This window comes from Enterobacter asburiae (genome assembly GCF_024599655.1).
Lineage (GTDB): Bacteria > Pseudomonadota > Gammaproteobacteria > Enterobacterales > Enterobacteriaceae > Enterobacter > Enterobacter asburiae_D.
The window spans coordinates 1,774,959-2,005,644 of sequence record NZ_CP102247.1; the positions used below are offsets into that span (position 1 = coordinate 1,774,959).

The following is a 230,686-nucleotide window of genomic DNA, read 5'->3' on the forward strand; positions in this document are numbered from 1 at the left end:
TGGCTACGGTGGCTACTGTCTGCCAAAAGACACCAAGCAACTGCTGGCAAACTACCAGGCTGTGCCAAACAACCTGATATCGGCGATTGTTGATGCTAACCGTACACGTAAAGATTTTATCTCCGATTCCATCCTTGCGCGTCAACCGAAAGTCGTCGGTGTATACCGTCTGATCATGAAGAGTGGCTCCGATAACTTCCGCGCTTCTTCTATTCAGGGGATCATGAAGCGCATTAAGGCGAAAGGGGTTGAGGTTGTTATCTATGAGCCAGCCATGCCGGAGGATCAGTTCTTCAATTCACGGGTGATCCGCGATCTGGACGCATTTAAGAAAGAAGCCGATGTCATCATTTCAAACCGCATGGCGGAAGAGTTGGCTGACGTGGCGGATAAAGTGTATACCCGCGATCTGTTTGGTAGTGATTAATAAAAAATGTTCTTTAAAAGGACAGACCGTAATGGTCTGTCCTTTTTTATATTTGATGTTAATTGAGGAAAATGTCTTTTATTTAATTAAAATATGCTGAGGAAGGTATTTCTTAAATTTATTCATTGAGTCCTGAATACTGTCTTTCGAAATAGTGAAAAGAATATCATCTTCTGTTTCTTTTTGACGAACAGCACCGAAACGCTCGTGGAACCTAATGACAGAAAGATTACCTTTACGGACATCGAAGTGGGCGCGGGTAAAACCTAATTTCAACGCGTAGTAGTAGACTAAAAGCGCCGACTCAATTGCGAAATGTGAAGGTGCATCCTCATGAATGACCCATGATCCCCAGCAGAAAGAATCTTGTTGCTGATCATAAATTCTTACCGTACCAAAAGGTATATCTTCGAGATCGGTAATGATAAAGTAGGCTTGACCCTCACTTTTCAGATAACCTTCGATCCATTTTTCTTGTGCCTTAGTATCATCAGAGGTCGTGCTTATAAATCGACCCTTTTTCTCATTCGTTCTCAGCGCAACAATGAAAGCTGCGTCATCGATTTTTACATTTCGAAGTTTAACAGAGCGACCTACGATAAGATCTGTCTGGTGAATTACTGGAATAGACATAGCAGTTCCTTTTTGCGTAGACATATTGAATGTATTCAAATTTTATAGAAACGTTTGTACCAGTCTACAAAGTTCTTCACCCCATCTTTAACCGAGGTTTGCGGTTTAAATCCGATCGCGTCATAAAGTGGCTGGGTATCGGCGCTGGTTTCCAGAACATCCCCGGCCTGGAGTGGCATCATATTTTTTTCCGCTTTTTTACCCAGGGCCTCTTCCAGAGCGGTGATGTAGCCCATCAGCTCTACTGGTGAACTGTTGCCGATGTTATAAACCCGATAAGGCGCTGAGCTGGTCGCAGGTGAGCCGGCCTCAACGGTCCAGTTTGGGTCTGACCGAGGAATAACATCCTGAAGGCGAATAATGGCTTCAGCGATATCATCAATGTACGTAAAGTCGCGCTTCATCTTACCGTAGTTATAGACATCAATGCTTTTGCCCTCAATCATCGCCTTAGTAAACTTAAACAGGGCCATGTCCGGGCGTCCCCACGGACCGTACACGGTGAAGAAGCGCAGGCCGGTGGTCGGCAAGTTGTACAGATGCGAATAGGTGTGCGACATCAGCTCATTGGCTTTTTTGGTCGCAGCATAGAGTGAGACCGGGTGATCCACGGAATCATCGGTGGAGAAGGGCATCTTGCGGTTGAGGCCATATACGGAGCTGGATGAGGCATAAAGCAGATGCTGAACGTTATTATGGCGGCAGCCTTCCAGCACGTTGAGATGGCCGATAAGGTTGGCATCCGCGTACGCGTGAGGGTTTTCCAGAGAGTAGCGTACACCCGCCTGGGCGGCCAGATGAATCACCCGATCAAACTTCTCACCAGCGAAAAGTGCGGCCATACCTTCGCGGTCGGCTAATTCCAGCTTGTGGAAGGTGAAACGCTCAGATTTTAACAGTTCCAGGCGTGCCAGCTTCAGGTTGACATCGTAGTATTCATTGAGGTTATCGATACCAACAACCTGATGACCGGCCTCAAGGAGGCGTTTACTGACATTCGCACCGATAAAACCTGCGGCACCCGTGACTAAAAATTTCATAGCTTCCCTCATAAAACCTATTCTTACAGATGCCATAGCGCATCACATGGCGTCTATGATAGCGCGAAGGATGTAAGTTACATAACCCATCTTTCCGATATTACTCATCGGATTCTTATAGAAAAATCGCCAGTAATAGATAAACTATGCAAACAAAATTATGTTTGCCCTTTTTCATCTGTTAGGGATTGTATGACACAAAACAACAATAGCCAGGTCAGCCGAAGCAATGACCCTGAGCAAATTGATTTATTTGATTTAGTACTGCAACTGTGGCGTGGAAAGTGGACGATAGCAGTCTTTGTTGTTGTTTTTATTGCCCTTGCTATTGGTTTTTTATCTATTGTAAAGGAAAAATGGACGTCAAGTGCAATTATTGCACAACCTGATGCTGCTCAGATAGCCAGCTATTCTAATGCATTGAATATCCTCTACGGTACCGCAGCACCTTCAATGCTTGATAATCAAACACGTGCTATTGGTCGTTTTAACTCCTCATTCTCCGCGTTGTCGCAGGCGCTGGAAAATCAGTCAGTGCCTGAAAAACTTACCATTGAGCCCACGGTTAAAGGACAGCCGTTACCATTAAGCGTCTCCTATACCAGTACATCCGCAGAAGCCGCACAAAAGCAATTGGCGCAGTATATCCAGCAGGTCGATGAGCAAACGGCGAAAGAACTTGCCGTTGACCTTAAGGACAACATCAAGGAACAGATAAAAACCCTGAATGACTCCCTGCAAAACCAGGAGAAGGTTGCTCAGGAGCAAAAAGATCTGCGTATCAAACAGATTGCTGAGGCACTCAAGAACGCTGAAGCAGCGAAAATAACCTCGCCGCAGGTCCAGCAAACCCAGGAGGTGACTCAGGAAACATTGTTCCTGCTGGGTAGCGAGGGGCTGAAATCGATGATTGACAATGAGGCTTCTCGTCCGCTGGTCTTCCCAACGGCCTATTACCAGACCAGGCGAAATCTGTTGGACATCCAGAATCTGAATGTAAACCCTGACACGATCCACGTTTACCGGTATGTCATGAAGCCGGAACTCCCAGTACATCGTGACAGTCCGAAAAAAGCGGTTGTTCTGATTCTTGCCGTGCTGCTGGGTGGTATTTTCGGTTCAGGTTTCGTGCTTGGCCGTAACGCCTTACGCAACTACAAACCAAAAGCCTGATTTGCAGATTAAAAAAAACCGGGGATATACCCCGGTTTTTTTTATTTGTGACGCTTACGAAGATTCTCTATCACCGCCGTCAAATCCAGCTCCTGATCCTGCAGCAGCACCAGCAGGTGATACATCAAATCAGACGCTTCATTCGTCAGTTCCTCGCGGTCATGCACCGTCGCGGCCAGCGCGGTCTCAACGCCTTCTTCTCCTACCTTCTGTGCGATACGCTTGGTTCCGCTGGCGTACAGCTTCGCGGTATAAGAACTCTCCGGATCCGCCGTTTTACGCTCTGCCAGCAGCTGTTCCAGTTGATACAGGAACAACCACTGGTGGCTCGTCTCACCGAAGCAGCTGCTGGTGCCCTTGTGGCAGGTCGGCCCGATCGGATTGACCAGCACCAGCAGGGTGTCGTTATCGCAGTCGGGCGCCATGCTGACCACATTGAGGAAATGGCCTGAGGTTTCCCCTTTGGTCCACAGACGCTGTTTCGTGCGCGAGAAAAACGTCACTTTGCCGCTGTCGATCGTTTTTTCCAGCGCGTCCTGGTTCATATACCCCAGCATCAGCACTTCGCCTGAGACGGCATGCTGGACAACTACCGGCAGTAATCCGTCCGTTTTTTTCCAGTCCAGCTGCGCCTGTTGTTGCTCTGTTAACATACCCTGATCTCCACGCCCTGGTCGGCCAGGTACGTTTTTAACTCACCAATATTAATAATCTGTTTGTGGAACACGGACGCGGCCAGCGCACCGTCCACGTTGGCATCGCGGAAGGCTTCGAGGAAGTGCTCCATGGTGCCCGCGCCGCCGGAGGCGATCAGCGGAACGTGGCAGACTGCACGGACTTTTTTCAGCTGCTCCAGATCGTAACCGTTACGCACGCCGTCCTGGTTCATCATGTTGAGGACAATCTCGCCCGCGCCACGCTTCTGCACTTCCTGCACCCAGTCGAGCGTTTCCCACTGCGTCACGCGCGTGCGGCTTTCATCTCCCGTGTACTGGTTGACGTGGTACTTGCCCGTTGCGGCGTCATACCAGGTGTCGATCCCAACCACAATACACTGTACGCCAAAACGATCGGCCAGGCGGGTGATCAGCTCCGGGTCGGCCAGGGCAGGGGAATTGATGGAAATCTTGTCGGCACCAAACGAGAGAATTTGGGCTGCGTCGTCTGCGGATTTAATCCCGCCCGCCACGCAGAACGGAATATCGATCACTTCCGCCACGCGCGCCACCCAGCTTTTGTCGACCACGCGGCCATCGCTGGAAGCGGTGATATCATAAAAGACCAGCTCGTCTGCCCCTTCATCGGCATAGCGTTTTGCCAGCGGGACGATGTCGCCAATGATCTCGTGGTTGCGGAACTGCACGCCTTTCACGACCTGACCATCGCGTACGTCCAGGCAAGGGATTATCCGTTTTGCCAGCATTGAATCGCCTCCGTCACAGTAAATTTACCTTCCAGCAGGGCTCGGCCCACAATCACGCCCTGTACGCCCGTTCCGCGCAGCGCGGCAATATCGTTTAAATCACCAATTCCGCCAGAAGACTGGAAGGCTACCTGCGGATAACGCGCACAGACCTCTTCATACAGCGAGACGTTGGAGCCCGCCAGCGTACCGTCGCGAGAGATGTCCGTGCATAACACGTGCTTCAGGCCAACGGGGAGATACATCTCGACCAGCGCCTCCAGCGTCACGCCGGAGTTTTCCTGCCAGCCGCTGACTGCCACCTGCTTATTACCCTGTTCGTCAATGCGCACGTCCAGAGCCAGCACCAGAGCGTCGGCGCCAAAGCGGCGGAACCAGCCTTTTACAATCTCAGGCTCTTTCACGGCGGTTGAACCGACCACCACGCGCGCTACGCCCGCGTCCAGCAGCGCCGCAACGTCATCTTCCGTACGCACGCCGCCGCCAACCTGTACCGGCACATCAACACCGGCGACCAGATTTTTCAGCAGGGGGATCTGTCGCTTTGCCGGATCTTTCGCGCCCGTCAAATCCACAAGATGCAGCACCTGCGCACCCTGGGCGGCATAATCCTGCAGACGCGGCAGCGGGTCGTTTCCGTAGTCTCGCTGCTGGCCATAATCGCCCTGGTGGAGACGAACAACCGTGCCGTCAATTAAATCTAAAGCGGGAATAATCATCACATCTCCAGGAAGTTTTTCAGCAGCTGCGCGCCTGCGGCGCCAGAGCGCTCCGGGTGAAACTGCACGCCGAAGAAATTGTCTTTCTGTACGGCCGCGGTAAACGCCTCGCCGTAGGTGCACTGGGCGATCGTATTCACGTTCACCGGCATGGCGTAGCTGTGCACGAAGTAAAAATACGCGCCGTCTTCGATGCCGCGAAACAGCCGGTCGCCCGCTTTGGCGTAAACGCGGTTCCAGCCCATATGCGGCAGAGGCAGGCCGTGGTCGGTCATTTTAGGCACGTCTTCGTCAATAATGCCCAGCAGGTCAACGCCGTTGCTCTCTTCGCTGCGGCGGCCCAGGATCTGCATACCCAGGCAAATGCCCAGCACCGGCTGGGTACAGGCTTTGATCAGATCGACCAGCTCGCGTTCGCGAATCTGATCCATCGCGGCCTGGGCGGTTCCCACGCCCGGTAAAAAGAGTTTGTCGGCACGCAGCACCACGTCCGGGTCACGGCTCACCGCCGGCTCATAGCCGTGGCGCGCAATTGCCGATTTCACGGAGTTCAGGTTGGCGCATCCGGTATCCAGAATCACCACGTTCATTACAGCACTCCTTTCGACGAGGGCAGGGCGTCGCCTTCCACGCGAATCGCCTGGCGAAGGGTACGGCCAAAGGCTTTGAAGAGACTCTCCACGCGGTGGTGGTCGTTCTTGCCTTTGGTCTTCAGGTGCAGCGTCAGGCCCATGGTGTAGGAGAATGAGCGGAAGAAGTGCTCCACCATTTCGGTGCTCAGATCGCCCACGCGCTGATAGGTGAAGTCGGCTTTATATTCCAGGTGCGGACGACCGGAGATATCCATCGCGCAGCGCGCCAGACACTCGTCCATTGGCAGAACGAAGCCAAAACGGTTAATGCCGCGCTTATCGCCGAGCGCCAGCTTCAGGGCTTCGCCCAGCGCCAGGCCGGTATCTTCCACGGTGTGGTGATCGTCGATATAAAGGTCGCCTTTTACCGCGATCTCCATGCGGAAGCCACCGTGGGTGGCAATCTGGTCCAGCATATGGTCGAAGAAACCGACGCCGGTGTGGATCTTGCTGCCGCCTTCACGGTCCAGCCAGACCTTCACATCAATCTGCGTCTCTTTGGTGTTGCGCTCAACGTGGGAATAGCGGTCGCGCTTTGTCAGCTGCTCGCCAATCTTCGCCCAGTTAAGGTTGTTGCGGTCGTAGCGCAGCCCCGCGATGCCCATGTTTTCCGCCAGCGTGATATCGGTGATACGATCGCCGATGACATAGCTGTTGGTTTTATCCAGCGCATCTTCAGCCAGGTAGCGCTCTACCAGCTTCACCTTTGGCTTACGGCAGTCACACTCGTCGGCTGGCATGTGCGGGCAAATTAGCACGTCATCAAATACCACGCCCTGAGAGCTCAGCACCTGCATCATCAGATTATGCGGGCCGTCAAAATCCGCCTGCGGGAAGCTGTCGGTACCCAGACCGTCCTGGTTGGTGATCATCACCAGCTTAAAGCCTGCTTTTTGCAGATTAAGCAGCACCGGGATCACGTCCGGTTCAAAAGCCAGCTTGTCGAATCGATCGACCTGAAAATCGGCTGGTGGCTCCGAAATAAGGGTGCCGTCACGATCGATGAAAAGGATCTTCTGGGTCATACTTTCTCCGCTTTCAGGGCGTCAATCACGCGCTGGCTCTCTGCACGGGTGCCTACGGTAATGCGCAGGCATCCGCTCAGAGAAGGTTGTTTATTCTGGTCTCGTAAGATAATGCCCTGATCCCACAAAGATTTAAATACGGCGCTGGAGGCGGTGAAGCGTACCAGGATGTAGTTGGTTTCCGAGTCGAACACCTGCTCCACGCAGGGAATATCCTTCAGGGCGGTCACCAGATACTGACGTTCCTCCAGGATTTGCGCCACGCGCTCGCGCATCGCGTTGATTCCCTGAGGCGTCAACGCCTGTGCTGCAATATCGGCAACCGGCGTCGAGAGCGGGTACGGGGCGATCACTTTCAGCAGCAGGTCTATGACTTCTTTATTCGCCAGGGTGAATCCGCAGCGCAAACCCGCAAGGGCAAAGGCTTTCGACAGCGTACGCAGTACCACCAGGTGCGGGTACTCCTCCAGCCAGCCTGCAAGCGTTGCCTGCGGGCAGAACTCGATGTAGGCTTCGTCGGCCACCACCAGGGCTTTACCGCGCGTCATCTCCAGCAGGGTGCGGATATCCTGCGGGTTGATAATCTGTCCGGTCGGGTTGTTCGGGCTACAGACAAAGACGACTTTTACGCCATCAAGATTGTCTGCAATGCCCTGCAGATCCAACTGCCAGTTCTCCAGCGCCTGCACGTTGCGGCACGCCACGCCGAAGGTTTCCGCGCTGACGCTGTACATGCCGTAGGTAGGCTGGCAGTACATCACCGCGTCTTTGCCCGGCTCGCAGAAGGCGCGGATCAGCAGTTCAATACCCTCATCCGCACCGCGGCTGACCAGTACCTGCTCCGGCTTCACGCCCGCGTACTGCGCGTAGTTTTCAATAACGGCCTTTGGCTGACACTCCGGATAGCGGTTCAGCGTTTGCTGGGACAGCTCAAACTGCACCGCCGTTGGAAATTCGTTGGCGTTCAGCCAGACATCCCCTTTGCCGCCGAGACGACGCGCGGACTGGTAAGGCGTCAGGCGACGGACATTTTCGCGGGCTAATTCTTCAATGTTCATGCTTGCTCCTTCAGGGCTGCAACGCGCAGCGTAACGGCATTTTTGTGGGCGGTCAGCCGCTCGGCGGCAGCGAGGGTTTCAATAGTCGAAGCCAGTGACGCAAACCCTTCGCGGGAGAGTTCCTGCACGGTCATGCGTTTCTGGAAATCCGCCAGGCCCAGGCTGGAACAGGTTGAGGTGTAGCCATACGTTGGCAGCACGTGGTTGGTGCCGGAGGCGTAATCCCCCGCGGACTCCGGGGACCAGTCGCCGAGGAACACCGAGCCCGCGCTGGTAATGCTATCGACCAGATCGCGCGCGCTGCGGGTCTGAATAATCAGGTGCTCCGGACCGTACTGGTTGGAGATGGCAATGCACTGGTCCAGATCGCGCGCCACAATCAGGCGGCTGGCCGCGAGCGCCTGGCGCGCCGTGTCGGCGCGGGGCAGGTCGGCAAGCTGACGCTCAACGGCTTCGCCTACGCGTTTCGCCATATCGGCATCCGGCGTCAGCAGGATGACCTGCGAGTCCGGGCCGTGTTCCGCCTGAGAAAGCAGGTCGGAGGCAACGAAGTCTGGCGTTGCGCCGCTGTCGGCAATCACCAGTACTTCAGACGGGCCGGCAGGCATATCGATGGCCGCGCCGTCCAGACGCTGGCTGACCTGACGCTTGGCTTCGGTCACGTACGCATTGCCTGGGCCAAAGATTTTGTCGACCTTCGGAATGGATTCCGTCCCGAACGCCAGGGCTGAAATCGCCTGCGCGCCGCCCACTTTATATACCGCCTGCACGCCGCACAGCTTCGCCGCATAAAGGATCTCGTCGGCAATTGGTGGCGGTGAGCAAAGCACCACTTTCTGACACCCGGCAATGCGTGCGGGAGTCGCCAGCATCAGCACGGTGGAGAAAAGCGGGGCAGAGCCGCCAGGAATATAGAGGCCGACGGAGGCAACCGGGCGCGTGACCTGCTGGCAACGCACGCCGGGCAGGGTTTCGACATCGACGCTCTGCAGCTTTTGCGCGGTGTGGAAGGTATCAATGTTTTTCACCGCGACGGCCATCGCCTGTTTGATGTCGTCACCCAGACGGTTGCTGGCGTCAATGATTTCCTGCTCGGTTACCCGTAATGCGCCGACTTCCGTCTTATCAAATTTTGCACTGTATTCACGCAGCGCGTCATCGCCGCGGGCTTTGACGTTGTCCAGGATCTCCGCCACGGTGCGTGAGATGCTTTCTGAGGCGGAAATCGCCGGGCGCATCAGCAGCTCGCGCTGCTGTGCATCGCTACAGGTATTCCAGTCGATGATTGTGTTAAAGCTCATGGCGATTACTCCATCATCTTCTCAATAGGCAGCACCAGGATGGAGCTTGCACCCAGCGCCTTCAGTTTTTCCATGGTTTCCCAGAACAGGGTTTCGCTGCTCACCATGTGCATCGCCACGCGCTGCTGATCGCCCGCCAGCGGCAGGATGGTTGGGCGCTCAGCGCCCGGCAGCAGGGCAATCACTTCATCCAGACGCTCGGTTGGGGCGTGCATCATGATGTATTTGGACTCACGCGCCTGAATCACGCCCTGAATACGGGTCAGCAGCTTGTCGATCAGCTGCTGCTTGGCATCGGCCATGTCGCCGTCACGCTGAATCAGGCACGCTTTAGAGCGATAGATGACTTCAACTTCGCGCAGACCGTTCGCTTCCAGCGTCGCGCCGGTAGAGACGAGGTCACAGATGGCGTCCGCCAGACCCGCACGCGGTGCCACTTCAACGGAGCCGTTCAGCAGGCAGGATTTAAACTGCACGCCTTTCTGGTCGAGATAACGCTTTAACAGGTGAGGATAAGAGGTGGCGATACGTTTGCCGTTCAGCGCGGCCGGGCCGTCCCACGCTTCATCAACCGGCGTTGCCAGCGACAGGCGGCAGCCGCCGAAGTCCAGACGACGCAGGGTGAAGTAACGCGGATCTTCGCCCTGCGCGCGGCGGGTCAGCAGCTCTTCTTCCAGCACGTTTTCACCGATGATGCCGAGGTCAACGACGCCGTCCATAACCAGACCGGGAATATCGTCATCACGCACGCGCAGAATGTCGATGGGCATGTTTTCAGCCAGAGCAATCAGGCGCTGGGTGTGCAGGTTAATTTTAATCCCGCAGCGGGCCAGCAGTTCGCGTGAGTCGTCGCTCAAACGGCCTGATTTTTGAATAGCTATGCGTAAGCGTGAGTTATCTAACATTCTTTATTCCTCGTTAACCTGTTTTAACCTGTCTGAATTCGGTCCAAAAAAAAGCCCCCGGAAGAAGATCTTCCGGGGGCTTTCTCATGCGTTCATGCACCACTGGAAGATCCAAACGTCTTCCAGCACACATCGCCTGAAAGACTAGTCAGGATGATGGTGATGATGGTGGTGTTTAAATTGAACGCGTGTCATATAAATTCTCGATGAATGCTTATTCATTTGATGTCTTTTAACCTAAACCAGTTGTACGACATATTGCAAGGGCTTTTTTTGATCATTAATTCATTTCATATTGATGCTATGAATTGTGTGTTCTGCCAGGCTGGCGTAGCCTTATAAAAGACGAGTGAGAGTCAGGAGAATTCGCATGAAAAAGGTCGCGATTGTCGGTTTAGGATGGCTGGGAATGCCGCTGGCGATGTCATTAGCCACGAAAGGCTGGCAGGTGACCGGGAGCAAAACCACGGCGGATGGGGTAGAGGCAGCTCGCATGTGCGGTATTGATGGCGTTGAACTGCGTCTTGAACCGGAGCTGGTGTGTGATGCTGACGATCTGGACACGCTGATGAACGTCGATGCGCTGGTGATCACGTTACCCGCGCGGCGCAGCGGGCCGGGCGAGTCGTTTTATCTGCAGGCGATGCAGGAGATTGTCGACAGCGCGCTGGCGCACCATGTTCCGCGCATCATTTTTACCAGCTCAACGTCGGTCTATGGCGAAGTTGAGGGCGTGGTGAAAGAAAGTTCCGAGCGCCGTCCCGTGACGGCGAGCGGTCAGGTTCTGAAAGAGCTGGAAGACTGGCTGCATCATCTTCCCGGCACGCAGGTCGATATCGTACGTCTGGCGGGGCTGGTGGGCCCTGGTCGCCATCCGGGACGCTTTTTTGCCGGGAAATCCGCGCCAGACGGCCAGCATGTCGTCAATCTTGTACATCTTGACGATGTTGTTGGCGCAATTGAGCTACTCCTACAGGCTCCGAAAGGTGGACACATCTATAATATATGTGCACCGTCTCATCCGGCGCGCAGCACGTTTTACCCGCTGATGGCACGTCAGCTGGGCCTGGCGGCGCCGGTTTTCGGTGAGGCAAAGGATGACAGTAAAGGCAAAATTGTTGATGGCAATCGCATTTGTCATGAGCTGGGGTTTGAGTATCAGTATCCCGATCCGCTGTTGATGCCCATGGAATAAGTCCCGCAGCGGAGACGATCGCACACCAGAAGGGGGGCGAGCATGAAACCGCTGCTGGATGTTCTTATTATTCTGGATGCACTGGAAAAAGAGGGGAGCTTTGCCGCTGCGTCGGCAAAGCTCTACAAAACCCCATCTGCGTTGAGCTATACCGTTCAAAAACTGGAAAGCGATCTTAATATCCAGATCCTCGATCGCTCCGGGCACCGCGCTCGTTTTACCCGTACCGGTCAGATGCTGCTGGAAAAAGGCCGCGAAGTCCTTCATACCGTCCGTGAACTCGAAAAACAGGCCGTTAAACTCCATCAGGGGTGGGAAAACGAGCTGGTTATTGGCGTGGATGATACCTTTCCGTTTTCTCTCCTGACGCCGCTGATTGAAGCCTTTTATCAACACCACAGCGTCACCCGGCTTATCTTTATCAACGGCGTGCTGGGGGGCTCCTGGGATGCCTTAACGCAGGGCAGGGCGGATATTTTTGTCGGTGCACTCCATGAGCCTCCCCAGCTGAGTGATTTTGGTTTTGCCCGGCTGGGCGTGCTCGAGCAGGTGTTTGCCGTCGCGCCCCATCATCCCCTGGCTCAGGAACCCGAGCCCATTAACCGTCGCGTGATTAAAGGCTACCGCGCCATCGTGGTCGGGGACAGCTCGCGCCCGGAATGTTCGGTCTCCTCGCAGCTGCTCGATGAGCAGGAGGCCATTACCGTTTTCGACTATAAAACCAAGCTGGAACTGCAAATAAGCGGCCTGGGCTGCGGCTATTTACCCCGCTATCTGGCGCAGCGGTTTATTGACAGCGGTGCGCTTGTTGAAAAACAGGTACTTGCTCAAAGCAGTAATGACTCGGTGTGGGTAGGCTGGAATGAACAAACTGCCGGGCTGGCCAGCGCCTGGTGGCGGGACGAGATTTTAGCAAATAGTGCTATCGCCGCCGTTTACTCTCAGCCCGGCGTCCAGAAATCAGCCAGTTAGCAAAAAGAAAATTGTCCCGTGCTTTGCAAAGTATTGCCTTTTGTATCCGATGTGGGGCAAAATGCCGCCGCTGCAACCAAATGAATAATCGACGATATAAAAGGCGTCGGTTATTTTTTTTTGCATGTACGAAACGAAACTAAAAACCAAGAGGCCGGGCTTCGTACCGGATAGATATTTACTAAAATCCGACAGTTGTTGTCGCTGAGGAAGAAAGAAATGGGGCAATTTTTCGCTTACGTGGCGGTTATCACCGTAAAGGAGAATAACTATGTCGCATAACGCAACTCCAAACACCTCTCGCGTGGAATTACGTAAAACGCTTACGTTGATTCCGGTTGTTATGATGGGCCTCGCCTATATGCAACCGATGACGCTGTTCGATACATTCGGTATCGTATCGGGCCTCACAGACGGTCACGTGGCAACGGCTTACGCCTTTGCGCTGGTCGCTATTCTCTTTACTGCGCTGAGCTACGGTAAACTGGTTCGCCGTTTCCCGTCTGCAGGCTCTGCCTACACCTATGCCCAAAAATCCATCAGCCCGGCGGTTGGCTTTATGGTGGGCTGGTCATCTCTGCTGGACTACCTGTTCATGCCGATGATCAACATTCTGCTGGCAAAAATTTACTTCGAAGCGCTGGTGCCTTCTGTTCCATCGTGGATCTTCGTTGTCGCGCTGGTGGCCTTTATGACCATCTCTAACCTGCGCAGCATCAAGACCGTGGCGAACTTCAATACCCTGATTGTTATTCTGCAGATGGGCATTGTGGCGGTTATCGTTGGCCTGATCATCTACGGTGTTTCTCACGGTGAAGGTGCAGGTACGCTGACCAGCACGCGTCCATTCTGGTCTGAAGGTGCGCACGTTGTGCCGATGATTACCGGTGCGACGATTCTGTGCTTCTCGTTCCTGGGCTTTGACGGTATCTCTTCTCTGTCCGAAGAGACCAAAGATGCTGAGCGCGTGATCCCGAAAGCGATTTTCCTGACAGCGCTGATTGGCGGCCTGATCTTTATCGGCGCTTCCTACTTCCTGCAGCTGTACTTCCCGGACATCTCTCGCTTTAAAGATCCGGATGCGTCACAGCCTGAAATCATGCTGTATGTTGCGGGTAAAACCTTCCAGTGGGGCGTGCTGATCTTCTCCAGCGTGACCGTACTGGCGTCCGGCATGGCGGCACACGCAGGCGTTTCTCGTCTGATGTACGTGATGGGCCGTGACGGCGTATTCCCGACCCGTTTCTTCGGCTACGTTCATCCGAAATGGCGTACTCCGGCGTGGAACGTGCTGCTGGTTGGCGCTATTGCCCTGCTGGCGATTAAATTCGACCTGGTGACGGCGACCGCGCTGATTAACTTCGGTGCGCTGGTGGCGTTTACCTTCGTTAACCTCTCCGTGATCTCCCAGTTCTGGATCCGTGAGAAGCGCAACAAAACGCTGAAAGACCACTTCAACTATCTGGTGCTGCCAGTGTGTGGTGCCCTGACCGTGGGCGCGCTGTGGATTAACCTGGAAGAGAGCTCTATGGTTCTGGGTCTGATCTGGGGTGCTATCGGTTTGGTTTACCTGGCTTGCGTCACGAAGAGCTTCCGTAACCCGGTTCCTCAGTACGAAGACGTTGCATAATGACTCGTCGGGTGGCGCTAGCGCTTACCCGGCCTACAAAAAAAACACACCCGTATGCCCGCGTAAGCGCAGCGCCACCGGGCAAAAAAACCGGAGACTATTGTCTCCGGTTTTTTTATCTGGGAATTTCAGACTATCTCTTGCGCGTACTGGAACAGGGATTTCAAAAGTGCCTGTTTTTCAGCATTCCCTTCATACTGGCCATAAAGCATTTCCAGCTCCTGGGCATAGCTATTAAGGAACTCCGGGGTAAAGACATTGCGACGATGCTGCAGCCAGCGATCCTGCTCTGCCTCGTCCAGCGTGCCGGGGTAGTTACGCGCGCGGTAATTAAACATCAGCCTTTCGATGCGTTTATCGGCGAAGGTGATATCCAGCGCAGGCAAGTTGCGCGGCTCGGTTTGCAGAACGATATTCATCGCCGCGCGATCGGCATCGCTGAAGAAACCGTTATAGAGCTGGGCATCCACGTTTTCTGACGGAACGAAAGGCTCCGCCTCGGCAAAGATGGCAACCACTTTCTCGCGCACCTGAGGATTATCACGCAGCACTTTCAGATTATCGAGGCAGTGCTGCCGGTTTATGCCCAGCCTGTCAGCATCTTCCGGGCGCAGCGTATTGGCCTGCGCCAGGACCGGACATTTATTGATATGCACCAGTTTGACCGGCACCGCAGGCAGATCCCCGAGTTCATTTTTCGGGGTATAAAGCCGTTCGCGTAGGGTATCGCTGTCAAGCTCAAGCAGCGGCGAAATATCGCCGGCCAAATCCACCATGATGACCGCATTACGGTTATCCGGATGCCAGGCCAGCGGGGCGACCCAGCTGGTATTACCGCGCCAGGCGCCAAACATGCCGGAAATATGCACCAGCGGCTTCATCTGCGGCACATCAATCAGCGTGGTCAACTTCTGTTTACTGCGGTGGCTCAGCAGATACTCAAACAGCCGGGGCTGTGCGCTTTTCACCAGCTTCGCCATGGCAATGGTGGCATAGACGTCCGCCATCGCGTCGTGGGCATTGCTGTGCTCGATGCCGTTGGCGCGCGTCAGGTGTTCCAGCCGGAAGCTGGTCAGCCCTTCCTCATTTTCTGGCCAGTTAATGCCTTCAGGACGCAGGGCATAACAGGCGCGCATGATGTCGAGTAAATCCCAGCGTGAGTTGCGGTTCTGCCAGCTCCAGGCATAGGGATCGTAAAAGTTACGATAGAAGATGTTGCGCGTCACTTCGTCATCGAAGCGGATGTTGTTGTAACCGACCACGCAGGTATTGGGGACGGTAAACAGATCGTGGATGCGTCGGGCGAATTCTGCCTCGTTAACGCCTTTCTCACGCGCTTCCTGAGGGGTGATCCCGGTGACCATGACCGCCCCGGGCTGCGGCAGGTAGTCATCCGCAGGCTTGCAGTAAAAGACCTCAGGCTCGCCAATGATGTTGAATTCGTCGTCGGTACGGATGGCGGCAAACTGCGCCGGTCGGTCCAGCGCCGGGTGCGTGCCAAAGGTTTCGTAGTCGTGGAACAAAAAAGTCGGGCGAGCGGCAGAGTCAGACACCAGTAATACCATCCTGTTAAAAAATGACGTCACTATGGTAAACGATCGTGCGGTCCAGACCGAATAAAAAGCACCGCCATGGCGCAAATTTGCGCGCCAGCTTCAGAGAAAAATCAGCGTTCTGTCACATTTTTTTGCAATTAAGCCAGGTAACGACATCAGAACTCCCGTAAAAAGGTCATCGATTTTTAATGACCTGAGGATATACCGTTGAAACGCCGTCTGTTTATTGCTGTTTCTTTACTCGCTTCGAGTGTCTCATCTGCTTTTGCGGCCGAACCACTGGATTTTTCGCCGCAGCCTCCGGCCATTCAGGCTGGCTCCTGGGTGCTGATGGACTACACGACTGGTCAGATCTTAACGGCGGGCAACGAACATCAACAACGTAATCCGGCGAGCCTGACCAAGCTGATGACGGGGTATGTGGTTGATCGGGCCATTGATAGCCACCGCATTACGCCGGACGACATTGTCACCGTAGGGCGTGACGCGTGGGCTAAAGGCAACCCGGTTTTTGACGGCTCGTCGCTCATGTTCCTGAAAGAGGGCGATCGCGTCTCCGTGCGTGACTTAAGCCGCGGCCTGATTGTCGATTCCGGCAACGACGCCTGCGTGGCGCTGGCCGATCACGTGGCGGGCGGTCAGCCGCAGTTTATGAAGATGATGAACGACTACGTGCAAAAGTTGAATCTGCGCGATACGCATTTTGAAACCGTCCACGGGCTGGACGCGCCGGGCCAGCACAGCTCGGCCTATGACCTGGCCGTACTCTCCCGCGCCATCATCCACGGCGAGCCTGAGTTTTATCATATGTACAGTGAAAAGAGCCTGACCTGGAACGGGATCACCCAGCAGAACCGTAACGGCCTGCTGTGGGATAAAACCATGAACGTGGACGGCCTTAAAACGGGACATACCTCGGGGGCGGGCTTTAACCTGATTGCGTCCGCCGTTGACGGGCAGCGCCGTTTAATCGCGGTGGTCATGGGGGCGGACAGCCCGAAAGGGCGTGAGGACCAGGCCCGAAAACTGCTGCACTGGGGGCAGCAGAATTTCGATACGGTGCAGATCCTGCATAGCGGTAAAAAAGTGGGGACAGAACGTATCTGGTACGGCGATAAGGAGCAGGTGAAACTGGGTACCGACCAGGACTTCTGGCTGGCACTGCCGAAAGCGGAAGTGCCGAACATCAAAGCCAAATACGTGCTGGATAAAAAAGAGCTGGAAGCGCCGATCGCCGCGCACCAGCGGGTCGGAGAGATCCAGCTCTACGACCGCGACAAAGTGGTGGCGCACTGGCCGCTGGTGACGCTGGAAGCCGTTGATAAAGGTGGCCTGTTCTCTCGCATGAGCGATTATCTGCACCACACGCTTTAACTGTTGCTGAGCAGGCTGGCAGGGTTGCGAGTCTGCTCACATAATAAACACTCCTCGTTTGCCGATAATAGTCATCCAGTTTTATAGTGTATAAATATACAGTGATAAGTGGAGGCAGCATGGACTACAGCATTAAGCAGCAACAGAAACGTAAGATTGCCGGTTTTCATTTGGTCGGACCGTGGGAACAAACGGTAAAACAGGGTTTTGAACAGCTGGTGATGTGGGTCGACGGGCGTCACATTGAGCCGCTGGAGTGGGTTGCGGTCTACTACGATAACCCCGACGAGGTCCCGGCAGAAAAACTGCGCTGCGATACGGCGGTTACGGTACCGGATGATTTCGTCATCCCGGAAAACAGCGAAGGCGTCATGATGACGGAAATCGCGGCCGGGGATTATGCCGTGGCGACGGCGCGCGTGGAAAACTACGACTTCGCCACGCCGTGGTATCAGTTCTTTAATTCCCTGCTGCAGGACAATAAGTACCAGATGGCGCTCAAACCCTGCTTCGAGCGCTATCTCAATGACGGCAATGCAGACGGCTACTGGGATATCGAAATGTATATCGCGGTAGAGCATAAAACGGTTTAAGCCTGCGAAGTGAAGGGTTTTTCAGCCGGGAGCGATCCGCCCGGCTGAAAACACAGTACAATTGTGATTTGCCGTGTAGCTGGAGAGCGGGTGTGCGTCCCGACAAATCATTAACCCCTTTTGAAATTCGGTTGTACAAACATTACCGCGTGGTGCACGGGTGTCGCATCGCGCTGGCTTTCGTATTAACGTTTGTGCTGGTCCGTTTGCTGGACGTTCCCGAAGGGACGTGGCCGCTGATCACGCTGGTGGTGGTGATGGGGCCCATCTCGTTTTGGGGAAACGTTGTTCCGCGCGCTTTTGAGCGAATTGGCGGGACGGTTTTAGGCTCGGCGCTTGGGCTTATCGCCCTGAAGCTGGAGCTCATCTCATTTCCCGTGATGCTGGCATGGTGCGGTGCCGCCATGTTCCTGTGCGGCTGGCTGGCGCTGGGCAAAAGACCGTATCAGGCTCTGCTGATTGGTATTACGCTCGCGGTGGTTGTCGGTGCGCCCGCCGGGGATATGACCACGGCGCTGTGGCGAAGCGGGGATGTCATCCTGGGGTCACTGCTGGCCATGCTCTTCACCGGTGTCTGGCCACAGCGTGCTTTTCTGCACTGGCGTATTCAGATGGCTAACTACGTCACCGCCTTTAACCGCGTCTATCAGGCCGGTTTTTCCCCGAATCTGGTTGAGCGTCCCCGGCTGGAAAAGCATCTGCAAACGATCCTCAACGACGTGGTTAAAATGCGCGGCCTGATCACGCCCGCCAGCAAAGAAACCCATATTCAGAAATCGATTTTTGAAGCTATCCAGACGGTAAGCCGCAATCTGGTCTGCATGCTTGAACTGCAAATCAACGCCCACTGGGCCTCGCGTCCCAGCCATCTGCTGATGCTTAACGCGCAGACCCTTAAAGAGACCCAGCAGATGACGCAGCAAACGCTGTTGACCATCGCTCATGCGCTCTATGAAGGGAACCCGCAGCCGATACTGGCCAACAGCGAGCGGCTGAATGAGATCGTCGCGGAGCTGAAGCAGCTCATCAACGAACGCCAGAGCGATAACGTGGCGGAAACGCCTATTCATGGCTACGTCTGGCTGAGCATGGAACTGGCGCGGCAGCTTGAGCTGTTATCGCACCTTATTTGCCGGGCGCTGCGCAAATAAAAGGCGTATGTGACGGCTGCTGCTTCGATTCAGCAGCAATTGGGGTTATGATAGCTTTAAACGATATACTCATTGTCATTCGCAGCCGCTGTCAGTAAGGTTATTGTTACAACGGTTGCCTTAACGAATCCGAATCTCACATTATCAGGGGTGTAAAAATGGAAACTACCAAGCCTTCGTTCCAGGATGTTCTGGAATTCGTCCGCCTGTTCCGCCGCAAAAACAAGCTGCAGCGTGAAATCCAGGACGTTGAGAAGAAGATCCGTGACAACCAGAAACGTGTTCTGCTGCTCGACAACCTGAGCGACTACATCAAGCCAGGTATGAGCGTTGAAGCTATTCAGGGCATCATCGCCAGCATGAAGAGCGACTATGAAGACCGCGTTGATGACTACATCATCAAAAACGCTGAGCTGTCCAAAGAGCGTCGTGACATCTCCAAGAAGCTGAAAGTGATGGGCGAAATCAAAAACGGCGAAGCAAAAAGCGAGTAATCGCAGCGAATAGTGAAAAAGGCTCTCTGGTGACAGAGAGCCTTTTTTTATGACGCAGAACGCGGCTGTAGCTGATAAATCCAGGCCTTAACCTGCTTGCCTTCAAGGGTGGTCACCGTGACCTCAACACGATCGTAGCCGTCTTCAAACTCATCCAGCATTTGCCAGTGTGCGGCAAGGTTATCAGAGATAAACAGATAGCCTTCGACGCGGGGGCCATCAGGGTGGAGCACAATCCCCGGGAAATCCGCCGCAGCGCCCCAGCCGCGTTCGTAAAACGTACCGGATACGGAACCGACCAGCCATTCGCCGCCAATGTTTTCAAGAATATGCGCATTAGAGTGGCCCGGGCGCAGCGTGCCGTAGACAAACAGAGCGTTCATTTTCCCTCATCCGCAAAGCAAAAAGCCTGCTTTAAAAGCAGGCTTTTTAAATTTGGCTCCTCTGACTGGACTCGAACCAGTGACATACGGATTAACAGTCCGCCGTTCTACCGACTGAACTACAGAGGAATCGTTGTGGAGGCTTATCTTAGCGGCGAAAAAACTTTTGTCAAACCTGATCTTAGGGAAAATCGACCGATTGCTGATTCTGTCGTCAGTTTGTTGTAAATCCACACATCTTTTTCTGGAAAATACTTTGCAGGATTAGCATTTGTCCCCCATCATTTGAAATGGAGTTTCAACTTTTCTCTCTAAGGTCCATTTTGAACGTCACTGCCTCCTTACGCCAGGCGATAGCGCGCACGCCATGGTATGCAAAACGTAAAAGCTATCGTGTCCTGTTCTGGCGTGAAATCACCCCTCTCGCTGTGCCTATCTTCCTGGAAAATACCTGCGTTCTGCTGATGGGGGTCCTGAGCACCTTCCTGGTGAGCTGGCTGGGGAAAGAGGCGATGGCAGGGGTTGGGCTGGCGGACAGCTTTAACATGGTGGTGATCTCATTCTTTGCCGCCATAGATCTCGGGACGACGGTGGTGGTGGCTTTTAGCCTCGGCAAGCTTGACCCCAAACGTGCACGCGAGGCGGCCCGCCAGTCGCTGATGATCATGACCATTTTTTCGATCGTTCTGGCGGCGGTGATCCACTATTTCGGTAAAGAGATTATCGATTTTGTCGCCGGGGAGGCCACGAACGAGGTTAAAGACCTGGCGCTGACCTACCTGGAAATGACCGTCTTAAGCTATCCGGCGGCGGCCATTGCGCTGATTGGCAGCGGCGCGCTGCGCGGGGCGGGCAACACCAAAATTCCGCTGCTGATCAACGGCGGGATGAATATCCTGAATATCGTGATCAGCAGCGTGCTGATCTACGGCGCGTTCTCGTGGGAGGGGCTGGGGTTCGTCGGTGCGGGGCTGGGCTTAACCATTTCACGCTATATCGGCGCGGTAGCCATCATTGGGGTGCTGATGGCGGGGATTACCCCCTCGCTGCGTCTGACGCTGAAAAGCTATTTCCGCCCCTTTAATTTCGCCATTATCTGGGAAGTGATGGGGATCGGCATTCCCGCGAGCATTGAATCGGTGTTGTTCAACGGCGGGAAGCTGCTCACACAGATGTTTGTTGCCGGAATGGGGACCGACGTTATCGCCGGTAACTTTATCGCCTTTTCTATTGCCTCGCTGATTAACCTGCCGGGTAACGCGCTGGGTTCGGCATCGACCATCATCACGGGTAAACGGCTCGGGAAAGGGCAGATAGGCCAGGCGGAGCGTCAGCTGCGGCACGTCTTCTGGCTGTCGACCATAGGGCTGACGCTGATCGCCTGGGGAACCGCGCCGTTTGCCGGGCTGATGGCCTCGTTTTATACCCACGAAGACGACGTTAAAGAGGTTGTTAAGATCCTCATCTGGCTCAACGCGGCCTTTATGCCCATCTGGGCGGCCTCATGGGTATTGCCCGCCGGGCTGAAAGGGGCGCGCGATGCCCGCTTTGCAATGTGGGTATCGATGCTCGGCATGTGGGGATGTCGCGTTGTCGCGGGGTATACGCTCGGGGTGATGCTCGGATGGGGTGTGGTCGGCGTCTGGCTGGGGATGTTCCTCGACTGGGCCGTGCGCGGTGCGCTGTTCTACTGGCGCATGGTCAGCGGGCGTTGGCTGTGGAAATATCCGCGAAAGAGTGCCTGACAATTGCGCGAAGTGGAGAATAATTCGGCAAACGATCGGAAATATGCATTCTGCCTTTGACATCATGGGGGAGCATCGATAATATGCGCCCCGTTCACACGATTCCTCTGTAGTTCAGTCGGTAGAACGGCGGACTGTTAATCCGTATGTCACTGGTTCGAGTCCAGTCAGAGGAGCCACATTTAGAAAAGCCTGCTTACGAGCGGGCTTTTTGCTTTTCTGGATCTGGTAAAAATGTCGGGTGGCGGCTTCGCCTTACCCGACCTACAAAAACCTCGAATCGTAGGCCGGGTAAGGCGAAGCCGCCACCCGGCTAAAGCCGCACTATCGATCCAGGCTAATCGGTGCCGTCGCCTCTTCCAGCCACGAACGCGCCTCGCTATTCACCAGAGGTAACAGCGCCTCACGTACCTGCCGGTGATACGCATCCAGCCACTGCTTTTCCTGCTCGCTCAACAGATGCAGCTCAGCCTGACTTAAGTCGATCGGGATCAGCGTCAGCGAGGAAAACGAGCAGAACCCCGGACGGCTCTCCACAATCTCCACCTGGTTTTCAATACGAATACCGTGGCTATCACCCAGATAGTAGCCCGGCTCGATAGTCATGATATTGCCTGCCACTAGCGGCCACGGGTTGACCTTTTTGGCGATGCGATGCGGGTTCTCATGGATCAGCAGCTGGTGCCCCACGCCGTGCCCCGTGCCGTGATCGTAATCCAGTCCCATCTCCCACAGCGGGCGACGCGCAAACGCATCCAGCTGATGCCCCTGAGTCCCGGAAGGGAACTGCAGGGTAATGAGCGACAGGAAGCCTCTCAGCACGGCAGTGTAGTGCAGGCGCTGTTGCGGATCGACTTTCCCCCACGCCAGCGTACGCGTGGCGTCGGTGGTGCCGTTAACATACTGGCCGCCGGAATCGTTCAGGTAAAAATGGTCATGGCCGATGGGCTTATTGCTGGCCTCGCTCGAATGGTAGTGGCACATCGCCGCATTGCTCGAAGAGGCGGAGATGGTCGCAAAACTCTGCTCGATGAACCCAGGCTGCTGTTGACGGAACGCAAGCTGCTGCGCCTGCGCGTCCAGCTCGGTGAGCGGTTGTCCTGCCGCCTCGCGCAGCGGCACTTCACGGCTCAGCCAGGCGAGGAAGTTGACCCACGCGGCCCCGTCCTGGTGATGGCACTCGCGATAGCCTGCCAGCTCGACCGGGTTTTTAGTCGCTTTCATCAGGGGGATGGGGTCGGTCCGCCAGACAATTTCTCCCCGTGGCTCAATGGCGAAACGCAGGGCCACCGGTGCGGAATCGGCATCAATCATCACCCGTTTGCCTTCAGCAATCTGCTGGCAGCGTTCAATAAAGGTATCCTGCGGCGCAATGGTGAACGCGTTGAGCACATCGTCAGGCAGGGCGCTGAGCTTATTGTCGTTAACAAACCACTCAACGTGACCGTCACGACCAAGAAGGGCAAAGGAGAGCGGGACCGGGCTGTAAGGGATATCCGCGCCACGCACGTTCAGCAGCCAGGCGATGTTATCCGGCAGGGTGACGGCGAGATAATCAGCGTTGTTTGCGGCCAGCACGGCGGCGACGCGCTGACGTTTGTTCGCGCTGCGTTCGCCGCTGTGTTCAACCGCCATTTCACGGATAAGCCCCGCCGGCGCGGCAGGGCGGTTAGTCCATAAGGTGTCAAACGGCGAGGCCTTCAGCGGTACCAGCTCGCACGGCGTGGCAGACAGTTGCTCAAACTCCGAGTTGGTCATCAGCAGCGCGTCAAAACCGATGCGTGTCCCGGCCTCAACGTTTTCTGCAAGCCATTCTGCCAGCGGCTCGTTGTGCAGGTGGTGGATCTCAACCTCATCCGTATTGACCTGAACGCGGGCCTGAACCTGATAGCGACCGTCGACGAACAGCAGCGCTTTGTTTTTCAGCACCAGCGCCACGCCGGCCGAGCCGTCAAAGCCCGTCAGCCAGGCCAGCTTTTCGTCGTAGGGCGCGCAGTATTCGCTCTGCCAGGCATCCGCCCGCGGGACGATCATCCCGTCGAGATGGCTGGCCTCAAGCCAGTGGCGAAGGGCAGAGAGCGGTGATGTGCTGGACATTGTTTTTCCTTATCGTTATTAGCGGAACGGCGGCTCGTTGAAGGTGCGCAGCTTGCGGGAATGGAGCTTGTCGCCTTCTGCCCGCAGCAAATCAATGGCGCGAATACCAATCTGCAGATGCTCTGAGATAGCCCCTTCATAGAAACGGTTGGCCTGGCCCGGCAGCTTAATTTCGCCGTGCAGCGGCTTATCGGAGACGCACAGCAGCGTGCCGTAAGGGACGCGGAAGCGATACCCCTGTGCGGCGATGGTAGCGCTCTCCATATCAATGGCCACCGCGCGGCTCAGGTTGAACCGCAGCGCGGAGGCGGAGTAGCGCAGCTCCCAGTTGCGGTCATCCGTTGTGACGACCGTACCGGTGCGCAGGCGCTGTTTAACCTCTTCACCCGGCATGCCGCTGACCTCTTTGGTAGCGTCATACAGCGCGCGCTGTACTTCGGCGATGCTCGGGATTGGGATGTCCGGCGGCAGCACCGCATCAAGCACGTGGTCATCACGCAGATAGGCGTGGGCCAGCACGTAGTCGCCAATCAGCTGGCTTTCACGCAGGCCGCCGCAGTGGCCAATCATCAGCCACACGTCCGGGCGCAGGACCGCCAGATGGTCGCAAATGGTTTTGGCATTTGACGGGCCAACGCCGATGTTGATCAGGGTGATGCCCTGACCGTCGGCGGTGATCAGGTGCCAGGCGGGCATCTGGTGTTTTTTCCACGCCAGGTCGGAAATGGCCTGCTCGGGCGCTTCGGTCTCCGCGGTGATCCAGATCCCGCCTGCGCAGGACAGCGCGATGTACGGGCTTTCCGGGTCGAGGATCTGGCTGCAGCCCCAGCGGACAAATTCGTCAACGTAGCGGGTGTAGTTGGTAAAGAGCACGAACGGCTGGAAATGTTCGACTGGCGTACCGGTGTAGTGGCGCAGGCGCGCCAGGGAGAAATCGACCCGTCGGGCATCAAAGTGCGACAGGGGAGAAAATTCTGCCGGGTGATAAATCCCGTCGGCCGTCTCATCGCCAATCTGCGAAAGTTCCGTCGTCGGGAAGTGGCGGGTCAGCCCCGCGCTCATGGAGCGATCCAGCGTCAGCGCCGAGCCGTCTATCACGTACGGATAAGGGATTTCGTGCAGCGAAGGTTCCACAGAAATGTGCGCGCCGTAATCCTGGTACAGCAGCGTGAGTTGTTCTTCAAGATACGGGCGGAACAGCGCAGGGCGGGTGACGGTGGTGCTGTAGCAGCCGGAGTGGGTAAAGCGCGCGTAGGCGCGGGTTTTGGGATTGCTGCTGGCGCTGCCGTCCCAGGTCACAGAGAGCGATGGATAAACAAAAAGGCCCTCGTTTCTGGCCTTTTGGTCGGGAAGTTTCCCTGTTTCGATATATTCGCTGATGGCGCCGCGCAGCGCGTTGACGGACTGTTCGTACAGCGCGTCGAGTTTTTCCAGCGCCTGAGCCGGGGTCAGGCTGGAGCCCTTATTATTCATCTCTGTCTCCTTGTTCCACAGGTGTGCGACTCTATCCGATAGTATGTCACACGCCCGTGAAACAAAAGGGAGATCAGCTGTGGCGCGTCTCTTTCATCAGCAGCGCCGTCGCCGCCGACAGCAGGCAACCCGCGAGCAGATAAATCGCCACGCTGTGCCAGTTGCCGCCGGAGAAGGTCACCAGCGCGGCGGCAATAAACGGCGTAAATCCGCCGCCGACCACGCTTGCGACCTGGTAGCCCACGCCCGCGCCGCTGTAGCGGTAGCTTGCGCCAAACAGCTCGGTGAACATCGGCTGCTGCACGCACACCACCATATCGTGAGCGATGTTGGCGAGCATGATGGCGAAGAAGACAATCCAGAAGATCGACTGTGCCTCCAGCGCCATAAAGAACGGCCAGGCGCTGAGACTACCAATCAGCGCCCCGGTGATGTAAACGCGACGGCGACCAAACCGGTCCGCCAGCCACGCGAAGCAGGGGATGGTCAGGCAGCTGATCCCGCCGACCAGCAGGCCAATATTCAGGAACAGCTCGCGCGGCAGACCGAGGTTCTGCGTCGAGTAGTTCAGGGCAAACGCGGTGACGATATACATCGTCAGCAGTTCACAGAGGCGCAGGGCGATAATTTTCAGAAAAGCGCCAGGGTGCCGGACGAGGGCTTCCATAACTGGAAGACGTTTGTTCGTGGCCGGTTTTTCCTGCTGCTTTTCGAACTCTGCCGACTCCTCCATCCCGTTGCGGATCCACAGCGCGGCGATGACCAGCACGATGCTGAAGATGAACGGAATGCGCCAGCCCCAGCTCAGGAACTGCTCGTCGGTAGTGAGCTGGCTGATTAGCGATACCAGCCCGGTGGAAAGCAGCAGGCCTACGCCGTACCCGACCTGTACGCCGCTGCTGTAAAACGCTTTCCGGTGCTTCGGCGCGCTCTCAACGGATAACAACGCCGCACCGCCCCATTCGCCGCCGACGGCGAAGCCCTGGATGGCGCGCAGGGTGACCAGCAGTACCGGCGCCCACCAGCCGATAGAGGCAAACGAGGGGAGAATACCAATCAGCGCGGTGGCGATCCCCATCATCCAGACGGTGAGCATCAGCATGCGCTTGCGGCCAAGACGGTCGCCGAAGTGGCCGAAGATCACCCCGCCCAGCGGGCGAAACAGAAAGCCGACGCCGAAGGTGGCAAACGCGGCGAGCGTGCCCATCGCGGGGCTGACCTGCGGAAAAAACTCGCGGTTAAACACCAGGGCGGCAGTGATGCCGTAAAGCAGAAAATCATACCAGTCGACGACGGCACCCGCGAAGCTGCCTAAGGCCGCGCGGCGGGCACGATTGAGCGAAGGTGTCTCCTCGTTGGGACGATCGGAGATGAGGGTGGAGTCCATAGTTGTCCTGTCCGTACTGATTTTTAATTATTGGTATAAGAAAAGGTCACTCACATTGCGTCCGTCATATAAACGGAACCTATGAGACTACCGCGACAAAACGCCTGAGAAAACGTTTTTATCTTTCCGGAAGGCGCTGAATAAATAAATTTCATCTTCCCCTACGCTGAGATAAATCAGTCTGTTTGGCTCCGGTTAGTGCTGAATGGATTACAGTTATAGATACCGCTGCGTGGCCTAAGCTGAGGGAATAACGATGCAACGCACCTTTTCGGCATTCTGGATGGTCCTGTTTTTATTCGTCGCACCGCTTAACGCGGAGCCCAACGTCTACGGTGAGCAACGCATCAGCGGCTGGTGGAATGCGCTGACGGATGATATCTCACAGACCTGGGAAGAACCTCAACGTTACGACCTGTACCTGCCGTTCCTGAGCTGGCACGCTCGCTTTATGTACGACAAAGAAAAAACGGACAATTACAATGAAATGCCGTGGGGCGGCGGGCTGGGCGTTTCCCGCTATAACGAAGAGGGCAACTGGAGCGCGCTGTTCGCGATGATGTTCAAGGACTCGCACAACGAATGGCAGCCCGCGATGGGCTATGGCTGGGAGAAGGGCTGGTATCTGGATAATGCCAAAGATTTCCGCCTTGGGCTCGGCGCCGCCGCGGGCATCACGGCGCGAGATGATTTTGCAAACTATGTCCCGCTACCGTTCATCTTCCCGCTGTTTTCCGCCGGGTATAAGCGCGTTACCGTCCAGTTCACCTATATTCCAGGAACCTATAACAACGGCAACGTGCTCTTTGCCTGGCTGCGCTTAGGCTTCTAAAGGGTGATCACCTTTTTTGCCACGGCGTTAGACAATACCAGCATGGAGAAGAGAACAGAGGTAATGAACGTGAGCACAATCAGCGCCAGCTTCATACCGAGAGAGGTCACCGGTATCAGCGCCGTCAGCAGATGAAACACCGAGTAGTGCACAATGTACACGCCGGTCATCGTTTTGCTGATGGCGGCCAGAATGGACTCCTTAAATTCAGCGTTGCGGCGAAAGCGCACGCCGTTCGCCGCAATCACCAGGGCAATAATCAGGATGTAGATCTGCGAGCCGGTGAGAATAAAGGCGTTTCTGTCCGCCTTGAACAGCGCGAAGAAGAAGTGGCGCTCGTAAAACCAGGTGAAGAGGTAGATAAACGGGATGGCGATAACCGCTGCCCGGACCACCTTTTTGCGGCTAATCCACTCGGCGACTTTCGGGTCGCAGAAGAGTTGCCCCGTCAGATAAAACAGCAGCCACGTCCACAGCCGATACTGCGGTGACAGGGAAAGGACGTGCGTTTCAGGATAGAGCGCCGATAGCAGATCGTATCCGTAGGAAAAGAGCAGCAGGGCGGCAATCGCGCCGCAGAACAGCGCTCGCCGCTGGCTCAGCCATTCCACAACCGGGTGGAAGGTGTAAATCACCACAAACGCGAACACGAACCAGGGCTGGATTAAATACCCGCGCTGATAGGGCTCCCACAGGTAGTAGAGCGTTATCCAGAACAGAAAAACAATCACCAGACTTTTAATTTTACCCAGCTGCCAGCGGGTGTCGTGACGTGACTGTCCGTCGAGATAACCCGAAACCACAAAAAACAGCGGCGTGGCGATGGTCGAGATAAAGGTTAGAAACCCCAGGATCCAGTGATAGTCATAATCATAATGATCCCAGGTGTTGTAGATGGTAAAGAAGGTCACCGCCGTCATACAGCCCAGCGTCTTGATAATGTTCAGCCCTGTCGCATTCATTGTGGTTTGGCTTCGTCCTTACGATGGAAACACGCATAGATAACGGGGAGTACCAGCAGCGTCAGGATTGTAGCAAACCCCAGTCCAAACATAATCACAACGGCCATGCTCTGGAAGAAAACGTCCAGCAGCAGCGGAGCCAGGCCAAGTACGGTCGTAAACGCGGTGAGCAGGATGGGGCGCAGGCGCGAGGTGGCGGCGTACACGATCGCGCTGCGCTGATCCTTTTGCGTTTTCTGCTGTTCGATCTCTTCCACCAGCACGATGCCGTTGCGGATCAGCATGCCGCTCAGGCTCAGCAGGCCAATCAGCGCCATAAAGCCAAAGGGAATGCCGGTTAGTAAAAATCCCGGCGTCACGCCAATCAACGCCAGCGGTACGGTCAGCCAGATGGCGACGGCATTTTTCACCGAGCTGAACATCAGCACCGTAATAACAAACATCACCAGATACCCGAGAGGTAGCGTTGTGAAAAGCCCCTGCTGCGCTTCACTCGAGTTTTCCGCGTCGCCCCCCCACTCGATGCTGTAGCCGTGTGGCAGGGGAAGTGCATCAATCTGCGGCTTCACGCGGGCGAGAATGTCCCCGGAGGTTTGCTGGCTCAGCGGATCGGGATCGGTCTGCACCGTCAGCACTCGCGAGCGGTCGCGTCGAAGTATCAGCGGATCTTCCCACTCCAGCGAGAAGCGGCTGACGACGTTACTCAGCGGGATATACTGCTGCCGCGTCTGGCTCCACACCAGCACGTTGTTCAGGTGATTGGCGTCCAGCCGTTCGCTCTCAGGCGGGCGCACCACGACAGGGAGCAGGTCACTGCCCTCCCGGTACAGCCCCGCCCGGCTGCCGGAGAAGTTCATCTCCAGCGCGTTATCAACGTCCTGCTTATCTACGCCAAGCTCGCGGCCCAGGGCGGCAACGTACTGTGGGCGGATCACCTTGCTGCGGTTTTGCCAGTCGTTCCTGACGCTGCCCGTGGCAGGGTCGCGCGTGAGAATGTCGTCCACCTGGCTGGCAATCAGGCGCAGCCGGTCAGGGTCCGGGCCTTTAATGCGCACCTCAATGGCGCTGTCGCCGGAGGGGCCAAACATCACGCGTTTGGTGCTGGCGTTGACCTGGGGATAGTTTCGCGCGATGTACTCGTCCACGTGTCGGGTCAGGGCAGAGATGTTGCGCTGGTCGTCCATGCGCACCATGATCTGCGCATAGTTGCCGTACTGCCGCTGCCCGCTGTAGGTCAGAATAAACCGCATACTTCCCTGACCGATGGTTGAGACGGTGGTTTCCACCCCCGGCTGGCCGTTAATGGTTTTTTCGATATCGCCGGTCATTTTCTCGGTCCATTTAATATCGGTACCGTAGGGTAGCCAGAGATCGACAAAGAAAATCGGCGTATTAGACGACGGGAAAAAATTTTGCCGCACGGCACCGAAGCCCCAGATGGACGCTGCCAGCAGCGCAGCCATCACAATGAGCGTCGGTGCCTTATGGTGCAGTAGCGTGTTAAGCAGGCGCTGGTAGGCGCGGTAGAGTCGTTTATCGTAAGGATCTGACTCGTCGGTTTTATCGGGCGCGCTGTCGTTTTTAAACAACCACCACTTAATCAGCACCGGGGTGAGGGTGAGCGCCGAAAACCAGCTCAGCATGAGGGAAATTAGCAGCACCTGGAACAGGGATTTACAGTATTCCCCGGTGGAATCCTGCGACAGCCCGATTGGGGCAAACGCCAGGATGGCAATCACCGTCGCCCCAAGCAGCGGCAGGGCGGAGCGGCGGATGATGTAGTTCACGGCGGTAAGCAGCGGGGAGCCCTGCTGTCGGGCAATCAACACCCCTTCGACAATCACGATGGCGTTATCCACCAGCATGCTGAGGGCGATAATCAGCGCCCCGAGCGAGATGCGCTGCAGCTCAATGCCCCACAGATACATAATCAGCAGCGTGCCGAGCACGTTAAGCGCGAGGGAGAACGCGATGATGATCCCGCTGCGTACGCCCATAAAGATCAGCAGCACGCCGATGACAATCGCCAGCGCCATCAGGAAGTTAATAATAAAACCGTTAACGGAGTGGCCCACTTCGGCTGCCTGATCGTAAAACAGGTCTATCTGTATGCCTGCCGGTTTTTCCGCCGACATCTGGTTTAGCTTCGCCTCCAGCGCGTGCCCCACGTCGATAACGTTCACGCCGGGAATAAACGAGACGCCCATGGTAACGGCTTTTTTACCGTTGGCATGGTAGATACTGGCCGGCGATTCGTTCAGCCCGCGCGACAGCGTGGCAATATCCCGCAGACGCGTCGCCGCCCCGGTGCCGGAAGGCGTGATGATGATATCCGCCAGTTCATCAAGATTCTCGAACTCACCGGTCGGGTGCAGGCGAATGGATTCGGTGCCGGAGGTGATTTCTCCGGCGCTGGAAACGACGTTAAGTCTGCTGAGCAGGGCGGAAAGCTGGTTCAGCGTAATGCCGCGCGCGGCCATTTTGGTCAGGGAGATATCGATGTTTACCTGTTGGCTAATAGCCCCGCCGATGGCGACCTTCGCGACGCCGGGGATCAGAATCAACTCCCGGCGCAGCTGCTCCGCATATCGCACCAGCTCAGGATTACTGAATTCATCTCCGGAAATGGCGAAGAAGAAGCCGAACACGTCGCCGAAATCGTCATTCACAAAGGGCGTAACGACGCCGGGCGGGAACAGACGCGATGCATCGCCCACGCGGCGGCGCAGTTCATCCCAAATCTGCGGCAGCTCGTTCGAGTGATAGCGAGAAGCGATGTTAACGGTGATTTGCGACAGACCGTTTGAAGAGATGGAGCTCACGTTGTCCAGATAAGGCAGCTGCTGCAGGGCATTCTCCAGCGGAAGCGTCACCTCCTCTTCAACCTGCTGAGCGGATGCGCCGGGGTAGTGGGTGACCACCACTGCGGTTTTGATGGTAAAGGCGGGATCTTCCAGCCTGCCGATATTCAACAGGGCGAAAATCCCCCCAATGCCCAGCAGCAGGATCGTTAGCCAGACGCGAACAGGGTTATTAATAAATTGACGAGAGATATCCATTACAGTCCCCGTTCACGCGTCCAGATACGCACCGGCTGGTTAGCATGGAGCTCCCCAACGCCCGCGGCCACCACGCGTTCGCCTGCCTTAAGCCCGCTGGTAATCACCACGCCTTCGGTACTCACTTGCCCCACGCTGACCTTGCGGTCTTCCAGATGCAGCGCATCGCCTTCGCCCGTTACGACCCAGACGTGCGGCTCGTTGCGCGGGCTGTTGTCCGGGTTAAAGACTGCCTCAACCGGTACGACCAGCGCCTGAGCGTCCGCGCCCGCCGGGAGGTTGGTTAGATTAATGGTCACCGTACCGCTTACGCCGCCGACGGCGGGAAAATCATCTGGCCGCGGCATGGTCAGTATCACCTGCCAGGTCAGGGTATTGCTGTCGCTGCTGCCGGAGTGCTCTTTGTAGACGGCGGTAAATTCCCGATCAGGAATGGCGTTAATTCTCACCACGGGGCGATACTGCGCGTTGCGGATATCAAAGGTCTTAAACAGGTTTTCAGGGATGCTGAACACCACGTCCAGCAGGTCGGTGCGGGTTAACGTCGCGATGGGCTGACCGGGGGACACCACCTGATGGTTCCGTACGTGTACGCTGGCCGCCGTCCCACTGAAGGGGGCGACGAGCGTCATCTGATTCAGCTCTTCCCGGGCAATCTGCAGCGCCGCATTCGCCGAATCGCGGTTCGCGCGCTGCACGTCCATTTCTGCTTTCGAAATCGCCTGGCGGCCCGCCAGGGTCTGGAAGCGATCGAACTGCCTCTGGGCCAGCGTCGCCGCCGTTTGTCTGTCGTTAACCCGCTGCTGGGCTTCACGGGCGTTCAGCCTGGCAAGCTGTTGCCCCTGTTTGATGACTGCGCCCTGACGAACATCGAGCGCTTCAATTTGACCTGCGCGCTTGAAGGAAAGGTCTGTGGCATCGCCCGATTCAATGCGGGCGGGAAAAACGCGCTGCTGGGCGTGACCGGGAACCGTCACCTCCGCCACTTTTACCATCCTGGGCAGGGGGGCGGCTTGCTTGGGCTTCGGGTCGCACGCCGTGAGCGTTAACAAAACGAACGGTAAAAGAGAGAGATAGCGGTTCACTGTATTCCCCTAATAAATAACTGTTTTATTTATTCCATAACCTGGACAGGGGTGACACTATTCTGCCAGAACAGTGACGACCATATAGGTAAATAAACCAATCGCCGTGCTGGCGATAATGGCAAGCGCAATAAACATACCCAGACGGATCAGGCTTAAACCATACATAGATTCCTCCATGAGCCGGAAGCAGTAGCTGACTATGAGCATAGTCGGCGAAAAGATAAATGTTAAATAACCATTATCAGTGGGGAAGCGCTAAACCTGATATTCCTGTGCTACGTTTAATGTTATCCATCTTTTTTTACCGTAACTGGCATTAAGGGCAACCCCCTGCATTTAATGCGTTTTTTGCTTCACTCACTCTCGTGTTGGTTATAAAAAGGATGCTCGATATGTATAAAAACATTCTCGTTCCGGTGGATGTCTACGAGACAAGCCTGGCGGATAAAGCGTTGCAGCATGCACAGTTTCTGGCGCAAAGCGCATCGGGTGACATTCATTTGCTGCACGTCATGCCCAAATTTTCAGCCGAGCTGACGCGTGGTTTTATTTCAGATGCGCGCAAAATGGATGAATATATGATTAATAATTCGAAAGAAAAGCTGTCTGACCTGGTCAAAAAATTGAATCTGCCAGAAGATCGTGTTCATCTCCACGTCCGTAGCGGGAATGTTCGTGATGAGGTTATTAAGCTGGCGGATGAACTTACCGTCGGCGCGATTATTGTCGGCTCGCGAAATCCAAATATTCAAACCCATTTGTTAGGATCGGAGGCGGCAAGTATTGTTCGTTACGCACATGTTCCTGTTTTCGTTATTCGTTAATTACAGAGAAGCAAGGTGATTTCTGAATAGAACCTGAGGAAGGAACGATGAAAACAGGAAAACCTGAACGTCCGTATTATCAACAAACCGTTGACGAAACCCTGTCGAATATCCACTCCACCCTGGAAGGCCTTAGCGGCACTGAGGCATCAGCCCGACTTCAGCAGCACGGTGAGAATGCGTTACCGCAAAAAAAGGGCAAACCCGCCTGGCTGCGCTTCCTGGCGCATTTTAACGACGTATTGATTTACGTTCTGCTGGTGGCCGCGTTGCTTAAGCTCTTTATGGGCCACTGGGTAGACATGTTTGTGATCCTTGGGGTTGCCATCATTAACGCGCTGATTGGCCATATCCAGGAGAGCAATGCTGAAAAATCGTTGCAGAGTATTCGCAATATGCTCTCCAGCGAGGCCGTGGTGGTACGACAGGGGAATCATGAAACGATCCCCACTACGGCGCTGGTCCCGGGAGATATCGTGGTGATCCGCGCCGGGGATCGTATCCCTGCGGACCTGCGCGTGATTGAAGCGCATAACCTTCGCGTGGAGGAGGCCATCCTGACCGGCGAATCCACCGTTGTTGAGAAAAACAGCGATGCGTTAAGCGGGGAACTGCCCTTAGGTGACCGGTATAATCTGCTCTACTCAGGCACCACTGTCAGCTCCGGCGGCGGTAAAGGCGTGGTGGTGGCAACCGGGGGCGAGACCGAGCTGGGCCACATCAATCAGATGATGTCCGACATTGAAAAGCACCGCACGCCGCTGATGGTGCAGATGGACAAGCTCGGTAAGACCATCTTCATCACTATCCTGGTGATGATGGTGGCGCTGTTTGTCTTTAGCCTCCTGTTCCGGGATATGCCGGTTTCTGAACTGGTGCTGTCGCTTATCAGCCTCGCCGTTGCCGCCGTGCCGGAAGGCCTGCCGGCCATCATTTCCATCATCCTTTCGCTTGGCGTACAGGCCATGGCGCGTCGCAAGGCCATTATTCGCAAGCTGCCTACGGTGGAAACGCTGGGGGCAATGACGGTCATCTGCTCGGATAAAACCGGCACCCTGACGATGAATGAAATGACGGTCAAAGCGGTGATTACCGCTGACACGACCTATCGCGTGGAGGGCGACAGCTACGAACCGGTGGGGAATATTCACCCCGTAGATGACCCGACGCCCGTTAGCGTGACGCAGGGTTCCCTGCTGGAACGCTACCTGCGCACCATTGACCTCTGCAATGACAGCCAGCTGATCAAAGACGAGCAGGGGCTGTGGAAAATCACCGGGGGCCCAACCGAGGGCGCGCTGAAGGTCCTGGCGGCGAAAATTCCGCTCCCACCGCTCGATACCGAAATGCGCAGCAAAATCCCGTTTGATTCGCAGTATAAATACATGTCCACGTTGTACCGGCTGGGCGATGAAGAGGTGATTTTGATCACCGGCGCGCCGGACGTCCTGTTCCGCCTCTGCCAGTACCAGCAGACGAATGACGGACTGCAGCCGTTCGATCAGCCTTACTGGGAAGGGAAGATTGAAGAGTATGCCCGGGAAGGGTTGCGCATGGTGGCCGCGGCCTGGAAACCTGCCCGCGAGGGGCAACGCGAGCTGGATCACCCGGACCTGCACGATGGCGTGATCCTGCTGGGTATTGCTGGAATGATGGATCCGCCGCGTCCGGAGGCGATTACCGCCATTGCCGACTGTCTGCAGGCCGGGATCCGCGTGAAAATGATCACCGGCGACCACCCTCAAACGGCAATGAGCATTGGGCAAATGTTGGGGATTGGTAACGCCGCAAGCGCTATCACCGGCCGTGAGCTGGAGGCGATGGACGATCGTCAACTGAGCGACGCCGCGCAGCAGTACGATATTTTCGCCCGAACCAGCCCGGAGGATAAATTCCGCCTTGTGCAGGCCCTGCAAAGTAAACAGGAAGTCGTGGGCATGACCGGGGATGGCGTAAATGACGCCCCGGCGCTCAAGCGGGCGGATGTAGGTATCGCCATGGGGATTAAGGGGACGGAAGTCACCAAGGAAGCCGCCGACATGGTGTTAACGGATGACAACTTTGCCACCATTGCCCGTGCGGTGCACGAGGGGCGTCGGGTTTACGATAACCTGAAAAAGACCATTCTGTTCGTTATCCCCAGCAACATCGCGCAGGCTCTGCTGATCATCATCGCGCTGCTGGCGGGGAACCTGATCCCGCTGACGCCGGTCCTGATCTTGTGGATGAACATGGCCACGTCGGCAACGCTGTCGTTTGGCCTGGCGTTTGAAGCGGGTGAGAAGGACATCATGAACCGGCCGCCGCGAAAAGCGAATCTCCACGTGATGGACGGCTATGCCATCTGGCGCGTGGTGTTTGTCGGTCTGATGATTGCCATTAGCGCCTTCGTGCTGGAAGCCTGGCTACAGCCGCGCGGCTACTCGGCGGAGTTTATCCGCACCGTACTGCTGCAAACCCTGGTAACGGCGCAGTGGTTCTACATGCTCAACTGTCGCGTGAATGACGGCTTCTCGCTGAGCAAAGGCCTGCTGGCGAACAAAGGGATTTGGATCGTCAGCGGCGTGCTGCTGGCGCTACAGCTTCTTATCATTTACGCCCCCTTCATGCAGATGCTGTTTGGCACCGAAGCGCTGCCGTTCCGCTACTGGGTCATCACCTTGCTGATTGGTTTTGTGATGTTCCTTATCGTCGAGGCGGAAAAAGTACTGACGCGCCGGTGGCGCAAAACCGAGGCGTGATAGCGTAAACTGAGAAAGCCTGAGCCCAGGCTTTCTCTTTTCCGCCGCATACGGTTGATGGTTGCGCCGCTATCGTTATCTTATCGACAGAAAACGTTCGTTTACTAATGTGCAACAGACCGTTTAGTTTATTATTGTTCTCATTGTGAAGCGCTTTCGATAAATTCGTATTACCCCAATTCCTGGTTTATACGAATATGAATAAAACGCTATCTATGCCCCTGGTGGTATTAATTGCATGCCTGTCCGTGGGCGGATTAATATCTACCGATATCTTTTTGCCTGCGCTGAGCGAAATGCAGTTGTTTTATAAGGTCACGGAGGCGCAAATACAGGATGCTATCGCCCTGTTTTTATTTGGTGTTGCGTTTTCACAGCTGGTGTATGGGCCGTTAAGCGACAGCCTGGGGAGAAAGAAAACGCTTATTGCGGGGCTGTTAATCTGGTTGGTTTCGACGGTCGGCGTTATTTACTCTACTCATATTAATGAGCTGCTTATTTTACGCTTATTACAGGGCATCGGCTCCTGCGCCGGTATCACCGTCAGCCGGGCGATTATTAATGACATGTTGGATAAGAAGTCTTCGGCCCAGTTGTATCTTGTCATATTTCCCTTTGTCGGGATGTCACCGGCTATTGCGCCCATGATCGGCGGCGTTTTAACCCAACACTTCGGCTGGAAATCCTGTTTTATCTTTTTGACCTTGTTTATCGTCATGACGCTGGGACTCTGTCTCACCGCGCTGCGCGAAACGTTACCGCCTGAAAAAAGGCAAAGGCTGAGCGTGATGGCGGCCATGGTCAACACCCTTGTGGTGTTAAGAAACAGGCAGTTTTTGTTTTATGCCGCCATTCCCTGTTTTGCTTACGCGGCCTATTTTTCCTATATCGTCGAGTCGCCCTTTTTGCTGGGCAAGCTTGGGCTTTCACCGCTTTATATCGGTTACACCTATATTTTGCTTTCCGTAAGCTACGTGGCGGGGAATCTTATCGCTAAAAAAAGATCTCGCCTGGTGGGTATTGAAGAGACCATTCGCCGTGGGTATCGCATTTTTGTCATCGGCGGCATCGTCTTTGCGCTTCAGATGTACTTAAGCCCAGTGCCTTTGTTCACCAGCATTATCTCCATCGGCATTCTGACTTTTGGCAATGGCTTCCTGCTGCCGTTGGGCACGGCGTCTGCCATCGCGGCACATCCGCAGGCGTCAGGAACGGCCTCGGGGGTGATGGGCGCATTACAGCTTGGAAGCGCAGCGCTCGCAACCTTCCTTATTGGAAAACTCTCCGCTCATGCTCCCGTCATGACCGCGCTGATTATTGCCTGCGTCTGCGTTGTAGGTTTCCTTGTATATGTTTTTGGTCAATATGGTTTTATGGAATTTATCTCCAGTAAAGAGAGTAATATCAATGATTAATAATATAGATGTCACATTAAGGGATGGCGGGTATCAAAACAATTTCAGCTTCCCCGTGGACTACGCAATTAAGCATGTGCGCGCACTGGTGGGCAGTGGCGTTGAATGGATAGAAATAGGTTACCGAAACGGTTCGTTTAAACCCATCGCGGATATTGGTTTAACCGGAATGTCTCCCGATAATTATATCCAGGCGATTCATGATGCCGTACCCGAAGCAAAATTAGTGGTCATTGCCCATCCTCATAATATTAACCGACAAGATATTATTAGCCTGCGAAAAAGCGGCGTTGCGCTGCTGCGGATCTGTATCAAAACAGATAATCCCCAACCCGCGCTGGAAATGTGTGAGGTGGCGAAAGAGAACGGTCTGCGCGTGAGTATGAACTTTACGCGAGCCAGCCAAATTAACGCGAAGACGCTTGTTGACGTGGCATTGCAGTGTGAGAAAGCCGGGGCCGATATTATTTGCATTGCGGACTCTAACGGCAGCTTGCGGCCAGAGCAGACCGCGCGTCTGGTCAACCTGCTTAAATGCACCACCCCGCTTGAGGTGGGATTCCATGCCCACGATAACCTGGGGCTGGCAATGGCAAACTCCATTGAAGCCGTAAAGGCCGGCGCGACCTTTATTGATAGTTCCCTGACCGGCATGGGAAAAGGGGCGGGAAACCTGGCGATGGAAACCTGGCTGTCGCTGTGTAATTTCAACGAAGGCAAAGACCGTTATCACACGGAGTGGATATTTAATCAGGTGCATCAGCTGGTATCGAAGGAATTCTACAACGCCTCTTACCGCAGCGTGGTGGATATGATCCTTGGGGTGAAAAATCTCAGCGTCGAAAACCGGAAGATGGTGGAAGAGACGCTGACGACAGAAAGCCAGAGAACCTTCAGCGCTATTGATAACGTGATCACAGGAACGGCAGCATGAAATTACAGGATGCAGTAATACTGGCGCCGGTCATGCCCGCCTGGGACGGGGGGGCGTTTTGCGCTCCGCTGGTTACCTTGCTCGAAGAGAAAGGATTTTCCGTCACGATCGTTGATACGTTGAACCTGATTACACACGACGATCCGCAGAGCGCGATTGACGCGCTTTGCCAGACGCTAAATGCCCAGGTCAAACGCCCCTGGCTGCTGGTGGGGTTTGCAATGGCAGGCACGCTGGTGCAGCTGCTGGCGCACCGTTTACGCGGCGTAGCGGGCGTCTTGAGCGTGAGCGCTCCCGGTTTTGCCGACGAAAAATTAACGCAGCGGCTGGTTCGTCTCATCTCTCTACTTGAAAAAGGTGAACTCGGTTCGGCCATGGATATTCTGCATCACTATGTCCTGCCCGAAGGTTCGCCTGCGCCGCGGGAGAAATTTACCCTGCCAGATACCGAGAAAATGTCGGCGATTAAGAGAATGCTCACCGGATTCTCACTGCTGTTAAAGATGGATGCCCGCGCGGATATTGCCGCCTATGACGGTAACTACCTGGCGATTGTGGGTGAAAAATCCCAGCTGGCCTCATGGGAAAACCAGACCCACAGCCCCCGAACCCAGCACTATTACAAACGCATTCCCGGCGCGGGGATGCGTCCGTGGAATGACAATCCGGCTGCGGTGAATGCGCTGCTCAACGAATGGATCGATACCTTATGAAAAATGTTCTGGTATTGCCGGGAGACGGTATTGGTCAGGAAGTGTGCGACGCCGCGTTACCCGTCATCGGTGCGCTGGATCTTCCCATCCACCTGACCTTTGGGGAAATAGGCTGGTCCTGCTGGGAACGTGAGGGTAATCCTGTGCCAGCCCGTACCTGGGATCAGATTGCGGAGGCTGATGCGGTGCTGCTGGGGGCCATCACCAGCAAGGGAAAATTGCAGGCTCAGCAGGCGCTACCTTTAGCGCTCCGGCAGAAAGGCATTGAGTACGTCTCACCGGTGATTCAACTCCGGCAGAGGCTTGGGCTCTTTGCCAACATCCGTCCGGTGAAATATGTAACAGGGGAGCGACGTCCTTTCCGCTGCTGTGTGATCCGGGAAAATACCGAGGGGCTGTACGCCGGAATGGATTTTAAAGGTGTCGGCGCGAACGTGGCCAGCTGGCTTAAGCACCCGAACCTCGAAAAATATGGCCCGGACGAGGCGGCATGGTCAGTCCGCCTGCAAACGCGCTATGGCCTGGAGCGCCTGTTTCAGACGGCCTTCGACTATGCCCGCAAAAACCACTTTTCGCGCGTCACGTTTGCCGATAAACCCAACGTCATGCGCGAAAGCGGCCATTTCGCGGCAACCATATTTCATGAAGTGGCCGCGCGTTTTCCTGACATTCGGGCAGATATTCATAACGTTGATGCGATTGCCCTCTGGCTGGTACGCAAGCCTCACGAGTTTGGCGTGATTGTCGCAGAAAATATGTTTGGCGATATCCTGTCGGATCTGGCTGCCGGCGTGATGGGGGGACTTGGCCTGGCACCCAGCGCCAATATTGGCAGTGAGGTAGCCTATTTTGAACCCGTACACGGCAGCGCGCCGGGGATGGCGGGGCAGGGAAAAGCCAATCCGTGTGCGATGTTCTACACGATTGCGCTCATGCTGGAGTACCTGGGCTTTGAGGCGCAGGCGGAAAAACTGCAGCAGGCTGTCGATCGCGTTGTTCGTGACGGGAAGGTGGCCACCTACGATTTAGGCGGCTCGGCGACAACGCAGGAGATGGCAAAGGCAATAATCGACGCCCTGGTTCAGCCAGCCATCGCGAAAACGGCCAGCGTGATCGCGATTGGTGATGAGCTCCTTTCCGGACAATGCCTTAATACGAACCAGCAGACTATCAGTCAATGCCTTGAAAAGGCGCATTATCAGGTCAGATTTCAGGCGACCTGTGCAGACAATATCCCGCAGATAAGCTCGGTAGTGACGGGGCGTATCGGGCAGGACGATCTCATTGTGGTATGCGGCGGACTTGGCCCAACCTCTGACGATAAAACCCGCGAGGCGATTGCTCAGGTCCTGAATAAACCGCTGGTACACGACGAAGAGACGTGGAAAACCATTGAACGCCGTCTCGTGACGTTCGGGGTGAAGAACGATCCTTCGAATCGTCTTCAGGCGCGTTTCCCCGAAGGCGCTTCCATTCTGGATAACGCTTCCGGCACCGCACCAGGGTTCAGCGCATGCGTGGCGGGCAGCCAGCTGGTGGTTCTGCCTGGGCCGCCCTCCCAGGCGTTACCGATGCTGGAAGAGACGCTGGCAAACAGCGTGGAAACCGGGCCTGAAAGGAAAAAGCACAGCTGGACCCTGCTCGGCATCAGCGAGAGCGAGGTTGGTTCTATCGTCAGTGCGCTGGTTACCTCCACGGACTGGGACAGCCATTTCTTATGGAAAAGCCCTTACGTCATCGTCCAGATTGTGACGCCTGAACATCGGCCTCTGCCGCTTTCGGTGAGGCAAAGTCTGGACAGCGCGCTGCGTCCATATCTTGTGAGTAAACGGAATAAAACGGCGGGAGAAATACTGCAGGAGGCGTGCAGTATTCGCTGGCATACGTCAGATGCAGACCTCCCGGCTTACCTGCCCGCAGGATCCCAGCACCGAAAAGGAGAGCCAGCGGTCAGGATGGATGTGACGGTTAGCCCCTCGCTCCACGAGCTTCCGATCGGCGAAGCCCATCTGGGGCAAATGACAATATCGGTTCGTCACCAGAATGGTCAGGCGCATCAGATGACGTTTCCGATGAACAGAATACTGCTTGCGCAAACCCTGCCGGAATATGCCGCCTGGTGCGCCTTAAAAACCCTGACAACACAACATGGATAATTCGACAATGACGACTCACCCGACGCTTCAGTCGCGCCTGCTGGCGCTGGATACGGCAGCCATTTCGGATGCGCTGGACAGTTTATACATTGCGGGTGGCCTTGCGGGCATTAAGCTGCAGGCCGGGGGCGGAAAGCTGGCAGGGCCTGCCTGGACCGTCAAGTATGAAGCCTGCGTGGTGGAGAAAAACCAGTTTATGAATGCGGGGAACTATATCGATCAGGTTCCGGCTGGCGCGGTCATCGTTGTGGACAATGGTGGCCGTACGGACTGCACCAGCTGGGGCAATATTCTGACCACCAAAGCCGTGCTTAAAGGCATCGCCGGTTCCGTCATCTACGGCTCAGCCAGGGACATTGCAGACATTCGTCAGATGAATTACCCGCTGTTCGCCAGCAATATCTATATGGTTTCCGGCAAGAACCGTGCGCGGGTCAGCGCGGTACAGTGTGCGCTGCAGATTGAAGGGGTAACGGTCTGCCCCGGCGACTGGATTTTCGGCGATGAGAATGGCGTTCTGGCGATCCCCGCTGAGCAGTTGGAGGAGGTGATCCGTCGGGCTGAAAATGTTGAAAAGACGGAGCGTGAAATCATTAATGCTGTTCGTGAAGGCACCTCGCTCGACGAAGCCCGACAAACGCTTGGCTACCATGTGCCCTGGGAAGCAAAAGCATGACGCGCCCGTTTTATAACTACTGGGCGTCCCGCCTGCGCTTTCTGGACGTGCACTATCACGCGCGCCCGGACAGCTATCAGCGGCGTTACTCCGCAATGGAGGCCGGGGAACGTTACGCGCAGCTTCAGGGGGGCGTGGTGCTTAAGAACCACCTGGGGAGCGTCAGCGCGCTGGCATCGGCAATGCAGGAGAGGGGGCTGCCCGTCTTTGGCTCAGTTGTACTGAATGCCGCCGCCGGGGGAATAAACCTTAACGTTGTCCGCCAGGCGCTGAGTCAGTATCAGTTTGACGGCGCGCCCAGGCTGCTTGTGCACTTGCCAACCGTGGTTCCAACGGCGCATAAAAGCGGGTTATCCCGGACGTTCAGTAACGAGTATGCCCGGCATTTCGCCGGGCAGCCGCTCTCGATTGCTGACGATGGGGGTGAATTACGTTCTGGCGTAAAAACGCTCATTCATTTTGCCAGGCATCATGACATTGTGCTCTCCTCAGGACATGCGACGAAAGACCAAACGCTGCGTCTGATTGAGGCCGTTGAGCGAGTGGGTGGATGCAGGCTGATGCTGAACCAGCCGGCGAATCCGATGACGGGATTTACCGCCCGTGAACTGCGCGCGCTCGGCGAACACGAGTGGCTCTTTGTTGAGCAGTGCGCCCTGACGGTCTATTTAGGCTATCAGCCCCTCGACGATCTCTATGAGGTGCTGACGGGAGTCCATAACCTGGTTTACAGCTCGGATCTGGGCCAGCCGGGCCAGCCCGACATCGGCGAGTGGCTGGAGGATAGCCACCGCTGGTTCAGAGAGGCCGGACTGGATGCGGCGCGCATCGATGAGATCGCGCTGCTGAACCCGCTCAGGATGTTGGCGCCGGGGCCGTTGCAAGGTTAAGCGTGCGGAGGAAATCAATAAATGCCTGTTCCTTGGGCGAGGGATGAGGATTGATATGCACCACATACATGGGAAGAGGGGCAGGCATATAGGCATCAAGGGCGGTGATGATTTCTCCTGACTCCATTCCCGCTCTCACGGTGAATTCCGGCAGGTAACAGATCCCTAACCCGTGATGCACCATATTGCACAGGTCGAGGCTGTTGCTCACTCTGGAGACGTAATGAGGGCGGATTTCAACCAGCTCATCGTCAATAACAAATTTCCAGCTGCGGCGGTGGTTATCAAAATGCAGAAGGCAGGTATGCTGGCGCAGCTCGTCAGGATGTTGCGGAATACCGTGCTGCTGCGCGTAGGAGCGTGAAAGACAGGTATATTTTCGCCAGTAGCCAATCAGCGTGTAATAAAGGTTGCTGTCGGGGAGTGGCCCGCACTGAAGCGCCAGATCGAAGCCGTGGCTGAACAGCTCCATGCAGTGATTGCCGGTCACGATGTCCAGCCTCAGATTGGGATAGCGCTCCAGGAAGGCACCAAGGTGCGGAATAACGTGCTGGTTGCTGATTGAATGGGGTATACCCACTTTGAGATTGCCGCCAATTTCGTTACTGAGGCTTTTGACATCCCTGAGGCAGGACTCATATTCATCAATAATGAGCAGGCAGCGCTGGTAAAATTGCTCTCCGGCCGTCGTCAGTGAAATGCGGCGCGAATTGCGTTTAATCAGTTGCGCATTCACCTCGCTTTCCAGCTTTTCAATTCTGCGGCTGATCATGGCCGGGGAGAGTTTCATGGCCATCGCGGCGGCGCGGAACCCCTGACACTCTACGACCATTCTGAAGGCTTTCATATTTTCCAGCATTGTGTCCTCCTGACGCTGGTCTGGTATCGCTATTCTCGCATTATTTCATCAGCATGTTGTGCTGGTTTTTATTGCAAACCGTTATCGCAGCGTGACTATTCTGACAAATTTCGCAGCGGGCAGTTATAGTTAGCCTGTGACTATCAGGTTTAAGATCAGGGAAACTATGATTCGCTTATTCTCGCTCGCGTTAATGCTTGCTGCCATAACTCCCGGTGCGCTGGCCGTTACGTACCCACTTCCCCCTGAAGGCAGTCGTCTTGTTGGCGCTCCCGTTACGGTTGTTGTCCCCCAGGAGAATACCCGGCCGCTGGAGTATTTTGCGGCGCAGTACGGGCAGGGGCTGAGCAACATGCTGGAAGCAAACCCGGGCGTGGATCCTTTTTTGCCAAAAGCCGGAACGACCTTAACCATCCCTCAGCAGCTGATTTTGCCTGACACCGTCCGCGAGGGCATTATCGTGAATGCGGCAGAAATGCGCCTCTACTACTACCCGCCGGGTGGCAATACCGTTGAAGTGCTGCCCATCGGCATCGGTCAGGCCGGGCGTGAAACCCCGCGTAACTGGGTGACGGCCGTTGAGCGTAAGCAGGAGGGGCCAACCTGGTCTCCGACGCCAAATACGCGGCGTGCCTATGCTGCAGAAGGGAAAACGCTTCCGGCATTCGTGCCCGCCGGGCCGGATAACCCGATGGGGCTCTATGCGATTTATATCGGCAGGCTCTATGCCATTCACGGCACAAACTCGAATTTCGGCATCGGGCTGCGGGTGAGCCAGGGCTGTATTCGTCTGCGAAATAACGACATCAAATACCTTTTCGATAACGTTCCCGTGGGAACCCGCGTGCAGCTTATCGATCGACCCGTAAAGGTGACAACTGAGCCGGACGGAAGCCGCTGGGTGGAGGTTCATGAGCCATTATCACGTAACCGCGCGGAATTTGAGTCAACCCGGAAAGTGCCTCTGCCTATTTCAGCCGCGCAGCGAACGCAGCTGATAAACGAGGGCGCGGGCGCTGAACTGGAGCGGCGATCGGGGATGCCGGTTAAGATCGGCATGTGAGGTGATTTTCGCCGGGTGGCGGCTGCGCCTTACCCGGCCTACGATTCGAGGTTTTTGTAGGTCGGGTAAGGCGCAGCCGCCACCCGACAATTTTACCAGATGCCGAAAAGCAAAAAGCCTGCTTTAAAAGCAGGCTTTTTAAATTTGGCTCCTCTGACTGGACTCGAACCAGTGACATACGGATTAACAGTCCGCCGTTCTACCGACTGAACTACAGAGGAATCGTGTGAATGGGGCGCATATTATCGACCTGCGTTCGCCTTGTCAAAGGGTGGATCAACGCCTTTTGATCGTTTGCTGACAAAATCGGCAAAGTGATGTTTTTGGCAGCGGAATGCACCGTCATGGTGCGGGTATACCCCTAATGGGGCAGATCATAAACTGCTGTTTCGGTAATAAAACCCCCCTCCATGATTAGGTTTCCTTATTTTCAGGCGCTTAGCGAACAATTTAGACCGCCTGGTAAAAGTGGCATTCATATTGCAAAACCTGTTCAACAACGACAGCCGGTTCCGGCACAGCATTTCGAACAGGGGGCAAAATGAACTTAAGACGACTGAAATACTTCGTAAAAATCGTCGATATCGGCAGCCTGACTCAAGCGGCAGAAGTGCTGCATATCGCGCAGCCCGCGCTGAGCCAGCAGGTGGCTACTCTGGAAGGCGAGATGGATCAGCAGCTGTTGATCCGCACCAAACGCGGCGTCACACCAACGGAAGCAGGCAAAATCCTTTATACCCATGCGCGCACCATCCTTCGCCAGTGTGAACAGGCGCAGCTGGCGGTGAATAACGTGGGGCAGACCCTGAGCGGGCACGTGTCTATCGGCCTGGCGCCCGGAACGGCCGCGTCCTCTATTACCATGCCGCTGCTGCAGGCCGTTCGCGCCGAGCTGCCTGAAGTGCTGGTCTACCTGCACGAAAACAGCGGTTCCGTCCTGAATGACAAACTGCTCAATGGCCAGCTGGACATGGCGGTCCTTTACGATCGCTCCCCGGTTGCCGGTATCACCAGCCAGCCGCTGCTGAAAGAAGATCTCTACCTCGTGGGGACTCGGGACTGTCCGGGCCAGAGCGTAGACCTTACCGCCGTGGCAGAGATGAACCTCTATCTGCCGCGCGACTATAGCGCCGTGCGCGTGCGCGTGGACGAAGCGTTCTCCCTGCGCCGCCTGACGGCCAAAATCATCGGTGAAATTGACTCAATCTCCACGCTCACCGCGGCCATTGCCAGCGGAATGGGCGTGACGGTTCTGCCGGAGTCCGCAGCACGCTCGCTGTGCAGCGCGGCAAACGGCTGGATGGCGCGGATCACCACGCCTTCGATGAGTCTGCCGCTGTCGCTGAACATGTCTGCGCGCGGTTCGCTGTCGCCTCAGGCACAGGCGGTAAAAGAGATTTTGATGTCGCTGGTCAGCAAGCCGTCGCTTGAGAACCGTGAACTCCAGCTCGTGAGCTGATATTCCATAAAAGCATAAGATGCTGGTTTTTATTATTTGTTCTGCAGCTCGGCTGACTCTAACAATAGAGCTATGTCAGATGCGCCGGAGTGAATCGTGAATTTCCAGCAACTTAAAATTATCCGTGAGGCGGCCAGGCGGGACTACAACCTGACCGAGGTCGCCAATATGCTTTATACCTCTCAGTCCGGCGTCAGCCGCCATATCCGCGAGCTGGAAGAGGAACTGGGTATAGAGATCTTTATCCGTCGCGGCAAGCGGCTGCTCGGCATGACGGAGCCGGGTAAGGCTTTGCTCATCATCGCAGAGCGGATCCTCAACGAGGCCAGCAACGTTCGTCGTCTGGCGGATCTCTTCACCAATGACGCCTCGGGCGTACTCACCATCGCCACCACCCACACCCAGGCGCGCTACAGCCTGCCGCCGGTGATAAAAGCCTTCCGCGAACTTTTCCCTGACGTCCGTCTGGAGCTCATCCAGGGCACGCCGCAGGAAATTGAAGTGCTGCTGCAAAACGGTGGGGCGGATATCGGCATTGCCAGCGAGCGCCTGAGCAACGACCCGCTGCTGGTGGCGTTCCCCTGGTTTCGCTGGTACCACAGCTTATTGCTCCCGGTCGATCATCCGCTGAATCAGGTCTCTCCCCTGACGCTGGAAGACGTTGCGAAATGGCCGCTGATCACATACCGCCAGGGGATCACCGGACGTTCGCGCATTGATGAAGCCTTCAACCGCAAAGGGCTAACGCCGGACGTGGTGCTGAGCGCGCAGGATTCTGATGTGATCAAAACCTACGTTGAGCTGGGCCTGGGCATTGGTCTGGTTGCGGAACAGTCCAGCGGAGAACGCGAGGACGGGAATTTGGTGCGTCTTGATACGCGACATCTGTTTGACGCCAATACCGTATGGCTTGGCCTGAAGCGCGGGCAACTGCAGCGCAACTATGTGTGGCGCTTTATCGAGCTCTGCAACGCCGGGCTGTCGGTGGATGAGATTAAACGCCAGGTGATGGAGCCGGAAGAAGTGGCGATTGATTATCAGATTTAGCTGCTGGCCTGCCCGGTAGCGCTGCGCTACCGGGCTCATCGCTTAGTTGAACGGATATTTTTTAAAGACCGCCTGTGATTCGAATGATTCGGCAAATGCCTGAATCTCTCTGAAATCCGCTGCGTTAACGACGTGCGGGATCATCGACTGAATAAACGTCCAGACAACCGTGCTCGTGACGGCAACCTGATCGGGAACGGTGGTCGGGCGCGTCTCCAGTAAGGTATTCCATTCCCTGCAGGCAGCCAGCAGCTGGGTTGTAATGCGTTCGACCCATGCAGCGTGCTGCTTTTCCACCGGGCGCTGGTGGTGTTCATACACATTTTGCACGGCCTTCTCAGCGGCGGCGAGAATAAAGCCCAGCGTCTGAAGATCCTTTGCCTGCGCATCCGGCGCGACGGGCAGGAGTCTCCGCTCGGGGGTGGCCTGAGACTCAAAATAGTTCAGTATCAGCGACGAGTCCATCAGCCGTATTCCGTTATCCAGAATCAACGTTGGCGCTTTTACCGCGGGGTTGATTCGGGAGAACGCTTCGAAGGTGCTAAAGACCGACAGCGGCTGGCTTTCAAACTTAACGCCATAAAGCTCAAGAGAGATCGCCACGCGCCGTACATAAGGCGAATCCATCATGCCAATAAGCTTAATCATAATTCCCGTTTTCCTGTCTCTGTGAAATAACGCGTCATTGAAAAGGATGAACTGACATTACAATACAAACTTCCTGGCGAATATCTTCAGTATCTTACCGTAAAGGTTAGTATTACTGACATGTGGGCAAGCTGTCGTTATAGATCCAGTGCAGATAAGGGAGTGTTTTCATGTCCGATTTTCCACCCATTGCCAGTTTGCGAAGCTTCGAAGCCGTCGCCCGTCTTGGCAGCGTGACGCTGGCGGCGAAAGAACTCCACGTTACCCATTCCGCTATCAGCCAGCAGATCAAAATGCTGGAGGAGATGGTGGGCGTGAAGCTCTTCATCCGGAACGGGCGAGGGGTGCAGCTCAACGAAGAAGGGCGGCTCTATGCCCTACAGGTACGCGAGGCGCTGAACCATATCGCAGATGCCACCCGGCTCGTGCAGGTGAAGCCGAGAAAACAGGAGCTGACGCTGGCAATGGTGCCGTCTTTTGGATGCCACTGGCTGTTGCCGCGCCTGGCGGTTTATGTATTAACGACTCCAATATCATTATCGAAGCCGTTCGGCTCGGGAAAGGCATCGCGCTGGAGCGTCGCTCTCTGGTTCAGGACGCCATCACCAGAGGTGAACTGGTCCAGCTAACCTCCATCACCGCGCCGTATCCCTGGCCTTACTGGCTGGTGACAGCGCAGCCAAAGGAGGCGAAGCCGGAGGTGGCTCTTTTTGTCGCGTGGCTGAACGAAGAAGTGCGGATCTGGCTTCAGCAGACGGCGCCCTGAGAATGATGTCAGGCCAAATACTTTCGAATATCGGAAGGCGCATAGTTTTGTTCCCACAAAGCCTTCATCATCAACATATAGGGTTCCGCATACGTAAAAAAAGCCTGATAGCTTTCGCAAAAATAATTAAGCTGCGGCTCACCGGATTGGGAAAGCGCTATGCGGTCTTTTGCACAACCGCCGCGGCAGGCGAATTCCATTTTGCAACTCGTACATTCTTTTGCCAGTTTCGCTGTGAAATGTGGATTGCTGTCATCACAGGATGCATAAACGCAGGTCGGCACAGATAACCCGCACCACGCAGCAAATGCATGCTCAAAGATAGGGATTTTAATCGTTCCAATGTCCAGGCGTATCCAGGTATAAAAAATCGTTTTCAAAAAAATCCCCAGTGCGGCGGGCGCAAGGCTTTGCGCATCCACACCACCTTGTTCAAGCGGTTTAAGTAACGGGAGAAACAACATATGGCGACTGCCAAGACTCTTCAAATAATGATAGATTCGCAGCGGTTGCTGGCTATTTATGTTGTTAAGGACGGTAAGCGTACTGAATGTAATGTCGTGCTTATGCAGTAGCCTCACGTTTGCTTCAATCATATTAGCCACTGGGCTTTCAGAAATCGTTTTGCTGAACGTGTCGCTTTGCTGACTATCACCATCTACCGAAATGCAAATAAGAAAATCATTCTTTTTGATGAATTCACACCAGCCGTCATCTAACGTAATACCGCTGATGAGCAATGTATTAATAATAGTTTTACCTTGTGCAAACCGCAGCTGTAAGTCAATGACGCGTTTTAAAAAAATTAATCCGTCAGACGTTAATTCTTCATCTTGCCAGGAAAAATGCACATCGCCAGTTTCCCATGATTCAATTTTCTGACGAATATATTGCTTAAGCGTCGTATCATCCATACAACCCGTTTGGCATTCCGGGTGCAGTCGCATTTTATGGAGATGAGAGCATTCTGTACAATGTAAATTACAGAATGTAGTTAAGTGTTTTTCCGTCATAGGGCAACTTTCCATCTTTATAAAAAGTGATGCCACTCATAAACGAATGGCATCATTATTTTATTACTTACTGACTTCAACGCGCATTTCATTAACTTGTGCAGGAACGATTTTGTGCCCTGACTTCAGATAGTCAATGACCACATCGGACATATTGTGTCCGGCACGGACTTGAACATTTTTCCCTTCTTTAAATGCCAGAAAACCATCGCCTCCTAAAGCAAGGAATGTCGTCGTAGCAACATGGTAAGTCTCCGTATCGGCAATCTCTTTGCCGTTAATTGTGAAAGATACGACGCGCTTACCTGCTGGTTTCTGCGGCATATAATGCATTTCAGCCCCCTGTGACATTTGAAGTATGCCATTGGTGAGCGATGCGCCATGCTCCATCAGATTACGCAGATCCTTGCCGCTGAGATCCATCTCTGTAAGCTCATTCTTGAAGGGGAATGTGCTGGTGATATCATCAAAAGTAAGAGGGCCTGCGTTGAGATCGGCCCGTAAGCTACCGGAATTAATCAGTGCTATCTGTGCCTTCGGCGCAGCGGCAAGCATTGCATCAGTAAACAAGTTCCCAAGTTGTGATGACTCGCCATAGGCACGGGTTAACGCGATGGGGGATTCACCGACCGGCTGGCGCACGATATCCGCGAGTTTTTTATTCCAGCCATTAATAACTTTCTGCGTTGTTGGATCAGGTTTCCATTCATCAGCGTAAAGCGTTTTAAGCTCGAAGCTTTTCACTTCATGGGTATGCGTGGCAGGTTTAACATCGAGTACCAATTTACCGACATCGATACCGCCGCTGTCAGTCGAAAGGATTAACGTATTCCCCACTTTGATCGGTTCCGGTGTTCCTGTGTGAGCATGTCCGGTGATAAGAATATCAAGTCCTGTGACCTGGCTTGCCGTCTGAATATCTTTATCCAGTGCACGTCGGACATCGGTATTCCCAATGCTGGACTGACGCGCCGGAACACCTTCATGAACCAGCGCGACGGTAACGTCAACTTTGCCCCGCAGCTCATCCAGGTAGTGCTGCAGATACTTCACCTCATCGCGAGCCTCAATCCCCTGGTTCTTAAGGGCCGCTGCTGATTTATCAAAGCGGTTGTTATTATCATTATCGAGACCCTGGAGCGAGAGTTCTGAGACAGTGTCATTAAACGCAAACACGCCGTGCAGCCCAATAACGCCAATCTTTACGCCATCTTTTTCCAGAATGGTATACGGTTTGTTCCAGAAAGGTTTTTCGCTGTCCTTATGGAATACATTCCCCAGCAGAACAGGGAAGTTCGCTTTGCTTAACTGGCGCAGGAGATTATCCCAGCCATGGTCAAATTCATGATTGCCAATTGATACCGCATCAAACGGCATAGTATTCATAATATCAATTATTGCCTCCCCCTTTGTCAGACTGCTGATATAGGGTCCGGTAAAGTAGTCACCGGCATCAAAATAAAAGGTGGCTTTATTTTTTGCTTTTTCCTGTTTTACTAAGGTTGTGATATTAGCGAATCCACCAATATCCCTTGTGCCGTTGGCGACATAAGGGAGTTTGTAAGTATCGACATGCGCGTGGAGATCGTTGGTATAGATAATAGTGACATCTTTGGCACCTGCCCAAAATGGCAACGTCAACAGAACACTTGCAGCAATTATTCTTTTCTTCATGGCCAATTCCTTTTAGTCATATTTAAAAAGTGTATCCGGCGGTTAAATAGTAGGCCCACCCCGTTGAGTCTATACGCGTGATCTGCCCTTTGCTGTTGTATGCTTTACTGCCTTCTTCAAATTGCCCACCATGATAGAAATAACGAAGGGTCGCGCCATAACTCCAGTGAGAGTAAACTAAGCTGAGGATATGGGTGGAAACGATTGAGTCATTTGTACGTGAGTAAAATGGCTGCGCGCCTCCTGATTCGTCTTTTAAGTCTGAGCCGAAATCAAAGTTGGTGAAACCGACGTAATTTAGCTTGCCGCCAAACAGCGTAGTGAGCGGAACAGCATATTTTACTTTAAATCGATACCCATCCCATTCGTTTTCGTTGGCGGCGTTATAATTATTCCCCTGGTATTTAGCGTAGATGTTCGCAGATAACGTCATCGGTAATCCCGTATCGATATCTGTCCCAAGCCCCATATACCAGGTACTCTGACGCTGTCCTTCATTAGTGCCCGCATCATAAATATAGTTGTGAGCAAAATACCATTCTTTAAATGGACCAAAACTCAGGTCGAGCCCCGTTAATTTGTCGATGCTAAAGCGTGGTTCTATTTCCATGAAGAATGGCGAGCCATTATCCCAAATGCCGATATCGTTATCATTTCCTAAACCAAAAAATTTAGGTAAATCGGCGTAGCCGTAGAAATCAAACCAATCCACATGTGCCCACGCACGATATTCTGGATATAAGTCTGCTCTTTTTTGTGGCCCGAAGCGGGTAGAGTTGCTGCCGACAATATTAATGCTTTGATGCCACCAGTCTGATAGGTATTCATCATTTCCAGAGTCTGCAAACGCAACCACAGGTAGCAATATCAATGCGCCTGGCAAAAGACATTTCATTTTTTTCATGCGTATAATTCCTTCTATGGAAGTCTGTTGAAAAACGAGTGTTATTTGAAATACGCGTCAGTATTTCACCACTTCTTGTTGAATCTATTTAGCAGCGCTTACATCAGTCACCCTCATTTCAAGATCGGGTTTTACTGGGCTATGCGCCTTAACGTAATCAATAATTGACTCGGCAGAGGTAGTACTGTTGGTGGTTTTGATGTTTTTCCCTTTTAAAAACGCTTCAAATCCATCGCCACCTGTCGCGCAAAATGAGTGTGTAGCAACCCGATATGTTCTGGCTGGATCTATAGGCTGATTATTAACAGTGAATTTAATAAGACGTTCACCCAGCGGTTTTTTACTGTCATATTCAACATGAACGCTTTTTGACACTTGCAAAATACCATTGGTGAGATTAGTTGCATGGATCATTAAATCGGTGAGATCTTTACCGGTGAGATCCATTTCAACCAGATCGTTATTAAATGGGAAGGTAGTAATGACATCGCCGTAGGTTAAGTTCCCCTGTGGGAAATCAGCACGTATTCCGCCGCTATTTTGTAATCCAACGACGGCATCCGGCACTTTTGCCATCATGGCGTCGATAATTAAATTACCGACAGGTGATGATTCACCATAAGAACGTGTGAAGGGCGCCGTTGTCGATCCAATAACCTGGCCAGTGATTTTTTTCAGCCTGGCATTCCATTCATCAATTCTGGCTTGTACTTTTGGATCTGGCTTATATTCGTCAGCAAATACAGTGATTAATTTACCATTATAACCCTCAATTTTTTTAGTCTGAGGGTTATAATCCAATACTAATTTACCAATATCAGTGCCATAGGCATCCGTTGAAACAATGAGAGTGTCATTGACTTTAATTGGCTCTGGCGTACCTACATGGGCATGACCCGTGATTAATACATCAATACCCTTAAATTTCTTTGCGGTATCGATATCAGCTTGCAGCATTCTGGCTACGTCTTTGTTTCCATAACTTGATTGACGCGCTGGCGTACCTTCATGGATAAGCAGCACGATGATATCCACTTTACCTTTTAACGCATCAAGCCCTTGTTGAATATAAGGCACTTCATCACGCGCCTCTGAGCCTGCGTAAGCTTTAGCGGCAATCGTGTCATAAAATGCAAATTTCTGATGCACCCCGATTACACCAATTTTAATGCCATTTTTTTCGACGATCGTCCAGGGGTTATTCCAGACGGGCTTATCACTGTTGGTATAAAAAACATTGCCTAACAAAATGGGGAAGTTTGCTTTTGATAACTGCTTAACCATATTATCAACGCCATGGTCAAATTCGTGGTTCCCCACCGACACAGCGTCAAAAGGCATGGTGTTCATGATATCAATAATTGCTTCACCTTTGGTCAGGGTGCTTATATAGGGTCCGGTAAAGTAATCACCTGCATCAAAGAAAAAGATATCTTTACTTTTTTTCTTAGCATCATTAACGATGGTCGCTATATTAGCAAAACCCCCTACCAGACGTTCTTTGTCAACGGTGGGGACTTTCCCCGGAGAGACATGCGCATGCAGATCGTTGGTATAGTAAATTGTCACATCTTTCGCATTAACTGATGCAGTAAGCGTTGCGGACAAGCACAACGTAATCAGACTCAGCTTTATATTTTTCTTCATAATCAATTCCCTTGAAAAAACGATAGTTTGAAAAAGGGTTCATGTAGATATATGAACCCTTAAACGGTTATTTCATTACATTCATTTCAATGCATTCATCACCAATGCGGCACCGAAAGCATGTATGGCAGGGACCTTTATTTTTTTACATCAGCAACGCGCATGCCGTTGATCTGCTCATCCGTAATGGTATTGCCCGCCTTGAAGTAATCGATCACAGCGTTAGAAACGTAGTAACCGCCTGTTGTATTGCGTGCTTTACCTTCGGTAAAGGTGGTAAAACCATCCCCACCGTCAGCAAGGAAGCTCTGGGTGGCAATGTGGTAGACGGTCGCGTCTTCAATTGGCTTGCCGTTAAGTGTAAATACGACGACTCGCTGACCGATCGGTTTACTGCTGTCATACTTCATCTCCAGGCCTTTTGATACCTGCAAGACGCCATTGCTTAAACTTGCGGCATGCTCCATCAGCGTGCGTAATTGTTTGCCCGTGAGGTCCATCGTGGCCAGCTCGTTAGGGAAGGGGAACGTACTAATGACACCACCCATCGTAATCGCGCCAGACGGGATTTCATTGCGAATCCCACCGGAGTTGGTCAAGGCCAACTGGGTATTTTTACCCGCTGCCGCCAGCAAAGCGTCAGCAGCCAGATTTCCCAGCGAGGCTGATTCACCATACGCACGCGTCAATTCAACCGGCGACTGCGCTACGGTTTGTTGAACCACTTCATCAAGTTGCTTATTCCAGCCGTCTATGACCTTTTTCGTTTGCGGATCGGGCTTCCACTCATCGGCGTAAATGGTTTTAAGCTCGAAATTTTTCACCGTAAACTGATGCGGCTTCGTGTAGTCCAGTACCAGTTTCCCCACATCAATGCCGCCGCTGTCGGTCGAGAGGATCAACGTATTGCCTACTTTAATCGGTTCCGGGGTACCAACATGCGCATGTCCCGTAATCAGAATATCCAGGCCTTTTACCTGGCTTGCGGTTTGAATATCTTTATCCAGCGCACGGCGTACGTCGGTCCCCCCCACACTGGACTGACGCGCCGGCGTGCCTTCATGAACCAGCAATACGGTTAAGTCGACTTTTCCTTTGAGTTCATCTAAATAGCTCTGCAGCCACTTAATTTCATCCCGCGCTTCAATACCTACGCGTGTTGCCGCTGAAACGGTATCATTGAAGGCAAAGACGCCGTGCAAACCAATGACGCCAATTTTCACGCCTTCTTTTTCGATGATGGTATATGGCTTATCCCAGAATAACTTGCTGCTGTTCTGATAGAATATGTTGCCCTGTACAATAGGGAATTTCGCCTGGCTTAACTGTAATAACGTATTATCCCAGCCGTGATCGAATTCATGATTACCTATCGTGACTGCGTCAAACGGCATGGTATTCATAATATCAATAATAGCTTTTCCCTTCGTTAAGCTACTAATATAAGGACCCGTAAAATAATCACCTGCATCAAAAAACCATGTTGCTTTACTTTTTTGCTTTTCCTCTTTCACCATGGTGGTGATATTCGCCCAACCACCGACATCGCGTTTGCCTTCAGCGATCCATGGAACCTTATAAGGCTCCACATGAGCGTGGAGATCGTTGGTATAAATAAATGTGACATCCTTGGCACAGGCCCAAAATGGTAATGTCAACAGAATGCCTGCGCTAATCGCTTTTATATTCATCATCAGTTCCTTTCAGTTATATAAAGGTTCGTTACTTTACGTTGTGAAAGAATCTTTTATGCGAGTCTGCTCACACAATCAATCAGGAGTTATGAGGCAAAATCAGCGACCTCTTGAAATCGTTGGTAACACATATTGACTCTATTTACGATTAATACCTGCAAATCGTTTGGTTGCCGCAATTTAGGGCTACCTGTATCGGCATGTTCAGATTACAGTTGGCCAGATTACAGGCTAGGGTTTCCGGCATTACACTGTCGGGCTTGCGGGAGTTATCCCCCGCTGTTTGATGAACAACAATTTAATGAATGGCTATCTGCTCATTTAAAGGCATATGCCTCAGAAAACGGTTATTTTTGTCCTGAATGTTATAGCCTGAAAACTATTTGTTATGGTTATAACCCGCAGAGAACGCAGCGGGTGCAGTGCAGAGCCTGCAGAAAAGTCTGGACGCCCAAACGACAAACAAAAAGAAAAATTGTCCCCCCGGAGCGAATTGAAACTATTTCACTCATTGTGCCTTTTCAGGGGAGTAGTACAGAACAGAAGCTGTATGTGCTACTCAGTTTCGACGCCGACCGCGGTAGTGTTCTTCATATCTCCACAAATTTTACGCCGCATGCCAGCGGTGAAACGTTAAGGTATCACTGGCGTGGGTATATTGAGCCTGATTTGCACCATAGTGATATCGTTAATCGCGTTGATATGCGCGAGATGCAGTTTCTACATCGGAGCCAGTTTGATGAAATTCAGTATGGAAGTGCAGCTCTCAAACGTAACGCCAGAGGTGCGATTCTGCGTCCCGTTATCGCGGCTCACGGGCATTTTCGTTTACTTAACATCCTTTTCCCTCAGGTAAAGACACACGTCATTTCACACGAATGCTTTCTTCGAGGCGCCGTTATTACCGCCTGGGCAGATCTGTTTCGCCAGCGGCAAGGTGAGCTTTGGTTTTTAGAAGAGGAAATCACTGAAGATGAAAGCGATATACCCTGGACTTTACTGAGAACAACACAGCACGGCTGGTGGCAAACTCAGTGGCAGCTCTGGGGACAGGGGAAAAACCGCCGGATGGTATGTCCGTTAACAGGGGGTGATAAGCGTAACGCTAAAATACTCTCTTTAAGGGCCAGCAGGCACTTTAGCCACTGGCTATACCAGCAAGCTGAGTTTACGAATAGTGCCAAACTTTCCGCTGGGCGCGTAACGCAGATTCTCCTTTCTCTGGCGGATGCGTCTAACGATAAACTTACACAAACGTTGCCTGGCACGAGCACCGCTTCAATCTAATCTAATCGGCGATAAAGTTATGCCCTGCATTCCCGGTATATAACGTTAAGGGTTCATGTATCTACATGAACCCTTTTAACATCTGCAGTGCGATCAATAGGTAATCAAACCTGCCGACCGATTGCTAATCTTTTTACATCTTTTTATTAATTTGCATGAATGGATGCCGCAGTGATGACATCAGTAAGCTCCGTTTCGTTAAACAATCTTGCACGATAGGCCTCACCAGGGAATTGAGGTGCGCCATCAGGTAATGAAATCACATCGTAGATAGAAGCAATCATATTGCCGTCCACATCACTGATGAAGAATGAACGCGCATGGCAGGTGAAGATAGTGAAATAATCACCATGATCAAACACGCTTCCCATAAAGTCAGTCCATTGGATGATAGGCGTCGTTGGGAGTTCAATAGGTGCATGAATTTCCACTGCTGTTTTGGCTGCTAAGTCTACCGCATAGAAAAGAATGCGTGCTGGATCTGTTTGGTAGGCATCCGTTGTTGCTTCGTCATTCATAGGGCGAATAACAGGGTTTCCATTTGCATCAACGCAAGATCTGTTATCAAAGACAGATAAGACAAATTTGCCTACGGTAGGATCGATATTTGCTGCAAATGCACTATTATTAGTGATGCACACCGTATGGGCACCATTTTCATAGTGAGTAATACCAGTGTTATCAATATGAACAGTCGTTTGTTTAGCCGGGAACTGAGGGTTGAAATTACCGGTGTCGATTGTCCACAAGATACTGCCATCAACGATAGAGATCCCAAAAGTGGTACTCGTTGTGCGAGAATGGACAATAACGGCTTCTTCGTTGTTTGGACTACTTGCAATCCATGTGAGTGAGTTAAAATGGACATCATTAGGGGTATTATTATTCAAGATTTGAGAGCCACTATACTCACTGGTATAGTTTTTCGCCCAAATCATTTTCCCTGTCTGATCGTTGAATTTTAGCACCACGGCATCTTGCGCCATCGTATTGGTGAGTCGGTTAGGACTATCGGTGCCAAACATATAAATGTCGCCCGCTGAGTCCCAGACTACATCGTGAGTATTTGCATAATGATTGCCATCCGCATCACGCAGGTCGAATTCCAGAACGACATTACCCATAATGTCAATTTTGAAGAAGCGACGACCGTACCACGACATATCTTCATCGCTACCGGTATAGAGGTAGCCATTGTGGATTCGCAGCGGCTGGAGATGATAAACCGATACGAAGTTAAAACGCAGGTCACCATTCTGGTCATAACCACGGCCAGTGGATTCCATTAACCAGCTGTTTCCCCATACAGAGGTAAACAGTGCAGGATCGGTTTGTTCAATATCGAGATGGAAGATGACAGAGGTATCATATATCTGATCTTCGGTGCTAATAGTGAATGCCTGATTGAAAACTTCAGCTCCAGTTTCATCCTTAAACACGACCTGCACGCTGTTTGCATATTGTGCATAAAGACCAATAACAGGAATTTTTATGGTTTGAGAAACGCCATAAATCAGATCCGATTCATAGGTGAAATCTACGCTGGTTGGGCTGGTTGTCCGTTTTGATACGGTGTAAGAGTAGCTAACTGGCGTATCAGAGGTAAAATAAATATATGCAGCGAGCTGGTTGTCGGCTGGTGCAAGTTCAGTTTTAACATAAGTAATAGTCATGATTGTATTCCTTTTTGTTTCGTTCAATGAAATATATATTTTTTGCCAGCGCAATAAGGTATCGCTAAAATAAATAGCGAACAAATGAACGACTGGCGGATAAGTTGATGCTGTGGTAATTAAAAATAGTTTTGTATTGTAATTCTCCTCTTGTAAAATAGTTGAATAAGCATGGCATGGTTTATCATCCAGTAAATGCTGGTGTACAGTATTATCGGCCAGAATAGACCTGCCAAATATTTAGCTGCTATTCAGGATACATCTTTCGTGAGAGCTGAAAATGAACCCCATCCTTTATTTCCGTCCAGTTTCCGCCCCATTCAACATCAACAGATAACTCCTTAGCAGCCTGAAACACAGCCGTTGCAATTGTCTGGTAATGTTTAAACTCCTAGGATGCTGTGCCGTTTATGACTGCGAATACATCGACGGCGTGTCCCGTTAAATGCCTGCTTTTTGAGGTTAATGATTTTCCTGCTGCCAATAGCTCAAGCTGCCGCTTCTGGTTTCTTACCCCTTCTGAAATGCCGAAATCAATAGGCGATAATTTCAACGCTTTTCTCATTACATCAGAAAGATCCTTATGAACGCCTTTAAGGTTCTTTTCAGTCGTTTTACTAAATTCATGATTTATCATTGCTGTCTCCAGAGATTTTTTTCCAGTAATAATTAAGGGCAACAACGCCCATGGCACCTGATATACCGCTGACGGCAAGTGAAGTGTGAAATACTGTTCCCAGGCTTTGGGACATCAATCCAGCAAGTACACCGGTGAATCCTGACACAATAATTTGTGCTACTGCCGAAAATAAATTTCTTCCCGACTGGCCCGACTTAACGTCAAGGAGATATCTAACAAGACCTCCCCACGCGCCGAATAATATTATGTAAACCCAGCTAAAAAATGCATTTGATGATGGATCTTTCCATGGCAAAACAATTACCTCCATAGGTGAGTTAATAACGAACTTTACCTCATGATGAGATTATTTTTTCCTGACCGAGAAATATTTTTTTGCTATGCGGTAAATAATAAACGTTGAGCGACCCTGTTTTGTGATGAATGTCACACGGAATGTAATTAATAGATTTTGTCGATCAATTAATGCTGAATGATAGTTATGTGTTATTGATATTAATAATTATATTTAGCAGTGGAATACATAAGAGGAACCAGTAGGAGAATGGCGTATTCTGGTAACGGCAGGAGATAAACCAATACCCTGATGAGCGAATCAGGGACTGGTATTATTGGAATTAGGGACATGCTGCTGCATCAATTCAACAATCCAATCAATAAAAACGCGCAGCCTGGCGTTGACATGGCGGTTCGGCGGAAATGCCAGGTACAGGGGCATTGGGTGAATACGCCATTGCTCAAATAGCGGAATTAAGGAGCCACAAGCCTGATGTGCTGCCGCCATATAGACGGGTAGCGCAATCACGCCTAATCCCGCCAGCCCAGCTTCGAGGTAGGCGTTGCCATCATCCACTGCAAGCACATAGCTGCTCTTGATTTCAATATGTTCACTCTCACCGTGCAGTACCAGAGGATCAATCTTACCGGTGCGTGAGGACAAGAATCCCACTATGCGATGGTCCGTATTTTCCAACTCTTGCGGGTGCGCAGGGACGCCAAGGCGTTCCACATAGCTCGGTGCGACGTAAACACCGATTTGCAAATCACCGACATGGCGTGCGATCAGGGACTGGTCATTGATTTCGCCGCCCCGCAGGACGCAATCCACGTTATCGCCGATCAGATCCACCACCCGGTCACTCACGCCCATATCGAACTGGATGTCAGGGTAGCGCGCGTGAAAAGCCGGTAGCGCAGGCACCAGCACCAGGCGAGCGAGAGGCGTGGGCACGTCTATCCGTAGCCGTCCCCTGGGCGTCATCGCCGAACTGGAGAGGCTGTTTTCAGCATCCTCCATGTCCGCCAGCAGACGGATGACGCGCTCGTAGTAGACCGCGCCATCAGGAGTTACACCGAGCCTGCGGGTGGTGCGATGGAGCAGCTTGACGCGCAGGCGCGCTTCCAGCTGCTGAATAAGCTGCGTCACCGTGGTTTTGCTCATATGAAGCGTCTGGGCAGCCTTTGTGAAACTGCCTGCTTCCACCACGCGAGCAAAGGCGCGCATCGCATCGAAACGATCCATCCCTTGTCCTCTCTTTTTACCGATTGTTTGGATATTACAAACAATGATGGACAAAGTCGCTTGTTTATCCGCCGGATCCTGCGCCTGTAAAGTGTCTTTATGTTCAGCGGGCAGATTTCGCCCCATTACACAGGTACTAACATGACAACACGCGAAGCAGTTTTTCCCTTCGGACGCCAGGCGCTCTATGAGCGCAATCGCTATTCACCCGCCATCAAATCTAACGGCTTCCTGTTTGTTTCGGGGCAGGTTGGTAGCCGGGAGGATGGTTCGCCTGAAGAGGATCTCAACGCGCAGATCCGGCTGGCATTCGATAACCTTAACGCTGTTCTTACGGCTGCGGGCTGCACGTTCGATGACGTGGTTGACGTTACCCTTTTTGTCGTCGATCCCGAGTCAAACCTCGACGCTATCTGGAGTATCCTGCCAGAATATTGGGGGGAAGCGCCTTATCCTACGTTGACCGGGATCGGCGTGACGTGGCTGTACGGGTTCCAGTTTGAGATTAAGGTGATTGCCAGGCTGCCCTAGGGTTACGTGGCTTTGCGCCGGTCGAAAAAAGACAGAGGAAAACTGATGAAAGCAGCGGTTTATGACGTGGAAGGCGCTCCCGGCGTCCTGCAGTATGTCGACGTCCCGGATCCGGTCGCCGGGCCTGACGACGTCCTGATTTCTGTCGAGGCTATCTCTATTGAAGGGGGAGATCTGATCAACCGGCGCTCAACTCCGCCGCCTCTTCCTTCATGGATCGTCGGCTACGCGGCTGCGGGGACAGTTGTTGCCGTCGGGGCGAAAGTCAGTAGCCGAAGGGTTGGGGACAGAGTGACTGCTTTTAGCATGCAGGGATCGCATGCGGAACGTTGGGCTGTGCCTGCGGAACGCACCTGGCTTATACCGGACGGGGTGGATGCAGCAGAAGCGGCGGTGGTACCGATCTCTTTTGGAACCGCGCGCCACTGCCTTTTGACACGAGGGATGCTTCGGCGCGGAGAAACCGTCCTGATTCAGGCTGCAGCGGGGGGCGTGGGGCTCGCGGCGGTTCAGCTTGCCTCACAAGCCGGCGCGAGGGTCATCGCCGTGGCAAGCGGAACGCAGCGAATAAACCGGTTGCTGGAACTTGGTGCCGATCATGTCGTGGATCGTGTAGAGAATAACGTCGTGGACAGTGTCCGAGAGTACACCCATGGCACCGGTGTTGACCTCGTCATCGATCCGGTAGGGACGACGCTGCCTGTTTCGCTTTCGGCACTCGCTCCGGAAGGGCGTCTCGTCTTCGTCGGTAATGCGGGCGGTGGAAGCCTGACTGTCGACCTGTGGCCGTCAATGCAGTCTAACCAGACGCTCATGGGAGTATTCATGGGACCTCTTTTTGAAAGGCCCGGCGTCCGGACAAGTGTGGACGAGATGTTGCAGGCTGTGGCAGAAGGGCGCCTCAGGGTGGTCATTGACCGTGTCTTCCCTCTGGCTAACGCCGCCGCGGCCCATGAATACGCTGAGACAGCGAAACCGCTTGGCCGTATTGTTATGAAGCCTTGAGAGAGGGAGGCCTCAACCTGGCCCGGAAATTCTCCCAATGCGGAGGAGAAAATGAAAATAAAAAAAGCCTGCTTCAAAAGCAGGCTTTTCAAATTGGGGGAGCATTCAATGAGTCAGTTATTCCAGCCGTAACCTCTCCCTAAGCTCCTTCACCAGCGACGCATCATCCAGCTCTGCACTAATCTCATGGCGAATCGCATTAGTGAACTGTTCACTGCGCTCGCAGCTATGGTGATAACCATGAGATAGCCAGTTCCAACTCCCGAGAACAATGTAGCGGCCATCGATCATCATTACCTTTTCATGTGTCCCTTCCGTCAACCGGATAATATTCTCTTTTCCTAATTGTTCACGGTACTCGGCAACCAGAGTCTCATCATTATCATCCGCTCGATCCATGCGCTGATGATAGTAGCCGTAATAAACTTTAACCCTGACACCACGCCGCTGCGTGGCTACCAACTGCGCCAGCTCCGGCCTCTGATAATTCTTACCTCCTCGACGGATCCATGGAGCGATGATAACCAGCTCCTGTTCACACTGGCTGGCCAGCGCGCTAAATGCGGCAATATGTTCGCAGTCGCGATAATAACGCTGTAGACGGGGGGTCTGGCTAAGGCTGGCAAAATTCGGATGCTGGCTACCTTGTTCAAGAAGGAAGCTTTCGGCAACGCTATCCGCAAGGACTTTCAGGTATCCACCTGCTTGCCGCAATCGATGATGGTTACCTACGACGATAAATTGCTGCTTTGCGCGTGAAACCACGACATTCAGCATGTTTGGTGCGTCGTTTTGAAAATTCGGATTATCAAGAGGATGAAAAATAACCGGACTATAAATGATGACCTCAAAGCCTACGCCCTGAAACTGATGCACTGTACCAATGCAGTTTTTCTGCCAGTGATTCATTCGTTGCGCAAGACGTTTAATCAACAATGACTTCTGATTGCTATAGGGAGTGACGATGCCAACATCGGCAGTCAGATCGTAACCAGCTTCTTCCAGCTTATCCAGCAATAGCTCAATAGCATCAACTTCATCCAGATTAGTGTTAACCATATCGCCTTTCTGGCCTTCTACGCTGTAGAACATCAAATGATGTCCGCCTGATTTCTCAAACGCGCTGGCAATACGGCTGGAAGGGGGCGCCGTTTCCACGCTGACGCCATGATAGTTCGCCAGTCGGATGAAAAGGTCGGCAATAGGTTGCTGGCACCGGCGATGCTCATCGAGAATGATGCCATTACCCGTATCGTCTACCTTGCCGGAAAGCGTACCAGCAGCACGGTGCCAGCCCGTGACGCTTGCAGGTGAGACACGCTCATACAACGTATTGTTGCTGGCGAAATGACGCTCACGCAACTGTGTTTGGAGGTTTTCTGACAGGTTTCTGATGGGTTCAATTTGCAGAGGATCGCCAACAATCATCGCTTTCTCACTGCGACTCAATAGAGGCACCAGGGATTCAAGCGAAATCATGCCCGCTTCGTCGCACAGTGCCAGGTGCCATGGTTTATGCCCCTTGAGGTCATCGAGCTTACGATAACCCGCAACCTTCCACGCGGAAACCAGCGTGGTCGCCATTACCGGATATACAAGAGACAGTGCGCGATAGAAATCATCAAGCTTATCCAGCCAGCGATAATAGCCCGCACTGAGGCGCTTACTCATCAACGCTCGCCAGTGAGTCAGTACCTCTTCTAGCTCAATTTTCCGCTTCAGTTGCTCTTGCCAGAGATAACCGATAGCGGCTTCAAACATTTCTCTGTGTTGCCTGATAAAGCGTTTACGCAAAATGTCGCACCAGTTACCTTCCGGATAAAGCTGTTGATACTGTGCCGTTAGCTGTTGCGCCTGGATGACCTGACGCCATTGTGCCTGCAATTGTGCTACTTCAGTATTAAGAGCCTGCAGGTCAACTTCCTGTTGAGCTTCGGGTTCTGCATGCAGGAGCAGCGCCAGTAGCGCTAAGCTATCTACCTGCTGTGAAAGCATTTCTCCAGCATCAGCCAGAGCAGCCAGCTGATGATGGGGAAGGGAAGAAAGACTGAATTTGCGAAAGTCCTCCGGTGCAGCCAGGCTCATCTGTCGCAGCCTTGCTGGATATTTCCTCTCGAAAAAACGAGCCAGATAACGCTTTATCCCTTTACGCGGATAGTCGCGGTAATGCAGTTCCAGGGCCGGGCGTAGCGGTGAATCCATCCAGCTAAGTATCTGCTCCAGACTATGCTGTTGCGGCCATGTCGCCTGCAACGTCTGGTAAATTCTGCTGGCCAGTAGACGCTGCGTTTTTATCTCCCTAAATTCCTGCAGGCGCTGTTCTAACTGACTGGCTAAGGTATCCAGGTCGTCGGGGTGATGAAGCGAAACATCAATGCCGAGTACCTGTGCATGAACGGCGAGCGGGGGAATTTTTTCCATGAAACGAGCCGGTAGCTCTTTTGCTAGTCGGGTGTCCAGATCACAATCCACGACAGATTGTATCGCGACTGCCTTTTCATTCAGATACGCCCGGTAACAAGCGTTCATCTCGTCGCGATGCTTGAGTAAAACCGCTAGAAAATTGTGCTGCTGCTGTTGGTCATAGCTTTCCTGTCGCCAGCGACTAATCAGTTTCTCAAGCCGGGTAAGCTCATGCTGAACCTGTTCGTTCGAGCCGCTATGAAACCATAACCAGTCAAGATCCTGAGTTGCAGGGTCACTGCGCAGATCGTCAATGATATTTTCCACCGCTTTTATTGCAGTGGACGTGACCAGCATGCCGAAGTTCTGGTCCTTTCCATCAGCAATCGCCAGTGCTCTGGCAACCAGTTGTTGTGCGATGAGTGACTTGAATAGCGTGGTTTTACCCGTACCCGGCGCACCTTGTACGGCAATCAGGCGCTCATCCTGATTAATCGCCTGTATTGCCGCCATCTGCCCATGACCCAGAGGATAATGCGTTTCAAACAAACCGCCAGTCACCACTTCGTGAATATACGGGGCCTTCTCGTCACTATGAATATGGCTGAGATACTGCTCCAGCAACGGGAAATCACCAACCGCGTTATCACAAAGCCAGGTGAAATCTTCCGCATCACGCTTGAGGTTGTAATCCTCATTATGCAGCGGAGCCACCAGGGCATTAAACGCATTTTCCAGCCCCTGATATTTACTGTTTGATTGCTGAGTGACCCATTTCAGAAGAGCCTTAAACGCCTCAAGGAACGTGTCATATTTACATCCTGTGAGCGCGCTAACGATACTCATCATATGACGATTTTCACCGAGCTCATCCAACTGAACACCAAACATTTCGCGAAAAGCGAAGGGGAATGCGCTAACAAGTTGTCCATCTTTGACGGGAACTAGCAGGGTGTTTTCGTTCTGTTCAAAAAATGATTTTGGGAGGGGGAAAGAGAAGAGCGGAAGGTATTTTACATTGGCCTTACCTCGCTCATTTTCGATACAGCGGAGTACCGGAAATAGCAGGTTAACAGGTTCAACATGGGTAATTTTACCCTTTTCGTCATATTTGACGAAACGCCGGCGCCAGTGGTTGCGCATTTCAGGCGTAACACGGAGTACTACTCCGCTCTGGTTTTCTTCACAGTTATTTATACCGAGCATGAGTTGTTGGTACTCATGTACCTTGCTGGCCGGTATTTTACTCTTTTCTGCGCCACTGAATTTTACATAATCATGCCACGCTGAAAGGATATCCTTAGACGAGTTTTGCATCATGCTAAAAGAACCTTAACCTGAGTATCTCCCTGAAATTAATGGTTAGAGAATAACACAGAGGCAGATATTTTAACCCTACCAATGGGGACATCTTTGTATGGAGACATAATATGAGTTACAGCGGCTAATAAGATTTCCAGTTTGACTGAGAGGAGTTAGCGTTCAAACAACTGGAACGCATTCTTATGGCACTGCAAATGAAGAGCCTGCCAGGCGGGAAGCTATCTTGAGCTAGCGTGGGAATGATGAAAAGCAAAAAGCCTGCTTCAAAAGCAGGCTTTTCAAATTTGGCTCCTCTGACTGGACTCGAACCAGTGACATACGGATTAACAGTCCGCCGTTCTACCGACTGAACTACAGAGGAATCGTGTGAACGGGGCGCATAGTATCGACCTGCGTTCACCTTGTCAAAGGGGGAAATTAAACTTTTCGTTCGTTTGCCGACAATTTCAGCAAATTGCTGATTTTATGGCAAATTTGCGTTGAAATTACACAGCAAAAAGCGCCGCCCGCAGGCGGCGCGCAGGATCAGAACAGTACGGAGTAGTTCAGACCAAAGGTTCGTCCGCGGCCTTTATAGGTATACAGGCCCGGTGCGCCGTAGGTTGGGCTATACAGCCCCGGCGCGCGCTGGCCCCAGGCGGTGGTGTAGTCTTTGTCCAGCAGGTTTTCCACGCTGAAGCTGACCTTACCCACCGGCAGGGCGTAGCTGCCCAGGAAGTCGACCGTGTTATAGCCATCGATCTTCTTGCCGTCGGAGTCTGACACGTCAAAGGTCTGCGTGCTCTGCACGCGCAGGGTCCAGTCGCCCGGCGCCCAGTTGACCCATGCGCTGGCCTTCGACGGGCTGGCGCTGTCGACCGTCAGCTTCTCCCATTTGCCGTTTTCGCGGGTTTCAGACTTAATGGCGTTAAAGTTCGCACCGGTGCTCCAGTCGCTGTCGGTGAAGAAATAGTCCACCTGACCTTCCACCCCGTAGATACGACGCTTGTCGTCTTCCAGGTTGATGGTCATATCCGTCTTGTTGATGGTGATGGTTTTATCCGAGAGCGAGTAATACGCCGCGACCTGCGTGCGCAGGTTATCGCCGGTGTAGCGCCAGCCCAGCTCATAAGCGTTGACCTTGATGCCGTCCAGCTTCGAGTCGTTCACGTTGACGCTGTTCAGCAGGCGGTAGTGACCGTTGCTGAGCTGATAGGTGCCCGAGCCGTAGTACTTCGCCAGGTCCGGAATTTCGAAGCCCTGGGAGAAGTTAAACCACACCTGCTGCTGTTCGGTCAGGCGACCGAGGATCCCGGCGTTAAACAGGAAGTTGTTGTAATCGGTTTTCCCGCCCGGCACCGCGTCTGCGGAGGTGGCTTTCCCGGTGGCGATAGCCTGCTGCTGGGTGTAACCGACAAAGTCGTCCACCTTGTTTTCGGTGTACTGGTAGCGCACGCCGCCGCTCAGGGTGATGGCGTCAATGTCGTAGCTGGCCTGCAGGAACGGGGCGAGGTTGGTGATGCTGTAGCCCGGGTAACGGCCCACGTTGTAGGCGTTATCCAGCTCCATGCCGCCGCTCGCCGCGGCCTTGCTCAGGTTAAAGAACTGCTGGTTAGCATCGAAGGTTTCGTGGTCGGCATCCACACCCCAGGTCAGCGTTAAATCGTCCACCGGCTTGCTGTTCAGCGTCAGCTTGCCGCCGTAAAAATCGGTTTTCTGCTGGGACGCGCCGATGCTGCTCACCACGCCTTTGGTCAGTGTCGGGAACGGATAATAGGTCAGGCTCTCGTCGCGATAGTAAATCTGCGCGACCAGATCCTGGCCCCAGAAGTCGGTATTGGAGTACTGCAGGTTAATCAGATGGCGCTCGGTACCCGGTACGCGGTCAGAATCAAGATTACCTTTGTTGTAGGCGGTCGCATCCCCCGTTACCGCCGAGAAATTCTTCCCGAGATACAGCCCATGCTTGCCGTCGGACTCGCTCTTGTAGTACTGCGTCGTCAGTTGCAGCTGCTGATGATCGTCAATGTTGATGGTGCCCGTGCCCATCACATCAATACGGTCGGAATACTGGAGGCCGGTCTGGGTGTTATCGATAATCACCTCGTCGCCGTTGCCGTCATACCAGCCGCCGTAGCGCTGATACGACACCGACAGACGACCGGAGGCGTTGTCATTGCCACCGCTTACGGCTGCCGATACGTTCTCATCGTGATCGTTGTGGCTGTTAAATCCGCTCTTTGTCCCGGTCTGGAACTCAACTTCGGTCTCCGGCTGGCCCTTTTTGGTAACGATGTTCACCAGGCCGCCGGTGCTGCCGCCGCCGTAGAGTGAGGTGGCGCCGGAGATCACTTCAATACGGTCAATGTTGAACGGATCAATAGAGTCCAGCTGGCGGCTGTCGCTGCGGGACGAGTTCAGGCGAACGCCGTCCACCATCACCATCATAGAGCGGCCGCGCAGGTTCATGCCGTAGTTGGTACGCCCCTGGCTGCTGACGTCCATGCCGGGGATCAGCTGCGCCAGCACCTCTTTAATCTCTTTCCCGCCCTGAACCTGCTGCTCAATTTCAGCCCGCTCAATGACCCAGGTGGTCTGCGCCATCTCCGCCACGCTGCGGTGCGCGCGGCTGGCGGAGACAACGATATTTTCTTCCTTTTGTTCTTCCGCCCACGCAGAGGTAGAAAGCATTGCAAGCAAGCAAGGATTTAAAACCCAAAGATGAGAACGTTTCATTGTTATGTTGATCCTGATTGTGTGTGTCAGTACTCGGTGGTTTTTGCTAATGATTTAAAAACCTGGCTGCTGTCCGGGCTGGCTGTGGTGCGCCAGTGGATAACGCCGGGGGTGGTGGCCAGCTCAAACGGCTCGTCGGCGTGCGCGCGATTCAAGATCCGCGCCGCGCGCCAGGCCATCAGGCTGAGCTGGGGTTCGGCAATGCCGAGACGGTGCATCCCGGCATTCACGGCGAACAGGCGGTTGCTCTGCGGGCCGTCCCATTCGAGAGTGAAATCGTTGTTGATGCAGAAGGCTTCGTCCGTATCCAGATGCAGGCGATGAGACAGCGGCGCGAGGAACGCGGGCTGAACGGCGCGGTAGCCGGTGGCGAAAATCACCACGTCGCTCTCCAGCTGCTCGCGGCCGCCGTCGAGGTGATGCTGAATGCTCAGACGATGTCCGTTTTCCTGGCGCGTCAGGGACGTCACCGAGCGGGACGGCAGGAGATGCGCCCAGGGTTTTTCACGCAGCACTTCGAAGCGGTGGTACATCGCGCGGTAAATCGCCAGCAGGGACTCGGTGGTGATGCCGTCGGACGTCATCTTCTGCTCGTGCAGCATCTGACGACGGGCCTCTTCGCCCAGCGTGGAGAAGCTGTCCACGTACTCCGGCGTGAAATACTCGTTGGCAAAGGCGGCTTCATCCAGCGCGTTGTAGTTATTGCGGCGCGATACCCAGTTCAGGCTCAGCGGCTGGCCCCATTCGCCGCGGAAGATATTCAAAAACAGGTCGGCTCCGCTCTGGCCGCCGCCGACGACGGTGACGCGCTTGCCCGCAAGATCCGGCGTGCGCAGCATCATCTCGCTGGCGTGGAAGCAGGTATCGTCCTGAACGGTGACGCAGTCAGGCAGGTTGATCTGTTTGCCAATCCCCACGCAGACGTGGCGCGCCAGGAAGCGGTCGCGCTGGGTCACCACTTCAAACAGGCCGCTTTTCTCATCAAAGCTCACCTGCTGCACCTGCTGGCTGAAGGCGAGGTTGGTAAGGTTTTCCGCCGCCCAGCACAGGTAGTCCGCAAACTCCTCGCGGGAGACGGTGCGCTGCTCGGTGGTCAGGAAGCGGTAGAACTTTTTGCGCTGCACCAGGTAGTTCAGAAAGCTGTGGCGGTTGGTCGGCTCCACGGCGCTGACCAGATCCTTCAGGAAGCTGGTCTGCATGTGGCAGTCCGGCACCATCATTCCCGGGTGCCAGGAGAAGTGCGGTTTACGCTCAAGGAACAGCGAGCTAAAACCGTCCAGCCCTTCGGCCAGAGCGGCGATGCTGAGGTTAAACGGGCCAATACCAATGCCGATGAAATCATAGGTTTTCATTGCGCTGACTCCCGGGAGGCGAGAAAAAGAGGGTTATCGAGGTCGGTAACGTAGTTCGGCAGCATGCGGCTGCCGCCGTCGTGTTCGGAGAAGGTCAGTTTGACCGGGTTGAGGATCACGCGAATAATTTGCGGCTTGAACAGGTCGAACGTCGCAAAGCGCTCCGCAAGCTCCGGGTGCGCGGCCATATAGCGGTGTAAAACCTGCGCCAGGATCTGATAGAAACGGGGTTCGCTCACGCCGCATTGCAGGGTGAGGCGCGAGATAAAGCGCAGCACCGTCACAAAGTTGCCGGTTTGCAGGTCGTGAATGATGTAATCCGCGCTGAGGCGCGCCGTGACGGCCTTCACCTGCTCCGGCAGGCTCTGCGCCTGCGGGAAATCCTCATCCACCAGGCGCATATCGCCCTGGAAATCCTTCAGCAGGATGCGCTGCGGGACGTAATCCTTCATCACCAGCGTTACGTTCTGGCCGTGGGCAATCAGCGCCACGCCGTAGCGGCAGAGCAGGTGGTAGAACGGGATCACCGTTGCCTCAAACAGCTTTTCCAGCCACGCGTCGGCGCTTAGCCCCGAGCGTTTAATCCACGCGTCGATCAGCGGGCGCCCTGCATTGTCGGTTTCCATCAGCGCCGCCATCAGCACCGCCTGTTCACCGTCTTCTAAATAACAGGATGGGTTCTCGCGCCAGATCACCCCCAGCATCTCCTGATAGCGGTAGGGCGCTTGCGGCAACGCGGCATAGCCCGGATGCGACAGATAGCCGGCGGCGGGTTCGCCCAGCACCTGCGCGCTAGAGCGGGCAAGCGTGGCGTCGGTGGCAAACTGTTGCTGTAGCCAGCGCGAGGCCAGCGGCCCGGCGGCAATGTACTTGCCTGGAATGCCGCGATAGCAGGAGGTGTTGTAGATAGTCAGCGGAAGCTTGATGTCAAACGGCGCGCGACGGCTGGCGTTGGTGAGCGTTCGCAGGGACTGCTGCGCCAGATACTCATCGCCAAATTCGCCCAGCTCAACCATCTCTCCGCGCGCCAGCTGCGCCAGGAAATGAATGGCAATTTTCTGCTGCCACTGCCACGGGTGCAGCGGCACCGGCAGCCAGCCGTCGTCGAGCCCCAGCGCCTGCCAGCGGGCGTCAAAGCGGGCGCGCTCGGCGTTGTCCATAGCGCTCGCCAGCAGAGCGTTGATATCGCAATCGACGTCGCTGCTCCAGACCAGATGCTCCCGCTGAACGGCAACCCAGTGCAGACGAAAACGTCCGCGATACTCCGGCGCGTACTGACGGAGCGCGTCCAGCCCCCAGCCGCGGCGGCCTTTGTTGAAAATAAACTTCGGGTGACCGCTCATCAGACACTGTAATTCGTCCGGGTCGAGGTGGATCAGCGCGTCCGCGTCCAGCGCTTCACGCGCCTGCAGCAGCTGAATGTCGCCGCGCAGCGTGGCGTAGAGATCTTCCATGTGCTCTGCCGTTTGCGCGTCGCTCATCTCCAGCACCGCCGCCAGCTGCAGCAGCGCGCGTTCCGCTTCGACGGCTTCGCCGCTGTCGGCGATCAGGCTGTCCGGGTCGATATGCAGCCAGCCCCAGATCCCGCGCGCGGCGCGAAACTGCCAGGACTCGTTGCCCATGGTGATGCGCCAGCCGTCCGACGAAACCGGCTTAGCGCGCAGGGTGCGTTCGTATTCCAGCTCGGCGAGGATCTTCGCCACCATCTCGCGGTTCACTTTCTGCCAGAGCGCGTTCACAGTTCCACCTCGCTGAAGAAGCGGTGACGCTGGCTCACGATCAGGCGCGAGCGCTTGTGCGGGAAGTCGAACTCTTTCATCGTCTCGAAACCGGCGGAGGCCAGATGGCGGAACAGGCGCTGGTTGTCGAAGCGCGGCTCGGCGACAATGCGCGCGGTGCGCGGTTCATCGAGATACAGATAATGGCTTAACCCGCGCAGCCAGCTGCGGATGTACTGCGCGCCGCGCCAGTTCTCTTCGCCCACCAGCATGTGCAGGCCGCGGTCAAACGGCTGCCAGCGGTAGTGGCGGCCAATGCGGTCTTCCGCCGCCCAGTAGAGCTCAAAATAGCCGAACGGCTGGTCGTCGAAGCAGCCGATAACCGGGTAGCAGTACGTCGAGTCAAGCTGGCGGCGCAGGTAGTTTTCCTGCTCGGCCTGCGGGCCCGCCATCTCCCAGAAGGCGTTCACGCGCGGGTTGTTCATCCATTGGGTAAAGCGTTCGCCGTCCAGCGCCACGTCGGCCACGCGGAAGCTGAGGGTACGCTTAATTTGCGGATCGTAACGACGGTACACTTCGCCCTGCGGGCGATGAGGACGCAGCGGGAAATACAGCTGACGGCTCTCATCAAACTGCATCCCGCCGCTGGCCCGTGATTGTTCACCTTTCAGCCACAGCGGCAGCTGCCAGAAGGTTTCGCGTGCCAGATAGTCCCCGTGGGCCAGGCTAAACAGCGCCTGCGCCTGGGGTTCATCCTGCCAGGTCGCCCAGGGCAGGGTAATGCCGGTCAGCGAGGGTGCGGCAACAAACAGCTGATCCAGGGCTTCGACCAGCCAGCCGTCCGGCATCCCACTCAGACGCTCCAGCACCGCGCTGCCGTCGAGACCCAACGTCAGCGGCAGCGCGCGATCCGTTGTGGTGCAGCGAAAGCCATAGCCGGAATGGACGATATTCGCGATTGCCATTACGCCTTCTCCTTGTAAAACGGGTTGCTAAAGTCGAAATAGATCACCGCCGGATCGGCGATGGTGTTTTCATTGCGATCGTGCAGGTAGCAGAAGAAGTTGCCTTTGCAGTTCCAGGTCGGGCTGTCGAGCACGTAGTCGAGGCAGCGGGTCTGCTTTGCCGTACGGCGCAGTTCCGCCAGCGCGTCGCGCACCCGGGACATCAGGCTTTCCTCGCTGTCGAAACCTGCGGCGGCGAGGGCGGCGGTGACGGCAAGGGTAGAGTTCAGCAGCAGATAATAAGGGAAGTAGCGCAGCAGCTGGCTCTCACCGAAGCGGTTTTCCACCTCCGTTTCGCCCGCCTCTTTCAGCCACGCGTCGGCTCCTTCGGTCCACGCGCTGCCCTGGCAGTCGCGGTAGATCAGCCCGACGGGGAAATCCTGCTGCATCTCAACGAGGATATTTTGCTGGTGCGCCAGCAGGACCAGACCGTAGTCCGCCTCGGCGCTGAACAGCGGAAGTAATACGCGGTCGCAATAGGCGTCCAGCCAGCAGCGGGCGGCCTGGGCGAGCGGTAATTCCAGACGCTGACTCAGACGGCGCACCGCGGAGGCCAGCAGGCTATCACCGCCGTCCGGCGCGGCCTGGGTCAGGCTCACCAGCACGTTGGTTTGTGTTTCAGGGGTATCGAACAGCAGGTTGACGCGCAGGGCCATCAGGCTCTCTTCCTGAATAGTGCCGTTTTCGTCACGCAGCCCCGCCCAGCCGTCTTCCTGCATCACGCGCATGGTTGGGTAGCGAGCCTGCAAATCTTGCCAGCGTTCCGTTTTCGCCAGGCGCGCCAGGCGCATTCCGCGCTTAACCTCTTTGACCGACAGCGTGCGCACGGAGTTGGTCAGGCGCACGCTGAGGGAGAACTTAATCATGTCGCCGTTGGTTTCGCTGTACAGCGAGCGGGACGAGCTGGTGGGCAGCCACTGCGCGCCCGCTTCCCCCAGGTCCTGCAATGAACCGTTTTCCGCCAGACGCAGGCACCACTCCTGCTCCAGCAGATAGTCGGCCTGCCACGGATGCATCGGCAGCAGCCAGCGGGTGTCGGTGAAATGGCCGAGCAGCTCAGGCGCGCTCTGGGCCGCGAAGCGCAGCAGACGCTCGCGCAGCGAGACGTTCAGGCTGTCGCCAGCAACGAGCGTGCTCTCAACGGCAAACCAGCGCAGCGGGAAGCGGGAGGCGAAATCGGGCAGATAGCGACGCGCCTCGGTTTCGTTGAAGGGCTCGTGCGACTTCGGTGCAGGGTGAAACGCGTGGCCGACCAGCAGCGCCTGTTCCGCCTCGGCAAACGTCAGCGGCTTATCGCGCAGGTTTGCCCAGCTGTGGCGCAGATCGATCGCCTGCCAGGTGTGCGCATGGCTTTCGAGAACGCGCTGCTTAAAACGCGCCAGCGTATCGGCATCAAGCGAGCCTTTTACTGACGGTTTTTCAAGAATTAAATCAACCAGTTGATCAAATGTGACGGCGTCACCGTCATCACTGTTGCTTTGAATAAGCGTTGCCGGGAAACGGTACTGATGATGCTGGGTAGGAGAGAAATAGCGTACCGGAACCCGAAGAGCCTGGGTTTGTGACAGCGGAATATGAATGTCCGGTAACGCATCCGCAGCGGTAGCAGGGAGATAGCGCCAGTCCTTCGTTTCGCGCAACAGGGCGTTTAAAAAACACTGGGCTGCAACGTCTGTACCGGCAGAGCGGGGCAGAGCACGCATAGATGTACCTCATTCCATGATTGATAATAATTCTCGTTATGATATTCATTCTGTTTACAGTCGCAACCATTTTTGCAATATTTGTTTTCATAAACTTCATAATTTCCACACATTTATTGACACTATGTTCACATTCTCATGCACACTGACTCTGAAATATTAACCGAAAACGTCACCTCAAAAGCCAACTGGCCCCTGGCGCTATGTGCGGGTTTATTAGGTATCGGGCAAAACGGCCTGCTGGTGATGCTCCCGCAGCTGGTGACCCTGACCGGGCTGTCGCTCTCGGTCTGGGCCGGTCTGCTGATGTTCGGATCCATGCTCTTTTTACCGGCATCGCCATGGTGGGGACGCCAGAGCGAGCGGCGAGGGTGTAAGGCCGTGATGGTGGCCTCGCTGAGCGGCTATCTGGCCAGTTTCGTCGTCATGGCACTGGTGGTCTGGGCGATGGCGGCCGGAAGGCTGGATACTTACTGGGGACTGGCGGGGCTGATCCTGTCGCGCCTGCTCTACGGACTGACGGTCTCAGGGCTGGTGCCTGCGGCCCAGACGTGGGCTATTCAGCGTGCGGGGCTGGAGAAGAGAATGGCGGCGCTGGCGACGATAAGCTCCGGCCTCAGCTGCGGACGGCTGCTCGGCCCGCCGCTGGCGGCGCTGATGCTCAGCGTCAGCCCGGTGGCGCCGCTCTGGCTGATGGCGATCGCGCCGTTAATCGCCCTGCTGCTGGTGCTTCGCGAAGTCGCGGACCCGCCGCTGCCGCCGGTGGCGCACCAGGCGACCCGCCTGCAGGCCTCCATGCTGCCGTTCCTGCTGCTGGCGCTGTTGCTGGCGGCGCTGGTCAGCCTGATGCAGCTTGGGCTGTCACCGCATCTTAGCCCCCTGCTGGAGGGCAATGCCCGGGACATCAGCCATCATGTTGCGCTTCTGCTGAGCCTGGCCGCCCTGGCCACGCTCGCGGCACAGTTTCTGGTGGTCCGTCCGCAGCATTTCACCCCGGTGACGTTACTCTGCATCGCGGCGGTGTTAATGGTGGCCGGGCTTGGGCTGATGACCGTCGCGGGTTTAACGCTGTTCTACGTGGGGATTGTTATCACGTCACTCGGGGCGGCGATGGCCACGCCGGGCTACCAGCTGCTGCTGAACGACAGGCTGACCACCGGGAAAGGGGCGGGCGTCATCGCCACCAGCCACACGTTAGGTTACGGCGTCAGCGCGCTGCTGGTGCCCGTGGTGACGCGTTTTTACGGCGAGCAGTCTTTAACGGTGGCTGCATGGGGAATGGCATTGCTGTTTTTAGCGTTGAGTATAGGGGTACGGTCAACCGAGCGTACCCCTGCTGAAAAACCTTAATGGATCTGGCGGGAGGAATGGCCGCCAGACTCCTCATTTTGCCGCAGACGCTGCAGGGGATCCTGCTGATAAAACTGGCAAAAACGCTGCCACAGCGCCGGGAAGCGGGGCGCGAAGAGCTCGGGGGCGCTGAAGAAATACTCCGAGAGCACAGCAAAGCATTCGGCAGGGTCGGTTGCCGCATAGGCATCAATGCTGGCGGCGCTTTCACCCACCAGATCTATCTCATCCTGGATGTTATCCATTGCGGCATGCAGGTCGTGCTCCCATCCTGCCACTTCACGAAGCGGGATCAGCGGCACGCCGCTGGCGCGATCGCCGTTGCGGGTATCAAGCTTATGCGCCACTTCATGAATAATCAGGTTAAAGCCAGAGGCGTCGAACGAGTCCTGAATGTCGAGCCAGTTCAGGATAATCGGCCCCTGCTGCCAGCTTTGTCCGGACTGCACCACGCGCTGGTTATGCACCAGCCCGATATCGTCCTGCCATTCGTCATCCACCACGAACGGCGCGGGATAGATTAGCACTTCGTGGAAACCGTCCAGCCACTCAATGCCGAGCTCAAGCACCGGCAGACAGAATAGCAGGGCGATGCGCGCGTTTTTCAGGGGATCGAGTTCGAAACCCTGCAGTGGAACCAGGCGTTTTTGCTGTAAAAAACGATCCGCCAGTTGAACCAGTTTCGCTTGTTCATCCGGCTTAAGATTAGTCAGAACAGGGATCGTCAGCGCGTCATCCCATGGCAGCGCCATATCCCGGCCAGCCTCATTCGTTTTCCAGGGCCACTTTATCATCGCTTTGCTCGCAAACTCGTCACTTGAACAAAAATGGGAAAGTCAGGTTCGGTTAAGATGCCAGAAAATCGCTCGCTGCGACAATTCCAGCCTGAATAAACTATCATTCGTACGTAGCGGTGGGTAGCGGTTTGCGGGCATCACCTTCATTTTGTGAAGTCTGTCGTAGCCTTAACCCACAGGTTCAGTGAAGAAATCAGTACGGTATTGAAAAATGAGCGATTTCAAAGGTAACAAGCAGGACCTGCCCAGCCGAGCGTGCGCGCACTGCCAGCGGCCTATGACGTGGCGCAAGAAATGGGCGAAATGCTGGGATGAGGTCAAATACTGTTCCGAGCGCTGTCGCAGGAGCCACCGTTGACCGAACTGCGCCTGCTCCTGGGCGATCAGCTTAATCCGCACCATAGCTGGTTTGATGCCTGCAATCCGAATGTCATTTACGTGATGCTGGAGCTGCGGGCGGAAACCGCGTACGTGCTTCATCACGCCCAGAAAGTGATTGCCATCTTCGCGGCCATGCGCGCGTTTGCCTCTGCGTTAAAGGAAAAGGGGCATCGGGTGAGGTACGTCCGGCTCTCTGACAGCTCAAACCGCGGCGCGCTGGAAGACAATCTCAACGCGCTTGTCGCGCATTACGGCGCGGACAGGGTGCTGTGGCAGGAGCCCGACGAATGGCGTCTTGATGCGCAGCTGCAGGCGTGGGCGAAAACGGCGTCCGTCGTAACGGCCTGCATCAGCAGCGAGCATTTCTTCACCACCCGTGAACAGGTGAGCGCGTTTTTTGCAACGCGTAAGAGCTGGCGAATGGAGTACTTTTACCGGGAAATGCGTTGTCAGCACGGCATACTGTTGACCTCAGAAGGCGAGCCGGAAGGAGGAAAATGGAATTTTGATGCTGAAAACCGCAGGCGCTGGTCAGGCGAGCCGCCCGCCCCGGAGGACTCGCGTCCGCGCCACGATAATTCAGCCTTATGGGCGGAGATCCAACGCTGCGGCGTAAATACCTTCGGCGAACCGCAGGCCGGGAATTTTCGCTGGCCGCTCAACCGTTCGGAAGCCAAAGCCGGGCTGGATGAATTTATCACTCACGTGCTCCCGCAGTTTGGCGCCTGGCAGGATGCGATGCACGCGGAGGAGCCTTTTCTTTTCCACTCGTTAATTTCATTCGCGCTGAACACCAAAATGCTTAATCCGCGTGAAGTGGTGGCTGCCGCCCAGCAGGCATGGCGTTCGGGCCATGCGCCGCTGCCTGCCGTTGAAGGGTTTATCCGCCAAATTCTCGGCTGGCGGGAGTACGTGCGTGGGATTTACTGGTCGCAGATGCCGGGCTACCGGGAGCTGAATGCCTTAGACCAGCACGCCCCGCTGCCTGACTGGTTCTGGACGGGCAAGACGCAGATGCGCTGCCTGGCGCATGCCGTTGGACAGTCGCTCACCGAGGCTTACGCCCACCATATCCAGCGCCTGATGGTCATCGGGAATTTTAGCCTGCTCAGCGGCCTGTCGCCGCAGGCGGTTCATGAATGGTATCTGGGGGTCTACATTGATGCCTTTGAATGGGTGGAGCTGCCCAATACCCTCGGCATGAGCCAGTTTGGCGATGGCGGGTTACTGGCCAGCAAGCCCTACGTCTCGAGCGCGTCATATATTCATAAGATGAGCAATTACTGTCAGGGGTGCCGGTATCAATACAACCAGCGTACCGGAGAGCTGGCGTGTCCCTTCAATGCCCTTTACTGGGATTTTTTTGCGCGCAATCAGGCGCGTCTGGGTAACAATCCCCGCCTGGGCATCGTCTTTAAACAGCTTGCAGACATGAAGGAAGAGGAGCGGCAGGCCCTTGCCGATCGCGCCGGGTATGTTCGCCTGCATCTCAACGACCTCTGACGTATTTCTCCACCGCGCCGGTTGCGGTGGGTCAATAAGAGGCTATTATTTTGGACTTTGTTGCGTATTCCCTGACAGGACATCCAGACGCTATGCCCGTGAATTTTGACCTTAACGATCTTTATGCTTTCAGAGCGTTAGTGGAATACGGTAACTTCCGTGTCGCTGCGGAATCTATCTGCTTATCCCAGTCGGCGCTGAGCCGCAGGATTGAAAAGCTGGAAGCCGCGCTGGGAAACCGGCTGTTTGACCGTACCACCCGCCGCGTGGCCTTAACCTTATACGGGCAAAACTTTGCTGAACGCTCCGCGCAGCTGCTCGACAACGTTGAGTCAATGCTGGCGGATGTTGATAAAGTCAGTGAAGAGCGGACGGGGCTGATCACTGTTGCCACGGTGCCGTCCGCCGCCTGTTACTTTATGCCTGATGTGATCCGTCGTTTTCAGTCTCGCTATCCACGGGTTCGCATTAAGCTCATTGACAGCAGCGCGGGGAACGTGATTGACGCCGTGGCCCGAAGCCAGGCGGATTTTGGCATCTCCTTTGCAGGAAACTTGCCGTCTGACATCGAATTTTTCCCGCTGGTGGAGGATATCTATGTTGCGGCGTGCCGAAAGGATCACCCGCTGGCGCAGAAGCGTCACCTGACGTGGCAGGAATTTTACCAGCAGGATTATATCTCCCTCGATAAAACCTCAGGTAACCGTAACCTGCTCGATCGGATGCTGGGGGAAATCATTCCCGAACGCCCCAGCGTCTGCGAAACGCGCCACGTTACCACGATGCTCGGCATGGTAGAGGCGGGGATCGGCATCGCTGCCGTTCCCGCCATGTCGATGCCGACGTCAGCGCACACGCTGCTGACGCATCTGCCGCTGGTGGCGCCGGAAGTGAAACGCACCGTGGGGCTTATCCGGCGCCGGGGGCGCATCCAGTCCTACATTGCGGCTGAACTGGAAAAGCAGATCACCGAGCAGTATCGACGGACGTAACGGGGATCATCCCCGTCTCCTGGATGACGGCCCTTGAGGGCGGTGAGGCGAGATAGGTCAGCAGCGCTTTCCCCTCCGCGGGATGTTCGGCATGGCGGGTGACCGCACCCGCGAAGCGCGTGATGTACTGCAGATTATCCGGGATTTTCCCGATAAAGGTGACGCCCTGAACCGGCAGCAGTTCGCTGACCTGCTGGAAGCCCACGGCGTATTTTCCTTTCGCCACCTCTGAGGCGACCGGAATACGCTCAACCATTGTCGCTTTGCCCGCCACGTCCTTTTCAATCCCCAGATTTTTGAACAACGCCTGGCTGACATACCTGCCGCTGGCGCTGTCAGAGTAGGCGATAGAGCTGGCCTGCAGCAGCGTGTTACGCAGACTCGCCTCGCTGCTGATATCAGGAACATCCGCACCTTTTTTCACCACCATGCCAACGGGAGAATCCGCGAGTTCAGTCCGCGAGCCCGGCTGGGTCTGGCTGGCTTTTTCAAGCTTCTCCAGCGCATCCCCGACCATAATCACCACGTCGGCTTTTTCGCCGCGCGCCAGTCGGTTTGGGATCGCCTGCGGCGTCGTGCCCATTGAGGGGCCGGGGATGATCACGATTTTATCCCCGGTCCGGCGTTCATATTCCGGGGCCAGCTTTTCCAGGGCGGCTTTGAAGCCGCCTGAGATCATGACCTTCACGTCCTGGGCGCAGGCATTGACGCTCATGAGGGCCAGCACCAGCGCGCTGGCGGTATAGCGATAAGTGCGTTTCATACTGCCCCCTGTGACTTGACGGTATTTTGCAGCGATACCGCGCGGCGGCGGTAGAGGTAGAGCGTGGCCAGCAGGGCACACACGGCAGCGAAGCTCATCCAGTAGCCAGGCGATGCTTTGTCACCGGTGTATTCAATCAGCGCGGTGGACATTACCGGCGTAAAGCCGCCAAAGACCGCCGTTGCCAGGCTGTAAGCCAGAGAGAATCCCGCCACGCGCACTTCAGCAGGCATAATCTCCGTCAGGGCCGGGATCATCGCGCCGTTATACAGGCCGTAGAGGAAGGAGAGCCACAGCAGCACGCTCAGCATCATGGAGAAGCTGGGGGCGCTCGCCAGTAGCGTCAGGGCAGGGTAGCTGGTCGCCAGCGCCAGCAGGGCCATGGCAATCAGCACCGGCTTGCGCCCGAAGCGATCCGACAGCGCGCCGCCTACCGGCAGCCAGATGAAGTTAGAAATCGCCACCAGCAGCGTGACCAGCAGGCTGTCCGAGGCGCTGAGCATCAGCACCTTTTTGCCAAAGGTGGGGGCGTAGACGGTGATCAGGTAGAACGCGGTGGTGGTCATCGCCACCATCAGCATGCCCGCGACCACCACCTGCCAGTTGCCGAGCAGTGTTTTAAAGACCTGACGCATCTCCAGATGATGGCGGCGCGCGCTGAACTCTTCCGTCTCCTCCAGCTTGCGGCGCAGGAAGAAGATAAACGGCACGATTAAACAGCCGAACAGGAACGGGATGCGCCAGCCCCATTCGCGAATGGCGCTCTCCTCCATCAGGGCATTCAGGGCAAAGCCCATCGCCGCGGCGACCATAATCGCGACCTGCTGGCTGCCGGACTGCCAGCTGGTGTAAAACCCTTTGCGGCCCGGCGTGGCGATTTCAGCCAGATAGACCGAGACGCCTCCAAGCTCCGCACCGGCGGAAAAGCCCTGCAGCAGACGGCCCGTCAGCACCAGCAGCGGTGCCCACAGACCGATGCTTTGATAAGAGGGGATAAGTACAATCAGGAACGTCCCCGCCGCCATGATGGAAAGCGTGACGATCAGACCCTTTCTGCGCCCAACCTTGTCAATATACGCGCCAAGCACAATGGCCCCGATGGGCCGCATCAAAAAGCCCGCGCCGAAGACGGCGAAGGTCATCATTAGCGACGCAAATTCACTGCTCGCCGGGAAGAACGTGTGGGCGATGTAGGTGGCATAGAAGCCAAAAAGAAAGAAATCGAACTGTTCGAGAAAGTTGCCGGACGTCACGCGAAGTATCGCGCCCGCCTTAGATCGTACGGTTGCAGGTGAGGTTGAGGAAAACATGGTTATCTCCAGTTTATTGTTGACGTTTTACGCGTCTGTTTCTGAAAACTGGATCAGGACGAGGAAATAGATAAGCGCAAATGCCGCATTGGCTGATGCATTTTTTGCATGAATATCATTCACCGTGTAAATACAATTAATGGCAACAATAACTTAACAAGTCGTTGTCTTTTTATTCACCAATATTCTGTAAGTCTCTGATATTGCGATTTTGTGATGTGGCGCAGAGGGGCGCTTTAGAAAGCGCCGGGTAACCGCTTCATTACCCGGCGGGTGCAATTTATCGCAGTGCCCGAGCAATCGCGCTGAACATCAGAGAGGCCTCCAGCGGCTGGGCGCTAAAGGACGGCTCCGCCTGCGGCCAGGTAGACCACTGGACGATAACCAGCTTTTCCTTCTGGTTCACCACGATCATTTGCCCAAAAATGCCCAGCGCCCAGAGTGAACCTTTCAGCGAATCTTGCGCTGCTGGCTCAACGCCGGTGGCGTTGGCGGGCACGGCGTTATTCCACCACTGATAGCCGTACAGTCCGTCTGGATGGGCGTCTGATACCGAGCCTTTCGCCTTTGTCCAGTCTGACGACTGCCGGATCCAGTTATCCGGCAGGATCGTCTTACCGTTCGGCAGCGTACCGTTGTTCAGGATAAATTGCCCGAAGCGACCCCAGTCCTCCAGCGTGGCGTTAAAGCCGTGCGCGCCGACGTCGTGCTGGCCTTTGCTGTAGGCATGCCACACGCCGTCGCTCGCCATGCCGTACGGCTGCCAGATGCTTTTCTCCAGATAGGCTGCGAGCGTCATGCCGGTGGCGCGCTCCAGCACGTCACCCAGCAGCCAGGCGCCGCCCGATGAGTAAGACCAGCTCTCTCCGGCCGGGTGAACCCTGCGTAGTCCCTTCACCAGCTTGCGCACGCAGTCGTAGGTACCCGGCTTCGCCTCGCACTCCGTGAGCTGCGCGAAATCGGAGTTCGGGTTGGTGTAGTCCTCGTTCCACGCCACGCCCGAGGTGTGGGTGATAAGCTGTTTGAGCGTCACGCCGTCCCACGCGGTGCCTTTCAGATCGGGTTCATACTGCGTGACCAGGTCGTTGAGCGAGTGAATTTTTCCCTCTTTGAGGGCAACGCCCACCAGGGCCGAAACGACTGATTTACCTACCGAGCGCGAGGTCCAGAGCGTGGAGTCGGTATTGCCCTGTGCGAGATACTTCCAGGCGATTTTGCCGTCCTTCAGCACTAGCATGCCGCTGACGTTCTGGCGCTTAAGGTACTCCTCCAGGCCGTAGCGCCTGCCGTTGATCTGATAGTGGGCGTCCTTGAGCGGCTTGTCCGACACCCGCAGCGGCACGGCGCTACCGTGGCGGAAAATATCCCCGGCGTAGTTGCGGTAGTCATTGCGAAAGCCCACCACGCGGTCAGCCTGGCTCCAGGTGAGCATCTTATGGGTGTCCGGCAGCGCGGCGTCAAAGGGGGCAGGGCAGGCGCTGAGGCCGGTGCCTTCGCAGGCGGCCATTGCCGCAGGGGAGAGCAGGCTGCTGAAGACAAGACCCGCCAGCAGAGCCTGGTTTACTTTTTTGTTTTTCATATCCGTCTCGTATGGGTTAAGAACGGCTTCAGTTTAAAAAGCCCGGCGCTATAATAAAAAACGCATAATGGGGGAAAATCCCCCCAAACAACGGAGGAAACGTGGCGGGCCTACTCTATTCCTTTGCACAGCTTGAGGCATTTACCGCCGTGGCTGAGAACGGCAGCCTGAGTAAAGCGGCGGTGGCGCTGAAAAAAGACCGAACGACGCTTCGCGATCTGATTGATTTTCTTGAGGACGGGTTGGGCTATGCGCTGTTTATTCGCGACGGGCGTACCCTGCGCCTTACGGCGGAAGGAGAGCAGCTTCAGCGCCAGGCGCATCTGCTGATGCGGCAGGTAAAAGCCTTTGAGGCCTTTGCCAGAGAAGTGCCCCAGGGTGCCACGCAGGATCTGACGCTGGTCTACGATCCTTTTACGCCCAGAGCCTTTCTGCACGAGGTCATCGCTGAAATGGTGGCGCGAAAAGTCCGGCTGAGCCTCATCTGCGCCTCGCGCGATGAATCTGAACTCCTGCTGACGAGCGGCCGCGCGGATCTGGCCATCTGCCAGGCGCGCAACCGCAGCGTGGGCAACGACATGGAGTGGCGGGCCCTGGGGGCAATCGATATGGATTTTTACGCCTCCAGCACGCTGTTTGCGGATATTTCATCCCCGCTGTCGCTGCTTGACCTCTCCCTGGTACCCCAGATCGTTATGCACCCTGCATCGGACGAGCCGGTCGCGCGTCGCCTGCAGATTTCCGGGCATACCCTTTTTACGAACGAGCCGGAAATGCTACGCGGCCTGCTGGAACGCGGATGCGGCTGGGGATTCTTACCGACCCATTTTCATGCCGCGCGGTGGCAAAACGTAAAAAGGCTGCGCACCGAAGTGGGCAGCCAGGGGATTAGTCAGACGATGGTCACCATCTGGAAGCCGGGGAGCGACAAGCGCGCCATTATTGCTGACGCGCTGGCGCTACTGCCGGACGTGTGGAAGCACTCAGCGCTGTGAACAGCCTTTGCACTGCTGGTTCTGGATCTGCTGGAAGAAATCGTTGCCTTTGTCATCCACCAGGATAAACGCCGGGAAGTTCTCCACTTCAATTTTCCAGATGGCTTCCATTCCCAGCTCCGGATACGCGACGCATTCCAGGCTCTTAATGCTGTTTTGCGCCAGCACCGCCGCAGGGCCGCCAATGCTGCCCAGGTAGAAGCCGCCGTGCTTATGGCAGGCGTCGGTTACCTGCTGGCTGCGGTTGCCTTTTGCCAGCATGATCATGCTCGCGCCGTGGGATTGCAGTAAGTCCACATACGAGTCCATACGTCCCGCCGTGGTCGGGCCGAGTGAGCCAGACGCGTAGCCTTCCGGCGTTTTGGCCGGGCCTGCGTAGTAAATTGGATGATCTTTAACGTACTGCGGCAGTTCTTCACCGTTTTCGAGCAGCTCTTTCAGCTTCGCGTGGGCGATGTCGCGCGCCACGATGATGGTTCCGTTCAGCGACAGGCGGGTAGAGACCGGATGCGCGGAAAGCTGCGCCAGGATCTCATTCATAGGCTTGTCCAGATTGATGCTCACCACGTCGCCTTCGCCCTGCTGGCGCAGTGACTCCGGAATGTACTGACCCGGGTTGTGCTCCAGTTTCTCAATCCAGATCCCGTCGCGGTTGATTTTCGCTTTGATGTTGCGGTCCGCGGAGCAGGAGACGCCCATGCCGATCGGGCAGGAGGCGCCGTGGCGCGGCAGGCGGATCACGCGGATATCGTGGGCGAAGTATTTACCGCCAAACTGCGCGCCCAGGCCGAGGTTCTGGGCTTCCTGGAGCAGTTCCTGTTCGAGCTGAACGTCGCGGAACGCCTGGCCGTGTTCGTTGCCTTCGGTTGGCAGCGCGTCGTAGTAGCGGGTGGAGGCCAGCTTCACGGTTTTCAGCGTGCTTTCGGCAGAGGTACCGCCAATCACAAACGCGATATGGTAAGGCGGGCAGGCCGCAGTGCCCAGGGTGCGCATCTTCTCAACCAGGTAGTTTTTCAGCTTCGCCGGGGTGATCAGCGCTTTGGTTTCCTGATAGAGGTAGGTTTTGTTGGCAGAACCGCCGCCTTTTGCCATGCACAGGAATTTGTATTCGTCGCCGTCCACGCTGTAGAGATCAATCTGCGCGGGCAGGTTGGTGCCGGTATTCACCTCTTTATACATATCCAGCGCCGCATTCTGCGAGTAGCGCAGGTTGTCTTCAATGTAGGTGTTGTACACCCCCTGGCTCAGCGCCGCTTCATCGCCGCCGCCGGTCCAGACGCGCTGGCCTTTTTTACCCATGATGATCGCCGTGCCGGTATCCTGACAGGTTGGCAGCACGCCTTTGGCGGCGATTTCAGAGTTACGCAGGAACTGCAGGGCAACGTATTTGTCGTTCTGGCTGGCTTCCGGGTCGTTGAGAATGGCGGCAACCTGCTTCTGGTGGGAAGGACGCAGCATAAACGCGGCATCGTGGAAGGCCTGCTGCGCCAGCAGCGTCAGCGCCTCTGGCTCGACTTTCAGGACTTCCTGGCCGTCGAACTCGGCAACGGAGACGTGCTCTTTGGTCAGCAGGTAGTATTCGGTGTCGTCATGCGCGAGAGGGAAGGGGTTCTGGTAGATAAACGGTTTGTTTGACATAGCGTATTGCTCCACAAAAATAAAACCGCCGGAGGAGAAGTCCGGCGGTCAGGAATCAGAACATCATGGACATCCACGGATAACCAATCAGCAGCAGGGCCGCCAGGAAGATGGCACCGAAGATGGTGCCGAGGCGCCAGTAGTCTTTGGTTGGCAGGTAGCCGCTACCGTAGTAAATCGGGCTTGGGCCAGTACCGTACGGGGTGATGATCCCCATCACGCCCAGCGAGGTCACCATCAGCAGGACGAACACTTCCATATTCATGCCCGGAATGGTGGAGGCGATGGTCAGCATTGCCGGCAGCAGCGCGGTAGTGTGCGCGGTGGTGCTGGCAAACAGGTAGTGCAGCAGGTAGAACGCCAGCAGCAGGACGATGGTCGCCACGCCCGGAGAGATACCGCTCATTAACAGACCGCCTTCTTTACCTAACCAGCTGATAAAGCCGGTAGAGGAGAGGCCATCCGCCAGTGCTACCAGGGTGGCGAACCAGACGAAGGTGTTCCATGCGGCTTTGTTACCGGTGATATCATTCCACTCCAGCACGCCGGTCCACAGCATCAGACCCACGATGAGCAGGGCCGCCATGGCAGGCTCAATCCATGCGGCAGCGAAGATCCACATCAGCAGCGCACAGCATACGAACACCAGCAGCAGAATTTCATTGCGGGACAGTTTGCCGAGTTTTTCCAGCTCGCGGGTCGCCCACAGCGGCACTTCGTTATTCACTTTAACTTCGGGTGGGTAGAACCAGTAGGCCAGCAGCGGCATGGCCAGAATCAGCAGGATACCCAGCGGCAGGAAGGCGAGGAACCAGGTACCCCAGGAGATATCAATCCCAACCGTACTTTTCACCAGCGCCAGGGCCAGCAGGTTTGGCGCGAGGGCGGAGAGGAACATGGAGCTGGTGATACAGGCTGCGGTGATCGCCACCCACATCAGGTATGAACCAATCTTACGCGCGCTTGGGTCGTTGGGTTTTGAACCGTACAGCGGCGGCAGGTTAGCAATGATTGGGTAGATAGTCCCGCCGCTGCGCGCGGTGTTGGACGGGGTGAACGGTGCCAGCAGCAGGTCCGCAAACGTAATGGCGTAACCGAGCGTCAGGCTGCGACGGCCGAGGTACTTCACCAGAATCAGCGCCAGACGGCGGCCGAAGCGGGTTTTGTCATAGCCCGCGGCGAACATGAAAGCACCGAAGATCAGCCAGACGGTAGAGTTACCAAACCCGCTCACCGCCCATTTAAAGGAGGCACCCGCCAGCTTGAATTTCGGGTCAGCCAGCTGCTCAGGGCTGAACAGCACCCACTGACTGCACAGGGCAATGGCGACGACGCCGGTCAGGCCGATCACCGCGCCCGGCAGGGGTTCGAAGATCAGACCGACGATCACGCCGACAAAGATGGCGAAGTAATGCCATGCGTAAGGCGGCAAGCCTTCAGGAACGGGAACAAACAGCAGCAGTACGGCGACGACGATGGGTAACGCCATCATCAGCAGTCGTTTTGCGTTTCCATTTGATGCCTGGTTCGCCACTGGGGGCGTTACAGCAGTTTTTGTATTCATAGTTTCACGTCTTAAGTTGTCAAAAATTCGGTCGCACTGAAAAACGAAATCACTTTTTTAAGTTTCTTTGCTTTTTTTAGTTATTAAAGGTGTTTTCTTGTGTTTTCAGTAATAGCGATTTAACGCGTTTTTGTGTGCGCTAAATTAAAAAATGATGATGTTTTTATATTGCGCTTTTGAATGCCATAACTATTGATCGCGATCAAAAAAATAGAATTGCAGCGTTATTTTTATGCTTTTATTAATAACCACTCTGGCGTATGTGGGTATTGCGTATTTTTTGCGTGTTATTTATCATTCCCTTAACAATATTGATTTCGGTGTAATCATATATTGTTGTTTTTATAGGATTTAGTTGTGTCATGGTGAATTGGTTTTACCATTAATCATTTAACGAATTTTAAATTATTGTGAATAGCTGAATTACAATCGCTAACACCAATGTGTTATTTGTGTTATCGCAGGGATTAAATAGTTTTTTAACTAACGTAATAACTTTAGAAACTAAAAAAATCATTATATTAATATCATGACATCGGCAAATAACGACGAAATAAAAAATCAATCCGATAACGAATTCTTAATTTTTAAAAGTTTGGAGTTTCAATTATGAGCACTAACGAACGCATTCTAAGCCCCTTCACATTACCGAATGGTACTGAACTGAAAAACCGTTTGTTAATGGCCCCGATGACAACCTGTACCGGCTATTTTGACGGCACCGTCACCAGCGAGCTGGTGGAGTACTATCGGGCCCGTTCCGGCAGCATTGGTACCATCATTGTGGAGTGCTGCTTCGTCGACGATCTCGGTCTCGCCTTCCCGGGTGCCATCGGTATTGATAATGACGAGAAAATTGCTGGGCTGGCGAAAATCGCAGAGGCCATTAAGTCCAAAGGGTCTAAGGCGCTGCTGCAGATCTACCACGGCGGCCGCATGGTCGACCCAAAACTGATTGGTGGCCGTACCCCGGTTGGCCCAAGCGCCGTAGCCGCGCCGCGTGAAGGTGCCGCAACGCCGGTTGCGCTGACCGCTGAAGAAGTGGAAGGCATGATCGGCAAATTTGGTGAGGCCGTGCGCCGCGCCATCCAGGCCGGTTTCGACGGCGTGGAGATCCACGGCGCAAACACCTACCTGATTCAGCAGTTCTATTCGCCTAACTCTAACCAGCGCGACGACGAGTGGGGCGGCAGCCGCGATAACCGCGCGAAATTCCCGCTGGCAGTGCTGGATATCACCCACAAGATGGTGCGACAGTACGCGGACGATGCGTTCATCGTTGGCTATCGCTTCTCCCCTGAAGAGATGGAAGTCCCGGGCATTCGCTTTGACGACACCATGTACCTGCTGGAAAAACTGGCGGCGCGCGGCGTGGACTACCTGCACTTCTCCGTCGGCGCGACCCTGCGTCCTTCCATTGTCGACACCCAGGATCCGACCCCGCTTATCGAAAAATACTGCGCGATGCGTTCTGAAACGCTGGCGCAGGTTCCGGTCATGGGCGTGGGCGGCGTGGTAAATGCTTCAGACGTGAATGAGGCGCTGGACCACGGTTACGATCTGATCGCAGTGGGCCGCGCGACTATCGCTTACCCGGACTGGACCGACCGCATCGCTGCCGGGGAAAGCCTGGAGCTGTTTATGGACAGCACCCAACGCGAAGAGTTGAGCATTCCGGAACCGCTGTGGCGCTTCTCGCTGGTAGAAGCGATGATCCGCGACATGAGCATGGGCGAATCCAAATTCAAACCGGGTACTTTTGCTGAGAAAGTGCAGGATGACGCTAACGAACTGGTGATTAACGTCAGCCTGGAAACCGACCGTATTGCGGACATCGAGCTGGCCTCCGGCCCGAGTGAAGACGTTGAGTTTGTGACCAGCTTTGAAGAGATCCGTACCCGTATTCTGGACGCCAATACCCCGCACGTGGATGCTATCACCGGCGCAACCAGCCAGAGTGAAGCGGTGAAGAAAGCGGTCTCGAAAGCGATGCTGAAGTCCAGCAAAGCGCTGGCCGCGGAAGAGGGCGTTGACCCGAACGAAACCCGCAGCGTGGACGTGGTCGTTGTCGGCAGCGGCGGCGCAGGTCTGGCGGCGGCGATTCAGGCTCACGACGAAGGCGCGAGCGTGCTGATTGTCGAGAAAATGCCAACCATCGGCGGGAACACCATTAAAGCCTCTGCCGGTATGAACGCCGCCGAAACCCGCTTCCAGCGCGTGAAGGGCATTCAGGACAGTAAAGAGCTGTTCTATCAGGAAAGCCTGAAAGGCGGCGGCAACAAGAACAACCCGGAACTGCTGCGTCGCTTTGTCGAGAACGCGCCGCAGGCGATTGAGTGGCTGGCAACGCGCGGCATTATGCTTAACGACATTACCACCACCGGTGGGATGAGCATCGACCGTACTCACCGTCCAAAAGACGGTTCTGCGGTGGGGGGCTACCTGATCAGCGGCCTGGTGCGTAACGTCAACAAACGCAACATCGAGGTGATGCTGGATACCTCCGTCAGCGACATTATCTTCGAGAACGGCGAAGTGACCGGCGTACGTTTGACCACCGAAGAGAACGAAACTGTCACCGTGGCAACCAAAAGCGTGATTGTTGCCACCGGTGGCTTCAGCGCCAACAGCCAGATGGTAGTGAAATACCGTCCGGATCTGGAAGGGTTCGTCACCACCAACCACAAAGGGGCGACCGGCGGCGGCATCGCGCTGCTGGAGCGTATCGGGGCGGGTACCGTGGATATGGGCGAAATCCAAATTCACCCAACCGTTGAGCAGAACACCTCGTACCTGATTTCCGAATCCATTCGCGGCGGTGGGGCGATTCTGGTGAACCAGAAAGGGGAGCGCTTCTACAACGAAATGTCGACCCGCGATAAGGTCTCTGCGTCAATCATCGCGCTGCCGGAAAAATACGCATACATCGTCTTTGACGAGCACGTCCGTGCCAAAAACAAAGCCGCGGATGAGTACATCGCGAAAGGTTTCGTGACCAGCGCCAGCTCGCCAAAAGCCCTGGCTGAAGCGCTGGGGATGGATTACCACGCTTTCCTCGCGACGCTGGAACGTTACAACGGTTTCGTTGAAAAACAGCACGATGACGATTTTGGCCGTACCACCGCGCTGCGTGCGCCAATCAACGAAGGGCCGTTCTACGCCATTCAGATTGCGCCGGGCGTGCACCACACCATGGGCGGCGTGACCATCAACACTGAAACTTGCGTGCTGGACAGCAACCACAACGTGCTGCCAGGCGCGTTTGCGGCCGGTGAAGTGGTTGGCGGGATCCACGGCGGTAACCGTATCGGCGGTAACGCAGTGGCAGATATCATTATTTTTGGTACGCTTGCAGGACATCAGGCGGCTATGCGTTCGAAAAAGCAGTAAGACCCCTGTGTTGTAGGCCGGATACGCGCAGCGTTATCCGGCATTTTCCCCGGCGGCGCGGTGCCTGCCGGGGCTACATCTGAGGACTCATGCTATGCCTGATAGCCATCGTGTTTACAGCTACTCCGCCGTCCTGATGGGCTCACCCATCCTCCTCAAACTCTTCTCCCACGACGAAGCCCTCGCGTCCCGCGTGTTTCGCCTGATCAAACAGTATGAGGATCTGCTTACCGTCAACCGCGCGCACTCGCAGGTGATGGACATCAACCATGCCGCTGGGCAGCATCCGGTTACCGTCAGCCGGCCGGTGTTTGAGCTGATCCGCTGTGCAAAAGCGGCAAGCCTGCTCAAGGACAGCGCTTTTAACCTGGCGATAGGTCCACTGGTGAAGCGCTGGAAAATTGGTTTTCAGGGGGACAGCGTTCCGCCTGCCGATGAAATCGCGTCGCTGCTGGCGATTACCCGTCCTGAAGATGTCCTCCTTGATGAGGCCAGCAGCAGCGTGTTTCTGACCAGAGCGGGGATGGAGATCGATCTGGGGGCCATCGCCAAAGGCTATATCGCCGACAGGGTGCGTGATTACCTTCGTAAAGAGGGCGCTGAGCTGGGGCTGATCAACCTCGGCGGGAACATCCAGACGTTAGGCTCGCCGGAAGGGGGCTGGGGCGTGGGGCTCAAAAAACCGTTCGCCGGTGAGGCGCTGATCGGCACGATGACCGTAGAGAACCTGTCCGTCGTGACGTCGGGAACCTACGAACGCTACTTCGAACAAAACGGCAGGCGTTATCACCATATTCTCGACCCGCGCACCGGGTATCCGCTGGACAACGAGCTGGATAGCGTGACGATTATTTCGAAAGACTCCATCGACGGCGATATCTGGACCACGCTGATGTACGGCATGGGGATAGAAAAGGGCTGTGCCGCCCTGCGCGCGCGCCCCGATATTGAAGCGATTTTTGTGACCAAAACAAAAGAAGTGGTGATCTCCTCGATGCACCACTTCCGCTTTACCCTGCTGGATAACGACTACCGCGTTACTGACAGTATTGCTTGAGCAGGCCGGTCTGCTCCGGCTGGAGACGGTAGCGATACACCGGACGGCCGGTGGCACCGTAGTGAATGCTGGTGAACAGAATGTTGATTTGCGCGAGCCAAATCAGGTATTTACGGCAGGACACGCGGGAGATATTAACCGCGTTGGCCAGGTCATCGGTAGAAAACTCCGTCTCCGGGTGAGCGTCAATCCACTGGCAAATCGTGCGCAGCGTTTGCGGCGTTAACCCCTTCGGCAGCTTTTTACTGTCCGCCAGTTCCGGCGCCCCGCCGTGGATCAGCCGGTCGACGTCGGCCTGCTCATAGTACTGGTGCGAACCCATCAGGCTGTGCTTTGCCTTCCAGCCGTTCAGCGCCTCTTCAAAGCGCGGGAACTGGAACGGCTTGATCAGATAATCCACCACGCCGTAGTGGATGGAAGTCTGGATCGTGGCGGCGTCGGCAGCCGACGAGATCATAATCACATCGATTGGGCGGCCGGATGCGCGGATAACGGGCAGCAGATCCAGCCCGTTATCCTGCTGCATATAGACATCCAGCAGCACCAGATCGACAGGCTGCCCGGGGTTATTAATGATGGCCTCGGCCTGGTTTAGCGTGGAGGCGACGCCGCAGCAGCTAAAACCTTCAACACGGTTGACATACAGACGGTTGAGGTCGGCTACCATGGCGTCATCATCGACAATTAATACATTTATCACGCGATATTCCTCTCGCTATCCCAGGGGATGTGAACAAAAAATTGGGTAAATACGCCTGGCTCAGACTCGACGCTGATATCGCCGCCGAGGTTCTGAATTTGCTGGCGAGCAAGGAACAGCCCAACGCCGCGGTTTTCACCTTTTGTTGAGAAGCCCTTTGTAAAAATAGCCTCCAGCTGAGCGGGATCAATGCCGGGGCCATCGTCGCTGACTTCGCAGCTGAGCCAGCCGTTCTGATAATGCAGCAGCAGGCCAATCTCACCTTCCTGCTGTCCTTCCATCGCGTCGAGCGCGTTTTCAATAAGGTTACCCAGCGCGGTGATCAGCACCGCGACCTGCTCTTCACTCGCGGTATCCGGTATCTGGCATTCATCCGCCAGCGTCAGGGTGACGCCCGCTTCTTTCGCCCGGTTGATTTTACCCAGCAGGAACCCGGCGATAACCGGGGATTTTACCTTGCTCTGTATCGTACCGATATCCGTCTGGTAATTTTGTGCCGTCTGAATGATGTACTCTTCCAGCTTGTCGTAGCGCTTCATGTGCAGCAGGCCCAGGATCACATGCAGTTTATTCATAAACTCGTGGGTATGGCTGCGCAGGGCGTCGACGTAGTTGACCATGCCGTCAATACGCTGCATCAGCTGGCTGATTTCCGTTTTATCACGGAAGGTGGTGATGGCGCCGATCACCCGATCCTGACTTTTAACGGGCACCATATTGCACAGCAACAGACGCCCGTTACAGCTGATCTCCTGATCCTGGCGCGCGACGCCCGTCTTTGAGACTTCACGCAGGCTGGCCAGCAGGGGCGCGCTGGCGTTTTCGGTCTGCTTGCCTGAGGGGAGAAGCAATATTTCTCTGGCGGTCTGGTTGATCATCGTCACGCGCCCGTGAATATCGACGGCCAGCACCCCCTCGCGAAGCGACTGCAGCATCGCCTGGCGCTGTTCGAACAAGGCGGAAATTTCGTAAGGTTCGAGTCCGAACAGGATGCGTTTCAGGACCCGCACCAGACCCCAAATCGCCATCGAACTCATAAAAATACTGAATAAAATGGTCCAGACGGCGTTTAGCCGCCCGCGGGCAATCTGTTCTTCAACCTTATTCAGGGAGATACCGACCGCCACCACGCCGATCTGCTCGTGCTGGCCATCGTAGACGGGCGTAAAAACGCGCAGCGCTTCGGCGAGTGCGCCCCGGTTAACCGATACGTTCTCTTTGCCTTCCAGCGCGGGGGTTAAATCATCACCGATAAAATGCAGCCCCAGCAGCGCCTCGTTCGGGTGTGAATAGCGGATCCCGCGCATATCGGTGACCACGGTGAACAGCAGATCGTTTCGTTTCGTCACCGCCTGGGCAATGGGCTGAATAATATTCTCCTGCGGTGCCTGCATGAGGCCGCGCTGTATCTCGGGGCTGTCGGCAAGGGTGCGGGCAATGCCGAGCGCGGTGTCTTTAACATCATCGCGGGTCGCCCGGGTGATTTGTACGGAGTAGAGCGCAAAGACCACCAGCAGCACAGAGGCAATAATCGCGCACACCATCAGCGTGACCAGGGTGTTCAGCTTCATGGGGCGCTTGCGCGTCGGAAGGAAAGGCTGCAAATCGCTCATCAACACTCCGCGATGATTAAGAAAGGGGTAATTATCGCCGATGACGGGCTTTTCTTAAAGCCATGTAAAGGCGTGGATTTGCTCCTCTTTTCGTGACCCTCCTCGCAGGTCATCTATATAAAACACTTTATAGTGTGTGGGTACTCATAATAAGGAGGCTGTTTATGAGCATTATGCTTACCGGTTCGGTCAAGGAAAGACGGCACGCCAGCACGATGAATATTGATAGATTGTCCACGCTGGACATGCTGAAAGTCATTCACCAGGATGATGCACTCATTTCTGCTGCTGTTACCCCCTGTTTAGATACTATTGCCCGCGTGGTGGATAACGCCGCCGCAACGCTAAGCCATGGCGGTCGCCTGGTCATCGTTGGCGCGGGGCCGTCGGGGCGTGTTGCGAAACAGGTTGCCGATGAATATGCGCCGGGCAAAACCCCTGTGATGGCCGTTACGGCGCAAGAAGGGGAAGGGAGCTACGAGCGCGGCGTTGCCGATCTGCAGGCCATCAAATTTGGCGAACACGATATGATGCTGGCCGTGACCGTCAGCGGAAAAACGCCGTGGGTCTGGGGGGCTATGCGTCACGCGTGGTCGCTGGGTTCACCGGTCGCCATTATTACCGGTGATGCGCAAAGTGAAGCCGCACAGCTGGCAAGCATGGTTATCGCGCCGGAACTGGGGGCCGACGTCGTCGCAGGCTATCTCAACACCAAAGCGGGGATTGCGCAGAAAATGATCCTCTCAATGATCGCCACTGGGCTGGCCGTCCGAACCGGACGGGTTTTCAGCAACCTGCGCGTGGATCTTGAAGCAGGCACGACCAAATGGGCTGAACGGCAAATCGCCATTGTGATGGAAGCGGGGGGATGCAGCCGGACGGAGGCAAAAGCCGCGCTGGAGAGCTGTAACCATAACTGTAAAACGGCGGTATTAATGGTGCTGACAGGGCTGGATGCGTGGAAAGCCCATGAGCTGCTGGTGCAGAACAACGGGTTTATCCGCGTGGCGCTGCAGGAAGCGCCGTAACATACACCGTGAAGACGTAAAAAAGGCCGCAATTGCGGCCTTTGGTATTTTGGAGATTAGAACTGGTAGGTCATGCCGATGCCAACGATATCATCGGTGGAAATACCGTATGCGTCATACAGCGCTTCGTCCTGATCCAGCATGTTGATCTTGTAATCAACATAGGTGGAGAAGTTTTTGTTGAAGCTGTAGGTCATGCCCAGGTCGACGTAGTTAACCAGATCCTGATCGAATCCTTTACCGTCCAGGTCTTTACCTTTTGAGTAGACCCATGCCAGGGAAGGGCGCAGACCGAAGTCGAACTGGTACTGAGCAACCGCTTCAAAGTTCTGAGTCTGGTTGGCGATACCAACGTTGCCGATTGGCGTCATGTTGCGGGTTTCCGCATACATCATCGCCAGGTAGACGCTGTGAGCATCGTATTTCGCGCCCACGGTCCAGGCTTCAGCTTTATCACCAGCCGCATAGCCGATGCCTTCCGCGGCTTTGCCATAAGCAACCTGCTCGTTAGTACGATCGGAAGACGAGTATGCCGCACCCAGGCTCAGGCCGGAGAGATCGCCAGAGAAGTCATAGGTGGTAGACATACCGAAACCGTCGCCGTTCTGGAAACGAACATCGTTATGACCGTTTTTAGTGCCTTCCTGCACATCAATATAATTGCCGAATTGATCTTCGTGCGGACCACCTTCGTTATTACTCTGATACTGCAGCGCGAAATTCAGACCCTCAACCAGACCGAAGAAATCCTGGTTACGATACGTTGCCAGACCGTTAGCACGGCCGTTCATGAAGTTATCGGTCCAGGTGTAAGAGTCACCGCCAAATACAGGCAGCATATCGGTCCAGGCTTCTACGTCGTACACGACGCCGTAATTACGGCCATAATCAAATGAACCGTATTCGCCATATTTCAGGCCAGCGTATGCCAGACGGTTAAATGATTTGTCACCCGCGCCTTCGGTATCGTTAGCGTAGGTTTTGTATTCCCACTGGCCGTAACCGATCAGGTCGTTAGCGATCTGGGTTTCGCCTTTGAAACCAATCTGCACATAGGTTTCGTCGCCGTCGTCGCCAGCGTTGTCAGAGAAGGTGTGACGCGCATCGACTTTGCCGTACAGGTCAACTTTGTTGCCGTTTTTGTTGTACATCTCAGCCGCATTTGCTGCGCCTGCCATTAATAACGCGGGTACCAGAATTGCCAGAACTTTTCTTTTCATTATATATTCCCTTAAAAGATAATTTATATGAATATATGTAATCACGCTCCGTAATTACAGGCTCGATACTATTCCAGGAGATGTTATTTAGTTTCAAAAATAAATGTAATTAAATTCGATGAAATATTGCTAAATATTTCTATTGATCTCTTTATTTTTCTAGTGAATTAATTCATTGAATTTATATGATGTAATTATTATTAAGTATTTCGCAATTCTATTTTTTAATTGGTTTGATTCGGCTGTGTTATAATTCACGCTCTTTTAAACAACAGGATATGACGATGGAACTTGCCCAGTGGCAGCACAGATTTGAGCGCTGGCTCGAGGAAAACCACAGCACCGACGATACCGCACATGATATTTCGCATTTCCGTCGGGTCTGGATGACGGCGCAAAAAATCATGGTTAATGAAACGGTGGAGCCGCTGGTGATCCTGACCGCATGCTATTTCCACGATATTGTCAGCCTGCCGAAAAACCATCCCGAACGCAGCCGGTCGTCACAGCTGGCGGCGCGCAAGACGGGTGATATTTTGCGCCGCGACTTCCTGGACTTTCCGCCAGAGCACGCAACCGCCGTCGCGCACGCGATTGAAGCGCACAGCTTCAGCGCCGGGATTGCGCCGCAGAGCATAGAGGCCAAAATCGTGCAGGACGCAGACCGGCTGGAAGCGTTAGGCGCTATCGGCCTGGCGCGCGTCTTTGCCGTCTCGGGCGCGCTGGGCGTGTCGCTTTTTGATGCCGACGATCCCTTTGCCGATGCGCGTACCCTTGACGACCGTGCGTTTGCCCTAGACCATTTTCAGACCAAGCTGCTGCGATTGCCTGATACAATGCAAACGGAAATGGGCCGCGAGCTGGCACGTCACAATGCCGATTTCCTGATCCAGTTTATGGCGAAACTCAGTGCTGAATTACGCGGCGACTGCATCGGGCTGGATAGCCAGGTGTTGAACCGCTTCCGTCGCAGTTTGCGCAACTGAACTGTGGTAATCTGTTTCCAGTCTTTATTCTCCGGTTAAAAGAATGCAGGAAAATCGATCAGTGACAGAGCCCGCGCCTGAGCAGGCTGAGAAATCAACGGCAACGGTGCAGGCGTTACTGCGCCAGCTGTTGGATATCTATGATGCTAAAACGCTGGCCAATCTGCTGGTGGCGCACGGCGAGAGCCACTGGAGCCCGGCGATCCTTAAACGTCTGCTGACCAGCGAGCGCGCAGGGCGTCGCCTGAGTGAGGGCGAGTTTCGTTATCTGCAAAACCTGCTTCCGCGTCCTTCTGCCGCGCACCCGAACTATGCCTTCCGTTTTATCGATCTGTTTGCCGGTATCGGCGGCATCCGACACGGTTTTGAAGCTATCGGCGGACAGTGCGTGTTTACCAGTGAGTGGAACAAACATGCCGTAAGGACCTACAAGGCCAACTGGTACTGCGATCCGCACGAGCATCATTTCAACGCGGATATCCGCGATGTGACCCTGAGCCATAAAAGCGGCGTAACGGATGAACACGCCGCCGAGCACATTCGCCAGACGATCCCGGCGCATGACGTGCTGCTGGCAGGCTTCCCGTGTCAGCCCTTCTCGCTGGCCGGTGTCTCCAAAAAGAATGCCCTCGGACGCGCCCACGGTTTTGCCTGCGATACCCAGGGAACGCTGTTTTTTGATGTGGCGCGCATCATCGATGCCTGCCGTCCGGCCATCTTTGTGCTGGAAAACGTCAAAAATCTAAAGAGCCACGACGGTGGAAAAACCTTCCGCATTATCATGCAAACGCTGGATGAATTGGGTTATGACGTGGCCGATTCACAGGACATGGGCGCGGACGATCCCAAAATCATTGATGGGAAACATTTCCTGCCCCAGCATCGTGAACGTATCGTGCTGGTAGGTTTCCGCCGCGATCTCAATCTCAAGGGGAATTTCACCCTTCGGGATATCCCGTCTCTGTATCCCGAGCGGCGTCCAACCGTGGCCGACCTGCTGGAACCTGTCGTTGACGCGAAATTTATCCTGACCCCGGTGCTGTGGAAATACCTCTACCGCTACGCCAAGAAACATCAGGCGAAGGGCAACGGCTTCGGTTTTGGGATGGTAAACCCCAACGATCCCCACAGCGTGACCCGCACGCTGTCTGCTCGCTACTACAAAGACGGCGCGGAAATCCTGATCGACAGGGGCTGGGACAAGGCGCTGGGTGAAACAGATTTCGACGATCCGCATAATCAACGTCACCGTCCGCGACGCTTAACGCCGCGGGAATGCGCCCGGCTGATGGGATTTGAGACCCCGCAGGGCTACCGCTTCCGCATTCCGGTTTCGGACACCCAGGCGTACCGCCAGTTCGGTAATTCGGTGGTGGTTCCCGCGTTCGCGGCGGTGGCCAAACTGCTGGCCTCGCGCATCAGACAGGCGGTGGCACTCCGTCAGGGCGAGGCCGTCAATGACGGATGTTCACGATAAGGCGACGCGCAGCAAAAACATGCGTGCCATCGGCACGCGTGACACCGCCATCGAAAAGCGCCTGGCCGGGCTGCTGACGCAGGCGGGCTTTGATTTCCGCGTGCAGGATCCCGCGCTTGCGGGCCGGCCGGATTTCGTCATCGACGCCTGGCAGTGCATCATCTTTACCCACGGCTGTTTCTGGCACCACCACGACTGCTACCTGTTTAAAGTCCCCGCGACGCGCACCGATTTCTGGCTGGATAAAATTGGCAAAAACGTCGAGCGCGACAGCCGGGACCTGAGCGCGCTGATTGCGCAGGGCTGGCGGGTGATGATCGTCTGGGAGTGCGCGCTGAGGGGCAGATTAAAACTGAACGATGCCGATCTGACCGAACGGCTGGAAGAGTGGATCTGCGGCGGCGGCCAGACCGCGCAGATCGACACCCAGGGAATTCACCAGCTTAAGGTTTCTCCACCCCGCAAGGCGTGACCACCGGTTTTGCGGGCAGTAAATATTTGCCCAGGGTGACCAGCACGACGGCAAAAACAATCACCCCTAATGCCAGCCATTCAACGGAAGAGAGCGTTTCTCCCCCCAATCCCGTTCCGAGCAGCACGGCCACGACCGGGTTGACGTAGGCATAGCTGGTGGCGACAGCCGGTGAGACGTTGCGGATCAGGAACATGTAGGCGTTAATGGCGATGATGGAGCCAAACAGCGCCAGGTAGCCTACCGCCAGAAAGCCCGACAATGGCGGCAGGGTCGTCAGCTTTTCTCCCGTCAGCGTGGAGGCGAGCAGCAGCACGATTCCGGCGGCAAGCATCTCAATCGCCCCCGCCATCATGCCGGCCGGCAGTTCGATACGCGAACCGTAGACGGAACCAAACGCCCAGCTCATCGAGCCAATCAGGATGATGACGGCGCCCCACGGATTCCCGCTCAGGTTGCCGCCGCTGTTCAGCAGAATAATGCCAGCAAGGCCAATACCAATCCCCAGCCATTCCAGCTTGCGGGTACGGATACCGAAAAGGCGGCTAAAGCAGAGGGTAAACAGCGGTACGGTGGCAACGACCACGGCGGCGATCCCGGACGGTACGTTCTGGTGCTCGGCAATCGTGACAAACCCATTTCCCACCGCCAGCAGCAGCAGGCCGATGAGGGCGGCATTCAGCATCGGGCGCAGCGGGGGAAGCTTGTGCCCGCGCAGCAGCAGGAAGGCCAGCAGCAGCACGCCAGCCGAGAGGAAGCGGATGCCCGCCATCATCAGTGGAGGCCAGCTTTCCACGCCGATGCGAATGACAAAGTAGGTTGAACCCCAGATGATGTACAGCGAAAAGAGTGCCCCAATGAGCGGTAGCAGTTGCCGGAAACGCATAATCCCTCACGACGAAATAAAAAGGTCGCTGATAGTAAACGCGAAAACTATCCTGCTGGCGAGCCCTTTAATTGTGTAGCTGATGTGAATTTTTTGTTGACGTGAGGTGCCTGTTTCCGGGTTTGCGCTTTTGCTCCATACTATTCACCTAATTACCAAAAAATGAAGGATTAAGATTTTGGCAGGAAGTAGCTTATTAACATTGCTGGATGATATTGCGACCTTACTGGATGACATTTCAGTGATGGGTAAACTGGCGGCGAAAAAAACCGCAGGTGTGCTGGGAGATGATTTATCGCTTAACGCCCAGCAGGTGAGTGGGGTAAGGGCTAACCGTGAACTGCCGGTGGTGTGGGGGGTAGCAAAAGGCTCCTTCCTGAATAAGGTGATTCTGGTGCCGCTGGCGCTGCTGATCAGCGCGTTTATTCCCTGGGCCATCACGCCATTGCTGATGATTGGCGGGGCATTTCTCTGCTTCGAGGGCGTGGAGAAGGTTCTGCACTCCTTCAGCGCGCGCAAGGAGAGCGATACGCCGGAGATGCGCCAGCAGCGTCTGGAAGCGCTGGCCGCGCAGGACCCAAAAACCTTCGAGCGCGATAAGGTCAAAGGCGCCATTCGAACCGACTTTATCCTGTCCGCAGAGATTGTCGCCATTACGCTGGGCATCGTGTCTGACGCGCCGCTCCTGAATCAGGTTCTGATCCTCTCCGGCATCGCCATTCTGGTCACCGTCGGCGTCTACGGCCTGGTGGGACTGATCGTGAAGCTGGATGATATCGGCTACTGGCTGGAGGAGAAATCGAGCGCGGTGGCAAGAGGCATCGGCAAAAGCCTGCTGGTGCTGGCCCCGTGGCTGATGAAGAGTTTGTCGGTGGTGGGCACGCTGGCGATGTTCCTCGTGGGCGGCGGGATCGTGGTTCACGGTATCGCTCCGCTGCACCATGCAATCGAACATTTCTCCTCGGCGCAGGGGGCCGTTGTCGCGGCGATTCTGCCGACGCTGCTGAATCTGGTGCTGGGCTTTATCATTGGCGCTATCGTGGTCGCGGCGGTGAAGCTGGTTGAAAAAATACGCGGCACGTCGCACTAATTGTTACCCGCTGTGGGATGCAAAAAGACCGTTCCTCGTCTAAATTGAAACAGTTTCACCCTGATACAGGAGGCAGGTATGGTCTTTTTGGTCAGTGATGAAGTTAAGCCTAAGAAGGGCGGCCCACGTATGATTGTCACCGGGTATTCCAGCGGAATGGTGGAATGTCGGTGGCACGATGGCTATAGCATCAAGCGGGAAGCATTTCGTGAAGATGAGCTTCAGCCGGGGGACGGGCAGCACAAGCGGGACAAGGCTTAATCACATAACGCCCGGCTTTGCCGGGCGTTTTTATCTCAAGTACCGGGTGTAAGGCAGTCATCATGGAGTGTGTGTGCAGCGCGATACCTTTGTTGTAAGACGATCATTTTTGCAATGGCTGCATAAGCGTAGCAATCCGGGGTTGATTGTTAATCTCTGTTTTCTGGTCGTTCTGGTGTTTTCCACTCTCCTGACCTGGCGTGAGGTGGTGGTCCTCGAAGAGGCTTATATCTCCAGCCAGCGTAACCATCTGGATACGGTGGCCAGTTCGCTGGACAGGCAGCTGCAGAACAGCGTGGACAGGATGCTGTTGTTCCGTCAGGGCATGCGTGATGCGATCCAGACGCCGCTGGCCTTTGATGTATTACAGAATGCGGTGTCACGCTTTAACACCCTCCGCATGCTCCCCACCTGGCAGCTTGCCGTTGATAAAAAACGCACCCTCCCCATTAACGGCGTTTCGGATGCGTTCGTCGACAAAACCACGCTACTGAATCGTGACGCTGAGCGTCTCAGCCACGAAATTTCCGCCGCGCTCGAAGTGGGGTATCTGCTCAGGCTGGCGTCGTCGAGAGCGCAAACGGAAGCGCGCGTGATCTACGTGTCCCGCGCCGGATTTTTCATTTCCACGGATACGCCGGACCAGGCGGGGGATATTACCTCCCGCTATTACCATCTGGTCACGCAGTCCTGGTTTACCCAGCAGTCAGAACGGAACAATCGCGCGCGCGCGGTGCGCTGGTTTATCTCTACCCCTTCATCCTGGACCAATGATGAACGTACGATCACCGCCAGCGTCCCAATCTATTTCGATCATTACTGGTATGGCGTCGTGGCGATGGATTTTACGTTGAGCACGATGCAGCGTCTGCTGGCCGATGCGACGGAAGATCGAACGGAAGGGGAGTATCAACTGTACGATACCCGGCTCAATATGATTGCCACCTCAGTCCACGCGGAGAACGCGGTTAACCATTTTGACGAACGCGAAACGGCGCAGATTGCGCAGGCGATTGAGCACGCGACCGGCGGCGGGATCCGCCTCGGAAGCCGGTTTGTTAGCTGGGAGCGGCTCGATCACTTCGATGGCGTTGTCCTGCGGATCCACACCCTGCACGAAGGGGTACAGGACGATTTCGGCAGCATCAGCATCGTGCTGGCGCTGCTGTGGGCGCTCTTTACCGCCATGCTATTGATCTCGTGGCTGGTGATCCGTCGGATGGTGAGCAACATGTACACGCTTCAGCACTCGCTCCAGTGGCAGGCCTGGCATGACCCGCTTACCCGGCTGAATAACCGCGGCGCGCTGTTCGACCGCGCAAAATTGCTGGCGGAAACCTGTCGCCAGCAGTCGCTGCCGTTCTCGGTGATTCAGATCGATCTCGACCATTTTAAAAACATCAACGACCGTTTCGGCCATCAGGCCGGTGATAAAGTCCTCTCCCACACGGCAGGGCTGATTGCCAGCGCGCTACGCAAGAATGACGTGGCAGGGCGCGTAGGCGGGGAAGAGTTTTGCGTTGTCCTGCCGGGGATTGGTCTGGAGGAGGCGAGAAGCGTCGCGGATCGCATTCGCTGCCGGATCGACAGCAAGGAGATCCTGGTGAAGAAGAGCACGACTCTGCGCATCAGCGCGTCGCTGGGGGTCAGCAGCGCGGATGAAGCGGGTAACTACGAGTTTGAACAGCTGCAGTCCGTGGCGGACGCCCGGCTGTACCAGGCCAAACAGTGCGGCCGTAACCGGGTCGTCTGGCGGGATTAGGACAGGAAGTGATCCAGCCCCTCCTGCCAGCCCGCGGGGCCGGGCTGCCGGGTGTGATAAACCCGGGCGGGGGTATCATCCCGTAGCGTGATGCCCTGGCGGTTAATGCCCTTAATCACTACCGCGAAGTCAACGCTGTCGAGCAGCGGCGCATCGTTAGGGCCGTCGCCGAGCCCCAGCGTGGTGGGTTCGATCTCTTCCTGCTCGCGGTACTGCGCAATCAGCCAGTTAACCGCAACGTCCTTGCCGCAGCGGGCGTCCAGAATGTGCCAGAAGCGCGCCCCCTGCAGACACTTCAGGCCACTGCGCGCCAGCAGCTCTTCAAACTGGACCATTTTCTCGTCGGTATCGCGCCAGATGAGCGTGACGGACGCTTCATGCTTGCGGGCAAGCGCCGAACGGTAGCGCGTTAGTCCGGTCCACTCGCTGATGACATGCTCATCCACGTCGTCAAAGGTGGTGAATTTAAAGCCCGTCTGCAGGCGAATTTGCTCGATCCGCGGGCGAATATCCCGGTGCGTCATTCCCCTGATCTGGCGCTGAACCTTCTCCCAACGCACGTCGGGCTGAATTACCGCGCCGTTCTCGGCAATAAAAGGCAAGCCTTCCAGCCCCAGATCCTGCTGGATATCCAGCATCTCTGCTGCGGTCTTGCTGCTGCAGAGAATGACCGGGATCTGGTTATCCAGCAGCCTGTCCAGCCAGGGCATGGCGGGTTGCCACTCATAGGTATGAATATCCAGCAGCGAGCCGTCCAGGTCCGAAAAAATCAGCAATGTGTCCCGCAGTGAAGGCATAGTGACTCCTGGTAACGGCTTCGTCTCTTTCTAAGAAAAATCCTAAAAAATAGCCGAATTGTTAACAGGAGAAATGAGAGTATTCCCTGGCAAACCCGCATTCGGCGTGTGTTAATGCTCATAACAAAAAGCATTATGTTAAAAATATTATATTCATCATAAGAATATATGCTTGTCAGACAAATTCGTTGGGGATAGTGTGGCATGTACATCAGATTTCCTGGTGTAACGAATTTTCAAGTGCTTCTTGCATAAGCAAGTTTTGATCCCGGTCATCCCCATGACCGGGATTTTTTTCGCCCTACCGATTGGCTTCAGACACGCTAAAGTCGTGAATATCAAGCTCGAAGGCCTCGGCCAGCTCACGATAGGTGTGATAATCCCTTCCGTTGACAATGACGCGGTCCGAATTGTCGTCCGTCCGACGGACTTCCGACTCACTGATCTCATTGATGGCGGCCAGCAGGGCATCGACATCCACCTCAACCTCGCGCTTGATGGTGTCGCTGTACTCTTTATCGGTCTTCATTACGGGGTTCCTCATTCAACCGTGTCCAACGGTAAGTATAGACTGTGCATAAAAACGCCATTCACACCGGGCGGCGATGTGCGTTTTTGCGTTTTGTTCTACACTGGCTCAAAACCAGAGGAGGAATGTATGAAGGTCAACGATCGGGTAACGGTTAAAACGGACGGTGGGCCGCGCCGCCCGGGTGTGGTGCTGGCAATTGAAGAGTTTAGCGAAGGCACAATGTATCTGGTATCACTCGAAGACTACCCGCTCGGCATCTGGTTTTTTAACGAACTGGGGCATCCGGACGGCATTTTTGTAGAGAAAGCAGATTAGCACGGCGTCGGGTAGCACAGCGTGTGCCCGACAACCTCACAGAAGCAAAAATCTCTGGCCAGGCCAGAGATCAAAGGTAGGGTGCACAGGGTCTTAAGGGACTAACGCATGTTGACGAAAATCCCGTTCGTCACATTATCGGTCAGGCGTACCACGTGGTAGATCACTTGCTTATTATGCGTTTTAATTTTCCTTTTAATATTTCCTTTGTGTGACGAAACGGTTTTCGCTTTAATATTCATCTGGTCCGAGATCTGAATAGTTCCTTGTCCCGCCATCCACATTCGCAGCATACTTGATTCAGTCCTGCTTAATGATAGGGTGGGTAAGTTAACCGCTCCTACATTCTTAACTTCTTTATTCAAATAATCACCCAGAATGTCATCCAGCGACTCGGGTTTAATCGATTTAGAACTAATCAATAAATTTTTACGGACCAACAAATACTCATCGAAATGGATATTCGCGATCGCCATAAAAACAATAAACAGGGTTTTTGGATGCTGATTAATGATTTGCTTAATGTGCTGACTGTTGGCTGGATCGTGAATGAAACAGTCCTCATTAATAAACACCACGCCTGGTTTTAGTTCGTCACAAGCGGCTGCGAGTTCGTCAACGGTGTGTGCATCGTTGATGTCTCTCTTTCTTACCCCTCTGCTTGCCAGGTACCCGGTTAACCCTAGCCGGGTGTAGCTGCATAAATCCATAATGATCGTTGACATGGCATACCCTCACTCAATGCGTAACGATAATTCACCATCTGCCTGAGAGCTCAAAACAGCCATACGGGATGGAAAAAAATAATAAACCTGTGAGCATGACAAAGACTTTCAGGCGGACTCACTATCCCGTAAAGTTACGTATAATTTGCCAGGAATCTTCTTAAAGTAAAGTAAATATTAAGTATTGTGAGATGGTTAGAAACAATTAAACCGCGTCAGATATATCCTGGAAGATGTTTTTCACGTTTTATTTTAGGAATATCCTCAGAAAGACAGCAGCAACAGTGCGGGCTATTATTTACGTGGCAACTCGCTGACAATATCCGCTAACAGGTTGAATATCTCGCCGAATAAATGTTCACAGAAGGGAGCGATAAGTGGCATTAGCAATGACATTAATAAAATACCCACCGTCAGCGTCAGCGGAAAACCGATGACAAACACCGAAAGCTGCGGTGCCATTCGGTTGAGTAAACCTAATGCCAGGTTGACGGTCAGCAGCAGGGTGATGATCGGCAGCGCCAGCATCAGCCCGTTCAGGAATATCAGCCCCGCAGCGCGAGTGAGCGCCAGAAAGGCGTTGCTGTTTACCGGATTTTCACCAATCGGCAGCGTATGGAACGTATCCACCAGCATGGAGATAAGCCACAGATGGCCGTTGAGCGACAGGAACAACAGCATGGCGAGCAGATCGATAATGCGCGCCAGCACGGGCATGTTGAGATGACTACCGGGATCCACAAACGTGGCGAACGATAGCCCCATCTGCAGGCCGATCAGTTCCCCTGCGGTACGCACCGCGGCAAAGGCGAGCTGCATGGTAAAGCCGACGGCGACGCCAATCATCACCTGCTGCAGAGCCACCCACACCGCGTTCGCCGAGAAAATCGGAATATCCACGGGGGGGAGAGAGGGCGCAACGATAATGGAGATGATAATGCCCAGCCCCACCTTGACGCGCTTGGGTATCGATTTCTCACTGAGAATGGGGGCGGTGGAGATCAGCGCCATGATGCGCAGCATCGGCCAGAAATAGACGCCGAGCCACTGAACCCACTGGTCGCTGGTGAAGTGCAGCATCGTCAGGTCAGCCGATGATGTACGGCAGATTGGTAAACAGGTTGCGCATATAGTCCAGCAACAGGTTCAGCATCCAGGGCCCGGCGACGATAATCGCCACGAACACGGCGATGATTTTCGGGATGAACGACAGCGTCATTTCGTTAATCTGCGTGGCGGCCTGCAGGATACTGATAATCAGACCGGTAACCAGCGCGACAAGCAGCAGCGGCGCGGCAACGGCAATCGCGATTTTCATCGCTTCCGTGCCCATCATCATGACCGATTCGGGTGTCATTACCGTTCCTTAACTGTAGAAACTCTGCGCCAAAGAACTGACCAGCAGCTGCCAGCCGTCGACCAGAACAAAGAGCATGATCTTAAAGGGCAGGGCAATGGTCGCGGGCGGCACCATCATCATCCCGAGCGCCATCAGGACGCTGGCGATCACCAGGTCGATAATCAGGAACGGAATAAAGATGGTAAAGCCAATCTGGAACGCGGTTTTCAGCTCGCTGGTGACATAGGCTGGCAGAAGAATACGCATTGGCACTGATTCCGGTCCCTGCAGCTCGCCGGTGTTGGACAGGCGGGCAAAGAGGGCCAGGTCGGCTTCGCGCGTCTGGCGCAGCATAAATTCTCGCAGCGGCTGAGCGCCTTTATCCAGCGCCTCCTGCATGGAGATTTTGTCTTCGCTGAACGGCTGGTAGGCGTCGGTATAAATCTTATCGATAACCGGCGACATAATGAAAAAGGTCAAAAACAGCGCCAGGCCAAGCAGAACCTGGTTTGGCGGCGCGGAAGGGGTTCCCAGCGCGTTTCGCAGCAGACCAAAGACGATGATGATGCGGGTGAAGCTGGTCATCATCAGCAGGATGGCCGGAATAAACGTCAGCGAGGTGATGAAAACCAGCGTCTGGACCGGAAGCGACCAGCTTTGTCCGCCGCCCGCGAGAGGGGTTGAGACCAGACCGGGCAGTTGGGCATAAACCGCGGGAGCAAACAGGCCAACGCCCGCAAGCGTCAGGGATAACAAACGGCGCATCAGGATCTCCCGGAACGCTTAAGCAAACTCTTCATGACGGACTGAAAATCCGCGGGGGCGTCTGCGCGCTCGTCCACCACTACAGGGGCGGGCGGCAGCTTATGTAATACGCTGATGTTTGAGGCCGTGACGCCCAGGACCAGGCGCGCGTCGTCCACTTCGACGATGACCACGCGTTCCCGTGGCCCCAGCGTGGTGCTGGCGCTGACCTTCAGGCCGCGGGCACCAGCGGTCTTACCCGCCAGACCAAAGCGCTTCGCCAGCCAGGCGGCGATAAGGATAAAGGCAATAATACAGAACAATGCCCCGCTCACCTGGAGCAGAGGCGAGCCGGGAACGGCAGAAGGCTGTGATATTGTTGCCTGGGTTTTCATGCTTAACGGCTCAGACGACGCATACGTTCAGACGGGGTAATGATGTCGGTGATACGTACGCCGTATTTATCGGCAACCACCACCACTTCACCCTGGGCAATCAGATAGCCGTTGATCAGAATATCCAGCGGCTCGCCGGCCAGACCGTCAAGGGCCACCACGGAACCCTGCGTCAGGCGCAGCAGCTCTTTAATGGTCATCCGGGTGCGTCCCAGCTCAACGGTCAGCTTAACCGGGATATCCATAATCAGGTCGATGTCCTGCAGCGTGCCGCTGACATCACCGCCGCCGAGCTGCTGGAATACGGCATCCGCAGCACTTTTGGCCGGGGGTGCTTTTTGCTCGTTTAACGCGTCAGCCCACAGATCGTCCAGTGCTCCGCTGTTTTCATCGGACGGATTGTTCATGTCACTCATTTGGGCTGTTCCTCATTCAGCGAATTCAAAATCGGGTTGATCAAGTGCTCAACGCGTAACGCATACTGACCGTTAATCGTGCCGTACTGGCTTGTCAGCACGGGGACACCATCCACATGGGCAATAATGCGGTCGGGTTTTTCTATCGGCAAAACATCGCCGGGTTGTAATTTCAGGATCTGAGATAATCGCAGCGGGATATCGGCGAAGCTCGCCACCAGCTCAAGCTGCGAGTGCTGGACCTGGCGAACCAGGTTTTCACGCCAGTTCTGGTCTTCGTTGCGGGAGTTCTCCAGCGGCGGGTTAACCAGCAGCTCGCGCAGCGGTTCGATCATGCTGAACGGCAGGCAGATGTTGAACTCGCCGGTCAGGTTACCGATCTCCACGTGGAACGGGGTGTTAACGACGATATCGTTCGGGGAGGTGGTGATATTGGTAAATTTCACCTGCATCTCAGAACGGACGTACTCCACTTCCAGCGGGTTAATCGCTTTCCACGCGTCGCTGTAAGACTCCAGCGCCAGCTTCAGCATGCGGTTAATGACGCGCTGTTCGGTGTGGGTGAATTCACGACCTTCTACTTTGGTCGGGAAACGCCCGTCGCCGCCGAACAGGTTATCCACCGCGATGAACACCAGGCTTGGCGAAAACACCACCAGACCGGTGCCGCGCAGCGGCTTCAGATGAATCAGGTTAAGGTTGGTTGGCACCGGCAGGTTGCGGGCAAACTCATGATACGGCTGAATGCGGATCGCACCGACCGTGATATCCGGGCTACGACGCAGCAGGTTAAACAGCCCCATACGGAACTGACGTGCAAAACGTTCGTTAATGATCTCCAGCGCCTGCAGACGTTCACGTACCACGCGACGCTGGGTATTCGGGTCATAGGGACGAATATCGCTATCGCCGCCAATACCCGGTTTAGGATCATCATTGTTATCGCTGTCGCCGTTGAGCAGCGCATCGATTTCTGCCTGAGAAAGAATACTGTCGCCCATGTCGTTACCGCAGAATGAATGCTGTATACAGAACGTCAGTGACTTCCTGCTTAGGTTGGCCGTTTACCAGCGGGGTCGCCAGCGTTTGTTTAATAGCGTCGACCAGCTTTTGCTTACCCACATCGGTGGCCAGCGCCGAAGCGTCCTGACGAGAGAACAGCAGCAGAAGTCTGCTGCGCACTTCTGGAAGGTAATCGTTCAGACGTGAACGGGTGGCTTCATCTTTCAGGCGCAGCGTAATGCCAACATAAAGCACGCGATCCGCATCACCCAGGTTGACGGTGAAGGTATCCAGCGGGAAGAAGACTGGAGCCGGCGGAGGTGGCGCTTCAGCTTTGGCTGCAGCGGTGGTAGGTTCCTGCTGCATACGCCAGTAACTATAGCCCGCGGTAGCGCAGGCGGCGAGCGTGATCAACACCAGCAGCGGGATCCAGATGGAACGCTTACTTTTTTTGGTGATAGCGGAGTCAGTCATCTGATACGAGCTTCCTGTTTCGGTACAGCTTAATAAGGTGATTATCCCGTGTCCTGCTGTCGTCAAAGCGTGGAAAAGACGGGGATAATCACGCTACCTCTGGCGTTTAGGCGAAGATGTCTACGGCACTGTTACCGCGCGCTGCGGATTGCAGGGCGGCAGGGACAGGCAGTAGCTCATCGCTCTCTTCATTAAAACCGCCGGTGTTGCCGGAACGCGAAGCCTGGTGCTGCTGCTGGGAGGAAGACTGCTGCTGCCCGGCGAAGCTCTCGCTGCTGACGCTGCTCTGCGAAAGCTGAATGCCGTTCTCCGCCAGCGAGGTCCGCAGTACCGGCAGCGCGGCTTCCAGTGCCGCACGGACATGGCTGTGCGCAGAGACCATCTGCAGCTGCGCCTGGTTATCATCCAGCTTGAGCGAAATTTGCACCTGACCCAGATCTTCCGGGTGCAGACGCAGCTCTGCCGTCTGCTGGCCCTGCTTAGTGAACAGGGTGATGTGCTGGCTCAGGGATTGCTGCCATTCGTGGGTTCCCAGAGGCTGGCTTAACACCGGCGCGGTGGCGACGGTGGCGGCCGTCTGGCTGGTCGCATGGCTGGACATAATCGGTGCCAGGGTGGCTGTTGGGGAGGCTGAAGAGGAAGAGCTGGCGAGCTCCTGCTTCTCTGCCGCCGCGGCCACGGCCGGGGTTGCCGGCGCGTTGCCCGACAGGGCCAGATCGTTGTTTTTCACCTGGCTCTGATAAGGCACAGAACTCTGCGCTTTATCATGGCTTCCCGGAAGCGCGTTCAGGGACGGTTGACCCGCGCCATTGTGCGAAAGCGCCGCGGAATTCAGCGTTGAGGTGGCCGTAACGCCGTCACTGCCTGCCGCGCGAGAGGCGGTAGTTTGCTGGTGCGGAAGCATCGCCATCAGCGCGCTTAATCCGGCCAGCTCTTCTTCGCTCAGCTCGCTTTTACCGTCATCCTTGCTGTTTGCCGCATTGAGGGTCTTCAGCGCGTCGCCCTTAGACAGCGGCACCAGCCCGGAAACCAGCGTATCAAGCGGCGTGACGGGCGAGGTTTCATCGCCATTCAGCGCGGTTTGGCGCGAAAGCAGGTCGGCAATTTTGGCCTGCAGGGTGGTATCCTCTTTGGCATCCTGAGCCACCTTTGACAGTTTACTGCCTGCGGCTTTCAGGTCAGCCAGGGTCAGCGGCGCATCTTTGCCCTTGCCCGTTGCGTCCGACAGGGCGCCCGCCAGCAGAGAGAGAAAGTCCTGTGCACCGTCGGTGCCTTTCCCCGTTTGCGTGCCGCCTGACAGGTCGCTGTCGCTCATCAGCAGTTGTTGCAGTGTGATCATTCCGGTTTCCTCATTGATGCGCGCTGGGCAAACTCATCCATTTTCTTCTGATCCAGACGGTTTTCCGCCAGGGTCGTTGCCGCGATCTGTCGGTCCTGCAAAGTCTGCCAGGCCTGCAGCCGCTGCTTTTTCTCGCGCCAGAAATTCAGCGCGGTATCGACTTTCTGGGTCCACTGGTTAAGCTGCTGGCGATGCTGATCTATCGCCTTCTCCAGCGTCTGGATAAACTGCTGATAGTTAATCCAGCGCTGGCTTCCAATGCCCTGTGTCATATCGGTATTGAGGTTGGTGCGATATTCATGCTGATAGTCGATCAACATCTTCAACTGTTCTTCAGCCTGCTGGCACCCGCGTCGCATTGCGCCAAGCTGCAATGCGGCATCATCAACTTCTTTTTCAGCCAGATCTTTCAGCGTTGATAACGCGCTGTTTTGCGCCATGACCTTCGCCCTCCACCTGTGTTACACCTGCGGGAAAATCAGCTCCAGTGCCTGAATTGAATCTTCCCAGTCGGCGCGTTCAAAAATGCCTTGTTGCAAAAATGCCTCCAGCTGCGGCCACAGGCTAATCGCTTTGTCGAGCATCGGGTCGCTGCCTTTGGCATACGCCCCCACGCTGACCAGATCGCGGTTGCGCTGGAAGCTGGAGAGGAGTTGTTTGAAGTTACGCACGCGTGCGTAGTGCTTCTCGGTTATCAGCGCCGTCATTGCGCGGCTGATAGAGGCTTCAATATCAATGGCCGGGTAGTGTCCGGCTTCGGCCAGACGACGCGACAGCACAATATGACCGTCAAGGATCGCGCGCGCGGAGTCGGCAATCGGGTCCTGCTGGTCATCGCCTTCCGTCAGTACCGTATAGAACGCGGTGATGGAGCCGCCGCCGGTGATGCCGTTCCCCGCGCGCTCAACGAGGGCAGGGAGCTTGGCGAAGACCGAAGGCGGGTAGCCTTTGGTCGCCGGTGGCTCACCGATGGCCAGCGCGATTTCACGCTGCGCCATCGCGTAACGGGTCAGGGAATCCATGATCAGCAGCACGTGCTTGCCGCGGTCCCGGAAATCTTCGGCAATACGGGTGGCATAGGCGGCACCCTGCATACGCAGCAGCGGCGACACATCCGCCGGCGCGGCGATAACCACCGAGCGGGCGCGGCCTTCCGCACCCAGAATGTTTTCAATAAAGTCTTTTACTTCACGACCACGTTCGCCGATCAGCCCCACGACGATCACATCGGCCTGGGTATAGCGTGCCATCATGCCGAGCAGGACGGATTTGCCCACGCCTGACCCGGCGAACAGGCCCATACGCTGCCCACGTCCCACGGTCAGCAGGGCGTTAATCGGGCGCACGCCGGTGTCCAGCACATGTTCGATAGGGGTACGCTGCAGGGGGTTAAACGGCTGGGTGATCAGCGCGCCGGTTTCGGTGGTGTCCGGGGAGGGCAGCCCGTCGAGCGGCTTGCCGCTGCCGTCCAGCACGCGGCCCAGCAGGGCAGGGCCAAGCGGCAGCTGTTTCCCGCTTTGCAGCCCGTCGCCAGAAATGTTTTTGGCATACACGCGCGCGCCGGGCAGAATGCCTTCCACCTCTTCAAGCGGCATCAGGAACAGACGCTGGCCGTTAAATCCGACCACTTCGCTTTCAACTTCACGCGTTTCCAGACCATCCTGACGCTCAATGACGCAGGTCGCGCCCAGCGGAAGCTGCAGGCCGGTGGCCTCCAGAACCAGACCGGTGGCGCGCGTCAGTCGCCCATAACGACGAACAGACGGCAGTTGCGCCATCTTTGTCTCAAAGTTGTCGAGCGTGGTGAGCCAGCGGGTGAGGCGCGCAGTCATCAGACGACTCCCGGTGCCGCCAGGCGGCACAGTTCCTGCCAGCGGGTGGCGACGCTGGCATCCAGGTCACCTTCATCGGCAGAGACTTTGCAGCCGCCGTGATGTAGCGACGGGTCGCCGCGCAGACGCCAGCCGTGCAGGTTTAGCGTCGCCCCCAGGCTTTCTTCAACGCGCTGCAGATCGTCCGGATGGACGCGCAGCTGAGGCTTCCCGCTGAACAGCGGCTCCTGCTGAAGCAGACCCTGAATTTGTTTTATCAACGCAGTGTTATCCACCACGGGCGTCTGGCCGATAACCTGACGCGCGGCTTCCAGCGCCATCTGCATCAGTCGCGAGGCAATCACGCTGTCCAGCGCGTCCAGCGTGTGCTGGAACTCGCTGACCAGCTGCTGCATGCGGGCATGGATCGGCGCCTGCTGCTGGCGCGCCTGATCGATGCCGTGCTCTAATCCTTTCGCCAGACCTTCCTGATAGCCAAGGTCGTGGCCTTTCTGCCGGCCTTCGTTCAGACCGGCATTATAGCCCTGCTCGTGCGCCTGCATTTGCAGCTGAGCCAGCATCTGAGCCTGCTGCTCCTCTTCGCTCAGCTCGGGCTGCTCGACGTCCGGGTCAAGCTCCTCGGTTGCGATGACGGCTGGCGTGAACTCAGAGAGGGGAGGGGCCAGATCGTCAGGCGTCCAGCGCTTCCACGGCAGCTCATTAGACATAGGTGTCGTCTCCGCTGCCAATCACCATCTCGCCGGTTTCCGCCAGACGACGAACAATAAGCAGAATGGCTTTCTGTTCGTTTTCCACCTGAGACAGACGCACCGGGCCGCGGTTGGCAAGGTCGTCGCGCAGGATATCGGCCGCACGCTGAGACATGTTGCGCAGGAATTTCTCGCGCAGCGGCTGCTCGGCGCCTTTGAGGGCGATAAGCAGTGACTCGGAGTCCACTTCTTGGAGCAGGCGCTGGATGCTGCGGTCGTCCACTTCCACGAGGTTTTCGAACAGGAACATCTCGTCGATGATTTTCTGGGCCAGCTCGCCGTCGAATTCGCGAACCGCCGTAATGACGGCCTCTTCCTGCTGCGTTTTCATCAGGTTGATGATTTCCGCCGCCGTTCTCACGCCGCCCATCTTGCTGCGCTTGAGGTTCTGGCCGTCGAGCAGGTTGTTCAGCACTTCGGTCAGCTCCGCCAGCGCGGCTGGCTGGACGCCGCCGAAGGTCGCGATACGCAGCATCACATCGTGGCGCAGGCGTTCTTCGAACAGCGCCAGAATATCGGCCGCCTGGCCACGTTTGAGGTGGACAAGGATGGTGGCGATAATCTGCGGGTGCTCGTCGCGAATAAGGTCGGCGGCACTCTGCGGTTCCATAAAGTTGAGCGTTTCGATACCGCTGGCGGTATCGCGCGTTTCCAGAATATCTTCCAGCAGGCTGGCGGCACGCTCTTCGCCCAGCGCCTTGACCAGCACGGAACGCAGGTAGTCGTTGGCGTTGACGTTCAGCGCGGCAAACTGTTCGGCTTCCTGTTCAAATTCTGACAGCACTTCGGTCAGCTGTTTATTGGAGATTTGACGCACGTTGGCCATCGCCGCACTGAGAATCTGCACTTCACGCTGGGAGAGGTGTTTAAACACCTCTGCCGCGCGATCTTCGCCAATGGTCATCAACAGGATGACGCTTTTATCGGTGCCCGTAAGCGTATTACTCATGTTCGTTACCCATCCACTGGCGGATGACCAGCGCCACGACGCGCGGATCGTTATCTGACATTTCGCGAATGCGCTGGCTCATGACCTCAGCGCCCATGCGCTGGTTAGCACGACGCTGCTGCATCTGTTCATCTTTACTGAGGCGAACTTCAACCGCTTCTTCCGTTTCCTGACGCGTAGACATCTGTTCGCGAGCCGCTTTTTCGGCTTCAGCGCGACGCTGAAGCTGCGGACGAACGCCCTTACGCCACAGCAGCCACGCGACAATCAGCACCAGCAGCCAGCGTCCTGCGGACATCAGCTGATCGATAAACGCCTGCTGTTGCCAGAACGGCAGTTCACCGCCGGTCTCTTCAACCGAGTTGAACGGTGAGTTCACCACGTTGAGGGTATCGCCGCGCTTCTCGGAGTAACCCATCGCTTCACGAGTCAGGTTTTCAATCTGCTTCATCTGCTCGGCGGTCAGCGGCAACGGTTTGCCATCCGCCAGCGTTTTGTAGTTCACCACCACCGCAACGGAAAGACGCTGAATATCGCCCACGTTCAGTTTAGTGTGGCGAATCGTCCGATCCACTTCGTAGTTCGTGGTTTCGTTACGGCTGCTGGTACGCGGACCGGCGTTATTGGTTGTTGAGGTGGTCTGCTGATTTTGCTGACCGTTCTGCTGATTGGCCGGAGGCGTGGAAATCGGCGCCGCGTTAGCCGGGGCAGGCTGGTTAGACAGTGCGCCCGGCACGCCGCCCGGGTATGCACCGCCGACCTGCTCGTTCGAATTGATCTGGCGTGAACGCATCACCGCCTGAGCCGCATCGCCGTTCGGGCTGTATTGTTCTTCAGTTTGTTCTTTATTCGCGAAGTCGATCTGCGCGGTAACCTGCGCGTGCACGTTGCTGTTACCCACGACCGGGCCGAGGATGGCTTCAATACGGCGCTGGAGACGGCTTTCGACATCGGAGGCATACTTCAGTTGCGCATCATTCAGATCGCGACCGGCGGTATTGGATTGCGTCAGCAGGTGACCGCTTTGGTCAACCAGCGTCACGTTACCCGGCGGCAGACCAGCGACCGCGCTGGAGACGAGGTGCGTCACCGCGCTGATTTGCCCTTCGTCCAGCGCGCGGCCAGCCTGGAGGTTCACGGTAACGGAAGCCGAAGGTGATTTCTGTTCACGGACAAACAAAGAAGGTTTAGGCATCGCCAGGTGCACGCGGGCACTCTTCACCGGGCCTAATGTTTCAATGGTGCGGGCCAGCTCACCTTCCAGCGCACGCTGGTAGTTCACCTGCTCGCTGAACTGGCTGATACCGAATTTTTCCTGATCTAGCAGCTCAAAGCCAACGGCACCGCCCTTCGGCAGCCCCTGCTGAGCCAGACGCAGACGCAGTTCGTGCACCTTATCTGCCGGTACCTCAAGCGCACCGCCGTTATCGGCAAAGCGATAAGGGATGTTCATCTGGGTAAGCTGGGTGACGATGGCACCGCCATCCTGATCGGAAAGGTTGCTGTAGAGCGTCCGGTAATCAGGGCTTTTCGCCCACAGGACCATCGCTACAAGGATCGCAATTGCGGCAGCGCCTGCCACGATCAACGGGATTTTAGGATTCGCGCGAAGGCGGTTCATCCACTCGAGTGATTTATTCTGCGGCGCTGTCGATGCTGTTGCACTCATTGCGCACCTCTTAAATCCTGGTGGTTTACGTTATTCGTGTAGAGAAACAAAACTGACTCCCGGGTCGGCAAACACGACAAAAGTTCCATATTGATGGCACTGCCATTATTTGATGATTCGTGATTTTCTATGCGTCAAATAACCTGGTTTTTTCACGCTATTTACCGCCATTATCTTATTGACAAGCTGTTAGTCTTGACCGCGTAAAAAACCATCCAGGGGAAAGTCATGGCTATACAGGGCATTGAAGGGGTAATCAGTCAGTTGCAGGCAACGGCGATGACGGCCCGTAATCAGAATGTGGCAGATCAGCAGCCGAGCATCAGCTTCGCAGGGCAACTGCATGCCGCTCTTGACCGTATCAGTGATACCCAGACCGCCGCGCGCACTCAGGCAGAAAAGTTCACCCTCGGTGAGCCGGGCGTGGCGCTGAATGATGTGATGACCGATTTGCAAAAAGCCTCGGTTTCCCTGCAGATGGGAATCCAGGTGCGTAACAAGCTGGTGTCGGCGTATCAGGAAGTGATGGGGATGCAGGTTTAAGACCTGTCGATCTTCGCTGGCAGCCGCAGCGCTTTAATGCCACAATATTTTTTTCTTCGAATGCAGGAAAGATGATGAAAAAAATAGCAATTGCTGGCGCGCTGCTGGCACTGACCGGGTGCGTTCAGGTCGATAACTATAACGACGTGATCAAGCATCCTGTCCCGGCAAATCTGGCGGGATACTGGCAGTCAAAAGGGCCGCAGAGCAACATGGTCAGCCCGAAGGCGATTGCCACGCTGGTGGTGACGGAGGAGGGCGACACGCTGGACTGCCGTCAGTGGCTGCGCGTGATTGCCGTGCCGGGGAAAATCATGCTGCGTTCAGACAGCTATTACAACGTGACGCGTAAGCTTGATATCTATCCGCTGGAGCGCGATGGCTCGACGCTTGAGTACGACGGGCTGGAGCTGCAGAAGGTCGACCGCCCAACGGTTGAGTGTGCGGATTACCTGAGTAAGCATCCGCTGGAGAGTAAACTACCGTAGCCGTTTTTTTGCCGGGTGGCGGCTTCGCCTGACCCGGCCTACAAAAGTACCGTCCCGTAGGCCGGGTAAGCGTCAGCGCCACCCGGCATTGTTTCTACAGCGCATCCTCTATTACCCAAATGCTGACGCTCCCCCCATTACAGGTAAACGTCCCTTCGCCATCCGCCGCCGTAGTGATGGTTTCTTCGCGATTGCCGAGAAAATCCCGCCACGTTTTGTTGCCGTAGTTTTCCCCAAGACAAATCACCTTTTCACCGTCGTCGCCGTTAGAAAGTACCACCACGCAGCCGGGATCGTCTTCCGTGCCGCTGCGGCTGAAGGCAATGCAGTTAGGATGGTCGAAAAACAGCGTCTGCACGCCGTGGGCAAAACGCTGGCGCGCGAGGATCAGCTCGTGAAGCTGCTCAATGACTGGCATATCAATATGGTAGGTTTCACCGTCGCCTCCCGTGTCGTCATAGCTGGCGCCGAAAAGATCCGGGTAAAAGACGCTCGGCACGCCATTTTCCCGCAGCAGGATCAGCGCGTAGGCCAGCGGCTTAAACCAGGCTTCGACCGGCGCTTCGAGCGCCTGTAAAGGCTGGGTGTCATGGTTCGCGACGAGGGTGACCGCATGAAACGGATCGGCTTCCACCAGGGTACCGGTGAAGATTTGGCTCATGTCGTAATCCCGGCCCTGACGTGACGCCTCGTGGAATTTCATCTGCAGGGGGGCATCAAACAGCATGGTTTTGCCTTCGACCTGGTCGATATAGGCCTGAAGTTTATCCACCTCATGGGACCAGTATTCCGCCACGATAAACAGCGGCTGGTCGGCGACTTCCTGGACGTGCTCAATCCACTCTTTGTAAAACCAGGCGGGAATATGCTTAACGGCGTCCAGACGAAAACCGTCGCAGCGCGTCTGTTCCATAACCCAGCGGGCCCAGTATTTGATCTCCTCGGTCACGGCGTGATTGCGAAAGTCGATATTTTCGCCCATCAGGTAATCGAAGTTACCCATTTCATCATCAACCTGATCGTTCCAGCCTTCGCCGGTGTAGTCGTTGACGATTTTAAAGATGCCGTCTTCATCGGGGTTTTCAATATGGTCGACGCCGCTGAAGCATTTGTAATCCCAGATGAACTGCGAATACTGCCCGGCCCGGACGGGGAAGGTGTAGCGAGTCCAGGCTTCGCACTCAATGACCTCGTCATCGATTTGCGTGCGGTCCTGTTCGTTTACGCGCTGAACGCGCACAGGCTCCTTCTCATCGGCACCCATTTTGTGGTTGACCACCACGTCCAGCAGCACGGCAATGTCATTGCTTTTGAGGGCGTCGATGGCCTCCAGCAGTTGCGCTTTGTCGCCGTATTTCGTGGCAATACTGCCTTTCTGGTCAAACTCGCCGAGATCGAACAGGTCGTATGAGTCATAGCCGACAGAATACCCGCCGGACGCACCTTTATAGGCGGGCGGCAGCCAGATCATGTTGATGCCGATTTCATTAAGATTGGGAGCTAACGCCGTGACCTCTCGCCACAATTCACCGCCAGCAGGGTAATACCAGTGAAAACATTGTAACAGGGTGGGGTTTTTCATCATCCTTGCTCCAGAAGCCGGTTGGCAGACTTCTGGAGTATGGATGAAGAAATCATAGTTGTGTGTCGCGGGTAAAACTTTCTGGATAAAGAATATTCCCTGACAGCTTTCCATAGGTAGACGTGATGGATTGCTGTTTACCGGTTTGATCAATCAGATTGCGCAGTTCGTCCATGCGGACCTTCAGCAGTGCCTTTAGCGCATTCTCATTTTCAAGGATCATTTCCAGCAGCGCACGCGCTTGCTCAACCTGAGCCGGAGGGCATGACATGATGGGCGTTTGAGAAATCCTTTCCACCAGTTGTACGTAATGCATTTCCTGCTCGATAAGCGCATCCCATTGACCAGAATGTGCGAGATTTAGCATAGCAATGCTCTGAGCATGTAACGCCTGCCAGTGGCTAAGCGCTGCGCTGGGATTATTCATCAAAAATTATCCTGAAATAGAGGACGCATTGGGGCCGATTTGCTTCCACGCATCCGCAATGTTGTTTAATAAACCCTCGACTTCAACAATTGCGTCTACGTCGTTACTGACATTCGCCAGCAACAAACGTCGAACCATATATTCGTACAAGGAGGCAAGATTCTCGGACAAGTCGCTCTCAACCTCCATGTTCAGTCCTGCTTTTAAACCGTTGTCGATGATGTTGATGGCTTTGGATAGGGCTTCGCCTTTCTCACGAATTTGTCCGGCTTCCATGAACAAACGCGCGCGAACAAGGGCGCTATGCGCCCCGTCGAACAACATGACAATCAGCTGGTGTGGACTGGCATTCATGACTGCGCTTTCTACTCCTATCTGCTGATAGGATTGAACACCAGAGGTCTTATACATATCCACTCCTGAAGGCTACGACTATTTTTGTGAGAACTGTTGGGTCAGGTAGTTGGCCGTGCTGGTCATTTTGGTGACTAATACGTCCAGACTGGTGAACTGGGTTTTGTAACGCGCCATGGTGGCTTCAATTTGAGCATCCATGGCATCGTAACGTTCGCCCAGCGTTTTCAGCGTTTTGTTGATCCCGTCTTTCGCGTTCTGGATCACCCCGGCGCTGCCGGTACTGGTGCTGAGCATATTGGTCAGCGTATTGTTCATCTGGGTGGCCAGACCGGTAGTTTTCCCGTCACCAACAAAATACTGCTGTACGGCGCCAGGGTTGTCAGTAAGTACTTTTTTCAGCTTATCGGTATCGACTTTTAGGTTACCGACGGTACCGTCCGCGCCTTTTACCGGGTCCTGGGTAATCCCCAACTGGGCCATGATCTGAACCGAGCCGGTTTGTGCTTCGGTTAGCAGGCCGCGCAGCTGAGACTGAACTCCGCGCACGTTCGCATCACCGACCAGCGCGCCGTTGCTGGTAGACTGGCCGCCAGCGCCTGCATCGACAGGAACATACTTCGTCAGGCTGTTAATGGTGGACTGCAGCGAGTTGTACGCTGTAACCCAGTCCGTGATCGCCTTCTGGTTCGCATCCGTTGCGCGTGAAACCTCAAGGGTTTCATCGGCTTTGCTCTCGGCCTTCACCGAGAAGGTGACCCCAGGCAGCGCATCGGTAATGGTATTCGACTGACGCTCGATGGAGATGTTGTTCACCACCACAATCGCGTTCTGCGCGTCGGTGTTCACCGTCAGCGCGCCCGTTTTGGTGGTTGAATCATAACCAATGGCGCTTTGCAGCTTAGCGTCGCCGGTAACGCTTACCGTCATCGCACCATCCGTACCGGTGGTTTTGGATGACAGCATCAGGCGGTAATCACCGTCTTTCGCTTTAATGACGCTGGCGGTGACGTTGCCGTTTGCTTTATTAATGGCGCTCGCGATCCCGGCCAGCGACGTATCGCCATCTGCCAGGGTGACCTCTAAAGGCGTTTTCGTGCCCGGCTGGGTGATGGTGATTTTACGCGTTGTACCTGTCGTATCGCCCAGCAGGTCCGTGTTGTTAGCGTAGGAGCCGGTGGTGAGCGCCTGTGCCTTTGCAACCTGGTTGACGTTGACAACAAAAGAACCTACTGACGCGTCAGCCGTTGTTGTAGCTGTAAAGGCCGTGTTGGTGCTGCTAACGGACGTTGAGTTCCAGGTGGTTGCTTTACCCAGTGCAGCGGTCGCAGTCTGCAGCGATGTCATGGCGCTCTGCAGCTTGCCGTAAGCGCTTAACTGTGCGTTATACGTTGATTGCTGGGAAGTAATCGTCGTCAGCTTGGTTTTCTCTGCCGCTTCCAACTGATTATATAAATCCCCGAGTCCTGCAGAACCTATCCCGAGGTTACTGATAGTAGCCATGCATATTTTCCTTAAAATACGAAAGTAGTTCAGGACTCTTATCGGCCTCTCAACGTAAAAGTTTACGACGGTGAGAAAAAAATAATCCAAAGAATAGACGCGTCCTGGCGGGGTAAATGAATGGATTGCACTTTAGGGACATTATCAGTGCATTAAAAACACGAGTAAGTGTGTGCCTTTTTTGTCATCTCTTTGAGCGTTAAAAAAGCGTAAAAAATAAACCTTTGACGGACCTTAATTGATTTTTTAAAAATAAAATCATTAATAATCAGTGTGTTGTAATTTTTTAAAAATTGATTCTAAAGTCTTTTGGGGACCCGTCGATAACCTTGTTGACGGTGAGAGACGCTGTGAGTGTTAGGCACCGGACCTAAAACCCAATTTTTGAAGGAAACAAAATTATGGCAGTTATCAATACTAACCTGATGTCCCTGACCACTCAGAACAACCTGAACAAATCTCAGTCTTCTCTGGGTACTGCTATCGAGCGTCTGTCTTCAGGTCTGCGTATTAACAGCGCGAAAGACGATGCTGCTGGTCAGGCAATTGCAAACCGCATGACCGCTCAGATCAAGGGTATGAACCAGGCCGCACGTAACGCCAACGACGGTATCTCCATGGCGCAGACTGCTGAAGGCTCTCTGAACGAAATCAACAACAACCTGCAGCGCGTACGTGAACTGGCTGTACAGGCGAGTACTGGTACTAACAGTACCTCTGACCTGGCTTCTCTGCAGGATGAAGTTACCGCTCGTCTGGCAGAAATCAACCGCGTTGCGGGCAAAACTGACTTCAACGGCATCAAACTGCTGGACGGTTCTGCTGGTGCAGCTGGTGTGGTTAAAATTCAGGTTGGCGTGAACGACGGCGACACCATCGATCTGGACCTGAGCGGTGCTAAAGCTGACACCACCACCCTGGGCGTGAACGCTATCGACCTGAAAAGCGTACAACCTACCGACCTGGCAACTATCGACGCAGCTATCGCTAAAGTTGATAAAGCACGTTCAGGCCTGGGTGCTGTGCAGAACCGTTTCACTTCTGCAATCAACAACCTGAACAACACCTCTAACAACCTGTCTGCTGCTCAGTCCCGTATCCAGGACGCTGACTACGCAACTGAAGTTTCCAACATGTCCCGCGCGCAGATCCTGCAGCAGGCTGGTACTTCTGTTCTGTCTCAGGCAAACCAGGTTCCACAGACCGTTCTGTCTCTGCTGCGTTAATTTTACGCGTGAAACCCCGCTTCGGCGGGGTTTTTTTATCTCTGCTATTTGAGAATCCGCCTGTGAAACAAATCAGTGTCACTCAACCAAAGCTGGTCGCAGATTTTTCATGTGTCGGTGGGGAATGCCGTGAACATTGTTGTCAGGGCTGGACCATCGCGTTTGATAAATCCTCCGTTAATCGCTATCTGAACAGTAAAAATGCCGCCATTCGTCATACGGCGAAAACGGCGATAAAAGTCACCAAAAAGCAGTATGGCAACTGGGGCGAAGTGATTTTCCATACGGAAAGTAAAAACTGCCCGTTTATGGATACGGAAAAACTCTGTTCTATCCATAGCGCCATGGGCGTCCAGGCCTTAAGCCCCACCTGTTCGTCCTTTCCACGGACAAACCGGGTCTATAAAAATGAAATCGAAAAATCGCTGAACCTCTCGTGTCCGGAAGTGACCCGACTTCTGTTGAACGATCGGGAGTCTATGTCGATGATGGAATCCATCAGCGTCCAGCAGGACGTCAATAATGCGCCGATGATTGATTTGAAGGCAAAGGTCATCAATCTCTTCTGCCAGAATATTTTCAGCGTTGAGGCGGTCAGCGTTGAAGAACAGGTTTACGCCGTGGTGAAATTCCTCATGGTGGCTGAAAAGCTCGATAATCTCGAAGAGAATATCGGCACGCTCGAAACGGTCTATTTCTCGCTGGTTAACGAACTGGTGAGCGGTAAAATCAAAACGGAATTAGGCGGATTTAATCAGAACTACAGCCTGAAATTCGCGTTAATTTCACTCATCCAGAGCTACTTTACGAAGAAAGCGACAGCCCGCGGTGGTGCGGTATTAAACCGTTATTTTACTCAGCTTTATCAACAATTTGAGTCGGCTGGTGACACTGTGCCGGCAGAGAAGGTCATGGAGAACATCGAGTCCGTCTGGCGCGATGTTGCGGGCAGTTACCTGGCGACCAATGACCATTTATTTAAGAACTTTTTTAAATACAAACTGTGGGAGCAGGGCTTCCCGCAGAACAATGGCCGCAGCATGTTGAATAATCTTTATTTAATCGTCGCGGAGTTCTATTTCCTTAAAACGTTACTTGCCGGTCAGGCACTCGTGGCGGGAAAAATTGAACAAGATAATATCATTGATGTTATTTACAGCTTCCACTCCCTTAGCCAGCATAATCAGGAAGCGGGAAAGCTCTTTCATCAACATATAGATAGCGTCAAACTCGGCGACGATCTTTCATTGTTACAACTGTTAATTTAGGCAGAAAAGTTGCCCCTGTTGTGGGCAACCTCAGAATAACCTCACTTTATCCCCCTTTTTCATCCAATTGAACGCCCTGCAGAATCGGATAATCATGCCGATAACTCAACTAACGCAGGGCTGTTTATCGTGAATTCACTCTATACCGCTGAAGGTGTAATGGATAAACACTCGCTGTGGCAGCGTTATGTCCCGCTGGTGCGTCACGAAGCATTGCGCCTCCAGGTGCGCTTGCCGGCGAGCGTGGAACTCGACGATCTGCTACAGGCGGGCGGTATCGGGTTATTGAATGCAGTTGACCGATACGACGCTCTGCAAGGAACGGCATTTACGACTTACGCAGTTCAGCGTATTCGTGGTGCGATGCTGGACGAGCTGCGCAGCCGAGACTGGGTGCCGCGCAGTGTTCGCCGCAACGCGCGCGAAGTGGCGCATGCGATGGGGCAGCTGGAACAGGAGCTGGGACGTAACGCAACGGAAACCGAAGTGGCGGAACGTCTTGGCATTGCTGTTGAAGAGTATCGTCAGATGTTGCTCGATACCAATAATAGCCAACTCTTCTCTTATGACGAGTGGCGCGAAGAGCATGGCGATAGCATCGAGCTGGTGACGGATGAGCACCAGCAGGAAAACCCGTTACACCATTTAATGGAAGGGAATTTACGCCAGCGCGTCATGGAGGCTATTGAAGCTCTGCCTGAACGCGAACAGCTGGTATTGACCCTTTATTACCAGGAAGAGCTTAACCTCAAAGAGATTGGCGCTGTTCTGGAGGTGGGAGAGTCGCGGGTGAGCCAGCTGCACAGCCAGGCCATTAAACGCTTACGAACCAAGCTGGGTAAGTTATAGGTGATTGATTCACCTGAAAAATGCCGCACAACGTATTGACAACCAGGAGTTATCATGACGGTGCAGCAATCTAAAAGACGGCCTTTAAGCCGCTACCTGAAAGACTTTAAACACAGCCAGACGCATTGCGCCCACTGTAACAAGTTACTCGATCGTATCACGCTGGTTCGCCGGGGCGAAATCGTCAATAAGATTGCGATTTCGCGTCTCGACACGTTAATGGACGAATCGGCATGGCTCGAAGAGCAAAAAGAGTGGGTGGCGCTTTGCCGTTTCTGTGGGGATCTCCACTGCAAAGAGCAAAGCGACTTCTTCGACATTATCGGCTTCAAGCAGTTCCTGTTTGAACAAACGGAGATGAGCCACGGCACCGTTCGCGAATATGTGGTTCGCCTGCGTCGCCTTGGGCAGCATCTGACCGTAAACAATATTTCTCGCGATCTGCTGAAAACCGGTTATCTGGATGAAAATCTGGAGCCGTGGCTGCCTGCGACCAGCACCAACAACTACCGAATTGCGTTGCGCAAGTATGCGCAATACAAGGTACAAATGCCCGGTGCTATAAAGCAGAAAGCCCACGCCGGAACAACTTCTGATATATATTAAAAAAGAATAAGATGTAGCGCAGTCGCCTTTGACGTTGCAGGCGATTTCTCTACACTACGTAAAAATTCCACTATATCGGGGTATTTATGAAATTTGCACTTCTGGGTCGTCAGGCGCTGATGGGTGTTATGGCCGTTGCGCTGGTTGCGGGCATGAGCGTGAAAACGTTCGCCGCTGAAAACCTGCTGAATAAAGTAAAAGAGCGCGGTACGCTGCTGGTCGGGCTGGAAGGAACCTATCCTCCGTTCAGCTTCCAGGGCGATGACGGTAAGCTGACCGGTTTTGAAGTGGAGTTTGCTGAAGAGCTGGCGAAGCACCTCGGCGTGAAAGCGTCCCTGAAACCGACCAAATGGGACGGTATGCTGGCATCGCTGGATTCCAAACGTATTGATGTGGTGATTAATCAGGTGACCATTTCTGACGAGCGTAAGAAGAAATATGACTTCTCTACGCCGTACACCGTGTCCGGTATTCAGGCGCTGGTGAAGAAAGGCAACGAAGGCGGGATTAAAACTGCCGCGGACCTGAAAGGGAAGAAGGTCGGTGTCGGTCTGGGGACCAACTACGAAGAGTGGCTGCGCCAGAACGTGCAGGGCGTGGATATCCGCACCTATGATGATGACCCGACGAAATACCAGGATCTGCGCGTGGGCCGTATCGACGCCATTCTGGTTGACCGCCTGGCAGCGCTGGATCTGGTGAAGAAAACCAACAATACCCTGGCCGTAGCGGGTGATGCGTTCTCTCGTCAGGAATCAGGCGTGGCCGTTCGTAAAGGTAACGAAGACCTGGTCAAAGCGATTGATTCCGCGATTGCTGACATGCAAAAAGACGGAAGCCTGAAAGCGCTCTCCGAGAAGTGGTTCGGTGCAGACGTCACGAAATAAGTTTCTGCCGTAAAAAAAGGCGCTTTTAAAAGCGCCTTTTTTATTTCTTTCGCGTCTGCGTGCATAATGAAAAATATCACATTTTGTCAGAGTTACCGGAGAACCCATGTCACTACAGAATTTAACGCGCTTTCCCCGCCTGGAGTTTATCGGCGCGCCGACTCCGCTGGAGTACCTGCCGCGATTTTCTGATTATTTAGGGCGCGATATTTTTATTAAGCGTGATGACGTGACGCCGATGGCGATGGGGGGCAACAAGCTGCGCAAGCTGGAGTTTCTGGCGGCTGACGCACTGCGCGAAGGCGCGGATACGCTCATTACTGCCGGGGCTATCCAGTCCAACCACGTTCGTCAGACGGCGGCAGTGGCGGCAAAGCTTGGTCTTCATTGCGTGGCCCTGCTGGAAAACCCGATTGGCACGCGGGCAGAAAACTATCTCACCAACGGTAATCGCCTGCTGCTTGACCTGTTTAATGTACAGGTCGAAATGGTGGATGCGTTGACCGACCCAACCGCCCAGCTCGATGAGCTGGCAACGCGTCTGGAAGCGCAGGGCTTCCGTCCCTATGTTATCCCCGTCGGCGGGTCGAACGCGCTGGGCGCGCTGGGGTATGTGGAAAGTGCGCTGGAAATCGCGCAGCAGTGCGAGGGCGCGGTGAGTCTCTCCTCGGCGGTTGTCGCGTCCGGGAGTGCGGGCACGCATGCCGGGCTGGCGGTGGGGCTGGAGCAGCTGCTGCCGGACGTCGAGCTGATTGGCGTGACGGTGTCCCGCAGCGTCGCGGATCAGAAGCCAAAAGTGGTGACTTTACAGCAGGCGGTAGCCGAGCAGCTGGAGCTGAAGGCAAAGGCCGATATTCTGCTCTGGGATGACTATTTTGCGCCGGGTTACGGCACGCCTAACGAAGAGGGTATGGAAGCGGTGAAGCTGCTGGCGCGCCTCGAGGGGATACTGCTCGATCCGGTGTATACCGGCAAAGCGATGGCCGGACTGATTGATGGCATTGCGCAGAAACGCTTTAAGGATGAAGGGCCGATTTTATTTGTCCATACCGGCGGGGCGCCTGCGCTGTTTGCCTACCATCCTCATGTCTAAAAATCAGGTCGAAAAATAATAATGCAAGAAAGTATTCAACTGGTTATTGATTCTCTGCCGTATCTGCTGAAAGGTGCGGTATTTACGTTACAGCTCAGTATCGGCGGGATGTTCTTCGGGCTGGTACTGGGATTTGTGCTGGCCTTGATGCGCATGTCACCCGTCCTGCCGGTACGCTGGCTGGCGCGCTTTTATATCTCCGTGTTTCGCGGTACGCCGCTTATCGCCCAGCTCTTTATGATCTACTACGGCTTACCGCAGTTTGGTATCGAACTGGATCCGATTCCCGCAGCGATGATTGGTCTGTCGCTCAATACCGCGGCGTACACCTCAGAAACCCTGCGAGCAGCGATCTCCTCCATTGACAAAGGGCAGTGGGAGGCTGCGGCCAGTATCGGGATGACCCCGTGGCAGACGCTGCGCCGGGCCATTCTGCCGCAGGCGGCGCGCGTGGCGCTTCCGCCGCTGAGCAACAGCTTCATCAGCCTGGTGAAAGATACTTCCCTGGCGGCAACGATTCAGGTGCCGGAGCTGTTCCGACAGGCGCAGCTCATTACCTCGCGCACGCTTGAAGTCTTTACCATGTATCTGGCCGCCTCGCTGATTTACTGGGTGATGGCGACGGTGCTGTCTGCTCTGCAAAACTACTTCGAAAACCAGCTTAACCGCCAGGAGCGTGATCCAAAATGAGTGCTATCGACGTCAAAAACCTGGTGAAAAAATTCCACGGTCAAACGGTGCTCCACGGAATCGATCTTGAAGTCGAGCAGGGTGAAGTCGTGGCGATTATCGGACCGAGCGGTTCGGGAAAGACGACGCTGCTGCGCAGTATTAACCTGCTTGAACAGCCGGAAGGCGGCACTATTCGGGTAGGGGAGATAACAATTGATACCGGAAAATCAATCAGCCAGCAGAAAGGGTTGATTCGCCGCCTGCGCCAGCATGTCGGCTTCGTTTTCCAGAACTTCAATCTCTTCCCGCACCGTACGGTGCTGGAGAACATTATTGAAGGGCCGGTCATTGTAAAAGGTGAATCGAAAGAGGACGCAACGGCGCGGGCGCGCGAACTGCTCGCCAAAGTCGGGCTGGCGGGGAAAGAGACCAGCTATCCGCGCCGTCTGTCGGGAGGGCAACAGCAGCGCGTGGCGATAGCGCGCGCGCTGGCGATGCGCCCGGACGTGATCCTTTTTGATGAACCAACCTCTGCGCTCGATCCGGAACTGGTGGGTGAGGTACTGAACACCATTCGCCAACTGGCACAGGAAAAACGGACGATGGTGATCGTAACGCATGAGATGAGCTTTGCACGCGATGTTGCTGACAGAGCCATCTTTATGGATCAGGGGCGGATTGTGGAGCAGGGGCCGGCGAAAAGCCTGTTCGCTAACCCTCAACAGCCGCGAACCCGTCAGTTCCTTGAAAAATTCCTGATGCAGTAGAATTTTTGCACTAATTTGCTCCAGAAATTTAGCCTGGAGCAAATTATTCTCCCCCTGCACGCCGTCCTGTGTTTTTTTATTCCACCCAGCTCGGATAAACCTTATCAATAGTAAAGTTAATTGTGCTATTGCCGATATTTTGTAGTTAGAAAAAAGTTTTATGTGTTAGGTTATATTCACCATAATAATGATTATCTTTTCAGAGGCTTCATTTAGTAAGTATGAAGGATTCAGACTTTTTCACCTGGCGACGGGATTGCTCCCTCCGGTTTCAGGAATTGACCTGTGCCGACGAGGTATATCAGGAACTTCAGCGACAAACTCAGACGCTTGAATTTGATTATTTCGCGCTCTGCGTGCGCCATCCCGTGCCATTTACCCGGCCTAAGATCGCCGTGCATACCACTTATCCAAAGCAGTGGATGGCGCAATATCAATCCGCGAACTATTTCGCTATTGATCCCGTCTTAAAACCGGAGAATTTCATTCAGGGTCATTTACCCTGGACCGACGCATTATTCGCTGACGCGCAGGAATTATGGCATAGCGCGCAGGACCACGGTTTACGTGTGGGAATAACGCAGTGTCTGATGCTGCCTAATCACGCGCTCGGCTTCCTGTCGGTTTCCCGTACTAGTGTACTGGAAGGGCCATTTGCCCGTGAGGAAATAGAACTGCGGCTGCAGATGCTGGTGCAAATGGCCTTAACTTCTCTGATACGCTTTGAAGATGAGATGGTCATGCCACCCGAAATGAAATTCAGCAAACGCGAACGCGAAATTCTGAAATGGACTGCGGAAGGGAAGACGTCTGCGGAAATAGCGATCATTCTCTCCATCTCCGAGAATACCGTTAACTTCCATCAGAAAAATATGCAGAAGAAATTCAACGCGCCTAACAAAACCCAGATCGCGTGCTACGCGGCGGCAACGGGACTGATCTGACGGGATAATACGTTCTGCGTGACAGACGAGCGAACGGCTGAATGCACTGCATCCAGCCGTTTTTTGTTACTGGCGGTAGGCTTGTTTGATTTGCTTAACGGTGTTAGCAAATACCGCAGATTCAGCCTGGTCTTCCATCTCCGCGATTTGTTTTTCCATTTTAATGATCACACGACCGGCGTCCGCCTGGCCCATCGCCTGCAGCATCAGCGTTAGCAGCGCTTTCAGGCAGTTTACTTCCTGTGCCAGTTCCTGGTTATTCTCAGCAGTGGCAAATTCAGGTGTGCTCATTTATTTTCCTCATTATTAAACGGCGCTAAAGTGCGACGACGAAAGTCAAGGCGGCGGAGTATACCACAAGCTGACGCAAAAAATGCAGCGGTTGTTTTTCGTACTTTTACGCGGATGTTTAATTGCGTAAACAGAACCTACCGGTAAACTGAAGCGCTGTTTAAGGCTATTAATTGTTTATGCCCGGTTCGCTTGCCGTTAATTATTGTTACAAAAATTTGAGATCTGTTTTTTTGCAGGGAAGTCCTGCAGGTTTTTTGTAACTTTTTGAATACAGATGCTTAAAAAAAGCTGCAAAAGCCCTGTGTACACGGCCTTTCTTTCCACGGACTGTACAGCCTAATTTCCAAAAACGAGAGCGAAATCGAATAGCCGGTTTTTTAACGTTTTAATCTTGTGAGGAAAACCGTTAATATAAACCAAATTATCACTCAGTAGCGTTATCCCTATTCTGGAGACATTTCCTTTGATCAACGTCCTTCTTGTTGATGACCACGAACTGGTGCGCGCAGGGATACGACGCATTCTTGAAGATATTAAAGGTATTAAAGTTGCCGGTGAGGCGTGCTGTGGGGAAGATGCGGTAAAATGGTGCCGCACAAACTCGGCCGATGTGGTACTGATGGATATGAACATGCCCGGTATCGGCGGTCTTGAAGCAACACGCAAAATCGCGCGTACCTTTGTTGATACAAAAGTCATCATGCTGACCGTGCATACCGAAAACCCACTGCCCGCGAAAGTGATGCAGGCGGGCGCAGCGGGCTACCTGAGTAAAGGTGCTGCGCCGCAGGAAGTCGTCAATGCAATCCGTTCCGTGTTTGCCGGACAGCGTTACATTGCTTCCGACATCGCTCAGCAGATGGCGCTGAGTCAGATCGAGCCCGAGAAAACCGAATCACCGTTTGCGAGTTTGTCCGAGCGTGAATTGCAGATTATGCTGATGATCACCAAAGGTCAGAAGGTGAATGAGATCTCGGAACAGCTGAATCTCAGCCCGAAAACGGTGAACAGCTATCGTTACCGGATGTTCAGTAAACTGAACATTCATGGCGACGTCGAACTGACGCACCTGGCCATCCGGCACGGCTTGTGTAATGCGGAGACGTTGTTAAGTCAGTGAGTGATGTGTTCGATTCAAAAGCATTTCTGAAAACCGTAACCAGCCAGCCTGGCGTCTATCGCATGTATGACGCTGGCGGTACGGTTATCTATGTGGGGAAGGCAAAAGATCTTAAAAAACGCCTCTCCAGCTATTTTCGCAGCAACCTGGCCTCCCGGAAGACCGAAGCGCTGGTCTCACTCATTCAGAATATTGATGTCACCGTCACGCACACAGAGACAGAAGCGCTGCTGCTTGAGCACAACTATATAAAGCTCTACCAGCCGCGCTATAACGTTCTGTTGCGTGATGATAAATCCTACCCGTTTATTTTTCTGAGCGGCGACACCCATCCGCGCCTCGCCATGCACCGCGGTGCAAAACACGCCAAGGGCGAATACTTCGGGCCGTTCCCTAACGGCTATGCCGTGCGTGAAACGCTGGCGCTGCTGCAAAAAATCTTCCCGATCCGCCAGTGTGAGAACAGCGTTTACCGTAACCGCTCGCGCCCTTGCCTGCAGTACCAGATCGGACGCTGCCTGGGCCCCTGCGTGGCCGGGCTGGTGAGTGAAGAAGAGTATGCGCAGCAGGTGGATTATGTGCGCCTGTTCCTGGCCGGAAAAGACGATCAGGTCTTAACGCAGCTGATCGCGCGGATGGAAAAAGCCAGCGCCGCACTCGAGTTCGAAGAGGCCGCGCGGATCCGCGACCAAATCCAGGCGGTGCGCAGAGTCACTGAGAAACAGTTTGTTTCGAATACCGGTGACGATCTCGACGTCATCGGCGTAGCCTTTGACGCCGGGATGGCCTGCGTGCACGTGCTGTTTATTCGCCAGGGCAAAGTGCTCGGCAGCCGCAGCTATTTCCCGAAAGTGCCCAGCGGTACCGAACTGGGTGAAGTGGTGGAAACCTTTGTTGGGCAGTTCTATCTGCAGGGGAGCCAGATGCGCACGCTGCCTTCTGAGATCCTGCTCGATTTTAATCTTGACGATAAAACCCTGCTGGCCGATTCGCTCTCTGAACTGGCGGGCCGTCGGGTCAATGTTCAAACCAAACCGCGCGGCGATCGTGCGCGTTATCTGAAGCTGGCGCGAACCAACGCGGCGACGGCACTCACCACTAAGCTGTCGCAGCAGTCGACGGTGCACCAGCGTTTAACGGCCCTGGCGACGCTGCTGAAGCTTCCGGAAGTGAAACGGATGGAGTGTTTCGACATCAGTCATACGATGGGGGAACAGACGGTAGCGTCCTGCGTGGTGTTTGATGCGAATGGTCCACTCCGCGCCGAGTATCGCCGCTATAACATCACCGGCATCACGCCGGGTGATGACTATGCGGCCATGAATCAGGTGCTGCGTCGTCGCTATGGTAAAGCCATAGAAGAGAGCAAAATCCCGGATGTGATCCTGATTGACGGCGGGAAAGGGCAGCTCGGCCAGGCGAAAGCGGTATTTGAATCGCTTGATGTCAGCTGGGATAAAAACCATCCGCTGCTGCTGGGCGTCGCAAAAGGGGCCGATCGTAAGGCCGGTCTGGAGACATTGTTCTTCGAGCCGGAAGGTGAGGGCTTCAGCCTGCCGCCGGATTCCCCGGCGCTGCACGTCATCCAGCATATTCGCGATGAATCGCACGATCATGCCATCAGCGGTCACCGCAAAAAACGGGCGAAGGTGAAAAACACCAGTAGTCTGGAAACGATTGAAGGCGTGGGGCCAAAACGTCGGCAGATGCTGCTGAAGTATATGGGCGGATTGCAAGGATTACTCAACGCCAGCATGGAGGAAATTGCAAAAGTGCCGGGTATTTCGCAAGGGCTGGCAGAAAAGATCTACTACTCGTTGAAACATTGAGGGCTCTGTAGCAACATAGAGCTAAATTTTACTGACAACAAATAGTTACCGTCACTATGCAATATAATATCCCTACGTTGCTCACTCTCTTTCGTGTTGTACTCATCCCGTTCTTTGTACTGGCGTTTTACCTGCCGGTTGTCTGGGCACCTTTCGCCTGCGCATTGCTCTTCCTGATCGCGGCGGTCACCGACTGGTTTGATGGCTATCTGGCCCGTCGCTGGAATCAAAGCACTCGTTTCGGTGCCTTCCTCGATCCGGTGGCAGACAAAGTGATGGTCGCTATCGCCATGGTGCTGGTGGCCGAGCACTATCATACCTGGTGGGTGACGCTGCCTGCGGCAACTATGATTGGTCGTGAGATCATCATCTCCGCGCTGCGCGAGTGGATGGCGGAACTGGGGAAACGCAGCAGCGTGGCGGTCTCGTGGATTGGTAAAGTCAAAACGACGGCGCAGATGGCAGCGCTGGTCTGGATGCTCTGGCGTCCAAACGCCTGGGTTGAATGGGCGGGAATTGGTCTGCTGTGGGTTGCGGCAGTGCTGACGCTGTGGTCCATGCTGCAATATTTGAACGCTGCGCGCGGGGATTTGCTTGATCAGTGATCGTTTCGCCGTAATTTTCAGCAAACGATCCGGGGATGCAAAAAATAACGTTGACTCATAACGTCATATCAGTAGAATGCAACGCATCGAACGGCGGCACAGCAAGCCGGACGATAGTGAAATCAAGTGGTTAGACGTTTACTTGATGACATGCGGGAATAGCTCAGTTGGTAGAGCACGACCTTGCCAAGGTCGGGGTCGCGAGTTCGAGTCTCGTTTCCCGCTCCAGATAAAAGACATGCGCAGTTGCGGGTGTCAGTTTAAAAAGTTTTACGGCGCGTTAGCAAAGCGGTTATGTAGCGGATTGCAAATCCGTCTAGTCCGGTTCGACTCCGGAACGCGCCTCCACTTTCTTCCCTGGCCGGATGGTGGAATCGGTAGACACAAGGGATTTAAAATCCCTCGGCGTTCGCGCTGTGTGGGTTCAAGTCCCACTCCGGCTACCATGGGAAACAAAGAATAATCAAAGCAATAAGCAGTGTCGTGAAACCGCCCCTTTAGGCGGTTTTTTTATTACATCTGTGTGACTTCAGAATATAAATTGTTTGATGACTTTCAGTTAAAAAAGAAAAGCCTTCAGCTTTCTGACCTGAAGGCTTCTCATATTTCGATCTTACAATCGTTATCGCATAGAGTCTGGCACTGCGCTTTTGTCCTTTCGTTTCGACCGTTTCTGACGTAATAGCGCAACTAACCAGATGATTAAAGTAGTGGTTAAGATCGCAGCTGTGAACAAAACCAACGTGTAGTAATCAAGAAAGTCTTCCTCCATGACATAGCCATACTTTTCTACATACCATCCATAAATCTCCAAATCGGGCATAAAGTAGCAAAACACTGAATATAATATGAAGAGGGTAGCTAGTTCTGCATACCAGAGAAGCACCTGTGAAAGAGGTTTCATCAATATACCTGTATTGTGCCAAACGCCCTCAGCTGGGCTGTAACCATGACTGGTGGCGATTTAACGAGTGCCCTCCAGAGGATCATGTAGTCGGATAACGAAACTAGAGAAATACATCCATCGCTGTTTCCGTTATGACCTGCAGGGTGCAGACGAAATGCTCCACGCTCGACCGTTCCAATAAACGAATTATCATCAATTCGCTCATCTTCCCGAAAAAGAGCAAACCACAGATTGCGATCAGAACCGCTTTCTATAGTTTTATACAAATCGTTAAGTCTTGTATTCCATCCTCCCCGCGAGCGGGTGACGATATAGTATTTTCCCGGAGGAAGAGGCCCCCTCTTGGGTATTGCGATCGAATCAGGATTGTTTCTATGTTTCCCTTTATTGCCTGAGTAGGCAGCGAAAAAACCGACTCCTGGGCAGCTCAGGGAAGAGAGTTGTCCATTATTGATATGAAAATAACAACGAATCATCTGTCAGCCCACGAATCAGAAAATAGTATGTTACCGTCGCAGTGTTTCCAGGTGATGCGCTCATAACGCAAAGATATGCTTTCAAGATGATTGTGCTTTTCAGTCGCAGGGTCTTTCACATCATGCATGGTGGGGCACACAGAAACTACTTTTACTCCTTCAAGAAACATATTGAAGTATTCAACTTCCTGCCCAGCGTCGTTAATCCTGTACCACTTAAATTCCGCTGATTGTAACGTCTGCCCTTGCGCCACTGCCTTATAAAGGTAAGGGCTTGATGAATCAAATTCCTTTTCAAAGTTTAATGCGGAGTGAACACGCGTACCTGTAATTTTGCCGTTTGCGCTGTCAGTCGGAAGATGTAAACCATGCCCAAATCCAAGAACCTCAATACTGCCTTCGCGGTACTCAACATCAACAGACCCTTTGAGGTCTGTACCACCGTCATCTTTAAGCCAAAGATATGCAGGTATAGCCATTCTGAACGCTCCTTTTCAGTGAGTTTGACGTGATTGTCAGAGATTAATAAATCAACAAACTCAGGCTATCTCAAGGCATTGCGTGCTATACTTTCCATGAATATCTCGTTGTTATTTATATGAAAATATTTTAATGATTCCTTTTATTTCAAATCACACCCCGCCCAAATAAGCCTTCCTCACCTCCTGATTTCCCAGCAGCTCCTCGCCGCTGCCGCTCAGCCGGATCTGCCCGTTAACCATCACATACCCGCGATCGGAAAGCTTCAATGCGTGGTGCGCATTCTGCTCCACCAGAAAGATGGTCATACCGTTGCGGGCCAGCTCGCGTAGCGTCTGGAAGATCTGTTTCACCACAATTGGCGCCAGCCCGAGGCTCGGTTCATCCAGCAGCAGCAGCTTCGGACGGCTCATCAGCGCCCGGGCGATCGCCAGCATCTGCTGTTCTCCGCCGGACATGGTCATCGCGCGCTGCTTGCGTCGCTCCTTGAGGCGGGGGAACAGGTCGAACATGGTTTGCATATCCTCTGTGGCAAACTGGCTGCCGATGGGGATGGTCCCCATCAGCAGGTTCTCTTCAACGGTCATATCCGGGAAGATTCGTCTGCCTTCCGGCGCCTGCGCAATGCCGCCGGACGCGACGTAGTGGGTGGATTTATGGCTGATATCTTCACCACCGAAAAGGATCTGCCCGTTGCGGATACGGGGCTGGCCAAAGATGGACATCAGCAATGTCGATTTACCCGCGCCGTTTGCGCCAATCAGCGCCACGGTTTCACCCTTATTGACCTCGAGGGAGACCTGCTTCAGCGCCTGAATGACGCCGTAAAACACATCCACCTCGCGAAATGCCAGCAGCGGTTCGCTCATAGGGTGACCTCGCTTTCATCCGTACCCAGGTAGGCGGCAATGACCTTTTCATCATGCTGGATCTGCTCGGGTTTTCCCCTGGCAATAACATCCCCGTGGTCGAGCACGATAATGTCGTCCGAAATCTCCATCACCATCCCCATATCATGCTCAATCAGTAATACCGTGATGTCATGATGATCCCGCAGAAAGCGAATAATGCTGCTCAGCTTGTGCGTTTCAACCGGGTTCAGCCCGGCGGCGGGTTCATCCAGACAGATCATTTCCGGCCCGGTGCACATGGCCCGCGCAATTTCCAGACGCCGCTGCTGTCCGTACGACATCTCTCCCGCCAGGCGATTGGCGCACTCCACCAGATCCACCACTTCCAGCCAGTAGAAGGCTCTGTCCAGGGCGTCGCTTTCCGCCCGCCGGTACGCCGGCGTATTTAAGATCCCGGCGAGCAGATTGCGGTTAACGCGCATATGCTGCGCGACCAGCAGGTTTTCCACGACCGACATCTCGCGAAAAAGACGGATATTTTGAAACGTGCGGGCCAGCCCTGCGCGGTTGACCAGATGCGTTCCGCCAAACATTTTGTAGAACAGACGCTGCCCGAACTGCGCGGGGTTAATCCAGTCACCCGGCTGGAATTTTTGTCCGAGGACCTGAATAACGTTGGTCGTTTTATTGCGGGTATTAAATAGAATGTTGCCGCCGGAGGCCCTGTAAAAACCCGTCAGGCAGTTAAACACGGTTGTTTTCCCCGCACCGTTTGGCCCAATTAGGGCGGTAATAGAGCCACGCTGCACGTCCAGGTTGACGTCATTTAGCGCCTTAATCCCGCCGAAGTGCATCATCAGATGTTCAACGCGTAATATCGTTCCGTTCATGGCGCGACGCCCTTACGCACGGCAAACCCGCTGCGGTTAATGCGGATCAAACCGCGTGGACGCCAGATCATCATCACCACCATGAGCATGCCAAACAGCAGGACACGGTACTCGGCAAAACTGCGCAGCAGTTCCGGCGTTACCGTGAGCACAAAGGCGGCCAGCACCACGCCAAGCGTCGAGCCCATACCGCCCAGCACCACAATGGCGAGGATCAGCGCCGATTCAAAAAAGGTAAAGGAGGTTGGATTCACGAACCCCTGGTAGGTGGCGAAGAACACTCCGGCAATGCCCGCGGTGGACGCGCCCAGCGTAAAGGCCGACAGCTTAACCAGAACGTGATTTAACCCCATCGAGCGGCACGCAATTTCGTCTTCACGCAGCGCTTCCCACGCCCGACCAATCGGCATCCGCGTCAGGCGGTGCTTGATGTAGAGCACCAGCATTACCACCAGGAACAGCACCGCATAGATAAAAATAAACTTCATGTTCGGGTTGTAGGTCAGGTGGAAAAATTCGTGGAAGGGCACGCCGCCTTCTTTCGCGCGTCGCCCAAATTCCAGACCGAAAAAGGTGGGGGGAGGGGCCGAGACGCCGTTTGGTCCGCCGGTGAAGGTCAGCCAGTTGTTCAGTATCAGGCGAATGATCTCCCCGAACCCGAGGGTGACGATGGCGAGATAGTCACCGTGCATGCGCAGTACCGGAAAACCGAGCAGGGCACCTGCGGCGGCGGCCATGATTGCCGCCAGCGGCAGCATGCTCCAGAAGCCTAAGCCGAGATACTGGTATCCCAGCGCCAGACCATACGCCCCAATCGCGTAGAACGCGACATATCCCAGATCCAGCAGACCGGCCAGACCCACGACGATATTCAGCCCCAGGCCGAGAAGCACGTAGATCAGCCCGAGAATGGCGACGGTCAGCACATATTTAGTGGCGACAAACGGAAAGCAAATCGCAAGGGTAATCACCAGAGGAATAATCCAGCGCATGCGGCTTTTATATTCCGGTGGCCGAACATATACGCCCGCGCTATCGGCTTCGAAGCGCGCCTGGAAACGGGCGCCCGCGGCGGTACCTAAAAAGACGCTCAACAGAAAACGCCCGAGCATGACGATGCCAACCATCCAGGCCAGCCGCTGCCCGGCGAAGTTAAAGCTGTACCCGTCCAGCACCACGCCCGCTATGGGGCCGAAGATTATCAGCGCAATCAGCCCGGAAAAAATCGCGTCCAGAATGCAGCGTTTAAGTGAAAAACCCTGTGATGTCATCAGTCTCTCCCTCACACTTTAGCCACAATCGGGCGCCCAAGCAGGCCCTGGGGACGGAAAATCAGGATCATGACCAGCAGGCCGAACGAGAAGACGTCTTTATAGTCCGAGTTCACCATGCCCGAGAACTGGGCTTCCGCCACGCCCAGGATAAGGCCACCGAGCATGGCGCCGGGGAGGGAGCCGATGCCGCCGAGTACCGCCGCAGTAAAGGCTTTAATGCCGATCACGAACCCGACGTAGAAATCAAAGGTGCCGTAATTCATGGTGATCAACACCCCCGCCAGACCGGCCATTGCCGCGCCGATGACAAAGACCAGCGAAATAATTCGGTCGGTGTTAATACCCAGAATGGAGGCCATCTTACGATCCTGCTGTACCGCGCGGCACATCCGGCCCAGCCGGGTATGGTTGATTATCCAGGTAAGCACCAGCATGCCGACAAACGAGGCAACCAGAATAAACACTTTGGTGTAGGTTATCTGCACGAACCCGTCGCCCAGATGCAGGCGAATCACGCCGTCCAGCATGGTCGGCACCCCTTGCTGACGCGGACCCTGGCTCAGCTGCGCGTAGTTTTGCAGGATAAGCGACATCCCGATGGCGGAGATCAGCGGCGCCAGGCGCGTGGAGTTGCGCAGCGGCTTGTAGGCGATACGCTCGATGGTCCAGCCGTACACCCCGGTTACCACAATGGTGAACACCAGCGTCCCGAGGATCAGCAGCGGGAACGACTGCAGACCGAAGAAAGAGAGCAGCGCCAGGCCAATGGCACAGAGATAGGCGGAAATCATATACACTTCGCCGTGGGCGAAGTTGATCATGCCGATAATGCCGTACACCATGGTGTAGCCGATGGCGATCAGGCCGTAGACGGAGCCCAGCGTTAAGCCATTGATTAACTGTTGCAGGAAGAATGTACTCATCTTAGCGCGCTCGTTTTATAGGCTGCGCGAGCCGCACAGCCTGATGTTTATTACGCGCCGACGGGCAACCCCGCCGACGTTGAGCGTGACTCCGTCCCGTTACTGCACTTCCTTATATTTTCCTTTGTCGTCCCACTGGTAAACCACGTAGTCAGACACTTTCAGATCGCCTTTGCTGTCCCAGGCTTTTTTGCCCATCACCGTGTCGACGGAATTGGCTTTCAGCCACTCGCTGGCTTTGGCGGAGTCCTTGCCACCAGTGGCCTTGAAGGCTGCGGCAATGGCCTGGACGGAGGCATAGGAGTAAAGGGTGTAACCTTCCGGTTCGAATTTACCAGCGCGGAACTTCTCGATAACCGCTTTACCGTCCGGGATAAGGCGCGGATCTTTACCGAAGGTCATGTAAATGCCGTTGGTGTATTGCGGGCCACCCGCGGCGGTCACCATCTCCTCGTTGACAATACAGTCCCCGGAGAAGAATTTTGCCTGTACGCCCTGCTCACGCATCTGGCGAACCAGCGGGCCGGCTTCCGGGTGACAGCCACCGAAGAACACGACGTCCGGTTTTTGCGCGCCGATCTTGGTGACCAGCGCGTTAAAGTCTTTTTCACCGCGGGATAACCCCTCATACATCACATCCTGAACCCCGCGTTTCGCCAGTGCCGCTTTGGTGGCGTCAGCCAGACCCTGACCATAGGTGTCTTTGTCGTGAATGATCACCACACGTTTGGCTTTCAGCTTGTCGATGATGAAGTCGCTGGCAACCTGACCCTGCTGGTCGTCGCGGCCGCACATGCGGAACATATCGCTCATGCCGCGTTCGGTGATCAGCGGGTTAGTTGAGCCGGGGGTAATCGCAATAATGCCTGCGTCGCTATACACCTCGGATGCGGGCATGGTGGAAGAGGAGCAGAAATGGCCGACCACGGCGTTGACTTTATCCTGGTCAACTAAACGGTTGGCGACGGCCACGGCCTGCTTGGGCTCGCAGGCATCATCCCCCTGAACCAGTTTGATTTTCTCACCGTTAATGCCGCCTGTGGCATTAATGTCTTCAGCGGCCTGCGTTGCGCCGTGCCAGTACTGATCGCCATAGGTGGCGTTCGGACCCGTGAACGGTCCGGCCACGCCAATCACAATATCTGCCCGGGCGGAAAACGCCGTCACCAGGCAACCGGCCAACACAAGAGAAAGAGGAGTTCTGATAAATTTCAGCGACATTATTATGTTCCTTAGCAAAGAGGTTTTTGCACCACGGCGTAAACCCGAACGCCCGACGGCGCAGCCAATCCGAAACACGAGCAAGAACAAAATGCACTAAACGAACAAGATACAGACGGCATCCTGCATATTACGGCGAGATTTCCCTGCGCAGGGACGCGCGAAGAACGTTAAGCAAAAACGTTGCCAGAATGGTTAACCCATTGACCAGCATGCGACATGTTTGAGTATAGAGCGCCGCGTTATGCCGCCTTGCGGGAGGAGAAGAAATTACAGCGGAGATCACATATCGTTAACAATAAAGCCCATAAGTTGTGCAAAGGTCACGATTTGCACGTTTTTGCAGCAATAAAGACCTAAACTTCAGCCCGGAGAGGCGTGAGATATGTGTTAGGATCGTTTCCTTTTTTGCAGGAGTATCAGCGATGACTGAAGGCCCATTGAATGAAAGCGAAATGGCATGGCTTGAAGAGACGTTAATGTCTTACGGTCATGATGACGCGTCCGTGATTGACGTGTCCGAACTGGACGGCATGCTTACCGCAGTGCTTTCCGGTCCTGTTGTCGTTGAGCCAGATGCCTGGCTGGTGGCGGTGTGGGGTGGCGAAAAGTATATTCCGCGCTGGAAAAACGATCGTGAGATGAACCGTTTTATCGATCTCTGCTTTAAGCATATGAACGATATTGCCGAGCGCCTGAGCGAGTACCCGGATCAGTTTGAACCGATGTTCGGTTATAACGACGTTGACGGCGAGAGCTATACCGTAGTGGAAGAGTGGTGCTATGGCTATATGCGCGGCGTGGCGCTGACGGACTGGTCAGCCTTGCCGGAAGCCCTGAAAGCCGATCTTGAGGTAATTGCTCTGCACGGGACGGAAGAGAACAGCGAAAAGCTGGATGAACTGTCCGAAGAGGAGTATATCGCCAGCATCGAGAGCATCCAGCCTGCGGCGCTGCGTTTATATCAATACTGGGTTAACAACCCGCAGCAGCCGGAAGTGAAGAAACCGACGGTGAACGGCACGAAGGTCGGGCGTAACGATCCGTGTCCTTGCGGCAGCGGGAAGAAGTTTAAGAGCTGCTGTTTGCACTGATAAAAAAAGGGGCTGATGATAGCCCCTTTTTTATTTAACCCACTTCCGGCAGCATCCCGGCTGCAATCAATACCTGCACCAGAATAATCACCACCCCACAGCCAAAAACAACGCACAGCAGCGGTTTTCCGCCCGCCACGCGATATCCCTGCTGAGGATGCTGCTGGCGGCTCTTCCATGCCAGCAGGGAAGGGAGGAGAAGGGCAAGGATCGACAGCGCTACCCCTGCGTACCCCAGCGCCATCACAAATCCGCGTGGGTAAAACAGCGCGAACGCCAGCGGCGGCAGGAAGGTGATTGCACCCGTCTGTAACCGTCCGGCCGCGGTATTGCGACGCTGGAACAGGTCGGCCAGGTAATCAAACAGGCCGAGCGCCACGCCCAGGAACGAGGTTGCCAGCGCCAGGTCGGCAAACAGGTGTACCGCCAGCTCCACGTGCGGGGAGGTTACGACCTCGCGCAGTGCTAGCAGAAAACCGTTCAGGCCAGCGTGTTGCGCCATCAGCCCAATAAAGGTTGAAGAGTCAATGCTGCCCAGCGTCACCAGCTGCCAGAAAATATAGGCAATCAGCGGGATCGCGCTGCCGATAACAAAGACGCGGCGCAGCTTGCGGATATCGCCGTTCATATAACTGACGATGCTCGGCACGCTGCCGTGGAAGCCAAACGAGGTGAAAATAACCGGGATCGCGGAGAGCGCTAGCCCTTTTTCCAGCGGCAGCGTCAGCAGGTTGACCTTGTGCACGTGCGGCGCCAGCAGCACCAGCATGACGATCAGGAAGAGAATTTTGGCGCTGAACAGAAAACGGTTAAACAGATCGACCAGCGATGTGCCCACGCAGACCACGCCGCCGCCGATGAGCGCAAAGAAGATAGCCCCCGTCGCAGGGGTAATGTCAGAGCCAAACCAGTCATTGACGCTGGAGGCGATAAGCTCCCCGGCGCCGCTGATATAGGCGGCGGTCAGGGCGTACATCAGGAACATCATGCTAAAGCCGGTTATCCACTGGCCGTAGCGTCCCAGATAGCGCGCCGCAAGCGAACCCAGACCGGTATCGGCGGGCACGTGCTGGTAAACCTCAAGCAGCAACAGTGCGGTGTAACACATCAGCGCCCAGAGCGTGCCCAGCAGCAGCAGGGTCATGCCAAATCCCACACCCGCGGCTGCCAGGGGCATTGCCAGCATTCCTGCCCCAATTGTCGTTCCGGCGACGATAAAAATACTTCCCAGGGTTCTGTTTCTCACGCTTTCCTCTACAACGATGCTTAACCGCGACAAAATCTGCGGCGCAGAGTAAGGGAAATGCCGTAATTCGTCAAATCACCGTTACAAGTAGTGTAATGAATGGTTTACGAATTAATGACCCTCTGATCCTTTATAGGCTTCTGCCTACTTCATAAGGGCAATGTTGCTGCGCGACATTCCGGCGTAACGTAAACAATAAATATAAATTATCAAATTAAGTGAGGGTTTTATGGCAGGGGAGAATCCCTTTACCGCGGCATGGAGCCGGGGAGGTAACCTGTTGTGCCATGGTCACTGGATAATCAGCTGGCAGAACCAACCCCTGATACTTCCCGAGTCCCGTCGCGAAAAGGATATGGGCACTTGGGCAATCTATTCGGTTATTGATCCTGAAGACGAAACCTTTGCACAAGGCTTACAGGAAGATGAGTGGATTATTGAGAATGTCGAGTGGTTAACGGATATGTTCTTCGAAGTGGGCATTCCGCTGGAGACCTCCAGCTACCGCTATTTTTACCAGGCCGTGAATCCCCATGACTGGCGCTGCACCAGCTGTGCGGGCTGTATGTAAATTAACGCGGTGCCGGAAAGCGGCACCGCGCTGAAATTAATTCTGCGTATCAAGAGTGGAAAGTTCTTTATCAATAAAGTAAAGACCTTCGCCGGATTTCCCCACCAGAGATAATTTGTCCAGCACGGATTTAAACAGTTTCTCTTCTTCGTGTTGCTCAGCGACGTACCACTGCAGGAAATTAAAGGTTGGATAATCCTGGCTGGTCATCGCCGCATGAACCAGTTCGTTAATTTTCTGCGTGATCAGCTGCTCGTGCTCATAGGTAGCGCGGAACAGTTCATCGAGAGAATTATACTCAGCAAAGGGTGACGTCACGGTTTCAATGCGCGGCAGGCTGCCCGTATCCGTCAGATAATCAAACAGACGCTGCATGTGGGTCATCTCTTCCTGAGCGTGACGACGCAGAAACGCGGCAGCGCCTTCGAAGCTGTGGTAGCTGCACCAGGCGCTCATCTGCTGGTAGAGCAGGGATGAAAAAAGCTCAAGGTTCATTTGTGCGTTGAGCTTGTCGATCATTTCAGTTTTCAGCATGGTGACGCTCCGGATTATTATTTCTGGTTCACAATGAGCGACACTATAATTTGTTATTTAATTATTTGCAAAACGTAAAATTTTTATTTTATTTATTTAAAATACGAATGGGAATAAAACGCATTGGCAATTTTTAAAACTTATTAATGAGAATTATTTTTGTTCGTAATGAAATAAACTGCCAGCACGCGCTGGCAGCTTCGATTAATACCACGGATTATTTGACTTAGGATTAACGGCGTAACCCATACATTTATACTGGATGGTCACGCTCTCGTTCAGGCACAAAGAGCCGCTCGTCAGGGTGCAGGTTTTAATGGGCTGACCATAGGCTGAGGCAGTGGCATACCCCATGCTCTGACACGCTTTTGCCGCCGTGCCGTTATTTACATACTCATCGGAATACGCATTTTGCAGCGCTGCCTGGCCGTAGTCGAGGCGGACGATGCCGTTCGGCGCGTCGAGGCTGCTAACTTCAGCCTGGCGATTAATGCTACACCCCGCGAGCAGCAGGATTGTGCCGGCTACAATGACTCTTTTCATGGTTCGCTCTGAGTGGATGGAAATACGTTATCGTACCCGCAGATGCCCGCTGCAATGCCTGGAATAGCCGAACAATCTGCCCTCACTCTTCGCAACGGGTCAGCGTTGAGCGCTTTCAGTCCATACCGCAAGAAAAGTGTGATATGAGTCACAAAAGTGTTGATTTTTGTGATGGTGGTCATATTATAGGCACGTTGATAATAAAGTTGTATAACAAGTTAATGGAGCATCATCGTGAAACTGCGCAAAATCCTGAAAAGTATGTGGGCCAATTACTGCCGCACGTTCAAAGACGTGCCGCCGGGCGCCATGTTCTGATAAAAAAAACCTGCTTCGGCGGGTTTTTTTGTACCTGCTGATGATGAAGGGAAGATGTCAGGGGGGGTGTTTTGATACTATGGCGGCCTTTAAATAAGGAGAAAGCCCCCATGTCACAAAACCTGAGCGCCGATCAGGAACTGGTCTCTGACGTTGTCGCCTGTCAGCTGGTTATCAAACAAATCCTCGATGTTCTGGACGTGATTGCGCCGGTTGAAGTGCGCGAGAAGATGTCTACGCAGCTGAAAAACATCGATTTCGCCAGCCATCCTGCTGCCGCTGACCCGGTTACGCTTCGTGCGATCCAGAAAGCCATCGCGCTGATTGAGCTGCGATTCACGCCGCAGGGTGAGTCCCACTAAAGCAGGGAAATGGGCGACGGCATGTGTCGCCCTTTGATGCGGTTAGAAGAACGTCTGGACTAGCAGATAGCTCGCCGCGCACGCGCAGCTTACCCCAATCAGCCCCGGCAGAATAAAGCTGTGGTTGATGATAAATTTGCCGATGCGTGTGGTGCCTGAACGGTCAAAGCCGATGCAGGCCAAATCGCTTGGATAGGTCGGCAGGACAAAATAGCCGTATGACGCCGGGAAAAAGGCGATCAGCATTTTCGGGTCGATGCCGAGCATCAGGCCCATAGGCGCAACGGCCGTCAGCGCAGCCGCCTGGCTGTTCACCAGTTTTGACACCAGAAACAGCACAATGGCATACGTCCACGGGTGGCTTTTCACCACGCCTTCCAGCGCCAGCTTCAACTCGTCGAGATGCGCCTGGAAGAAGGTATCGCTCATCCACGCCACGCCGAACACCGAGAAGATCGCCACCATACCGGCCTTGAACACCGCGCCGTTGGAAATCGCCGACGCGTTGACCTTACAGGCCATCAGCATCACGGCGCCCGCAATTAACATCATCATCTGAATGACAAGGTTCATCGACAGCGCCGTCATTTTGCCTTTCAGCTCAAAGGCGGGGCGCAGGTCAGGGAACGCCCCCAGCAAAACGACCACGGCAATACCGGCAAAGAAAATCCACGTGGACCAGTAGGCCTGTTTAGGGAAACGCTGATTCATTAACGTCTCCGTTCCACCGTAGATAAACTCGCGCTGTTTAGGATCTTTCAGCTTTTCCTGAAACTCCATGTCGTCAGCCAGATCTTTACCACGGCGTAAACTCCACAGGGCCGCAATAGCGACGCCGAAAAGCGAAGCGGGAACCGACACCGCAAGAATTTCCAGGATCCCCCACGCGTGGCCGATCCCATGCTGGGCCGCCAGGATGGAGACCAGCGACACCACGGCAACGGAAACGGGGGAGGCTGTAATCGCCATCTGCGACGCGACCGATGCCACGGCCATGGGGCGCTCGGGGCGGATCCCTTTTTTCAGGGCGATATCCGCAATGATGGGGAACATGGTGTAGACCACGTGCCCGGTGCCGCACAGAAAGGTCAGCATCCAGGTGGTGAATGGGGCGAGCAGGGTGATGTGCTGTGGGTGTTTGCGCAGCAGACGTTCAGCAAACTGCATCATGACGTTGAGGCCGCCCGCAGTCTGTAGCGTAGCCGCACAACCAATCACCGCGAGAATGGTCAGCATAACGTCTACCGGCGGCTTACCCGGTTGCAGACCAAAGACAAAACATAAAATAAAAAGACCAATACCGCTGATTAACCCAAGCCCCATACCGCCGAAACGCGTACCCGTCAGCAGGCAGAGGAGAATAACAACAAACTCAATGGTGATCATGATGCTCCCTCGTCAATGATTATGTAACTAAATAAATCATCACACGTTGTGTGGTTAATCATTGGGAGCCAGATCTGATTTGTTAAATTTCAGCAAAAGCAGAAGGTTGGAGATAGGAAGCAGACTTTATCTCGTATGGGACGTAAATCCACATTCAACAGCTATTCAAAGTGTTTTAATAATATTAAAAACTAACAGCGACAGCCCTGGTCCGGCTGTAAATCGCCGAAGCGTTTCCGTAAGGCCGGGTCGAGGCGCAGGGATGCGCCGAGAGGGCGTGGCCTGCAGGGATGCAGGCTCATGCCCGACCCGATAGCCTGAAGGAATAAGCTGAGGGTACCGCGAAGCGGCGATTTACCGCCGGGAGCCCGGGTTGCCAGGGTGGTGGCGATTGAGCCACCCTGGCACGTTCACCGGTCATGTCGTTACAGAGTAGCAAGGAACATAAAGTGAACGGAATGACCACTACAGCCGTATGTTCCCCTCACCCTAACCCTCTCCCCAGAGGGGCGAGGGGATTATTTCGTGCCTTAACCTGCGTAGGAGCAGATTAAAAAACTCAGTGGTGCTGCACCGCCACAATGTCGAGCAGGTGGCGGTCAGTTTGCTCAGGACATAAACCCGCCTGCTGCGCATTATGGATCTCATCCGCCAGCGTCTTCAGCAGCATGCCATCCTGCTGCTGCTCTTTGTCCATATCACGTAAGAATTTGAGCGTCGTAATGTCCTGCTGCGCTTTGGCTTCATCGGCCAGCTTGCTGAGAGTGCTGCAGCGTTGTTCATACTCTTCAAGCGTTTTCTGAAACAGTTCTTCCAGGCAAGAGAAGTTCTCATTGATCCCATCAAGGGCTTTAACGACAGGATTTGCCCCCGCGGCTTTCAGGAAGTTAAAGACACGCATCATATGGGTGACGTTACTTTGCGCCTGAGAGCGAAAGAATGTCGCAGATCCCGTGAGGCTATTCTCGGCACACCACGCGCTTAAGTGAAGGTGCAGATTCGAGGCGTAGAACTCAAGGTTCATCTGCGCGTTAAGTTTTTGCATCATCGTTTGGGTAGCCATACTCATATCCTTATTGACTGTGGGACGTGATGTCCGTTGCTTAACCTGAGGGCCAGGCAAATACGAAGAAAAGAGCAGAAATACACATTCTGCCGTGACCGAAATTCACTTCCTGTGTTCGATATAAATAAGCATACCCTTGTCTATGGTCTAAGAAAACTCTTAATTAGGCTGTGTTTACCATACATTACAAAGTTTAATATAGTACAGAAATGCAATTAGCTCGCCATGAATTGAATCTTGGTTAATGCTCTAATAATTAACGATTTTTATTAAGGTGACACACTGTTACTCTTTCGAAAATATTAAGTTGGAATAATGCTCCGTGAAAATGAGAAATACGGATTAATCGTTTCGAATATATGATGTGCTAATAAAATTGCGTTAAATCAAATTCTGCTGAATAACGTTTTTCCAGGTGCCTGGTGCATTTTTGATGAAAAACATGTTGAACCCCTTTAACGCCAGGTGGCGTTTTGCCCGCTGAGGGGCATCAGGGATATCTTAGCTAATCTTATGGATAATTCTGCTTAACCCACTTTCATTTGTCTGACAAATCCTGCCTTTTTTATGTCATTTTTCGCTGAATTTATGTACGCAATTACTGTAATTCTGCGGTGTGATGGGGCTCTCTTATGGATGATTAATTTCCCGCTAAAACTATCACCAGCAATAACGCTTATGACGAGGTAAGCGCTAATGCCTTGTTTTAAGTCCGATTAAATAAGAAGCACGCACTTATTCCCTACAGAAAAGAATGCTAAAGCTGGAGTTTACCATGCACAAATTTACTAAAGCGCTGGCGGCCATCGGTCTGGCTGCCGTTATGTCACAATCCGCTATCGCTGAGAATTTAAAACTCGGTTTTCTGGTAAAACAGCCCGAAGAGCCCTGGTTCCAGACTGAGTGGAAATTCGCCGATAAAGCCGGGAAAGATTTAGGTTTTGAAGTGATTAAAATCGCCGTGCCTGACGGTGAAAAAACCCTGAACGCCATCGACAGCCTGGCGGCCAGCGGTGCAAAAGGTTTCGTTATCTGTACCCCGGATCCAAAGCTGGGATCGGCAATTGCGGCGAAAGCGCGCGGGTACGATATGAAGGTCATCGCGGTTGACGATCAGTTCGTTAACGCCAAAGGCAAGCCGATGGACACCGTCCCGCTGGTCATGATGGCGGCGACCAAAATCGGCGAACGCCAGGGCCAGGAACTCTATAAAGAGATGCAAAAACGCGGCTGGGATGTCAAAGAGACCGCGGTGATGGCCATCACGGCAGACGAACTGGATACGGCACGCCGTCGTACTACCGGTTCAATGGACGCGCTGAAGGCGGCCGGTTTCCCGGAAAAACAGATCTACAAAGTCCCAACCAAATCTAACGATATCCCGGGCGCTTTCGACGCCGCGAACTCTATGCTGGTCCAGCATCCGGAGGTCAAACACTGGCTGGTGGTCGGCATGAACGACAACACCGTGCTGGGTGGGGTACGCGCGACGGAAGGCCAGGGCTTCAAAGCGCCTGACGTGATCGGGATTGGCATCAACGGCGTTGACGCCGTCAGCGAGCTGTCCAAAGCGCAGGCGACCGGCTTCTACGGCTCTCTGCTGCCAAGTCCGGACGTTCACGGCTACAAATCCAGTGAGATGCTCTACAACTGGGTAACCAAAGGGGCTGAACCGCCGAAATTTACCGAAGTGACCGACGTGGTGCTGATTACCCGCGACAACTTCAAAGAGGAGCTGGCGAAAAAAGGACTGGGCGGTAAGTAATACGCTGTGATTGTGCCCCTCACGCACCGTGAGGGGCCAGACGTACACACTACAGGAATCACGGAGACGTTATGCGACAGTCTGATCCGTATCTCTCTTTTCGCGGCATCGGGAAAACCTTCCCCGGTGTTAACGCGCTGACCGATATCAGCTTCGACTGCTATGCCGGCCAGGTTCACGCCCTGATGGGGGAAAACGGCGCGGGAAAATCCACGCTGTTGAAGATCCTCAGCGGCAACTACGCGCCCACGACCGGCACGCTGGCCATTCGCGGCGAAGAGGTGGCGTTTGCCGATACCACGGCGGCGCTCAATGCCGGGGTGGCGATCATCTACCAGGAGCTGCACCTCATACCTGAGATGACCGTGGCGGAAAACATCTATTTAGGACAGCTCCCGCACAAAGGCGGCGTGGTAAATCGTTCGCTACTTAATTATGAAGCGGGGCTGCAGCTTAAACACCTGGGTCTGGACGTCGATCCCCAGACGCCGCTGAAATATCTCTCCATCGGCCAGTGGCAGATGGTGGAAATTGCCAAAGCGCTGGCGCGTAACGCCAGAATTATTGCCTTCGATGAGCCCACCAGTTCGCTCTCTGCGCGTGAAATCGACAATCTGTTCCGCGTGATCCGCGAACTGCGTCAGGAAGGGCGTACGATTTTGTATGTCTCACACCGCATGGAAGAGATATTTGCCCTGAGCGACGCCATCACCGTCTTTAAAGATGGGCGCTATGTGCGCACCTTTACCGACATGGCGCAGGTTAACCATGACCAGCTGGTTCAGGCGATGGTTGGCCGCGACCTGGGTGATATCTATCACTGGAAACCCCGGGAGTACGGCCCTGAGCGCCTGCGCCTGGACAACGTCAAAGCGCCGGGCGTGCGCACGCCCGTTTCGTTATCCGTACGCAGCGGCGAAATCGTCGGCCTGTTTGGTCTGGTAGGGGCAGGGCGCAGCGAATTGATGAAAGGGCTGTTCGGCGGTACCCGCATTACCGATGGGCAGGTCTCCATTGACGGCGAGCGGGTCGATATCCAGAAACCGGCCCACGCAATCAGGGCGGGGATGATGCTCTGCCCGGAAGATCGTAAAGCAGAGGGGATTATTCCGGTGCATTCGGTACGCGACAACATCAATATTTCCGCCCGCCGCAAGTTTATTCGCGCAGGCTGTCTGATAAACGATGGCTGGGAGTCGAGCAACGCCGACCACCATATTCGCTCGCTGAATATCAAAACGCCGGGTCCGGAACAGCTGATCATGAATCTGTCAGGCGGAAACCAGCAGAAGGCGATTTTAGGCCGCTGGCTGTCAGAAGATATGAAGGTCATTTTGCTGGACGAGCCGACGCGCGGTATCGATGTGGGGGCAAAACACGAGATTTATAACGTGATCTATGAGCTGGCAAAGCGCGGCGTGGCGGTTCTCTTCGCCTCCAGCGATCTGCCGGAGGTGCTTGGCGTGGCCGACCGCATTGTGGTGATGCGTGAAGGCGAAATTGCCGGTGAATTACTTCATGAACAGGCGAATGAACAACAGGCGTTGAACCTCGCCATGCCTAAAGTCAGCCAGGCTGTCGCCTGAGTAAGGAGTTAATGATGTCCTCTGTTACTACATCCGGAGTGCCGAAGTCGAAGTCGGCGCTGAGTTTTGGACGTATCTGGGATCAGTACGGCATGCTGGTGGTCTTTGCCGCACTGTTCCTTGCCTGCGCGATCTTTGTCCCTAATTTTGCCACCTTCATTAATATGAAGGGGCTGGGGCTGGCCATTTCCATGTCCGGGATGGTGGCCTGCGGGATGCTGTTCTGTCTGGCCTCTGGCGATTTTGACCTGTCGGTGGCGTCGGTGATTGCCTGTGCGGGCGTCACGACGGCAGTGGTGATCAACATGACGGAGAGCCTGTGGATTGGCGTTCTGGCCGGTCTGCTGCTCGGCGTCATCAGCGGTCTGGTGAACGGTTTTGTTATCGCCCGCCTGAAGATTAACGCCCTGATCACGACGCTCGCGACGATGCAAATTGTCCGCGGGCTGGCCTACATCATCTCCGACGGTAAAGCCGTGGGCATTGAAGACGAGCGCTTCTTTACGCTGGGTTACGCCAACTGGCTGGGGCTGCCCGCGCCAATCTGGCTGACCGTGGCCTGCCTGATCCTGTTCGGCTTCCTGCTCAACCGGACCACCTTTGGCCGCAATACGCTGGCGATTGGCGGTAACGAAGAGGCCGCTCGCCTGGCCGGGGTGCCGGTGGTGCGAACCAAGATTATTATCTTTGTGCTCTCAGGGCTGGTTTCTGCCGCCGCGGGAATTATTCTGGCCTCGCGTATGACCAGCGGCCAGCCGATGACCTCTATCGGTTACGAGTTGATCGTCATTTCGGCCTGCGTTTTAGGGGGCGTTTCCCTCAAGGGCGGCATCGGAAAAATCTCATATGTGGTGGCCGGTATCCTGATTTTAGGCACTGTAGAGAACGCCATGAACCTGCTGAATATTTCGCCGTTCTCGCAGTACGTCGTGCGTGGTCTGATCCTGCTGGCAGCCGTGATTTTCGACCGTTACAAGCAAAAAGCGAAGCGTACCGTGTAACTCCAGCGCTGTATTTTTATTGCACAACTAATAACCTTAGTTGACCCCTGAACCGCCCCGCCAGTTTTGCTGGCGGGGCGGTTGTCAAATGGCGAGCCCCGTCACACTGTCTATACTTACATGGCTATGAAAGAGGTAAAGGCGTTTACCTCTCGTAAACCGTAAGGAGGATTAGGGTGGCTGACATGTTAACCGCACCGCCTGTACTGCCCGGAAAATATGCTTTCTTTTTTGACCTCGACGGGACACTCGCCGGGATCCAGCCGCATCCTGACGACGTGGTCGTACCGGATACGGTGCTAGAGAATTTGCAGCAGCTCTCCAGACTGAACGAGGGCGCATTGGCATTGATTTCAGGGCGCTCAATGGCCGAGCTGGACGTGCTCGCCAGTCCTTACCACTTTCCGCTAGCCGGTGTACACGGAGCGGAGCGCCGCGATATCCATGATCAACTGCACGTTGTATCACTTCCTGAGACTTTAATTAAGGCGTTACACACTCAACTCTCCTCGGCGCTGGCGTCGCTTCCGGGCACTGAACTGGAAGCGAAGGGCATGGCTTTCGCCTTGCACTATCGCCAGGCACCGCATCACGAGGCGGCAATCTTTGCGATTGCCCGCAGCGTGGCCGATGCACACCCGCAGCTCGCGCTGCAGCCGGGGAAGTGCGTCGTCGAGATAAAACCGGAAGGGATTAATAAAGGTGCTGCTATTGCGGCGTTTATGGCGGAACCGCCATTTAAGGGACGTACACCCGTGTTTTTTGGCGATGACCTGACCGACGAGGCCGGGTTTCGCGTGGTGAATCAGGCCGGAGGGATCGCCGTCAAGGTGGGGCCTGGTGACACCGTTGCCGAATGGCGCCTGGCGGACGTCGCTAGCGTCTGGCAGTGGATATCTGACATCGCTAACCAGCAACAACAACAAATAGCGCAAAGCAAAGGGGGAAACCATTATGGGTCGCTTAGTCGTCGTCTCTAACCGAATCGCACCGCCTGATGATAAAAAAGCCAGTGCGGGTGGCCTGGCGGTAGGGGTGTTAGGTGCCTTAAAAGCCGCTGGCGGGCTGTGGTTTGGCTGGAGTGGGGAAATCAGTGAAGAGGAGAAACCGCTCAAAAAGGTGACGCGCGGAAACATTACGTGGGCTTCATTTGCATTGAAAGAGAAAGACTACGACGAGTATTACTCGCAGTTCTCGAATGCCGTCCTGTGGCCCGCGTTTCACTATCGTCTTGACCTGGTCAAATTCCAGCGTGAATCCTTCGAAGGCTATTCGCGCGTGAATGCGCTGCTGGCGGATAAACTGCTGCCATTAATAGAAGAAGACGATATTTTATGGATCCACGATTATCACCTGTTGCCCTTCGCGCGCGAGCTGAGAAAAAGAGGGGTAAATAACCGCATTGGCTTCTTCCTGCACATCCCGTTCCCGACGCCGGAAATTTTTACCGCGCTGCCGCCGCATGAAGAATTGCTGGAGGCGCTGTGTGATTACGATTTGCTGGGCTTCCAGACCGAAAATGACCGCCTCGCGTTCCTTGACTCCGTGTCAGGTAAAGCGCGGCTGGTGACCAAAGGCGGGAAAACCCATACGGCGTGGGGGAAAACCTTCCACACCGAAGTGTATCCAATAGGGATTGAACCTGACGAAATTGCGGAGCAGGCTTCCGGCCCGCTGCCGCCTAAGCTGGCACAGCTTAAGAATGAACTCAAACACGTGAAAAATATCTTCTCGGTAGAGCGTCTTGATTATTCCAAAGGGCTGCCGGAACGCTTCCTGGCGTATGAAACGCTGCTGGATAAATATCCGCAGCATCACGGTAAAATCCGCTATACCCAGATCGCGCCGACGTCGCGCGGTGAGGTTCAGGCTTATCAGGACATTCGCCACCAGCTGGAGACGGAAGCAGGGCGCATTAATGGCCGCTACGGGCAGTTGGGCTGGACGCCGCTGTTTTACCTGAACCAGCACTTTGACCGTAAGATCCTGATGAAGGTCTTCCGCTATGCGGATGTTGGCCTGGTCACGCCGCTGCGCGACGGGATGAACCTGGTGGCGAAAGAGTATGTGGCGGCCCAGGATCCTGCCGACCCGGGTGTTCTGGTGCTCTCCCAGTTTGCCGGCGCCGCAAATGAGCTCACGTCGGCGCTTATCGTTAACCCTTATGACAGGGACGACGTGGCGAACGCGCTGAATCGCGCCCTGACAATGCCGCTCACGGAACGTCTTTCCCGCCATGCTGACATGATGGAGACGATCCGTAAGAACGACATTAACCACTGGCAGGCACGTTTTATTCAGGATCTCCGGGATATCGCCCCGCAAAGTCATGAAGGCGATCTGCAAAAAAAGATCGCGACCTTCCCTAAACTCGCCTGATTTTCCGCTGGGGGGTTAATTCCCCCCAAGCGGCACTAACAGCACATCGACCTGGCTCGACGCGACAATGGATTTCGCCGCGCAGGCTGCCCGCGATATAAAGCTGTGGTTATGATTCCCGCAAATAACTAAATCAATATCCTGTTTACGACACATGTCGAGAATATGGGCGTTAAGCTCCCCGGTCGCAATAATTGTCTCATAAACCGGATATTGTGCCTTTTCCACCAGTTCACGCAGAAATTGCTGCGTTTCTTCCTGAAGGACCTCTCGAATATCCTCCAGCATGGGGGCAGCCAGCTGATTATACATCTCTGGCTCCGCGGCGAGCGTGATGAGGCTGATGCGGGCATTGTGGGGTCTGGCAATGGAAACTGCCCGCGCGACGAGCTGATGACTTTCGGAGGAAACTGCAACAGAAACAAGAAGATGGGAGTAACTCATGGCGCACTCCTTAGGTGTCTGAAAGACAGCGTATGATCACCTTTACCGCGATTTCCCAGGTTCTGCAAGAGCAGATTACGACATTAGTGTGAAGCTTATCATAATTATTCATTAATTATTCTTATAAGAAGAATAACTGAAAAATGCGCCTAAATGAAAAAAATTAACAACTTAACGTAAATCACACAAATTCACGCTTTCACTGTTAAATCGTTTTGACGCGTTACAAAATCATTTCGAATGATCACGTCCTGAAACATCTTTTTTGTGCTACCTGCATAACTATATGTTTTTTCACGGTAAGAAAAATGTTTCCCGAAGAGGGGATTGTTGTAAATGTTTCCGCGGGGTGCTTACGACGGTAAAAGCACGATACATGCCAGTTCGGATCACCCGTGTGCATGAGTATTCGTCAATTAAGAATACAAAACAGTACTGATTGGTTAAAAAATGAACAAATTACAAGTCATACTGATGGATTTATGGGTCATATTCACTTAAATTGTGTGACGTGGATCACATTTTTTTTAAATTTGAGGGTGGCTGGATTGTATGTGGCAAAACTGACGAGTAGAGTTTGCGTCGAATTAGGAAAAATCTTAGTTATTTGTAAGAAATGATAAATCTTGTAAGAGACGCATTCGCGGTTTCTCTCTTACGGTTTCAGTGAATACAAACCTAAATTCAACTATGCATTTAGCCTTTTCTTTTTTATACCGGGTGATTTCCCGGCGACATCACGGGGTGCGGTCTTTCCGCATAAAAATAATAGTTGGTTATTCGGGATGGGAACAATGCATACATCCGAGTTGCTAAAACATATCTATGACATCAATTTGTCGTATTTACTGCTCGCGCAGCGTTTGATTAGTCAGGACAAGGCGTCCGCGATGTTTCGTCTGGGTATTAACGAAGAGATGGCAACCATGCTGGGCGGTTTAACCCTCCCGCAGATGGTTAAACTGGCTGAAACGAATCAACTGGTTTGCCAGTTCCGTTTCGATGATTCACAGACAATAACGCGTCTGACGCAGGATTCCCGTGTGGACGATCTTCAACAGATCCATACCGGTATTCTTCTCTCCACTCGCTTGCTTAACGAAATCAGCCAGCCTGATGACGCAGCCCGTAAGAAAAGGGCCTAGCAATGAGCGAGAAAAGCATTGTTCAGGAAGCGCGTGACATACAGTTGGCCATGGAGCTGATTACACTGGGTGCTCGTTTACAAATGCTGGAAAGCGAGACTCAGTTGAGCCGTGGCCGTCTCATCAAACTGTACAAAGAGTTACGTGGTAGTCCCCCGCCGAAAGGCATGCTGCCGTTTTCTACCGACTGGTTTATGACGTGGGAGCAGAATATTCACGCTTCCATGTTCTGTAATGCCTGGCAGTATCTTCTCAAAACCGGTTTGTGTAGCGGCGTTGACGCCGTGATCAAAGCGTACAAACTTTACCTTGAACAATGCCCACAGCAGGAAGAAGGTCCTCTGCTGGCGCTGACCCGCGCATGGACGCTGGTGCGTTTTGTTGAGAGCGGAATGCTTGAACTGTCGCGCTGCAACTGCTGCGACGGCAATTTTATTACCCATGCTCATCAGCCTGCAGGCAGCTTCGCCTGTAGTTTATGTCAGCCTCCATCCCGCGCAGTAAAAAGACGTAAACTTTCCCGGGATGCTGCCGATATTATTCCACAACTGCTGGATGAACAGATCGAACAAGCTGTTTAACCCGAACGTGTGGGAAAGATTCCAGCAGCGGTAAGCAATTACCGCTGCTTTTTTTTACCCCGCAAACGGTAAACGCTGCGAGCTGGACGTCCTTGCCATAGTCACTAGCGGAAGGATGATGTCGTGCTTATCTTATTAGGTTACCTGGTAGTTCTCGGTACAGTTTTCGGCGGTTACATGATGACCGGCGGGCACCTTGGAGCACTCTATCAACCGGCTGAACTTATTATCATCGGCGGTGCAGGGGTAGGGGCTTTTATCGTTGGCAACAACGGTAAATCGATCAAGGGCACGCTGAAAGCGATTCCGTTGCTGTTCCGTCGCTCGAAATACACCAAAAGTATGTATATGGATCTGCTGGCACTGCTCTATCGCCTGATGGCGAAGTCGCGTCAGCAGGGCATGTTCTCGCTTGAACGGGATATTGAAAACCCGAAAGAGAGCGAAATTTTTGCCAGCTATCCGCGAATTCTTGCTGACGCCATGATGCTGGATTTCATCGTCGACTATCTGCGGCTCATCATCAGCGGCAACATGAATACCTTCGAAATCGAAGCGCTGATGGACGAAGAGATCGAAACCCACGAAAGCGAATCTGAAGTGCCGGCCAACAGCCTGGCGCTGGTCGGCGACTCGCTTCCGGCATTCGGTATCGTTGCGGCGGTCATGGGGGTGGTTCACGCCCTGGCCTCGGCAGACCGTCCGGCAGCCGAGCTCGGTGCGCTGATTGCCCATGCGATGGTGGGGACTTTCCTCGGTATTTTGCTGGCGTACGGCTTCATCTCTCCGCTGGCAAGCGTTCTGCGCCAGAAGAGCGCGGAAACCACCAAAATGATGCAGTGCGTGAAGATCACGCTGCTTTCTAACCTCAACGGTTACGCGCCACCGATCGCGGTTGAGTTTGGCCGTAAAACGCTTTACTCCAGCGAGCGTCCGTCGTTTATCGAGCTTGAAGAACACGTGCGTGCGGTGAAAAACCCAAACCAACAGACGACAACTGAGGACGCATGAAAAACCAGTCCCATCCGATCGTCATCGTAAAAAAACGCAAGCACAAGGGCGGCGGGCATGGCGCACACGGCTCGTGGAAAATTGCGTACGCCGACTTTATGACCGCAATGATGGCGTTCTTTCTGGTGATGTGGCTGATCTCCATCTCCAGCCCAAAAGAACTGATCCAGATTGCCGAATATTTCCGAACGCCGCTGGCAACGGCGGTGGCCGGTGGGCCGCGTATCTCTAACAGCGAAAGCCCGATCCCGGGCGGCGGCGATGATTACACCCAGCAGAAGGGTGAGGTGAAAAAAGAGCCGAACATCGACGAGCTGAAAAGAAAGATGGAGCAGGCGCGTCTGAAGAAACTGCGTGGCGATCTCGATCAGCTGATTGAGGCGGATCCGAAGCTTCGCGCGCTGCGCCCGCATCTGAAGATCGACCTGGTGCAGGAAGGGCTGCGTATTCAGATTATCGACAGCCAGAACCGCCCCATGTTTAAAACCGGGAGTGCGGAAGTCGAACCGTACATGCGCGACATTCTGCGTGCCATTGCACCGGTGCTGAACGGCATTCCTAACCGAATCAGCCTGTCAGGACACACGGATGATTTCCCGTACGCCAGTGGGGAGAAGGGATACAGCAACTGGGAGCTTTCTGCCGATCGTGCCAACGCCTCGCGTCGCGAGCTGGTGGTAGGTGGGCTTGATGATGGCAAGGTACTGCGCGTAGTCGGCATGGCCGCAACCATGCGCGTTTCCGACCGCGGGCCGGATGATGCCATCAACCGTCGTATCAGTCTTTTAGTGCTGAACCAGCAGGCGGAGCAGGCCATCCTGCATGAAAACGCCGAAAGTCAGAATGAGTCACTGGACGATTTAAAACAGCCTGGGGCCGTTCCTTCGGCTGCCGTTCCAACATCGCCACCAGCCAATCCGAGGTGATAGCGTGAGCATGGATATTAGCGATTTTTACCAGACATTCTTTGATGAAGCCGACGAATTGTTGGCCGATATGGAGCAACACTTGCTCGATTTGGTGCCCGAAGCACCAGACTCCGAGCAGCTCAATGCCATCTTCCGTGCGGCGCACTCTATTAAAGGCGGAGCCGGAACGTTTGGATTTACCATCCTGCAGGAAACCACCCATTTAATGGAAAACCTGCTTGATGAAGCACGACGCGGTGAGATGCAGCTCAATACCGACATTATCAACCTGTTTTTGGAAACCAAAGATATTATGCAGGAACAGCTCGACGCCTATAAAAGTTCGGCAGAGCCTGATGCCGCCAGCTTTGAATACATCTGCAATGCGCTGCGCCAGCTCGCGCTGGAAGCAAAAGGTGAGGTTGCCGCCGCGGTTGTTCCGGCCGCAAAGCTGAGCGTTGTCGATGCGGTTGCGGCCGACGATGCCGCGCCAGCCGCTGCACAGGCGGGCAAACTGCGCGTTGTGCTGTCACGACTGAAAGAGAGTGAAGTTAACCTGCTGGAAGAAGAGCTGGGTAACCTGGCGAAATTAAGCAACGTGGTAAAAGGCAAAGACAGCCTGGCCGCGACGCTTGAGGACGGTATTGGCCAGGACGATATCGTCGCGGTGCTGTGCTTTGTGATTGAAGCTGACCAGATCGCCTTCGAAACCGAAGAGGCTGCGGTTGACGCCCCTGCGGCAGTGGAAGAGGTGGCCGTTGTCGCTCAGGCCGCCGCACCGGCTGTGACGCCTGCGGCCCCGGCGCTGAAGGCGGTGCCAAAAGAGGCCGCTGCGCCTGGCCGTGGCGAAAAGCCTGCCGCGCGCTCCAGCGAGTCAACCAGCATCCGCGTTGCGGTTGAGAAGGTTGACCAGCTGATTAACCTGGTGGGTGAACTGGTGATCACCCAGTCGATGCTGGCACAACGTTCTAACGAACTGGACCCGGTCACGCACGGCGATCTGATTACCAGCATGGGCCAGCTGCAGCGTAACGCCCGCGACCTGCAGGAATCGGTGATGTCCATCCGTATGATGCCGATGGAATATGTCTTCAGCCGCTTCCCGCGTCTGGTGCGCGACCTTGCCAGCAAGCTGAATAAACAGATTGAGCTGACCCTGATGGGCAGCTCAACCGAACTGGATAAGAGCCTGATCGAGCGTATCATCGACCCGTTAACGCACCTGGTGCGTAACAGCCTCGACCACGGTATCGAACTGCCGGAAAACCGCATTGCCGCCGGGAAATCGCCGGTCGGCAACCTGATTCTCTCTGCGGAACACCAGGGCGGGAACATTTGTATCGAAGTGACCGATGACGGCGCCGGTCTGAACCGCGAGCGCATCCTGGCAAAAGCGATTTCGCAGGGGATGGCGGTCAATGAAAACATGACCGACGAAGAAGTGGGCATGCTGATCTTCGCGCCGGGCTTCTCTACCGCAGAGCAGGTGACCGACGTGTCCGGGCGCGGCGTAGGCATGGACGTGGTGAAACGTAACATCCAGGAGATGGGCGGCCACGTTGAGATCCAGTCTAAACAGGGTTCCGGCACCACCATTCGCATTCTGCTGCCGCTGACGCTGGCGATCCTCGACGGCATGTCCGTCAAGGTGGCGGACGAAGTCTTTATCCTGCCGCTGAACGCCGTGATGGAATCCCTGCAGCCGCGTGAGGAAGATCTGCATCCGCTGGCGGGCGGCGAGCGCGTGCTCGAGGTTCGCGGTGAGTACCTGCCGCTGGTGGAACTGTGGAAAGTGTTCGAAGTGGACGGGGCGAAGACCGAGGCCACGCAGGGTATCGTGGTGATCCTGCAAAGCGCGGGCCGCCGCTACGCGCTGCTGGTCGATCAGCTGATTGGTCAGCACCAGGTGGTGGTGAAGAACCTCGAAAGCAACTACCGCAAAGTGCCGGGTATTTCTGCCGCCACCATTCTGGGTGATGGTAGCGTGGCGCTGATCGTCGATGTCTCGGCGCTTCAGGGATTAAATCGTGAACAACGTGTGGCGTACACAGCCGCCTGATTAAGTAGAAGGTAATAACATGACCGGTATGAGTAATGTAACGAAGCTGGCGGGCGAGCCATCAGGGCAGGAATTCCTGGTATTCACTTTAGGCGATGAGGAGTACGGCATCGATATCCTGAAAGTGCAGGAAATCCGTGGTTACGACCAGGTTACCCGCATCGCTAACACGCCTGCTTTTATTAAAGGTGTCACCAACCTGCGTGGCGTTATTGTGCCAATCGTGGATCTGCGCGTGAAGTTCAGCCAGGGCGACGTTGACTACAACGACAACACCGTGGTGATCGTCCTCAACCTGGGGCAGCGCGTGGTCGGCATCGTGGTGGACGGCGTATCTGATGTGCTTTCTCTGACCTCTGACCAAATTCGTCCGGCGCCGGAGTTTGCGGTCACGCTGTCGACCGAATACCTGACCGGTCTGGGCGCGCTCGGCGAGCGTATGCTGATTCTGGTGAACATTGAGAAGCTGCTGAACAGCGATGAGATGGCGCTGCTGGATATCGCCGCGAGTCATGTAGCATAAAACAAAGCCGGGTGGCGCTGACGCTTACCCGGCCTACGTGTTCGAGCCATTTGTAGGCCGGGTAAGGCGAAGCCGCCACCCGGCTTTTTTACATCCTTAAACTTCCTGCTCTACCAGCTCCGCTTCCGCTTCCCGCGCGCCTTCATTCTGCGACAGCATCGCGGTCGCAATACCATTCCCCAGAACGTTAATTGCGGAACGGCCCATATCCAGGAAGTGGTCGATCCCCATCAGCAGCAGAATACCCGCCACCGGAATGTTAAAGCTTGGGATCGTCGCTGCCAGCACCACCAGGGATGAACGCGGTACGCCCGCAATCCCTTTGGAGGCCAGCATCAGGGACAGCATCAGAACCGTCACTTCCGAGAAGCTCAGGTGAATGTTGTACGCCTGAGCGATAAACATCGAGGCGAAAGAGCAGTACACCATCGAACCCACCAGGTTGAAGGAGTAGCCGATCGGCAGAACGAAAGAGGCGATGTTGCGCGAGCAGCCAAAACGCTCCAGCTGCTCCAGCGTTTTAGGGTAGGCGGCTTCAGAGCTGCTGGTGGTAAAGGCCACCAGGACCGGATCTTTCAGCATGCTGACCAGGCGAAACACCTCTTTTTTCAGCACCATATAACCCACCGCCAGCAGCACCATGCAGGTGAGAAGAATGGCAACATAGTAACCGCCAATAAAGGAGGCGTAGTTCAGCAGAATGCCCAGACCCTGCGTGGCAATGACGGAGGAGATCGCCGCAAAAATGGCCAGCGGAGCAACGTACATCACGTAACCCGTTACCTTCAGCATGATATGGGAAACCACATCCAGCGCGGCCACCAGCGGCGCGTTGAATTTCTGCCCCAGCGACGCGCCGCCGATGCCGAAGAACATCGAGAACACCACAATCTGCAGGATCTCATTGTTCGACATCGCCCCCGCGATGCTGGTCGGAATGGTGTGCGACAGGAACGCTTTCAGCGTCATGCCGCCAACGGCCAGACCGGTATCCACCGCTTCGGTTGGGATCGTCAGGTTCAGACCGCTTCCCGGATGCTCCAGCGTGACGATAAACAGGCCGACCAGAATAGAGAGCACGGATGAGCTGATAAACCACACCATCGCTTTGCCGCCAACGCGGCCAATGGTGGAGGTTTCGCCCAGCTTCATAATGCCGACGGTGAGCGTGCTGAAGACCAAGGGTGCAATGACCATTTTGATCAGACGGAGGAAAATATCGGTCAGAAGGGTAATATTATCCGACCAGGCTGTGATGGCATCCGCAGATGCATATTCATGAATTGCTGCCCCTGAAAGAATACCCGCCAGCATGAATATCACGATGAAGAGTGTGAGTTTGTTTGCACTTGCCACGAAAAAAGACCCTCTATGCGCTTCAGATGTAGCCCGCATCGATACATATAAATTTTTTATTACGATGCGGGAAATTATTCGGCACATAAATTGACGCAAAGTGTAGGGGGATACAACTCCTTTTTAAGTTTTATTAATTTTGTTGTTATTGATCTGACGATATATTGTGATCTGTGTCACACATTAGTGGATATATTCTCTTTGGAAAAAATAAAATCGCGGATTAAATGTATTTAACCCTCTGTTATTAATATGAAAATTAAGTCAATAAGACATATGGCTTATGCGTGGAGGGGCGGGTGGTCGAAGCGATATCCGTAAACTAAATTCACATTAACCCCCTCAGAGGAACCTTAAGCGGGGCTAACATCTTGAACGACAAAAATAAAATGTGGCAAGGGAACGGAGACGTCTTCTGGAGGGTGGTAAATGAAAAGAAAACTTCTTTTGATCTGCGCAGGCACCTTACTGACTGCAACAACGGCCCATCAGGCGCTGGCCGTCACCAGCAGCGGCACCATTGGGGCGACGCTGACGCTGACAAACGGCTGTCTGATAAACGGATCGCCCGCGCAAAGCGGCATTAACTTCGGTACGCTCGATTTCGGTACCCATCCGGCAACCTTTTCCACGCTTACGACGCAGCTGAGCGGTGCCAGCGGCGGAAACACCTTCACCATTCAATGTACGACCGCAAGCTATACGGTCGCGATCACCGGTAATACCCACTCTACCGCGCCCGGCTCCGTTGTCGGTTCGCCGGGTACGCCTGAACGCTATCTGGTTAATACGGCCAACGCGGCACAGGGCGTGGCTTACAGCCTGTACAGCGACAGCGGGTTTAACACCGTGATTGCCAATAACGCCGCGTTGCCGATCGCCTCTACGACCGGAGGCGTGGATAGTTACACCCTCTACGGGCGTATTACCGGCGGTGGTAACAGCGTGACGGTCGTCCCGGGAACCTACACCGACACGATTAACGTCAGCGTCACCTACTAGTCCCGAACCGCCATGAAGGCAACTCTTACAGGTCTGCGCAAACACGCAGAGGGACGTGTGCAGCCTTTTTTCGCGCTGATCGTGGGATTGCTCATGATGCCCACGGCGAATGCGGTGACCTCACAGTCCTTTAAGGTCAGCGCGACGATTGTACCGGGATGCGCGGTGGCCACCGGTAGCGGAGGGCTTCTCGGCACGCTGGATTTTGGCAGCCATAACGGCGTCGAAAGCGCGCCGGTTAGCACCAGCTTTGTGCCAAACGGGGCGTTGTCCATCGCCTGTACGCCGGGCGTGGCGCTGAGCATGAGCATTAATGGCGGGCAGAATTATTCATCCGTTCGTCGGATGAAGCGGTCCGGTGGAGCAGAACTGGTGCCGTACCGGCTCTACAGCAGCAGCTCGCTGGCCGCGAACAGCGAAATTGGCGTCAACCAGGCGATACCGGTGACCTATACCAACAGCAATAACATCGCGCTGCCGCTTTTTGGCGTGGCGCTACTGACCGGGTTTAGCCCGGCGGGAACCTATTCCGATCAGCTCACCGTGACCCTGTCATGGTAATAAAGGGAGAGTATTGATGAAGCCATTTTTCAGACCCGTTTGTCTGGCGGGCGCGTTGGGAATGGCGGTTGCTGGCCAGGTTCAGGCGGCGGCCACCATCCTGCTCTGGCCGATCGATCCGTGGCTCGCTGCGGACGCCAACGCCACGGAACTGTGGATCCAGAACCAGGGAAACAGCGCCACGACGATGCAGGTTCGCATCGTGCGCTGGAAGCAGGAGGACGGACACGAGCGTTATACCGCGCAGCAGGACGTGGTCGCCAGCCCGCCGATCGTCACGATTGGCACGGGCAGCAAGCAGCTTATTCGCCTTATCAAACAGGCTTCAGTTCCCGCAGGGGTCGAACAGGCATATCGCATTATCGTCGATGAAATCCCCCAGCCTGATGCCAAAGCCGAACCCACCATCGGCCTCAAACTGCAGATGCGTTACTCCATCCCTCTGTTCGTATATGGGCAGGGGATCCCGACCATCAAAGAGGGGGCGCATCACGCGCTGGCGGAGACCCAAAACCTGAGCTGGCGGGTGACGCAGGCTGAGGGTAAGCCTGCGCTGGAGGTCAAAAATCGGGGTGATGTCCACGTCAGGCTAAGCCAGGTCGCGCTGGAGCAGGGGGGGCAGAAACGCACGGTGGCGGAGGGATTACTGGGTTATGTCCTTCCGGGCAGCACCCGCAGCTGGCCGGTACCCGCTGGCGTTCGTCAGCCAGAGCGGATGAGCGCGCAGATTAATGCCAGGGACGAACAATGGCAGCGACGCCCGTCAACTGAAGCCGGCGATGATGATCCTGCTATGCGTCAGCTCCGCGACCCTGGCCGAGCCCGGTGACGACAGTTTACCGCCGCCTCCTCAGGCGCAGGCGATAAATGATGAAGCGGTTTTCCAGCTTTCTCTCGTGGTCAACCACTACGATACCGGCCTGGTCGTACCCGTGACGCAGCGTAAAGGCGCTTTCTTTATCTCCAGCGCCGATTTGCTGCGCGCGGGGCTGCCCCCGTCGCATGTTCCCACCGGCGAGGTGAATCTCTCCTCGCTTGATCAGGTTCGGGTGGAGTACGACAGCGCCGCGCAGCGCCTGCTGCTGACCGTTCCCCGCGACTGGGTGACGGCCCGGGTAACCCCTTTCAGCGCACAAACGGCGCAGGCCAAACCGCACTACGGGCGCGGGGCGCTGCTGAATTACGATCTCTACACCAACCACACGGAGCATATCGGCGGTCAGGCGTCGCTCTGGCACGAGTTCCGCTACTTCAACGAGAACGGCTCCTTTTCCTCCACCGGCTACGCGCGGGAAAATTTCACCGGTAACGACGGCCAGCAGGAAGGGTATGTTCGCTATGACACGACCCTGCTGTTCACTAACGAAGATGACGCGATGAGCTGGAGCGTCGGGGATGTGATCAGCGATGCCCTGAGCTGGAGCTCCAGCGTGCGGATGGGTGGAATCAGCGTCGGGCGGGATTTCTCCCTGCGCCCTGACCTGGTGACATGGCCGCTGCCCGAGTTCGCGGGGGAAGCCGCGGTACCCACCTCGGTCGATCTCTTTATCAACGGCTATCGCTCCGGCTCAACCCAGCTTCAGCCGGGCCCCTTCACCCTGACTAATCTGCCCTATATCAACGGCGCCGGGGATGCGGTGCTGGTCACGACGGATGCGCTGGGGCGCCAGGTGAGCACTACGCTACCGTTTTACGTCACCAGCGACCTGCTTAAACAAGGGCTGAGCGACGGCGCCGTGACGCTGGGCGGCCTGCGGCGAAATTACGGTATCAAGAATTTTGACTACGGTTCCGCGGCAGGCAGCGGCTCGTATCGCTACGGGATGACGGACTGGCTAACGCTGGAGGGCCACGCGGAAGGGGCGCAGGAGCTGGCGCTGGGCGGCGTGGGGACGGTGATAAAACTCGGCCAGTTTGGCGTGGTGAACACCTCTTACTCGCAAAGCCGCATGCGCGGTGATGCGGGCGGGCAGATCAACTGGGGCTACCAGTACAGCACCAGCGCGTTTAGCGTCGCCACCCAGCACACGCGTCGCGACCGCGGCTTTGGCAACCTCGCCCTCTACGACCAGCCGACGGTGTATGACGAAAACGATAAACCCATCGCCAGCTTCAGCCGTAATACGGACCAGTATTCGCTGACCTTCAATCTGGGGCAGTACGGCAACGTTGGTGCGGCCTGGATCGGCGTGGAGAGTTTTGACAGCCAAAAAACCGAGCTGCTCAATCTCTCCTGGAGCCGCAATCTGTGGGGGGCGAGCAGCATTTACCTGGCTGGCAGCCGGGACCAGCAGCGAGGGGACTGGACGGTCGCGCTGTCCCTGCAGGTGCCGCTGGGGGCGCGCGACAGCGCTGCCGTCACCTTTGAAAACACTCCGGATGCAGGCAGTACCCAGCGCATCAACTATAACCACTCTATGCCTTCCGACGGCGGCTTCAGCTGGAACATGGCCTGGGCCAACCAGTCACGATCCAGTGATTATCAGCAGGCGACGCTGGGCTGGCGCAATAACAACATAGAGCTGCAGGGCGGCGGCTATGGCGAAAGGGACACCATGACCTGGTGGGGCGAGGCGATGGGTTCCGTTGTGCTGATGGACGGCGAGCTGTTTGCGGCGAATAAGATCAACGATGCGTTCGTGGTCATCAGTACCGACGGCCACCCGGACGTTCCCGTCAGCTACGAGAATCAGCCCGTCGGTAAAACCAATAACAGCGGCTACCTGCTGGTGAGCGGGGTGTCGGCGTATTACCCGGCAAGCTACCGGATTGATACCCTCAATCTGCCGGCGGATACCCGTCTGAAAGAGACCGAGCGGCGGATCGCAATCCGCCGTCACAGCGGCTATCTGGTCGATTTCCCGATGGAGCAGGAGCGGGTGGCAAGCGTCATTCTGCATGACGCGCACGGGCAGTCGTTGCCGGTGGGAAGCCAGGTTCGACGCGCCTCGCGCAGCAATGCGGTGGTGGGGTATGACGGCATTGCCTGGCTGGAAAATCTCAGCGATGTGAACCCGCTTGAGGTGATTACACCTGACGGAAAACGCTGCAAGACTACTCTGACCGTGGGGGCCAATCCGGAGCACAAGCTGCAAACCTACGGTCCGCTGGTATGTCGGGAGGGGCCATGACGCGCCTGCTGCTGTTGATGCTGCTGCTTTTCTCCGGCGGCGGCTGGGCGGCGTGTACCGTCAGTACGGTTAATGCGTCGTTTGGCAGCGTCACCTCGTTCGCGCTCAGCGGAACCGGGGAGGTGGAAACCACCGGCAGGCTGGTGGTGGCGTGTGATACCGTGCTCAACGTCCTGACCAACGATTCGGTGACCCTGAGCTACACCGCGGCATCAGTGTCGGGCAACAGTCGCGCGACCATGAAACGTACGGATAATGCGGCCATTACGGACGTAATCCCCACCCGGTTGTGCGGATTATCGGCTTGCGCGAGCAGCAGCGAGGTGCAGATAAGTAAAACGTATACCTGGAGCGGGAATACGCTGCTGGGGCTGCTGGGGACAAAGCAGTACAACATTCCGCTCTATTTTCGCACCGTCGCCGGACAAAACGTCACGGCGGGGCCTTACCAGGTGATGTTGACGTTCAGCATCAACTACAGCGTCTGCGCGTTAGGCGTGGGAAGCCTTTGTACGAACCCCCAGACGGGAACCGCGACAACCACCATACTGTTAGATATGACCGTCACCAACGACTGCAGCGCCATGACCACGCCAGATGTGAACTTCAACAGCGCGCCGCTGGTACAAAGTTTCCCCACCGTCTCACAGGCGATTGCCGTCACCTGTACCAAAGGAAGTTCGTATACCATCGGCATTAATAACGGTGCCAACGCGCTGAACAACGTGCGGCGGATGGTGAGCGGCAGCAACACCATGAGCTACGACATCTATAAGGAAGCTACCACTAACCGCTGGGGCAGCAGCGGCAGCGAGCGCTGGTCCAGCGCGGTGTCGTCCCAGGTCAGTACCGACGGCTTACTGCGCACCTACAACTACACCGCGAAAGTCCTGACCAATCAGGCCACGCCGCCCGCTGGAACCTACACCGACACGCTGATTGTCGACGTGGCGTTTTAACCCCGCGCTTTTCCCTTTCTCAAATGTAAAGTTCCTGTGGGCAGTGCCGATAACACCGTTAATAAATCTATGAGAAGGTGTTGTATGTTGAACCGTATCCGCGTTGTCACAATGCTCATGATGGTGCTGGTCATTTTCGCACTTCTTCAGCTTATTTCCGGCGGGCTTTTTTTCTCGTCATTAAAACAGAACCAGGACAGCTTCGCGGCCTCGAACGATCTGCGCCTGCAGCAGAGTGAACTCACGTCGACGTGGGATCTGATGCTGCAAACGCGTATCAACCTGAGCCGCTCGTCCGCGCGCATGATGATGGATCCCAACAATCAGCAGAGCAGCGCGAAAACCGATCTGTTGAAAAATGCCCGTGCCACCCTCGCTGACGCCGCTAAACACTACGACGCCTTCAAGAAGATCGCCCCGCAGCCTGCTATGGAGCAGGTGAGCCAGAACATCGATGAAAAATACAACGCCTATCATACCGGCCTGACGGAGCTGATTCAGTTCCTGGAGAGCGGCAACATGGACGCCTATTTCGCGCAGCCAACGCAGGGGATGCAAAACGCACTCGGCGCGGCGCTGGGGGAATACGCGAAGGCCAGCGGGGATCTCTATCACTCGGCCTTTACCGCAAGCCAGAATGACTACCGCTTTGCGAAATGGCAGATGGCCGTGATGGCGCTGGCGCTGGTCATTGTGCTGATCGCGGTCTGGTACGGCATTCGCCATATCCTGCTGAACCCTCTCGGTCGCGTCATTGCCCACATTCGTGAAATTGCCGGCGGGGACCTGACCAAAACGCTGACCGTTTCCGGGCGCAATGAGATCACCGAGCTGGCAAACAGCGTTGACCATATGCAGCGTTCGTTAATCGAAACCGTCGCCAACGTGCGCAACGGGTCGGAGGCTATCTATACCGGCACCAGCGAAATTGCGATGGGGAATAACGATCTCTCATCCCGTACCGAGCAGCAGGCGTCCGCCCTGGAAGAGACGGCCGCCAGCATGGAGCAGCTCACCGCAACCGTGAAGCAGAACGCCGATAACGCCCGCCAGGCGTCTCAGCTGGCAGAAAGCGCCTCCGAAACGGCGCAGCGCGGCGGTCGCGTGGTGGATGGCGTGGTGAAAACCATGCACGAAATCGCCGACAGCTCGAAGAAAATCGCCGACATCATCAGCGTTATCGACGGCATTGCCTTCCAGACCAACATTCTGGCGCTGAACGCCGCCGTGGAAGCGGCGCGTGCAGGCGAACAGGGACGCGGGTTTGCCGTGGTGGCCGGGGAAGTGCGCAACCTGGCCAGCCGCAGCGCCAACGCGGCAAAAGAGATCAAGTCGCTGATTGAAGATTCCGTCTCCCGCGTGGATACCGGCTCCGTGCTGGTGGAAAGCGCCGGGGAGACCATGAATGACATCGTGAATGCCGTCACCCGCGTGACGGACATCATGGGTGAAATCGCCTCTGCGTCTGATGAGCAGAGTCGTGGTATCGACCAGGTTGCCCTGGCGGTATCGGAAATGGATCGCGTGACACAGCAAAACGCCGCGCTGGTGCAGGAGTCCGCTGCGGCGGCCGCTGCCCTGGAAGACCAGGCGAGCCGTCTGAAGATGGCCGTCTCGGCGTTTCGTCTCGCTTCACTCGCTGGAAACACGGTCACCCCGCAGGCGACGTATCGCGCGCCAGCCGCTGAATCGGCTGCAAACCGTACGCGCGCCGCGACGACCGGACAAGATGAAAACTGGGAAACATTTTGACTGACAATTAAACCGCGGCTGCTTGCCGCTTGATGGGAGCGTGGATGTTAAATCGTATTCGTATCTCGACCACACTGTTTTTGATTTTGATCCTTTGCGGTGTGTTGCAGGTTGGCAGTAACGGGTTGTCTTTTTGGGCGTTTCGCGATGGCTATCAGAATTTGCAGGAAGTTGAGGCGAGTAATCAGCAGCGCTCCGCACTGGCACAAACGCGTGCCGTGCTGTTGCAGGCAAGCACTGCGCTGAACAAGGCGGGAACCTTAACCGCGCTGAGTTATCCGGCGGATGACATTAAAGCGCTGATGGCGACCGCGCGCGACAGCCTGAAGCAGGCTGACGCACAGTTTAAAGCCTTTACGGCGCAGGCCGCCGACAGCGAGAAAGAGAAAGCGCTGAAGGCCGCCATGAAGACGAACTTTGAGCAGTGGTACAGCGATCTGGACCACCAGGCGACGTGGCTTGAAAACAACCAGCTTTCGGACTTTATGACCGCACCGGTTCAGGCGTCTCAGGCGGCGTTTGACGGCAGCTTTAACGCGTGGCAGCAGGATATTAACCAGTCTGTTCAGCGTGCCGGTGACCAGAGCCGTCAAAGCTATCACATGTCGGGCGTCATCTTTGCCGTGGTGGTGATCCTGGCAGGGCTGCTGACCGGCGGGGCACTGCTCTGGTCGCGCAGAATGATTGTGCAGCCGCTGGCGATTATCAGCAGCCACTTCGACAGCATTGCGAAAGGGGACCTGGCGCGTCCGGTCGCGGTGTTCGGCAAAAACGAAATTTCGGCGATCTTTGCCAGCCTGAAGGCGATGCAGGGATCGCTGCGGGAAACGGTGAGCGACGTGCGGCAGGGCAGCTATGCCATGCACACCGGGATCTCCGAGATTGCGGCGGGCAACAACGATCTCTCGTCCCGCACCGAGCAGCAGGCGGCCTCGCTGGCGCAGACGGCGGCCAGCATGGAGCAGTTGACCGCGACGGTAGGCCAGAACGCCGATAACGCGCGCCAGGCGTCTGACCTGTCAAAACAGGCGGCGATGACGGCGAAGAAAGGCGGAGATCAGGCCTCCCATGTCGCCAGCACCATGCAGGAGATTGCCACCAGTTCGCAGAAAATTGGTGACATCATCAGCGTGATTGACGGTATCGCGTTCCAGACCAACATTCTGGCGCTGAATGCCGCCGTTGAAGCGGCGCGTGCCGGTGAGCAAGGGCGCGGATTTGCGGTGGTGGCGGGGGAAGTACGTAACCTGGCGAGCCGCAGCGCCAACGCGGCGAAAGAAATTAAGATCCTGATCGAAGAGTCGGTGTCGCGCGTTCAGCAGGGCTCAACGCTGGTGGATACGGCGGCGAAAACCATGCACGAGATCGTCACCTCCGTCACGCGGGTGAACGACATCATGGGCGAGATTGCCTCTGCGTCGGATGAACAGCGTCGCGGGATTGAGCAGGTTGCCCAGGCCGTCAGCCAGATGGATCAGGTGACGCAACAGAACGCCTCGTTAGTCGAGGAAGCGGCAGCGGCAACCGATCAGCTGGCCAGCCAGGCCGACCGTCTGACCGGACTGGTCGCGGTATTTAATGTGAAAGAGCACGTTGAAGCAGTAACAGAAGTCGGGCGGTCGCAGGCCGTGCCAGTTGTATCCTGAATGTAATTAAGAAGGCGCTATGACATCACCAATGCCCCCTGGGCAAACGTCATTACTGTTGCAGATGACACAGCGCCTCGCGCTGTCCGACGCGCATTTTCGTCGGATATGTCAGTTAATCTACCAGCGTGCGGGGATCGTGCTTGCGGATCATAAGCGGGACATGGTCTACAACCGTCTGGTGCGGCGCTTGCGCACGCTGGGGCTGGATGATTTTGGCCGCTATCTGAGCATGCTCGAGGCGAACCAGAACAGCGCAGAGTGGCAGGCTTTTATTAACTCGTTAACCACCAACCTGACGGCGTTTTTCCGCGAAGCTCACCACTTCCCGGTCCTGGCCGAGCACGCCCGCCGTCGCACCGGGGAGTATCGCGTATGGAGTGCCGCCGCCTCGACGGGGGAAGAGCCGTACTCGCTGGCGATCACCCTTGCTGACACCCTGGGGATGACGCCCGGACGCTGGAAAGTCTACGCCAGCGATATCGATACCGAAGTGCTGGAGAAGGCGCGTAACGGCGTGTATCGCCAGGATGAACTGAAAACGCTGTCGCCGCAGCAGCTGCAGCGTTATTTCATGCGCGGCACGGGCCCGCATGAAGGCCTGGTACGCGTACGCCAGGAGCTGGCGAACTGCGTCGAATTCGCGCCCGTTAACCTGCTGGATAAGCAGTACAACGTGCCGGGGCCGTTCGACGCCATTTTTTGCCGTAACGTCATGATCTATTTTGATAAAACGACGCAACAGGACATTCTGCGTCGGTTTGTTCCGTTGCTCAAGCCTGACGGTTTACTGTTTGCCGGGCACTCGGAAAACTTCAGCAACCTCGCGCGTGAGTTTAGCCTGCGTGGGCAAACGGTATATGCGCTGAGTAAGGAAAAAGCATGAGTAAAATCAGGGTGTTGTCTGTCGATGATTCAGCGCTGATGCGTCAGATCATGACTGAAATTATCAATAGCCACAGCGACATGGAGATGGTGGCCACTGCGCCCGATCCTCTGGTAGCGCGGGATTTAATTAAAAAATATAACCCCGACGTGCTAACGCTGGATGTCGAGATGCCGCGCATGGATGGCATCGATTTCCTCGAAAAATTAATGCGGCTTCGGCCCATGCCGGTGGTAATGGTCTCCTCCCTGACCGGTAAAGGATCGGAAATCACCCTGCGCGCGCTGGAGCTGGGGGCGGTGGATTTTGTCACCAAACCGCAGCTCGGCATTCGCGAAGGGATGCTGGCCTACAGCGAAATGATCGCGGAGAAGATCCGCACCGCGTCGCGTGCGAAGCTTGCTGCGCATACGCCATTGGCTGCGCCTGCGACCCTGAAGGCCGGTCCCTTACTCAGCTCGGAAAAACTGCTGGTGATTGGGGCGTCAACCGGAGGAACAGAGGCAATTCGTCATGTACTCCAGCCATTGCCGCTTTCAAGTCCGGGTATTCTGATCACTCAGCATATGCCGCCAGGCTTTACCCGTTCGTTCGCCGAACGCCTGAACAAGCTGTGCCAGATCAGCGTGAAAGAGGCGGAAGACGGCGAGCGCGTGCTCCCGGGACATGCCTATATCGCCCCAGGGGACAAGCATATGGAGCTGTCGCGCAGCGGCGCTAACTATCAAATCAAAATTCATGACGGGCCGCCGGTCAACCGGCACCGTCCGTCGGTGGATGTGCTGTTTCATTCGGTGGCGAAACATGCGGGGCGCAACGCCGTTGGGGTGATCCTGACGGGGATGGGCAACGACGGTGCCGCCGGAATGCTTGCAATGCACCAGGCTGGCGCCTGGACGATTGCGCAGAATGAAGCAAGTTGTGTGGTGTTCGGCATGCCGCGCGAGGCCATCAATATGGGTGGCGTGAGCGAAGTGGTCGATCTTAGCCAGGTAAGCCAGCAGATGCTGGCGAAAATCAGTGCCGGACAGGCAATACGTATTTGACTCAGGAGTATTATTTTATGGCGGATAAAGAGCTTAAGTTTTTGGTTGTGGATGACTTTTCCACCATGCGTCGCATCGTGCGCAACCTGCTGAAAGAGCTGGGCTTCAACAACGTTGAAGAAGCAGAAGACGGCGTTGATGCGCTGAACAAACTGCAGGCTGGCGGGTTTGGTTTTGTTATCTCCGACTGGAACATGCCTAACATGGACGGTCTGGAACTGCTGAAAACCATTCGCGCCGATGCGGGAATGGCGTCTATGCCGGTTCTGATGGTCACAGCAGAAGCGAAAAAAGAGAACATCATTGCCGCTGCACAGGCGGGCGCAAGCGGCTATGTGGTGAAGCCATTCACCGCGGCAACCCTGGAAGAGAAGCTCGGTAAGATCTTCGAGAAACTCGGCATGTGAGGTGATGGAAATGTTGCAACCTGCTATGAAACCCGTTGAAGAACACTCGCCGAGCGATATCATCGTCCGCATCGGCAGCCTGACGCGCATGCTGCGTGACAGCCTGCGCGAGCTGGGTCTGGATCAGGCGATTGCCGAAGCGGCGGAAGCCATTCCTGATGCCCGCGATCGTCTGGACTACGTTGTGCAGATGACTGCTCAGGCTGCTGAGCGTGCGCTGAACAGCGTTGAAGCGTCACAGCCGCACCAGGATGCGATGGAAAAGGGGGCGAAAGCGCTGAGCAAACGCTGGGACGAGTGGTTTGAGAACCCTATCGAGCTGGCGGATGCCCGCGAGCTGGTGACGGATACCCGTCAGTACCTGGGTGATGTGCCGGGCCACACCAGCTTCACCAACGCCCAACTGCTGGACATCATGATGGCGCAGGATTTCCAGGACCTGACCGGTCAGGTGATCAAGCGCATGATGGATGTTATCCAGGAGATTGAGCGTCAGCTGCTGATGGTTCTGCTGGAGAACATTCCGGAACCGGCAGCCCGTCCAAAACGCGAGAACGAAAGTCTGCTCAATGGTCCTCAGCTCGACGCCAGCAAGGCGGGCGTTGTGGCAAGCCAGGATCAGGTCGACGACCTGCTGGACAGCCTCGGCTTCTGATTGCCAATTCCGCCTCAGGAGGTTTACGCCACCTGAGGCGGTTTGTGACAAAATCACCGAAAAGAGCCCGAATAAACGGGCTTTTCCCGCCATTGGATTTCCGCTGCGCTGGCATGATACCCGTGACGTAATGGGCTGAGCATGCACTGTGGCAGAAGAGAACGACGACAAAACGGAAGCCCCCACACCCCACCGACTAGAAAAGGCGCGTGAGGAAGGGCAGATCCCCCGATCCCGAGAATTGACCTCCCTGCTGATCCTTATCGTAGGGGTGTGCATTATCTGGTGGGGCGGGGAGTCGCTCGCCCGCAAGCTGGCGGGAATGTTGTCCACCGGCTTACGCTTTGACCACAGCATGGTCAACGATCCGAATCTGATCCTCAGCCAGATTATTCAGCTTATTAAAGGAGCCATGGTCGCGCTGTTGCCCCTGATTACCGGTGTTGTGCTGGTCGCGCTGGTCTCTCCGGTGATGCTCGGCGGTCTGGTTTTTAGTGCCAAATCGCTGCAACCGAAATTTTCCAAACTGAACCCGCTGCCGGGCATTGCGAAAATGTTCTCTGCGCAGACCGGGGCTGAGCTGCTCAAAGCCGTTCTCAAATCGGTGCTGATGGGCAGTTCCGCGGGGTTTTACCTCTGGTACCACTGGCCGGAAATGATGCGTCTTATCAGCGAATCGCCGCTCACCGCAATGAGCAATGCGCTGAATCTGGTCGGGCTCTGCGCGCTGCTGGTGGTGCTCAGCATTATCCCGATGGTGGGTTTTGACGTGATCTTCCAGCTTTATACCCACTTCAAAAAACTGCGCATGTCACGGCAGGATATTCGTGACGAATATAAGCAGATGGAAGGTGACCCGCACGTAAAAGGGCGCATCCGCCAGATGCAGCGTGCCGCCGCCCGACGCCGCATGATGGAAGATGTGCCGAAGGCCGACGTCATTGTTACCAACCCGACGCACTATTCCGTTGCGCTGCGCTATGACGAAAACAAAATGAGCGCGCCGAAAGTCGTCGCGAAAGGGGCTGGACTGATCGCGCTGCGCATCCGGGAAATTGGCACAGAACACCGCGTGCCGATCCTCGAAGCCCCTCCGCTGGCGCGTGCCCTGTACCGCCATGCGGATATTGGACAACAGATCCCGGGACAACTCTACGCCGCCGTGGCGGAAGTGCTGGCCTGGGTATGGCAGTTGAAGCGCTGGCGTCTGGCCGGCGGTCAACGGCCTGTGAAACCTGAGAACCTTCCGGTGCCTGCCGCGCTGGATTTTATGAACGAGAAGGACACTGATGGCTAATCTGGTGGCAATGTTGCGCCTGCCCGGCAACCTGAAATCGACCCAATGGCAGATCCTTGCCGGGCCGATTCTGATCCTGCTAATTCTGTCGATGATGGTACTGCCGCTCCCGGCGTTCATCCTCGATCTGCTTTTCACTTTCAATATTGCGCTGTCCATAATGGTGCTGCTGGTGGCGATGTTCACCCAGCGTACCCTGGAGTTCGCCGCGTTCCCGACCATTCTGCTGTTTACCACCTTGCTACGCCTGGCGCTGAACGTCGCGTCCACGCGTATCATCCTGATGGAAGGTCACACCGGTGCGGCAGCGGCAGGTAAAGTGGTGGAGGCGTTCGGCCACTTCCTGGTGGGCGGCAATTTCGCTATCGGTATCGTGGTGTTCGTTATCCTCGTTATCATCAACTTTATGGTTATCACCAAAGGTGCAGGGCGTATCGCGGAAGTGGGCGCGCGTTTTGTGCTGGACGGGATGCCGGGCAAGCAGATGGCGATCGACGCCGACCTGAACGCCGGTCTTATCGCTGAAGATGAAGCCAAAAAACGCCGTTCGGAAGTGACGCAGGAAGCGGACTTCTACGGCTCCATGGACGGTGCGAGTAAGTTTGTGCGCGGTGACGCCATCGCGGGCATTCTGATCATGGTGATTAACGTGGTCGGCGGCCTGCTGGTGGGGGTATTGCAGCACGGGATGGACATGGGCCACGCGGCGGAGAGCTATACGCTGCTGACCATTGGTGACGGTCTGGTTGCGCAGATCCCGGCGCTGGTTATCTCCACGGCGGCGGGTGTGATTGTGACCCGCGTGAGCACCGATCAGGACGTTGGCGAGCAGATGGTGGGCCAGCTTTTCAGTAACCCGCGCGTGATGCTGCTGGCCGCTGCCGTTCTGGGTTTGCTCGGCCTGGTGCCGGGTATGCCAAACCTGGTGTTCCTGCTGTTTACGGCGGGTCTGCTGGGGCTAGCCTGGTGGATGCGCGGTCGTGAAACCAAACCGGCAGCGGAGCCTGTTCCGGTAAAAATGCCGGAGAATACCCAGGCCGTCGAAGCGACCTGGAACGACGTTCAGCTGGAAGATTCCCTGGGCATGGAAGTGGGCTATCGCCTGATTCCGATGGTCGATTTCCAGCAGGATGGCGAGCTGCTTGGCCGTATCCGCAGCATCCGTAAAAAATTCGCGCAGGATATGGGCTTCCTGCCGCCGGTTGTTCACATCCGCGACAATATGGACCTGCCGCCCGCGCGCTACCGTATTCTGATGAAAGGTGTCGAAATTGGCAGCGGTGATGCCTATCCGGGCCGCTGGCTGGCGATTAACCCCGGCACCGCCGCAGGCACGCTGCCGGGCGAGCAAACCATCGATCCGGCCTTTGGCCTGGCCGCTATCTGGATTGAAAGTGCCCTGAAAGAGCAGGCGCAGATCCAGGGGTATACGGTTGTCGAGGCCAGTACCGTGGTGGCGACCCACCTTAACCATCTGATTGGGCAATTCTCGGCGGAGCTCTTTGGCCGCCAGGAAGCGCAGCAGCTGCTGGACCGCGTCACGCAGGAGATGCCGAAGCTGACCGAAGATCTGGTCCCGGGCGTGGTGACGCTGACGACGCTGCACAAGGTGCTGCAAAACCTGCTCGAAGAAAAGGTGCCGATCCGCGATATGCGCACCATTCTGGAAACGCTGGCAGAGCATGCGCCAATCCAGAGCGATCCGCACGAGCTGACGGCGGTGGTGCGCGTGGCGCTGGGCCGCGCGATCACCCAGCAGTGGTTCCCGGGAACCGGAGAAGTGCAGGTTATTGGCCTCGATACGCCGCTTGAACGTCTGCTGCTGCAGGCTCTGCAGGGCGGGGGCGGCCTGGAGCCGGGGCTGGCGGACCGTCTGCTGGCGCAAACGCAGGAGGCGCTGGCGCGTCAGGAGATGCTGGGGGCGCCGCCGGTGCTGCTGGTGAACCATGCGCTGCGTCCGCTGCTGTCGCGCTTCCTGCGTCGTAGCCTGAATCAGCTGGTCGTGCTGTCGAATCTGGAGCTGTCGGATAACCGTCATATCCGCATGACCGCGACGATTGGAGGAAAATAATGCGTAAATGGCTTTGGATTTTGCTCTTCCCGCTGGCGGCACAGGCTAGCGGGGAGGGGACCTGGCAGGCGAGCAGCATGGGTGTGACCCTCAGCAACCGGGGCGTCGCCATGTCCTCTAACCCGCTGTCGCCTTCTGACGGGGTGTCCGGTCAGATGGGCCTTGTGGTCTGGAACTACCGGCTGATTGGCCCTACGCCAGCGGGCCTGCGGGTGCGCCTCTGCTCCCAGACGCGCTGCACGGAAATCGACGGCGAAAACGGCACGACACAGGCATTCAACGGCGTACCGGCGATTGAACCTCTGCGTTTCATCTGGGAAGTGCCGGGCGGTGGACGCTTAATCCCGGCCCTGAAAGTACAGAGTAATTCTGTCATCGTGAACTACCGCTAACACCCTGTCTTTTCACCAGCCATCAGGCATTTCTGATGGCTGGCTCTCAAAATTGCCCTCATCTTTTGAATAAATAGAAACGCTGTTTTATAAATAAGTGACGCGCGTGACGATACTCTTTGCATTTTTGCCATTCACCCGCCAGGTGATGGCAGAAACAGAAAGGTATCAACATGCCGATGCAATTACTGTAGCCGTATAAAAGCTCCCGGATGAAGCTTGCTTGCAGGGAGTCTCCCAAAACTGATTAGGGTTGACGGCAATGAAAACACGTAAAATTGGACTCGCAAATTATCTTGCTTACGGGTCAGGCGATTTCCTCGGGGCGGGTACCACCGCCCTGACGGCGGCCTGGCTTTTATATTTCTATACCACCTTCTGCGGGCTCTCACCGATCGAAGCAACCTTCATCTTTGCCGCGGCAAGGGTGCTGGATGCCGTAGTTAGCCCGTTAATGGGCTTTTTAACCGATAACTTTGGTACGACCTGGTTCGGTAAGCGCTTTGGCCGCCGTAAGTTCTTTATCCTGCTGGGAATTCCGTGCGTTTTCAGCTACTCGCTGATGTGGGTAGGGGACATGAGCTTCTGGTACTACCTGCTGACCTATCTGCTGTTTGATATTGTCTACACCATGATTCTGGTGCCGTACGAAACGCTGGTGCCGGAAATGACCGACGACTTTAAGCAGAAAACCAAGTTCTCCGGGGCGCGTATCTCTATGGCGCAGATGTCCGCCATTCTGGCCTCTTTCCTGCCGGGGATCCTGTTGACCCACTTCGGGAAAGACAACGCGGTTTCCTTCTTCTATGCAAGCCTGGTCTTCTCCGTGCTTTGCGCGCTGATGCTGACCTTCGTCTGGTTCTTCACCTGGGAACGCCCGCGCGAAGAGTGGTCTGAAGCGGCGCTGCGTGCTGAAGAAGAGAAGAAGAAGCTGACGCTGGGGCAGAGCCTCAACCGTCTGTTCGTCGAGTTAAGCTCGACGCTGCGCATCAAGATTTTCCGTCAGCATCTGGGCATGTACCTCGGCGGCTATATCGCGCAGGACGTGTTTAATGCGGTATTCACCTACTACGTGGTGTTCGTGCTGATGCAGGAAGCGTCAATGGCGTCCAATCTGCTGGGCACGATGGCCATCTTCCAGTTCCTTGCGGTTATCGCCATGATCCCGCTGTGTATCCGCTTCGGGCCTGCGCCGTCCTACCGCATGGTGGTGGTGCTGTTTGGTCTGGCATCAATTTCCTACGCCGTGCTCTATTACGCGGGCCTGAGCGACGTTTACGCTCTGCTGTTGCTGATCTCTGCGGTGGCGGGCCTTGGTCGCGGCGGAATCAACTATGTGCCATGGAATACCTACACCTACATTGCTGACGTGGATGAAGTGATCACCGGCCAGCGCCGCGAAGGGATCTTCGCGGGCATCATGACCCTGACCCGTAAGGCGTCACAGGCCGGTGCGGTGATGCTGGTGGGCATTGTGATGCAGATGTCCGGCTTTGTCAGCGGTCAGAAAGTGCAGCCTGCGGAAGTGAGCCACACCATTTTGATGATCCTGAGCGTGGGCACCATCCTGGTGCTGTTCTGCGGCTTCCTCGTTTCCCTGCGCTTCAAGCTCAATTTGCAGACCCACAGCACGCTGCGCGAGGAGACCGCGAAAATGCGTGAATGTGGTCATGCGATGCCTGAGTCAGCGACGCCACACGCCCGCGCCACCGTCGAGATGCTGGCCGGTATGCCTTATGAGTCACTGTGGGGCAATAACAACATCGGCTATCTGAATCGCAACAAGCCAGCGGCGCCTTCGCTGAAGGATCGCGCGGTACTGAATTCGACATACAACAGAGGTTAAGATAATGAAAGTTTGGCCTGTCAAACATAGCCCGTTACTGCGTCAGCCAGAGCGCTTTATCGCCCGGGACGAGCTGAAATCGCTGATTCAAAAGGTGACGCATAGCCTGGTCAATATCCACGACAAAACGGGTGAATTTTTGCTGCGGCTGGACGACGGGCGCGTGATCGACACCAAAGGCTGGGCCGGATGGGAGTGGACGCACGGCGTCGGCCTGTACGGTATCTGGCAGTATTACTGCCAGACCGGCGACGAAGGTATGCGAGACATCATCGACGGCTGGTTTGCCGACCGCTTTGCGGAAGGCGCGACCACCAAAAACGTGAATACCATGTCGCCGTTCCTGACGCTGGCCTATCGCTACGAAGAGACCAAAAATCAGGCCTGGCTGCCGTGGCTGGAAAGCTGGGCGGAATGGGCGATGGCCGAGATGCCGCGCACTGAACACGGCGGGATGCAGCACATCACCCTGGCGGAAGAGAACCATCAGCAGATGTGGGACGATACGCTGATGATGACGGTATTGCCGCTGGCGAAAATCGGCAAGCTGCTCAACAAACCGGAATACGTTGAAGAGGCGGTGTATCAGTTCCTGCTGCACGTGCAGAACCTGATGGACCGGGAGACCGGGCTGTGGTTCCACGGCTGGAGCTACGACGGTAATCATAACTTTGCCCGTGCCCGCTGGGCGCGCGGCAACAGCTGGCTCACCATCGTGATCCCGGACTTTCTCGAGCTTGTGGACCTGCCGGAAAACAGCGCCGTGCGCCGCTACCTGGTGAAGGTATTGAATGCGCAGATTGCCGCGCTGGCGAAATGTCAGGACGACAGCGGGCTATGGCATACGCTGCTCGACGATCCACATTCGTATCTTGAGGCGTCCGCCACGGCAGGGTTTGCCTACGGCATTCTGAAAGCCGTGCGCAAGCGCTACGTTGGCGCGGAGTATGCCGAAGTGGCAGAAAAAGCGATTCGCGGTATCGTCAAAAATATTTCGCCGGAAGGCGAGCTGCTGCAAACCTCGTTCGGTACGGGGATGGGGAGCGATCTGGAGTTTTATCGCCAGATCCCGCTGACCTCGATGCCGTACGGGCAGGCGATGGCGATACTGTGTCTGACGGAGTATTTGCGGAAATACTTCTGAACCTGTGGATATCCCCGGTGGCGCTGCGCTTACCGGGGCTACAAAAAAAAACCGGCTTGCGCCGGGTTTTTTGTATTACATGCGTTCTACGGTTTCGATACCCAGGGTATCCAGACCCAGCTTCAGGGTCTTCGCCGTGAGCTGCGCCAGCTTCAGGCGGCTGTTGCGGACCGATTCGTTTTCCGCAGACAGAATAGGGCAGTGCTCGTAGAAGCCGGAGAACAGACCCGCCAGATCGTACAGGTAAGCACACATCACGTGCGGCGTTCCGTCACGCGCGACAACCGTCAGCGTCTCTTCGAACTGCAGCAGACGCGCCGCCAGCTGCGCTTCACGATCTTCGGTGATGGTCACGGCTGCATTCGCCAGTACGCTTTCATCGATGTTTGCCTTACGGAATACGGAGAGCACGCGGGTGTAGGCATACTGCATGTAAGGCGCCGTGTTGCCTTCAAACGCCAGCATGTTATCCCAGTCGAAGATATAGTCGGTGGTGCGGTTCTTGGAGAGATCCGCGTATTTCACCGCACCGATACCCACGGCGTTGGCCAGTTTTTCCAGCTCATCGGCAGGCATGTCCGGGTTCTTCTCGGCCACCAGACGGCGGGCGCGTTCCAGCGCTTCGTCCAGCAGGTCGGACAGCTTAACGGTACCGCCAGCACGGGTTTTGAACGGCTTGCCGTCTTTACCCAGCATCATGCCGAACATGTGGTGTTCCAGCGGAACGCAATCCGGCACGTAACCGGCTTTACGCACGATGGTCCACGCCTGCATCAGGTGCTGGTGCTGACGGGAGTCGATGTAGTACAGCACGCGGTCAGCATGCAGCGTTTCGTAACGGTATTTCGCGCAGGCGATATCGGTTGTGGTGTAGAGGTAGCCGCCATCCTTTTTCTGGATGATCACGCCCATCGGTTCACCTTCCTTGTTTTTGTACTCATCAAGGAACACCACCGTTGCGCCTTCGCTCTCAACCGCCAGGTGCTTGGCTTTCAGGTCGGCCACAATGCCGGGCAGCATTGGGTTATAGAGGCTTTCACCCATCACGTCGTCACGGGTCAGGGTGACGTTCAGGCGGTTATAGGTAAGCTGGTTCTGAGACATGGTGATGTCGACCAGCTTGCGCCACATCTCGAGGAAATATTGATCGCCGCCCTGCAGTTTTACCACGTAGCTGCGCGCGCGCTCGGCAAAGGCTTCGTCTTCGTCGTAGTGCTTTTTAGCTTCGCGGTAGAACCCTTCCAGGTCCGCCAGCGCCATTTCACCCGCGTTTTCCTGCTGCTGTTTTTCCAGGTAAGCAATCAGCATGCCGAACTGGGTACCCCAGTCGCCCACGTGGTTCGCGCGGATCACCTTGTGACCGAGGAACTCGAGCGTGCGCACTGCGGCATCACCGATGATGGTGGAGCGCAGGTGGCCAACGTGCATCTCTTTCGCCACGTTCGGGGCAGAGTAGTCGATCACGACGGTCTGCGCCTCCGGCTGGGAAACGCCCAGACGGTCAGATTTCAGCGCCGCGTCAACGTGGCGTGCCAGGAACGCAGGCTCAAGGAAGATGTTGATAAAGCCCGGACCGGCGATTTCGGTTTTGCTGGCAATGCCGGAAAGATCCAGATGCGTCAGTACCTGCTCAGCGAGCTGTCGCGGCGGCATGCCCAGTTTTTTAGCCACTGCCATCACGCCATTAGCCTGATAGTCGCCAAACTGTACTTTTGCTGACTGACGAACCTGCGGTTCGCAATCCGCAGGCGCGCCTGCGGCAATCAGTGCCTGACTGACTTTTTCGGAGAGAAGAGCCTGAATATTCACCTGGATACCTTACGTTTTTGATGCGGGCTTACAACCGCCCGCGCCAGTTAAAGAATTTAGGGCGGGAGTATACTGCAAATGCCTTCTGGCGTCAGCATTGCGGGGCCTGAAGATTGCTCAGAATCCAGGCGGTGAAGGTGTGCATAATCATGCAGTCGCAAAAAGCCGGATTCTGCGGTTGGTCAAAACAGGGCAACAGAGTAAATTAGCGGCTTTGCGACACGAAATGAGAGTGAATTATGGCGAACTGGCTATCCATTGACGAACTGCATGATATTTCCGCAGATTTACCGCGCTTCACCCAGGCGTTCACAGAACTTGCCACCCGTCTGGGTCTGGATATCGCACCGCTTGAGGCCGATCACATCTCTTTGCGCTGTCATCAGAATGCCACCGCCGAGCGCTGGCGTCGTGGGTTTGAGCAGTGTGGTGAGTTACTGTCCGAGAACATCATCAACGGTCGCCCCATTTGCCTGTTTAAACTCCATGAACCGGTGAACGTGGCGCACTGGCAATTCACCGTGGTTGAACTGCCGTGGCCGGGTGAGAAACGCTATCCACACGAAGGCTGGGAACATATCGAAATTGTTCTGCCGGGAGAGCCGGAGACGTTAAACGCGCGCGCGCTGGCCCTGCTTTCTGACGAGGGCTTAAGCAAGCCGGGAATTTTTGTGAAGACGAGTTCACCCAAAGGCGAGCGCGAGCGGTTGCCTAACCCGACGCTGGCCGTCACTGACGGACAGGTTACGGTGAAGTTTCATCCGTGGACCATTGAGCAGATCGTTGCCAGCGAAGCGTAAGAGATGTGAGTTCACGCCGGGACTGAAAACGGACGGCGTGGCAAGATGGTTCGTTTAGTGGGATTTCAGGAGGATTAAATGGCGCTGCTGGAGATTTGTTGTTACAGCGTGGAGTGTGCCGTGACCGCGCAAAAGCACGGGGCTGACCGCATTGAACTGTGCGCGGCACCCAAAGAGGGCGGGCTGACGCCGTCCTTCGGCGTATTGAAGTCTGCCCGTCAGGCCGTCACCATTCCCGTGCACCCGATTATTCGTCCGCGCGGCGGTGATTTTTGTTACACGGCGGGCGAGTTCAGTGCCATGCTTGATGATATCGCGCTCGTTCGGGACCTGGGGTTTCCGGGGCTGGTGACCGGCCTGCTGGATGAAGACGGCAATATCGATCTACCGCGCATGCGTCAGATTATGAGCGCCGCGCAGGGGCTGGCCGTCACATTTCATCGCGCATTTGATATGTGTAAGGATCCGCTTCAGGCCTTTGAAACGCTTGGAGAACTTGGCGTAGCGCGCATTCTGACATCGGGCCAGCAGGCGTCAGCTGAAAAAGGACTGCAATTAATTACGGAACTAAAAGCACATTCCGGTGTTCCAATAATAATGGCGGGTGCGGGAGTCCGCGCCAGCAATCTGGAACGGTTTTTAAACGCCGGGGTAGAAGAGCTGCACAGCTCCGCGGGTAAATGGATACCTTCACCCATGCGTTATCGCAACACAGGATTGTCAATGTCGACGGATGCTGAAGCGGATGAGTATTCACGCTATGGCGTAGAGGGAGAGTCGGTTGCGGAAATGAAGTCGCTGATTGAGCGCCATCACGTGTAGCAACGTACCGATTTTTACCGCGCATCATGTCGCCCAATATGATGCTTGCTTGTACCAGGCCCCTGCAATTTCAACAGGGGCCTTTTTTTATCCCCTCACCCTAACCCTCTCCCCATAGGGGAGAGGGGACGGCTCGGTGCGGTTTTTCTCCCTCGCCCCTATGGGGAGAGGGCCGGGGTGAGGGGAAAACTACGGCTTGGTCGCAATCAACACCGCACGCATCGGGGCCGGATAGCCTTCGATGGTTTTGCTGTGGTCGGCCGGGTCGAGGAACTGCTCCAGCGATTCGGTGATCATCCAGTCGGTGCGGCGCTGCTCTTCGATAGAGGTCACGCTGACATCGGCAATCCGCACATCCACAAACCCGCACTTCTCCAGCCAGTTCTTCAGCGCCAGCGCGGAAGGGATGAAGTAAACGTTGCGCATCTGCGCGTAGCGATCGCCCGGCACCAGAACGGCATGCTCATCGCCTTCAATCACCAGCGTTTCCAGCACCAGCTCGCCGCCGCTGACCAGCTGATCTTTCAGTTGCCACAGGTGTTCAAGCGGAGAACGACGGTGATACAGCACGCCCATGGAGAAGACGGTATCAAACGCTTTCAGGGCAGGGAGCTGTTCGATGCCCAGCGGCAGCAGGTGCGCGCGCTGGTCGTTACCCAGCAGCTTGCGCACCGCTTCAAACTGGCACAGGAACAGCTGCATCGGGTCAATACCGACCGCCAGATGCGCGCCCGCGCCAATCATGCGCCACATGTGGTAACCGCTGCCGCAGCCCACGTCCAGAATGGTACGTCCGGTCAGGTCGGAAAGGTGGGGCAGAACGCGATCCCATTTCCAGTCAGAGCGCCATTCGGTATTGATGTTCACGCCGTAAAGTGAAAACGGCCCTTTGCGCCACGGCATCAGGTTACGCATCAGCGTTTCGATGCGGTTGATCTGCCCGGCCGGAAGCGGCTCTTCGCTCTCGGCGGTTACGCTGTGCAGAAGATCCAGACGATGCGGGGTCAGTTCGGGCAGATACTCCACCGCGTTTGACCACTGCTTTAACAGGCCGTGCTGCTGATCGCGCTGCCAGGCGGCAATCTGCGCGGGCAAGGTTTCCAGCCAGTGGGAAAGCTGGTTTTTGGCAATCAGCTGATAGAAGTTGCTGAATTCGATCATGCGGATTCTCCCGCTTTTAGCGCCACCAGAGAGCCAAAGTTAAAGCACTGGAACCACAGTTCGCTGTGCTCAAACCCGGCTTTGCTCAGACGCGCTTTGTGGGTTTCAACGGAATCCGTCAGCATCACGTTTTCGAGCATGCTGCGCTTCTGGCTGATCTCCAGCTCGCTGTAGCCGTTCGCCCGTTTGAAATCGTGGTGCATATTGAACAGCAGTTCGCCAACCTCGGCATCTTCGAAGCTGAATTTCTCCGAGAGCACCAGCGCGCCACCGGGATTCAGCCCCTGATAAATTTTATCCAGCAGCAGCTGGCGGTCTTCAGGAACCAGGAACTGAAGGGTGAAATTCAGCACCACCATCGAGGCGTTATTGATCTCAATCTCGCGGATGTCACCTTCCACCACGTCCACCGGGACAGGGGCTTTGTACGCGTCAATATGGCGACGGCAGCGCTCAACCATGGCCGGTGAGTTATCGACGGCAATGATTCGGCAGCCTTCCTGGTGAATATTACGACGAACCGACAGCGTTGCCGCGCCGAGCGAGCACCCCAGGTCATAGACCTGCGTGCCGGGTTGAACGAAGCGCTCAGCCAGCATGCCGATCATAGAGATAATATTGGAATAACCGGGAACAGAGCGCTGGATCATATCCGGGAAGACTTCGGCTACCCGTTCATCGAAGGTCCAGTCGCCCAGGCTGGCGATAGGCGCGGAAAAAAGCGTGTCGCGATCTGACATAACGTAAAAATCCGGGAAAAATAAAGTGGCGTATTGTGCGCTAATGGAGGGAGAAAACCAACTCCCACGGCATATACCACAGGTTAGCCAGCACCATCAGCAAAAGCGAACACCAGGTCGCACTCATGCCGGAACGACGCCAGCGGATTAAGCGGTGGTGAAAACCGTAATAGTGCATCAGGCGGCCAGCAATAAGAAGCAGGCCACAGATGTGCACCATCCAGGTTTCTGCGCCATTCATCTCCATAAATAGCAGCAGGATTAAGGCTGCGGGGATGTATTCGACCGCGTTGCCATGAATGCGGATAGCGCTTTGTAGCTCTGAAAACCCGCCGTCACCGTAGGAGACCCGGTACAGCGTTCTGAGGCGCACAACATCAAATGAAAACTTAATCAGCAGTAATGCACCTAACACCGCATACAGCGCGCTGACCATACAAACTCCCTGTTTTTGGCAGATGGCACTTCACTATGATAGGGGGTGATATCAGAAAAGAGAAGATTGTTGTGGGATGCCAGGGGCGCTGCCCACGGACGGCACCGCAGCCTGCAAGGCCTGCCACAGAGCATCGACCAGTTCGGGCGCCTGGGCGATATCCGGCGTGTGCAAAAAGAGATACGGCGTGGTGGAGTGCTCCCATTTCGCTAACGTTTGCAGCCAGACGGCGAACATCGCCTGATTTTGCTGCATGTTATCGCTGCCGATAAACCTGACCATGGGGTTATGCGCGGTCACGATGGCGTGGACCGGCACTTTCGGTTTTTTACGCTGCGCTTCAACGATGGCTTCGCTATGGGGGATAGCGCTGTGCACCGGGCGGCTGTCGAGGATCACCCGGTTTACGGAACGCTCAAGCAGGCCGCGATTGAGCGCTTTTTCTGCTTCGCCCTTCGCAAAAAATTCAGGATGCCTGACTTCAACGCCGTAGGTGAATTCGCGGGGCAGGGCATCGAGGAACTGCCACAGCGCAGGCATATCGCGCGGGCCAAACGTGGCGGGTAGCTGGATCCAGTATTGACCGATGCGGTTCGCCAGCGGCGACATGCGTGTAAAAAACTCTTCGGTCAAATCGCCGCAGTTGCGCAGCGCGGCCTGGTGGGAAATGGTGGCCGGAAACTTAAAGCAGAAGCGGAAGTCGTCGGTCGTTTGTTCCCGCCAGCGCGCAACAATCTCGGCTTTGGGAAGCGCATACAGGGTGGTGTTGCCCTCGACACAGTTGAAGTGCCGGGCATACTCCTCGAGGCTGGTGATGCCAAGGCGCACCCATTTCGGGTGCGACCACTGGGGCAGGCCTACATACATCATAGCGCGCTGACAATCTCATCCGTACTGCGCACACGTCCGATGCGCGGGAAAATATGGGTCATGCTGCCCTGATGCTGTTCCGCGGAGGCCGCGCTGCAGGCATCTTCGGCGATCACCAGGTTAAAGCCCAGCTCCCACGCGTTGCGGGCGGTAGACTCCACGCCGATGTTGGTGGAAATGCCGCACAGGATGATCGTGTCGATGCCGCGACGGCGGAGCTGCAGCTCGAGATCGGTACCGTAGAATGCGCCCCACTGGCGTTTGGTCACTTCAATATCGCCGTCGCGTTTGCCGAGTGAGACCGGGTACGTCCACCAGTTTTCCGGCAGGGCGCGTGCTGGAGCCTGGGCATCAACGGGCTGTTTTAACGCTTCGGCGTAATCCGCAGACCAGCCGACGTGCACCATGACAACAGGCGCACCGCTGGCACGACATGTTTCCGCCAGGCGAGCGGCGCGGCTGACCACGTCATCCGCGGTATGCGGGCCACCGGCGAAGGGCAGAATGCCTTCCTGTAAATCAATCACGACAAGTGCGGTTTTACTGGCATCAAGTGTTAACATCGTTACTCCCGTTAAATTAGTCACTTCCAGACACCATACGACGTGATGGCCTGTTATTGGTCGGATAATTTTGTTAATTTTTGTGAGAATGCGCAATAAGAGTGCAGCAAACGACCGCCTGGCCGTGGTTCGCTCTTATCGTCCGGCGGAATTTCCAGTATAATAGCCGCCTTTTTTCATCCAGTTGTGACATACAGAAAGCTGCGACATAGTAGCCTGCATACCAGGCGACATTTAGCCTGCGGCTAATTAAGGGATATCTCATGCGTACAGAATATTGCGGGCAGCTGCGTCAGTCCCACGTCGGGCAGCAGGTAACCCTGTGTGGTTGGGTCAATCGTCGTCGTGATCTTGGTAGCCTTATCTTCATCGATATGCGCGACCGCGAAGGTATCGTTCAGGTGTTCTTCGACCCGGATCGCGCAGATGCGTTGAAGCTGGCCTCTGAGCTGCGTAATGAGTTCTGCATTCAGGTTACCGGCACCGTGCGTGCGCGTGACGAGAAAAACGTTAACGCCGACATGGCGACGGGTGCCATCGAAGTGCTGGCGTCCGACCTGGTGATCATCAACCGTGCAGAAGCGCTGCCGCTGGACTCCAACCACGTCAACACTGAAGAAGCGCGTCTGAAATACCGCTACCTGGATCTGCGTCGCCCGGAAATGGCTCAGCGCCTGAAAACCCGTGCGAAAATCACCAGCCTGGTGCGTCGCTTTATGGATGACCACGGTTTCCTCGATATCGAAACCCCGATGCTGACCAAAGCCACGCCGGAAGGTGCGCGCGATTACCTGGTCCCATCCCGCGTTCATAAAGGTAAATTCTACGCGCTGCCGCAGTCTCCACAGCTCTTCAAACAGCTGCTGATGATGTCCGGCTTCGATCGCTACTATCAAATTGTAAAATGCTTCCGCGATGAAGACCTGCGCGCTGACCGCCAGCCAGAATTTACCCAGATCGATGTGGAAACCTCCTTCATGACCGCCGAGCAGGTGCGTGAAGTGATGGAAGCCCTGGTGCGTAGCCTGTGGAATGATGTGAAGGGCGTTGAACTGGGCGACTTCCCGATCATGACCTTCGCTGAAGCCGAGCGTCGCTACGGCTCCGACAAACCAGACCTGCGTAACCCGATGGAGCTGGTGGACGTTGCAGACCTGGTGAAAGGCGTTGAGTTTGCCGTATTCTCTGGCCCGGCTAACGATCCTAAAGGCCGTGTGGCGGCCCTGCGTGTACCGGGTGGTGCAACACTGAGCCGCAAGCAGATCGACGACTACGGCAACTTCATCAAGATCTACGGCGCGAAAGGTCTGGCCTATATTAAAGTGACCGAGCGTGCGAAAGGCCTGGAAGGTATCACCAGCCCGGTAGCGAAGTTCCTGAACGCAGACATCGTGGAAGCGATCCTTGAGCGCACCGGCGCGCAGGACGGCGACATGATCTTCTTCGGCGCAGACAACAAGAAAGTCGTGGCGGATGCGATGGGCGCGCTGCGTCTGAAGCTCGGCAAAGACCTGAGCCTGACCGACGAAAACAAATGGGCGCCGCTGTGGGTTATCGACTTCCCAATGTTTGAAGACGACGGTGAAGGCGGCCTGACGGCAATGCATCACCCGTTCACCTCGCCAAAAGACATGACGGCAGCAGAGCTGAAAGCGGCACCGGAAGATGCGGTCGCGAACGCCTACGATATGGTTATCAACGGCTACGAAGTGGGCGGCGGTTCCGTGCGTATTCACAGCGGCGAAATGCAGCAGACCGTGTTCGGCATCCTGGGCATCAACGAGCAGGAGCAGCGCGAGAAGTTCGGCTTCCTGCTGGACGCCCTGAAATACGGCACGCCTCCGCACGCGGGTCTGGCCTTCGGTCTTGACCGACTGACGATGCTGCTGACCGGCACCGATAACATTCGTGATGTTATTGCCTTCCCGAAAACCACTGCCGCAGCGTGTCTGATGACCGAAGCGCCAAGCTTTGCCAACCCGGCCTCTCTGGCCGAGCTTGGCATTGACGTGGTGAAGAAGGAAGAGAAAAACTGATATGGCATATAAGCTTCCCGTTTCGGTCCTGGTGGTCATTTATGCAGAAGACACGAAGCGGGTGCTGATGTTGCAGCGGCGCGATGACCCTGATTTCTGGCAGTCGGTAACCGGCAGTCTGGAAGAGGGGGAAACCGCGTTGCAGGCCGCCGCGCGTGAAGTAAAGGAAGAGGTCACCATTGACGTTGCCCGCGAGCAACTGACCCTGAAGGACTGTCAGCGCACGGTGGAGTTTGAAATTTTTAGCCATTTACGTCATCGCTACGCGCCGGGTACCGAGCGCAATACGGAGTCGTGGTTCTGTCTCGCGCTCCCCCATGAACGGGAGATCGTGTTTACCGAACACCTGACCTACCGCTGGGTGAATGCGGCGGACGCCGCCGCACTGACCAAGTCGTGGAGCAACCGGCAGGCGATTGAAGAATTTGTAATTAACGCTGCCTGAAAAGGCGCGCTCTTTGAGGATATTTTTATGGCAGGTCATAGTAAGTGGGCCAACACCAAACACCGCAAAGCGGCACAGGATGCCAAGCGCGGTAAGATCTTTACCAAAATCATTCGCGAGCTGGTGACAGCAGCGCGTCTGGGCGGCGGCGACCCGGCTTCTAACCCGCGTCTGCGCGCGGCGGTAGATAAAGCGCTGTCTAACAACATGACGCGTGACACCCTGAACCGTGCAATCGCACGTGGCGTGGGCGGTGATGAAGACGCGAACATGGAAACCATCATTTATGAAGGTTACGGTCCTGGCGGTACAGCGGTAATGGTTGAGTGTCTGTCTGACAACCGTAACCGTACCGTTGCGGAAGTGCGTCACGCGTTCACCAAAACCGGCGGCAACCTGGGCACTGACGGTTCCGTGGCTTACCTGTTCAGCAAAAAAGGCGTCATCTCCTTCGAGAAAGGCGATGAAGATGCGATCATGGAAGCGGCGCTGGAAGCCGGTGCGGAAGACGTTGTGACCTTCGATGACGGTGCTATCGACGTTTACACCGCGTGGGAAGAGATGGGTGCCGTGCGCGACGCGCTGGAAGCGGCTGGCCTGAAAGCGGACAACGCTGAAGTCTCCATGATCCCGTCTACCAAAGCGGACATGGATGCGGAAACGGCACCAAAACTGCTGCGTCTGATCGACATGCTCGAAGACTGCGACGACGTGCAGGAAGTGTATCACAACGGTGAAATCTCTGATGAGGTTGCAGCGACTCTCTAATGAGAGCGTATAAATCCGTTACGGGAGACGCGTGATGTCGATTATTCTCGGGATTGACCCAGGCTCACGCGTCACCGGTTATGGCGTTATCCGGCAGGTTGGACGCCAGCTAACCTACCTGGGCAGCGGCTGTATTCGTACCAAAGTTGACGATCTGCCGTCGCGCCTGAAACTCATCTATGCGGGCGTGTCGGAGATCATCACCCAGTTTCAGCCGGACTATTTCGCCATTGAGCAGGTCTTTATGGCGAAAAACGCCGATTCGGCGCTAAAGCTCGGTCAGGCGCGCGGCGTTGCCATCGTCGCTGCCGTGAACCAGGATTTGCCGGTATTCGAATACGCGGCGCGTCAGGTCAAGCAGACGGTGGTGGGCATTGGTAGCGCGGAGAAAAGCCAGGTGCAGCACATGGTGCGTACCCTGCTGAAGCTTCCCGCGAACCCGCAGGCCGACGCCGCCGATGCGCTGGCGATTGCGATTACCCACTGTCACGTCAGCCAGAACGCGATGCAAATGAGCGAGTCGCGGCTCAATCTGGCGCGAGGCAGGTTACGATAATGAGAAATCAGGCTGGATAAACATCCAGCCTTTTTTTATTATGTCGGCAGTTAATTTCTCCCAGAACGCAGGAGCGTCACGTGATAGGCAGACTCAGAGGCATCATCATTGAAAAACAACCCCCGTTAGTGCTGCTGGAAGTGGGTGGCGTGGGCTATGAAGTCCATATGCCGATGACCTGCTTCTACGAGCTGCCGGACGCGGGCAAAGAGGCGGTTGTCTTTACTCAGTTTGTGGTGCGTGAAGATGCCCAGCTGCTGTACGGCTTCAATAACAAGCAGGAACGAACCCTGTTCCGCGAGCTGATTAAAACCAACGGCGTTGGCCCGAAGCTGGCGCTGGCGATTTTATCCGGCATGTCTGCACCACAGTTCGTGAATGCCGTTGAGCGCGAAGATCCTGCGGCGCTGATTAAGCTTCCGGGCATCGGCAAGAAAACCGCCGAGCGTCTGATTGTCGAAATGAAAGACCGCTTTAAAGGTCTGCATGGCGATCTGTTCACGCCGGCTGCCGATTTGGTACTGACCTCTCCTGGCGGCCCTGCCACGGATGATGACGCCGAGCAGGAAGCGGTTGCCGCGCTGGTGGCGCTGGGCTATAAACCTCAGGAGGCCAGCCGTATGGTGAGCAAAATTGCCAAACCGGACGCCAGCAGTGAAACCCTGATTCGTGAAGCGCTGCGCGCTGCATTGTGAGGTAAAGGATGATTGAAGCAGACCGCCTGGTATCGGCAGGCACAATTCAGGCAGATGACGTGGTGGATCGCGCGATCCGCCCTAAGCTGCTTGATGAGTATATCGGCCAGCCGCAGGTTCGTTCCCAGATGGAGATTTTCATCCAGGCGGCAAAGCTGCGCGGCGATGCGCTCGATCACCTGCTGATTTTTGGCCCTCCGGGTTTGGGGAAAACTACGCTGGCGAATATCGTCGCCAATGAAATGGGCGTCAACCTGCGCACCACCTCCGGCCCGGTGCTGGAGAAGGCGGGCGATCTCGCCGCGATGCTGACCAACCTCGAACCGCATGACGTGCTGTTTATCGATGAGATCCACCGCCTGTCACCGGTGGTGGAGGAAGTGCTCTATCCGGCGATGGAAGATTACCAGCTGGATATCATGATCGGTGAAGGCCCGGCCGCGCGCTCCATTAAAATCGATCTGCCGCCCTTTACCCTGATTGGCGCTACCACCCGCGCCGGGTCGTTGACCTCTCCGCTGCGCGACCGTTTCGGCATCGTACAGCGTCTGGAGTTTTACCAGGTGGCGGACCTCCAGCACATTGTTGGCCGTAGCGCCCGCTATATGGGGCTGGAAATGAGCGAAGAGGGCGCGTTTGAAGTGGCGAAACGTTCCCGCGGTACGCCGCGTATCGCCAACCGCCTGCTGCGCCGCGTGCGTGACTTTGCCGAAGTGAAGCACGATGGCTCGATTTCCGCCGAGATCGCCGCTCAGGCGCTGGATATGCTGAACGTCGATGCCGAAGGCTTTGACTATATGGACCGTAAACTGCTGCTGGCGGTGCTGGATAAGTTCTTTGGCGGCCCGGTCGGGCTGGATAACCTGGCGGCGGCTATTGGGGAAGAGCGTGAGACGATTGAAGATGTGCTGGAGCCGTATCTGATCCAGCAGGGCTTCTTACAGCGCACCCCGCGTGGACGTATGGCAACGGTGCGGGCGTGGAATCATTTCGGCATTACGCCACCGGCAATGCCGTAAATCGTGCCGGATGACGGTTTCGGATGGTTTTGTAGCCCCGGTAAGCGAAGCGCCACCGGGGACATACCCGCTACTGTGCGGTCTTTTTCATCATACTGAAGATAAACAGCACCGCCGCACTGAGCACCACGGACGGCCCCGCAGGCGTGTCATAGAACGCCGAGAAGGTTAGCCCACCCGTTACGGCAATCATCCCGATAATAACGGCCACACCGGCCATCTGCTCCGGCGTACGGGCAAAACGACGCGCCGTGGCGGCAGGGATGATCAGCAGTGATGTAATAATCAGCGCGCCGACAAACTTCATCGCTACACCAATCGTTAACGCCGTCACCAGCATCAGCAGCAGCTTCACGCGCTGCAGCTTCACGCCGTCGACAAATGCCAGGTCCGGGCTGACGGTCATGGCCAGTAAATTCCGCCACTGCCAGAGCAGTATAGCGAGCACCACCACCACGCCAATGGCGATAGCGATAAGATCCTCCGGCGTCACAGCCAGCAGGTCACCGAAGAGGTAGGCCATCAGATCCACGCGGATGTTCGACATCAGGCTGACCACCACCAGACCCAGAGACAGGGCACTGTGCGCCATAATGCCAAGCAGCGTATCAATCGCTAGGTGAGGGCGCTTTTCCAGCCAGACCAGACCTGCGGCCAGCAGCAGCGTAACCACAATCACCGCGTAGAAGGGGTTCACATCCAGCAGCAGACCAAAGGCAACGCCCAGCAGAGACGCATGCGCCAGGGTATCGCCAAAATAGGACATTCTGCGCCAGACCACAAACGAGCCAAGCGGGCCCGCGGCGCAGGCAAGCATAATCCCGGCCAGCCAGCCGGGCAGTAACAGTTCAATCATGAGTGTCCATTTCCCCGACGCAGTACAATTCGTCCCTGTAAATCATGGCGATGATTATGATGATGGCGGTAAATGCCCAGCTGTTCGGCGCCGCGAGGGCCAAACATAGAGATAAATTCCGGATGCATTGACACCACTTCAGGCGTGCCGGAGCAGCAGATATGATGGTTGAGACACAGCACTTCGTCGGTTTTTGCCATCACCAGATGGAGATCGTGAGACACCATCAGCACTGCGCAATCAAGCTCTCGACGTAGCTGGTCGATCAGATCATAAAGCGCAACCTGACCATTCACGTCCACGCCCTGAGTCGGCTCATCCAGCACCAGCAGCTGCGGGCTGCTCAGCAGCGCGCGGGCAAGTAAGACTCGTTGCGTTTCACCGCCGGACAGTTTTTGCAGCGGCGCATCGATGAGATGGCCCGCCTGCACGCGTTTCAGCGCCGGGAGAATATCGGCTTTCCGTGTACCGGGGCGCAGACGCAGGAAACGGCTGACCGTCAGCGGCAGCGTGGCGTCGAGGTGAAGTTTTTGCGGCACATAGCCAATACGCAATTTTTCCTCGCGCTTGATCACGCCTTCATCGGGTGCGACCAGACCCAGCACTACGCGCACCAGGGTGGATTTGCCTGCGCCATTGGGACCGAGCAGCGTCAGAATTTTGCCGGGCTTCAGATCGAGCGACACGTCAGAGAGGACGCGGCGCTGGCCGAATGAGACCGAAATATTTTCAAGAGAAACCAATGTCGTCATGTCATTTTAGGCTTGAAGAAGTCAACGAATGTTATAATATCACATTCCACGCATTCACTACGATGATCAGTCGCATTATGTTACATAAAAATACGCTTCTTTTCGCAGCATTATCCGCTGCCCTTTGGGGTACAACCGCACAAGATGTTAACGCTGCGGTTGTCGCTTCGCTTAAGCCACTCGGATTCATCGCCTCGGCCATAGCAGACGGAGTAACGGAAACCCAGGTTCTGCTCCCTGATGGTGCATCCGAGCATGACTATTCCCTGCGCCCGTCAGATGTAAAACGCTTACAAAACGCGGACTTAGTCGTCTGGATTGGTCCGGAAATGGAAGCGTTCATGCAGAAGTCAGCAAAACAGGTTGCTGGCGAAAAGCAGGTCGCGATTGCTGCACTCCCTGGCGTGAAACCGTTGCTCATGAAAGGGGCGGACGACGACGGCGACGAGCATGACCATCATGCTGCAGACGGTGAAAAAGGTGATGGAGATCACCATCACGGCGAGTACAACATGCATCTTTGGTTATCCCCAGAGATAGCGCGGCTTTCAGCGGTTGCAATCCATGACAAATTAGTGGAACTTATGCCGCAAAGTCGAGCCAAACTAGACGCCAACCTGAAGGATTTTGAGGCACAATTAGCCGCAACCGATAAGCAGGTAGGTAATGAGCTCGCACCGTTGAAAGGAAAAGGGTATTTCGTTTTTCATGACGCCTACGGCTATTACGAAAAACATTACGGTTTGACCCCGCTGGGTCACTTCACCGTCAACCCTGAAATTCAGCCTGGTGCGCAGCGTTTACATGAAATCAGAACACAGTTGGTTGAGCAAAAAGCGACATGCGTTTTTGCTGAGCCACAGTTCAGGCCAGCGGTCGTAGAAGCCGTGGCCAGGGGAACATCCGTGCGCATGGGAACCCTTGACCCGCTAGGTACGAATATCCAGTTGAGCAAAGCGAGCTATTCGCAGTTCCTCAGCCAACTGGCGAACCAGTATGCGAGCTGCCTGAAAGGAGATTAACGAGGAAGTGAATACGTGCAACAGATAGCCCGCTCTGTCGCCCTGGCATTTAACAATCTGCCTCGACCCCACCGCGTTATGCTGGGGTCGCTTACAGTACTCACCTTAGCGGTCGCCGTCTGGCGGCCCTATGTTTACCACCCGAGTTCTGCCCCTATCATTAAAACCATTGAGCTTGAAAAGAGCGAAATCCGTTCTTTGCTGCCTGAAGCCAGTGAGCCTATCGACCAGGCGGCTCAGGAAGATGAAGCCATCCCGCAGGATGAACTGGACGATAAAACCGAGAACGAAGCGGGTATCCACGAATATGTTGTGTCAACCGGGGACACGCTGAGCAGCGTGCTGAACCAGTACGGCATCGACATGGGTAATATTAGCCAGCTGGCGGCTGCGGATAAAGATCTTCGTAACCTGAAAATCGGACAACAGCTCTCCTGGACATTAACGGCGGATGGCGATCTCCAGCGTCTGACCTGGGAAATGTCCCGCCGCGAAACCCGCACCTACGATCGCACTGCAAACGGTTTCAAGATGACCAGCGAAATGCAGAAGGGCGACTGGGTTAACAGCGTTCTGAAAGGCACCGTGGGCGCGAGCTTTGTCTCCAGCGCGCGCGATGCAGGCTTGACCAGCGCTGAAATCAGCTCGGTGATCAAAGCCATGCAGTGGCAGATGGATTTCCGCAAGCTGAAGAAGGGCGATGAGTTCTCCGTCCTGATGTCCCGCGAAATGCTGGACGGCAAGCGCGAGCAAAGCCAGCTGCTGGGCGTACGTCTGCGCTCCGAGGGCAAAGATTACTACGCGATTCGTGCCGAAGACGGTAAGTTCTATGACCGCACCGGTACGGGCCTGGCGAAAGGCTTCCTGCGCTTCCCGACGGCAAAACAGTTCCGCGTCTCCTCGAACTTTAACCCGCGTCGTCTGAATCCGGTAACCGGGCGCGTCGCGCCGCACCGTGGCGTTGACTTTGCCATGCCGCAGGGCACGCCGGTACTGGCGGTAGGGGATGGCGAAGTGGTGGTGGCCAAGCGTAGCGGTGCCGCCGGATATTATGTCGCGGTACGTCATGGTCGTACTTATACGACCCGCTATATGCACCTGCGTAAGCTACTGGTCAAACCGGGCCAGAAGGTGAAGCGCGGTGACCGTATCGCGATCTCCGGCAATACCGGACGCTCTACTGGCCCGCACCTGCACTATGAAGTGTGGATCAACCAGCAAGCAGTGAACCCGCTGACGGCGAAACTGCCGCGCACCGAAGGCCTGACAGGTAAAGATCGTACTGATTATCTGGCGCAGGTGAAAGAGGTGATGCCGCAGCTGAGCCTAAACTAAGCTCTCTGTTTTTGTTAAAAAAGCCGGCGCACACTGACGCCGGCTTTTTCTTTTGTGCGTGGACGACTGCCTCGCTACACTATCTGAATTAAATTTTGCGTCATCAGACCCTGGATCCAGCATGGAAACCAAAAAAAACAATATTGAATACATTCCTGAGTTTGAAAAATCCTTCCGCCATCCGCGCAACTGGGGCGCCTGGCTTGGTGTTTACGCCTTTGCGGGGATGGCGATGCTGCCTGCCTCTGTTCGCGATCCCGTTCTCGGTAAAATTGGCCGTCTGGCCGGGCGTTTAGGCAAGAGCGCCCGCCGCCGCGCGCAGATCAACCTGTACTACTGTTTTCCTGAGAAAAGCGACGCCGAGCGCGAGGCAATCATTGATGAGATGTATACCACCGCGCCGCAGGCAATGGCGATGATGGCGGAACTGGCGCTGAAAGGGCCGGATAAAATCGTCGATCGCGTTGACTGGAAAGGGCTGGACATTATCGAGGAGATGCGCCGCAACGACGAGAAAGTCATTTTCCTCGTCCCCCACGGCTGGGGCGTTGATATTCCGGCGATGCTCATGGCCTCTCAGGGGCAGAAAATGGCGGCGATGTTCCATAACCAGGGAAATAAAATCTACGATTTTGTCTGGAACACGGTGCGTCGTCGTTTTGGCGGACGTTTGCATGCGCGTAACGATGGCATTAAGCCCTTCATTCAGTCGGTACGTCAGGGGTACTGGGGCTACTATCTACCGGATCAGGACCACGGCCCCGAGCACAGCGAGTTTGTCGATTTCTTTGCAACCTATAAAGCAACGCTCCCCGCGATTGGCCGTCTGATGAAGGTCTGTCGTGCCCGCGTAATCCCGCTATTCCCGGTCTATGACGGCAAAACGCATCGTCTGAGTATTGAGGTCCGTCCGCCGATGGACGATCTGCTCACCGCGGACGACCACACCATCGCGCGTCGAATGAACGAAGAGGTGGAAATACTGGTGGGGCCACATGCCGAACAGTACACGTGGATACTGAAGCTGCTTAAAACGCGTAAACCGGGTGAAACAGAGCCCTATAAACGCAAAGAGCTTTATCCGAGGAAATAAAAAAAGCCCTCTCCGTCTGGAGAGGGCTTTTTAACACAGACGTTATTACTCGACGGTCATGACGCGCGTGGTGTTGGTTGAGCCGATGGTGCTCATCACATCGCCCTGGGTCACAATGACGATATCACCGGACACCAGATAGCCTTTGTCGCGCAGCAGGTTTACGGCATCGTGTGCCGCCGCTACGCCGTCATTGGTGCTGTCGAAGTGAACCGGCGTCACGCCGCGGTACAGCGCGGTCAGGTTCAGGGTACGCTCGTGACGGGACATGGCGAAGATCGGCAGACCAGAGCTGATACGAGAAGTCATCAGCGCGGTGCGGCCAGATTCGGTCATGGTGATGATCGCGGTAACGCCTTTCAGATGGTTTGCCGCGTACATCGCAGACATCGCAATCGCTTCTTCTACGTTGTCGAACTGCACGTCCAGACGGTGTTTAGAAACGTTAATGCTTGGGATCTTTTCAGCGCCCAGGCAGACGCGCGCCATGGCGGCCACGGTTTCTGCCGGATACTGGCCCGCAGCGGTTTCCGCAGAGAGCATCACCGCATCGGTACCGTCCAGCACGGCGTTAGCCACGTCCATGACTTCTGCACGGGTTGGCATTGGGTTGGTGATCATCGACTCCATCATCTGAGTGGCGGTGATCACCGCGCGGTTCAGCTGACGTGCGCGACGAATCAGCGCTTTCTGGATACCTACCAGCTCAGGGTCGCCGATTTCCACGCCCAGGTCACCGCGCGCAACCATTACCACATCGGACGCGAGGATCACATCGTCCATAGCATCCTGATCGCAAACGGCTTCCGCGCGTTCAACTTTCGCGACGATTTTGGCATCGCAGCCTGCATCACGTGCCAGGCGACGCGCATAGTTCAGATCTTCGCCGCAGCGCGGGAAGGAGACGGCCAGGTAGTCAACGCCGATCAGCGCGGCAGTGACGATGTCCGCTTTGTCTTTATCGGTAAGCGCTTCAGCAGAGAGGCCGCCACCCAGTTTGTTGATGCCTTTATTGTTGGAGAGCGGGCCGCCGACGGTGACTTCGGTGAACACTTTCATGCCCTGAACTTCCAGCACCTTCAGCTGTACGCGACCGTCGTCGAGCAGCAAGATATCGCCAGGCACCACGTCAGCCGGCAGGCCTTTATAGTCGATACCGACTTTCTCTTTATCGCCTTCGCCTTTGCCCAGGTTGGCATCCAGCAGGAATTTGTCGCCGATATTGAGGAAAACTTTACCCTCTTTAAAGGTCGATACGCGGATTTTTGGACCCTGCAAATCGCCGAGGATGGCCACGTGGCGGCCCAGTTTTGCTGCGATTTCACGCACTTTGTCGGCACGTAATTTATGGTCTTCTGGCGTACCGTGAGAGAAGTTCATACGCACCACGTTGGCACCAGCGGCGATAATTTTCTCAAGATTGTTATCGCGATCGGTGGCCGGGCCTAAGGTGGTTACGATCTTGGTTCTGCGAAGCCTTCTGGACATGTAATACTCCGTTGACTGAAACAACTTTGGTGTTGCGTGAACATTGAATCGGTCTTCATCTGCTGCAAGGCAGCGGAGAGTGGACCGAATGCCGTAAATCGTTACATCGTAATTATTGGTTACGTCTTCGTTATCAACTATCAGGGAACATCGCTCTTTATAAGCAATTCTTTATCAAAACGCGATTCCTTCAGCGCTTCCTTGACCCGCTTCAAGTTATCCCGGAATTTTGCGCCCCGACGTAAGGTAAAACCGGTCGCCAGCACGTCAATCACGGTAAGCTGCGCCAGCCGGGAAACCATCGGCATATAAATGTCGGTGTCTTCCGGCACGTCAAGGGTGATCGCCAGCGTCGCCTCACGCGCCAGCGGCGTGCCTGCCGTGGTGAGGGCAATCACCATGGCATCGTTTTCACGGGCCAGCTGCGCCAGCTCTACCTGACTCTTGGTGCGGCCGGTATGCGAAATCAGTACCACGACGTCATCTTCACTGCAATTCATACAGCTCATGCGTTGCAGCACAATGTCATCGGAATAAATAACCGGGACGTTAAAGCGGAAAAATTTGTTCATCGCGTCATGCGCTACGGCCGCCGACGACCCGAGACCAAAGAACGCAATCCGCTTGGCCTGGGTGAGTAAATCCACCGCGCGATTCACGGAACTCATGTCCAGAGACTGGCGGACGTGGTCGAGCGAAGCCATAGCCGATTCAAAAATTTTCGCGGTATAGGCATCAACGCTGTCGTCTTCATCCACATTACGATTAACATAAGGGGTGCCGTTAGCCAGACTTTGTGCCAGATGCAGTTTAAAATCAGGAAAGCCGCGCGTTTCCAGGCTGCGGCAAAAGCGGTTGACCGTCGGTTCGCTAACACCCGCTTCCTGTGCCAGAGCGGCGATGCTCGAATGAATCGCCTGAGCGGGGGAGGCGAGAATGACCTCGGCCACTTTTCGCTCGGATTTGCTAAGGTGTTCCAGTTGAAACTGGATTTTTTCCAGCATGTTCATGTTAACAGGACGCTCATGGGTGTAAACGATTTCATAAATTGATGAAATCGTGATTCGATTTAGCCGATATTACCCTTGTGGCTTCCCTAAAGGGTAATAATCGACAAGATAATGTTGTTGTTTTTTTTCATTACTTGATCGGTGTCGGGTTTTGCCGTGACCCTGTTGCGCAAAGAAACGGCGGTTGTTGCGTCATTGCGCCGTCGTAATCCTCCAGAGAGGGAAAAATCGCGTTATCGCACGCGACGATAAGCGCTAATGGTTTCGGGAATGACGTAAAAGCAGTACAGTGCATTGTAATAAAATTACAACGATACCTGGCAGAAGTACCAGGTGATCCAACTGAGGAGAATGACATGGCGGTAACGCAAACAGCCCAGGCATGTGACCTGGTCATTTTCGGCGCGAAAGGCGATCTTGCACGCCGAAAATTGCTGCCTTCCCTGTATCAACTGGAGAAAGCGGGCCAAATTCATCCGGATACCCGTATCCTGGGTGTAGGGCGCGCCGACTGGGACAAAGACGCTTATACCAAAGTCGTCCGTGAGGCGCTCGAAACTTTCATGAAGGAAAAAATTGATGAAAGTTTGTGGGATACCCTGAGTGGACGTCTCGATTTCTGCAACCTGGACGTCAATGACGTCAGCGCGTTTACCCGTTTAGGCGCGATGCTGGATCAGAAAAACCGTGTCACCATTAACTATTTCGCCATGCCGCCAAGCACCTTCGGCGCCATCTGCAAAGGTCTGGGCGAAGCCAAACTGAACGCCAAACCGGCGCGCGTCGTGATGGAGAAGCCGCTGGGTACGTCGCTGGCAACCTCGCGTGAAATCAACGACCAGGTGGGCGAGTTCTTTGAAGAGTGCCAGGTCTACCGTATCGACCACTATCTCGGTAAAGAGACGGTACTGAACCTGCTGGCGCTGCGTTTCGCTAACTCCCTGTTTGTGAATAACTGGGACAACCGCACTATCGACCACGTGGAAATCACCGTGGCGGAAGAGGTGGGGATTGAAGGCCGCTGGGGTTACTTTGACCAGGCCGGCCAGATGCGCGACATGATCCAGAACCACCTGCTGCAGATTCTGTGCATGATTGCCATGTCTCCACCGTCTGACCTGACGGCTGACAGCATCCGTGACGCAAAAGTGAAGGTGCTGAAGTCACTGCGCCGCATCGACCGCTCCAACGTGCGTGAGAAGACCGTTCGCGGCCAGTACACCGCCGGGTTTGCGCAAGGCAAAAAAGTGCCTGGCTACCTGGAAGAAGAGGGCGCGAACAAGTCCAGCAACACCGAGACGTTCGTGGCCATCCGCGTGGATATCGACGACTGGCGCTGGGCGGGGGTTCCGTTCTACCTGCGCACCGGTAAACGTCTGCCAGCCAAATGTTCCGAAGTGGTGGTTTACTTCAAAAACCCGGAACTGAACCTGTTCAAAGAGTCCTGGCAGGAGCTGCCGCAGAACAAACTGACCATTCGTCTGCAGCCGGACGAGGGCGTGGATATCCAGATCCTGAACAAAGTGCCGGGCCTGGATCACAAACACAACCTGCAGACCACCAAGCTGGATCTGAGCTACTCCGAAACCTTCAACCAGACGCACCTGGCCGATGCTTACGAGCGTCTGCTGCTGGAAACCATGCGCGGTATCCAGGCACTGTTCGTGCGCCGCGACGAAGTGGAAGAAGCGTGGAAATGGGTCGACTCCATCACCGAAGCCTGGGCTGCCGATCAGGATGCGCCAAAACCGTATCAGGCGGGGACCTGGGGACCTGTCGCGTCGGTTGCGATGATCACCCGCGATGGCCGCTCCTGGAACGAGTTTGAGTAAGATAATCCTCTAGCCCGTAAGTGTTATTTTACCGGTAACATGATCTAACACAGCTAGTGGCACAATTTTCAACTTTTAAGCTCCGCGTGGATTCACCCGCGGAGCTTTTTTTATTACACTGCCGGAAGTGATTTTGCCCCTGAGCTCCGGACAGCAAGCGTTTCAGCGTTGTTAACAACTGCCAGCGACTTTGTAAACTCCCGAGCCCGGACAGATAAATTAGAGGAGCTTTTATGAATCCGACATTGTTACGCGTAACACAGCGCATTACTGAGCGCTCGAAAGAGACCCGCTCGGCCTACCTCGCCCGGATTGAACAGGCAAAGAGCAACACCGTCCACCGATCTCAGCTGGCCTGCGGGAACCTGGCGCACGGCTTCGCCGCCTGCCAGCCTGATGATAAAGCGTCGCTGAAAAGCATGTTGCGTAACAATATCGCCATCATTACTTCCTATAACGATATGCTTTCCGCTCACCAGCCGTATGAGGTCTATCCCGCTATCATCCGTAACGCGCTGCACAGCGTAAATGCCGTGGGCCAGGTGGCAGGCGGCGTACCTGCCATGTGCGACGGCGTGACGCAGGGGCAGGACGGCATGGAGCTGTCCCTGCTGAGCCGCGAAGTGATTGCGATGTCTGCGGCGGTGGGCCTGTCACACAACATGTTTGATGGTGCGCTGTATCTCGGCGTGTGCGACAAGATTGTCCCGGGCCTGGTAATGGCGGCGCTGTCGTTTGGGCACCTGCCTGCGATCTTCGTGCCGTCAGGCCCAATGGCGAGCGGTCTGCCGAACAAAGAAAAAGTGCGTATCCGCCAGCTGTACGCGGAAGGGAAAGCTGACCGTCAGGCGCTGCTGGAGGCGGAAGCCGCGTCCTATCATGCGCCGGGGACCTGTACGTTCTACGGTACGGCTAATACTAACCAGATGGTGGTGGAGTTTATGGGAATGCAGCTTCCGGGCTCGTCCTTTATCCAGCCGGATGCGCCGCTGCGCAAGGCGCTGACCGAGGCCGCGGCCCGTCAGGTCACGCGCCTGACCGGCAACGGCAACGAATGGATGCCGATGGGCAAAATGGTTGACGAAAAAGTCATCGTCAACGGGATTGTCGCGCTGCTGGCAACCGGGGGGTCAACCAACCACACCATGCACCTGGTGGCTATGGCGCGTGCGGCGGGCATTCTGATTAACTGGGATGACTTCTCCGAAATCTCTTCCGTGGTGCCGCTGATGGCACGCCTGTACCCGAACGGTCCGGCGGATATTAACCACTTCCAGGCCGCAGGCGGCGTACCGCTGCTGATGCGCGAGCTGCTGAAAGGCGGGCTGCTGCATGAAGACGTAAATACCGTGGCGGGCTTTGGCCTTAAGCGCTACACCCAGGAGCCGTGGCTGAACAACGGCGAGCTGGACTGGCGCGAAGGGGCGAGCGCGTCTCTTGATGCGCAGGTGATCGCCACCATCGACAAACCGTTCTCACCTCACGGCGGCACTAAAGTGCTGAGCGGCAACCTCGGTCGCGCGGTAATGAAGACCTCTGCCGTACCGGAAGAGAACCAGATTATCGAAGCGCCGGCGGTGGTGTTTGAAAGCCAGCACGACGTGTTACCCGCCTTTGACGCCGGTCTGCTCGATAAAGACTGCGTGGTGGTGGTGCGTCACCAGGGGCCTAAAGCGAACGGGATGCCAGAATTACATAAACTTATGCCACCACTTGGTGTATTATTGGACCGCCGTTTCAAAATTGCGTTAGTCACCGATGGACGCCTCTCTGGGGCATCCGGTAAAGTGCCTTCAGCCATCCACGTAACGCCGGAAGCCTACGACGGCGGTTTACTGGCGAAAGTGCGCGACGGTGACATGATCCGCGTTAACGGCCAGACGGGCGAGTTAACCCTGCTGGTCGATGACGCCGAGCTGGCGGCACGTCAGCCCCATATTCCTGACCTGAGCGCATCGCGCGTGGGGACCGGACGCGAAATGTTCAGCGCGCTGCGTGAGAAACTCTCCGGTGCGGAGCAGGGCGCAACCTGTATTACGTTTTAAGACGACTTGATTTTAACGATCTGGCGAGAGAAAACTCTGATGAAAAACTGGAAAACAAGTGCAGAAGCAATCCTGACCACTGGCCCTGTCGTGCCGGTTATCGTGGTAAACAAGCTGGAGCACGCAGTACCGATGGCGAAAGCGCTGGTTGCGGGCGGCGTTCGCGTTCTGGAAGTCACCCTGCGTACCGCCTGCGCGATGGACGCTATCCGCGCTATCGCCAAAGAAGTGCCGGACGCCATCATCGGTGCGGGCACCGTTCTCAACGCGCAGCAGCTGGCAGAAGTGACCGACGCGGGCGCGCAGTTCGCCATCAGCCCTGGCCTGACCGAGCCGCTGCTGAAAGCCGCCACTGAAGGCACCATTCCGCTGATTCCGGGCATCAGCACCGTCTCTGAACTGATGCTGGGCATGGACTACGGTCTGAAAGAGTTCAAATTCTTCCCGGCTGAAGCGAACGGCGGCACCAAAGCGCTGCAGGCGATTGCGGGTCCATTCTCTCAGGTACGCTTCTGCCCGACGGGCGGTATCTCTCCTGCCAACTACCGTGACTACCTGGCGCTGAAAAGCGTGCTGTGCATCGGTGGTTCATGGCTGGTTCCGGCGGATGCGCTGGAAGCGGGCGACTGGGATCGCATCACCAAACTGGCTCGCGAAGCGGTTGAAGGCGCTAAGCAGTAAGCCATTCGCCGCATGAAAAACGGGCCTTACGGCCCGTTTTTTTATCCTGCAACCTTGACGCTCGCAGCGGCCGCTTTCGCTCTCGCCACGGCGTCGTCAACGTTATCCCCGGTGGCTAATGCCACGCCAAGACGGCGGGTTCCGTCGATCTCCGGCTTGCCGAACAAACGTACCTGCAATCCGACACCCACCGCCCCGTCGACGTTATCAAACGTGACGTTCTGGCTGGTTAACTGCGGCAGGATCACCGCCGAGGCTGCCGGGCCATACTGACGGATACCGCCGACGGGCAGGCCGAGGAATGCGCGCACGTGCAGGGCGAACTCGGAGAGATCCTGCGAAATTAGCGTGACCATGCCGGTGTCATGCGGACGAGGGGAGACTTCGCTGAAAATCACCTCATCACCGCACACAAACAGCTCCACGCCGAACAGGCCATAGCCGCCCAGCGCGAGTACGGTTTTACGGGCGATCTCCTGAGCACGCTCCAGCGCCAGGGCGCTCATCTGCTGCGGCTGCCAGGATTCGCGGTAATCGCCATCCTCCTGACGGTGGCCAATCGGGTCGCAGAAATGGACCCCGTCAACGGCGCTGACGGTCAGAAGGGTGATTTCGAAATCAAACTTTACGACGCCTTCGACGATGACGCGACCGGCTCCGGCACGGCCACCCTGCTGGGCATAATCCCACGCGTTATCCAGGGTGCTGCTGTCGCGAATAAAGCTCTGTCCTTTTCCGGAGGAACTCATCACCGGCTTAACGATGCACGGGTAGCCAATCTCCTCGACGGCCTTCAGGAATGCGGCCTTATCGCCCGCAAAACGGTAGCTCGAGGTGGGCAACCCCAGCTCTTCCGCCGCCAGGCGACGAATGCCTTCGCGGTTCATGGTCAGCTTTGCGGCTTTCGCGCAGGGCACCACGCGCTGGCCTTCCTGCTCGAGGGCGATCAGCGTATCGGTGGCAATGGCTTCAATTTCCGGTACGACAAAATCGGGTTTCTCGCGCGTAATCAGTTCGCGAAGGGCATCGCCATCCAGCATGTTAATCACATAAGAACGGTGGGCGACGTGCATGGCGGGTGCGTCGGCGTAACGGTCTACGGCAATGACTTCCACACCTAAACGCTGGCACTCAATGGCGACCTCTTTCCCCAGCTCGCCCGATCCCAACAGCATCACTCGCGTCGCCGCAGGTCGCAGCGCAGTTCCTAAACGAATCATAACAATCCCCCTAAAAAAGTTGCGCGCAGTATAAACGAAAACGTTTGCGTCTGTCTTGTGCAGGGCTAAACGAGGGGGCAGAAATTTGCGCTTCTTTAGCCCGACCAGACGTTTCCTGACGCCCGCTCGCTTACGCTGTGGAACATGTTCACCGTTAAGTGAGGGAAACCATGTCTGGCTGGTTAAATCAACTGCAATCCCTGTTAGGGCAGAAAACATCGTCTGGCGAGCGGGACCTTAGCAAGCTGCTGGTACCCGGGGCGCTCGGCGGACTGGCTGGCCTGCTGGTCGCGAATAAATCCTCACGCAAGCTGCTGGCAAAGTATGGCACAGGCGCGCTGCTGGCCGGCGGCGGCGCTATCGCGGGCACCGTGCTGTGGAATAAATACAAGGACAGGGTACGGACCGCGCACAGCGATGAGCCGCATTATGGCGAGCACACCTCGCCGCTGGATCTGCGTACCGAACGGCTCATTCTTGCGCTGGTTTTTGCCGCGAAAAGTGACGGGCATATTGATGATAAAGAACGTTCGGCGATCGAGCAGCAGCTGCGCGAAGCCGGGGTCGAAGAGAAGGGAAGAGTGCTGGTGGCGCAGGCGATAGAACAGCCTCTCGAGCCGCAGCGTCTTGCGCAAAGTGTGAAAAATGAGGAAGAGGCGCTGGAGCTCTATTTCCTCAGCTGCGCCGCCATCGATATCGATCACTTTATGGAGCGCAGCTACCTTAACGCCCTGGGCGATGCGTTAAAGATCCCTCAGGACGTGCGCGAGGGCATTGAGCGGGATATCCGGGAGCAAAAACAGGCGTTACAGGGATAGCCGTCGCCGTCGCGACGCGGTTTCGCTTGCATCATGCGTGGGTTTTGCCAACCTTATAGGGTGTAAAACTTAAAAGAATGATGACATGCCACCGAAAGCCCGACGTACTCCTTATGCGATCACCACGCATGGCGATACGCGTATAGACAACTATTACTGGCTGCGGGACGATTCGCGCTCCCGGCCAGAGGTACTCGACTACCTGCACGAGGAAAACGACTATGGTCGCAAGGTCATGTCCAGCCAGCAGACGCTTCAGGACCAGTTGCTGAATGAAATGGTGCAGCGTATTCCTCAGCACGATATCTCCGCGCCCTGGACCAAAAACGGCTATCGCTATCGCCACATCTACGAGCCCGGCAATGAGTATCCCATCTACCAGCGTCAGTCGGTGTTAAGCGCTGAATGGGATGAGTGGGATATTCTGCTGGATGCCAACCAGCGTGCCGCCCACAGCGAGTTTTATACCCTGGGCGGCATGTCCATTTCGCCTGACAACGCGGTAATGGCGCTGGCGGAGGATTATCTCTCCCGTCGCCAGTACGGCCTGCGGTTTCGCAATCTGGACACCGGCAACTGGTATCCGGAAATGCTGGAAAACGTCTCCCCGGATTTTGTCTGGGCGAATGATTCCGAGACGGTTTACTACGTCAAAAAGCACGCGTCGACGCTGCTGCCTTATCAGGTGTGGCGACATACGGTGGGAACGGACTCCGCTGACGACGAGCTGGTTTATGAAGAGAAAGACGAAACGTTTTATGTCAGCCTGCATAAAACCTCCTCGCGCCACTATGTGATTATCTTCCTTTCCAGCGCGACGACCTCGGAAGTTCTGCTGCTGGATGCCGAACTGCCCGATGCCCAGCCGCTCTGTTTCCTGCCGCGCCGCAAGGATCACGAGTACAGCCTGGATCACTTCCAGCACAGCTTTTATTTGCGCTCCAATCGCGAGGGCAAAAACTTTGGTCTCTATAAAACCAAAGTGCGCGATGAGCGCAAGTGGGAGGTGCTTATCCCCGCGCGGGATCAGGTGATGCTGGAAGGGTTCACCCTGTTTACCGACTGGCTGGTGGTGGAAGAGCGTCAGCGCGGGCTGACCAGTATCCGGCAAATCAACCGTAAGACCCGGGAAGTGGTGGGGATTGCGTTCGATGACCCGGCCTACGTGACGTGGATTGGTTTCAACCCTGAACCCGAATCGTCGCGGTTGCGCTACGGCTACTCATCCATGACCACGCCGGACACCCTGTTTGAGCTTAATATGGATACCGGGCAGCGCCAGGTGATTAAACAGACCGAGGTAAAAGGGTTTGAATCCGAAAACTACCGCAGCGAGCACCTGTGGGTCACCGCTCGTGATGGCGTAGAGGTGCCGGTCTCTCTCGTTTACCATCGGGCGCATTTCCAGAAAGGCAAAAACCCGATCCTGGTGTACGGCTACGGCTCGTATGGCTCAAGCATGGACGCCGATTTCAGCAGCAGCCGGTTAAGCCTGCTCGATCGCGGTTTTGTTTTCGCCATCGCCCATATTCGCGGCGGCGGTGAGCTGGGACAACACTGGTATGAAGACGGGAAATTCCTGAAAAAGAAAAACACCTTCAATGACTACCTCGACGTCTGCGATGCGCTGATAGAGCAGGGCTACGGGGATCCGCAGCTCTGCTTTGGGATGGGGGGCAGCGCGGGCGGCATGCTGATGGGGGCGGCGATCAACCAGCGTCCCGATCGCTTTAAGGGGATTGTCGCGCAGGTTCCGTTTGTCGATGTGGTCACGACCATGCTCGATGAATCCATCCCACTTACCACCGGGGAGTTTGAGGAGTGGGGGAATCCGCAGGATGAGATGTACTACCGATATATGAAAGAGTACAGCCCGTACGATAACGTGGAGACGAAAGCCTACCCGCATATGCTGGTCACCACCGGCTTGCATGATTCTCAGGTGCAATACTGGGAGCCGGCAAAATGGGTGGCAAAGCTGCGGGAGTTGAAAACCGATGACAACCTGCTGCTGCTGTGTACCGATATGGATTCCGGGCACGGGGGGAAATCGGGACGGTTTAAATCGTACGAAGGGGTTGCCCTGGAATATGCCTTCCTGATAGGCCTGGCGCAGGACACGCTGCCAGGCCGTGCGGAGCGCTAAGCGTCGCCCAGATAATGTTTCAGCGTTAAGCGCAGTTCCGGGCTCATTCTGTCGAGGTTGTTATACAGCCAGCGCAAATAGCCCGGGTCTTTATCCGCCACTTCGGACACCGGCTTTCCGCGATATTTCCCAAAGGTAAACGTGGTCAGTAGCGCGGGGCGTCCGGTGATGGTTGCCATGTCATCCGGCGTCCAGCCAGAGATATTCATAATATCAATCAGCAGCGCGGCGGTGATATAGCAGTCATACAGGGCGCGGTGATGGTGAAGCCCCTCAGGGGTACGGACGCTGAGCTTACGGGACTTGTACAGCGCCATGTTGCTGTATTTAATCCCCGGCCAGAGACGACGCGCCAGCTTCATGGTACAAATCCATTCACCCGGCATCTCAGGTAACACCCGGCGGTCAAAGCTGGCGTTATGCGCGACGTACCATGGGCTACCGTAGTAGTGCGGAATAATCTCTTCGATCCACGGCTTGTCTGCCACCATCGATTCGGTAATGCGATGGATAGCCATCGCCTGAGGGCTGATGGGGCGATCGGGACGCACCAGATGGCTCATTGGGTTGACGATTTTACCGTCAACCACGTCGACAGAGGCCACTTCCACAATTCCGCCCTGAAGATCGCAAGTTTCGGTATCGATGACGCGCAGCATTGAAAACTCCTGAGCTTAAAACGCCTAGCCTAAAGGAATGATATCGCCTTGCCAACCCCGTCTGCTGAGCGTACCGGTCACCAGAAGCTCGCCTTTATCCGCGCGCACGATCAGCTGGCCTTTTTCATCCCACAGCGCGCTGCCGCCGCAGGCGTTTGCCATCAGTACCGCAATGGCATATTTATGCGCGAAGCGCTGCAGGGTACCGATGGACTGCCGCCAGCGGTTATCCCTTACTGACTGGCAACTGGTGACAAGCGTGGCCCTGGGATCGAGATTGGGGGAATCGCCATGCGCATCAATGATGGTAAGGTGTTTATCCCCCGGCACCAGGCTGGCACCGTGACCTTGCGGGTAGCAAAGGATGCGGTGGCGAGCGGGCGTAAACAGCGCGAGGCCTTTCTGGCGCTGACCATTCCGCTCCAGGGGAATTCCGGCAATAACGGTAATTTGGTAAAAATGTGCTGCGTTAAGCAGCGGTTCCAGCTGCGCGTCATCGGGCGGGGGAGGTAGCGTCGGCGCGCCTGAGCCCGTTAATGAGAGTTCAGGGAAGACCAGCAAATCACACCGCTGCCGTGCTGCTTCGGAGATGAAGCGCAGGTGGTGCGTAACATGGTCATCCACGCTCTGGTGCTGACCGCCATACTGGGCTGCCGCTATATTCCAATGTGACATCGTGACTTCCTTATACACTGAGTCGCAGAGATTTAAGAATACACCTAAATTTATCAGGGTTTTCTTATCCTGCCAGATTCCGCGTAAGGAAGTGTAACGACTCGTTAAGCTTATTTAACTTTTGGCTCGTACGGTAAACGGGAGAGGTTAACCGAGGCGAGACGGTGGGCGATTAATCTTTCGCGAAACCAGTCGCGCAGATGGGCGGGTTGTTCCCGTTCCACGACTTCAGCCACGATGGGCATGTTGTAACGCTCTTTAAACGCGACGCCAGCGGCAGCGAGATCGACATTCACTTTATCCATCTCGTCCTGCGGAAGGGCGGCTAGATTGATCTTCATTACCTTCTCCTTTTTATGCGGCGGCAACGTTACCGCGATTGCACGAAGATGACAAGCGGAGGCAGGATGATCCTCGACTCGTTTATTATACAGCGTTATTCTTTAGCTTACAGACATAACAAAAAGGAATGATTGCGATGGGTTTCTCCGCCTCCCGCGCGGTATGCGCACTGGTTTTTGTGGCCTTGACAATGATGACGCCCTCCGTGCTGGCACATGCACATCTTACACAGCAGGTCCCGGCAGCAGACAGCGTAGTGACCGCACCGCAGGCACTTACGCTGAATTTTTCGGAAGGTATCGAACCTGGGTTTAGCGGTGTGGTAGTAACGGATGCGCAAAAGCAGGTCATCAAAACCGGAACCGCCGCGCGAGACGAAAAGAACAAGGCTCAGCTCACCGTTCCGCTGGAACAAACGCTGGCGTCAGGGACTTACCAGGTGGACTGGCACGTGGTCTCCGTAGACGGCCATAAAACCAAAGGCAGCTATCACTTTAGCGTGAAGTAGCATGCTGGCGCTGTGTTATATCGGGATACGCTTTATCCATTTTGGGGCGCTGATGCTGGTTTTTGGCAATGCGCTTTACAGCGTCTGGTTTGCGCCTTCTTCTCTCCACCGTCTGATGTCCCGGCGATTCCAGTCGCAGCAGAAAGTGGCTGCCTTAGTGGGCCTGGCGGCAGCATTCCTGATGTATATGCTGCAGGGTGGATTGATGGGTAACGGCTGGGGGGATGTGTTTGCTCCGCAGGTCTGGTTCAGCGTGATGGGGACCCGGTTTGGTGGCGTCTGGCTGTGGCAAATGATCCTCGCGGCGATAACGGTCGGTGCGGCATGGCTTGCGCCGCTGAAAGGTTCGCGGCTGCTGCTGCTTGCAATGGGCCAGCTTATCCTGCTGGCTGGGGTTGGGCATGCGGCGATGAACGACGGTCCTATGGGGGCGTTGCAGCGTCTTAATTATGCTTTTCACCTGATCTGTGCCGCAACCTGGCTTGGCGGATTACTGCCTCTGCTGTTCTGCATGCGGCTGGCGAAAGGGCGGTGGCAGAATGCCGCCATCTTTACCATGATGCGATTCTCGCGCGTGGGGCATTACGCCGTCGCGGGCGTGCTGCTCACCGGCGTGATAAATACGCTCATGATACTGGGCGTCCATATTCCCTGGCAGGCTGGCTACGTGCGGTTTTTGTTGTTCAAATGTGCGCTGGTGGCGTTGATGGTGGTAATTGCGCTGGCAAATCGGTATTTTCTGGTGCCACGGTTTCGTCCGGAGACCGGGCGAGCACAACAGATTTTTATCAGGATGACACAGGCAGAAGTGGTGCTGGGAGCGCTGGTACTGGCAACGGTCAGTCTGTTCGCCACCTGGGAACCCTTCTGACAAGGTTAAATATCATATGAAAAAGACAGTACTTTCTCTCATATTGCTGGCCTGCACGGGGAGCGCGATTGCCGCGCCGCAGGTTATCACCGTTAGCCGTTTTGAAGTGGGTAAGGACAAATGGGCGTTCAATCGCGAAGAGGTGATGCTGACCTGCCGTCCGGGCCATGCGCTGTATGCGATCAACCCGAGCACGCTGGTGCAATACCCGTTAAATGATACCGCAGAGCAGCAGGTAGCCAGCGGTAAGAGCAGCGGCCAGCCGATTAGCATTATTCAGATCGATGACCCGGCGCATCCGGGACAAAAAATGAGCCTGGCACCGTTTATCGAGCGCGCCGACAAGCTCTGCTAACGCTCAGGTTTCCAATAAAAAACCGCAGATGCTGGCGAAAGCACTGCGGTTTTTCACATTTTATGATGCTCTGGCGCTTTTTTTCCGACCGCTTTAGCTGTGGACTGGAAAACCTGGCGTCGTCATCTATTCTTAAAAGGCAAGGCGACTTAGCCTGCATTAATGCCAACTTTTAGCGCACGGCTCTCTCCCAAGAGCCATTTCCCTGGACCGAATACAGGAATCGTATTCGGTCTCTTTTTATCTGTATGTTTTTCAAACCATTGTTCGGTGTTGACTCGAAATCACCCGAAACTTTCTCGAACATTCCATATCCTGTCTAAACCATAACATACTCAGGACCGCGTGCGTCCAGGGTTTTTTGGGATCTTTGTTAAAATTTTGTGTCCGAGCGATCGCTGAGCAAAAGTCTTCTGGCCAGCAAAAGGGCAGCCCGTAAGTTAAATAATGAACGCGCTGAATTTGTCTTTGTTGCGGACAATGTACTCCGGAAAGTTTTCAACCGTCAGCGCTTGCCTGGTTAACGTCCTGTCGCGTCCCCAGATATCTTCCGCATTTTTAATGACCTTCATGATGTGTTCCGGGTTGTTAAACTCAGGAAGATCGTATTCAGTATGGGAAATGGTAGACATTTTTTCTGAGATGCGCTCAGGTGTCATCACCCATGAGAAATGCCAGCCACCATTTTCAATGATGCTGTTGTTAACCTTGAACCAGTTCCATTTTAGCCAGGACCAGCTTTTGACGCTTCGGGTGCGTTTAAGATTCCTGAATGATTCAGGTTCACCGCCAAAGAAATTAACGAGATTTTTATATTGGGTGGCTCTCGGTAATTTACATTTTCTTGGCGTGTTGTCAGTATTAAAAACCTGCAGGTTAAACTGATAATTATAGAAATTCTGATAAATAGTAGTGCACAGCTTTTTGGGATTTATCGATGCGACCACCCGAGGGGAAAATATCTCATCCACGTCGGAAACTAAAATCAAATCATCATCGTTGGCCTGCGTCAAACCCTGCATGATCGCATTCCTCTGCGCGGCTTCATTTGCCCACGCATCCACTACCATGCCGTCTGGCAGACCCGGAATGACCTCCCGAGCCGGATGTGATTCTTCAGCGGCTTTCGTAATCGGTTCTTTATCATGAACAATGTAGATAATTTTATCTTTAAATTGACTGTATTTATTTATGTCAAAATGCAGCTGCCTCTTTTTACCGGTAAAGGTATGCGTTGACTCAACGATAACGAAGCGATCGACAACGTCCGCTAGCGTGTTTAGCCTGATTTCGAGAAGCATATCTTCATCGTAATATAAGAAGCAGTCATAGATCATTACCGAAGTCCCTCATTTTTGCGCCCGCATTGCGCTTTTCCCAACGCATTCGTCAGTTTCATTTCGCGCAATGCTAACTGAGCGCCCTCGCCCTGTGCAATAGTGGGCTGCTTTATCATTCCTCTTTTAAACAGAATGCATCCACTACGCAGTGAGCGAAAACGCCAGCCGGGCTTAAAAGTGGGACTTAACGGATGCCTCTATTTCATCGAGCAGCTCAAAGCGACGGCGGTATTCGGCACGTTTTTTACTGGCAATCTCTTCCAGGGATTTACGCTCCATTTGCAGCGGCAGCTGCCAGCAGAAGGCCGAAAGCTTTTTACCGTCCAGAGATCCCCAAAACTCATCGTAGCTTGCATGGAAATGGCGGCCTTTGCTCAGGCGATATCGCAACGCGCGGAAAACGTGTCCCTCGTCGCTGACGGCAAAAATCGCCCGGACAGAGGAGTGCGCAGCCAGCTGGAAGAGGACTTCCATCAACACCCGTTTAGGGAACAGGCCGTGGCAGGCGCGGGTGGCCTGTTTAATGACGTCTCGCGATACGCAGCGACGAGGTCCCTGAAGCCCGCCGATGACCATCACTTGCTGACCATTGCTGCGCGCGACGCTGAAGGTCAGGCTGGCCAGCAGCGTATCCTCGTTGTCGCGTAGCCACAAGGTGCTTTCGCCCTCGCGCTCGGCTTTCCCCGCAGAGGATGCATTGACCGTATAGGTTACACCGTCTTTAGCGTGGAACCGTACGACGGTTTGCTCCTGTGGGCTGGTCAGGGCCTGAGCGAGACTGCTCTCTTTCAGGCTATCAACCCAGTAGTAATGGTTAACGATAGCGTCGGCGCGATCGTTAGGCGTCAGGCCGCGCATCAGATACTGCCGGTGGGTCTTGCTGGGCAACGTAATCTGTGAGGCCAACAGCCTGTCGAAATCGTCGCGCCCGGAAAGGGCTTCCAGCATGCGATGGGTAGAAGACCAGAACAGGAGCGAGCGTAAAAGGAACTTCAGGCGATATTCGCGTTTCCGCCAGATTGGCCCCGGCACGCGTTTGCCGTTCACCAGCTCGGAAATAATATTTGTGCGATGCGGATAAAAAACATCGTTATGCAGGTGCGTATTAGACACGTGAAGACCCCTCTTTTTTTTTCTACCCTTATTCTAAAGAGCCAATAAAAAGGGATTAATAGCGCGAGGATCTTTATTTCCGTTTGGTTTACCGTTTGTTTCACTTCGTGCGGACCGCGCCTGTCTGTTGCCTTTTCTGCGGTGGCTATACTGTTAAAAGGAGGTCCTATGTATCAGCGAATTGAAGGTGGGATGTGGCGTCACGTCTGGGTTGTCAGCGATATACACGGTTGTTACCAGTGGCTTATGGAGGAGCTTAAACGTCGTCACTTTAACCCGTATGAGGATTTGCTTATTTCTGTCGGGGATATGATCGATCGTGGCCCTGATAGCGTGAAATGCCTGCAGTTAATTCATGAAAAATGGTTTCGCGCCGTGCGGGGCAACCATGAGCAAATGGCTCTCGACAGTCTGGATAATAACGATTTTTCGCTCTGGACGATGAATGGCGGAATATGGTTTTCGCAGCTTGAACGTGACCAGCAACAGCTTACGCTGTCGTTACTCGAGGCCTGTCGGGAATTACCGCATATCATCGAGATAACCTGTGCGAACGGTCTGAATGTAATTGCCCATGCTGATTATCCGGCTGCGGAATACCAATGGCAAAAACCGGTTAGCGCCCAGCGCGTCTTATGGAACCGCGACAGACTGATGGGATTTATGGTGGGCAAAGGGCAGGGCATCAGCGGCGCGGATCATTTTTGGTTTGGCCATACGCCCCTCGACAGAAGGTATGATTTTAATAATCTCCACTACATTGATACGGGGGCTGTTTTTGACGGTTACTTTACGCTGGCGAAGCTGCAGTAATAAATAACCCGCCTTCGGGCGGGTTCTCTTTAGGTCAGGCAAGACGCATGACCCAGGCATCGGTTTTGCTATCGTAATGCTCACGGTAAAGGACAGAATGTTCGCCATCAAGTATTGCCGGGACGCTGGTGTCTGCATCCCATGCATCGAGCTGCATGCACAAATCCGGGTCGGATTTGCAGGGAATACTTAACGTTCGATCGCCTTGTGCTTCGCCGCGCAGCTCTGCGTCGTCGATTTCAAAAGCGCCAATACGCACGCTGGTTTTCGTCATAGTGCTCTCCGGGTCGGTTGTCAAAATCTGGTATGACCAGTGCGGTCACCCATTTTTGATCGTAGACAAGGAGAGCAAAATCGCCAGTAAAAAAATGCGCTTTTTTTAGTCCGTGCGATCGTTACCGGTAAACAAACGGCCGTCCCGAACCAGCTCGCGCGGATAGCTGTTTTTCAGCCTTGAGCCAACCTTTTTTGCCAGGCCCAGCGGGTATCCCTGATACGTCACTATCACTTCATCACCTGATGGCGCGCTGTCCGGATAGACATCGCGACCACGGTACCACTCTTCGGCTTCCTGATGCGTCAGGGCAAAGGTATTCTCGCGTCCGGCAAGGGCGATAACGGCCTCATGCTGCCAGCGATACCCTTTGTTATGCACTTCCGCCAGGCGGATCCCGATTCGCGAAAAACGGACCTTTCCGATGAGCGGTTCGATCTCAGCCGGGAACAGCCATATCTCTTTATCACGCACCCAGAGATGCAGGCTCTCATCCCAGACCAGCCCAACCTTTTTGGCTGCAGCTTCAAGCTGCGCTGCATCGCGACCTTTAAGGGGGGCAAACGGGAAGTTGCCGACCTTGAATTTAGGTGCGGGTAGGGGAGCAACCGCCTGCGTTTTACGCAGACGCGCCACAAAGAACCCTTCGCAGTCGTAAATCTGCGGGAACACGTGAAGGAAACCCTCGGGGGTTACCGCCTCTTGTGCCGAGGCAAACAGATCGTTAAGCGGCAGAAACTCGGCTGCTTCCGGATACTGCGCTTTCAGCCACAGACAGACGTCTTCGTTTTCATCGCGGTTTAGGGTACACGTTGAATAGACCAGCGTGCCGCCAGGGCGCAACGCGTGAAAGGCGCTCTCGATCAGCTCTCGCTGCGTGGCGGCGATCTCAAGGTTGCTTTCCACGGACCAGTTCTTTAATGCATCGGGATCTTTACGCACCACCCCTTCGCCGGAGCAGGGGGCGTCCAGCAGAATGGCATCGAAGGCTTCCGGTAAGGCGGCGCCAAACACGCGTCCGTCGAAGTGCGTCAGGGCAACATTATGAATACCGCAGCGGCTGATGTTGGCATGCAGCACCTTCACGCGGCTGGCGGAAAACTCGTTGGCGAGGATCGCCCCGTGATTACCCATCCGGGCGGCAATTTGCGTGGTTTTTGAGCCGGGCGCCGCCGCAACATCCATCACGCGCTCAGGCGCGTTGCCATCGGCAAACAGGGCAGCAACCGGCAGCATCGAGCTGGCTTCCTGAATATAGAACAGACCGCTCAGATGTTCAGCGGTACTGCCCAGCGGCAGTGAAGCTTCATCATCGCGTTCTATCCAGAACCCCTCGGCGCACCACGGTACCGGCGTAAGCTGCCAGCCGTACGGCGAGACCAGCGCCAGAAAATCATCGACGCTGATTTTCAGCGTGTTGACGCGAATGCTTCGGCGTAACGGACGCTGGCAGGCGGCGATAAAATCGTCTAACGACAGGTGAGAAGGAAGCGCCTCGCGCATCTGCGCCAGGAATTGTTCAGGAAGAAATACGGAGTTTTGAGCCACGGGCACACCACAGGGAAAAGTTCAGGCGCGCAGTGTAACATAAAGGCTCCGGTGCGTTGACACCGGAGCCTGTCGGATTAACGCGGCAGGGCGGTTCCCCATTCACGCCACTCTTTCGGTTCGCTTTCGAGCAGCAGGAAGTGTTTACCCGGCTGCGCTTTTGGCGCCAGCGGCGTTCCTGGCGGCGTGGCAAACGCGATACCGCCGCGAATGAACTGGTTGAAGGTGCCGGTTTTCACCACACCTCCCGTCAGGCCAAAGTCCAGCGAATAGCCGGATGCCAGCCAGAATACCGAGTTATTACGTACCAGGTGCTGATAGCGTTCGCTGATACGCAACGCCACCATCACGCGGTCGGAGAGCGTACCGAGCGTCAGGCCCGTGACCGTACCCACTTCAATACCGCGGAACAGTACCGGGGTGCCGATGCTCAGCGAGCCCGCTTCCGGCACTTCCACCACGATGCTCAGGCCGCCAAGGTAGCGCGAGTCGGTGATCGTGGCTTCCTGCAGCTCAAAATCACGACGGGCATTGCCCTGGCCTGGCTCAACGTTGATGTACGGCTGCAGGATGGTGTCGAGATGCTCAACGCCCGCGGCCGAGATCTGCGGCGTGACCACCGAGAAGCGCGAACCCATCCGGGCAAAGGTCTGCACATATTCCGGGTAAAGCACGGCGGTAGCCTGCACCTCGTTACGCGAGGTAATAAGCGTCAGCTTCTGGATCTGCCCGATATCAATACCCAGATAGCGGATTGGCATGCCTTCCGCCAGCTTACCGGCATCAAACGCGTGCAGGGTAATCTGTCCACCCACGGCACGTGCGGCGGTTTCGGACGGGAAGAGAATACGCTTATCACCTTTACGCAGATTCGCGCCCGCGCCGCTGAGGTTATCGAAGCTAATCGCCCCGCGCAGCGCGCGTGAGAGCGGGGAGGCCTGCACGGTCAGCCCGTTACCGTTAAGCTGAACTTTCGCGCCGCCTTCGGCCCAGAAGACGCTGTTTGGCGTCAGCAGCTTGCGATACTCCGGCTTGATATGCAGTTCGATATCGAACGCGTCCGCACGCGGGCGAACGGTGATCACTTCCCCGACTTCAAACTTGCGATACAGCACCACAGATCCCGCCTGTACGTCCGGCAGCGTCTCGGCGCTTAGCGTCAGCGTGGTGGTAGGAAGATCGCTCAGGCTGTTTTCAACCGCTTTCTCCAGGTTGGCATACAGCGGATAGCTGTCGCGCACGGGGCCTTTATCGCCGGGCAGAATGCGGATACCGCCGTTAACCCATTCGCTGGCGCTGGCACCGAGGAACTCCACGCCGTCCAGACCCACCTTCACGTCGACGCGACTGTTCACCACGAATTTGCTGTCACCGTGCACCAGGTCGCTGTACTGCGGATCGATGGCGACCGAGAACGTCACGCCATCCGCCGAGAGCTTACGCTCCAGCACCTGACCGACCTGCACGCCGTGTAAAATTAACGGCTGTCCGGCTTCGATACCGTAACTTTCTGGCGCATTCAGCGTGACCGTCACCACGCCCGGCTTTTGCAGCAGGGCTTTATCTGCCGGGGCAATCACGAAGCTATTGCTGGGCTCACCTTCGCCGGGGATGAGCTCAAACGTATTTCCGGTCAACAGCGTGCTGAGGCTGGCATCGTTCAGAGAGAGCTTCGGACTGCGCATTTCGATGCGCGTTTTCTCGCGCAGGAGATCGACCACGCTCGGGTCGACAGTCATTTCGCCGGTGACCGAACCGCCCGGGTTGAGCGTCATTTTGGTGAGCTGACCAACCTGCAATCCCTGATACATCAGCGGCGTTGAACCCGCTTTTAGCCCTTTAGCATCGGGCAGGGCGAGTTTGACGATCACGCCGCGCTGGCTGTGCGCCAGGTCAGCATACAATCCAAATGAATCATCAGCGGTGGCAGGGCTTGAGTTTTCCGGGGAGTCAAAGGCAATGGCGCCATTCACCAGCGCGGCCAGACTCTCCAGCTTCACTTTCGCACCGCTCAGGCTGAGGTCAGCATCCACGCCGGAGACGTTCCAGAAGCGGCTGCCTTTTTTCACCAGATTGGTGAAACGGCGCTCGATCAGCACGTCGATGGTGACGCCCTGTTTATTCGGGTTGATCGCGTAATCGTATACGCGGCCAACCGGGATTTTGCGGAAATAGACCAGCGAACCGCTGTTCAGAGAACCGAGATCCGGGGCCTGCAGATGGATCATTAAATCGCCGTTATTGAGGCGGTACTTGGGCTGTGTATCCAGGGCAACAAAGTGATCCTGCGGCTCGCCTTTGCCCGGCATCATGCCGATATAGTTACCGCCCACGAGCGCATCCAGCCCGGACACGCCGGCCAGAGAGGCTTTCGGCGTCACCAGCCAGAACTGCGTTTCGCTGCGCAGGGCATCCTGCATGTCAGATTTAATACTGACCCGCACCTGAATCTTGTTCAGCCCTTTTCCAAGGGAGATGTCCTGAACCGTACCCACTTCAACGCCCTGGAAGCGAACGGGCGTTCGCCCGGCGACGATGCCGTCGGCGGTCTGGAAATCAATGGTGACGGTACTCCCGCGATCTTCATAGCTCGTCCAGATAAGCCAGCCTGCAATCATCAGGGCGATGACGGGCAGCAACCAGAATGGCGAAATGCGGCGTTTTGTTTTAATTCTCGCTTCAGTCGGCGAAGCGGGGGTTTCCTGACTCATGTGCATCCCAAAGTAAGCGGCTATCCAGCCATTCCACAGCAAGAATAGTCAATATCACCGCAGAGCCGAAATAAAAAGCCGCGGGTCCCATTGTAAAAGCAAGTAGCTGGTCGCGATTGATGAGCGACATCATCAGCGAAATCACGAACAGATCTAACATTGACCAGCGGCCAATCCAGGTGACGAACCGCAGCAGCAGAATGCGGGTTCGTAAGCCTTGTTCACACTTAAAGTGAATGCTGATGAGCAGGGTAAACATCACCACCACTTTGGTAAAGGGAACCAGGATACTGGCAATAAAGACGATCGCCGCAACCCCGACGTTGCTGTGCGCAAGGGAGATAATCCCGGAGAGTATAGTATCCTCCTGACGCCCGCCATTCACGTAAATGATGGAAATCGGCAGCATATTGGCTGGGATCAGAAACACCAGGGAGGCGATCAGCGCGGCCCAGCATTTTTGCAGGCTGTTGTTGCGCCGCAGTCTCAACGGAATGTGGCACCGCGGGCAGCGTCCTCGCGCGTCGGGCAAGCCGGTATAGTGGCATCCCAGACAGACGCGCAGATTGTCATCGGGACGCGTGGCGGGGCGCTGAGGGTAAAACCGTTCCCAGAGCTGCTCAACGTTCAGGTGGATCAGCGTCAGGATGCTCAGCAATACCAGGCAGATGAAAGCAAAGAGCCCGATGCCGGGCTGCAAAAAGGCGTAGTCCTGTACCTTTATTGACGCAACGCCCACGCCCACAAGATAAATATCCAGCATCACCCACTCTTTGAGCTTGTCCAGCATCAACAGCACCGGGCGAAGGTTCATGCCGAGAATATTGCCAAACCAAAGATAGGCAATGGCGGCGACCAGCACCAGCGGTGCGCCAACGGTGCAGAACAGCACCATGGCAGCGGTAATGGGATCGCCCTGACGGGTCATCTGCCAGATACCCTGCAGCACGTTGGCGTCAATGCGTACCCCAAGCAGGTAGAGTTTCAGCAGCGGTTCGCTCCAGGCGAAGGGCATCAGCAGCAGCATGGTGACGGCCATGGCGGCGAGTCGGGTTAGCGACCAGTCGCGACCATCACGAATTTTGGCGTCGCATCGGGGACAAAAGGCACTTTGGTGCGATTTCATCTTCGGCAACATAAAAAGCGTATCGCACTGGGGGCAACGCTGATAATGTGCACGTGGCAAAGCTTCGCTTACCGTATGGACAGTTATCTTTCTTGTCGGCGTAATTTTGGTTGTTTTTAAGGCCATCAGCTGCGCACAAATAAGTATTGTTGAAAGTTATAATAACTCATGAACGGATTCATCTTGAGCATGAGCGCATTTAATGCTTATTTTAATAGGCTATGCGGTAAATTTGTAAGACAACTAAGTGATTGAATAATGAACAAAACAGAATTCTACGCGGATCTGAACCGCGATTTTAAGGCATTGATGGCGGGTGAGACCAGCTTCTTAGCCACTCTGGCAAATACTAGCGCATTGCTGTTTGAACGTCTCTCTGACGTGAACTGGGCCGGCTTTTACCTCCTGGAAGGTGAAACGCTGGTGCTTGGCCCGTTCCAGGGCAAACTGGCCTGCGTGCGTATACCGGTAGGGCGCGGCGTATGCGGCACGGCGGTGGCCGAGAATCAGGTCCAGCGTGTGGAAGACGTTCATGCGTTTGACGGGCACATTGCCTGTGATGCCGCCAGTAACTCTGAAATCGTTCTGCCGCTGGTGGTCAAAAATCAGATTATTGGCGTTCTGGATATCGACAGCACGGTCTTCAGTCGCTTTACAACCGAGGACGAACAGGGGCTGCGCGAGCTGGTGGCTAATCTGGAAAACGTACTCGCTGCAACCGATTATCAAAAATTCTTTGCGAGCGTCGCAGGATAATCAACGGATAACGTAGCATTTACTGATAGCGTCATTATAATGACGCCTGTTCATGCCTGCGCTTGTTGGCAACGTCCGTTGTAATCAGGAAATTTCATGGAAAATCAACCTAAGTTGAATAGCAGTAAAGAAGTTATCGCATTTCTGGCCGAGCGTTTCCCGCAGTGCTTCAGCGCGGAAGGTGAAGCTCGTCCCCTGAAAGTCGGTATTTTTCAGGATCTGGTGGCGCGTGTTGAAGGGGAAATGAACCTCAGCAAAACTCAGCTGCGTTCCGCCTTACGTCTTTATACTTCGAGCTGGCGTTACCTGTACGGTATCAAAGCTGGCGCGACCCGCGTGGATCTCGACGGCAACCCGTGTGGTGAGCTGGACGAGCAGCACGTTGAGCACGCGCGCAAGCAGCTTGAAGAAGCCAAAGCACGCGTTCAGGCACAACGTGCAGAACAGCAGGCGAAAAAACGCGAAGCCGCAGCGGCAAACGGCCAGGAAGAAGCGCCTCGTCGTGAGCGTAAACCACGCCCTGCGCCGCGCCGTCACGATAATAACGATCGCAAACCGCGTGCAGACAAACCAGCAGCAAAAGCCCCGCGTGCCCCTCGCGAAGAGCCGCGCCATACGCCGGTTTCTGACATTAACGCTCTGAGCGTAGGTCAGGCGCTGAAGGTAAAAGCGGGTAACAATGCTATGGACGCCACCGTAATGGAAATCACCAAAGATGGCGTTCGTGTACAGCTGACTTCTGGTATGTCAATGATTGTACGCGCAGAACACTTGTTGTTCTGAAACGGAGGCCAAGCCTGGCATGAACACTTTTTTTAAGCTCACCGCGCTGGCGGGCCTGTTTGCTATAACAGGTCACGCTTTTGCAGTGGACGATATCACGCGTGTTGATCAAATTCCGGTACTCAAGGAAGAGACGCAGCACGCGACGGTGAGCGAGCGCGTGACCTCACGTTTTACCCGCTCGCACTATCGTCAGTTCGATCTCGATCAGGCCTTTTCGGCCAAAATCTTTGACCGCTATCTGAACTTGCTGGATTACAGCCATAACGTTTTGCTCGCCAGCGATGTCGAGCAGTTCGCTAAGCGCAAATCCGAGGTGGGTAACGAGTTGCGTTCAGGCAAGCTGGATCTGTTCTACGATCTCTACAACCTGTCGCAAAAGCGCCGTTTCGAACGCTATCAGTACGCGCTGAAAGTGCTGGAACGTCCGATGGACTTCACCGGCACTGACACCTTTAATCTGGATCGCAGTAAAGCACCCTGGCCGAAAGATGAAGCCGAGTTGAATGCACTGTGGGACGGTAAAGTTAAATACGACGAACTGAGTCTGAAGCTGACCGGCAAAGACGAAAAAGAGATCCGTGACACGCTGACGCGTCGTTACAAATTCGCCATTCGTCGTCTGGCCCAGACCAACAGTGAGGATGTCTTCTCGCTGGCCATGACCGCCTTTGCTCACGAAATCGATCCGCACACCAACTATCTCTCTCCGCGCAACACCGAACAGTTCAATACCGAGATGAGCCTGTCTCTGGAAGGTATCGGTGCGGTGCTGCAGATGGACGATGATTACACAGTGATCAATTCGATGGTCGCGGGTGGCCCGGCATCCAAAAGCAAAGCGATTAGCGTAGGCGATCGCATTGTGGGTGTAGGGCAAACCGGCCAGAACATGGTCGACGTGATCGGCTGGCGCCTTGATGACGTGGTTGCGCTGATCAAAGGTCCGAAAGGCAGCAAGGTTCGTCTGGAAGTTCTCCCGGCAGGAAAAGGCACCAAAACCCGTATCGTTACTCTGACCCGCGAGCGTATCCGTCTTGAAGACCGCGCGGTGAAAATGTCGGTGAAAACCGTGGGTAAAGAGAAGGTCGGTGTTCTGGATATTCCTGGCTTCTACGTAGGGCTGACTGACGATGTGAAAGTTCAGCTGCAGAAGCTTGAAAAGCAGAACGTCAGCAGCATTATCATCGACCTGCGCAGTAACGGCGGCGGTGCGCTGACTGAAGCGGTTTCACTCTCGGGTCTGTTCATTCCATCGGGTCCTGTGGTTCAGGTGCGCGATAACAACGGTAAAGTGCGTGAAGATGCCGACAACGACGGTGTGGTCTACTACAAAGGCCCGCTGGTGGTCCTCGTTGACCGCTTCAGTGCCTCCGCGTCTGAGATCTTTGCCGCTGCAATGCAGGACTATGGCCGCGCGCTGATCGTCGGTGAGCCAACCTTCGGGAAAGGCACCGTTCAGCAGTATCGCTCTCTGAATCGTATTTACGATCAAATGCTGCGTCCGGAATGGCCTGCACTGGGCTCGGTTCAGTACACCATTCAGAAATTCTACCGCGTGAACGGCGGCAGTACGCAGCGTAAGGGCGTAACGCCGGACATTATGATGCCGACAGGCACGGAAGAGACGGAAACCGGCGAGAAGTTTGAAGATAACGCGTTGCCGTGGGACAGCATCAATGCTGCGACCTACGTGAAAGCGGGTGATATGACGCAATTTGGCCCTGAACTGCTGAAAGCGCATAACGACCGCATCGCGAAAGATCCGGAGTTCCAGTACATCATGAAGGACATTGCACGGTTCAATGCCCTGAAAGATAAGCGGAATATCGTTTCTCTGAACTACGCACAGCGTGAGAAAGAGAACAACGAAGACGATGCAACCCGCCTGGCGCGTATCAACGATCGCTTCAAGCGTGAAGGTAAGCCTCTGCTCAAAAAACTGGACGATCTGCCAAAAGATTACCATGAGCCGGATCCGTATCTGGACGAGACGGTGCATATCGCTCTCGACCTGGCGAATCAGGAAAAAGAGAAACCTGCCGTACAGCCCGCTCCGGCAAAATAATCTCCCAACAGGCACAAGAAATTGTGCCTGTTTCTTTTTGTTCTTCATCCTTCCGTCAGCCAGATTTCCAATTGTGTAAAGTTGTGTCTTTCTGGTGACTTACGCCCGCCGGATGCTTGAAAATAGCCGCAATACCCATACGATGTGGGTTATCGCATAGTGCGTTTTGTTAAACTGAGGTAAAAAGAAAATTATGATGCGAATCGCGCTCTTCCTGCTCACCAACCTGGCGGTCATGGTGGTTTTCGGGCTCGTGCTAAGCCTGACAGGAATTCAGTCGAGCAGCGTTCAGGGTCTGTTGATTATGGCGCTGCTGTTTGGTTTTGGTGGCTCGTTCATCTCCCTGCTGATGTCGAAGTGGATGGCACTGAAGTCGGTGGGCGGTGAGGTTATTGAACAGCCTCGTAACGATATGGAACAGTGGCTGATGAATACGGTGGCTCAGCAATCCCGTCAGGCCGGGATCGCCATGCCGCAGGTGGCGATTTATCATGCCCCGGACATCAACGCTTTCGCCACGGGCGCCCGTCGCGATGCGTCACTGGTTGCCGTCAGCACCGGATTGCTGCAGAACATGAGCCGTGACGAAGCCGAAGCGGTTATTGCCCACGAAATCAGCCATATCGCCAACGGTGACATGGTGACCATGACCCTGATTCAGGGCGTGGTGAACACCTTCGTGATCTTCATCTCCCGTATTCTGGCGCAGATTGCGGCAGGCTTTATGGGTGGCAACCGCGACGAAGGTGAAGAGAGCAACGGCAATCCGCTGATCTACTTCGCCGTTTCGATGGTTCTGGAACTGGTATTCGGTATTTTGGCCAGCATCATCACCATGTGGTTCTCCCGCCACCGTGAATTCCACGCGGATGCCGGCTCGGCGAAACTGGTTGGTCGTGAGAAGATGATTGCCGCGCTGCAGCGTCTGAAAACCAGCTACGAGCCGCAGGAAGCGAACAGCATGATGGCCTTCTGCATTAACGGTAAGTCCAAATCGCTGAGCGAGCTGTTTATGTCTCACCCGCCGCTGGATAAACGTATCGAAGCGCTGCGCAGTGGGGAATACCTGAAGTAACGCTAAGAACCCTAATAAGCCGGGCAGGAGAACTCTCCGCCCGGCTTTTTTTATGCCTGAACCCTGGGCTGGGTCACGCGAAGGCCGCTGACGACCGCCGCGAGAGAGGCAAGGGCACCCGCGGTGAGAAGCGCAACATGGTTGCCGTTTTGTCCGGCGAGGTTAAACATCAGGGCGACCAGCGCCGCACCGCTGCTTTGCCCCAGAAGGCGCGCGGTCCCCAGCATGCCGCTTGCACCTCCGCTGCGATGGCGCGGCGCGGAGGTGATAATAGTGTGATTGTTAGGGGACTGGAACAGGCCAAACCCTGCGCCGCACAGGATCATACGCCAGATGATGTCCAGATCGGTTGGCGATGACGGCAGCAGAGCCAGCGCGAAAAGGCCTGTCGCCATAACCGCCAGCCCCAGTGCTCCCAATAAACCGGCATGGACGCGTTCAATCAGGTAACCTGCCAGCGGCGCCATCACCATTGTCGCCAGCGGCCAGGGAGTTAACAGCAGGCCGGTCTCCACTTCTGAACGTCCCAGCACGCCCTGCAGAAAGAAGGGCAGAGAAACCAGAGCCAGCATTTGGGCGCAGAACGAGCAGACTGACGTGCAAATGGAGAGGGAAAAGAGGGGAATACGCAGCAGATCGACCGGCAGTAAGGGCACAGGGAGTGTGAGCTGGCGGCGAACAAAGAAGAAACCGATCGCCAGCAGGGCGACGAGCTCCGCGCCGGTAAGCATCAGAGACTGTCCCTGCGCAAAGCCGCTCAGCGCCGTAATCAGCAGGCCAAAGGTCAGGGCATTCATCACCGCACTCGCCACGTCGAAGCGCGGCATGGTGCTTTTAGGCCCGTTAGCGGGAAGAAAGCGCAGAGCAAAGAAGATGGCGATGATACCCAGCGGCACGTTAATGGCGAACAGCCATTGCCATGACGCAACGGAAAGGATCGCCGCCGCAATGGTAGGCCCGGCGGCGGAAGAGACGGCGACAATAAACGAGTTTATCCCCATGCCGCGCCCCAGATGACGCTGCGGATAAATTAAGCGGATCAACGCCGTGTTTACGCTCATCAGCGCCGCGCCGCCAAACCCCTGCGCAATGCGGGCAAGCGTCAGGGTATGCAGTGAATCTGAAAGGGCGCATAGCAAGGACGTGAAGGTGAAAACCACCAGACCGCACTGATACACCCGACGGTAACCGAACATATCGCCCAGGAAAGAGAACGAGAGCAGGGAAACCACAATCGCAATCTGATAGGCGTTAACAATCCATATCGAACTGGCGGGAGAGGCGTGCAGGTCGCTGGCGATGGTTGGCAGGGCGACGTTCGCGATTGCGCCGTCAAGGACGGCCATTGAGATACCGATAATGATGGTTGCTATAGCGCCATACCGCTGGGGTAAAGGCAGGCCATCGGAAAGGGTCTTTTCCATTAGGATTAAAAAAGCTCAGCGTGAAATTATTCTCAGGGTAACTATTTTAGCATTGTTACAGCCGCGATATGTCGCAGATTTGTAACGAAGTAAACGCGGATTGATTGCAGGTGACATGACGGGAACTTATAATAAAAACCGGTTCTGATTTTTATAAAACACTCTCTATGAGGTGGTAAATGGCTATTGCGGATTTGGATAAACAGCCAGATTCTGTTTCTTCCGTGCTGAAGGTGTTTGGCATCTTACAGGCGCTGGGAGAAGAGCGTGAAATAGGTATTACAGAGTTGTCGCAGCGCGTGATGATGTCAAAAAGCACCGTTTATCGCTTTTTGCAAACCATGAAGTCGCTGGGCTACGTTGCCCAGGAAGGCGAATCTGAAAAATACTCTCTGACGCTGAAGCTGTTTGAGCTGGGTGCCCGTGCGCTACAAAATGTTGACCTGATCCGCAGCGCCGATATTCAGATGCGTGAAATCTCTCGCCTGACCAAAGAGACCATCCATCTCGGCGCGCTGGATGAAGACAGCATTGTTTACATCCATAAAATCGACTCCATGTACAATCTGCGCATGTATTCGCGCATTGGTCGTCGCAACCCGCTCTACAGTACCGCCATTGGTAAGGTTCTGCTGGCGTGGCGCGATCGTGAGGAAGTGAAGCAGATCCTCGAAGGCGTGGAATACAAGCAAAGTACCTCACGAACCATTACCAGCACGGACGCGCTGTTAACGGTGCTCGATCGCGTACGCGAGCAGGGGTATGGCGAAGATAACGAAGAGCAGGAAGAAGGGCTGCGCTGCATCGGCGTTCCGGTGTTTGACCGTTTTGGCGTGGTGATCGCGGGCTTAAGTATCTCCTTCCCAACCTTACGCTTCTCCGAAGAGCGTCTGCATGAGTATGTGGCTATTCTGCACACTGCCGCACGTAAGATTTCTGAACAGATGGGGTATCACGACTACCCGTTCTAATCTCTGTTCCCATAAAAAAACGCCGCAACAGATGCGGCGTTTTTTGTCGGTCATTTACCCGGCTGATTAACCATTATCAATCACGACGGATGTCTTACGCAGGACCGGACAGTGGGTTAAGCCCACGATCCCGCTTTCAGTATGCAGATATTGCGCAGTGCTCACGCCCTGTGCCGTTAAATATTTACACTGAATTCCTAACCCGGCTGCGTTCTCGGTGCTTCCCACAAGCACGCCATAACCCGTTAGCAGAAGGCCAATCCAGACAATGGCCAGTGCAACAATTGTTCGAATGATTAACCGCATCATTTCCTCTTTTATCGTTGTTATCATAATGCTAGCGTAAACGGTTTACGCGGCGAAACAAGTGCAGGAATCTGAAAAAAGCGCGATGGAGGCACAGTTAGTCCTTGTTTAAGATAAGCGTGATAACCTCGTTACATCAGGTCTTTAGACGGAGTGTGGAGTGAAAAAAATACGCTGGGTAATTCTGATTATCGTGCTGATAGCGTGCGTGGTGTTATGGACGCAGACGATCAATGTGATGTGCGATCAGGATGTACAGTTTTTTAGCGGCGTTTGCGCAATCAATAAATTTATTCCGTGGTAACACGCATTTTTTCTCAAGGTGATTTCCTTCCTTCGCGCCAGTGGTAAAATAGACGTTTTTATTGAGGTGGTGAAATGGGTGAGTTACTGAATTCAGGGCTGCTGAATATAGCATCCCTGATGATTTCTTTGGTTGTTCTGCTGGTGGGGCTGGTCATTTGGTTTTTCGTGAACCGCGCCAGTTCCCGTACTAACGAGCAGATTGAACTGCTGGAAGCGCTGCTCGATCAGCAAAAACGTCAGAATGCGCTGCTTCGCCGTCTATGTGAGGCTAACGAACCGGAAGAGAAAGACGCGCCGAAAGACCCGGTCGCTGAAGATAACAAAGACGAAGACGACTTTATCCGCCTGGTGGCTGAGCGTTAATCTTTTGTCTGGGAGGTGGCTGTGGTCTGGAAAAATCCCTGGTATGACCCCTCCCTGAAACATCACACCCCGAACGGTTTTCGTAATACCGATCCTGTCGGACATCAACCCG

Annotated in this window: 215 protein-coding genes, 7 tRNA genes, 4 pseudogenes and 1 other annotated feature (2 of these 227 only partly in view); of the genes and pseudogenes, 119 read left to right on the plus strand and 107 right to left on the minus strand. The window is 55.1% G+C overall.

All coding sequences use genetic code 11. The features are described 5' to 3' along the window. Positions 1–427, plus strand: partial view of a UDP-glucose 6-dehydrogenase gene (ugd, locus tag NQ230_RS08355; RefSeq protein WP_159514518.1) — the final stretch only. 740 nt of this gene lie to the left of the window's left edge; the window shows 427 of its 1,167 coding nt (coding positions 741–1,167); its start codon lies off the left edge, out of view; its stop codon occupies positions 425–427. 78 nt (positions 428–505) lie between these two features. On the opposite strand, the gene NQ230_RS08360 is transcribed toward ugd, so the two are convergent. After that, positions 506–1,060 carry a GNAT family N-acetyltransferase gene (locus NQ230_RS08360; protein WP_061714810.1) on the minus strand — a complete coding sequence of 185 codons (555 nt, stop codon included), beginning with the start codon at positions 1,058–1,060 and terminating at the stop codon, positions 506–508. A 35-nt stretch (positions 1,061–1,095) separates the two neighbouring features. After that, positions 1,096–2,100 carry an NAD-dependent epimerase gene (locus NQ230_RS08365; protein ID WP_257260738.1) on the minus strand — a complete coding sequence of 335 codons (1,005 nt, stop codon included), beginning with the start codon at positions 2,098–2,100 and terminating at the stop codon, positions 1,096–1,098. A 192-nt stretch (positions 2,101–2,292) separates the two neighbouring features. Here NQ230_RS08365 and wzzB point away from each other — a divergent pair, with 192 nt between their 5' ends. After that, complete coding sequence (wzzB, locus tag NQ230_RS08370) at positions 2,293–3,273, plus strand: LPS O-antigen chain length determinant protein WzzB (protein WP_257260739.1); 981 nt, start codon at positions 2,293–2,295, stop codon at positions 3,271–3,273. Between the two features lie 41 nt (positions 3,274–3,314). Here wzzB and hisIE read toward each other — a convergent pair whose 3' ends face one another. The 9 genes from hisIE to hisL form a co-directional block, all read right to left on the minus strand. Next, positions 3,315–3,926 carry a bifunctional phosphoribosyl-AMP cyclohydrolase/phosphoribosyl-ATP diphosphatase HisIE gene (gene hisIE, locus NQ230_RS08375; RefSeq protein ID WP_257260740.1) on the minus strand — a complete coding sequence of 204 codons (612 nt, stop codon included), beginning with the start codon at positions 3,924–3,926 and terminating at the stop codon, positions 3,315–3,317. Beyond that, a complete protein-coding gene (gene hisF, locus NQ230_RS08380) occupies positions 3,920–4,696 on the minus strand; it encodes an imidazole glycerol phosphate synthase subunit HisF (protein WP_048029350.1) in 777 nt (258 codons plus the stop codon). The genes hisIE and hisF overlap by 7 nt, the downstream gene beginning before the upstream one ends. Further along, entirely contained in the window at positions 4,678–5,415 is a 738-nt protein-coding gene (gene hisA, locus NQ230_RS08385; protein WP_257260741.1) for a 1-(5-phosphoribosyl)-5-[(5-phosphoribosylamino)methylideneamino]imidazole-4-carboxamide isomerase, read from the minus strand. Before hisA ends, hisF begins: the two co-directional genes overlap by 19 nt. Further along, entirely contained in the window at positions 5,415–6,005 is a 591-nt protein-coding gene (gene hisH / locus NQ230_RS08390; protein ID WP_023336242.1) for an imidazole glycerol phosphate synthase subunit HisH, read from the minus strand. The genes hisA and hisH overlap by 1 nt, the downstream gene beginning before the upstream one ends. Further along, a complete protein-coding gene (gene hisB, locus NQ230_RS08395) occupies positions 6,005–7,072 on the minus strand; it encodes a bifunctional histidinol-phosphatase/imidazoleglycerol-phosphate dehydratase HisB (protein WP_257260742.1) in 1,068 nt (355 codons plus the stop codon). Before hisB ends, hisH begins: the two co-directional genes overlap by 1 nt. Next, positions 7,069–8,130 carry a histidinol-phosphate transaminase gene (gene hisC / locus NQ230_RS08400; protein WP_032658765.1) on the minus strand — a complete coding sequence of 354 codons (1,062 nt, stop codon included), beginning with the start codon at positions 8,128–8,130 and terminating at the stop codon, positions 7,069–7,071. Before hisC ends, hisB begins: the two co-directional genes overlap by 4 nt. Continuing rightward, a complete protein-coding gene (gene hisD, locus NQ230_RS08405; protein ID WP_159514513.1) occupies positions 8,127–9,431 on the minus strand; it encodes a histidinol dehydrogenase in 1,305 nt (434 codons plus the stop codon). The genes hisC and hisD overlap by 4 nt, the downstream gene beginning before the upstream one ends. Before the next feature lie 5 nt (positions 9,432–9,436). Then, positions 9,437–10,336, minus strand: a complete 900-nt coding sequence (hisG, locus tag NQ230_RS08410; protein WP_028018500.1) for an ATP phosphoribosyltransferase — start codon at positions 10,334–10,336, stop codon at positions 9,437–9,439. A 45-nt stretch (positions 10,337–10,381) separates the two neighbouring features. After that, positions 10,382–10,505, minus strand: a sequence feature (His leader region). Then, positions 10,481–10,531, minus strand: coding sequence for a his operon leader peptide (hisL, locus tag NQ230_RS08415; RefSeq protein ID WP_001364200.1), 51 nt, complete (start codon positions 10,529–10,531; stop codon positions 10,481–10,483). It overlaps the preceding feature by 25 nt. 175 nt (positions 10,532–10,706) lie before the next feature. On the opposite strand from hisL, the gene NQ230_RS08420 reads away from it, so the two are divergent. The 4 genes from NQ230_RS08420 to NQ230_RS08435 all read left to right on the plus strand — a co-directional run bounded on the left by NQ230_RS08420 (position 10,707) and on the right by NQ230_RS08435 (position 14,133). Next, a complete protein-coding gene (locus tag NQ230_RS08420; RefSeq protein ID WP_257260743.1) occupies positions 10,707–11,531 on the plus strand; it encodes an SDR family oxidoreductase in 825 nt (274 codons plus the stop codon). Between the two features lie 42 nt (positions 11,532–11,573). Beyond that, positions 11,574–12,503, plus strand: coding sequence for a LysR substrate-binding domain-containing protein (locus tag NQ230_RS08425; RefSeq protein ID WP_213327951.1), 930 nt, complete (start codon positions 11,574–11,576; stop codon positions 12,501–12,503). A gap of 219 nt (positions 12,504–12,722) precedes the next feature. Further along, entirely contained in the window at positions 12,723–12,785 is a 63-nt protein-coding gene (gene yoeI / locus NQ230_RS08430; protein WP_099458931.1) for a membrane protein YoeI, read from the plus strand. Next, positions 12,775–14,133 (plus strand): APC family permease, encoded by a 1,359-nt coding sequence (locus NQ230_RS08435; protein WP_023336236.1) that lies wholly within the window; start codon positions 12,775–12,777, stop codon positions 14,131–14,133. The genes yoeI and NQ230_RS08435 overlap by 11 nt, the downstream gene beginning before the upstream one ends. 128 nt (positions 14,134–14,261) lie before the next feature. Here the strand turns inward: NQ230_RS08435 and sbcB are convergent, their stop codons facing one another. Further along, on the minus strand, positions 14,262–15,698 hold the full coding sequence (gene sbcB, locus NQ230_RS08440; RefSeq protein WP_371745452.1) for an exodeoxyribonuclease I: 1,437 nt from the start codon (positions 15,696–15,698) through the stop codon (positions 14,262–14,264). A gap of 198 nt (positions 15,699–15,896) precedes the next feature. Here sbcB and dacD point away from each other — a divergent pair, with 198 nt between their 5' ends. From dacD to NQ230_RS08460, 4 genes are all read left to right on the plus strand, one after another. Then, a complete protein-coding gene (gene dacD, locus NQ230_RS08445; RefSeq protein ID WP_257260748.1) occupies positions 15,897–17,063 on the plus strand; it encodes a serine-type D-Ala-D-Ala carboxypeptidase DacD in 1,167 nt (388 codons plus the stop codon). A gap of 119 nt (positions 17,064–17,182) precedes the next feature. Beyond that, the gene (sbmC, locus tag NQ230_RS08450; RefSeq protein WP_032646437.1) at positions 17,183–17,656 is read left to right on the plus strand and encodes a DNA gyrase inhibitor SbmC; all 474 of its coding nucleotides are present in this window, start codon (positions 17,183–17,185) and stop codon (positions 17,654–17,656) included. 92 nt (positions 17,657–17,748) lie between these two features. Beyond that, the gene (locus NQ230_RS08455; protein ID WP_257260749.1) at positions 17,749–18,807 is read left to right on the plus strand and encodes an FUSC family protein; all 1,059 of its coding nucleotides are present in this window, start codon (positions 17,749–17,751) and stop codon (positions 18,805–18,807) included. 158 nt (positions 18,808–18,965) lie between these two features. Then, positions 18,966–19,301 (plus strand): DUF496 family protein, encoded by a 336-nt coding sequence (locus NQ230_RS08460; protein WP_008499467.1) that lies wholly within the window; start codon positions 18,966–18,968, stop codon positions 19,299–19,301. Positions 19,302–19,348: 47 nt separating this feature from the next. Here NQ230_RS08460 and NQ230_RS08465 read toward each other — a convergent pair whose 3' ends face one another. Together NQ230_RS08465 and NQ230_RS08470 are read right to left on the minus strand one after the other, a co-directional pair. Continuing rightward, complete coding sequence (locus NQ230_RS08465; protein ID WP_257260750.1) at positions 19,349–19,684, minus strand: gamma-glutamylcyclotransferase family protein; 336 nt, start codon at positions 19,682–19,684, stop codon at positions 19,349–19,351. A 53-nt stretch (positions 19,685–19,737) separates the two neighbouring features. Further along, positions 19,738–19,813 (minus strand) — tRNA-Asn (locus tag NQ230_RS08470). Positions 19,814–19,974: 161 nt separating this feature from the next. Between NQ230_RS08470 and emmdR the strand changes: the two genes are divergently transcribed. Both emmdR and NQ230_RS08480 read left to right on the plus strand, forming a co-directional pair. Further along, entirely contained in the window at positions 19,975–21,429 is a 1,455-nt protein-coding gene (emmdR, locus tag NQ230_RS08475; RefSeq protein ID WP_121424357.1) for a multidrug efflux MATE transporter EmmdR, read from the plus strand. 103 nt (positions 21,430–21,532) lie between these two features. Continuing rightward, a tRNA-Asn gene (locus NQ230_RS08480) sits at positions 21,533–21,608 on the plus strand. Positions 21,609–21,753: 145 nt separating this feature from the next. Here NQ230_RS08480 and NQ230_RS08485 read toward each other — a convergent pair. From NQ230_RS08485 to shiA, 3 genes are all read right to left on the minus strand, one after another. Beyond that, complete coding sequence (locus NQ230_RS08485) at positions 21,754–23,526, minus strand: aminopeptidase P family protein (protein WP_257260752.1); 1,773 nt, start codon at positions 23,524–23,526, stop codon at positions 21,754–21,756. 18 nt (positions 23,527–23,544) lie between these two features. Continuing rightward, positions 23,545–24,999, minus strand: a complete 1,455-nt coding sequence (locus NQ230_RS08490; protein ID WP_121424355.1) for an AMP nucleosidase — start codon at positions 24,997–24,999, stop codon at positions 23,545–23,547. A 73-nt stretch (positions 25,000–25,072) separates the two neighbouring features. After that, positions 25,073–26,386, minus strand: coding sequence for a shikimate transporter (gene shiA, locus NQ230_RS08495; RefSeq protein ID WP_121424354.1), 1,314 nt, complete (start codon positions 26,384–26,386; stop codon positions 25,073–25,075). Positions 26,387–26,642: 256 nt separating this feature from the next. On the opposite strand from shiA, the gene pagP reads away from it, so the two are divergent. Beyond that, complete coding sequence (gene pagP, locus NQ230_RS08500; protein ID WP_059347004.1) at positions 26,643–27,218, plus strand: lipid IV(A) palmitoyltransferase PagP; 576 nt, start codon at positions 26,643–26,645, stop codon at positions 27,216–27,218. Here the strand turns inward: pagP and NQ230_RS08505 are convergent. From NQ230_RS08505 to NQ230_RS08515, 3 genes are read right to left on the minus strand one after another with little or no spacing between them, the layout of a single operon-like run. Then, positions 27,215–28,180 carry an acyltransferase gene (locus NQ230_RS08505; RefSeq protein WP_257260756.1) on the minus strand — a complete coding sequence of 322 codons (966 nt, stop codon included), beginning with the start codon at positions 28,178–28,180 and terminating at the stop codon, positions 27,215–27,217. The genes pagP and NQ230_RS08505 overlap by 4 nt on opposite strands. Beyond that, positions 28,177–31,239, minus strand: a complete 3,063-nt coding sequence (locus NQ230_RS08510) for an efflux RND transporter permease subunit (RefSeq protein WP_257260758.1) — start codon at positions 31,237–31,239, stop codon at positions 28,177–28,179. The genes NQ230_RS08505 and NQ230_RS08510 overlap by 4 nt, the downstream gene beginning before the upstream one ends. Then, positions 31,239–32,324 (minus strand): efflux RND transporter periplasmic adaptor subunit, encoded by a 1,086-nt coding sequence (locus tag NQ230_RS08515; protein ID WP_213820251.1) that lies wholly within the window; start codon positions 32,322–32,324, stop codon positions 31,239–31,241. Before NQ230_RS08515 ends, NQ230_RS08510 begins: the two co-directional genes overlap by 1 nt. 395 nt (positions 32,325–32,719) lie before the next feature. Between NQ230_RS08515 and NQ230_RS08520 the strand changes: the two genes are divergently transcribed. The 8 genes from NQ230_RS08520 (at position 32,720) to NQ230_RS08555 (ending at position 42,676) form a co-directional block, all read left to right on the plus strand. Then, positions 32,720–33,151, plus strand: a complete 432-nt coding sequence (locus NQ230_RS08520; protein WP_063928012.1) for a universal stress protein — start codon at positions 32,720–32,722, stop codon at positions 33,149–33,151. Positions 33,152–33,198: 47 nt separating this feature from the next. Beyond that, a complete protein-coding gene (locus NQ230_RS08525) occupies positions 33,199–35,892 on the plus strand; it encodes a cation-transporting P-type ATPase (RefSeq protein ID WP_108418196.1) in 2,694 nt (897 codons plus the stop codon). A 197-nt stretch (positions 35,893–36,089) separates the two neighbouring features. Continuing rightward, entirely contained in the window at positions 36,090–37,307 is a 1,218-nt protein-coding gene (locus NQ230_RS08530; RefSeq protein WP_121424348.1) for a multidrug effflux MFS transporter, read from the plus strand. Next, positions 37,300–38,241, plus strand: a complete 942-nt coding sequence (locus NQ230_RS08535) for a hydroxymethylglutaryl-CoA lyase-like TIM-barrel protein (RefSeq protein WP_121424347.1) — start codon at positions 37,300–37,302, stop codon at positions 38,239–38,241. Before NQ230_RS08530 ends, NQ230_RS08535 begins: the two co-directional genes overlap by 8 nt. After that, positions 38,238–38,954, plus strand: coding sequence for an alpha/beta fold hydrolase (locus tag NQ230_RS08540; RefSeq protein WP_219324569.1), 717 nt, complete (start codon positions 38,238–38,240; stop codon positions 38,952–38,954). The genes NQ230_RS08535 and NQ230_RS08540 overlap by 4 nt, the downstream gene beginning before the upstream one ends. Further along, a complete protein-coding gene (locus tag NQ230_RS08545; protein ID WP_257260764.1) occupies positions 38,951–41,110 on the plus strand; it encodes an isocitrate/isopropylmalate dehydrogenase family protein in 2,160 nt (719 codons plus the stop codon). Before NQ230_RS08540 ends, NQ230_RS08545 begins: the two co-directional genes overlap by 4 nt. Continuing rightward, entirely contained in the window at positions 41,103–41,786 is a 684-nt protein-coding gene (locus NQ230_RS08550; protein ID WP_257260765.1) for an RraA family protein, read from the plus strand. Before NQ230_RS08545 ends, NQ230_RS08550 begins: the two co-directional genes overlap by 8 nt. After that, positions 41,783–42,676, plus strand: coding sequence for a DUF6282 family protein (locus NQ230_RS08555; RefSeq protein ID WP_121424343.1), 894 nt, complete (start codon positions 41,783–41,785; stop codon positions 42,674–42,676). The genes NQ230_RS08550 and NQ230_RS08555 overlap by 4 nt, the downstream gene beginning before the upstream one ends. On the opposite strand, the gene NQ230_RS08560 is transcribed toward NQ230_RS08555, so the two are convergent. Continuing rightward, positions 42,642–43,535, minus strand: a complete 894-nt coding sequence (locus tag NQ230_RS08560) for a LysR family transcriptional regulator (RefSeq protein ID WP_159514498.1) — start codon at positions 43,533–43,535, stop codon at positions 42,642–42,644. The genes NQ230_RS08555 and NQ230_RS08560 overlap by 35 nt on opposite strands. A gap of 166 nt (positions 43,536–43,701) precedes the next feature. On the opposite strand from NQ230_RS08560, the gene ldtA reads away from it, so the two are divergent. Further along, complete coding sequence (gene ldtA / locus NQ230_RS08565) at positions 43,702–44,598, plus strand: L,D-transpeptidase (protein WP_219324572.1); 897 nt, start codon at positions 43,702–43,704, stop codon at positions 44,596–44,598. 145 nt (positions 44,599–44,743) lie between these two features. On the opposite strand, the gene NQ230_RS08570 is transcribed toward ldtA, so the two are convergent. Beyond that, positions 44,744–44,819, minus strand: a tRNA-Asn gene (locus NQ230_RS08570). 320 nt (positions 44,820–45,139) lie between these two features. Here NQ230_RS08570 and nac point away from each other — a divergent pair. Both nac and cbl read left to right on the plus strand, forming a co-directional pair. Next, positions 45,140–46,057 (plus strand): nitrogen assimilation transcriptional regulator NAC, encoded by a 918-nt coding sequence (nac, locus tag NQ230_RS08575; RefSeq protein ID WP_008499475.1) that lies wholly within the window; start codon positions 45,140–45,142, stop codon positions 46,055–46,057. Positions 46,058–46,153: 96 nt separating this feature from the next. Then, the gene (cbl, locus tag NQ230_RS08580; RefSeq protein ID WP_159514496.1) at positions 46,154–47,104 is read left to right on the plus strand and encodes an HTH-type transcriptional regulator Cbl; all 951 of its coding nucleotides are present in this window, start codon (positions 46,154–46,156) and stop codon (positions 47,102–47,104) included. A 42-nt stretch (positions 47,105–47,146) separates the two neighbouring features. On the opposite strand, the gene NQ230_RS08585 is transcribed toward cbl, so the two are convergent. Then, positions 47,147–47,752, minus strand: coding sequence for a glutathione S-transferase family protein (locus NQ230_RS08585; RefSeq protein WP_257260767.1), 606 nt, complete (start codon positions 47,750–47,752; stop codon positions 47,147–47,149). A gap of 170 nt (positions 47,753–47,922) precedes the next feature. Between NQ230_RS08585 and NQ230_RS08590 the strand changes: the two are divergent. Further along, a pseudogene (locus NQ230_RS08590) lies at positions 47,923–48,518 on the plus strand (LysR family transcriptional regulator). An 8-nt stretch (positions 48,519–48,526) separates the two neighbouring features. On the opposite strand, the gene NQ230_RS08595 reads toward NQ230_RS08590, so the two are convergent. From NQ230_RS08595 to NQ230_RS08615, 5 genes are all read right to left on the minus strand, one after another. Then, the gene (locus NQ230_RS08595; protein ID WP_257260768.1) at positions 48,527–49,432 is read right to left on the minus strand and encodes a radical SAM protein; all 906 of its coding nucleotides are present in this window, start codon (positions 49,430–49,432) and stop codon (positions 48,527–48,529) included. Positions 49,433–49,594: 162 nt separating this feature from the next. Beyond that, entirely contained in the window at positions 49,595–51,205 is a 1,611-nt protein-coding gene (locus NQ230_RS08600; protein WP_371745446.1) for a bifunctional metallophosphatase/5'-nucleotidase, read from the minus strand. 22 nt (positions 51,206–51,227) lie between these two features. Continuing rightward, positions 51,228–52,109 (minus strand): nucleoside-specific channel-forming protein Tsx, encoded by an 882-nt coding sequence (locus NQ230_RS08605; RefSeq protein WP_257260771.1) that lies wholly within the window; start codon positions 52,107–52,109, stop codon positions 51,228–51,230. Positions 52,110–52,193: 84 nt separating this feature from the next. Then, a complete protein-coding gene (locus NQ230_RS08610) occupies positions 52,194–53,756 on the minus strand; it encodes a bifunctional metallophosphatase/5'-nucleotidase (protein ID WP_257260772.1) in 1,563 nt (520 codons plus the stop codon). Between the two features lie 137 nt (positions 53,757–53,893). Then, on the minus strand, positions 53,894–55,447 hold the full coding sequence (locus NQ230_RS08615) for a bifunctional metallophosphatase/5'-nucleotidase (protein ID WP_159515653.1): 1,554 nt from the start codon (positions 55,445–55,447) through the stop codon (positions 53,894–53,896). A 132-nt stretch (positions 55,448–55,579) separates the two neighbouring features. Here NQ230_RS08615 and NQ230_RS08620 point away from each other — a divergent pair, with 132 nt between their 5' ends. Beyond that, positions 55,580–56,737, plus strand: a complete 1,158-nt coding sequence (locus NQ230_RS08620) for a cytoplasmic protein (protein WP_257261327.1) — start codon at positions 55,580–55,582, stop codon at positions 56,735–56,737. A gap of 146 nt (positions 56,738–56,883) precedes the next feature. Here NQ230_RS08620 and NQ230_RS08625 read toward each other — a convergent pair whose 3' ends face one another. The 4 genes and pseudogenes from NQ230_RS08625 to NQ230_RS08640 form a co-directional block, all read right to left on the minus strand. Beyond that, a complete protein-coding gene (locus tag NQ230_RS08625) occupies positions 56,884–58,410 on the minus strand; it encodes an aryl-sulfate sulfotransferase (protein WP_257260773.1) in 1,527 nt (508 codons plus the stop codon). 247 nt (positions 58,411–58,657) lie between these two features. Then, positions 58,658–59,047 (minus strand): annotated as a pseudogene (locus NQ230_RS08630) (M15 family metallopeptidase). Next, positions 59,034–59,345 carry a phage holin family protein gene (locus NQ230_RS08635; protein WP_228057695.1) on the minus strand — a complete coding sequence of 104 codons (312 nt, stop codon included), beginning with the start codon at positions 59,343–59,345 and terminating at the stop codon, positions 59,034–59,036. Before NQ230_RS08635 ends, NQ230_RS08630 begins: the two are co-directional and overlap by 14 nt. A 300-nt stretch (positions 59,346–59,645) precedes the next feature. Continuing rightward, a complete protein-coding gene (locus NQ230_RS08640; RefSeq protein ID WP_257261328.1) occupies positions 59,646–60,572 on the minus strand; it encodes a LysR family transcriptional regulator in 927 nt (308 codons plus the stop codon). Positions 60,573–60,713: 141 nt separating this feature from the next. Here NQ230_RS08640 and NQ230_RS08645 point away from each other — a divergent pair, with 141 nt between their 5' ends. Both NQ230_RS08645 and NQ230_RS08650 read left to right on the plus strand, forming a co-directional pair. Beyond that, positions 60,714–61,103, plus strand: coding sequence for a RidA family protein (locus NQ230_RS08645; protein WP_109845238.1), 390 nt, complete (start codon positions 60,714–60,716; stop codon positions 61,101–61,103). Between the two features lie 45 nt (positions 61,104–61,148). Then, positions 61,149–62,108 carry a quinone oxidoreductase family protein gene (locus NQ230_RS08650; protein ID WP_257260775.1) on the plus strand — a complete coding sequence of 320 codons (960 nt, stop codon included), beginning with the start codon at positions 61,149–61,151 and terminating at the stop codon, positions 62,106–62,108. 117 nt (positions 62,109–62,225) lie between these two features. On the opposite strand, the gene NQ230_RS08655 is transcribed toward NQ230_RS08650, so the two are convergent. From NQ230_RS08655 to NQ230_RS08685, 7 genes are all read right to left on the minus strand, one after another. Continuing rightward, on the minus strand, positions 62,226–65,831 hold the full coding sequence (locus NQ230_RS08655) for an AAA domain-containing protein (RefSeq protein WP_257260776.1): 3,606 nt from the start codon (positions 65,829–65,831) through the stop codon (positions 62,226–62,228). A gap of 288 nt (positions 65,832–66,119) precedes the next feature. Beyond that, positions 66,120–66,195: transfer RNA gene (locus NQ230_RS08660), tRNA-Asn, on the minus strand. A gap of 164 nt (positions 66,196–66,359) precedes the next feature. Continuing rightward, entirely contained in the window at positions 66,360–68,549 is a 2,190-nt protein-coding gene (locus tag NQ230_RS08665; RefSeq protein ID WP_121424334.1) for a TonB-dependent siderophore receptor, read from the minus strand. Positions 68,550–68,575: 26 nt separating this feature from the next. After that, on the minus strand, positions 68,576–69,901 hold the full coding sequence (locus tag NQ230_RS08670) for a lysine N(6)-hydroxylase/L-ornithine N(5)-oxygenase family protein (protein ID WP_121424333.1): 1,326 nt from the start codon (positions 69,899–69,901) through the stop codon (positions 68,576–68,578). Then, complete coding sequence (iucC, locus tag NQ230_RS08675; RefSeq protein ID WP_306671196.1) at positions 69,898–71,640, minus strand: aerobactin synthase IucC; 1,743 nt, start codon at positions 71,638–71,640, stop codon at positions 69,898–69,900. Before iucC ends, NQ230_RS08670 begins: the two co-directional genes overlap by 4 nt. Continuing rightward, the gene (locus NQ230_RS08680; RefSeq protein WP_257260779.1) at positions 71,637–72,584 is read right to left on the minus strand and encodes a GNAT family N-acetyltransferase; all 948 of its coding nucleotides are present in this window, start codon (positions 72,582–72,584) and stop codon (positions 71,637–71,639) included. Before NQ230_RS08680 ends, iucC begins: the two co-directional genes overlap by 4 nt. After that, complete coding sequence (locus tag NQ230_RS08685; protein ID WP_257260781.1) at positions 72,584–74,326, minus strand: IucA/IucC family protein; 1,743 nt, start codon at positions 74,324–74,326, stop codon at positions 72,584–72,586. Before NQ230_RS08685 ends, NQ230_RS08680 begins: the two co-directional genes overlap by 1 nt. A gap of 138 nt (positions 74,327–74,464) precedes the next feature. Here NQ230_RS08685 and NQ230_RS08690 point away from each other — a divergent pair, with 138 nt between their 5' ends. Next, a complete protein-coding gene (locus NQ230_RS08690; protein ID WP_257260783.1) occupies positions 74,465–75,676 on the plus strand; it encodes an MFS transporter in 1,212 nt (403 codons plus the stop codon). Here the strand turns inward: NQ230_RS08690 and mtfA are convergent. Beyond that, positions 75,673–76,470: a DgsA anti-repressor MtfA gene (mtfA, locus tag NQ230_RS08695; RefSeq protein WP_257260786.1), complete on the minus strand. Its 798-nt coding sequence runs from the start codon at positions 76,468–76,470 to the stop codon at positions 75,673–75,675. The two genes, NQ230_RS08690 and mtfA, sit on opposite strands and share 4 nt — an antisense overlap. Before the next feature lie 214 nt (positions 76,471–76,684). Between mtfA and NQ230_RS08700 the strand changes: the two genes are divergently transcribed. From NQ230_RS08700 to psrA, 3 genes are all read left to right on the plus strand, one after another. Further along, on the plus strand, positions 76,685–76,831 hold the full coding sequence (locus NQ230_RS08700) for a DUF2256 domain-containing protein (RefSeq protein ID WP_071891562.1): 147 nt from the start codon (positions 76,685–76,687) through the stop codon (positions 76,829–76,831). After that, positions 76,828–78,357 carry a cryptochrome/photolyase family protein gene (locus tag NQ230_RS08705; RefSeq protein ID WP_257260787.1) on the plus strand — a complete coding sequence of 510 codons (1,530 nt, stop codon included), beginning with the start codon at positions 76,828–76,830 and terminating at the stop codon, positions 78,355–78,357. Before NQ230_RS08700 ends, NQ230_RS08705 begins: the two co-directional genes overlap by 4 nt. 92 nt (positions 78,358–78,449) lie before the next feature. Further along, positions 78,450–79,349, plus strand: a complete 900-nt coding sequence (gene psrA / locus NQ230_RS08710) for an L-proline-binding transcription factor PsrA (protein WP_257260789.1) — start codon at positions 78,450–78,452, stop codon at positions 79,347–79,349. Here the strand turns inward: psrA and NQ230_RS08715 are convergent. The 3 genes from NQ230_RS08715 to NQ230_RS08725 form a co-directional block, all read right to left on the minus strand. After that, positions 79,324–80,112: a substrate-binding domain-containing protein gene (locus tag NQ230_RS08715; RefSeq protein ID WP_257260791.1), complete on the minus strand. Its 789-nt coding sequence runs from the start codon at positions 80,110–80,112 to the stop codon at positions 79,324–79,326. The two genes, psrA and NQ230_RS08715, sit on opposite strands and share 26 nt — an antisense overlap. Beyond that, positions 80,109–81,422 carry an MFS transporter gene (locus NQ230_RS08720; protein WP_023336204.1) on the minus strand — a complete coding sequence of 438 codons (1,314 nt, stop codon included), beginning with the start codon at positions 81,420–81,422 and terminating at the stop codon, positions 80,109–80,111. Before NQ230_RS08720 ends, NQ230_RS08715 begins: the two co-directional genes overlap by 4 nt. A 280-nt stretch (positions 81,423–81,702) precedes the next feature. Further along, entirely contained in the window at positions 81,703–83,001 is a 1,299-nt protein-coding gene (locus tag NQ230_RS08725; RefSeq protein WP_257260792.1) for a serine hydrolase domain-containing protein, read from the minus strand. Positions 83,002–83,102: 101 nt separating this feature from the next. On the opposite strand from NQ230_RS08725, the gene NQ230_RS08730 reads away from it, so the two are divergent. Continuing rightward, positions 83,103–83,996 carry a LysR family transcriptional regulator gene (locus NQ230_RS08730; RefSeq protein ID WP_257260794.1) on the plus strand — a complete coding sequence of 298 codons (894 nt, stop codon included), beginning with the start codon at positions 83,103–83,105 and terminating at the stop codon, positions 83,994–83,996. Here the strand turns inward: NQ230_RS08730 and fumA are convergent. Together fumA and NQ230_RS08740 are read right to left on the minus strand one after the other, a co-directional pair. Continuing rightward, positions 83,985–85,634: a class I fumarate hydratase FumA gene (gene fumA / locus NQ230_RS08735; protein WP_257260795.1), complete on the minus strand. Its 1,650-nt coding sequence runs from the start codon at positions 85,632–85,634 to the stop codon at positions 83,985–83,987. The two genes, NQ230_RS08730 and fumA, sit on opposite strands and share 12 nt — an antisense overlap. A 55-nt stretch (positions 85,635–85,689) precedes the next feature. Then, entirely contained in the window at positions 85,690–87,198 is a 1,509-nt protein-coding gene (locus NQ230_RS08740) for an anion permease (protein ID WP_073961501.1), read from the minus strand. A gap of 609 nt (positions 87,199–87,807) precedes the next feature. On the opposite strand from NQ230_RS08740, the gene NQ230_RS08745 reads away from it, so the two are divergent. Both NQ230_RS08745 and NQ230_RS08750 read left to right on the plus strand, forming a co-directional pair. Then, on the plus strand, positions 87,808–90,588 hold the full coding sequence (locus NQ230_RS08745; protein ID WP_257260798.1) for a flavocytochrome c: 2,781 nt from the start codon (positions 87,808–87,810) through the stop codon (positions 90,586–90,588). A gap of 94 nt (positions 90,589–90,682) precedes the next feature. Continuing rightward, entirely contained in the window at positions 90,683–91,645 is a 963-nt protein-coding gene (locus NQ230_RS08750) for an FAD:protein FMN transferase (RefSeq protein ID WP_257260801.1), read from the plus strand. Here NQ230_RS08750 and dcuR read toward each other — a convergent pair. Continuing rightward, a complete protein-coding gene (dcuR, locus tag NQ230_RS08755) occupies positions 91,626–92,345 on the minus strand; it encodes a two-component system response regulator DcuR (protein ID WP_032658686.1) in 720 nt (239 codons plus the stop codon). The genes NQ230_RS08750 and dcuR overlap by 20 nt on opposite strands. Further along, complete coding sequence (locus NQ230_RS08760) at positions 92,342–93,958, minus strand: sensor histidine kinase (RefSeq protein WP_193939531.1); 1,617 nt, start codon at positions 93,956–93,958, stop codon at positions 92,342–92,344. Before NQ230_RS08760 ends, dcuR begins: the two co-directional genes overlap by 4 nt. 164 nt (positions 93,959–94,122) lie before the next feature. On the opposite strand from NQ230_RS08760, the gene NQ230_RS08765 reads away from it, so the two are divergent. Next, entirely contained in the window at positions 94,123–94,986 is an 864-nt protein-coding gene (locus NQ230_RS08765; RefSeq protein ID WP_257260805.1) for an N-acetylmuramic acid 6-phosphate etherase, read from the plus strand. 56 nt (positions 94,987–95,042) lie between these two features. On the opposite strand, the gene ompC is transcribed toward NQ230_RS08765, so the two are convergent. Continuing rightward, on the minus strand, positions 95,043–96,206 hold the full coding sequence (ompC, locus tag NQ230_RS08770) for a porin OmpC (RefSeq protein ID WP_257260807.1): 1,164 nt from the start codon (positions 96,204–96,206) through the stop codon (positions 95,043–95,045). Between the two features lie 284 nt (positions 96,207–96,490). On the opposite strand from ompC, the gene NQ230_RS08775 reads away from it, so the two are divergent. The 3 genes from NQ230_RS08775 to NQ230_RS08785 all read left to right on the plus strand — a co-directional run bounded on the left by NQ230_RS08775 (position 96,491) and on the right by NQ230_RS08785 (position 99,141). After that, positions 96,491–97,192, plus strand: a complete 702-nt coding sequence (locus tag NQ230_RS08775; protein WP_257260808.1) for a phosphohydrolase — start codon at positions 96,491–96,493, stop codon at positions 97,190–97,192. 61 nt (positions 97,193–97,253) lie between these two features. Then, complete coding sequence (locus NQ230_RS08780) at positions 97,254–98,669, plus strand: DNA cytosine methyltransferase (protein ID WP_306671197.1); 1,416 nt, start codon at positions 97,254–97,256, stop codon at positions 98,667–98,669. Continuing rightward, complete coding sequence (locus tag NQ230_RS08785) at positions 98,650–99,141, plus strand: very short patch repair endonuclease (protein ID WP_257260810.1); 492 nt, start codon at positions 98,650–98,652, stop codon at positions 99,139–99,141. Before NQ230_RS08780 ends, NQ230_RS08785 begins: the two co-directional genes overlap by 20 nt. On the opposite strand, the gene yedA is transcribed toward NQ230_RS08785, so the two are convergent. Next, positions 99,113–100,027 carry a drug/metabolite exporter YedA gene (gene yedA / locus NQ230_RS08790; RefSeq protein ID WP_159514462.1) on the minus strand — a complete coding sequence of 305 codons (915 nt, stop codon included), beginning with the start codon at positions 100,025–100,027 and terminating at the stop codon, positions 99,113–99,115. The two genes, NQ230_RS08785 and yedA, sit on opposite strands and share 29 nt — an antisense overlap. 178 nt (positions 100,028–100,205) lie before the next feature. On the opposite strand from yedA, the gene NQ230_RS08795 reads away from it, so the two are divergent. The 3 genes from NQ230_RS08795 to dgcQ all read left to right on the plus strand — a co-directional run bounded on the left by NQ230_RS08795 (position 100,206) and on the right by dgcQ (position 103,140). Then, positions 100,206–101,117 (plus strand): DUF808 domain-containing protein, encoded by a 912-nt coding sequence (locus NQ230_RS08795; protein WP_148242020.1) that lies wholly within the window; start codon positions 100,206–100,208, stop codon positions 101,115–101,117. Between the two features lie 78 nt (positions 101,118–101,195). Then, positions 101,196–101,378 carry a YodC family protein gene (locus NQ230_RS08800; protein WP_008500307.1) on the plus strand — a complete coding sequence of 61 codons (183 nt, stop codon included), beginning with the start codon at positions 101,196–101,198 and terminating at the stop codon, positions 101,376–101,378. Positions 101,379–101,451: 73 nt separating this feature from the next. Next, positions 101,452–103,140 carry a cellulose biosynthesis regulator diguanylate cyclase DgcQ gene (gene dgcQ, locus NQ230_RS08805; protein WP_121424292.1) on the plus strand — a complete coding sequence of 563 codons (1,689 nt, stop codon included), beginning with the start codon at positions 101,452–101,454 and terminating at the stop codon, positions 103,138–103,140. Here the strand turns inward: dgcQ and NQ230_RS08810 are convergent. Together NQ230_RS08810 and yodD are read right to left on the minus strand one after the other, a co-directional pair. Next, positions 103,137–103,937 (minus strand): mannosyl-3-phosphoglycerate phosphatase-related protein, encoded by an 801-nt coding sequence (locus tag NQ230_RS08810; RefSeq protein WP_257260812.1) that lies wholly within the window; start codon positions 103,935–103,937, stop codon positions 103,137–103,139. The genes dgcQ and NQ230_RS08810 overlap by 4 nt on opposite strands. A 301-nt stretch (positions 103,938–104,238) precedes the next feature. Then, entirely contained in the window at positions 104,239–104,466 is a 228-nt protein-coding gene (yodD, locus tag NQ230_RS08815) for a YodD family peroxide/acid resistance protein (RefSeq protein ID WP_013097742.1), read from the minus strand. 129 nt (positions 104,467–104,595) lie between these two features. Here yodD and dsrB point away from each other — a divergent pair, with 129 nt between their 5' ends. Then, positions 104,596–104,784 carry a protein DsrB gene (gene dsrB / locus NQ230_RS08820; protein ID WP_008500312.1) on the plus strand — a complete coding sequence of 63 codons (189 nt, stop codon included), beginning with the start codon at positions 104,596–104,598 and terminating at the stop codon, positions 104,782–104,784. 101 nt (positions 104,785–104,885) lie between these two features. On the opposite strand, the gene rcsA is transcribed toward dsrB, so the two are convergent. The 14 genes and pseudogenes from rcsA to fliF form a co-directional block, all read right to left on the minus strand. Further along, a complete protein-coding gene (gene rcsA, locus NQ230_RS08825; RefSeq protein ID WP_008500313.1) occupies positions 104,886–105,509 on the minus strand; it encodes a transcriptional regulator RcsA in 624 nt (207 codons plus the stop codon). Positions 105,510–105,796: 287 nt separating this feature from the next. After that, positions 105,797–106,589 (minus strand): annotated as a pseudogene (gene fliR / locus NQ230_RS08830) (flagellar biosynthetic protein FliR); the annotation flags it as partial. A 7-nt stretch (positions 106,590–106,596) separates the two neighbouring features. Further along, a complete protein-coding gene (gene fliQ / locus NQ230_RS08835; RefSeq protein WP_008500315.1) occupies positions 106,597–106,866 on the minus strand; it encodes a flagellar biosynthesis protein FliQ in 270 nt (89 codons plus the stop codon). Between the two features lie 9 nt (positions 106,867–106,875). After that, a complete protein-coding gene (gene fliP, locus NQ230_RS08840) occupies positions 106,876–107,613 on the minus strand; it encodes a flagellar type III secretion system pore protein FliP (RefSeq protein ID WP_024909733.1) in 738 nt (245 codons plus the stop codon). Further along, complete coding sequence (fliO, locus tag NQ230_RS08845; RefSeq protein WP_257260813.1) at positions 107,613–107,987, minus strand: flagellar biosynthetic protein FliO; 375 nt, start codon at positions 107,985–107,987, stop codon at positions 107,613–107,615. Before fliO ends, fliP begins: the two co-directional genes overlap by 1 nt. A gap of 2 nt (positions 107,988–107,989) precedes the next feature. Next, the gene (fliN, locus tag NQ230_RS08850; RefSeq protein ID WP_023312308.1) at positions 107,990–108,403 is read right to left on the minus strand and encodes a flagellar motor switch protein FliN; all 414 of its coding nucleotides are present in this window, start codon (positions 108,401–108,403) and stop codon (positions 107,990–107,992) included. Next, positions 108,400–109,404 (minus strand): flagellar motor switch protein FliM, encoded by a 1,005-nt coding sequence (fliM, locus tag NQ230_RS08855; protein WP_023336184.1) that lies wholly within the window; start codon positions 109,402–109,404, stop codon positions 108,400–108,402. Before fliM ends, fliN begins: the two co-directional genes overlap by 4 nt. Positions 109,405–109,408: 4 nt before the next feature. Further along, on the minus strand, positions 109,409–109,879 hold the full coding sequence (fliL, locus tag NQ230_RS08860; protein WP_023312306.1) for a flagellar basal body-associated protein FliL: 471 nt from the start codon (positions 109,877–109,879) through the stop codon (positions 109,409–109,411). A 106-nt stretch (positions 109,880–109,985) separates the two neighbouring features. Continuing rightward, positions 109,986–111,218 carry a flagellar hook length control protein FliK gene (gene fliK, locus NQ230_RS08865; protein WP_257260815.1) on the minus strand — a complete coding sequence of 411 codons (1,233 nt, stop codon included), beginning with the start codon at positions 111,216–111,218 and terminating at the stop codon, positions 109,986–109,988. Further along, positions 111,215–111,658, minus strand: a complete 444-nt coding sequence (gene fliJ, locus NQ230_RS08870; protein WP_023312304.1) for a flagellar export protein FliJ — start codon at positions 111,656–111,658, stop codon at positions 111,215–111,217. Before fliJ ends, fliK begins: the two co-directional genes overlap by 4 nt. Positions 111,659–111,679: 21 nt before the next feature. Next, positions 111,680–113,050, minus strand: coding sequence for a flagellar protein export ATPase FliI (fliI, locus tag NQ230_RS08875; RefSeq protein ID WP_121424279.1), 1,371 nt, complete (start codon positions 113,048–113,050; stop codon positions 111,680–111,682). Further along, complete coding sequence (fliH, locus tag NQ230_RS08880; RefSeq protein WP_148242014.1) at positions 113,050–113,757, minus strand: flagellar assembly protein FliH; 708 nt, start codon at positions 113,755–113,757, stop codon at positions 113,050–113,052. The genes fliI and fliH overlap by 1 nt, the downstream gene beginning before the upstream one ends. Next, the gene (fliG, locus tag NQ230_RS08885; RefSeq protein WP_008500327.1) at positions 113,750–114,748 is read right to left on the minus strand and encodes a flagellar motor switch protein FliG; all 999 of its coding nucleotides are present in this window, start codon (positions 114,746–114,748) and stop codon (positions 113,750–113,752) included. The genes fliH and fliG overlap by 8 nt, the downstream gene beginning before the upstream one ends. Further along, positions 114,741–116,417, minus strand: coding sequence for a flagellar basal-body MS-ring/collar protein FliF (gene fliF / locus NQ230_RS08890; protein ID WP_121424276.1), 1,677 nt, complete (start codon positions 116,415–116,417; stop codon positions 114,741–114,743). Before fliF ends, fliG begins: the two co-directional genes overlap by 8 nt. A gap of 228 nt (positions 116,418–116,645) precedes the next feature. Between fliF and fliE the strand changes: the two genes are divergently transcribed. Together fliE and yedD are read left to right on the plus strand one after the other, a co-directional pair. Continuing rightward, positions 116,646–116,960, plus strand: coding sequence for a flagellar hook-basal body complex protein FliE (gene fliE, locus NQ230_RS08895; protein ID WP_008500329.1), 315 nt, complete (start codon positions 116,646–116,648; stop codon positions 116,958–116,960). Between the two features lie 74 nt (positions 116,961–117,034). Next, a complete protein-coding gene (gene yedD, locus NQ230_RS08900) occupies positions 117,035–117,448 on the plus strand; it encodes a lipoprotein YedD (protein ID WP_257260822.1) in 414 nt (137 codons plus the stop codon). 94 nt (positions 117,449–117,542) lie between these two features. Here yedD and amyA read toward each other — a convergent pair whose 3' ends face one another. The 4 genes from amyA to fliD are packed head-to-tail and all read right to left on the minus strand — an operon-like array spanning position 117,543 to position 121,314. Then, positions 117,543–119,030: an alpha-amylase gene (gene amyA, locus NQ230_RS08905; RefSeq protein ID WP_213820466.1), complete on the minus strand. Its 1,488-nt coding sequence runs from the start codon at positions 119,028–119,030 to the stop codon at positions 117,543–117,545. Positions 119,031–119,082: 52 nt separating this feature from the next. Further along, complete coding sequence (gene fliT / locus NQ230_RS08910) at positions 119,083–119,457, minus strand: flagella biosynthesis regulatory protein FliT (RefSeq protein ID WP_008500332.1); 375 nt, start codon at positions 119,455–119,457, stop codon at positions 119,083–119,085. Positions 119,458–119,463: 6 nt separating this feature from the next. Further along, a complete protein-coding gene (fliS, locus tag NQ230_RS08915; RefSeq protein WP_159514457.1) occupies positions 119,464–119,868 on the minus strand; it encodes a flagellar export chaperone FliS in 405 nt (134 codons plus the stop codon). 21 nt (positions 119,869–119,889) lie between these two features. Further along, positions 119,890–121,314, minus strand: a complete 1,425-nt coding sequence (gene fliD, locus NQ230_RS08920) for a flagellar filament capping protein FliD (protein ID WP_159514456.1) — start codon at positions 121,312–121,314, stop codon at positions 119,890–119,892. Positions 121,315–121,715: 401 nt separating this feature from the next. Between fliD and NQ230_RS08925 the strand changes: the two genes are divergently transcribed. The 9 genes from NQ230_RS08925 (at position 121,716) to sdiA (ending at position 129,626) form a co-directional block, all read left to right on the plus strand. Continuing rightward, on the plus strand, positions 121,716–122,540 hold the full coding sequence (locus NQ230_RS08925) for a flagellin N-terminal helical domain-containing protein (RefSeq protein WP_159514455.1): 825 nt from the start codon (positions 121,716–121,718) through the stop codon (positions 122,538–122,540). A gap of 8 nt (positions 122,541–122,548) precedes the next feature. After that, entirely contained in the window at positions 122,549–123,808 is a 1,260-nt protein-coding gene (gene fliB / locus NQ230_RS08930; protein WP_257260827.1) for a flagellin lysine-N-methylase, read from the plus strand. Between the two features lie 129 nt (positions 123,809–123,937). Further along, a complete protein-coding gene (locus tag NQ230_RS08935) occupies positions 123,938–124,657 on the plus strand; it encodes an RNA polymerase sigma factor FliA (protein WP_014170714.1) in 720 nt (239 codons plus the stop codon). Positions 124,658–124,711: 54 nt separating this feature from the next. Then, positions 124,712–125,263, plus strand: a complete 552-nt coding sequence (gene fliZ / locus NQ230_RS08940; protein ID WP_063143663.1) for a flagella biosynthesis regulatory protein FliZ — start codon at positions 124,712–124,714, stop codon at positions 125,261–125,263. An 86-nt stretch (positions 125,264–125,349) separates the two neighbouring features. Next, positions 125,350–126,150, plus strand: a complete 801-nt coding sequence (gene tcyJ, locus NQ230_RS08945; protein WP_023336163.1) for a cystine ABC transporter substrate-binding protein — start codon at positions 125,350–125,352, stop codon at positions 126,148–126,150. Positions 126,151–126,256: 106 nt separating this feature from the next. Further along, positions 126,257–127,243, plus strand: a complete 987-nt coding sequence (gene dcyD, locus NQ230_RS08950; protein WP_219323122.1) for a D-cysteine desulfhydrase — start codon at positions 126,257–126,259, stop codon at positions 127,241–127,243. A 21-nt stretch (positions 127,244–127,264) separates the two neighbouring features. After that, positions 127,265–127,933, plus strand: a complete 669-nt coding sequence (tcyL, locus tag NQ230_RS08955; RefSeq protein ID WP_028019576.1) for a cystine ABC transporter permease — start codon at positions 127,265–127,267, stop codon at positions 127,931–127,933. Beyond that, the gene (gene tcyN, locus NQ230_RS08960) at positions 127,930–128,682 is read left to right on the plus strand and encodes an L-cystine ABC transporter ATP-binding protein TcyN (RefSeq protein WP_023336161.1); all 753 of its coding nucleotides are present in this window, start codon (positions 127,930–127,932) and stop codon (positions 128,680–128,682) included. Before tcyL ends, tcyN begins: the two co-directional genes overlap by 4 nt. A gap of 221 nt (positions 128,683–128,903) precedes the next feature. Continuing rightward, entirely contained in the window at positions 128,904–129,626 is a 723-nt protein-coding gene (gene sdiA, locus NQ230_RS08965) for a quorum-sensing transcriptional regulator SdiA (protein ID WP_257260833.1), read from the plus strand. Between the two features lie 66 nt (positions 129,627–129,692). Here the strand turns inward: sdiA and NQ230_RS08970 are convergent, their stop codons facing one another. Together NQ230_RS08970 and NQ230_RS23040 are read right to left on the minus strand one after the other, a co-directional pair. Beyond that, positions 129,693–129,917, minus strand: a complete 225-nt coding sequence (locus tag NQ230_RS08970; protein WP_008500345.1) for a DUF2594 family protein — start codon at positions 129,915–129,917, stop codon at positions 129,693–129,695. A gap of 25 nt (positions 129,918–129,942) precedes the next feature. Beyond that, positions 129,943–129,996: a hypothetical protein gene (locus NQ230_RS23040; protein ID WP_425249250.1), complete on the minus strand. Its 54-nt coding sequence runs from the start codon at positions 129,994–129,996 to the stop codon at positions 129,943–129,945. A 387-nt stretch (positions 129,997–130,383) separates the two neighbouring features. Here NQ230_RS23040 and uvrY point away from each other — a divergent pair, with 387 nt between their 5' ends. The 6 genes from uvrY (at position 130,384) to NQ230_RS09000 (ending at position 133,920) form a co-directional block, all read left to right on the plus strand. After that, complete coding sequence (gene uvrY, locus NQ230_RS08975) at positions 130,384–131,040, plus strand: UvrY/SirA/GacA family response regulator transcription factor (RefSeq protein ID WP_013096026.1); 657 nt, start codon at positions 130,384–130,386, stop codon at positions 131,038–131,040. Beyond that, a complete protein-coding gene (gene uvrC, locus NQ230_RS08980) occupies positions 131,037–132,869 on the plus strand; it encodes an excinuclease ABC subunit UvrC (RefSeq protein WP_257260835.1) in 1,833 nt (610 codons plus the stop codon). Before uvrY ends, uvrC begins: the two co-directional genes overlap by 4 nt. 56 nt (positions 132,870–132,925) lie before the next feature. Next, positions 132,926–133,474 (plus strand): CDP-diacylglycerol--glycerol-3-phosphate 3-phosphatidyltransferase, encoded by a 549-nt coding sequence (pgsA, locus tag NQ230_RS08985; RefSeq protein WP_023336158.1) that lies wholly within the window; start codon positions 132,926–132,928, stop codon positions 133,472–133,474. A gap of 152 nt (positions 133,475–133,626) precedes the next feature. Further along, positions 133,627–133,702 (plus strand) — tRNA-Gly (locus NQ230_RS08990). Between the two features lie 46 nt (positions 133,703–133,748). Further along, positions 133,749–133,822 (plus strand) — tRNA-Cys (locus NQ230_RS08995). Positions 133,823–133,833: 11 nt separating this feature from the next. Beyond that, positions 133,834–133,920, plus strand: a tRNA-Leu gene (locus NQ230_RS09000). A gap of 457 nt (positions 133,921–134,377) precedes the next feature. On the opposite strand, the gene NQ230_RS09005 is transcribed toward NQ230_RS09000, so the two are convergent. The 7 genes from NQ230_RS09005 to NQ230_RS09035 form a co-directional block, all read right to left on the minus strand. After that, the gene (locus NQ230_RS09005; protein ID WP_257260838.1) at positions 134,378–134,857 is read right to left on the minus strand and encodes a DUF2778 domain-containing protein; all 480 of its coding nucleotides are present in this window, start codon (positions 134,855–134,857) and stop codon (positions 134,378–134,380) included. Then, the gene (locus NQ230_RS09010) at positions 134,854–135,336 is read right to left on the minus strand and encodes an Hcp family type VI secretion system effector (protein ID WP_061097831.1); all 483 of its coding nucleotides are present in this window, start codon (positions 135,334–135,336) and stop codon (positions 134,854–134,856) included. Before NQ230_RS09010 ends, NQ230_RS09005 begins: the two co-directional genes overlap by 4 nt. A gap of 153 nt (positions 135,337–135,489) precedes the next feature. After that, positions 135,490–136,206, minus strand: coding sequence for an ABC transporter ATP-binding protein (locus tag NQ230_RS09015; RefSeq protein ID WP_121424257.1), 717 nt, complete (start codon positions 136,204–136,206; stop codon positions 135,490–135,492). After that, positions 136,203–137,078 (minus strand): ATP-binding cassette domain-containing protein, encoded by an 876-nt coding sequence (locus tag NQ230_RS09020; protein ID WP_257260841.1) that lies wholly within the window; start codon positions 137,076–137,078, stop codon positions 136,203–136,205. Before NQ230_RS09020 ends, NQ230_RS09015 begins: the two co-directional genes overlap by 4 nt. Then, positions 137,075–138,349: a high-affinity branched-chain amino acid ABC transporter permease LivM gene (livM, locus tag NQ230_RS09025; protein ID WP_121424254.1), complete on the minus strand. Its 1,275-nt coding sequence runs from the start codon at positions 138,347–138,349 to the stop codon at positions 137,075–137,077. Before livM ends, NQ230_RS09020 begins: the two co-directional genes overlap by 4 nt. Positions 138,350–138,360: 11 nt before the next feature. Then, entirely contained in the window at positions 138,361–139,275 is a 915-nt protein-coding gene (locus tag NQ230_RS09030; protein ID WP_121424252.1) for an ABC transporter permease subunit, read from the minus strand. A 99-nt stretch (positions 139,276–139,374) separates the two neighbouring features. Further along, positions 139,375–140,496, minus strand: coding sequence for a branched-chain amino acid ABC transporter substrate-binding protein (locus tag NQ230_RS09035; RefSeq protein ID WP_121424250.1), 1,122 nt, complete (start codon positions 140,494–140,496; stop codon positions 139,375–139,377). Positions 140,497–140,921: 425 nt separating this feature from the next. Between NQ230_RS09035 and NQ230_RS09040 the strand changes: the two genes are divergently transcribed. Beyond that, positions 140,922–141,590, plus strand: a complete 669-nt coding sequence (locus NQ230_RS09040; RefSeq protein ID WP_023336148.1) for a YecA/YgfB family protein — start codon at positions 140,922–140,924, stop codon at positions 141,588–141,590. Between the two features lie 34 nt (positions 141,591–141,624). Here NQ230_RS09040 and tyrP read toward each other — a convergent pair whose 3' ends face one another. Then, positions 141,625–142,836: a tyrosine transporter TyrP gene (tyrP, locus tag NQ230_RS09045; RefSeq protein ID WP_048979950.1), complete on the minus strand. Its 1,212-nt coding sequence runs from the start codon at positions 142,834–142,836 to the stop codon at positions 141,625–141,627. A 229-nt stretch (positions 142,837–143,065) separates the two neighbouring features. Here tyrP and NQ230_RS09050 point away from each other — a divergent pair, with 229 nt between their 5' ends. Next, on the plus strand, positions 143,066–143,407 hold the full coding sequence (locus NQ230_RS09050) for a PM0253 family protein (RefSeq protein ID WP_159514449.1): 342 nt from the start codon (positions 143,066–143,068) through the stop codon (positions 143,405–143,407). 36 nt (positions 143,408–143,443) lie between these two features. On the opposite strand, the gene ftnA is transcribed toward NQ230_RS09050, so the two are convergent. Beyond that, positions 143,444–143,941, minus strand: coding sequence for a non-heme ferritin (gene ftnA, locus NQ230_RS09055; protein ID WP_023336146.1), 498 nt, complete (start codon positions 143,939–143,941; stop codon positions 143,444–143,446). Between the two features lie 204 nt (positions 143,942–144,145). Continuing rightward, positions 144,146–144,484, minus strand: coding sequence for a YecR family lipoprotein (gene yecR, locus NQ230_RS09060; protein ID WP_023336145.1), 339 nt, complete (start codon positions 144,482–144,484; stop codon positions 144,146–144,148). Between the two features lie 234 nt (positions 144,485–144,718). Between yecR and azuC the strand changes: the two genes are divergently transcribed. Together azuC and NQ230_RS09070 are read left to right on the plus strand one after the other, a co-directional pair. After that, entirely contained in the window at positions 144,719–144,802 is an 84-nt protein-coding gene (gene azuC / locus NQ230_RS09065) for a stress response protein AzuC (RefSeq protein WP_014884364.1), read from the plus strand. A gap of 110 nt (positions 144,803–144,912) precedes the next feature. Continuing rightward, entirely contained in the window at positions 144,913–145,164 is a 252-nt protein-coding gene (locus NQ230_RS09070; protein ID WP_008500405.1) for a DUF2766 family protein, read from the plus strand. 42 nt (positions 145,165–145,206) lie between these two features. Here the strand turns inward: NQ230_RS09070 and NQ230_RS09075 are convergent, their stop codons facing one another. Both NQ230_RS09075 and NQ230_RS09080 read right to left on the minus strand, forming a co-directional pair. Beyond that, positions 145,207–146,550, minus strand: a complete 1,344-nt coding sequence (locus NQ230_RS09075; RefSeq protein ID WP_063143674.1) for an anaerobic C4-dicarboxylate transporter — start codon at positions 146,548–146,550, stop codon at positions 145,207–145,209. 559 nt (positions 146,551–147,109) lie between these two features. Continuing rightward, positions 147,110–147,613: a non-heme ferritin-like protein gene (locus NQ230_RS09080; protein ID WP_159514448.1), complete on the minus strand. Its 504-nt coding sequence runs from the start codon at positions 147,611–147,613 to the stop codon at positions 147,110–147,112. 778 nt (positions 147,614–148,391) lie between these two features. Between NQ230_RS09080 and araF the strand changes: the two genes are divergently transcribed. The 5 genes from araF to otsA all read left to right on the plus strand — a co-directional run bounded on the left by araF (position 148,392) and on the right by otsA (position 154,347). Next, on the plus strand, positions 148,392–149,381 hold the full coding sequence (gene araF / locus NQ230_RS09085; RefSeq protein ID WP_003859687.1) for an arabinose ABC transporter substrate-binding protein AraF: 990 nt from the start codon (positions 148,392–148,394) through the stop codon (positions 149,379–149,381). Between the two features lie 71 nt (positions 149,382–149,452). Then, positions 149,453–150,967, plus strand: a complete 1,515-nt coding sequence (gene araG, locus NQ230_RS09090) for an L-arabinose ABC transporter ATP-binding protein AraG (RefSeq protein WP_121424244.1) — start codon at positions 149,453–149,455, stop codon at positions 150,965–150,967. A gap of 14 nt (positions 150,968–150,981) precedes the next feature. Further along, positions 150,982–151,968, plus strand: coding sequence for an L-arabinose ABC transporter permease AraH (gene araH, locus NQ230_RS09095; protein WP_023336141.1), 987 nt, complete (start codon positions 150,982–150,984; stop codon positions 151,966–151,968). A gap of 176 nt (positions 151,969–152,144) precedes the next feature. After that, positions 152,145–152,948, plus strand: a complete 804-nt coding sequence (otsB, locus tag NQ230_RS09100; protein ID WP_159514447.1) for a trehalose-phosphatase — start codon at positions 152,145–152,147, stop codon at positions 152,946–152,948. Continuing rightward, on the plus strand, positions 152,923–154,347 hold the full coding sequence (gene otsA / locus NQ230_RS09105) for an alpha,alpha-trehalose-phosphate synthase (protein WP_121424238.1): 1,425 nt from the start codon (positions 152,923–152,925) through the stop codon (positions 154,345–154,347). Before otsB ends, otsA begins: the two co-directional genes overlap by 26 nt. Before the next feature lie 15 nt (positions 154,348–154,362). Here otsA and uspC read toward each other — a convergent pair whose 3' ends face one another. Next, positions 154,363–154,791: a universal stress protein UspC gene (gene uspC, locus NQ230_RS09110; RefSeq protein ID WP_257260847.1), complete on the minus strand. Its 429-nt coding sequence runs from the start codon at positions 154,789–154,791 to the stop codon at positions 154,363–154,365. A 794-nt stretch (positions 154,792–155,585) separates the two neighbouring features. Here uspC and flhD point away from each other — a divergent pair. From flhD to cheW, 6 genes are all read left to right on the plus strand, one after another. Beyond that, a complete protein-coding gene (gene flhD / locus NQ230_RS09115) occupies positions 155,586–155,936 on the plus strand; it encodes a flagellar transcriptional regulator FlhD (RefSeq protein WP_023336137.1) in 351 nt (116 codons plus the stop codon). Positions 155,937–155,938: 2 nt separating this feature from the next. Further along, the gene (gene flhC, locus NQ230_RS09120; RefSeq protein ID WP_013096051.1) at positions 155,939–156,517 is read left to right on the plus strand and encodes a flagellar transcriptional regulator FlhC; all 579 of its coding nucleotides are present in this window, start codon (positions 155,939–155,941) and stop codon (positions 156,515–156,517) included. A gap of 123 nt (positions 156,518–156,640) precedes the next feature. Continuing rightward, positions 156,641–157,528: a flagellar motor stator protein MotA gene (gene motA, locus NQ230_RS09125; RefSeq protein ID WP_008500417.1), complete on the plus strand. Its 888-nt coding sequence runs from the start codon at positions 156,641–156,643 to the stop codon at positions 157,526–157,528. Continuing rightward, positions 157,525–158,454 (plus strand): flagellar motor protein MotB, encoded by a 930-nt coding sequence (motB, locus tag NQ230_RS09130; protein ID WP_032658606.1) that lies wholly within the window; start codon positions 157,525–157,527, stop codon positions 158,452–158,454. Before motA ends, motB begins: the two co-directional genes overlap by 4 nt. Before the next feature lie 4 nt (positions 158,455–158,458). Continuing rightward, positions 158,459–160,495: a chemotaxis protein CheA gene (cheA, locus tag NQ230_RS09135; protein ID WP_213822352.1), complete on the plus strand. Its 2,037-nt coding sequence runs from the start codon at positions 158,459–158,461 to the stop codon at positions 160,493–160,495. Positions 160,496–160,514: 19 nt separating this feature from the next. Then, entirely contained in the window at positions 160,515–161,018 is a 504-nt protein-coding gene (gene cheW / locus NQ230_RS09140) for a chemotaxis protein CheW (RefSeq protein ID WP_008500420.1), read from the plus strand. Positions 161,019–161,114: 96 nt separating this feature from the next. Here the strand turns inward: cheW and NQ230_RS09145 are convergent, their stop codons facing one another. Beyond that, the gene (locus NQ230_RS09145) at positions 161,115–162,374 is read right to left on the minus strand and encodes a dicarboxylate/amino acid:cation symporter (RefSeq protein ID WP_257260850.1); all 1,260 of its coding nucleotides are present in this window, start codon (positions 162,372–162,374) and stop codon (positions 161,115–161,117) included. 429 nt (positions 162,375–162,803) lie between these two features. On the opposite strand from NQ230_RS09145, the gene NQ230_RS09150 reads away from it, so the two are divergent. The 16 genes and pseudogenes from NQ230_RS09150 (at position 162,804) to bglB (ending at position 181,169) form a co-directional block, all read left to right on the plus strand. Then, on the plus strand, positions 162,804–163,376 hold the full coding sequence (locus tag NQ230_RS09150; protein ID WP_121424229.1) for a Csu type fimbrial protein: 573 nt from the start codon (positions 162,804–162,806) through the stop codon (positions 163,374–163,376). A gap of 93 nt (positions 163,377–163,469) precedes the next feature. After that, positions 163,470–163,937, plus strand: coding sequence for a Csu type fimbrial protein (locus tag NQ230_RS09155; protein WP_423257813.1), 468 nt, complete (start codon positions 163,470–163,472; stop codon positions 163,935–163,937). 16 nt (positions 163,938–163,953) lie between these two features. Continuing rightward, positions 163,954–164,700 (plus strand): annotated as a pseudogene (locus NQ230_RS09160) (fimbrial biogenesis chaperone); the annotation flags it as partial. Continuing rightward, the gene (locus tag NQ230_RS09165; RefSeq protein ID WP_257260853.1) at positions 164,669–167,068 is read left to right on the plus strand and encodes a fimbria/pilus outer membrane usher protein; all 2,400 of its coding nucleotides are present in this window, start codon (positions 164,669–164,671) and stop codon (positions 167,066–167,068) included. The pseudogene NQ230_RS09160 and the gene NQ230_RS09165, both read left to right, overlap by 32 nt. After that, positions 167,065–168,027 carry a Csu type fimbrial protein gene (locus NQ230_RS09170; RefSeq protein ID WP_213822365.1) on the plus strand — a complete coding sequence of 321 codons (963 nt, stop codon included), beginning with the start codon at positions 167,065–167,067 and terminating at the stop codon, positions 168,025–168,027. The genes NQ230_RS09165 and NQ230_RS09170 overlap by 4 nt, the downstream gene beginning before the upstream one ends. Positions 168,028–168,111: 84 nt before the next feature. Next, the gene (gene tar / locus NQ230_RS09175) at positions 168,112–169,779 is read left to right on the plus strand and encodes a methyl-accepting chemotaxis protein II (RefSeq protein ID WP_257260855.1); all 1,668 of its coding nucleotides are present in this window, start codon (positions 168,112–168,114) and stop codon (positions 169,777–169,779) included. A gap of 44 nt (positions 169,780–169,823) precedes the next feature. Continuing rightward, the gene (tap, locus tag NQ230_RS09180) at positions 169,824–171,425 is read left to right on the plus strand and encodes a methyl-accepting chemotaxis protein IV (RefSeq protein WP_257260856.1); all 1,602 of its coding nucleotides are present in this window, start codon (positions 169,824–169,826) and stop codon (positions 171,423–171,425) included. Between the two features lie 19 nt (positions 171,426–171,444). Continuing rightward, positions 171,445–172,311, plus strand: a complete 867-nt coding sequence (gene cheR / locus NQ230_RS09185) for a protein-glutamate O-methyltransferase CheR (protein ID WP_023312253.1) — start codon at positions 171,445–171,447, stop codon at positions 172,309–172,311. Further along, a complete protein-coding gene (locus NQ230_RS09190) occupies positions 172,308–173,357 on the plus strand; it encodes a protein-glutamate methylesterase/protein-glutamine glutaminase (RefSeq protein ID WP_029741783.1) in 1,050 nt (349 codons plus the stop codon). Before cheR ends, NQ230_RS09190 begins: the two co-directional genes overlap by 4 nt. A 17-nt stretch (positions 173,358–173,374) precedes the next feature. Then, the gene (gene cheY, locus NQ230_RS09195) at positions 173,375–173,764 is read left to right on the plus strand and encodes a chemotaxis response regulator CheY (RefSeq protein WP_008500431.1); all 390 of its coding nucleotides are present in this window, start codon (positions 173,375–173,377) and stop codon (positions 173,762–173,764) included. Between the two features lie 10 nt (positions 173,765–173,774). Next, entirely contained in the window at positions 173,775–174,419 is a 645-nt protein-coding gene (gene cheZ, locus NQ230_RS09200) for a protein phosphatase CheZ (RefSeq protein ID WP_023312251.1), read from the plus strand. A gap of 148 nt (positions 174,420–174,567) precedes the next feature. Then, positions 174,568–175,716 (plus strand): flagellar biosynthesis protein FlhB, encoded by a 1,149-nt coding sequence (gene flhB, locus NQ230_RS09205; RefSeq protein WP_024909679.1) that lies wholly within the window; start codon positions 174,568–174,570, stop codon positions 175,714–175,716. After that, positions 175,709–177,787 carry a flagellar biosynthesis protein FlhA gene (gene flhA / locus NQ230_RS09210; protein ID WP_024909680.1) on the plus strand — a complete coding sequence of 693 codons (2,079 nt, stop codon included), beginning with the start codon at positions 175,709–175,711 and terminating at the stop codon, positions 177,785–177,787. Before flhB ends, flhA begins: the two co-directional genes overlap by 8 nt. Beyond that, positions 177,787–178,179: a flagellar protein FlhE gene (gene flhE / locus NQ230_RS09215; RefSeq protein WP_219323095.1), complete on the plus strand. Its 393-nt coding sequence runs from the start codon at positions 177,787–177,789 to the stop codon at positions 178,177–178,179. Before flhA ends, flhE begins: the two co-directional genes overlap by 1 nt. 262 nt (positions 178,180–178,441) lie before the next feature. Then, positions 178,442–180,025 carry an MFS transporter gene (locus NQ230_RS09220; RefSeq protein WP_257260858.1) on the plus strand — a complete coding sequence of 528 codons (1,584 nt, stop codon included), beginning with the start codon at positions 178,442–178,444 and terminating at the stop codon, positions 180,023–180,025. A 4-nt stretch (positions 180,026–180,029) separates the two neighbouring features. Continuing rightward, entirely contained in the window at positions 180,030–181,169 is a 1,140-nt protein-coding gene (gene bglB / locus NQ230_RS09225) for a beta-galactosidase BglB (RefSeq protein ID WP_257260859.1), read from the plus strand. Between the two features lie 75 nt (positions 181,170–181,244). Here bglB and argS read toward each other — a convergent pair whose 3' ends face one another. After that, entirely contained in the window at positions 181,245–182,978 is a 1,734-nt protein-coding gene (gene argS, locus NQ230_RS09230) for an arginine--tRNA ligase (RefSeq protein WP_257260861.1), read from the minus strand. A 239-nt stretch (positions 182,979–183,217) separates the two neighbouring features. Here argS and NQ230_RS09235 point away from each other — a divergent pair, with 239 nt between their 5' ends. Together NQ230_RS09235 and cutC are read left to right on the plus strand one after the other, a co-directional pair. Next, positions 183,218–183,778, plus strand: coding sequence for a VOC family protein (locus NQ230_RS09235; protein ID WP_257260863.1), 561 nt, complete (start codon positions 183,218–183,220; stop codon positions 183,776–183,778). A gap of 78 nt (positions 183,779–183,856) precedes the next feature. Next, entirely contained in the window at positions 183,857–184,600 is a 744-nt protein-coding gene (gene cutC, locus NQ230_RS09240) for a copper homeostasis protein CutC (RefSeq protein ID WP_159514436.1), read from the plus strand. A gap of 189 nt (positions 184,601–184,789) precedes the next feature. Here cutC and cmoB read toward each other — a convergent pair whose 3' ends face one another. Genes cmoB through NQ230_RS09265 form a run of 5 tightly spaced genes read right to left on the minus strand, consistent with a single transcriptional unit; the run spans position 184,790 to position 188,370 of the window. Further along, on the minus strand, positions 184,790–185,761 hold the full coding sequence (cmoB, locus tag NQ230_RS09245) for a tRNA 5-methoxyuridine(34)/uridine 5-oxyacetic acid(34) synthase CmoB (RefSeq protein ID WP_039263658.1): 972 nt from the start codon (positions 185,759–185,761) through the stop codon (positions 184,790–184,792). Then, positions 185,758–186,501, minus strand: a complete 744-nt coding sequence (gene cmoA / locus NQ230_RS09250; protein ID WP_032647795.1) for a carboxy-S-adenosyl-L-methionine synthase CmoA — start codon at positions 186,499–186,501, stop codon at positions 185,758–185,760. Before cmoA ends, cmoB begins: the two co-directional genes overlap by 4 nt. 40 nt (positions 186,502–186,541) lie before the next feature. Further along, the gene (locus tag NQ230_RS09255; RefSeq protein WP_021240443.1) at positions 186,542–186,937 is read right to left on the minus strand and encodes an MAPEG family protein; all 396 of its coding nucleotides are present in this window, start codon (positions 186,935–186,937) and stop codon (positions 186,542–186,544) included. 51 nt (positions 186,938–186,988) lie between these two features. Next, complete coding sequence (locus NQ230_RS09260; protein ID WP_257260868.1) at positions 186,989–187,807, minus strand: DUF72 domain-containing protein; 819 nt, start codon at positions 187,805–187,807, stop codon at positions 186,989–186,991. Next, complete coding sequence (locus NQ230_RS09265; RefSeq protein WP_257260870.1) at positions 187,804–188,370, minus strand: hydrolase; 567 nt, start codon at positions 188,368–188,370, stop codon at positions 187,804–187,806. Before NQ230_RS09265 ends, NQ230_RS09260 begins: the two co-directional genes overlap by 4 nt. 263 nt (positions 188,371–188,633) lie before the next feature. Here NQ230_RS09265 and aspS point away from each other — a divergent pair, with 263 nt between their 5' ends. The 6 genes from aspS (at position 188,634) to ruvB (ending at position 193,889) form a co-directional block, all read left to right on the plus strand. Beyond that, a complete protein-coding gene (aspS, locus tag NQ230_RS09270) occupies positions 188,634–190,406 on the plus strand; it encodes an aspartate--tRNA ligase (protein ID WP_257260872.1) in 1,773 nt (590 codons plus the stop codon). Position 190,407: 1 nt separating this feature from the next. Then, a complete protein-coding gene (gene nudB, locus NQ230_RS09275; protein WP_032658557.1) occupies positions 190,408–190,851 on the plus strand; it encodes a dihydroneopterin triphosphate diphosphatase in 444 nt (147 codons plus the stop codon). Between the two features lie 27 nt (positions 190,852–190,878). Next, positions 190,879–191,619, plus strand: a complete 741-nt coding sequence (locus tag NQ230_RS09280) for a YebC/PmpR family DNA-binding transcriptional regulator (protein WP_008500447.1) — start codon at positions 190,879–190,881, stop codon at positions 191,617–191,619. A 34-nt stretch (positions 191,620–191,653) separates the two neighbouring features. Beyond that, positions 191,654–192,175 carry a crossover junction endodeoxyribonuclease RuvC gene (gene ruvC, locus NQ230_RS09285; protein ID WP_003859749.1) on the plus strand — a complete coding sequence of 174 codons (522 nt, stop codon included), beginning with the start codon at positions 191,654–191,656 and terminating at the stop codon, positions 192,173–192,175. A gap of 80 nt (positions 192,176–192,255) precedes the next feature. After that, positions 192,256–192,870, plus strand: coding sequence for a Holliday junction branch migration protein RuvA (gene ruvA / locus NQ230_RS09290; RefSeq protein WP_121424193.1), 615 nt, complete (start codon positions 192,256–192,258; stop codon positions 192,868–192,870). Between the two features lie 8 nt (positions 192,871–192,878). Then, complete coding sequence (gene ruvB, locus NQ230_RS09295) at positions 192,879–193,889, plus strand: Holliday junction branch migration DNA helicase RuvB (RefSeq protein WP_023312235.1); 1,011 nt, start codon at positions 192,879–192,881, stop codon at positions 193,887–193,889. Between the two features lie 70 nt (positions 193,890–193,959). On the opposite strand, the gene znuB is transcribed toward ruvB, so the two are convergent. Both znuB and znuC read right to left on the minus strand, forming a co-directional pair. Next, positions 193,960–194,745 (minus strand): zinc ABC transporter permease subunit ZnuB, encoded by a 786-nt coding sequence (gene znuB, locus NQ230_RS09300; RefSeq protein ID WP_032658554.1) that lies wholly within the window; start codon positions 194,743–194,745, stop codon positions 193,960–193,962. Then, the gene (znuC, locus tag NQ230_RS09305) at positions 194,742–195,497 is read right to left on the minus strand and encodes a zinc ABC transporter ATP-binding protein ZnuC (RefSeq protein ID WP_045326743.1); all 756 of its coding nucleotides are present in this window, start codon (positions 195,495–195,497) and stop codon (positions 194,742–194,744) included. The genes znuB and znuC overlap by 4 nt, the downstream gene beginning before the upstream one ends. A 77-nt stretch (positions 195,498–195,574) precedes the next feature. Here znuC and znuA point away from each other — a divergent pair, with 77 nt between their 5' ends. From znuA to lpxM, 3 genes are all read left to right on the plus strand, one after another. Then, positions 195,575–196,519 (plus strand): zinc ABC transporter substrate-binding protein ZnuA, encoded by a 945-nt coding sequence (gene znuA / locus NQ230_RS09310; RefSeq protein WP_193941540.1) that lies wholly within the window; start codon positions 195,575–195,577, stop codon positions 196,517–196,519. Positions 196,520–196,534: 15 nt separating this feature from the next. Further along, a complete protein-coding gene (gene mepM / locus NQ230_RS09315) occupies positions 196,535–197,854 on the plus strand; it encodes a murein DD-endopeptidase MepM (RefSeq protein WP_023312231.1) in 1,320 nt (439 codons plus the stop codon). A gap of 121 nt (positions 197,855–197,975) precedes the next feature. Beyond that, on the plus strand, positions 197,976–198,947 hold the full coding sequence (gene lpxM / locus NQ230_RS09320) for a lauroyl-Kdo(2)-lipid IV(A) myristoyltransferase (protein ID WP_023312230.1): 972 nt from the start codon (positions 197,976–197,978) through the stop codon (positions 198,945–198,947). Positions 198,948–198,992: 45 nt separating this feature from the next. Here lpxM and pyk read toward each other — a convergent pair whose 3' ends face one another. Together pyk and NQ230_RS09330 are read right to left on the minus strand one after the other, a co-directional pair. Then, the gene (gene pyk / locus NQ230_RS09325) at positions 198,993–200,435 is read right to left on the minus strand and encodes a pyruvate kinase (RefSeq protein ID WP_008500455.1); all 1,443 of its coding nucleotides are present in this window, start codon (positions 200,433–200,435) and stop codon (positions 198,993–198,995) included. Between the two features lie 140 nt (positions 200,436–200,575). Next, positions 200,576–201,445, minus strand: coding sequence for a MurR/RpiR family transcriptional regulator (locus NQ230_RS09330; RefSeq protein ID WP_023312229.1), 870 nt, complete (start codon positions 201,443–201,445; stop codon positions 200,576–200,578). A gap of 356 nt (positions 201,446–201,801) precedes the next feature. On the opposite strand from NQ230_RS09330, the gene zwf reads away from it, so the two are divergent. The 3 genes from zwf (at position 201,802) to kdgA (ending at position 206,003) form a co-directional block, all read left to right on the plus strand. Then, a complete protein-coding gene (zwf, locus tag NQ230_RS09335) occupies positions 201,802–203,277 on the plus strand; it encodes a glucose-6-phosphate dehydrogenase (protein ID WP_023312228.1) in 1,476 nt (491 codons plus the stop codon). Positions 203,278–203,510: 233 nt separating this feature from the next. After that, a complete protein-coding gene (gene edd / locus NQ230_RS09340; protein WP_257260879.1) occupies positions 203,511–205,322 on the plus strand; it encodes a phosphogluconate dehydratase in 1,812 nt (603 codons plus the stop codon). Positions 205,323–205,361: 39 nt separating this feature from the next. Continuing rightward, positions 205,362–206,003, plus strand: a complete 642-nt coding sequence (gene kdgA / locus NQ230_RS09345; RefSeq protein ID WP_121424187.1) for a bifunctional 4-hydroxy-2-oxoglutarate aldolase/2-dehydro-3-deoxy-phosphogluconate aldolase — start codon at positions 205,362–205,364, stop codon at positions 206,001–206,003. Positions 206,004–206,044: 41 nt separating this feature from the next. Here the strand turns inward: kdgA and purT are convergent, their stop codons facing one another. Next, positions 206,045–207,223, minus strand: a complete 1,179-nt coding sequence (gene purT / locus NQ230_RS09350; RefSeq protein WP_159514430.1) for a formate-dependent phosphoribosylglycinamide formyltransferase — start codon at positions 207,221–207,223, stop codon at positions 206,045–206,047. A 170-nt stretch (positions 207,224–207,393) separates the two neighbouring features. Between purT and NQ230_RS09355 the strand changes: the two genes are divergently transcribed. Continuing rightward, positions 207,394–208,041, plus strand: a complete 648-nt coding sequence (locus tag NQ230_RS09355; protein ID WP_023312225.1) for a tellurite resistance TerB family protein — start codon at positions 207,394–207,396, stop codon at positions 208,039–208,041. Positions 208,042–208,126: 85 nt separating this feature from the next. Further along, positions 208,127–210,187 (plus strand): oligopeptidase B, encoded by a 2,061-nt coding sequence (gene ptrB, locus NQ230_RS09360; protein ID WP_257260884.1) that lies wholly within the window; start codon positions 208,127–208,129, stop codon positions 210,185–210,187. Here the strand turns inward: ptrB and exoX are convergent. The 3 genes from exoX to NQ230_RS09375 all read right to left on the minus strand — a co-directional run bounded on the left by exoX (position 210,184) and on the right by NQ230_RS09375 (position 211,862). Further along, the gene (gene exoX, locus NQ230_RS09365; RefSeq protein WP_010432611.1) at positions 210,184–210,846 is read right to left on the minus strand and encodes an exodeoxyribonuclease X; all 663 of its coding nucleotides are present in this window, start codon (positions 210,844–210,846) and stop codon (positions 210,184–210,186) included. The genes ptrB and exoX overlap by 4 nt on opposite strands. 24 nt (positions 210,847–210,870) lie before the next feature. After that, positions 210,871–211,521 carry a carbon-nitrogen hydrolase family protein gene (locus tag NQ230_RS09370; protein ID WP_121424177.1) on the minus strand — a complete coding sequence of 217 codons (651 nt, stop codon included), beginning with the start codon at positions 211,519–211,521 and terminating at the stop codon, positions 210,871–210,873. A 110-nt stretch (positions 211,522–211,631) separates the two neighbouring features. Next, a complete protein-coding gene (locus tag NQ230_RS09375; protein WP_013096102.1) occupies positions 211,632–211,862 on the minus strand; it encodes a DNA polymerase III subunit theta in 231 nt (76 codons plus the stop codon). Positions 211,863–211,999: 137 nt separating this feature from the next. Between NQ230_RS09375 and yobA the strand changes: the two genes are divergently transcribed. The 3 genes from yobA to NQ230_RS09390 are packed head-to-tail and all read left to right on the plus strand — an operon-like array spanning position 212,000 to position 213,597. Further along, positions 212,000–212,371, plus strand: coding sequence for a CopC domain-containing protein YobA (gene yobA, locus NQ230_RS09380; RefSeq protein ID WP_257260887.1), 372 nt, complete (start codon positions 212,000–212,002; stop codon positions 212,369–212,371). 1 nt (position 212,372) lies between these two features. Continuing rightward, positions 212,373–213,242 (plus strand): copper homeostasis membrane protein CopD, encoded by an 870-nt coding sequence (gene copD, locus NQ230_RS09385; RefSeq protein WP_257260889.1) that lies wholly within the window; start codon positions 212,373–212,375, stop codon positions 213,240–213,242. Positions 213,243–213,258: 16 nt separating this feature from the next. Next, entirely contained in the window at positions 213,259–213,597 is a 339-nt protein-coding gene (locus NQ230_RS09390; protein ID WP_159514425.1) for a YebY family protein, read from the plus strand. 440 nt (positions 213,598–214,037) lie between these two features. Here the strand turns inward: NQ230_RS09390 and NQ230_RS09395 are convergent, their stop codons facing one another. After that, complete coding sequence (locus NQ230_RS09395; RefSeq protein WP_257260891.1) at positions 214,038–214,934, minus strand: glycosyltransferase family 17 protein; 897 nt, start codon at positions 214,932–214,934, stop codon at positions 214,038–214,040. A 174-nt stretch (positions 214,935–215,108) separates the two neighbouring features. Continuing rightward, positions 215,109–216,050, minus strand: coding sequence for a VirK/YbjX family protein (locus NQ230_RS09400; RefSeq protein ID WP_193941508.1), 942 nt, complete (start codon positions 216,048–216,050; stop codon positions 215,109–215,111). 168 nt (positions 216,051–216,218) lie between these two features. Between NQ230_RS09400 and pphA the strand changes: the two genes are divergently transcribed. Further along, positions 216,219–216,863, plus strand: coding sequence for a protein-serine/threonine phosphatase (gene pphA / locus NQ230_RS09405; RefSeq protein WP_257260892.1), 645 nt, complete (start codon positions 216,219–216,221; stop codon positions 216,861–216,863). A gap of 34 nt (positions 216,864–216,897) precedes the next feature. Here the strand turns inward: pphA and NQ230_RS09410 are convergent, their stop codons facing one another. The 4 genes from NQ230_RS09410 to yebS all read right to left on the minus strand — a co-directional run bounded on the left by NQ230_RS09410 (position 216,898) and on the right by yebS (position 222,648). Beyond that, complete coding sequence (locus tag NQ230_RS09410) at positions 216,898–217,137, minus strand: YebV family protein (protein ID WP_008500472.1); 240 nt, start codon at positions 217,135–217,137, stop codon at positions 216,898–216,900. 105 nt (positions 217,138–217,242) lie between these two features. Further along, positions 217,243–218,640 carry a 16S rRNA (cytosine(1407)-C(5))-methyltransferase RsmF gene (gene rsmF / locus NQ230_RS09415; RefSeq protein WP_371745453.1) on the minus strand — a complete coding sequence of 466 codons (1,398 nt, stop codon included), beginning with the start codon at positions 218,638–218,640 and terminating at the stop codon, positions 217,243–217,245. Between the two features lie 122 nt (positions 218,641–218,762). After that, complete coding sequence (locus tag NQ230_RS09420; protein ID WP_213822410.1) at positions 218,763–221,396, minus strand: PqiB family protein; 2,634 nt, start codon at positions 221,394–221,396, stop codon at positions 218,763–218,765. Then, positions 221,365–222,648 carry a membrane integrity lipid transport subunit YebS gene (gene yebS / locus NQ230_RS09425; protein WP_121424161.1) on the minus strand — a complete coding sequence of 428 codons (1,284 nt, stop codon included), beginning with the start codon at positions 222,646–222,648 and terminating at the stop codon, positions 221,365–221,367. Before yebS ends, NQ230_RS09420 begins: the two co-directional genes overlap by 32 nt. A 132-nt stretch (positions 222,649–222,780) precedes the next feature. Here yebS and msrC point away from each other — a divergent pair, with 132 nt between their 5' ends. The 4 genes from msrC to htpX all read left to right on the plus strand — a co-directional run bounded on the left by msrC (position 222,781) and on the right by htpX (position 227,204). Then, on the plus strand, positions 222,781–223,278 hold the full coding sequence (gene msrC, locus NQ230_RS09430) for a free L-methionine (R)-S-oxide reductase MsrC (protein WP_008500476.1): 498 nt from the start codon (positions 222,781–222,783) through the stop codon (positions 223,276–223,278). A 96-nt stretch (positions 223,279–223,374) separates the two neighbouring features. Continuing rightward, a complete protein-coding gene (proQ, locus tag NQ230_RS09435; protein WP_219323062.1) occupies positions 223,375–224,061 on the plus strand; it encodes an RNA chaperone ProQ in 687 nt (228 codons plus the stop codon). 19 nt (positions 224,062–224,080) lie between these two features. Continuing rightward, positions 224,081–226,129, plus strand: a complete 2,049-nt coding sequence (gene prc / locus NQ230_RS09440; RefSeq protein WP_257260898.1) for a carboxy terminal-processing peptidase — start codon at positions 224,081–224,083, stop codon at positions 226,127–226,129. Positions 226,130–226,322: 193 nt separating this feature from the next. Next, a complete protein-coding gene (htpX, locus tag NQ230_RS09445) occupies positions 226,323–227,204 on the plus strand; it encodes a protease HtpX (RefSeq protein ID WP_014884290.1) in 882 nt (293 codons plus the stop codon). A 50-nt stretch (positions 227,205–227,254) separates the two neighbouring features. Here htpX and NQ230_RS09450 read toward each other — a convergent pair whose 3' ends face one another. Further along, entirely contained in the window at positions 227,255–228,628 is a 1,374-nt protein-coding gene (locus tag NQ230_RS09450; RefSeq protein ID WP_193941516.1) for an MFS transporter, read from the minus strand. 179 nt (positions 228,629–228,807) lie between these two features. On the opposite strand from NQ230_RS09450, the gene kdgR reads away from it, so the two are divergent. Continuing rightward, positions 228,808–229,599, plus strand: coding sequence for a DNA-binding transcriptional regulator KdgR (kdgR, locus tag NQ230_RS09455; protein ID WP_023312208.1), 792 nt, complete (start codon positions 228,808–228,810; stop codon positions 229,597–229,599). A 66-nt stretch (positions 229,600–229,665) separates the two neighbouring features. Here kdgR and NQ230_RS09460 read toward each other — a convergent pair whose 3' ends face one another. After that, positions 229,666–229,905 (minus strand): YobH family protein, encoded by a 240-nt coding sequence (locus NQ230_RS09460; protein WP_121424153.1) that lies wholly within the window; start codon positions 229,903–229,905, stop codon positions 229,666–229,668. A gap of 160 nt (positions 229,906–230,065) precedes the next feature. Between NQ230_RS09460 and mgrB the strand changes: the two genes are divergently transcribed. The 3 genes from mgrB to NQ230_RS09475 form a co-directional block, all read left to right on the plus strand. After that, positions 230,066–230,209 (plus strand): PhoP/PhoQ regulatory lipoprotein MgrB, encoded by a 144-nt coding sequence (gene mgrB, locus NQ230_RS09465; RefSeq protein WP_006175995.1) that lies wholly within the window; start codon positions 230,066–230,068, stop codon positions 230,207–230,209. Between the two features lie 74 nt (positions 230,210–230,283). Further along, positions 230,284–230,574 (plus strand): YebO family protein, encoded by a 291-nt coding sequence (locus tag NQ230_RS09470; protein ID WP_252030281.1) that lies wholly within the window; start codon positions 230,284–230,286, stop codon positions 230,572–230,574. A 21-nt stretch (positions 230,575–230,595) separates the two neighbouring features. Continuing rightward, on the plus strand, positions 230,596–230,686 hold the 5' end (the start) of the coding sequence (locus NQ230_RS09475) for an MBL fold metallo-hydrolase (RefSeq protein ID WP_257260903.1). Its footprint extends 899 nt past the window's final position; 91 of the gene's 990 nt are visible here — the first part of the coding sequence; it begins with the start codon at positions 230,596–230,598; its stop codon lies beyond the right edge, outside the window.

Coding starts and splice junctions, on each gene's coding strand:
- NQ230_RS08360 (WP_061714810.1), bottom strand. CDS start 1,060: ATGTCTATTCCAGTAATTCACCAGACAGATCTTATCGTAGGTCGCTCT.
- NQ230_RS08365 (WP_257260738.1), bottom strand. CDS start 2,100: ATGAAATTTTTAGTCACGGGTGCCGCAGGTTTTATCGGTGCGAATGTC.
- wzzB (WP_257260739.1), top strand. CDS start 2,293: ATGACACAAAACAACAATAGCCAGGTCAGCCGAAGCAATGACCCTGAG.
- hisIE (WP_257260740.1), bottom strand. CDS start 3,926: ATGTTAACAGAGCAACAACAGGCGCAGCTGGACTGGAAAAAAACGGAC.
- hisF (WP_048029350.1), bottom strand. CDS start 4,696: ATGCTGGCAAAACGGATAATCCCTTGCCTGGACGTACGCGATGGTCAG.
- hisA (WP_257260741.1), bottom strand. CDS start 5,415: ATGATTATTCCCGCTTTAGATTTAATTGACGGCACGGTTGTTCGTCTC.
- hisH (WP_023336242.1), bottom strand. CDS start 6,005: ATGAACGTGGTGATTCTGGATACCGGATGCGCCAACCTGAACTCCGTG.
- hisB (WP_257260742.1), bottom strand. CDS start 7,072: ATGACCCAGAAGATCCTTTTCATCGATCGTGACGGCACCCTTATTTCG.
- hisC (WP_032658765.1), bottom strand. CDS start 8,130: ATGAACATTGAAGAATTAGCCCGCGAAAATGTCCGTCGCCTGACGCCT.
- hisD (WP_159514513.1), bottom strand. CDS start 9,431: ATGAGCTTTAACACAATCATCGACTGGAATACCTGTAGCGATGCACAG.
- hisG (WP_028018500.1), bottom strand. CDS start 10,336: ATGTTAGATAACTCACGCTTACGCATAGCTATTCAAAAATCAGGCCGT.
- NQ230_RS08420 (WP_257260743.1), top strand. CDS start 10,707: ATGAAAAAGGTCGCGATTGTCGGTTTAGGATGGCTGGGAATGCCGCTG.
- NQ230_RS08425 (WP_213327951.1), top strand. CDS start 11,574: ATGAAACCGCTGCTGGATGTTCTTATTATTCTGGATGCACTGGAAAAA.
- NQ230_RS08435 (WP_023336236.1), top strand. CDS start 12,775: ATGTCGCATAACGCAACTCCAAACACCTCTCGCGTGGAATTACGTAAA.
- sbcB (WP_371745452.1), bottom strand. CDS start 15,698: ATGGTATTACTGGTGTCTGACTCTGCCGCTCGCCCGACTTTTTTGTTC.
- sbmC (WP_032646437.1), top strand. CDS start 17,183: ATGGACTACAGCATTAAGCAGCAACAGAAACGTAAGATTGCCGGTTTT.
- NQ230_RS08460 (WP_008499467.1), top strand. CDS start 18,966: ATGGAAACTACCAAGCCTTCGTTCCAGGATGTTCTGGAATTCGTCCGC.
- NQ230_RS08465 (WP_257260750.1), bottom strand. CDS start 19,684: ATGAACGCTCTGTTTGTCTACGGCACGCTGCGCCCGGGCCACTCTAAT.
- emmdR (WP_121424357.1), top strand. CDS start 19,975: ATGGAGTTTCAACTTTTCTCTCTAAGGTCCATTTTGAACGTCACTGCC.
- NQ230_RS08485 (WP_257260752.1), bottom strand. CDS start 23,526: ATGTCCAGCACATCACCGCTCTCTGCCCTTCGCCACTGGCTTGAGGCC.
- NQ230_RS08490 (WP_121424355.1), bottom strand. CDS start 24,999: ATGAATAATAAGGGCTCCAGCCTGACCCCGGCTCAGGCGCTGGAAAAA.
- shiA (WP_121424354.1), bottom strand. CDS start 26,386: ATGGACTCCACCCTCATCTCCGATCGTCCCAACGAGGAGACACCTTCG.
- pagP (WP_059347004.1), top strand. CDS start 26,643: ATGCAACGCACCTTTTCGGCATTCTGGATGGTCCTGTTTTTATTCGTC.
- NQ230_RS08505 (WP_257260756.1), bottom strand. CDS start 28,180: ATGAATGCGACAGGGCTGAACATTATCAAGACGCTGGGCTGTATGACG.
- NQ230_RS08510 (WP_257260758.1), bottom strand. CDS start 31,239: ATGGATATCTCTCGTCAATTTATTAATAACCCTGTTCGCGTCTGGCTA.
- NQ230_RS08520 (WP_063928012.1), top strand. CDS start 32,720: ATGTATAAAAACATTCTCGTTCCGGTGGATGTCTACGAGACAAGCCTG.
- NQ230_RS08525 (WP_108418196.1), top strand. CDS start 33,199: ATGAAAACAGGAAAACCTGAACGTCCGTATTATCAACAAACCGTTGAC.
- NQ230_RS08530 (WP_121424348.1), top strand. CDS start 36,090: ATGAATAAAACGCTATCTATGCCCCTGGTGGTATTAATTGCATGCCTG.
- NQ230_RS08535 (WP_121424347.1), top strand. CDS start 37,300: ATGATTAATAATATAGATGTCACATTAAGGGATGGCGGGTATCAAAAC.
- NQ230_RS08540 (WP_219324569.1), top strand. CDS start 38,238: ATGAAATTACAGGATGCAGTAATACTGGCGCCGGTCATGCCCGCCTGG.
- NQ230_RS08545 (WP_257260764.1), top strand. CDS start 38,951: ATGAAAAATGTTCTGGTATTGCCGGGAGACGGTATTGGTCAGGAAGTG.
- NQ230_RS08550 (WP_257260765.1), top strand. CDS start 41,103: ATGGATAATTCGACAATGACGACTCACCCGACGCTTCAGTCGCGCCTG.
- NQ230_RS08555 (WP_121424343.1), top strand. CDS start 41,783: ATGACGCGCCCGTTTTATAACTACTGGGCGTCCCGCCTGCGCTTTCTG.
- NQ230_RS08560 (WP_159514498.1), bottom strand. CDS start 43,535: ATGCTGGAAAATATGAAAGCCTTCAGAATGGTCGTAGAGTGTCAGGGG.
- ldtA (WP_219324572.1), top strand. CDS start 43,702: ATGATTCGCTTATTCTCGCTCGCGTTAATGCTTGCTGCCATAACTCCC.
- nac (WP_008499475.1), top strand. CDS start 45,140: ATGAACTTAAGACGACTGAAATACTTCGTAAAAATCGTCGATATCGGC.
- NQ230_RS08585 (WP_257260767.1), bottom strand. CDS start 47,752: ATGATTAAGCTTATTGGCATGATGGATTCGCCTTATGTACGGCGCGTG.
- NQ230_RS08595 (WP_257260768.1), bottom strand. CDS start 49,432: ATGGATGATACGACGCTTAAGCAATATATTCGTCAGAAAATTGAATCA.
- NQ230_RS08600 (WP_371745446.1), bottom strand. CDS start 51,205: ATGAAGAAAAGAATAATTGCTGCAAGTGTTCTGTTGACGTTGCCATTT.
- NQ230_RS08605 (WP_257260771.1), bottom strand. CDS start 52,109: ATGAAAAAAATGAAATGTCTTTTGCCAGGCGCATTGATATTGCTACCT.
- NQ230_RS08610 (WP_257260772.1), bottom strand. CDS start 53,756: ATGAAGAAAAATATAAAGCTGAGTCTGATTACGTTGTGCTTGTCCGCA.
- NQ230_RS08615 (WP_159515653.1), bottom strand. CDS start 55,447: ATGAATATAAAAGCGATTAGCGCAGGCATTCTGTTGACATTACCATTT.
- NQ230_RS08625 (WP_257260773.1), bottom strand. CDS start 58,410: ATGACTATTACTTATGTTAAAACTGAACTTGCACCAGCCGACAACCAG.
- NQ230_RS08640 (WP_257261328.1), bottom strand. CDS start 60,572: ATGGATCGTTTCGATGCGATGCGCGCCTTTGCTCGCGTGGTGGAAGCA.
- NQ230_RS08645 (WP_109845238.1), top strand. CDS start 60,714: ATGACAACACGCGAAGCAGTTTTTCCCTTCGGACGCCAGGCGCTCTAT.
- NQ230_RS08650 (WP_257260775.1), top strand. CDS start 61,149: ATGAAAGCAGCGGTTTATGACGTGGAAGGCGCTCCCGGCGTCCTGCAG.
- NQ230_RS08655 (WP_257260776.1), bottom strand. CDS start 65,831: ATGATGCAAAACTCGTCTAAGGATATCCTTTCAGCGTGGCATGATTAT.
- NQ230_RS08665 (WP_121424334.1), bottom strand. CDS start 68,549: ATGAAACGTTCTCATCTTTGGGTTTTAAATCCTTGCTTGCTTGCAATG.
- NQ230_RS08670 (WP_121424333.1), bottom strand. CDS start 69,901: ATGAAAACCTATGATTTCATCGGCATTGGTATTGGCCCGTTTAACCTC.
- NQ230_RS08680 (WP_257260779.1), bottom strand. CDS start 72,584: ATGGCAATCGCGAATATCGTCCATTCCGGCTATGGCTTTCGCTGCACC.
- NQ230_RS08685 (WP_257260781.1), bottom strand. CDS start 74,326: ATGCGTGCTCTGCCCCGCTCTGCCGGTACAGACGTTGCAGCCCAGTGT.
- NQ230_RS08690 (WP_257260783.1), top strand. CDS start 74,465: ATGCACACTGACTCTGAAATATTAACCGAAAACGTCACCTCAAAAGCC.
- mtfA (WP_257260786.1), bottom strand. CDS start 76,470: ATGATAAAGTGGCCCTGGAAAACGAATGAGGCTGGCCGGGATATGGCG.
- NQ230_RS08700 (WP_071891562.1), top strand. CDS start 76,685: ATGAGCGATTTCAAAGGTAACAAGCAGGACCTGCCCAGCCGAGCGTGC.
- psrA (WP_257260789.1), top strand. CDS start 78,450: ATGCCCGTGAATTTTGACCTTAACGATCTTTATGCTTTCAGAGCGTTA.
- NQ230_RS08715 (WP_257260791.1), bottom strand. CDS start 80,112: ATGAAACGCACTTATCGCTATACCGCCAGCGCGCTGGTGCTGGCCCTC.
- NQ230_RS08720 (WP_023336204.1), bottom strand. CDS start 81,422: ATGTTTTCCTCAACCTCACCTGCAACCGTACGATCTAAGGCGGGCGCG.
- NQ230_RS08725 (WP_257260792.1), bottom strand. CDS start 83,001: ATGAAAAACAAAAAAGTAAACCAGGCTCTGCTGGCGGGTCTTGTCTTC.
- fumA (WP_257260795.1), bottom strand. CDS start 85,634: ATGTCAAACAAACCGTTTATCTACCAGAACCCCTTCCCTCTCGCGCAT.
- NQ230_RS08740 (WP_073961501.1), bottom strand. CDS start 87,198: ATGAATACAAAAACTGCTGTAACGCCCCCAGTGGCGAACCAGGCATCA.
- NQ230_RS08745 (WP_257260798.1), top strand. CDS start 87,808: ATGAGCACTAACGAACGCATTCTAAGCCCCTTCACATTACCGAATGGT.
- NQ230_RS08750 (WP_257260801.1), top strand. CDS start 90,683: ATGCCTGATAGCCATCGTGTTTACAGCTACTCCGCCGTCCTGATGGGC.
- NQ230_RS08760 (WP_193939531.1), bottom strand. CDS start 93,958: ATGAGCGATTTGCAGCCTTTCCTTCCGACGCGCAAGCGCCCCATGAAG.
- NQ230_RS08765 (WP_257260805.1), top strand. CDS start 94,123: ATGAGCATTATGCTTACCGGTTCGGTCAAGGAAAGACGGCACGCCAGC.
- ompC (WP_257260807.1), bottom strand. CDS start 96,206: ATGAAAAGAAAAGTTCTGGCAATTCTGGTACCCGCGTTATTAATGGCA.
- NQ230_RS08775 (WP_257260808.1), top strand. CDS start 96,491: ATGGAACTTGCCCAGTGGCAGCACAGATTTGAGCGCTGGCTCGAGGAA.
- NQ230_RS08785 (WP_257260810.1), top strand. CDS start 98,650: ATGACGGATGTTCACGATAAGGCGACGCGCAGCAAAAACATGCGTGCC.
- yedA (WP_159514462.1), bottom strand. CDS start 100,027: ATGCGTTTCCGGCAACTGCTACCGCTCATTGGGGCACTCTTTTCGCTG.
- NQ230_RS08800 (WP_008500307.1), top strand. CDS start 101,196: ATGGTCTTTTTGGTCAGTGATGAAGTTAAGCCTAAGAAGGGCGGCCCA.
- NQ230_RS08810 (WP_257260812.1), bottom strand. CDS start 103,937: ATGCCTTCACTGCGGGACACATTGCTGATTTTTTCGGACCTGGACGGC.
- yodD (WP_013097742.1), bottom strand. CDS start 104,466: ATGAAGACCGATAAAGAGTACAGCGACACCATCAAGCGCGAGGTTGAG.
- dsrB (WP_008500312.1), top strand. CDS start 104,596: ATGAAGGTCAACGATCGGGTAACGGTTAAAACGGACGGTGGGCCGCGC.
- rcsA (WP_008500313.1), bottom strand. CDS start 105,509: ATGTCAACGATCATTATGGATTTATGCAGCTACACCCGGCTAGGGTTA.
- fliQ (WP_008500315.1), bottom strand. CDS start 106,866: ATGACACCCGAATCGGTCATGATGATGGGCACGGAAGCGATGAAAATC.
- fliP (WP_024909733.1), bottom strand. CDS start 107,613: ATGCGCCGTTTGTTATCCCTGACGCTTGCGGGCGTTGGCCTGTTTGCT.
- fliO (WP_257260813.1), bottom strand. CDS start 107,987: ATGAAAACCCAGGCAACAATATCACAGCCTTCTGCCGTTCCCGGCTCG.
- fliN (WP_023312308.1), bottom strand. CDS start 108,403: ATGAGTGACATGAACAATCCGTCCGATGAAAACAGCGGAGCACTGGAC.
- fliM (WP_023336184.1), bottom strand. CDS start 109,404: ATGGGCGACAGTATTCTTTCTCAGGCAGAAATCGATGCGCTGCTCAAC.
- fliL (WP_023312306.1), bottom strand. CDS start 109,879: ATGACTGACTCCGCTATCACCAAAAAAAGTAAGCGTTCCATCTGGATC.
- fliK (WP_257260815.1), bottom strand. CDS start 111,218: ATGATCACACTGCAACAACTGCTGATGAGCGACAGCGACCTGTCAGGC.
- fliJ (WP_023312304.1), bottom strand. CDS start 111,658: ATGGCGCAAAACAGCGCGTTATCAACGCTGAAAGATCTGGCTGAAAAA.
- fliI (WP_121424279.1), bottom strand. CDS start 113,050: ATGACTGCGCGCCTCACCCGCTGGCTCACCACGCTCGACAACTTTGAG.
- fliH (WP_148242014.1), bottom strand. CDS start 113,757: ATGTCTAATGAGCTGCCGTGGAAGCGCTGGACGCCTGACGATCTGGCC.
- fliG (WP_008500327.1), bottom strand. CDS start 114,748: ATGAGTAATACGCTTACGGGCACCGATAAAAGCGTCATCCTGTTGATG.
- fliF (WP_121424276.1), bottom strand. CDS start 116,417: ATGAGTGCAACAGCATCGACAGCGCCGCAGAATAAATCACTCGAGTGG.
- fliE (WP_008500329.1), top strand. CDS start 116,646: ATGGCTATACAGGGCATTGAAGGGGTAATCAGTCAGTTGCAGGCAACG.
- yedD (WP_257260822.1), top strand. CDS start 117,035: ATGAAAAAAATAGCAATTGCTGGCGCGCTGCTGGCACTGACCGGGTGC.
- amyA (WP_213820466.1), bottom strand. CDS start 119,030: ATGAAAAACCCCACCCTGTTACAATGTTTTCACTGGTATTACCCTGCT.
- fliT (WP_008500332.1), bottom strand. CDS start 119,457: ATGAATAATCCCAGCGCAGCGCTTAGCCACTGGCAGGCGTTACATGCT.
- fliS (WP_159514457.1), bottom strand. CDS start 119,868: ATGTATAAGACCTCTGGTGTTCAATCCTATCAGCAGATAGGAGTAGAA.
- fliD (WP_159514456.1), bottom strand. CDS start 121,314: ATGGCTACTATCAGTAACCTCGGGATAGGTTCTGCAGGACTCGGGGAT.
- NQ230_RS08925 (WP_159514455.1), top strand. CDS start 121,716: ATGGCAGTTATCAATACTAACCTGATGTCCCTGACCACTCAGAACAAC.
- fliZ (WP_063143663.1), top strand. CDS start 124,712: ATGACGGTGCAGCAATCTAAAAGACGGCCTTTAAGCCGCTACCTGAAA.
- tcyJ (WP_023336163.1), top strand. CDS start 125,350: ATGAAATTTGCACTTCTGGGTCGTCAGGCGCTGATGGGTGTTATGGCC.
- dcyD (WP_219323122.1), top strand. CDS start 126,257: ATGTCACTACAGAATTTAACGCGCTTTCCCCGCCTGGAGTTTATCGGC.
- tcyL (WP_028019576.1), top strand. CDS start 127,265: ATGCAAGAAAGTATTCAACTGGTTATTGATTCTCTGCCGTATCTGCTG.
- tcyN (WP_023336161.1), top strand. CDS start 127,930: ATGAGTGCTATCGACGTCAAAAACCTGGTGAAAAAATTCCACGGTCAA.
- sdiA (WP_257260833.1), top strand. CDS start 128,904: ATGAAGGATTCAGACTTTTTCACCTGGCGACGGGATTGCTCCCTCCGG.
- NQ230_RS08970 (WP_008500345.1), bottom strand. CDS start 129,917: ATGAGCACACCTGAATTTGCCACTGCTGAGAATAACCAGGAACTGGCA.
- pgsA (WP_023336158.1), top strand. CDS start 132,926: ATGCAATATAATATCCCTACGTTGCTCACTCTCTTTCGTGTTGTACTC.
- NQ230_RS09005 (WP_257260838.1), bottom strand. CDS start 134,857: ATGATTCGTTGTTATTTTCATATCAATAATGGACAACTCTCTTCCCTG.
- NQ230_RS09010 (WP_061097831.1), bottom strand. CDS start 135,336: ATGGCTATACCTGCATATCTTTGGCTTAAAGATGACGGTGGTACAGAC.
- NQ230_RS09015 (WP_121424257.1), bottom strand. CDS start 136,206: ATGAGCGAACCGCTGCTGGCATTTCGCGAGGTGGATGTGTTTTACGGC.
- NQ230_RS09020 (WP_257260841.1), bottom strand. CDS start 137,078: ATGAACGGAACGATATTACGCGTTGAACATCTGATGATGCACTTCGGC.
- livM (WP_121424254.1), bottom strand. CDS start 138,349: ATGACATCACAGGGTTTTTCACTTAAACGCTGCATTCTGGACGCGATT.
- NQ230_RS09030 (WP_121424252.1), bottom strand. CDS start 139,275: ATGAGTACATTCTTCCTGCAACAGTTAATCAATGGCTTAACGCTGGGC.
- NQ230_RS09035 (WP_121424250.1), bottom strand. CDS start 140,496: ATGTCGCTGAAATTTATCAGAACTCCTCTTTCTCTTGTGTTGGCCGGT.
- NQ230_RS09040 (WP_023336148.1), top strand. CDS start 140,922: ATGACTGAAGGCCCATTGAATGAAAGCGAAATGGCATGGCTTGAAGAG.
- NQ230_RS09050 (WP_159514449.1), top strand. CDS start 143,066: ATGGCAGGGGAGAATCCCTTTACCGCGGCATGGAGCCGGGGAGGTAAC.
- ftnA (WP_023336146.1), bottom strand. CDS start 143,941: ATGCTGAAAACTGAAATGATCGACAAGCTCAACGCACAAATGAACCTT.
- yecR (WP_023336145.1), bottom strand. CDS start 144,484: ATGAAAAGAGTCATTGTAGCCGGCACAATCCTGCTGCTCGCGGGGTGT.
- NQ230_RS09070 (WP_008500405.1), top strand. CDS start 144,913: ATGTCACAAAACCTGAGCGCCGATCAGGAACTGGTCTCTGACGTTGTC.
- NQ230_RS09075 (WP_063143674.1), bottom strand. CDS start 146,550: ATGATCACCATTGAGTTTGTTGTTATTCTCCTCTGCCTGCTGACGGGT.
- NQ230_RS09080 (WP_159514448.1), bottom strand. CDS start 147,613: ATGGCTACCCAAACGATGATGCAAAAACTTAACGCGCAGATGAACCTT.
- araF (WP_003859687.1), top strand. CDS start 148,392: ATGCACAAATTTACTAAAGCGCTGGCGGCCATCGGTCTGGCTGCCGTT.
- araG (WP_121424244.1), top strand. CDS start 149,453: ATGCGACAGTCTGATCCGTATCTCTCTTTTCGCGGCATCGGGAAAACC.
- araH (WP_023336141.1), top strand. CDS start 150,982: ATGTCCTCTGTTACTACATCCGGAGTGCCGAAGTCGAAGTCGGCGCTG.
- otsA (WP_121424238.1), top strand. CDS start 152,923: ATGGGTCGCTTAGTCGTCGTCTCTAACCGAATCGCACCGCCTGATGAT.
- uspC (WP_257260847.1), bottom strand. CDS start 154,791: ATGAGTTACTCCCATCTTCTTGTTTCTGTTGCAGTTTCCTCCGAAAGT.
- flhD (WP_023336137.1), top strand. CDS start 155,586: ATGCATACATCCGAGTTGCTAAAACATATCTATGACATCAATTTGTCG.
- flhC (WP_013096051.1), top strand. CDS start 155,939: ATGAGCGAGAAAAGCATTGTTCAGGAAGCGCGTGACATACAGTTGGCC.
- motB (WP_032658606.1), top strand. CDS start 157,525: ATGAAAAACCAGTCCCATCCGATCGTCATCGTAAAAAAACGCAAGCAC.
- cheW (WP_008500420.1), top strand. CDS start 160,515: ATGACCGGTATGAGTAATGTAACGAAGCTGGCGGGCGAGCCATCAGGG.
- NQ230_RS09150 (WP_121424229.1), top strand. CDS start 162,804: ATGAAAAGAAAACTTCTTTTGATCTGCGCAGGCACCTTACTGACTGCA.
- NQ230_RS09155 (WP_423257813.1), top strand. CDS start 163,470: ATGATGCCCACGGCGAATGCGGTGACCTCACAGTCCTTTAAGGTCAGC.
- NQ230_RS09165 (WP_257260853.1), top strand. CDS start 164,669: ATGCCAGGGACGAACAATGGCAGCGACGCCCGTCAACTGAAGCCGGCG.
- NQ230_RS09170 (WP_213822365.1), top strand. CDS start 167,065: ATGACGCGCCTGCTGCTGTTGATGCTGCTGCTTTTCTCCGGCGGCGGC.
- tar (WP_257260855.1), top strand. CDS start 168,112: ATGTTGAACCGTATCCGCGTTGTCACAATGCTCATGATGGTGCTGGTC.
- tap (WP_257260856.1), top strand. CDS start 169,824: ATGTTAAATCGTATTCGTATCTCGACCACACTGTTTTTGATTTTGATC.
- cheR (WP_023312253.1), top strand. CDS start 171,445: ATGACATCACCAATGCCCCCTGGGCAAACGTCATTACTGTTGCAGATG.
- NQ230_RS09190 (WP_029741783.1), top strand. CDS start 172,308: ATGAGTAAAATCAGGGTGTTGTCTGTCGATGATTCAGCGCTGATGCGT.
- cheY (WP_008500431.1), top strand. CDS start 173,375: ATGGCGGATAAAGAGCTTAAGTTTTTGGTTGTGGATGACTTTTCCACC.
- cheZ (WP_023312251.1), top strand. CDS start 173,775: ATGTTGCAACCTGCTATGAAACCCGTTGAAGAACACTCGCCGAGCGAT.
- flhA (WP_024909680.1), top strand. CDS start 175,709: ATGGCTAATCTGGTGGCAATGTTGCGCCTGCCCGGCAACCTGAAATCG.
- flhE (WP_219323095.1), top strand. CDS start 177,787: ATGCGTAAATGGCTTTGGATTTTGCTCTTCCCGCTGGCGGCACAGGCT.
- NQ230_RS09220 (WP_257260858.1), top strand. CDS start 178,442: ATGAAAACACGTAAAATTGGACTCGCAAATTATCTTGCTTACGGGTCA.
- bglB (WP_257260859.1), top strand. CDS start 180,030: ATGAAAGTTTGGCCTGTCAAACATAGCCCGTTACTGCGTCAGCCAGAG.
- NQ230_RS09235 (WP_257260863.1), top strand. CDS start 183,218: ATGGCGAACTGGCTATCCATTGACGAACTGCATGATATTTCCGCAGAT.
- cutC (WP_159514436.1), top strand. CDS start 183,857: ATGGCGCTGCTGGAGATTTGTTGTTACAGCGTGGAGTGTGCCGTGACC.
- cmoB (WP_039263658.1), bottom strand. CDS start 185,761: ATGATCGAATTCAGCAACTTCTATCAGCTGATTGCCAAAAACCAGCTT.
- cmoA (WP_032647795.1), bottom strand. CDS start 186,501: ATGTCAGATCGCGACACGCTTTTTTCCGCGCCTATCGCCAGCCTGGGC.
- NQ230_RS09255 (WP_021240443.1), bottom strand. CDS start 186,937: ATGGTCAGCGCGCTGTATGCGGTGTTAGGTGCATTACTGCTGATTAAG.
- NQ230_RS09260 (WP_257260868.1), bottom strand. CDS start 187,807: ATGATGTATGTAGGCCTGCCCCAGTGGTCGCACCCGAAATGGGTGCGC.
- NQ230_RS09265 (WP_257260870.1), bottom strand. CDS start 188,370: ATGTTAACACTTGATGCCAGTAAAACCGCACTTGTCGTGATTGATTTA.
- aspS (WP_257260872.1), top strand. CDS start 188,634: ATGCGTACAGAATATTGCGGGCAGCTGCGTCAGTCCCACGTCGGGCAG.
- nudB (WP_032658557.1), top strand. CDS start 190,408: ATGGCATATAAGCTTCCCGTTTCGGTCCTGGTGGTCATTTATGCAGAA.
- NQ230_RS09280 (WP_008500447.1), top strand. CDS start 190,879: ATGGCAGGTCATAGTAAGTGGGCCAACACCAAACACCGCAAAGCGGCA.
- ruvC (WP_003859749.1), top strand. CDS start 191,654: ATGTCGATTATTCTCGGGATTGACCCAGGCTCACGCGTCACCGGTTAT.
- ruvB (WP_023312235.1), top strand. CDS start 192,879: ATGATTGAAGCAGACCGCCTGGTATCGGCAGGCACAATTCAGGCAGAT.
- znuB (WP_032658554.1), bottom strand. CDS start 194,745: ATGATTGAACTGTTACTGCCCGGCTGGCTGGCCGGGATTATGCTTGCC.
- znuC (WP_045326743.1), bottom strand. CDS start 195,497: ATGACGACATTGGTTTCTCTTGAAAATATTTCGGTCTCATTCGGCCAG.
- znuA (WP_193941540.1), top strand. CDS start 195,575: ATGTTACATAAAAATACGCTTCTTTTCGCAGCATTATCCGCTGCCCTT.
- lpxM (WP_023312230.1), top strand. CDS start 197,976: ATGGAAACCAAAAAAAACAATATTGAATACATTCCTGAGTTTGAAAAA.
- pyk (WP_008500455.1), bottom strand. CDS start 200,435: ATGTCCAGAAGGCTTCGCAGAACCAAGATCGTAACCACCTTAGGCCCG.
- NQ230_RS09330 (WP_023312229.1), bottom strand. CDS start 201,445: ATGAACATGCTGGAAAAAATCCAGTTTCAACTGGAACACCTTAGCAAA.
- zwf (WP_023312228.1), top strand. CDS start 201,802: ATGGCGGTAACGCAAACAGCCCAGGCATGTGACCTGGTCATTTTCGGC.
- edd (WP_257260879.1), top strand. CDS start 203,511: ATGAATCCGACATTGTTACGCGTAACACAGCGCATTACTGAGCGCTCG.
- kdgA (WP_121424187.1), top strand. CDS start 205,362: ATGAAAAACTGGAAAACAAGTGCAGAAGCAATCCTGACCACTGGCCCT.
- purT (WP_159514430.1), bottom strand. CDS start 207,223: ATGATTCGTTTAGGAACTGCGCTGCGACCTGCGGCGACGCGAGTGATG.
- NQ230_RS09355 (WP_023312225.1), top strand. CDS start 207,394: ATGTCTGGCTGGTTAAATCAACTGCAATCCCTGTTAGGGCAGAAAACA.
- ptrB (WP_257260884.1), top strand. CDS start 208,127: ATGCCACCGAAAGCCCGACGTACTCCTTATGCGATCACCACGCATGGC.
- exoX (WP_010432611.1), bottom strand. CDS start 210,846: ATGCTGCGCGTCATCGATACCGAAACTTGCGATCTTCAGGGCGGAATT.
- NQ230_RS09370 (WP_121424177.1), bottom strand. CDS start 211,521: ATGTCACATTGGAATATAGCGGCAGCCCAGTATGGCGGTCAGCACCAG.
- NQ230_RS09375 (WP_013096102.1), bottom strand. CDS start 211,862: ATGAAGATCAATCTAGCCGCCCTTCCGCAGGACGAGATGGATAAAGTG.
- yobA (WP_257260887.1), top strand. CDS start 212,000: ATGGGTTTCTCCGCCTCCCGCGCGGTATGCGCACTGGTTTTTGTGGCC.
- copD (WP_257260889.1), top strand. CDS start 212,373: ATGCTGGCGCTGTGTTATATCGGGATACGCTTTATCCATTTTGGGGCG.
- NQ230_RS09390 (WP_159514425.1), top strand. CDS start 213,259: ATGAAAAAGACAGTACTTTCTCTCATATTGCTGGCCTGCACGGGGAGC.
- NQ230_RS09395 (WP_257260891.1), bottom strand. CDS start 214,934: ATGATCTATGACTGCTTCTTATATTACGATGAAGATATGCTTCTCGAA.
- pphA (WP_257260892.1), top strand. CDS start 216,219: ATGTATCAGCGAATTGAAGGTGGGATGTGGCGTCACGTCTGGGTTGTC.
- NQ230_RS09410 (WP_008500472.1), bottom strand. CDS start 217,137: ATGACGAAAACCAGCGTGCGTATTGGCGCTTTTGAAATCGACGACGCA.
- rsmF (WP_371745453.1), bottom strand. CDS start 218,640: ATGCGCGAGGCGCTTCCTTCTCACCTGTCGTTAGACGATTTTATCGCC.
- NQ230_RS09420 (WP_213822410.1), bottom strand. CDS start 221,396: ATGAGTCAGGAAACCCCCGCTTCGCCGACTGAAGCGAGAATTAAAACA.
- yebS (WP_121424161.1), bottom strand. CDS start 222,648: ATGGCCTTAAAAACAACCAAAATTACGCCGACAAGAAAGATAACTGTC.
- msrC (WP_008500476.1), top strand. CDS start 222,781: ATGAACAAAACAGAATTCTACGCGGATCTGAACCGCGATTTTAAGGCA.
- proQ (WP_219323062.1), top strand. CDS start 223,375: ATGGAAAATCAACCTAAGTTGAATAGCAGTAAAGAAGTTATCGCATTT.
- prc (WP_257260898.1), top strand. CDS start 224,081: ATGAACACTTTTTTTAAGCTCACCGCGCTGGCGGGCCTGTTTGCTATA.
- htpX (WP_014884290.1), top strand. CDS start 226,323: ATGATGCGAATCGCGCTCTTCCTGCTCACCAACCTGGCGGTCATGGTG.
- NQ230_RS09450 (WP_193941516.1), bottom strand. CDS start 228,628: ATGGAAAAGACCCTTTCCGATGGCCTGCCTTTACCCCAGCGGTATGGC.
- kdgR (WP_023312208.1), top strand. CDS start 228,808: ATGGCTATTGCGGATTTGGATAAACAGCCAGATTCTGTTTCTTCCGTG.
- NQ230_RS09460 (WP_121424153.1), bottom strand. CDS start 229,905: ATGCGGTTAATCATTCGAACAATTGTTGCACTGGCCATTGTCTGGATT.
- NQ230_RS09470 (WP_252030281.1), top strand. CDS start 230,284: ATGGGTGAGTTACTGAATTCAGGGCTGCTGAATATAGCATCCCTGATG.